This window comes from Streptomyces sp. GQ60, from assembly GCF_059758875.1.
Genome location: NZ_JCAXEG010000002.1, coordinates 398,729 through 622,612 on the forward strand (window position 1 = coordinate 398,729; position 223,884 = coordinate 622,612).

Consider the following 223,884-nt stretch of genomic DNA (forward strand, 5'->3'; position numbering starts at 1 on the left):
CGGCCGCCGCGTACTGGAACTGCTGCGCCCGTTCGACCTGCGGGTGCTCGTGCACGATCCGTACGCCGATCCGGCCGAGCTCGCCTCGCTCGGCGCCGAGGCCGTCGCCCTGGACGAACTGCTCTCCCGCAGCGACGTGGTGAGCCTGCACGCCCCCGAGCTGCCGCAGACCCGCCGGCTGCTGGACGCGTCCCGGCTGGCCCTGATGCCGGACGGAGCCACCCTCGTGAACACCGCGCGCGGGTCGCTCGTCGACACAGCGGCGCTGACCGGGGAGCTGGTCTCGGGGCGGCTGCACGCCGTGCTCGACCACACCGAGCCGGAGGTGCTTCCCACCGGCTCCCCGCTGTACGACCTGCCCAACGTGCTGCTCACCCCGCACGTGGCCGGCTCCCTGGGCGGGGAGCTGGACCGGCTGGCGGGGTCCGCCGTCGAGGAACTGGAGCGCTACGCCCGGGGGTTCGGCTTCCGCCACGCCGTCGACCCGTCCCGGCTCGGCTACTCGGCCTGACGGCCGGCCGCGCGGACCAGCCCCTCCAGGTACGCCCGGCCCGGCCCGAGCCGCTCCGGGAGTTCGCCGGCGCCGGGATACCAGCGCTTCTCGTACTCCCAGCAGAGCCAGCCGCGCGGCGGCGCGAGGGCCACCGCGTCGGCGAGCGGCAGCGCTCCTCCGCCGAGAGCGAGCGGGGTCAACTCGTGCGCGGACGCCACGTCCTTGACCTGTACGTAGCCCAGGTGCCCGGCGAGGGCCCGGCTGGACTCCGCCGGCGACTCGCCCGCGAGCCAGGTGTGCAGTACGTCCCACAGCGCGCCCGCGCCCGGGTGCGCGACCCGGTCGAGCACCCGGGCCGTGGCGGCCGCGGTGCGGTGCGAGTCGTGGGTCTCCAGCAGGATCCGCACCCCGTGCCGCTCGGCGAAGGACGCGGCGGCCCGGAGCCTGCGGACCGCGTGGGCGTCGGCGTCGGCCGGCGGCAGGTCGCCGCCGCCGGGAAAGACCCGTACGTAGGGGGCTTCGAGGTCGGAGGCGAGCCGGACCAGGGCCTGGATCCCGGCGAGGACGGGCTCGTCGGGGCCGGGCACGGCCACCCGGGCGTAGCCGGCGACGCCGAGGACGGCGACGCCCGCGGAGGTCAGGGTGCGCAGGCCGGTCGCGCGGTCGCCGGCCGGGCTGTCGGGATGCAGGGGCTCCTCGGGGTGGGCCCGCAGTTCGAGGGCGTCGTAGCCGTGCTCGGCGGCGAGGGCCGCGCTGCGCTCCAGCGGGGTGCCGGGCAGCCCCAGGGTGGAGAAGGCGTACCTCACGGACGGCCGCCTTCGACGGCGGTAGGCGGGGGCGCGGCGACGGTCGGGGGCGCGGTGGAGAGCGGCGGCGCGGTGGAGGGCGGCGGCGCGGTGGAGGCGCGCACCATCAGCTCGGCCGGCAGCGTGGTGATACCGCCGGGGGGCAGCGCTTTGCGGCCCGTGACGAACTGGGCCGCGAGGACCCCCGCTTCGCGCAGCGGGACCCGGACCGTGGTGAGGGCGGGGGCGGTGTCGACGCAGACGGGCAGGTCGTCGAAGCCGGCGACGGAGACGTCCTCGGGTATCCGCAGGCCGGCCTCGCGCAGGGCCGCGGCGACCCCGGTGGCGACGGTGTCGTTGGCGGCGGCCACCGCGGTGAAGGGCACTCCGCGGCGGAGCAGTTCACGGGTGGCGTCGTATCCGGCGGAACGCTCGAACCCCGCGTGCACGGTGAGGCCGGCGCAGTGCGCGGGCAGTGCGGGGTCGTGGTCGCGCAGGGCGTCCTGGTGTCCGGCGAGGCGCTCGCGGGTGGTGCTCAGTCCGGGCGGGCCCGCCACGTAGGCGATGTGCCGGTGGCCGAGCGTCAGCAGGTGCTCGGTGAGCCGGAAGGCGCCGCCGCGGTCGTCGAACATGACGGTGGCGACGGGGAGTCCGGCGGGCATGGGCAGCGGGGGCCGCCCGCACAGCACCACCGGGGCGCCGGTGGCCGCGATGCGGGCGAGGCGGGCGGCGAGCGCCCGGGTGTGCTCCGGCTCCTCCACGGCTCCGCCGGTGAGGACGACCCCGCCGGCCCGCTGGCCCTCCAGGAGGGCGAGGTAGTCGAGCTCGGCGGCCGGGGCACCCTCGGTGTTGCAGACGACGGCGAGCCTGCGCGCGCCGCCCTGTCCGCCGGGGCCCAGGGCGCTCTGCAGGGACCCGGCGAGGATCCCGAAGAAGCTGTCCGCGACATCGTGGACGAGGACGCCGACCAGGTCCGAGGTCGCGGCGGCGAGGGCCCGCGCGGGGCCGTTGGCGATGTAGCCGAGGTCCTCGACCGCCCGCTCCACCCGGGTCCTGGTGGCGCCGGCCACCGGGTACCCGCCGTTCAGTACGCGCGAGACCGTGGCGGGCGATACGCCCGCCTGCGCCGCCACTTCGGCGAGTGTGACCGCCATCATCCCCTCCTTCCGATCCGTCCCGGGTCATCGTCTCATCCGGTGGGTGGATCTCCATAGCCACCGGCGAAGAAAGCGCTTTCCATCACTCGAAAGAGTCTTGCCCCCCGACACTGCCCGGGCCTAGCCTGATCGGAGGGAAAGCGCTTTCTATGCGGTTTCTCGGCAACTCCGCACAAGGAACACCGCGACAAGACGAAGGAGGGGACACCGTGCAGCGCAGGACGATCAAGATCGCCATGAACGGCGTCACCGGGCGAATGGGATATCGCCAGCACCTGGTCCGCTCCCTGCTCGCACTGCGCGAGCAGGGCGGCCTCGACCTCGGTGACGGGACCGTACTGTGGCCCGAGCCGGTGCTGGTCGGGCGCCGCGAGGAGGCCCTCCGGGCCATCGCGGAGCGGCACGGCCTGGAGCACGTGAGCACGGACCTGACGGCGGTGCTGGCCGACCCCGAGGTCGAGATCTACTTCGACGCCCAGGTCACCAGCGCCCGCGAGGCGGCCGTGCGGCAGGCCGTGGCGGCCGGCAAGCACGTGTACTGCGAGAAGCCCACCGCCCTCACCTTCGAGTCCTCGCTCGAGATCGCGCGCCTGGCCGACGCGGCCGGCGTCAAGCACGGGGTGGTGCAGGACAAGCTGTTCCTGCCGGGCCTGCTCAAGCTCAAGCGGCTCATCGACGGCGGCTTCTTCGGCGAGATCCTGTCCGTCCGCGGGGAGTTCGGATACTGGGTCTTCGAAGGCGACTGGCAGTCCGCGCAGCGCCCTTCGTGGAACTACCGCTCCCAGGACGGCGGCGGCATCGTCGCCGACATGTTCCCGCACTGGGAGTACCTGCTGCACGAACTGTTCGGCCGGGTCCGCACGGTGCAGGCACTGACGCGCACCCACATAGGCCGCCGCTGGGACGAGGACGGCAAGCCGTACGAGGCCACCGCGGACGACGCGGCGTACGGGATCTTCGAGCTGGAGGGGGGCGCCGTCGCGCAGATCAACTCCTCCTGGGCGGTCCGGGTCAACCGGGACGAGCTCGTGGAGTTCCAGGTGGACGGCACGCACGGCTCGGCGGTCGCCGGGCTGCGCGGCTGCCGGATCCAGCACCGCGCGACGACTCCGAAGCCGGTGTGGAATCCCGACCTGCCCCTGACCGAGACGTTCCGCGACCAGTGGCAGGAAGTCCCCGACAACACCCCCGCGGACAACGGCTTCAAGGCCCAGTGGGAGCTGTTCCTGCGCCACGTCGTCCGGGACGAGCCCTGGCAGTGGGACCTGCTGGCCGGGGCCCGCGGGGTGCAGCTCGCCGACCTCGGGCTGCGTTCCTCGGCGGAGGGCCGGCGGCTCGTGGTCCCGGAGGTGGCGCTGTGAGCATCCGGCTCCCCTCGGCGGACGGCGGGCTGCGCCTCCACGCGCCGGTCACCGCTCCGCTGGCGCCCCTCACCTGCGGCCCGGCCGGCAGCCGCACCTTCTACTCGGCCGCGCACGTGGTCGCCGACCCCCTCTCGGCCTCGGCCGAATCCGGCCCGTTGATCGACTGGGAGGGCACGCTGGCCTTCCGGCGCACCCTGTGGGCGCAGGGCCTCGGGGTCGCCGAGGCCATGGACACGGCGCAGCGCGGGATGGGCCTCGACTGGCCGGCCGCGGCGGAGCTGATCCGCCGTTCGACCGCCGAAGCCCGGTCGGTGGGCGGCCGCATCGTCTGCGGCGCGGGCACCGACCAGCTCACCCCCGACACCACGCACTCCCTCGCCGCGGTCACCGCGGCGTACGAGGAGCAGTTGGCGCACGTCGAGGAGTGCGGGGCGACCGCCGTGCTGATGGCCTCGCGGGCCCTGGCCGCGGCGGCGAGCGGACCTGAGGACTATCTGGAGGTGTACGGCCGGCTGCTGGGGCAGAGCTCCCGGCCGGTGGTCCTGCACTGGCTGGGGCCGATGTTCGACCCGGCACTGGAGGGGTACTGGGGGTCCGCGGACCTGGACGAGGCCACGGACGCCTTCCTGAAGATCATCTCGGAGCATCCGGAGAAGGTCGACGGCATCAAGGTCTCGCTGCTCGACGCGGGGCGCGAGGTGGACATCCGGCGGCGGCTGCCGACGGGCGTGCGCTGCTACACGGGCGACGACTACCACTATCCGGAACTGATCGCCGGGGACGGCGAGCTGGCCAGCGACGCCCTGCTGGGGATCTTCGACCCGATCGCCCCGATCGCGGCACGGGCGGCGCTCGCCCTCGACCGGGACGATACGGCCGGGTTCCGGGAGCTGCTGGATCCGACGGTGGCGCTGTCCCGGCACCTGTTCGCTCCGCCCACCCGCTACTACAAGACGGGCGTCGTCCTCTTGGCCTGGCTCGCGGGACACCAGGAGCACTTCGCGATGGTGGGCGGACTGCACTCGGCCCGCTCGCTCCCCCATCTGGCCACCGCCTACGAACTGGCCGACAATCTCGGCCTGTTCCCGGACCCCGAGCTCGCCGAGGCCCGGATGCGCCAGCTCCTCGCACTGCACGGGGTGGCATCGTGAGCCCGGCGACGGCGCCGGCGCCGGCCCGGTTCAGCCTCAACCAGGAGACGATCCGCCAGTGGTCCCTCCCCGAGCTGGTGGCCGGGTGCACCGGCGCCGGGGTCGGCGCGGTCGGGCTGTGGCGCGATCCCGTACAGCGGTTCGGAGTGCGGGAGGCCGCGAAGCTGGTCGCCGATGCCGGGCTCCGGGTCAGCTCGCTGTGCCGGGGCGGCTTCTTCACCGCCGCCGATCCGCTGGGGCGCGCTGCCGCCCTCGAGGACAATCGCCGCGCCGTGGAGGAAGCCGCCGAGCTGGGCGCCGACGCCCTGGTCCTGGTCTCGGGCGGCCTGCCGGACGGGGACCGGGACCTGACGGGAGCCCGGCGGCGGATCGTCGACATCCTGGGCGACCTGGTCCCGTACGCCGCCGGGCACGGGGTGCGCCTGGGGATCGAGCCGCTGCACCCGATGTACGCGGCGGACCGCTGCGTGGTCTCCACGCTCGGTCAGGCCCTGGACATCGCCGAGGAGTTCCCGGCCTCGCGGGTGGGGGTGGTCGTCGACTCCTACCACCTGTGGTGGGACGAGCGCCTGCCTTCCGAGGTGCGCCGGGCCGGAGAGGCCGGGCGGATCGTGTCCGTCCAGGTCGCCGACTGGGTGACGCCGCTCCCCGAGGGCGTGCTGCTGGGGCGCGGACAGCTCGGCGACGGCTCGATCGACCTGCGGGCCTTCCGGGAGCTGACCGACTCCGCCGGGTACCTGGGGCCGGTCGAGGTGGAGATCTTCCATCCCGGGCTGTGGGCCCGCGACGGCGAAGAGGTGCTGCGGGAGGTGATCGACCGCTACCGCGAGCACGTCGCATGAGGTGGAGGGGGTGCGCGTGAAGGGGGGCGTGTGAGGGGGCATGGGCCGAGATCCACGGGGGCCGCAGCGTTTCGGGCGAATCAGCGTTTCAGTCAAAGGAGACTGTGATGACAGATGTATGGAGCCGCCGTGCCTTCCTCACGGCGGTCGGCGGCGGCGTGGTGCTGCTCGGTACCCAAGCCTTCCCGGCGACCGCCGGGACGGTCACCTCGGTGCACGCCGCCATGCGGGCGGTCTGGCAGGGCCTCGTCCTGGGGTCCGTGCCCTCCCCCACCGCGGAGCCCTTCCGCGCCCGGCTGACCGCGCTGGGCGCGCAGGCGGGCCAGTGGCGCGCCTCGATGGCCCCGGCGACCGGTTCGCTCTGGCCCGACCAGGTCTTCACCACCAACCCCGACGGGATGGCGCAGAGCTACTACCGGTTGCGGAGCATGGCGGAGGCCTACGTCAGACCGGGGACGGGGGTCACCGGCGACGCCGCGCTGCGCACCGCCGTGCTGACCGGGCTGGACCACCTCCACACCCAGGTCTACAACGCCGGCCAGGCGCGGTACGGGAACTGGTGGTGCTGGCAGATCGGCGCGCCCCAGGCGCTGCTCGACACCATCGTCCTGATGTACGGCCACCTCTCGGCGGCCCAACTCGCCGGCTACTGCGCCGCCGTGGACCACTTCGTACCGGATGCGTCCGTCGGCCCGTACACCGGTACCAGCACCGGAGCGAACCGGGTGGACCTGTGCCGGGTGCTCGCGCTGCGCGGAGTGGTCGGCGGCGACGACGCGAAGATCGCCCTGGCCCGGGACGCGCTCACGCCGGTGTTCCCGTACGTCACCTCCGGCGACGGGCTCTACCGGGACGGCTCCTTCATCCAGCACACCTACGTCGCGTACACCGGCTCGTACGGCTCGGTCATGCTCGGCGGACTGGGCCTGCTGTTCGGCCTGTTGAAGGGAACGGCGTGGGAGGTCACCGCCCCGGGCGCACAGATCGTCTTCGACGCGGTGGAGCACGCCTGGGCGCCGTTCCTCTACAACGGACTGATGATGGACGCCGTATCGGGGCGGGCTCCCAGCCGGGGGGTCCAGGTCTCCGATCCCCTTCAGGCTCAGCTGGACGACCACACCCGCGGGCACTCCGTCCTCGCCGCGATCCTGCTGCTCGCCGAGGGCGCGAGCACCGCCGAGCGGACGCGCTGGCGCGGCCTGGTGAAGGGCTGGGCGGCGCGGGACTATTACAGCCCGCCGCTGGCTGACGCCACCCAGAGCCTGTCGGCCCTGGCCCGCCTCTCCGAGGTCGCGGCGGACGCCACCGTCACGGCCGCGCCGGAGCCGGTGGCGCACCGGCTGTTCCCCTCGATGGACCGGGCCTCGCACCGCGGACCGGCGTGGGCGGCCTCCCTGTCCATGGCCTCGAAGCGGATCACGCACTACGAGACGGGAAACGGCGAGAACCTGCGCGGCTGGCACACGGGCAGCGGCATGCTGTGCTGGTGGGGCTCCACCTACGGGAACGGCCAGTACTCGGACGCGTTCTGGCCCACGGTCAATCCGTACCGGCTGCCCGGGACCACCGCCTCCCGCAAGGTGCTGGCCGACGGAGCCGGGGGCGACTGGGGCGCCTCCCGTCCGGACGCCACCTGGGTCGGCGGCACGACCGACGGGGAGTTCGCCTCGGTGGGCCAGCACCTGAAGGGACCGGGCAGCACCCTCACGGCCCGCAAGTCCTGGTTCTTCCTCGACGACACGGTGGTCTGCCTGGGCGCCGGGATCAGCTCCACCGACGGCGCGGCGGTCGACACGGTCATCGACAACCGGAACCTGGGCGCGACCGGCGCCCACGCCCTCACCGTCGGCGGCACGGTCCAGCCGGCCACGCTGGGCTGGACCGCCTCCTTCCCCGGGCCCGGGTGGGCGCACCTGGCGGGCTTCGGCGGGTACGTGATGTCGGGTTCGGGCACCTTCCGGGCGCTGCGGGAGGCACGCACCGGCCGCTGGAGCGACATCAACCGGGGCTCGTCCACCACGGCCCTGACCCGGCGCTATCTGACCCTCTGGTACGACCACGGGACGAACCCGGCCGCGGGCAGCTACGTCCACCAGCTGATGCCGGGCGCCTCGGCCGCCCAGACGTCGGCGCGGTCCGCCGCCACCGGATGGCTCACCGTGCTCGCCAACAACCCGACCGCCCAGGGGGTGGCGGTGGGCTCGCTCGGCTTCACCGGGGTGAACTTCTGGCAGCCCGCGACGATCGGCACCCTGCAGGCGAGTGCGCCGTGTTCGGTCACGGTGCGGGAGCTCGGCGACGGCACGGCCGTGGTCTGCGTCTCGGACCCGGCCCGCACCCTGTCGGGACTGACCCTCGTGTGGAACCGGCCCGTCACCCAGGTGCTGTCCCGGCCGGCGAGCCTGGTCTCGGTGGGCACCGGGAGCACCCTCCAGCTCGGCTTCGGCAGCCTCACGGCCCTGGAGGGCGCGAGTCAGGTGGTGAAGGTCAGGCTGGGCTGATCTCCGGGCACGCTGTGGGGTGATATAAGCGCAGCCCACAGCGTGACATAGCGTGCCCTGTATGGATCAGGAGCACATATCCGGGGACGGCGAAGGCGCGGACAGGCGGCGGTTCCTCGCCCTGGCGACGGGGGCCGCGGCCACCGCCGCCGGGCTGGGCGCCGTGGCCGGCTGCGCGAACGGGGACGGCGCAAGGGCGGACGGGGCGGGGCCCGGCGAGAGCCCGGCGCCCTCCGGTCCCCCGGCGAAGGAGGAGGGGCCCCGCGGCTTCGACGTCCAGGCCGAGAACGCCCGCCCGGGGAACGCCGACTGGCAGGTCTCCAAGGCCGGCCCGGCCCGCGCCATCGAGGGCTTCGCCGACCGGGTCAGCGTGCTGCCCGGCGAGTCCTTCGGCCTGCACGTCTCCACCACCGCGCCCCGCTTCACCGTCTCCGCCTACCGCATGGGCTGGTACGGCGGCGCCCGGGCCCGCCTCGTCTGGCGCTCCGAGGCCCTGCCCGGGGTGCGCCAGCCCGACCACACGGTGGACCCCGTGACCCGTACGGTCCGCACCCGGTGGGCCCGTAGCGCCACCGTCGAGACCAAGGACTGGCCCGAGGGCTGCTACCTGCTGCGCCTGGACGCGCAGGGCGGCGAGGGCCAGCGGTTCGCCCCCGTCACCGTGCGCTCCGCCGCCACGGCCGGACGTACCGTCGTGGTCAACGCGGTGGCGACCTGGCAGGCGTACAACCGCTGGGGCGGCTACGGCAGCTACGACGGGCCCAGCGGCGGATACGCCTCGCGCTCGCTCGCCGTGACCTTCGACCGGCCCTACCAGTACGACGACGGCGCGGGCCTCTTCCTCGTGTACGAGGCTCCGCTGCTCGCGCTCGCCGAACGGCTCGGCATCCCCCTGGCGTACACGACCACCACCGACGTGGCCCGGGAGAAGCGGCTGCTGGACGGCGCCTCGGCGGTCCTCTCCCTCGGGCACGACGAGTACTGGTCGCCCGAGCAGCGTGCGCACGTCACGGCGGCCCGGGACGCGGGCACCAACATCGCGATCCTGGGCGCGAACTGCTGCTACCGCCGGATCCGGCTGGAAGCCTCCGAGCTCGGACCGGACCGTACGGTGGTCTGCTACAAGTCCTCCTACGAGCAGGACCCCGGCTTCAAGCGCGGCCACCCCGCCACCGTCGACTTCCGTTCCCCACCGGCCGCCGACCCGGAGAGCACGCTGCTCGGCGTGATCTACGACGGATACCCGGTGGACGCCCCGTACGTGGTGACGAATCCGGGCCACTGGCTCTTCGAGGGCACCGGCGCGCAGGCGGGCGACAGCTTCCCCCACCTGGTCGGCGTGGAGTACGACAAGGTCAGCACCGGTTTCACGACTCCGCGCCCGATCGAGATCCTGGCCCACTCCCCGGTGGTCTGCGAGGGCCGCCCCAGCCACCAGGACACGGCGTACTACACGACGCCGGGCGGCGCCGCCGTCTTCGCGACGGGGACGATGCGCTGGGTGGAGGCCCTCGACGCGGAGGGCGACGGCCGCAGCGGAGCCAATCACGGCCTGGACGCGCGCTCGGGCGCCCTGACCAGCCGGGTGACGGAGAACCTGCTGCGCGCCTTCGCGGCGGGCCCGGCGGGACGGACGCATCCGGCGCAGGACAACGTGAAAGCGGTGTACGGGGGTTAGCCCACCCCATCACCCTGGACTCCACCCGAAAGGGGTGTTTATGATCATGTGACGGCATCGCGTGTCGGTCACCGGCCGGGTGAGGCATGGAGGTGCCGTGACGTGCCTTTCGGAGGCATCCACACATGACGGTTCAGCTCAACCACACGATCATCCACTCCCGTGACCACCGGGAGTCGGCCGAGTTCCTGGCGTACTTCCTCGGCCTGGAGGTCGGAGCCCCCTGGGGCCCCTTCATCCCGGTCGAGACCGCCAACGGCGTCACCCTGGACTTCGCGACCGTCCCCGCCGAGTCCATCACGGCCCAGCACTACGCGTTCCTCGTCTCCGAGGCGGAGTTCGACGAGGCCTTCGAGAAGATCAAGCGGGCGAAGATCACCTACTTCGCCGACCCGCACGGGCAGCGCCCCGGCGAGATCAACCACAACGACGGCGGCCGCGGCGTGTACTTCCAGGACCCCTCGGGCCACGGCATGGAACTGATCACGGTCCCGTACGGCGGCTTCAAGGAGTAGGACCGGCCCGGCAGCGGAGGGCTCGCGCGCCCCCGCTGCCGGATCCCGTGCACGGCGCGGTGCGTTCACTCGAGCATGCGCCGCATGACCCACACCGGCAGCGCCGGGTTCCGGGCCGCCGCCCGCGCCGTCTCCTCGTCCGCGAGCAGCCCGACCAGTGCGGGCACCGGCAGCCTCGGATGCTCCGCGGCTTCCCGGCGGACCGACGGGGCCGGGTCTCCGAGCAGCCGCAGCGCCGACTCCCCGGACAGCCGGGGGTCGGTCGCCGCCCGGGCCCGGACCTCCTCGTCCTCGTCCCGGCTGAAGCGTTCCACCAGCTCCGCCGTGGAGTCCGGGTCGTCCAGCGCGAGCTGCCGCAGCCGCCGGTTGGGGTCCTCGGCGTAGCGCAGCAGGTTCCGGCCGGGGAAGTTCGGGTGGCCGTAGGGGCGGTTCGGTGTGGAGAAGCTCCCGGTCCACCAGTTCCAGACCTCCAGCAGCATCTCCGCCGGGGCGTCGTCGCACCGCTCCGCGAGGAACAGCCGTACGGTCCGGTCCTCGTCGCGGGCCAGCCGCTCCACGACATCGGCCGGCAGCCGCCGGGCCGTCGCCACACTGCCGCGCAGCACGGGGTGCACGGAGCCGGCGAGTCGCCGCATCGCCTCGGGATCACCGTGCAGGGCCATCACCCACGGAGCGGGGTGGCGCATGCCGTCCAGTTCCAGGCCCGGCAGGAAGCCTGCCCGCTGCTCCTCCGTCAGCTCGGGCCGCAGCGATACGGCGAGGCGCACGCTGTGCTCCGGGTCGGCGGCGAGTGCGGCCACCTGGCCGGGCTCCAGGTACGGGTTCTGCGCGAGGCAGCAGCGCCACATGGTGTCGGTGTCCGCACGGAGGCGGAGCACCAGTTCCGGTGCCAGCCGCCGGGTCTCCACCAGGTCGAACGTCTTCCTCACCCTGTCGAAGAGCTCGCACGTGACCGGGACCTCCTCGTGCCGGGCCAGCGCGACCGCCGTCCGCACCACCTCGGCGGGGTCCTCGGCCAGGCGGGCCCGGGTCCCCTCGTCGAAGCCCGCCCAGGCCGCCACGGCCGCCGCCGCGCGCACGGTGGCCGCCGGATCGCGGGCCAGGGCCGTGAGCAGCCGCTCCGGCACGCCGGGCAGGCTCGCGGCGTCCGCCCGGGCCTCCTCGGAGCGGGCCGCGGCCAGCGCTTCGTACACGTCCTCCGTCAGCACGCCCCCGGCTGCGAGCGCCAGGGACGCCAGCTGGTAGCGGCGCCGGTCGTCCGGCTCTTCCCGCACGAGCCGGGACCACTGTTCGGTGGTGAGCGTGACGCAGGTCCGGGTGCCGGTCCTGAGGAACCGCAACGTGACGCCCCGGTGCTCGGCCAGGCTGCCGCGCACTGCCCGGTCCGGGTGCGCGATCGCCGCCTCCACGACCGCTTGCGGCAGGTCCGCCCGGTACAGCAGCTGGTCGCTGATGCCGAGCATCGCCACCAGGATCTCGTCGGGCGCGGCCCGGTTCATGCTCAGGCCCTCCAGTCTGTCCTGGCGCAGCCGCCGGCCCACCGCCTCCCCGAACTCCAGCCCGTCCCAGTCCGCCGTCGCGTCAGTGCCCCGTTCGCTCCCCATCCTCCGGAAGGTAGACGATGTTGACCGCGCCCGTCGTCGGGTGGGTGGCGACGCGGGTGCGGACCCCGTAGACCTCGGCCAGCAGGGGCTCCGTCAGCACCTCCGCCGGGGTGCCCGAGGCGGCCACGCGGCCGCCCGCCAGGACGTACAGGCGGTCGCAGTACATCGCCGCCAGGTTGAGGTCGTGCAGGACCAGCAGGGCGGTGGCCGGCAGGGCGCGGACCAGGCCGAGGATCTCCAGTTGGTAGCGGATGTCCAGGTGGTTGGTCGGTTCGTCCAGGGCGAGCAGGCCTGGGTCCTGGACGAGGGCGCGGGCCACCAGGGCGCGCTGGCGCTCGCCGCCCGAGAGCCCGTCGAAGCGGCGGCCCACGAAGGCGGCCGCGCCGACGGTGTCCAGGGCGCGCGCGACCCGGCGTGCGTCGTCCGGTCCGTCCTGCTCCCAGAACCGTTTGTGCGGGCTGCGCCCCATGGCCACCACCTCGCGCACGGTCAGCCCGAAGGTGCCGGCCGCGTCCTGGGGCACCACCGCCACCCGCCGGGCGCGGTCCTTGACGCCCAGCGAGGCCGCGTCCACGCCGTCCAGCAGGACCCGCCCGCCGGTCGGGCGCAGGGCGCCGTAGACGCAGCGCAGCAGTGTCGTCTTGCCGCTGCCGTTGGGGCCGACGACTCCGACCGTCTCGCCGGGGCGGGCGGTGAGGTCGATCCCGTGCAGCAGCGGCTGCCCGTCGATCTCGTAACGCACGGCCTCGACGGCGAGTTCCGCGGCCCCCAACCCAGACGTCGACTCTGCCGTCGGCCCAGACATCGGCCCTGCCGCCGGCGCCGCCGGCCGTCCCGCCGTCATCCCACGACCCCTTCGGTACGGGTGGACCTGCGCAGCATCCACAGGAAGAACGGCCCGCCGACGAGCGCCGTGACCACGCCGACCGGGATCTCCTCCGGCGCGGCGGCGGTACGGGCGATCAGATCGGCCAGGGTCAGGAACACCGCCCCGCCCAGTGCGGCCACGGGCAGCAGCGCCCGGTGCCCGGCGCCGACGACCATCCGGGCGGCGTGCGGCACCATCAGCCCCACGAAGCCGATCGCCCCGCTGTAGGCCACCAGGACTCCGATGACGAGCGAGGTGAGGACGAACACGGCGGCCCGGAACCGGCCCGTGTCCAGGCCGAGCGTCTGGGCGCCCTCCTCCCCCGCGAGCAGCAGGTCGAGCGGCCGTGCCAGGGCGACGAGCAGCCCGGTACCCAGGATCAGGGCACCGGCGGGCAGGGCCAGTTCGCCCCAGCGTGCCCCGCCGAGCCCGCCGAGGGTCCAGAACAGGACGCTGCGGATCTGGTCCGGGTGGGCGGCCAGCACCAGGATCAGGCTGGTCAGGGCGGACAGCACGTACTGGACGGCGACTCCGGCCAGGATCAGCCGGCCGGTGGTCATGGCGCCGCCGCGCCGGGCCATCGCGTAGACGGCGACGAGAGCGCCCATCGACCCGGCGAACGCCGCGAGGGGCACGGCGGCGGCGCCCGCGAAGCCGAGGATTCCGGCGCCGAAGACGATCACCAGCACGGCCCCGGCCGAGGCCCCGGAGGAGGCTCCGAGCAGGAAGGGGTCGGCGAGCGGATTGCGCACGAGGGCCTGCAGCACGGTTCCCGCGACGGCGAGTCCCGCGCCGACGACGGCCCCGAGCAGGACGCGCGGCATCCGGACGTCCCACACGATCGCCCCGAAGGCGCCTGCTCCCCCACCGGGTCCCGGTCCGCCGAGCACGATGTCGAGCACCTGGCCCGGAGGGATCCGTACCGGCCCCAGGGCCAGCCCCGCCAGGGCCGACGCGGCCAGCGCGGCGGCGAGCAGGGCCAGTACGACCGGTGTGCGGGTGAACGCGCGGGCGGCCCGGAGCCTCACGGGGCGTCGGGGTGGAGCTGGCCGCCCAGCGATTCGACGGCGTCGGCGACGCGTACGCCGAGCACGGCGGAGGACAGCGGCAGCACGACGAACCGCTGGTTCTTGACGGCGGGGACCTGCGCCAGCGCGGGGTCGTTGAGCAGGCGCTGCTTCTTGGCTTCGACGGTGGTGCCGCCGTAGTCGTAGATGAGGACGACCTCGGGCTTGCGCTCGATGACCTTCTCCCAGGACACGTCGCCGAAGGTGTCGTCGAGGTCGGCGAACACGTTCGTCCCGCCCGCCAGCGAGACGATCTCGTTGCCGATGCCGTTGCCGCCCGAGGTGAAGGCGGAGGCCTCGCCGGAGTCGTAGACGAAGACGGCGGGCTTGCCCCTGTCCTTCACGCGCGCGCTGACGGCGTCGATGCGGCGCTGTTCGCCGGCGAGGAGCCGTTCGGCGCGTTCGGGCACGCCGAAGGTCCGTGCGACCTCGGTGATCTCGGTCCTGAGCTGGTCGAGGCCGACCTTGCCCTCGGTGCAGTACTCCACGCTGAGCCGGGAGTTGATGCCGGACTTCGCGAGCTCCTCCCGGTCACGGCCCTGCGCCTTGTCGAAGGCGCTGGAGTAACCGCCGTACACGAAGTCGGGGTTGGCGCCGAGGAGGATCTCCTTGGCGGGGTACTCCTTCGCCAGCACCTTGATCTTGTCGTACGCGGGCCGGTAGGCGGGCAGTACGGCGTCGTCGAGGTAGGCCGTGCCGACCGTCTCGCCCTCCAGCCCGAGGGCCAGGAGGATCTCGGTGGCGTGCTGGTTCATCGCGACCGCACGCTGCGGCGGTGCCTGATAGGTGCTGGTGACACCGCAGTTGGTGAGCGTGTACGGGAAGCCGGGCGCGACGCCCGCCGCCGCCTTCGCGTCCTGCGGTCCGGGTGATCCCCCGCACGCGGCCAGCGGTATCAGGAGGGGGACGGGCAGGAGCGCGCGCAGCAGCGCACGGGGGTACGACGACATGGTGAAGCCTCTCCGGGGGATCCGCGTCCCCTGGTCGAACCGAAAGAGGCGGTGCGTCAGTGTCTGACTCCCGGGTCCCCGCGCGGGCGCGGGGGTGTTCCGGTCACAGTGGCGGGACCGCACCGGATTCGCACCGGTTTCCTGTCCTGCACCGCCTGGATAACCCGGCCCAGTGTGCCAGAAGGCCGGCGTCAGCGTTGCGGGCGCACCGCGTCGGCCGCCGGAGCCGTCCGCGCAGGGCGGGAGGCGAGGGCCCGCAGCGCCTCGGCGGAGGGCGATCCCGGCTCGGCGGTGTAGAGGTAGAGGGCCTGGTCGGGGTCGTCCGGAAAGGTCAGGGACTCGTACTCCAGGGCCAGTTCGCCGACGACGGGGTGCCGGAAGCGCTTGGTGCCGTGCGTGTGCTCGAGCACGTCGTGTCCGGCCCACCACCGCCGGAAGTCCGCGTCGTGCGAGGCCAGTTCATCGACGAGGGGACGCAGCCCGGGATCGTACGGGTGCCGGCCGGCGTAGAACCGCAGCGCGGCGACCGCTCCGCGCGCGGCGCTCTCCCAGTCGGCGAAGAGCTCGCGGGCGGCGGGGTCGAGGAAGAGGAACCGGGCCAGGTTCCGGCGGAGTTCGTCCTGTGTGCCCAACGCCACTGTGCCCGATTCCGCGGTGCCCGATTCCGTGGTGCCCGATTCCGTGGTGCCCGGCTCCACCGGGTCCGACTCCGCCGCGCCGAAGTCGGCGTAGAGGGCCTCAGCGAGCCGGTTCGCGGCCAGGACGTCGAGCCGACGCCCCATGATCATCGCCGGGGTGCCGTCGTCCAGGGCGTCCAGGGCGTCCAGCACCCGGTACAGGCCCGCCCGGACCCGCTGCGGGCCGGTGGTTTCGGCGGGGCCGGGGCCGCGAGCCGCCGCACCGGCGGCGGGCCCGGGCCCGGGGGCTCGCTGCGGCCGGGCCAGGTCGAAGAGGTGGGACCGCTCGGTGGCGTCGAGCCGCAGCGCACGGGCCACGGCGTCGAGGACCTCGGCGGATGCGTGCAGGGTGCGGCCCTGCTCCAGCCGCGTGTAGTAGTCCACGCTGACCCCGGCGAGCTGGGCGACCTCCTCGCGCCGCAACCCGGGCACGCGCCGCCTCCCCGGGTGGGCGGCGGCACCCACCTGCTCGGGACCGATACGGGCCCGTCGGGAGCGCAGGAAGTCCCGCAGATCGGACTGGGGCTCGCGCCCGGCGGTGGCGGTCATTCCCCCAGGCTAAGCGGTTCCCCCCGGTTCCTCCGGCACCTCCGGGCCGGGCAGGGCTGTGCCGAACGAACGACGCAGGAACGCACTGCGACGGCGGCCGGCGGAAGACGGGCCGTGGGGTCATGGCGCGATGATGTCCACACGTCGGACCGTCCTTCCATGGATCAAGGCATATCCGAACCCAACGCGTCTCCTTCGGACTTGAAGGTACGGAACCCACGGCGGTGGTAGTCGGGCAGTGCGTTCGCGTTGTCGGCCGACGATGTGTGCAGCCATACCCGGCGCACGCCCGGCACCAGTTTCCAGCCCTGCCGGATCGCGAGGGTCAGCGCATGGCCGCCGAGCCCCTTCCCGGTGAACTCCGGCAAGAGCCCGAAGGTCCTGATGTCGACGTCGGCGCCCGGGTGAAGGTCGTAACAGACCATGCCGGCGGGCTCGTCCGCCAAGGTCAGCAGCCAGCACGTCCGGTCCGGACTCTCGGCGAACCACGAGTGCCACTCCTCCGGGCTGCGGCGGGCGCTGCGCCACTGGTAAGGCGCCCCGATCCGGGCCATCAGCTCGGGAACCAGCGACAGGTCCCTGCCAAGGGCGACGAGCGCCAGGCCCGGGGCCGGAACACCGGGAACGAGCTGACTGGGGTCGGTCATCTCGACGTACGTCACGATCTTCGTCACCCGGGAAAGGCTACGTCCGACCGGCCCACGCTGCCTCGGAGTCAAGAAAAGGCCGACTACCTCGCCGCTGGTGCTCCGAATCATCGTGGCGGAGCCTGACGAGAGCACCTGTCCACGCTCGGGTAACCATGATCGAACATGAGAGAAGCCCCCTGACCGCGATCGGTCAAGGGGCTCAAACAGGCTTTCACCTGCTACTTGCTCTTGCAGGGGTGGCAGGGCTCGAACCTACGACAACCGGTTTTGGAGACCGGTGCTCTACCAACTGAGCTACACCCCTTCGGTGAGACCAACCATGTCACGACGCACGCCGAAGATCCACTGAATACAGGGGTCAACCGCGGGGAATTTCGTCCCGGGTCCGCGCGCCGACGGACCCGAGCCAGGCGATGAGCGGGCCGGCTTCGCTGGTCAGGGCCATGTCGAGCGGGGTCAGCCCGCCGTGGCCGATCCAGTTGATGTCCGCCCCTTGAGACAACAAGTATCGGGCTGTGGACAGTTGACCCCCGTGACACGCCGCCCAGAAGGCGCTGGTGACCTCCGCTGGACCCGCCCCCGCGGCGACGGACTCCTCGACCGCGGCGAGCAGGCCGAGGGTGGCGGCGTCCTGGAGGGTGGGGCGGGCTCCGAGTTCGAGGAGCCTGCGGGCCGCCCTCCACTGCCCGAAACCGCTCGCGTCGGCCAGTGGGCCACCGCCTCCGAGCACCGAACCCGGGGCCTCGATATCGGCCCCCGCCTCGACCAGGGCGTCGATCGCGGTGACGTCGTCGTTGCTCGCGGCCCAGTGCAGCGGGGTTTCCCGGTGCGAGCCGACGAAGCGGGCCCCCGGATCGGCTCCGGCGGCGACGAGGGTACGGATCACCTCCGCGGTCCGCGGGTAGTGCCCGGGCCAGTCCACGGCGACGTGCAGCAGGCTCCGCTCGCCCGCCGCCTCGCCCCGCTTCACGATCCGGCCCGCCGCCAGCCGGGGGTGCGCGTCCAGCAGCCGCCGGAGTCCGGCCAGGTCGCCGCCCCGGATCGCGGCCGTGACGGCTACGGCGAGCGGGTCGTCCGATGCGAGAGAGAGCATGCGGCCCAGGCTACGAGGCCCCGCCCTCCTGGGCGCGGACGGGCTGGTCTCCGTACAACTGCGCCCGGAGAGCACCGGGACGGCCGTGTATGAGGACTCCCCGGCCGCCGTCACCCATCTGCTCGCCGCCACGGCGGCCTCGCCGACGACGTCGGCCAGGCCAGGCCAGGCCAGGCCAGTGGAGCCTGCCCCGACCCGTGCGGACCGGACCCACCAGGCACGCCGGGCACGGCCGACGCCCTCCCGTCCGCACCGACTTGCCCCACCCCCTTGACCCACTGTGGTCCAGACCAATAGTTTCCGCATGCACAGCGCACGCGCCCCGGCACCACTCACCGCATCCGCAAAGGAAGCCCATGCGCCGCAGCATGCTCGGCAGGCTGGCCGTCGCCGCCTGCTCCCTCTCCCTGCTGACCGCCTTCGCCCCCGCCCACGACGACGCCCGCCAGGCCGGCTCCGGGCACGGCCGCTCGTACAAGAAGGTCGGCTACTTCACCCAATGGGGCGTCTACGGACGGGACTTCCAGGTCCAGGACCTGGAGAAGAACGGCAGCGCGAGCAAGCTCACACACATCAACTACGCCTTCGGCAACATCAGCGCGGACGGCAAGTGCTTCACCGGCAACATTCCCGGTGAGGCCGACGCCTGGGCCGACTACGTCCGCCCGCTGGACGCCGAGAACTCCGTGGACGGCGTCGCCGACGACTGGGTGCAGCCGCTCGCCGGCAACTTCAACCAGCTGCGCGAGCTGAAGGCCAAGCACCCGGACCTCAAGGTCCTGATCTCCCTCGGCGGTTGGAGCTGGTCCACGCACTTCTCGGACGCCGCGCTCACCCCGGCCTCCCGCAAGGCCCTCGTGTCCTCCTGCATCGACCTGTACATCAAGGGCAACCTCCCGCAGGACGGCAGCCGCGGCGGCGCGGGTTCGGCCGCCGGGCTCTTCGACGGGATCGACCTCGACTGGGAGTGGCCGGGCTCGTCGGGCGACACCGACACCACCTACCGCCCCGAGGACAAGAAGAACTTCACCGCCCTGGTGGGCGAGTTCCGCACCCAGCTCGACGACTACGCCCGCAGCCAGAAGCGGAAGGCGAAGTACGAGCTGTCCGCCTTCGTCCCGACCGCCCCCGCCAAGATCGACGCGGGCTTCGACGTCCGCCGGATCATGCGCGACCTCGACTTCGTGACCCTCCAGGGATACGACTTCCACGTCTCCGGCGAGGCGACCACCGCCCAGCAGTCCGCGCTGTACGCGAGGAACGACTTCAGCGTCGACGGCACCGTGGACGCCTGGGAGCGGCGCGGCGCGCCCGCGCACAAGCTCGTGATGGGCATGCCGTTCTACGGGCAGGGCTGGACCGGCGTCAGCGGCGGCGGGGACGGCATGGGGCAGCCCGCGACGGGCCCGGCGCCCGCCGCCTGGGCAAACGGGTACGCGGACTACAAGGAGCTCAAGCAGCTCGCGGCGTCCGGTACTTACAAGCTCCACCGGGACCGGCGCAACGGCAGCGCCTGGCTCTTCGACGGCAACACCCTGTGGACGTACGACGACCCGCAGGTGCTGCGCACCAAGACCCGGTACATCCGCGAAGAAGGCCTCGGCGGCGCGATGTTCTGGTCACTGGACGCGGACACCGCCGACGGTGAGCTGATGACCGCGGTCGACGAGGGTCTGCGCGGCCGCTGACGGCCCCGCCCCTGAACAGCGCCGCCGGGCCGCGGAGAACGACCCGTCCCGGCGGCGCCCCAACCCCAACCCCAACCCCAACCCCTTACGCTCCCCCGCATGAAGACGAAAACGGTACGGGTGGCCAACGCTCTCGCCTCGCGCTGGGCCGGGCACGCGGCGGCGGACGGCACGGGCACGGTGTTCACAGCGGCCGGAGTCTGGCCGCTGTTGGCCCTCCTCGCGGACGGAGCCGACGGCCCCGCCCGCACCGAGCTGGAACAAGCCCTCGGCATACCCGCCGACACGGCGGCCGAAGCCGCCCGGGAACTGCTGACCGCCCTGGACGGCGTACGGGGCCTGCGCTCCGCCACCGGCGTCTGGGCGCGGCGGGACGTCCCACTGGAAGAGGCGTGGTCGGCCCGGCTCCCGGACGGGACCCGGACCGCCCTCACCGGAGACGAGGACACCGACCGCAAGGCGCTGGACGCATGGGCCGCCGAGCGGACCGGCGGGCTCATCGGGGCGATGCCGGTCGAGGTCGGACCGCACGTCGACCTGGTCCTCGCCTCCGCGCTCGCGCTCCACCTGACCTGGGAGAAACCCTTCTCCGAGCGGCGGGTGCGGCCGCCGCACGGCCCGTGGACCGGGCGTTCCCTGCGCGGGCTGACCGCCGTCCACGCCTTCCCCGAGCGGGTCCGGGTGGCCCGGGGGCCGTCCGGCCCGGTCACCCTGCTCCGCGTACCGGGTGCGCCCGGCGCCCGCGGCGCGGACGTGCACCTGCTGCTCGGAGAGCCCGGGGCCGCTCCGGGGGACGTACTGACGACCGGGATCGCCGAGGTCACCGGCGCGCTGGCCTCCTCGACCGCGGGGGAGCTCGCCGACGGTCCCGCGGGACCCGGACTGTCGCTCCACACCGTGGATTCGACCACCCCCGAACCCGTGGTCCGGATCACCACGGTGGCCTTCGACCTCCGCGCCGAGCACGATCTGCTGAGGCACTCCGGGCTGTTCGGGCTCACGTCCGCGGCCTCCCGACCCGGCCACTTCCCCGGCATCTCCGCCGTCCCGCTCGCCGTCACCTCGGCCCGCCAGTCGGCCGTGGCCCGCTTCCACGCGGAGGGCTTCGAGGCCGCGGCGGTCACCGCCGTCGGCATGTACCGCGGGGCCGCGGGGGTCCGGTCGTACCGCGTCCGGCGCGCCGACTTCGAGGTGGACCGGCCCTTCGGCTTCCTCGCCGTCGACCGGGAGTCCGGACTCGTGCTGTTCGCGGGCTGGGTCACCGACCCCGCTACCCTCACCTGATGACTTCCGACAAGATCACCGCGGCCGACTCCGGCACCTGGCTCCTCGGCGACCTCCCCGTCCGCCGCATGGGCTTCGGCGCGATGCGGCTCACGCACCTCGCCGACGGCTCCCCCAGCGACCGGGACCGGGTGACCGGGGTGCTGAGGCGGGCGGTCGAGCTGGGGGTCAACCACATCGACACGGCCGCCTTCTACTTCTCCGCGACCCGCTCGGCCAACGAGCTCATCAACCGGGCCCTCGCCCCCTACGCCGACGAGCTGGTCATCACCACCAAGGTCGGGCCGGGCCGCGACGCCGCCGGCGAGTGGTGGTGGGCCACGCCCGGGCAACTGCGCGGGCAGGTAGAGGAGAACCTGCGCCAGCTGGGCCGCGACCACCTGGACGTGGTCAACCTGCGCGTCAAGCGCCAGGCGGAGACCGGTTCGATCGCCGAGCACTTCGGGGCCCTCGCCGAGCTGCGCACGGCCGGGCTGATCCGCCATCTCGGCGTGTCCAACGCACGGCCCGACCACCTCGCCGAGGCGCGGGCCATCGCCCCCGTGGTCTGCGTGCAGAACGCGTACGGGATCGGTTCGCCGGCCGAGGAGCACGCCTTCCTCGACGCGTGCGGCGAGCAGGGCATCGCCTTCGTCCCCTTCTTCGCCCTCGCGGGAGCGGGCAAGGAGGCCGGTGGGGTCACCGAGGAAGGCCCGGCGGTACGCGAACTCGCGCGGGCCCACGGGGTGTCCCCGGCCCAGCTCCGCCTGGCGTGGACCCTGAGCCGGGGCGCCCACGTGCTGGCCATCCCGGGCACCGGGAACCCGGAGCACCTGGCGGAGAACGTCGCCTCCGGAGCACTGCGGCTGTCGGCGTCGGAGACCGCCCTGCTCGCGGCCGCGTAGCCGCGCCGGGCGCCCTCTACCAGTCGTGCACCGAACCGTTGCTGTCCACAGTGCTCATGTCGTCGCCCGTCCCGTGCCGAGGGGGTGGTCGCGGTGGGCGGCCGCCAGGGCGGCCGTTTCGGTGAAGTCGGGGATGCGCCCGGTGCCGCCGCGGCCGGATACGGAGAGGGAGGCGGCGGCCGTCGCGTACGCGACGGCGGCCGCGAGGCTGTCGCCGAGCGCGAGTCGGGCGGTGGCGGTGCCGGTGAAGCAGTCCCCGGCACCGGTCGCGTCGACCGGGTCGGGATTGACCGGGACGGGGAGGTACGCCGCCCCCGTACCGTCGTCCAGCACCAACCGGTCGGCGCCCGCGGTGACCGCGACGGTACGGGCGCCCAGGGCCCGGTAGCGGACGGCGGCCTCGGCCGGGTCGTCGGTGCCGACCAGGGCCAGCGCGTCGGCGGGGCAGGAGGTCTTCAGCAGGCCGGTCAGCGGGGCGATGCGGGCCAGCAGCGTGCGTGCCTCGGCCCGACTGGTGAGCCGGGGGCGGAAGTTGGGGTCGTAGGAGAGATGCCCGCCGGCTCCGTGCACGGTCTGGGCGGCGAGGAGTACGGCTTCACGGCTGCTCGGCGACAGGGCGCCGGCGATGCCGCTGGTGATGAGGGCCTTGGCGCTCGTCAGCAACTCCCGCCAGGACCCGACGTGTTCCACCGAGAGGGTGGAGCCGGCGCTGCCGGTGCGCCAGTAGACGAACTCCCGTTCGCCCTCGGTGTCGGCGCAGAGCAGGTAGGCGCCGTTCGGGCGCGGGGAGCGGCGCACGTGGGAGACGTCCACGCCGAGTTCGGCGGCGCGGGCCAGCAGCGGGACGCTCAGCTCGTCCTCCCCGACGACGGCGAGGAGGGCGGTTCGGGCTCCGGCGGCGACGGCGGCGGCCGCGGCGTTGAGGGCGTCCCCGGAGAAGGAGACGCGGGCACGGGTGCCGTCGGCGGCGTCCCGCAGGGCGGTCTCGGCATGGATCTCGACGAGCACCTCGCCGAGGACGAGGACGTCGTACCCCTGCGGCCCGGCCGTGCTCCCCGTCGCGCTGCCGGACCGGACCGCGCTCCCCGTCACGCTCCCGGACCCGGTCACGGCCGGCGCTCCGTGCCCGCGCAGCCGCCGCAGCAGGGCTGGGCGAGGTCGGCGAAGACGGCGGCCAGCTCGCCCGGGTCGGCGGGCAGGCCGCCGCCTATGCCGACGGCTGCGGCCCCGGCGGCGAGCCAGTCGCGGACCTCGCCCGGTGCGATCCCGCCGGTCGGGATGATCAGGGCGTCGGGGAGGACGGCCTTGAGGGAGCGGATGAAGGCGGTCCCGCCCACGTGGGCGGGGAACACCTTCGCCGCGCCGCCGGACCGGACCGCGGCGGCGATCTCACCGGGGGTGAAGCCGCCTTCGATGAAGACTGCCCCGCGCTCCCGGGCGACCTCGCGGACCTCCGGAGCCGGGTACGGGGAGATGAGGAAGGCCGCGCCCGCGTCGAGTGCGGTCCGCGCGGCCCCGGCGGTGGTGACGGTGCCGACCCCGATGAGGGCGGGCCGCCCCTGCGCGTCGGCGAGCGGCACGGTACGGGCCACCGCCTCGGCCCAGCCGGGAGTGGAGGTGGTGAGTTCCACGGCGCGGCAGCCGGCTGCGAGGAGGGCGGTGGTGTGGCGGACGGCCTCGTCCGCGCAGGTGTTCCGCAGGACCGGCAGCAGTCGCTGCGCGGTGATGGCCGCATACGGGTGACAGGACAAAGGACTTACCTCCATTTGTTCCACGTAATGGAACTTGATATCGTGTAACGGAACTTATGATGCAGACCATACCCATCGATGGAGATCCCTTGTCCACGGACGAAAGGCCCGGGAACGCAGGGGCCGAAAGCACCGCGCGCGGCGGACGCACCTCCGCCGCGGGTACGGCCCTGGAGAAGTCGATGCGGATCCTGGAGGCCGTGGCCGCGCCCGGCGGCCCGCACCGGCTCACCGATGTCATGGCGGCGGCCGCCGTGCCGAAGTCGAGCACCTTCCGCATCCTCGCCTCGCTGATCGAGCAGGGCTTCGTACGCTCCGAGGGTGAGAGCCGCTACGGCGTCGGCCCCCGGCTGCGCGGGCTGTCCGCCCTGGTCAGCGGCGGGGAGCCGGTCAGCATCGAGCAGATCCTGCGGGAGCTGCAGGAGGCCACCGGACAGACGGTCCACCTCGCCCTGCACAGCGGGGAGACCATCACCTACATCCGGAAGCTGGAGAGCGATCAGCCCTTCCGGACCGCCTCGCGGGTCGGCATGCGGATGCCGCTGCACACGACCGCGATCGGCAAGGGCATCCTGGCCGCACTGCCCGCGGCCGAGGTCCGCGAGCTGGTCGCCTCGGCCGGCCTGCCGCGCCGCACGCCGCACACGCTCACGACGCCGCGGGCCCTGGAGGCGGAGCTGGAGGCGGTGCGGGCGCGGGGGTTCGCCCTGGACGACGAGGAGAACGAGGCGACCATCCGCTGCATCGGCGCCGCGATCCTCGACGCCCGGGGCCGCCCGATCGGCGGCGTCAGCGTCACCACCGTCACCTTCCTGGTCTCCCGCACCGAGATCGAGGCCTACGCGCCCGCCCTGCTTTCGGCCACCCGCGCGCTGGCCCCGCTGCTGTAGGCCCCCGCGCGGAGCCCCCGGATCGCGCTCCGGTCATTCGGGGCCGGCGGCGCCCTGTGCGGGGTCGGGCCGGTCGGCGGCCGGGGTTCGGCCCGCGGACCGGGTCAGCAGTTCCCGGGCCGTCCGCAGGTGCCGGTGGCCCGGTTCGAGGACGGACGCGGCCCGGGCCAGGGGGTCGGTCAGCACTGCGGCCGCCTCGGGGGCCCGGTCCTGGGCGAGCAGGGCCCGGGCCCATTCCAGGCGGGAGTAGAACACGTGCGGGTGGTCCCCGCCGAGCACCCGGGTCCGGTCCGCGGTGAGTTCCGCCCAGGCCTCGGCCGCTTCGGCCGCGCGCCCGGCGCGGGCCGCCAGCGCGGCCAGGCTTCCCCGGATGGCGAGCGTGTGCGGATCGTCGGGCCCGATCCCCTCGGCGGCTTCGGCTTCGGCCAGTAGCAGGCCCAATTCCCGTTCGGTAGCGGCGGGTTCGCCCGGCCGGAACCAGATCAGGCTGCGCCGGGTCGCGAGTACCTGCGGATGGCCGGCGCCGTGGATGCGCAGGCGGTCGGCCAGCAGCTCCTCCAACTGGCGGGCCGCCGCGCGGGGATCACCGCCTTCCCCGGTGAAGTAGGCCAGTTGATGGCGGGCCGCGAGGGTGTCCGGATGCTCGGGCCCCAGCACGTCCGCGACGTCCGCGAGCAGCTCCGCGAACCGGTCCGCAGCGGCCAGGGGGTGGCCCGACTCCCCTACGAAGAAAGCCAGTTGATGTCGCACCGCCAGGGTGTCGGGGTGTCGGGGCCCGAGCCGGCCGGCGCGCCTGCGGGCGATCCCGGCGAGATCGGCGGCGGCCCGGCGCGGCTTCCCGGAGTCCCCGGTGGCGATGGCCAGCGGCAGTTCGGCGCCGGGGATCCCGCCGCGCGAGGCGAGGCCGAGGGCTTCGACGGCCCGTGCGAGACGGCCGTCCTGGTGGGCGACGAGCCCCATGTCGTAGGCGTCGGCGGGCTCCACCAGGGGCAGTAGTCCGCGCCACAGGTGGTCGGGGACGGGACCGCTGCCCGGCGTGTTCAACAGGTAGTCGAACGCGGTGAATCCGGCCCCGAAGTTTCCGATGAGCAGCCCGCTCGTGGCGTAGGCGGCGGTGCAGGCCCAGTCCATCGCCTCCGCGAAGGGCTCGGGCTGGAGGTCCCCGCCGCCCCGGGCCGCCAGGTACGGGGCGTGCAGCTCGCGCAGCCAGGCGCGGCTCACCGGGCGGCGCAGTCCGGCCCGGCGGCAGTCCACCGCCGCCGCGACCACGGCGGCGCCGCGCGGATTGGCGCCCGGGGCCCAGGCGTTCTCCCAGGCCGCCAGGAGTTCGGGGCCGGCCGCCAGCACCTCGGCGACCCCGAACCGTTCGCCCGCGCGCAGCGCGGCCCCGATGCGCGGATCGCCCTGGTGGGCGGCGGCCCGGCCGCGCTCCGCACAGGACCAGTGCCGGGGCAGCCTGATGACGGCCGCCTGGTGGAGCAGGTCGCGCTGGGCCCGCCAGGCGTCCCGGTCGGAGCCGGTGAGCCGGCTCTCCTCGCGGGCGTCGTAGCGCCGGTACTCCTGGACCCGCATCGTCGCGATGACCACCGCCGTTCGCAGGGAGGTCAGTTGAGTGGCACTGAGGCCGCCGTCGCCGAGGTGGTCCTCGAGGTCGTCGAGCCAGAGCACGGCGCGGCGCCGCCGCCGCCCGGCGATCCGTACCGCTTCGGGCAGTGCGGCGCGGGAGAGCGGGCGGACGAAGGCGTGCCGGGGGAAGCGGGTGCGGGCCACCTCGTAGGCGAGCCGGGTCTTGCCCGCCGTGGACTCCCCCACCACGAGGACGAAACGGGTCCGTTCCAGGGCGGCGCGGAGCGCCGGTTCGGCGTCGCGGCGGATGTACGCCGGCGGGGCCGCGGGGGCCTCGGCCGGGTGGGCTCCGGCCAGCTCGGGGCGGTCCACCTGGCGCAGCAGCGGGATCCGGCCCGCCGCCGTGCGCAGCAGCTCCCCGTCGGCGCCGGGGCCGGCGCCCTGACCGGAAGGCCGCATCCGCTCGGCGGCGAGCCCGGACAGCGTGGTGACGGCCGCGCCGATCCCGGCGGCCCAGGGCCCCGAGGTCCACACCGCCGCCAACGCCACCGCACCCGCTCCGAGCCCTACCGAACCGAGGTATCCGGCCCAGCCCCGAGCCCGGCCGGATCCCCTCACGAGCAACGCCGACATGCCGCCCCCAACACGTCCCGTGGGAGCCCCATTGTCACCCCGGACCGGGCCGGGGGAACCCCAACGGCGCTATGTGGAGGGGATGTTCGTCAGTACGTCACGAATACGCGGCGGGCGGGCCCGTCGACCCGGACCCGGCCCCCGACGGGGATCACGAGCTGCGGGTCGGTGTGCCCGAGGTCCACGTCGAAGACGGCCATGGTGTCGGGCGCGTACTCGCCGAGGGCCCGCAGGACCACCTCGCGCTGCTCGCGGCGGTAGCGCTCCCGCTCCTCGGCGTCGAAGCGCTTCTCGAAGGACCAGCTCTTCGCCCGGCCCATCAGGAGGGCGGGGAACTGCCGCAGGAGTCCGCGCTCCCCCATGTTGCGCAGGATCCAGTAGACGTCCTGGGCGCGCGGCATGTCCTCCGAGGTCTCCAGGAAGAGCACCCCGCCCGCGTACTCCTCGGCGGGCCGCACGGCGCGGTCGGCCATCAGCAGCCAGGAGATGATCTCCAGGTTGCCGCCCCAGCTGTTGCCCTCGACCACCCGGTCGGCGTTGTGCCAGGTCCAGCCCTTGGCCGCCTCCAGTTCCGGTTCGGCGTCGAAGGTGCCGGGGTCGTCCCAGGAACCGTTGACGTCCCCGCTGGCTGCGGCGGCGGTCAGCTCGTACTCGCCCGAGGTGAACAGCGCCGCCCGCAGGGACTCGGCCGTCAGCGGGTGCAGGGCGCCGGGCCGTCCGAGCTCGACCATCACCGAGCTCCCGTGATAGCCGACCAGCCCCAGGTTCCTCAGGTGCAGGAGCAGGTTGGTGTTGTCGCTGTAGCCGAAGAACGGCTTGGGGTGGGCGCGCAGGAGCTCGGCGTCGAGGTGCGGGAGCAGCGTGATCTGGTCGTCGCCGCCGATGCTCGCGATGACGGCCTTGATCTCGGGGTCGGCGAAGGCGGCGTGCAGGTCGGCGGCCCGTTCCTGCGGCGTCGAGCCCATCTTCCGGGTGGTCGGGTACTCGACGGGTTCCAGCCCGAACTCCTCCCGGAGCCGGCGCAGGCCCAGCTCGTAGGGGACCGGGAAGAGCTCGGGCAGGCCGGCCGAAGGGGAGAGCACCGCGACGCGGTCTCCGGGGCGGGGCTTGGCGGGGTAGCGAGGATCCGTCATCCGATGATCCTAGGAGCCGGCCCGGCGGCAGTCGAAGCGGTTTCCCGGGCCGTTCACTGCCGATCACACAGCACCGAACCTTCCTCAACCTTCCCTATCAAGACTCATTTGCCGTTCTTAAGGTAAGATCCGGAATTATGAGTGACGAAGGACGCGAGCTGTACTCGGTCGGCGAGGTCGCCGAGCTGCTCGGGCTGCACGTCCGCACCGTCCGGAACTATGTGCGCGAGGGCCGGCTGAAAGCCGTCAGGATCGGCAAGCAGTACCGGATCAGCCGGGCCGACTTCGAGGCTCTGACCAGCGGGCCCGCCCCGGCCGGCGAGGATCCGTCCGCCCTCGGGGAGGCTCCACGGCGGCACCTGGAGGTGTCGAGCATCGTGCAGATCGACGCGATCGGCCCCGACGCGGCGAACCGGCTCGCGAACCTCGTCACGGCGAGTGCGCAGTCCCCGGGGGCCTCCGCGGCCCCCCTGCGCGTCCAGACGGTCTACGACAAGGAGCGGGCCCGCATGAAGATCGTGGTCCTCGGCGACGCCGCCACCACCGCCGATCTGCTGCACCTGGTCGACGGGGTGCTCGGCCCGGGCAACGGCATGGGGAACGAGCGGGACCACGACGCGGGGACGGTGCACCGTGGCTGACCTCCTCGTGGAACACCACGGCGTGCCGGTCCTGGTCTGCGCCGCCGACGGCCCGCCCGTCGCCACCGGGCAGGACGCGCTCGACCAGCTGATCGGCGGCGCCTTCTACCGGACCGACATCGTCGCCGTCCCGGTGGAGCGGCTGGACGCCGGCTTCTTCGACCTGCGCAGCGGGCTGGCCGGGGCGATCATGCAGAAGTTCGTGAACTACCGGGTCCGCCTGGTGGTCGTGGGCGACCTCTCGCACCACCTGGGGGCGAGTTCCGCCCTGCGCGACCTCGTACGGGAGTCGAACGAGGGGCGCCACATCTGGTTCCTGCCCGATCTCGACGCCCTGACCGCCCGCCTCGCGCCGGCCGGGGAAACGGGGCCGGGCGCTCCGGATTCCGCATCTCCGGAACCGTTCGGCGGATAAGCGTTATCGGAGTCCCCCTCGACGGTCTCCCAGGTATTGGGCATCATCGAGCGCCGGTACGGACAGGGACTTTTCTATGAGCACTCAGCACACGGCAGCGCTGGTCGCCGCGGCTCGCGCGGGCGATCCCCGCGCACAGGACGACCTGGTCAGCGCCTATCTGCCGCTGGTCTACAACATCGTCGGGCGGGCCCTGAACGGGTCGGTCGACGTGGACGACGTGGTCCAGGACACGATGCTGCGCGCACTCGACGGGCTGGGCGGCCTGCGCGACGACCACAGCTTCCGGTCCTGGCTGGTCGCGATCGCCATGAACCGGGTGCGCGCCCACTGGCAGGCCCGCCGCAGCGCACCCGGCGAAAGCGGCCTGGAAGCCGCCTGGGAGCTCGCCGACCCGGGCGCCGACTTCGTGGACCTGACCGTCACCCGGCTCCAGCTGGAGGGCCAGCGGCGCGAGACGGCCCGTGCCACGCGCTGGCTGGAGCCCGACGACCGGGCGCTGCTCTCCCTGTGGTGGCTGGAGTGCGCGGGGGAGCTGACGCGCACGGAGATGGCGCAGGCCCTGGAGCTGTCCCCGCAGCACACTGCGGTACGGGTACAGCGGATGAAGGCGCAGCTGGAGGCGGCCCGGGTGGTGGAGCGGGCGCTGGGAGCCCAGCCGCCCTGCGAGGACCTGCGGACGGTGGCGGCGAGCTGGGACGGCCTGCCCTCGGCGCTGTGGCGCAAGCGAATAGCCCGGCACGCCCGCGCGTGCCTGCGGTGCGCCGGGCTGTGGAACGGCCTGGTCCCGGCCGAAGGACTGCTGGCAGGGCTGGCGCTGCTGCCGGTCTCGGCGGCGCTGCTCGCGGGCGTACGGGCGGCCACGGAGTCCGGCTTCGCCTCCGCGGGCCTGGCCGCCGGCGCTTCGGCGTACGGCTCGGGCGGGTCTACCACCCCGGGCACCGGGCCCGCCGTCGGCGGCGGCAGTGGCCTCGAAGCGCAGGTCGCCCCGGCGGGCGGCCCCGGGGACGGGCGTGCCTCGCTGCGCAAGCAGCGGCGCGTTCGCGGCCGGCGCCGGATGATCGGTGGCGCCGTGCTCGCCGCCTGTGTCGTGGGAGGGGGGCTGACCTACCTCGGCACCCGGCCCGGCACCGCCTCCCCCGAGGCGCCCCCGGCCGCGCTCGTGGCGCCGGGATCGGGGACCGCGCTGCCCCCGGAGCCGGCCTCCCCGACGCCGGGTCCCTCGGTGTCCGCCTCGCCGGGCGCTTCGCCGAGCCCCGCTCCGAGCCCGACCGCGACCGCGGGTCCGACCCCCACGCCCACCCCGAAGCCGAGCCCGAAGTCCACCCCGCCGAAGAGCCCGGCTCCCGCCCCGCCGGGCGGCGGCACCGCCTCCCAGGTGGTGGCCCTGGTCAACTCCGAGCGCGCCGCGGCCGGCTGCGGGCCGCTCAAGGAGGACGCGCAGCTCCGTACGGCCGCCCAGGGGCACTCCGACGACATGGCGCGGCGGGACTTCTTCTCGCACACCAACCCGGACGGCGCGGACCCGGGCAAGCGGACCACGGCCGCCGGGTACCGCTGGTCCACCTACGGCGAGAACATCGCGAAGGGACAGCGGACCGCGGCCCAGGTCATGGATTCCTGGATGAAGAGCCAGGGGCACCGCGAGAACATCCTCAACTGCTCCTTCAAGGACATCGGCGTGGGCCTCCACCAGGGCGACGGCGGCCCGTGGTGGACGCAGAACTTCGGCGCCCGGATGTAGGGCCGCGTCCCGTCGCTTCGATCTCCCCGCAATGATTCAAAATGGGGGCAAGATAGGAGCTGGAAGCAAACCGGCAGATCACGGTGGAGGTGGGGCGCATCAGCAGGCAGAAACTCCGTCCGCACCAGCGCGAGGCCGTCGACGCCGCCGTGCGGGCGCTGGAACTGCCCGCCGGGCGCAGGGTCCCACGGACCGGGCTGCGTACGCAGGTGATCATGGCAACGGGCTCCGGCAAGTCGCTGGTCGCCGTGCACACGGCCGAGGAGCTGCGGGCCGGCCGGGTCCTGGTGCTGGTGCCCTCCCTGGACCTCCTCGTACAGACGGCGGCCGCGTGGCGCGAGGGCGGCCGGACCGGCCGCGCGTTCGCCGTGTGCTCGCTGCGCGGCGAGGACGCGGGGGTGCCCACGACCACCGACCCGGCCGAACTGGCCGACTGGGCGGGCCCGCCCGTCGACCGGGTCACGGTGTACGCCACGTACGCCTCGCTCGGGCTCGGCACCCTCGAACGCGCGCACCGCGAGGGGCTGCCCGGCTGGGACCTGATCGTGGTCGACGAGGCGCACCGGACGTCGGGGCGGATCGGCAAACCCTGGGCGGTGGTGCACGACAACCTCCGGATCCCCTCGGTCCGCCGGCTGTACATGACGGCCACGCCCCGGGTCTGGCAGAACGGCGAGGATCCGGCGCCCGCCGAGGGCTCCGGCCGGCCGGAGGGGGTGCGCGGCCGGGGCGACCTGGTGGCCTCCATGGAGGACGATCCGGACGGACCGTTCGGCGCGCGCTGCTACACCCTCACCCTCTCGGAGGCCGTCGACCGGGGCATCTGCGCGCCCTACCGGGTGGTCTGCGTGGACGTCAGCGATCCGGAGTTCCAGGCGGCCGTGCTGCTCGGGCCGGACGGACGCTCCGACTCCGTGCGCGGCGTGCGGCTCGCGGCGCTCCAGGCGGCGCTGGTGACGGCTGCCGTGAAGCAGGGGTTCCGGCGCACCCTCGTCTTCCACCATCTGACCAAGGAGGCCGAGGCCTTCGCGGCCGGGCTGCCGGCGGTGGCCGCCCGGATGCGCGCCACGAGCTGGGCCCCCCGGCCGGTGTACCCCCGTACCGTCTGGGCGGACTGGCTGTGCGGTCAGCACACGGCGGCGCACCGGCGGCGGGTGCTGAGCGCCTTCGCGGACGACCGGGTCGCGGACAAGGCCTTCCTGGGCAGCGTCCGGGTGCTGGGCGAGGGCGTGGACACCAAGGAGTGCGACTCGGTCTTCTGGGCCGACGTACGGGGGTCCATGCCCGACCTGGTCCAGGCCGTCGGCCGGGCGCTGCGCATCCGGCCCGGGGAGGGCAAGGTCGCCTCCCTCGTGGTGCCGGTGCTGCTGGGGCCCGGCGAGTCCCCCGAGACGATGCTGACCTCACGGGCGTACGGGGACCTCGCGCGGCTGCTGGAGGCGCTACGGGCCCACGACACCCGGCTCGTCGAGTCCCTGGCGCAGCCCCAGGCCCCGAGCAGGCGCGGGGCGGGGACCGCGGGCGGCACGGAGCCCGTGGGCGGCTCCGGTCCGCGCCGCGGCGCGGCGTCCCTGCTGAGCTTCTCCACGCCCCGCGACCCGGCTCTGCTGGCGGCCTTCATCCGGCTGCGCGTCCTGCACCCGGAAGCCGAGCACTGGCGGCGCGGGGTGGAGGCGGCCCGGATCTACGCCGGGGCGGCCGGGGACCTCAAGGTGCCGTTCGCGTTCAAGGTGCCCGGGAGCGGCGGCGGCGCGGCAGCGGCGGCGCCCGTCGGAGCCGCCGGGGCGGGCGCGGCCGGCGCGGAGGGGCAGGCCGCCGAGGCGAGCTGGCCGCCGGGGCTGGCCCGGTTCCCGCTCGGCCAGTGGATCGCGGATGCCCGGCGCACGCACCGCCGCGGCGCGCTCGGCCGCGAGCGGGTGGCCCAGCTCGACGAACTGGGCATGGTGTGGAGCCACTTCGACGTGGCCTTCGAGGAAGGACTCGCGGCGGCGACCGGCTGGGCCGCCGAACACGGGCACCTGCTGCCGCCCGTGGACGCCACCTGGCGCGGGGCCCCGGTCGGGGTCTGGGTCAAGAACCAGCGGGCGGCGGCCCGCCGGCAGGGCCCCGGAGCCCTGTCCGAGGAGCGCCGGGAGGCCCTGGATGCCATCGACGCGTCCTGGTGCCCTTCCTGGGAGATCTCCTGGCAGCGGGCCTTCCACCTGACCCGGGTCCACCTGGACGCGGGCGGGCGGCTGCCGACGGGCCCCGGGGAGGCCGTGGTCCAGGGCGAGGACCTCGGCGTGTGGCTGCGCGGGCAGCGCGCGTCCTGGGAACGGCTGGCCTGGGCCCAGCGCTGGCTGCTGGAGCACGCCCTCGGGGTGACACCGCCCGACGAGGCGGACCGGCCGAAGCCCCGGGTCGCCCACGCGGACGCCTGGGCCGCGCACCTGGCGGCTGCCCGGCGGTTCCACGAGCGCGAGCGGCACCTGCGCGTGCCCCGCACGCACGTGGAGCGGGTCGGCGACCGGGACCTGCGCCTCGGCTCCTGGATCGCCAACCAGCGCTCCCGCGCCGCGTCCCTCACCCCGGAGCGGACGGCCGCGCTGACGGAGCTGGGGATGCGCTGGTCGGCGTCCTGAGCACCTCGCCCTCCAGCCCGGGCGGATCCGTCCCGGGCGGGTCCGTCCCGCGCGGGTCCCCGGGCGCCCGCCAAAGGGGGCCCGGACGCCGGATCAGTGGTGGAAGCCGGACCGGGGCGGGGCCGCGGGCACGGCCTGCGGGTGCGCGACGAGGTGTTCCACGGCGAGGCGCAGGTCGGAGACGAGCAGCGCGATCTGGTCCCGGGTCACCCCGTGCCGGATCAGGACCCGTTGGATGACCGTGTCGTCGCGCTCGGCGGGCAGCGGGTACGAGGGCACCTGCCAGCCGCGCATCCGGAGCCGGTCGGAGAGGTCGTAGAGGGTGAAGCCGGCGCCCTCCGGGTCGGTGAGCCGGTAGGAGACGGCGGGCAGCGCGCCCTGGCCGTCGTAGAGGAGGGTGAAGGGGCCGATGGTCTCGATCTCGCGGGCCAGGTACTGGGCGGTGTCCGCGCAGGCCTGCTGGACCCGGCGGTAGCCGCCCCGGCCCAGGCGCAGGAACAGGTAGTACTGCGCGATGATCTCGCCGCCCGGCCGGGAGAAGTTGAGGGCGAAGGTGGGCATGTCCCCGCCGAGGTAGTCCACGGAGAAGACGAGGTCGGCCGGGAGCAGATCGGCGGTGCGCCAGACGATCCAGCCGACGCCCAGCGGGGCGAGGCCGTACTTGTGCCCGGAGGTGTTGACGGAGGCCACGCGCGGCAGCCGGAAGTCCCAGACCACGTCGGGGTGGAGGAAGGGGGCCACGAAGCCGCCGCTGGCGGCGTCCACGTGGATCGGCACGTCCCAGCCGTGCTCGGCCTGGATCCGGTCGAGTTCGGCGGCGATCTCGGCGACGGGCTCGTAGACGCAGGTGTAGGTGACGCCGAGGATGGCGACGACGCCGATGGTGTTCTCGTCGACGTGGGCGGCGAGCTGCTCGGGGAGCAGGCCGGTGGCTCCGGGCTCCAGGGGGACCTGGCGGAGCTCTACGTCGAAGTACCGGGCGAACTTCTCCCAGCAGACCTGGACCGGGCCGCACACCAGGTTCGGCCTGTCGGTGGGCAGGCCGGCGGCGCGGCGGCGCTCGCGCCAGCGCCACTTGAGGGCGAGGCCGCCCAGCATGGCGGCCTCGCTGGACCCGGTGGTGGAGCAGCCGGTGCCGGTGGTGCCGGCCGGGGCGTTCCACAGATCGGCCAGGATGTTGACGCAGCGCGCCTCGATCTCGGCCGTCTGCGGGTACTCGTCCTTGTCGATCATGTTCTTGTCGAGGCACTCGTTCATCAGCCGGTGGACCCCGTCGTCCGACCAGGTGGTGCAAAAGGTGGCCAGGTTCTGGGCGGCGTTGCCGTCGAGGAGCAGCTCGTTGTGGAGGAGCTGGTAGACCACCTCGGAGGGCGAGTGGTCTTCGGGCATCCGGTACTTGGGGAGGATCTCGCCGCTGAGGGCGGACGCGAACACGTCCGTGTCGGCGTCGCGGGCACGCAGGTCCTTCGTCTCGTGGAGAGCCATAGCGGGACTATAACGGGATATAACCTGACAGATCATCCTGAAGTCGCCTTCAGGACGCTTCAGGGACGGCCCAGCCGGGCCAGGCTCGGGCCGGCCATCGCGCGGACATCGCATCGGCGCACGGGGATGCACTCAACGCCGGACCGGGTCCCCGGGGGGCGGTTCCGGCTGCTGCTTCCGGCCGACTCCGTGATGTGATCCCTTCCATACCCACCCCGTACGGCCGCAGGATTTCCCGTCAGTTAAGCTTTTTCGCATAGGTCTTCCCGTCCGGGCCGCTGGAGCCAGTCCGGACGGGAAGATCATCCAACTAGTTCGACCGGCAACTTATCCGCGCATGTCCGGATAGCGGCCCTCGGTTCTCCGCGCCCTGATACCTCTTCGGGCCATGAACAAGATCACCCGCCGACAGGCCTTAGGCGCCACTGCCGGCGCACTCACCGCACTCGGCCTCGCCGGCGCCACCGCGCACGCGGCCGCCACCGGATCCCGTTCCGCCGCACCCGCCACCCCCGCGGGCACCATCGACGAGGTCTACCAGGGCCGCCGCATACGGATAGTCCCCGCCTCGGGCGGCGACGACCACGGCGGCGGCCACCACGGCGGCCACCAGTCCCCCGGCACGCCGACCGTCCTCATAGACGGCCGCGAACTGCACGTGATGCGGAACGCCGACGGGAGCTGGATCAGCGTGGTCAACCACTACGAGACCTTCTCCGGCCCGCTCCCGCTCGCCCGAGCCGCCGTGCGCGAGCTCCAGGGTGCCTCCCTCGTCCCGATGGGCGGCATGCGATGACCGTCCGCAAGAACCAGGCCTCGCTCACCCCCGAGGAGAAGCGGGCGTTCGTCGCGGCGCTCCTCGAACTGAAGCGCACGGGCCGTTACGACCGCTTCGTCACCACGCACAACGGCTTCATCATGAGCGACACCGACTCCGGTGACCGGGTCGGCCACCGCTCCCCCTCCTTCCTGCCCTGGCACCGCCGGTTTCTGCTGGAGTTCGAGGCGGCGCTGCAGGCGGTGGATCCTGCGGTGGCACTGCCGTACTGGGACTGGACGGCCGACCGGACCGCCCGCTCCTCGCTCTGGGCCGCCGACTTCCTCGGCGGCACCGGACGGGCCCGGGACGGTCAGGTGCTCGACGGGCCGTTCGCCTACGCGGCGGGGAAGTGGGAGGTAGCCGTCCGGGTGGACGGGCGCTCCTACCTGCGGCGCGCGCTCGGCAACGGCGTGGCCCAACTACCCACCAGGGCCGAGGTGGACTCCGTCCTCGCGATGCCGGTGTACGACGCGGCGCCCTGGAACAGCTCCTCCGGCGGATTCCGCAACCATCTGGAGGGCTGGCGCGGGGCCAACCTGCACAACCGGGTGCACGTGTGGGTGGGCGGCCAGATGGCCACCGGGGTCTCCCCCAACGACCCGGTGTTCTGGATGCACCACGCCTTCATCGACAAGCTGTGGGCCGACTGGCAGGCGCTGCACCCGCAGTCGGCGTACCAGCCCGCCGCCGGCACCCCGAACGTCGTGGACCTGAACGACACCATGCGGCCGTGGAACGACGTGACCCCGGCCGACATGCTGGACCACCGGGCGTTCTACACCTTCGACACCGAGCCGGTGCCGGCCCCGGCCGGGGCAGCCGCCAGCCAGCGGTAGTGCAGTTCGGGGCGGCCGACCTGGCCGTACCGGGGGGTGCGGTCCGCGCGGCCGGTGTCCACCAGGTGCTCCAGGTACCGGCGGGCGGTGATCCGGGAGATCCCGGCCGCCTCGGCCGTCCCGCCCGCGGTCAGACCCTCGGGGGCCGCCCGCAGCAGCGCGGCGACCCGTTCCAGGGTCGGCCCGCCGATCCCCTTGGGGAGTTCGGCCGGGCGGGGTGAGCGCAGGGCCGCCATGGCCCGGTCCACGTCGTCCTGGCCGACCGCCTCGCCCGCCGCCGTGTCGCGGAACTCCGCGTAGCGCAGGAGCCGTTCGCGCAGGGTGGGGAAGGCGAAGGGCTTCAGTACGTACTGCACCACCCCGAGCGAGACGCTCTCGCGGACGACCCCCAGGTCCCGCGCCGAGGTCACCACGATCACGTCGGCGGGGTGGCCCGCGGCCCGCAGGCCGCGGGCGAAGCGCAGCCCGTGGCCGTCGGGCAGGGTCAGGTCGAGCAGCAGCAGGTCGATCCGGGTCCGTTCCAGGACGCGGGTGGCCTCGGCGAGCGAGTGGACCGCCGCGACGGCGGTGAAGCCGGGCACCCGCCCGACATACAGTGCGTGCGCGTCGGCGGCCACCGGGTCGTCCTCGACGACGAGGACCCGCACCTCGGGCGTGCTCATGCGTCCACCTCCCTGCGCGCCGGCAGGCGTACGGTGAACCGCGCGCCACCGTCCGGCAGTTGGTCCGCGTCCGCGCTGCCGCCGTGCCGGTGCGCCACCTGCCGCACCAGTGCGAGGCCCAGCCCCCGCCCCTCACCCTTGCCCGACCAGCCGCGCCGGAACACGTCCGCGCCCTCGGGAAGTCCGGGGCCGTTGTCGGCGACGCTGAGCAGCAGGCCCTGCCCGTGGGGGCCGGCCGGGCCGTCGGGACGGACGGTGACGGAGATCCGGCCGCCGGGTACGCCGGTGAGGGCGTCGACGGCGTTGTCGACGAGGTTCCCGAGGACGGTGACGAGGTCCCGGGCGGGCGGGCCGCCGGGCCCGGCGCCGATGGCTTCGCTGTCCGGGGTGACGACCAGCTCGACCCCCCGTTCGTGGGCCTGCGCGGCCTTGCCGAGCAGCAGGGCGACGAGCACGGGCTCGCCGACGGCGGCGATCACCTCGTCGGTCAGGGCCTGGGCGAGCGAGAGTTCGGCCGTGGCGAAGTCCACCGCTTCCCGGCTGCGGCCGAGTTCGATGAGGGAGACCACCGTGTGCAGCCGGTTGGCCGCCTCGTGCGCCTGTGCGCGCAGCGCCCGGGTGAATCCGCGCTCCTGGTCCAGCTCACCGGTCAGCGAGAGCAGTTCGGTGTGGTCGCGCAGGGTGACGACGGTGCCCCGGCGGCCGCCGCCGGCGACGGGCGCGCTGTTGAGCACGAGCACCCGGTCCGCGGTCAGGTGGACCTCGTCCACCCGGGGCTGGTCGGAGAGCAGTGCCCCGGTGAGCGGGGCGGGCAGCCCGAGGTCGGCGACCGCGGTCCCCTTGATCTTCTCGCGCAGGCCGAGGAGTTCGCGGCCCGCGTCGTTGACGAGGGTGATCCGGCGCCGGCCGTCGAGCATGAGCAGGCCTTCGCGGACCCCGTGCAGGGCCGCCTGGTGGTAGTCGTACATCCGGCTCAGCTCGGCCGCGTTCATCCCGTGGGTGTGGCGGCGCAGCCGCGCGTTGATGACGTAGGTGCCCGCCCCGCCGAGGGCGAGGGCCCCGCCGGCCACCCAGGCGACGGCGGAGAGCCGCTCGGCGAGGCGGGCGCTGACCGCGCGGACGGTGATGCCGGCGGAGACCATGCCGATGACCCGGCCGTCGCCGCCGGTGATCGGGGTGACCACCCGGATGGAGGGGCCGAGGGTGCCGGTGTAGGTCTCGCTGAAGGTCTCGCCGCGCAGTGCGGGGGCGGTGTTGCCGAGGAAGGGTTCGCCGATGCGCATCGGGTCGGGGTGGGTCCAGCGCCGTCCGTCCGGAGCCATGATCGTCACGAAGTCCACGCCCGCCTCGACGCGGACCCGCTCCGCGTAGGGCTGCAGGGCCGCGGCGGGCCCCCCGGCCCCGCCCCCGGTTTCCCGTAGGGCCTCCTGCGCCGCGTCCCGCACCGACGGGGAGGCGGCGACCGCGCGGGCCACCGCCCCGGTCTGGCGCCGGGCGGCCTCCTCCGCCTGGTCGCGGGCGGCCGCGTACGCGAAGACGGCGCAACCGGCGACGACCACGGCGACCAGCACCACCTGCATGGCGAAGAGCTGACCTGCGAGGCTGCGCGGCGGCCGGGGGAAGCGGAACATGGCGATCAGTCTGCACCGGGGTGTGAACTCTATGAACGCAAGGGTGACCGGTGTCACAGCGGCGGGCCATGGTCTCTCCGGACGCCTTCGCCATCGGGGAGGCGAGGGCACTACCGGGAGGCATCGTGGCCGCCAGGCGCGACAAAACGCATTATCTGTACATCGCGGTGATCGGCGCGGTGCTGCTCGGCATCACCGTCGGGTTCGCCGCACCCGGCGTGGCCGTGGAGCTCAAACCGCTGGGCACCGGCTTCGTCAACCTCATCAAGATGATGATCTCGCCGGTCATCTTCTGCACGATCGTGCTGGGCATCGGCTCGGTGCGCAAGGCCGCCAAGGTCGGCGCGGTGGGCGGGCTGGCACTCGGCTACTTCATGGTGATGTCCACGGTGGCGCTGGCCATCGGGCTACTGGTCGGCAACCTGCTGGAGCCGGGCAGCGGGCTGCACCTGACGGAGGCGACCCGGCACGCGGGCGAGGCGCAGGCGAAGGCGGGCGGCGCGGAGACGACGCCCGAGTTCCTGCTGGGGATCATCCCGACCACGCTGGTGTCGGCCTTCACCGGGGGCGAGGTGCTGCAGACGCTATTGGTGGCGCTGCTGTGCGGGTTCGCGCTCCAGGCCATGGGCGCGGCGGGCGAGCCGGTGCTGCGCGGGATCGGGCACGTGCAGAAGCTGGTGTTCCGGGTCCTCGCGATGATCATGTGGGCGGCGCCGGTGGGCGCGTTCGGCGCGATCGCGGCGGTGGTCGGGGCGACCGGACTGGACGCGCTGAAGTCCCTCGCGGTCATCATGATCGGCTTCTACACCACCTGCCTGCTCTTCGTCTTCGTGGTCCTCGGCACGCTGCTGAGACTGTGCACGGGGATCAGCGTCTTCGCCCTGCTGCGCTACCTGGGCCGCGAGTTCCTGCTGATCCTGTCCACCTCCTCCTCCGAGTCGGCGCTGCCCCGGCTGATCGCCAAGATGGAGCACGTGGGCGTCTCCCGGCCGGTGGTCGGCATCACGGTCCCGACGGGGTACTCCTTCAACCTGGACGGGACCGCGATCTATCTGACGATGGCCTCGCTCTTCGTCGCGGAGGCGATGGGCCAGCCCCTCGCGCTGGGCGAGCAGATCTCCCTGCTGCTGTTCATGATCGTGGCCTCGAAGGGCGCGGCCGGGGTCACGGGCGCGGGTCTGGCCACCCTCGCCGGAGGACTCCAGTCGCACCGGCCCGAACTCGTCGACGGCGTCGGCCTGATCGTGGGCATCGACCGGTTCATGAGCGAGGCGAGGGCTCTGACGAACTTCGCGGGGAACGCGATCGCGACCGTGCTGATCGGCACCTGGACGAAGGAGTTCGACCGGGCCCGGGCCACCGAAGTCCTCGCGGGACGGCTGCCGTTCGACGAGAGCACGCTCACCGACGACGGGCACGAGCAGGCCCCCGCCGTACCCGCCCAGCCGGGCGCCATCAAGGACGGCGTACCCGTCTGACGGGAACGCCCTCGCGGACCGGCCGGGCAGGGCTCGCCCCCACGGTGCCCAGCCCGGCTGGTCCCGACACCTCGTGCGGGAGTCGATTTTCAGCCAAGATCGGATGAACCGTCTAGCTGTAAAAGGTACTTCCATACCGGGGCACGCTTCTGACATCTTGCGTCCACCACTTGTTTCGTACGGACCGGTAGGTGCCACCCGCACCGCAGGACCGTCTTCGGAGGACGCATTGATACCCCACATATCCAGCCGACCTCGACGCACCCTCGTACTGGCGGCCGCCCTGGGCGCCGCCCTGGCCTTCGGGACACCGGCCGCGCTCGCCGGCACGGCGCCCGTCTCGCCGGCCGGCATCCCCGGCACCTCCGCCCCCGCCAAGGCCCAGGCCCAGGCGCCGACTTCCCAGAGTGCGACCTGGGCTGCCGGCACCCGCGCCTACGTGGTGATCACCGCCGCCGGTGACAGCACCGCGGTCCGTTCCGCCGTCACGGCGAACGGCGGCACGGTCTTCTCGTACTACGACCAGATCGGCGTGATCGTCGCCCACTCGACCTCCTCGACCTTCGCCGCCACCATGCGCGGGGTCACCGGGGTCCAGAAGGTCGGCGCGACGCGCACCTCGGACGTACCGGCCGACGCCTACAACCCGGCTCTGCCCGCCAACCCGTCCCAGTCGACGACGCCCACGGGCGAGCCCGTACGCGCCGACATGAGCCAGATCAAGGCCGACCAGGCCTGGGCCGTGAGCACCGGCTCGGCCTCCGTCAAGGTCGGCATCCTGGACACCGGCGTGGACGACCAGCACCAGGACCTGGCACCGAACTTCAACGCCGCCGACTCCGCCTCCTGCGCCTACGGCAAGCCGGACACCCGGGTCGGCGCCTGGCGCGACGTGGGCACCCACGGCACGCACGTCGCCGGCTCCGTCGCCGCCGCCAAGAACGGCAAGGGCGTCGTCGGCGTGGCCCCGGGCGTGAAGATCTCCTCGGTCCGCGTGGCCGAGCCGGGCACCTCGCTGTTCTTCGCCGAGAACACCATCTGCGCCTTCGTGTGGTCCGGCGACCACGGGTTCAAGGTCACGAACAACAGCTATTACACGGACCCGTGGCAGTTCAACTGCCCGGACAACATCGACCAGGCCGCGATCATCGAGGGCGTCAAGCGCGCCCAGGAGTACGCGGAGAGCAAGGGCTCGCTCCAGGTCGCCGCGGCGGGCAACGAGAACTACGACCTCGCCAACAAGACCACGGACTCGGCGAGCCCCAACGACTCGACGCCGACCACCCGGACCATCACCAACGCCTGCCTCGACATCCCGACCGAGCTTCCGGGCGTGGTCACGGTCGCGGCCAACGGCACCGGTGTCACCAAGGCCTCGTTCTCCAACTTCGGCCAGGGCGTCATCGACGTGGCGGCGCCGGGCAGCAACGTCTACTCCACCGTGCCGGGCGGCTCGTACAGCTCCATGAGCGGTACGTCGATGGCATCCCCGCACGTCGCGGGCGTCGCGGCGCTCATCGCCAGCGCCAACCCGACCTTCACCCCGGCGCAGATCCGCGCCGCGCTGGCCACCCAGGCCAACGACGTCGCCTGCCCGTCGGACACCCGCTGCAAGGGGACCACGGCCAACAACGGGTTCTTCGGCGAGGGCCAGGTCGACGCGCTGAAGGCGGTCGGCGGCTCGACCCCGCCGCCCACCGGCAAGTACTTCGAGAACCTCACCGATGTCGTGATCAACGACAACGCGACCGTGAACAGCGCCATCACCGTCAGCGGGGTGACCGGCAACGCGCCGACCACCCTCAAGGTGGGCGTGGACATCAAGCACACCTACATCGGTGACCTCAAGGTCGACCTCGTCGCTCCGGACGGTTCGGTCTACGTCCTGAGCAACCGGACCGGCGGCAGCGCGGACAACATCGTCCAGACCTTCACCGTCAACGCCTCCACCGAGGTGGCCAACGGTGTCTGGACCCTGCGCGTGAACGACAACGCCAACCAGGACACCGGTAGGATCGACGCCTGGAACCTGACCTTCTGATCCTCGGCCCTCCGGCCTTCTGATCAGTGGCGCCACCGGGGCCATCGGGGAGCGGTACGACCGCTCCCCGATGGCCCCTTCCCGTTGCCCTGCCCGTTGTCGCTATCGCTACCGGGTCCGCAGTACGCAGTCCCCGCACAGCCCGCCGCCCGGCACCTTGTAGTACAGGCAACAGCTGCGGCGCACGAAGGCCACCCCGAGGCCGGGTTCGTGGACGAAGGTGCCGGTGCCGCCGAGCGGACCGCCGTCGGCCAGCAGCCCGGCGGCGAGCGAGGCCGCCGCTTCCCCCGGCACCCGGTCCGTGAGCACCCGCACGGCACCGGCCAGCCCGGAGGCGGCGTTGCCGCGCAGCACCTGCGGCGAGACGCCGAACCGCTCGCGCAGCGCGGTGTCGAGCACCGCGAGGTTGCCGAGCACGGTGTCCGCGAGGGCCCGCGCCGGGGATTCCCCGGGCCGGCCTGCGGGGAGTCCGGCGGGCTCGGGCAGCCACAGCTCCAGCGAGCCCGCGCCGGGCAGCCGCCACCACAGGCGGCCGGGTCCGAGGTCCGGAACCCGCCCGGAGAGCACGGCGCAGCCGAGCCCGAGCGACCAGAGCCTCGAGGCGATCCCGAACTGCGCGGTCGAAGCCGCCACCCGCCCGGGCCCGCTCCCGATCCGCCGGCCGACCTCCGCCACGTAGGCCCCGAGCTGCTCCCCGTACAGCGCCTCCAGCGGCCGGAAGCCCGGCCCGGGCGGCTCCTTCCCGTACGCCACGGTGAAGAAGGGGCCGACGGAGCCCAACTGCTTCAGCACGCCGTCCACGTCAGGCTCCGTAACCGTCATCGGGGCGGACGCGGCCCGGATCCGGGCAGTCGTGGCCGCGCAGGTACCCGAGGCGGCCGGTGGCCGCGAAGCCGGTCAGTTCCGTCACGAAGTCCATGCCCGGATGATCTCAGGTACGCGGAATCCCCCGGCCTGCGGGACCGGCTTCGCTTCCTCCGCGACAAGCCCCTCCGCGAGGTTCCGGCGGAAGGCTTTGCCGTCCTCCGTTTCCGGCGGAGAGGAGGTGCCCGGGCGAGCCGGGCACCTCCTCTCGGCCCGGGTGGCGCAACCGCATCTCCGTGGCCGTCCGACCGCCCATGGATCACACCACCGACGACCGCCTGTTCGACGCCCGGACGGTCGAGCAGAACGCCCGGATCGTCGAGGAAGTCCGCGCTCGGCGTATCGCCCGGCAGCACCGGTCTTTACCCGTATCCCCGCAGGTCAGGGGTGATCGCGCGGTAACCGGCCGTGGTCGGTGCCGCCGTCCGGGGGGACCTCGTCGACTGGCAACGCGGATGTCCGTGGATCAGGATTGCGGGGGCTCCGCCACGGGGACCCAAGTCCTCGAAAAAGAGTGTCGCGCCATTGCCAATTTGGGGGTTCATGAAAGGACTCCAAGGGGCTACATTGAGCCACTCGCGTTCACCTGACAGCCCGTTGCCTTTCACTCGTGTTTTGCACGGGGGGCGACGTCAGGGACGCAGACTGTGCAACCACCCCACCGCCTAGAAGGACCGAAGGCTCCGTGCCCGTACCCGTACTCCTCGCCGGCCGCTCCGTGCGGCTTGAGCCCCTCGCCCCCCACCACACCGAGGCCTTGGCCATGGCCGGGGCCGAGGATCGTACGACTTACGCCTTCACTCCCGTACCCCACGGGTTGCAGGCGTCACACGAGTACATCGACCGTGCCCTCGCCGATCAGGCGGCGGGTCGATCGCTCCCGTTCGCGGTGGTCAGAGCCGCCGACGGTCGGGTGGTCGGTTCGACCCGGTTCCTGGAACTCGACTACTGGCAGGGGCCCCTGGTGTGGCCCGCCGTGCCGGGGGTCCCGTTCGGCGACCCCGCGACGGCGATCCCCGATGCCGCCGAGATCGGCAATACCTGGCTGTCCCCGGCGGCCCAGGGCACCGGCATCAACACCGAGGCGAAGCTGCTCATGCTCCGCCATGCCTTCGAGACCTGGGGGGTCCGCCGGATCTCGCTGCGCGCCGACGCCCGCAACGGTCGCTCGCGCGCCGCGATGGAACGCCTCGGGTTCACCAGCGAGGGGGTCCGCCGGGCCCATTCGAGGGGCCTGGACGGCGCCGTGCGCAGTACGGCCTTCTACTCGGTCCTCGACGAGGAATGGCCCACCGTGCGGTCGGTCATCGAGCTGCGGCTGTCGGCCGCGGCGCAGCGCAAGCGGCGCCGCAAGACGCTCATCCCGGCGTAACGGTCCTTCTCCGAAGCCGCACGTCCGGCCCTCGCCCCCGCCTCCCGGCCTCCCCGGTGTCAGCCGAGGAAGGCGGGGGCGAGGGCCGAGGTCATCAGCCGGGCCGGGGCACCGCCGCCGTCGGCGGGCAGGGAGTACAGGTCGGCGCCGAAGTCCCCGGGCAGCGAGTAGACGACGGTCCCGTCGTCGGTCCACACCACCTGGTCGTCGACGCTGCGCTCCTCGGCGAGCGGGGTCTCGGCCATCGTGGCGAGGTCCAGGGCGTACAGCCGCCACGGCGCGTCCGCGGACCTGCCCGGCACCCGCTTCTTGAACACCAGCCGGGTCCCGTCGGGTGACAGGGACGGGCATTCCAGGTTCTCGCGCAGCGTGGTCACCGTGCGCGCCGCGAGGTCGCCGCGGACCAGGTGGGTCTGGCCGCCGGTGGAGAGCGTCGCGTAGAAGGTCCGCTCGTCGGCGGCGAAGGTGACCCCCCAGAAGTTGACGTCCGCGTTGCGGTACGCCCTGCCGTCCTTGTGGATGGCGAAGTCCTCCAGCGAGGCGTCGTACGTCCCGCTGCGCAGGTCCAGCAAGGAGGTCCGGGTGGAGAAGTTCGTACCGGCGTACGAATCCCCGCCCACGAAGACCGTCCAGGCGACCAGGTGGCCGCCGGGCGAGACCCGGGCCCGGGTCGGGACGCCGGCCAGCGGGCGGGCGGCGACCTCCTTCAGCCGGGCGTCGAGGACCACCGCCTTGTAGCCGTCCTGCACCCCGCCCTTGTCGGCCTGGAGGCACACCCCGGTGCCGGCCGCCGCGTGGAAGCGCAGGCAACTGACCCCGGAGGCGGTGCGCGGACCTCCGGGCGCGCCGGCCGCCGCGGTGGCGAGCTCGTCGCGGTGCGGCCCCCAGGCCATGTTCCGGAACACGATCCGCCGGCCGCCGTCACCCGCGAGGGAGACTTCACCGGCGGTGATCGGCGGCCCGCCGGCCTGGGCCCGGTTCTTCTCCTCGGCCCGCGAGGAGGCCCGTACGACGGCGAGCGCGCCGACGGCCGCGAGCAGGACCACGACGGAGACGAGGATCAGGATCCGGCGCTGGAGGGGCATGCCTAACACGGAAGGTACCTCCGGGCAGGGGGCTGGGGCCGCGCGGAGGTACCGTACCGACCGGCATCCGCGGAGGCCAGGGATAGTCGGCGCGCAGTTCCGAACTCCGCCGGCCCTTTTCGCGCCGGGCAACGTGCTCCTCTTCGGAACCCCAAGAGACGTAAAAGTCGGGAACCCGTGGGCACGTACGCTCATCTTTCGATCGAAAGCAGTCCCACCCCGCCCCACGGGGCAGCACCAGCCGGAGAGCAACCGCACATGTCGCACTCGCCCGACGGACAGCAGTCCGTACATCCGTTTCCGCCGTCCCCCCGGGAGCCGCGCCGGCCGTCCCGGGTCCGGCGGTGGGTGATCGCGGGTGCCTCCGTCCTCGCGCTCACGGCCGCCGCCTCCCTCGTGATGAGCCACTACGAGATACCGCCCTTCACCGACAAGGGCGACTCCGTCTCCTTCGGTCAGCCGCCGGCCGCCGCCGGGGGCGACACCGGTGGGGCGTCGGCCGCCACGCCGCGGCCGAACTCGAAGATGTCGATGCCCACCGGCCCGGCGGCCGACTTCAAGAACTCGATGACCCTGCCGGACGGCACGCACGTGGCCGTCACCACGCTCAACGGCAAGAAGTCCGGGTTCAAGGGCAAGGTCTGGGTGTGGGCGCCCAAGGAGTACGACGACCCGAAGTTCGCCAAGAGCGGCTTCCCGGTCATGATCGCGCTGCCCGGCGGCGCGGGCTACCCGAACAACTACTGGATGGGCACCGACCTGGGCCTCCAGACCAGCATCGGCAAGTGGTACGCCGAGGGGAAGAGCAAGCCCTTCATCCTGGCCATGCCGGTGCTGAACCCGGGCCCGGACGACAAGGGCATCTACTGGGACGGCTCCGACATCCCCGGCCAGCCCAAGATGGGCACCTGGCTGACCGACGACGTCCCGGACCTGATGCGGGAGAACTTCCGCACGGTCAAGTCCCGTGACGGCTGGGCCTACATGGGCTCCTCCACCGGCGGCTTCGCCAGCCTGAAGGCCGTGCTGAAGCACCCGGAGAAGTTCAAGGCCGCGATCTGCTCCGGCCCCGACATCGTCCCCGACTCCTCCCTGTGGAAGGGCTACGACAAGGAGAAGGCGGAGAACAACCCCGAGCTGCTCGCCAAGGCGCTGATCGACAAGAAGGGCAGCCCGGACGTCTACCTCGCCTTCCAGGTCGGCACCGACGAGAGCAACAAGAACACCCTGCCGAACGTGCAGAAGTTCATCGCCGATTACGGCAAGGGGCCGATCCACACCGACCTGAAGATCATCCAGGGCGGCCGGCACAACGCGAAGACCTACGTGCCCAACATGGGCGAGGGCCCGATCCAGTTCATCAGCAAGGTCATGGAAGGACCCGTGGAGTAGTCGCCGCGCCGACCCGCACCGACTCCTCGCCCACCGGCTCCTCGCGCCCCGGCTCCGAGTACCCCGGCCCGCCGAACACCTTCGGCGGGCCGTCGCCGTCCCAGGGCGCCCAGCCCGGGTCCCCGTCGACGGCGAAGCGCACCCAGGCCGCGTGCATCTCCCCGGCCAGCTCCCGCGGGGCGTCCGGCCCGGCCAGCCAGGACGCCTCGGGTACGTCCAGGGTGTCGAAGACGAAGCCCAGTTCCAGGGCGTGGCAGGACCCGAGGCCCGCGACCCCGGACGGCCACGCGAACTCGTACACGAAGCTCGGCGCGCTCCGACCGGCCGCGCCCGCCAGCACGCGCAGCGGATCGCGCAGCAGCCGGTCGGTGAGCAGGTGGCCCAGGAGGTCGGCCGGTCCCGCGCCGGGCCGCTCGGCGCGCAGCGCCCGTACGGCCGCCCGGTCCTTGCCCGAGCGGATCCGGCCGAGGACCACGGACAGCGGACCCAGCCGGTCCAGCAGCCGCAACGCGCCGGTCGGGGCCAGCCAGAGCCGGTACTCCTCGGCGGTCCAGCCCAGCAGCAGCGGTACGTCGCCCCGCGCGGCCGCCGCTTCGAGCGGATCGAGCGGCAGCGTCTCCGGGTCGGCGACCAGGCCGAAGGCGGGGCCGCCGAGCAGCGGCGAGGAGCGGCGCAGTACGGCCGCCTGGGCGGCGAGGAGATCCGGCAGGGCGGTCCCGGCGAAGGCTTCGGCGGTCGCGGGCACCTTCAGCAGCGCGGCCATCCGCCGGACCATGGCGCGCACCCGGTCCCTCGGCAGCGCCTCGGGGGCGCCGCTCTGCAGGACGGCCTGCCGGAAGAGGCCCTCGGCCGGGGGTGCGGCGAGCAGCGCGCCGATGCTGATGGCTCCGGCGGACTCTCCGAAGACGGTGACCCGGGCGGGATCGCCGCCGAAGGCCGCGATGTTGTCCCGCACCCAGGCCAGGGCGGCGATCTGGTCGAGCAGCCCGCGGTTGGCGGGGGCGTCGGGGAAGAGGCCGTAACCGAGGACGCCCAGACGGTAGTTGACGGAGACGAGCACCACGCCGTCGCGGGCGAAGGCGGAGCCCTCGTAGACGGGCACGGCCGAGGAGCCTCGGGTGAGGGCGCCGCCGTGGATCCACACCATGACCGGCAGCCGGGCCGGGGGCGCCGGGTCCGGGGTCCACACGTTGAGGTTGAGGCAGTCGTCCCCGGGGACGTCGGGGTCCGGCAGCAGCGCGGCGAACGCCTCGGGGTACGGCACCTTGGGCGCGGTGGGGCCGTACGCACCCGCGTCGCGTACGCCGTCCCAGGCCTCGGGGGGCTCGGGCGCGGCGAACCGGCGGGCTCCGACGGGCGGGGCGGCGTAGGGGATGCCCCGGAAGCCGGCGATGCCGCCCGGCCCGGTCCTGCCCTCGACCTCGCCGTAGGCGGTCGTGACCCGGGGACGGGGGCGGGGGCGGGCCCGGTCGGGGGTCTCGCTCGCCGCTGCGGCCATCATGGTCCTCCTGGGGTCGGGGCGCCTGAAGTCGGGGCTCCTGAGGTCGGGGCTCCTGAGGTCGGGGCGCCTGGATCTCCTGATCCTTCAGCGCCGCCCACAGCGCCGGTCGCACGGTCGCACAGGCATGCGCGGGGTGACAAGGCGTGACCCCGCCGGGGGCGCGCCGGGTTGGGCGGGGCATGCGATCCCTGTCTCTCCCCCACACCATTCGGAGCCTCGTCCGGGCCGGATCGGTCCCCGTCCTGCTGCTCGCGGCGACGGCCACGGCCGCTGCCGGAGCGGCGGCCGGCGGCGTCGCGCACGCGGCCGACGGCCCGACCACCGCCCTCGGAACCCCGCCGGCCGTCGGGCCCGCCTTCCAGTACCTCGGCACGGACGACCGGCCGCACGGCATCGACTCCCCCAAGGGCTGCGTGGCCGCCCTGGGCGGCGGCGGTCGGGCGGTGACCAACAAGACCCGGAGCTCGGTGGCCCTGTACCGGGAGCCCGGCTGCGTGGGCACCCCGGTGGAGGTGCTGGCGCCGGGCACGGTCATGCCTGTGCGCCCGTACTTCTCCTCCGCCCGCTTCGGGACCACCCGGTAGTTCGCACACACAGTTCGAAATCGGCAGGGGGTCCGAGATCACCGGCGGCTCAGCGACCGTGACCCTTGGGCGCTCTCCGCGTTGTATGCCATGTCAAACGCCGCAGCTTCTGTTTCTTGCGGCACCCCCATTCCTCTCTAGGAGATCTTGATGTCGCGTATCGCGAAGGCATTCGTCATCACCGCTGCCGCCGGTAGCGCCCTGGCCGCCGGTGCGGGTCTGGCTGCTGCCGATGCCGGAGCGCACGGTGCGGCGGTCGGCTCCCCCGGTGTCCTGTCGGGCAACCTGCTCCAGGTTCCGGTGCACGTCCCGGTCAACGTCTGCGGCAACACCGTCAACGTGATCGCCCTGCTGAACCCGGCGTTCGGCAACACCTGCGTCAACGCCTCGGGCGGCGGCGGCCACCACACCGAGGGCAACTACGGCGGCTGAATCGCCTGGTGACCAGAGGGGCCCCCGCCGGACGGCGGGGGCCCTTCCTCGTTCCGGCAGCAGCCGTTCCTCGCGCCGACTGCCGCGAGTCGCGGCCGGGACTCACTCGTAGCGGTAGAGCCCCTGGTGGCCGAGCATCTCGCGCGGAGTGACGTCCCACGGCGGCATCGGCTCGTCGAGGGCGATCACCCGGCCGCGCTGGAGGTCGCCGAGTGCGAGCGGGGCGGCGGGCAGGTAGCCGGAGGCCGGGTGCCGCCGCTGCCAGCGGTCCCAGAGCAGGTCCACGAATGCGTGGTGCAGCCAGAAGGCCGGGTCGTTGGGGGCCGTGCCGCCGGTCATGTGGCCGCCGATCCACTGGTGCACCTTGTTGTGGTTGCGCCACTTCTCGCTCTTCGGGGCGGCCCAGCCCTCCAGTTTGTTGCGGAAGCCGCCGCGTCCGGCCGTCGAGTCCCAGGGCGAGCTGTCGTACAGCGGGTCGTCGAGGGCCCACTGGAGTTCGGCCTTCGTCGGCAGGCTGATCGGGTTCGCCGGCCGGCCCAGGTTGCGGGTGAGGAAGCGGGCCTCCGTGATGCCGACCGTGATCGTCCAGTTGCCCTTCCCGTAGGCGAACGGGCCGGTCATCACCTGGCGGTCGCTCTCGCGGCCGGTCCCGCCGAGGAAGTCCTCCGCCCACAGGGAGGAGGCCGGGCTGTTGTCGGTGGTCCAGTCCCAGTACGGAATGGTGACGCCGGCGTCGACGGCCTGGAGCAGGCGTTCGAATTCCAGCAGGTAGCGCCGGTGCCAGGGGAAGAAGGACGGTGACATGTGCCCGACGCGCAGTTTGCGGTCGCGGTCGGGGACGAAGTACTTGTCGTGGGTGCGGACGAGCGCGTCGTAGGTGCCGTTGCGCTTGAGTTCGATCACGGCCGCGGTGAAGCGCTTCTTCTGCGCGCTGGTCAGGTTCTTCTGGTTCTGCCGGGTGTACACGCCCTGCTACTCCTGTCCCCCGTGGTGCGCTGCGGCGAACGCCAGCTGGGTGGTGCCCAATTCGTCGACGGCCGCGCGGGCGAGCTCCAGCGGGGTCGCGTAGGACTGGAAGTGGTTGATCCCGCTGAGGTACGTGCCGTCGGAACGGCGCATGACGTGCAGGGCACGGCCGTCGATGCGGACGCTGGTACCCGCCGGGTCGACGGCGATGTGCCGGCCGCGGTACGTCTCCTCGCCCGCCGGGGTCAGCGGTGCCGGCGTGAGGGTCTGCCGGGGACGGCGGGCCCGCAGTACGGGGGCCAGCGCCGCGGCCGTGCCCGCGCACACGGCCGCGGTGAAGGCCGTACGCAGGACCGCTCGGCGGGTGAGTGGTGCGGCGGGTGCTGCGTACATACGGTCTCCCTCGCTCGGTGGCCGGTGGCTACGGGTCTAACGCGGCGCGGCGGGCGAGGTCACCGGAGAGCCCTCTACTGCTCGGTGTGTTTGTAGTAGAGGGTGGTCGCCACCAGGCGGCCGGCCGGGTCGGTGGCGTAGTCGGGGATGGATCCGGCCTCGGTCCAGCCGGCGGCGCGGTACACCCGCTCGGCCGGGCTGCCGCTCTCGGTGTCCAGGAACAGCAGCACCACCCCGGCGCGGGCCGCGGCGGCCTCGGCCTCGGCGAGCAGCGCGCGGCCGGTGCCGCGGCCGCGGACCTCGGGGTGGACCATCAGCTTGCGGACCTCGGCGCGGTGGCGGCCGTTTGCCTTCGTCTCGCGGCTCCAGCTGATGGTGCCGTCGATCCGTCCGTCCGGCCCCCGGGACGCCCACAGCGCGAGGGAGCCCTCCTCGACGGCGGGGAGCAGGGAGTCCCACCAGGCGGCGGCCGCCCCGTGGTCGAGGTCGGCGAGGAAGCCGATGGAGGAGCCGCCGCGCACGACGGCGAGGAGCAGCGCGGCGAGCTCGTCGCGGTGGGCGGTCAGGGCGGCGGCGTCGATCCGCGTGGGCGAGGCGTTCATCCGCCGAGGATAGGGATCAGCCGGCGGCGCGCTGGAGGCGGGGCAGGTGCAGATCGCGGAAGATCGCGGTCATGCGCAGGGCGAAGACCAGGGAGGCGGACACCGCGGTGTTGGCGGTGTCCGGGACCCCGGCCCAGTGCAGGCCGAGGTAGGAGAGGGCTCCGGCGAGCGCGGCCGTGGCGTACACCTCTTCGCGCAGGAGCAGCGGCGGAAACTCCCCGCAGAGCACGTCGCGGACGACCTCGCCGGTGACGCCCGTCAGGACGGCCAGGATGAGCACGGCGACGGGGGTGACGTGCGCGTCGATGGCGGCGCGGGCGCCGATCACGGTGACGACGGCGAGGCCGACGGCGTCGACGATCACGAGCGCGCGGTGCGGGAGGTCGCGGCGGCGCAGGTAGAGCATGGTGGCGACGGCGACGGACCCGATGAGGACGAGCAGCAGCCAGTCGTGCGTCCAGTAGAGCGGGTGCCGGCCGAGGATGAGGTCGCGCAGGGTCCCGCCGGAGATGCTGGCGGCGAAGGCGAGGACGAGTCCGCCGAAGGGGTCCATGTTGGCCCGGTGCGCGGCGAGGACGCCGGAGGCGGCGAAGGCGGCGATGCCGAGGAGGTAGAGGGCGTGCAGCACGGCGCCTCCTTCGAGGACGGGCGGCGCGGGACGGGGAAGGACGTGGGGGGCCCGGCCGGGAGTGGTACGAGGGGACCCGTAGAGGTTGCCGGATCCGCCCGGGCGTCCGCATCGGCCGTTCGGCCAGGACGGCGGCGCCGCCGCAACCCCGGCCGCACCCCTCCCGCGCCGCACCCGCGAGCCCGTGCGTCAGGCGCCGTCCGCGAGCCGGTCGCGCTGGATCCGGTGGGCGAGGGTGCGGCGCACGGAGGCCGGGGCGTCCGCGGTGGCCCCCGAGGGGACGTCGAGGCCTCGGCTGATCGCGTCGTACGCCTCCCGGTAGCCGGCGGGCAGCTCTTCCCGGTGCAGCCTCAGGTCCTCCTCGACGAGGCGTCGCAGCTCGTCCACGTCCCGGGGCGTGAAGCGCTTCTTCCCCCGGGCGACGGCATCCACGTGGCGGGCGCACCGCGCGGTGTCCGGGTACGCCTCGGCGATCTCCTCGGCCAGGCCCCACAGGCGGCCTTCGAGCCAGGGCGCGTCGCCCTGGTCGAGGGAGAGTCCGATCGGCGGGGGCGGGTCCTCCGCCTTGTACTTCGCCACCTGCTTCGACACGGCGGGCTGGCTCATGGCGGTGAGCTGGGCGATCTTGTCCTGGGTCCAGCCGAGGCCCGCGAACACCTTGATCATCTCGGTGCGCAGCTTGCGCATTTCCTCGCCCGCGCGGATGACCTCGTTCATCTCCGCGAGCATCCGTCCGGCCTGCTCCTCCGTCAGCGACTCGGGGATCGCGCGCGCACCCTCTTCACCTGTCATAGCTCGGTTATACACCGGAACCGCGCTCCGGCGACAGGTTTTCATAACCGGGTTGTACAACCTGGTTATAGATGGCAGGCTTCCGCCATGCCCACCTTCTGCGCACCCGATGGGACCCGACTCGCCTACCGCACGATCGGAGACGGCGACCCGGTCCTCTGCATCCCCGGCGGCCCCGCGGACTCCCAGTACCTCGGCGACCTCGGCGGCCTGTCCCGGCACCGCCGGCTGATCCTCCTCGACCTGCGCGGCACCGGCCGGTCCGCGGTTCCCGAAGACACCGGCACCTACCGCTGCGACCGGCTCGTCGACGACGTGGAGGCGCTGCGCGAACACCTGGGGCTCGCCCGGACGGACCTGCTCGGCCACTCCGCCGGGGCGAACATCGCCATGGGGTACGCGGCCCGGTACCCCGGCGCCCTCGGCAGGCTCGCCCTGATCGGCCCCAGCACCCGGGCCGTCGGCATCGAGGTCAACGCCGCCGATCGGCTCGAACTCGCACGGCTCCGCGAGGACGAGCCGTGGTTCCCGGCGGCGTTCGCCGCCCTGGAGGCCGTGTCCGCGGGCACGGGCAGCGACTGGGACGCCCTCGCCCCCTTCTTCTGCGGCCGGTGGGACACCGCGGCACGGGAGCACCACGCCGCCGGCCTGCCGCTCAACCGGGAGGCCGTCGCCCACTTCGGCGCCGAAGGCGCCTTCACCCCGCAGGCCACCCGGGCGGCGCTCGCCTCCTTGGCGGCACCCGTCCTCCTGCTCACCGGGGAGTTCGACCTGAACAGTCCCCCTCGCTCGGCGGCCGAGCTCGCGGGACTGTTCCCCGACGCCACGGTCTCGGTGCAGCCGGGAGCGGGCCACTACCCCTGGGTCGACGATGCCGGGCGGTTCGCGGCAGCCGTCGCGGAGTTCCTGGGGTGATGACCCGCCCGCTCCCTTACGGCGCCGGGAGTTCCGCGAAGTCCGCCACCAGGCCGCGGTGGTGGCCCGCCGTGCCCAGGGCCAGGGAATCCGCCTTCGCCCGCTTGAGGTAGAGGTGCGCGGGGTGTTCCCAAGTCATGCCGATGCCCCCGTGGAGCTGTACGCACTCCTCGGCGGCCCGGACCGCCACGCCCGAGCAGTAGGCCTGGGCCACCGCCACCGTGAGCGGCGCGTCGGCGGCGCCGGTCGCGAGGGCGTCGGCCGCGGCGCGGGCCGCCGCGCGGGCGGAGGCCACGTCGAGCCAGAGCCGGGCGAGGCGGTGCTTGAGTGCCTGGAAGGAGCCGAGGGGCCGGTTGAACTGGTGGCGGGTGCGCAGGTACGCCACCGTCTCCGTCAGGCACCACTCGGCGGTCCCGAGCTGTTCCGAGGCGAGCAGCCCGGCCCCCGAGAGCAGTGCTCCGGCGATGGCCGCGCGGGCGGTGGCCGGGTCGGCAAGCCGGGTTCCGGGGGCGCCGTCGAGGGTGACGGTGGCCAGGGGGCGGGTCAGGTCCAGCGCCACGAGCGGGGTCCGCGAGACCCCCGCCGCGCCGGCCGGGACGGCGTACAGCCCGGTGTCGGCGAGGACGAGCAGTACGTCGGCGCAGACCGCGTCCGCGACCGATGTCACGCTTCCGCTCAGCGAGCCCGCGCCGGAGTCCCGGACCGGCGCCGGCAGGGGTGCGCCCGGAGCCAGGGTCAGGGGCAGGGCGGGCACGCAGATGCGGCGGCCCGCCGCGAGTTCCCGTAGGAGCTCGGCGGACTCCGCGCTCTCACAGCCGAGCAGGATCTCCGTCGAAAGGACCGCGCTCGTGAGGTACGGGACCGGCGCCGCGGCCCGGCCGAGCTCCTCCAGGACCACGGCCGCCTCCCGGTGCCCGGCTCCCTGCCCGCCCAGCTTCTCCGGTACGAGGAGCCCCGCCGTGCCGATGTCGGCGGCGAGCACCCCCCACAGTCCGGGGTCGTGGGGCCGGCCGCCCTCGATCCGGCCGAGGACGGCCGCGGGGTCGCAGCGGGCGGTCAGCAAGGACCGTACGGCCGTGCGGAGTTCCTCCTCCGTCTCGGAGTAGAGCAGGTCCAGGGGGGCTGCGGCAGGAGAGCTCATCGGGCCAGGTCCTTCCACGCGAGGTCCTTGTCGTCGCGCGGCTCGGCGGGCAGGCCGAGGACGCGTTCGGCGACGATGTTGAGGAGGATTTCGCTGGTGCCGCCCTCGATGCTGTTGCCCTTGGCGCGGAGGTAGCGGTAGCCGGCGTCGCGGCCGGTGAAGTCGACGATCTCGGGGCGGCGCAGGGTCCAGTCCTCGTACAACAGGCCTTCCTCGCCGAGGAGTTCCACCTCCAGTCCGCTGATCTCCTGGTTGAGGCGGGCGAAGGTCAGCTTCATGCCCGAGCCCTCGGGCCCGGGCTGGCCCTGGGCGAGCTGCTGGCGCAGCCGCTCCCCGGTCAGGCGGGCGACCTCGGCCTCGACCCACAGCTCCAGCAGCCGGCCGTGCAGATCGTGCGTCCGCAGTTCCGGCCGCTCGCGCCAGGCGGCGGCGACCGGGGCGATCATTCCGCCTTCACGCGGGGTCCGCATGCCGCCGATGGAGACGCGTTCGTTCATCAGGGTGGTGCGGGCCACCGCCCAGCCCTGGCCCACCTCGCCGAGGCGGTGGGCGTCGGGGATCCGGACTCCGCTGAGGAAGACCTCGTTGAACTCGGCCTCGCCGGTGATCTGGCGCAGCGGACGCACCTCGACGCCCGGGGCGGTCATGTCGCACAGGAAGTAGGTGATGCCCTGGTGCTTGGGCAGCGCGGGGTCGGTGCGGGCGATCAGGATGGCCCAGCGGGCGGTGTGGGCGCTGGAGGTCCATACCTTCTGGCCGTCCACCACCCAGTCTCCGCCGTCGTCGCCCACGCGTACCGCACGGGTGCCGAGGGCGGCCAGGTCGGAGCCCGCTCCGGGCTCGCTGAAGAGCTGGCACCACACTTCCTCGCCGGTCCACAGCGGGCGCAGGAAGCGCCGCTTCTGCTCCTCGGTGCCGTACGCGAGGATCGTGGGCGCGGCCATACCGAGGCCGATGCCGATCCGGCGCGGGTCGTTGTCGGGAGCTCCGGCCGCCGCCAGTTCGGCGTCCACGACGGCCTGCAGGGAGCGCGGCGCGCCGAGTCCGCCGAGGCCCTCGGGGTAGTGCACCCAGGCCAGTCCGGCGTCGAAACGAGCCCGCAGGAAGGCTCCGTGGTCGGTGGTGGCGGGCGGGTGTGCGGCGAGCAGTTCCCGTACGCGGGCGAGCAGTTGGTCGGCGGTGACCGCGACGGCCGTCATCGGGCGCCCCCTGCGGGCGAGCCTGGCAGCGTGGCGTCCAGGGCCGGTACGACGACCAGCCGGCCGGTGGTGGTCCCGTCGGCGAGGCGCTGCACGGCGTCCGCCGCTCCGGCGAGCGGCACCCTTTCGCTGACCAGCGGTTTGATGGACCCGTCGGCGGCGAGCCGCGTCAGTTCGGCGTGGCAGGCGGCGATCGCGGCCGGGTCCTTGGCGGCGTACAGGCCCCAGTGGAGGCCGAGGACGGCGTAGTTCTTCACGAGCGCGTGGTTCAGCGCGGGCGTCGGAATGGTGCCGCTCGCGAAGCCGACCACGATGATCCGGCCCTCGAAGGCCACACACTTGGCCGAGGCGGTGTAGGCCTCGCCGCCGACCGGGTCGTAGACCACGTCGGCCCCGCGCCCGCCGGTGAACTCCTTGACGCGGGCCACCACATCCTCGCTGGTCCGGTCGATGACGAGATCGCAGCCGAGCTCTTCGGCGGCGCGCATCTTGGCCTTGCCGCCGACGACCCCGATGACGGTGGCTCCGGCGGCCTTGCCGAGCTGGACGGCGGCGCTGCCGACGCCGCCCGCGGCGGCGTGCACGAGGAGGGTCTCGCCGGCCTGGAGCCGGGCCCGGCGGTGCAGGCCGAACCATCCCGTCTGGTAGCCGATGTGCAGGGCCGCCGCCTCGGCGTCGTCGAGGGTGTCCGGGGCGGGGAGCAGGGCGCGCGCGGGGGCGGTCACGTACTCGGCGAAACCGCCGTGCGGCAGGCTCGGGTTGGCGATGACGCGGCGTCCGTCGTCGGTCTCGCCGCAGATCTCGACGCCGGGGGTGAAGGGGAGCGGCGGGCGGATCTGGTACTGGCCGCGCACGAGCAGCGCGTCGGGGAAGTTGACGTTGGCGGCGAGCACCTTGAGCCTCACCTCGCCCTCGCCGGGAACCGGTTCGGGAACCTCTTCGAGGCGCATGGCCTCGCGGGGTTCGCCGGGGGTGTGTACTCGCCATGCCTGCATCCGGGGCCTCCAGCCGCCGACGGGAACCACGCCTCGCGGGCATACTAAGCGGTCGCTTGCACTGCTGTGAACCGGTGGGACCGTATGGAAACGCGGCGGGCGTCCGGCGGGTGCCCGGCAGAGATCCGCCGGGATCCGCCGGGATCCGCCGAGGGGATCCGGATCCTCCGCAACCACTCCCGTAAATCCGGTCACTTCCCTCACGCTTTCAGGCAGCATGTGGCGTGCACGTGTCATGACTTAACGGGGAACAGCACAAGTCCAGGGGGAACCGCCACATGAGAAGAAGCATGTCCGCGACCGCTGCCGCCGTCGTCCTGGCGGGTCTGGTCACGGCGACCGGCCCGGCCGTGGCCGCCGAGGCGACGTGCACGCCGAAGATACAGGTATTGGGACATCTCGCGCCCGACACCTACGTCCTGGACGGCGCTCCGACGCAGGGGGTCCTGGACCTCGGCGCGGGCAATCTCTCCGTCGGCGTCTCCGGCGACAAGCCGGTGTACTGGACCGGCACCAGGCTCCACCGGGTTCCGCTGGGCGACGACACCCGCACGGGCGAGGTGATCGCCGTCAACCGGAGCGGTCTGATGCTGGGCCGGGTGACCGGCGAGAGCGGCTACCTCTTCACCTACCGGGCCGGCGACGCGGCGGTCACCCCGCTGCCGGGGAGCGGCCGGCCGGACATCGAGGCCGATATCAACGACGCCGGATACGTCGTCTCCACCACCGCACAGGGGATCGGTACCGTCTGGAAGGACGGCCTGAAGGTGCGGGAGCTCCCGCTGCCCGCCGACAGCGGCCCCGGCACGCGCGTCAGGATGGTCACCGCCGTCAACACCGCGGGCGACGTCCTGGGCCTGGCGGAGCAGGACTACGAAGTGCCGGAGACGGGCCAGCACATGTGGTGGAACTATCCGCTGATCTGGCCCGCGGACGCCTCGCCGGCCCGGGCCCTGGCGCCGAGCGGCGGCGGCGGGTTCAACGACAGCTACGTGCAGGACATGGACGAGAGCGGCCGGGTCGTCGGCTACGACTGGCTCGGCCCGTGGCACGAGTACAAGCCGTTCGTCTGGACCCCGCCGCACACCGGCCCCGCCTCCTCCCCCGGGGTGCTGAACACACACCCCTACGGCACCCTCGAGGCGATCAGCCCGACGACCGGCGTGAGCGTCGGCACGGCCAAGTTCCACCCGGAATCACAGACCCTGCCCGACCAGGCGCAGCTGTGGCCCGGCTCCGGTCCGGTCCTCGCGCTCCCGAGGCTGTCCGCGAACGGCGCCAGCACGGCGGAGGCGGTCTCCGACCGCGACCGGGTCGGCGGATCGGCCGTGAACGCGAACGGCAAGCTCAGGCCGGTCATCTGGACCTGCGCGAGCAGGCAGGCGTACCTGCCCCAACCGTAGGACTCGGCCGGCGGCCCGCGCAGGCCTGTGCTCCGGCCATGGTGATCTGAGCGTCCGCACGCTATCGATGGCGGCATGAAGAACGCTCCGCGCGGTCTGCCCGCGCCCCCGCCGCTCGGTTCCGCCGCCCTGCCGCCCGGCACGTTCACCGGCCGGGCGGTGCTCGTGACCGGCGGCGGGACCGGGCTGGGCAAGGCCATCGCCACCGAATTCGCGCGGCTCGGCGCGGACCTGGTGATCGCCGGCCGCCGGATCGAGCAGTTGCAGTCGGCTCAGGAAGAGCTGGCGGCCGTCCCCGGAGCGGGCCGGGTCACGGCCGCCGTCTGCGACATCCGTGACCCCGAGCGGGTCGCCGAGGTCTTCGACGCGGCCGCGGCCGCCTTCGGCGGGGTCCCCGACGTGCTCGTCAACAACGCGGCCGCCAACTTCCCGTGCCCGGCCGAGGACTTGTCCCCCAACGCCTGGCGGGCGGTGGTCGACATCACCCTGACCGGCACCTGGTTCGTGACCCGGGAGTTCGGCCGCCGCCACCTCGCCGCGGGCAGCGCCGCGTCCATCGTGAACATCGGCGCCTCGTACGCCTGGACCGGCGGGCCGGGCTACGCCCACAGCGCCGCCGCCAAAGCGGGCGTGAAGAACCTCGTCGAGACCCTCGCCGTCGAGTGGGGCCCGTACGGCATCCAGATCAACGGCCTGGTCCCCGGGTTGTTCCCGCACGCGGACATGACCGAGGACATCCGGGGCGGCCTGGAGCGGGCCGCCGCGGAGGACAAGGACACCAGGCAGCCCGCCCTGCGGGTCGGCGCACCGCGCGAACTGGGCTGGGCCGCCACCTTCCTGGCCTCGCCCTACGCCCGCTTCATCACCGGCCACACCCTGGTGGTGGACGGGGCCAACTGGCAGCGGCGCTCGCTCGTCAATCCCGAAGTGGTGCCGGTGCGCGACCAGTTGGGCCGGGGTCCGTTCACTCCGTGAAACGTCCGCGGAGCGCGGCCGGCCCGCCGCCGCACCGAGCCATCGGTGGCAGGACATGCCTTTACGGCGTGTCCTGCCACAGTGCGATCGTGTGGCACATTGGCCTCCTCTACCCCTGGAGGTGTTGCGGTGAGCACGGCGAGTACGGGCCGGCCGTCGTTGACGGAGCGGCGCAGGGAGACCACGCGGTACGAGATCGCGGAGGCCGCGGCCGCGCTGTTCTCGGAGCGGGGGTACGAGACCACCACGGTCGACGACATCGCGCGGGCGGCCGGCATTTCGCTGCGCACCTTCTACCGGTACTGCCCGGCCAAGGAGGACGCGCTGACCCCGGTCCTCACCGCCGGAGTCGCCACCCTGGTCGAGGAGCTCGCCCTGCGCCCCGCGGCGGAGCCCCTCACCGAGGCGGTACAGGCCGCCTTCACCACCGCGACGGCGGGCGCGCGCTACGAGGAGCCGGGGCAGACGGTCCGCCTCATCCAGGTGATGAGCCGCGTCCCGGAGATCCGGCTGCGCTGGCTGGCGGCCGCCCGCGCGATGCAGGACCGCCTCGTCCCGGTCCTCGCCGCCCGCACGGGCCGCCCGGAAGCCGCCCTGGAGACCCGCCTCTTGGCGGCCGTACTCATCGACGCGGTCACCGTCGCCCTCGAACACTGGGCCGCCGAAGACGGCCGCGACCCGCTCCCGGCGGTCTCGGCCCGCGCCCTCGCCCTGCTGCGGCTGGAGGAGTAGCCGGGCCCGGTGTCCGGTGTCCCGTGTCCGGTGTCCGGTGGAGGGGGAGAGTGCCGGTTGTCAGTGGTCCCGGGCACCATGGACCGCATGTCCCACGCTGATCTGACCCTTGACCGGTGGCGCTCGTTCGACCTGCCGGACGTCCGCCGGTTCGCCCGGGAAGCCGCCGCCCTGGCGGACGCCCGAACGGTTCTGATCGATGCCGTCGAGCACCTCGGTCGCCCGCTGCACCGCGTGCTCGTCGAGCGGGACGGGCGGGAGTTCGCCCTGATACCCGGGGGAACGGTCCGCCTCGGGTTCGACCTGGACGCCTGGGAGCCGACCCCGGAGCAGACCGCCGACTTCGAGCGGAGTCTGGCCGAGCGGTACGGATACGGTCCCGATCTCAGGTCGCACCTCGCCGCGTCGCTGAGCCCGCCCCGCACCGTCACCCTGCCGACGGTGTTCATGGCCGTGCGGAACGAGCCGCTCACCGAGCCCCCCGCCGACATGCCCGGCGTGCTCGCGGGGCTCGGGCTGCGGATGCCCGGAGCCGACGAGTGGGAGCACGCCTGCGGGGCCGGGGCGCGCACCCTCTTCCGGTGGGGCGACACCTGCCCGATCGGCGAGCCGTCCCACGGCAGCGGCGGGGGCGGGCCGCGGTGCGAGCCCAATGCCTTCGGGCTGCGCATCGCCTACGACTCCTACGCCGCCGAGATCGGCGGCGACCCGGGCGCGGTGCACGGCGGGGACGGCGGCGAGTCCGCGTGCGGTGGGTACGGGGACCTATGGGCCTGGCTGACGCTGGCCACGGCGAACCGCAACCCCGCGATGGCCGAGTTCACGTACGGCCCCGAGGGCGCGGACGCCTGGGAGGCGTTCTCCGTCCGGCCCGTGCTCAGCCTCCGGTGAAGCGCGGTGGGCGGCGCTGCGCCTTGGCGGTGTAGCCCTCGCGGGAGTCCTCCGAGGTGAGGGTGAGGGCCGCTGTCATCGCCACCCGGTCCAGGGCCGCGGGCAGGGCGGCGTCCGCGTAGGAGTCGATCGCGCGCTTGATGCCCTGGACGGCGAGCGGGGCGTTGGACGCGATCTCCGCCGCGAGGGCGCGGGCGGCCGGCTCCAACTCATCGAGCGGGAGCACCTGTTGGACGAGGTTGAGGCGCTCCGCCGTCCGGGCGTCGATGCGGCGGCCGGTCAGGGCCAGGAACTTCGCCCAGCCGGCGCCCGCCTCGCGGGCGATCCGCAGGTCACCGCCGGCGTCCACCGCGACGCCCAACTGGGCTTCGGGCAGGGCGAACACGGCGTCCTCCGCCGCCACCCGGATGTCCGCCATCAGGGCCAGTTCGAATCCGAAGCCCAGGCAGTAGCCCTGCACCGCGGCCACGACCGGCTGCGGCAGCCGGGCCAGGACCGCGAAGCGTTCGTGGACCCAGCGGATGCCCTCGTAGTAGTTGCGGTTGCGCTCGGCCGCCGAGACGCCCGTGATCGCGCCGCCCGGGGCCGTCACGTCGATGCCCGCGCAGAACGCCCGGCCCTCGGCCCGCAGCAGGACCACCCGTACGGCGGGGTCGAAGCGGATCCGGTCCGCCAGCAGGCCGAGCTGGCGCGTGGACTCCCAGCTCCAGCCGTTGAGCTTCTCCGGCCGGCAGAGGGTGAGTTCCGCGATCCCGTCCTTGACGTCCAGACGGATCCGTTCCTCACCCTCCGCGATCTCCGTGCTGATGGTGTCGATCACGCGGACACCCTAAGTGGCCGCGCTCAGCGCGGGAAGACCTCGAACGGCACGGCCGGACGGCCTCCGAACCGGGCCGCCGACTGCTGCGCGTAGCCCGTCAGGAAGCCACGGACGTACGTCTCCGGGTCCTCGTCCGTCAGCGCCGCGATGTACGCCTTGTGTTCCATCAGGGACTTCACCGAACGCTCCATCCCGGGACCGGCGTCGGCCGCGTGCGTGGGCGTCGTGGTGCCGGACACCGCCACCCAGCGCACCCCGTTCCACGGCTCCAGGCCCTGTTCCGCGAGGAGTTCGGGGAAGATCCAGCGGTTGCCCGCGTCGCCCGCCGCGTCCAGGGTGGCCCGGCCGACCGCCTTGTGGTCGGGGGTGTTCCAAAACCCGCCGCCCTCGGCGCCGCCCCACGTGTCGCGGTGGTTCATCGTGATCACCAGCTCGGGGCGGTGGCGCCGGATGGCGGCCGCGATGTCCCGGCGCAGGTACAGTCCGTACTCCAGGACCCCGTCGCGGTGGTCGAGGAACTCCACCGTGGGCACCCCCACGACGGCCGCGCTCGCGCGCTGCTCCGCCTCGCGCAGGGGGGCGCACGCCGCAGGGTCGATCGTGTCGATGCCGGCTTCGCCGCGCGTGGCGAGCAGGTAGACGACCTCGCGGCCGCCGTCCGTCCAGTCCGCGATGGCCGCCGCGCAGCCGTACTCCAGGTCGTCCGGGTGCGCCACGACGGCCAGCGCACGCTGCCAGTCGGTCGGCATGGGCTCCAACGGGGCGCCCCCGTGCAGTTGTTCGTTCATGAGTCGCACAATAGGCGAATGGACACACAGGGGCAGGTGGTGGCCCTGCTCGACGCCACCGGGTCGTTCTTCGAACCCGCGGTCACGGCGTTCCCGGGGGCGGGCGCCACCGCCTGGGAACAGGCCGCGCTGCTGGATCCGGACGCGGCCGGGCCCGACGGATCCTGGCGGCTGGACTTCCGGTGCTTCGCCGTGTCCCGGCCGGGCGGCCGCTGGGTGCTGATCGACGCGGGGGTCGGACCGGCACGGGGCCCGGCGGCCGACTGGGCCCCGGTCCCGGGCCGGCTGCCCGCCGCGCTGGGGGAGGCCGGGATCGCCCCGGCCGATGTGGAGGCGGTGGTCCTGACCCACCTGCACGAGGACCACACCGGCTGGACCCAGGGCGAGGCCGGCCTGCCGTTCTTCCCCCGTGCGCGGTACCTCGTACAGAGCGCGGAAGTGGCGGCCCTGGACCGGGCGGATCCCGTGTGGGACTGGACGGTGGCACCGCTGCGGGCCACCGGACAGCTCCACGAGGTGACCGGAGAGCACCGGCTCGCTCCGGGCATCACCCTCCTGCCCACACCCGGGCACACGCCCGGCCACCAGTCGGTGCTGGTGGAAGGGAGGGCCGGGCGCGGCGGCGGGGGCCGGGACGTGCTGGTGACCGGTGACGTACTGGTCCACGCGGTGCAGTTGGCCGATCCGGCGGTCCCGTACTCCCACGAACGCGACCGGGCCGCCGCCCGCGCCTCGCGGGAGGAGCTCCTGTCGCTGGCGGTCCGCCGCCGCGCCCTGCTGGCCACCGCCCACCTGACCCGGCCCTTCGTGGAGCCGCCCGGACCGGGTCTCCGAGCACCCGGGACACCTGCCCGCGGCCGAGGTGCGACCGCTCGGGAGGCGCCCTAGCATGAAAGACGGCCTTCCGAAGGAGGAAGCCATGGTCCCGCTGTCGGACAGGCACACCGTGCGTGGCGCGAAGCGGCGGCTCGTCCGGTTCGCGCGGCTCGTGCCCGCGGCCGTACTGGCCTGCGGTGCCGTGCTGCTGACGAACGGCTCGCCGCCCGCGGCGGCCCGGGTCCACGTCCCCGCGGAGGTCACGGCCGCGGTGGTGACGGCCCTTGTGACGCAGGCCGATGACGAGCGGCTCGCACTCGACACCCTCGACGAGGTGGTGCGGGGCGACTTCGCCGCCGTCTCGGCCCGCTTCGACGAGACGCTCCGCCACCAAGCGACTCCCGAGGCGCTCGCGCAGTCCTGGAAGGACTACCAGGAGCAGTTCGGGCCCTACCGGTCGCACGGGGACCCCGAGCAGGTCACGTCCGTCCACGGGTCCGTGGTGAACGTGCCTCTGCGCATGGAGAAGGAGCCCGGAGAATTCCGCGTCACCTTCAACGACGGCGGACACCTCATCGGCCTGTACTTCCTCCGCCCGGGCATCCCGGTCCCGTAACTCCCCCGCGATTCGGGGAACTCAGGCCTCGTCGCGCACGAGCGCCAGCAGCCGGTCCAGGACGCGCGGACCGCCGGCGCGGACCCCGTCGTGCTCGAACTCGTCCGTGACCCAGGTCTTCAGGCCGCGGATCGCCCGGGCGGTGGCCAGGGAGTGCGCGGTGTCCACGTACATGTCGTCGTGGTAGACGGCCGCGGCCACCGGCACCTCGTTGACCGCGAGCCGCGCCGGGTCGTACAGCGGGGTCCAGCCGGTGCGGGCCAGCAGCAGCTCGGCGGTCTCGCGCAGCGGGGCCAGCGCCGGGTCGCAGTCGAAGTGCCAGGGGTGGATGGTCTCGCCGGTGAAGTACAGCGGCTCCGTGCCCGCGAGGGTCTTCGCGGCGTCGAACCGCGGGTGGCCGGAGCGGACCCCTTCGGCGGCCCAGCCGATGGGGGCGCCCGGGTCCTGGGCGTAGATGGCCTCGTGGATCAGGGCGTAGAGGGGGTGCCCGGCGAAGGAGAGCTGGGCGTGCACCGCCTCCAGGAAGGCGTCGGAGAGGGCGGGCCCGTCCGGCGTGGGGACGAAGGCGTCCTCCAGCAGGTAGTGCAACTGGTGGCTGCCGTCGGAGACGCCGAGGAGCAGACCGAGGGACTGGAAGGCCTCGGCCGTCAGCAGGTATCCGCCGGGGAGTTCGGCCGGGCGCTCGACGAGGTGGGCGGCGATGCGGCGGGCGCGCTCCACGTCCATGGGGTATCGGGCGTAGTGCGCCCGGTTCTTGCGCTCGACTCGGGGGTACGCGGCTTCGTACACCTCGGCGGCGGTGGCGTCGAGGGAGGGCAGCCCGCCGGTGATGAGGGCGGCGCTCAGCCCCTCGGGGGCGGCGCCCAGGTAGTGGGTGACGCAGAAGCCGCCGAAGCTCTGGCCCAGGACCGTCCAGGGCGCGCCGCCGGTGAGGAGCGGGCGGATGGTCTCGGCGTCGCGCACGATGGAGTCGGCGCGGAAGTGGGCGAGGTACTCGGCCTGCTCCGCGGGACCGCCGCGCAGCGGCAGGGTCTGCCGGTTGACCGGGGTGGAGCGGCCGGTGCCGCGCTGGTCGAGCAGCAGCACCCGGAACTCGGTGAGGGCCCGCTCCAGCCAGGCCTGCCGGCCGACGAACCGGCGGGCTCCGAAGCCGGGTCCGCCCTCCAGGTAGAGCAGCCAGGGCAGGGACTCCGGGTCCTTGCCGGTGGCGACCAGTTCGCGTGCGTACAGGCCGATCCGCTCGCCGTCGGGGCGGGCGTGGTCGAGCGGGACGGTGAAGTGGTGGTCGGTGAGGACGACACCGGGCTGGCGGTAGCTGCCGGCGGCTGCGCTCTCGGGGGGCACGGGGTTCACGGGGGTCACGGGAGGTCCCAGGGGTCGGCGCGGTGCGGTGGTGTACGCGGCAGCCGTCCCGGGGCCGGTGGGTGAGGGCGAACCGGGGCGGCGGGCCCGGCCGAGCTTACGCGAGGCCCCCGGGAGCAGTGCCGAAAGGTGCGGTCCCGTACTTCGGCGGGCCCCTCGGGGTCACTGTCGGTCGCGTCACCGGGTCGGGCGCCACCAGTAGCGCCCGACGATCAGCTCCTCCAGCGCGCGGAGCCTGTCCGCGGCCATGCGCGCATGGACGCCGGGGTGTTCCAGCGCGACGCGGAGGTCGGATGCCAGGTGGGTCGCCTCGCGCACCTCGCAGCCCGCACGGAGGGATTCCGGAGAGGTCGCCGTCGCACGGGCGATGACGTCGAGAACGGTCTCCGTGTGCGGGCCGCTGAACCGGGCCAGGAAGAACCAGTCGTCGACCGGATCTCCGTAGCGGGCCCATTCGAAATCCAGCAGGGCCGTCACGTTCCGACCGCGCGCGAGCCAGTTGTCCCAGTGGCAGTCCGCGTGGACCGGGACGACGGCACGTGCGTGCAGGGGCGCCCGCTCCGCGATCGCCCTCAGGCCGTCGAGCAGGTGGGGAGGCACGGTTCCCTGCCGGTCGAGGTCCGCGAGGGTCTCGATCTCGGCGAAGAGCGCGGCCCGTCCGGCGAACCCGCCGTGGTCGAGGGACTCTCTCAGCGTCCGGTCGGCGCGGCCCGCGGGCACCCAGCCGTGCAGTCGGCCGAGCCGCTCGACCGCCTCCTCCGCCAACGCGCGCGCGGTCCCGTCGTCCACCCCCGGCATGCCCGTGCCGGGGGCCTCCCCCGGCACGCGGGCGTAGCAGGCATAGCGGACGTCGCGCGTCTCCAGCCGGTGGAGCCCGCTGCCGAGCAGGGGTGCCGTGAGGCCGGCGGGCAGATGGGGTGCGAGCGCGATCTCCCGGTTCAGCCGGCCGTGGGCGCCGGCATCGATGATCTTCACCACCACGTCCGAGCCGACGTAGACGTGGTGGGAGCCGCTCTCCACGGTGGCCATGGGGCCGGGATCGCGCCCCAAGGCCGCCGCGGCGATCGCGTGAGCGGCATCGTGCGCTCGCCCCGGTGGGTCGCCTGCGGTCGCCGGCGCGTTGTTCAGAACTCGACCACCGATCGGAGTACCTCGCCGCGTTCCATCCGCTCGAAGGCCGCTTCCACGCCGTCCAGGGCCATGCGCTCGGAGACGAACGCGTCGAGGTCCAGCCGGCCTTGCAGGTAGAGGTCGATGAGCAGCGGGAAGTCCCGCTCGGGCAGGCAGTCCCCGTACCAGGAGGACTTCAGGGCGCCGCCGCGTCCGAAGACGTCCAGCAGCGGGAGTTCGAGCCGCATGTCCGGCGTCGGGACGCCGACCAGCACCACGGTGCCGGCCAGGTCGCGGGCGTAGAACGCCTGCTTGTACGTCTCGGGGCGGCCGACGGCCTCGATGACCACGTCCGCGCCGTTCCCGCCGGTCAGTGCCTGGATGGCCTTGACCACGTCCTCGGCGGCGCCGTTGACGGTGTGCGTGGCGCCGAGTCCGCGCGCCCACTCCAGCTTCCGGTCGTCCAGGTCCACGGCGATGATGCGGGAGGCTCCGGCCAGCCTGGCCCCGGCGATGGCGGCGTTGCCCACTCCCCCGCAGCCGATGACGGCGACGGAGTCGCCGCGCCCCACGTTGCCGGTGTTCAGGGCGGCGCCCAGGCCGGCCATCACCCCGCAGCCGAGCAGCCCGGCGGCGGCCGGAGAGGCGGCCGGGTCCACCTTGGTGCACTGCCCGGCGGCGACCAGTGTCTTCTCGGCGAAGGCCCCGATGCCGAGGGCCGGGGAGAGCGGGGTGCCGTCCTCCAGGGTCATGGGCTGGGTGGCGTTGTGCGTGGCGAAGCAGTACCAGGGGCGGCCTCGCTTACAGGCACGGCAATTCCCGCACACCGCGCGCCAGTTGAGGACGACGAAGTCGCCGGGCGCGACGGAGGTGACGTCCGGGCCGACCGACTCTACGACCCCGGCGGCCTCATGGCCGAGCAGGAAGGGGAACTCGTCGTTGATGCCGCCCTCCCGGTAGTGCAGGTCGGTGTGGCAGACCCCGCAGGCCTGGACCCGTACGAGCGCCTCGCCGGGGCCCGGGTCGGGCACGAGGATCGTCGTGGTCTCCACCGGTGCGCCCTTGCTCCGGGCGATGACCCCTCGTACGCGATGCGTCACGTGCTACCCCGATCTCGATCACTGTCTCTTCGACTGCACCGGAGGTCCCTCGAGGGTTCCGCCGGTCCGTCCCGCCAACGTACACGCGCTGTCCCGCGTGCGGGAGTTGCCCCGCGCCCCGGCACGGTGGGCACCGCGGGCGCGCCGCCCGCGTGGTGGCCGGAAAGGACGCCCGAGCCCCTCCCGGTCCGACCTGCCCCCCTGACCGCAGGTCCGGGGCTGGGCGGTGCGGCTGGGCGGTGCGAGCGGTGCGGCTGGGGTGGTGGGCGTTGAAGCGGAGCCGGAACCGCACCTGCCCGGTCAGCCCGCGAACGGCGGCAGCGCCGCCCGCAGGGCCTCCGTGAAGGCGGCCACGGCGGGGTGGGCGGCGGCGCCGCTGCGGAAGGCCACGTTGGTGCGGCGCTCCATGGCGAGGCGGGTGAGCACGACGGCCGGATCCACGTGTCCGGTGATGCCGAGCTGCGGCACCACGGCCACCCCCTGGCCGGCCGCGGCCAGGGCGAGCACGGTGGCGAACTCGTCCACCTGGTGCCGGATCCTCGGCACGAACCCGGCGTCCTCGCAGGCCCGCACCGTCATGGCGTGACAGAGCGTGCCGGGCGTGGCGGTGATCCAGGGCGCCTCGGCGTGCGCACGGAGCAACGCCCGCCGGCCGACCGCGGGTGCCCGCTCCGTCGGCGCCCCGTCCGTGGGCGTTCGCTCCGTCGGCGCCCCGTCCGTGGGCGTTCGCTCCGTCGGCGCCCAATCCGCCGGAGTCGCCAGGTACATCGCCTCGCTGTAGAGCGGTTCCGTGGCGAGCCCCGGCTCCTCTGGGGCGGGAACGAAGTCGTACGCGTGGATCAGGGCCACGTCCAGGTCCCCGGCACGCAGCGCGTGCGCGACCGCCGCCGGATCGGTTTCGGACACCATCGGCTCCAGTCCCGGGTGCCGGCGGGCCAGCGCGGCCAGGGCCGCCGGGACGATGGCCCGGGTCGCCGTGGGGAAGGAGCCGATCCGCACCACTCCGGCCAGTCCGCCGCGGGCCTCCGCGAGCTCGGCGTCGGCCCGCTCCAGCAGCTCCAGCACCGCGTCGGCGTGCCGGACCAGGTTCTGGCCCGCAGGTGTGAGCCGGACCCGGCGCCCGGTGCGCTCCAGGAGGGGCAGACCGGCCTCGCGTTCGAGGATCGAGAGCTGCTGGGACACCGCCGAAGGGCTGAAGGAGAGCGCCTCGGCCACCGCGGCGATGGTCCCCCGGCGGGCGAGTTCGCGCAGCAGGCGCAGGCGTCGTACATCGAGCATCGGATCAGCTTACGGTTCGGATCGGAAAGGCGAACTGGATTCGATGCTCGGGGCACGCCAGGCTCGACCCATGACCCAGATGCCGAGCACGCCCACGCCGCCCCCCACCGCACCCGGCCCGTACGCCCCGCACGGGATCCACGTACCGCTGGTCACCCCCTTCACCCCCGCCGGCGAGGTCGCCGCCGAAGCCCTGGAGGCACTCGCCCACGAGGTGCTCGACGCGGGAGCCACCGGGATCGTGGCGCTCGGCACCACCGGCGAGCCGGCCGCCCTCGACGAGGCGGAGCGGGACCTCGTCACCGACGTCTGCGCCCGGGTCTGCCGGGAGCACGGGGCCGCGCTGACCGTGGGCGCCGGGGCGAGCGGCACCCGGGCCGCCGAGGATTCCCTCGGGCGCCTCGCGCGGTGGCCCGAGGCGCGGGCCGCGCTGGTGACCGTGCCCGCGTTCGTACGGCCCTCCGCGGCCGGGGTGCTGGCGCACTTCGAGCGGCTGGCGCGGGTGAGCCCCGTACCGCTGATCGTCTATCACGTTCCGTACCGGACCGGACAGTCGCTGGACGCGGCCCTGTTGCGGGAGATCGGGGCGCTGCCGGGGGTCGTAGCAGTGAAGTACGCGGTCGGCGCGCTCGACGGGGAGGCGGTGGCCCTGCTCGGTGATCTACCGGACGGCTTCGCGGTGTTGGCGGGTGACGACACCTTCCTCTCGCCCCTGCTCGCGCTCGGCGCGGCGGGCGGGGTCCTCGCCTCGGCCCACCTCGCGACGGCACGGTTCGCAGAGCTCGCGGCCGCCTGGCGGGCGGGCGACGCGGACCGGGCGCGCACCCTGGGCCATGCGCTGGCCCGGCTCTCCGCAACCCTCTTCACCGAGCCCAACCCGGCAGTGATCAAGGGGGTGTTGTACGCGCAGGGCCGCATCCCGACGCCCGACGTGCGCCTCCCCCTGCTCCCGGCGAGCACGGAGTCGGTCGCGGCCGCACTGCGGGAACCGGCGCTGCGGCTTTAGAGGTCGCGCCTCAGGGGTCGCGCCGCGAGGCGCGGGGATCACCGATCGGGCTGCGCGGGAACCCGGAGAGTGCTCCCGCACATCTACCGTGTGGGACACGAGGAAGGGATGGGCCGTGCACAGCTCCGAAGCGGGTACCGACGGCAGAGGGCGGCCCGGCAGTGGCTGGTGGGCGCCGGGGCTGGCGAATCTCCTGATCGGCGTGGTCGCGATCGTTCCGGGCCTGTGCCTCCGATGGCTCGTGGTGGAGTACCCGCTGGTGGACTGCGGCGGCGGCACCGGCTGTGACAAGGAGGCCTCCGAAACCGCGGCCGTCCTGACGTTCGGCGCCGTGCTCAGCGGCCTGCTCGTCCTGGGACTGGTGCTGGTGGTGGACGTCCTCACGCCGCGCCAAGAGGGGCTGCCGCTTCGCCGATGGCTCGGCATGGCCGTCCTGATCCCGGCCCCCTTCGCCGTCAGCCGGGCTCTGGGCTGGATCTAGGCCGTCTCTTTCGGAGAGGGGTCGATTGACCCGGGATGGGCGATTCGCCGCCAAAGAGCGGGTCGCCCGAATCGGCCCCGGCGACGGGCGACTTGCCCGTATTGAGCCGACGCCCGCCGCCCCGTGATGTGAGTCACGCCGACGGCCTCAACATCATTTCCCCGCGAGGGGGGATTCCCTTTTCCCGGTTGGATATTCGCGAATTCCCCGGCCTCTTCTCAAGGTCATCCACCGGGCCGAATGCGGGAAGTTGATCTCCCGGTCGAATTCACGTCTTGTTCCGGCCCGCCGGACTCGCTTACGGTCGCCTCGTTCCCGGTGGTCAGCTGCCGAATCCGGCCGCCGCCAGGGCTCTTCCGTACCCCCACGTGAGGAATTCCGCCATGCCCGCACAGGGAAAGCACCGCCGGCCGAAGCAGCACAACGCACTCACCCGCAAGCTGGCCCTCGCCGGCACCGGCGGCGCGGCGCTGGCCCTCCCGCTGATCAGCGCGACCACGGCCGGGGCGGCCGAGGTGACCGCCGCCCCCGCGACGTACTCCGTGGTCAGCGGAGACACCCTGAGCAAGATCGCGGCCGAGCACTCCATCGGCGGCGGCTGGCAGAAGCTCTACGAGGCCAACAAGGGCATCGTCGGCGCGGACCCCTCGACCATCCGCCCCGGCCTGAAGCTGAAGCTCACCACGGCCGCCGCCCCCGCCGCGGCCAAGGCCGCCAAGGCCGCCACCGGCTACGCGAACAACCTCGACGGCTGGATCCGGGAGTCCCTCGACGTCCTGGCCCAGCACGGAATTCCCGGAAGCTACGAAGGAATTCACCGCAACATCATGCGCGAATCCTCGGGGAATCCGATGGCCATCAACAACTGGGACTCCAACGCGGCGGCCGGCATCCCCTCCAAGGGACTCCTCCAGGTCATCGACCCGACCTTCAAGGCCTATCACGTACCCGGCACCTCGCTGGACTCCTACGACCCGGTCGCCAACATCACGGCCGCCTGCAATTACGCGGCGGCCCGCTACGGTTCGATCGACAACGTCAACGGCCCCTACTGATCGAACGTGCGGTAGGCCGGCCCCAACTCGCCCACGTCCACCGAGGTGTGCACGACGGGACCGGCCCCGTTCGCCCCGGTGGACAGGCGCTCGTGCAGCGGGTCGAGCAGACCTCGCCCCACTCGGCTTCGACCGGCCCTCTCCGGCGGCGCCGTCACTCCAGCCCGTACCGCCGCGCCGACTCCTCCTCCTGCGCCAGCCGGTGCAGGGCCTTCAGAACCGGCTGGAAGAGGACGGCCGCGGCCACCACCATCTCCACCTGCTCCGCCTCGGACGGGTACGCCTCCATGAAGTCCAGGTCGCGCACGGCCGCCTGGAACATCAGCTCGGCGTACGGAGCCATCAGTTCGGCGCCCCACGGATAGCCGAGCCGGGTGAGGGTGGACACGGCCAGCACGAGCGAGCGGTGGACCGGGGAGAGCTCCCCCACCTCCCGGGCCGTCGACCAGCCCAGCATCTCCAGCAGCCGGTCCACCTCGTGCCGCGCGGTCGCCACCGCCGGATCCTCGTCGTCCGCCTCCGGCCCCTGCGGCAGCGCCCAGAGCGCCGCGCCCATCCGGATCGTCCGGCCCAGGGACTCGTCGTCCACGTGCGCGAGCACTTCCCGGACCTTGGCCACCGGAATCCCGCCGACCTGGATCAGCGCCCGGATCAGCCGCAGTCGCCGCAGGTGCTCCTCGTCGTAGTCGGCGGTCGTCGCGCTGACCCGCCGCCCCGGCGCCAACAGACCTTCGCGCAGGTAGTACTTGATGGTTGCCGTGGAGACGCCACTGCGCGCGCTCAACTCCGCCAGCCGCATCCCGTGGACCTTTCTTTGGAGAGCACAGCTATCCAATTGTGCACGGACAGCACCGTCGGACGGTGCCCCGCTCAGCTCGGGCCCTGAGCGAGCGGGTCAGGCGGCGGTACGCGGCCTGCGCGCCCTGGCGCGCACCAGGGTGCGCAGCGGAGCCGTGAAGCCGTAGCCGACGTCCTTGCGCAGGGCCCCGACACCGGCCCGTTCCACCGCAGTGAGCTGGTGCCGCATGAGCTCCGTCATCGTCACGGCGACCGCCCGCAGTCCCGGTTCGGTGAGGTCGAGGATGCCGTCCGTGGCGGCGAGCGCGGTACGGGCCCGCCCGCACTCGGCGGCCAGCAACTCCCGTACGGCCGCGGTGTCGCGGGCCTGTTCGAGGTCGGCCCGGGTCACGGAGTGCTCGGCGAGGCGGGCGCGCGGGATGCAGAGACGGCCGGCCGCGAGGTCCCCGGCGAGATCGGCGAGAAAGTCGACCCGCTGGGCGGCGTCCACGAACCGCCGCCATCCCGCGGCCTGTTCGGCGTCGGGCCCGCCCTGGTACTGCAGGCCGGTGAAGGCCAGCACGCCGGGCCAGGCATAGGCGTCGAGGTAGGACTGGAAGTCCTCCTCGGCGGCGAACCCGTCGAAGACGGCCTCCTCGGCGGCCGCGCCGTCGAGGAAGCGGAACACCCAATCGGCGGGCAGGCCACGGGAGTCGACGGCGTGGGCGTAGGCGCGCAGCAGCGGGTCGGAGCTCTCACCCGTCTCCAGGGCCCGGCGCACGTCGGTGGCCAGTTCCTCGAGCCCGGCGGCCCGCTGGTCGGCGGAGCCGGTCTCGGCGACGTCGTCGACCCGGTTCATGAAGGCGAGCCCGGCCGCCAGCCAGGGCACGAGCGGGGGCGCGGCCAGCAGCCGCAGGGCGAGGTAGGGGGCGGGTTCCCGGCGCAGGACCCGGCGGGCCGCATAGGTGTAGTCGGCCCGGAGCCGGGGGCCGGAGACCCCGGCGGAGGTGAGCGTGCTGCGCCAGCTGGGCATGGTGGTCGTTCTCCGCTTCTCCGGCCGTCAGTCAGTTCCGGTAGACCTTCTTGATCTTAAAGTCGGTGCCGGCGAGGACGTAGCCGCCCTGTCCGTACGCGTCGCTCAGGTAGGGGCGGATCGCGGGGGCCTTCATCCAGGGCGAGACGTTGAGGTAGCGGGAGCTGGGGTTGTCGACGCCGAGCTCCTTCGTCGACGCGGCCAGGAGGGCGGGCAGGGCGTCCCAGTCGAGCGCCGCCATGTCCATGAGCGGTTCGTCGGGCTTCACGGTGCCGGACGGTCCGGTGCGTTTGGCGACGCCGCCGCGGTACTGCCAGGAGTCGACGGTCTTGGCTCCGGGCGCGGTGGGGATGCCGGCGAGCACGTACTCGTCGTAGACCTTCATGTCGACGAACGTGGTGGTGCCCGTCTGCTGCTTGAGCGCCTCGACGGCGGTACGGATGTTGGCCGGGTCGATGAGGCTTCCCTTGGGCGGGGCGACCGGCTTCGGCGTGCTCGCCTGCGGAGTCGGGGTGGGGTTCGGGGTCAGGGCCACGGCGGTGCCCGGGGCCGGGGACGCCGGTCCGGAAGCGGACGGGGTGCCCGAGGCCTTCGGGTCGCCGCTCTTGCCCTTGGCGCCTCCGGCGTTCCCGTCGGGCAGCCAGTTGACGATGCCGACGACCCCGGCGGCCAGGACCACCGCGAGGATTCCGGCGAGCAGGGCCGGCCGGCGGCGCGGGCGCGGGGCGGGCGGCGGGGGGAAGGCCACGGGGGCGGTGGACGCGTACGGGTTGCCCGCGCCCGGAACGAACGGCGGCGGCGGGGCGTACGTCGCCGGCGCCGGTACGGGGCCCGAGGAGGGACCGGCGGCCGGCGTCGCCGGCCCGAAGCTGCCGAGGGCGACCGGCGGTACCCCTGGGGCCGCGCCGCCGAGAGCACTGCTCGCACCGCGGAGCAGCGCTTCCAGTTCCTCGGCGTCGGGCCGCGCGGCCAGGTCCCGTACCAGCAGCCGTTCCAGTACGGGTCCCAGCGGGCCGGAGCGCACCGGCGCGGGGATCGGTTCGTCGAGCACCGCGACCACGGTGGCCAGGCTGGTGGCCCGGCGCAGCGGGTGCACCCCTTCGGCGGCCACGTAGAGCAGCATCCCGAGCGACCACAGGTCGGAGGCGGCCAGTCCCTCCGCGCCGCGCGCCCGCTCGGGGGCTATGTATTCCGGCGACCCGATCAGCGCACCGGTCGAGGTCAGCGCGGTCGCGCCGTGCAGGGCGGCGATCCCGAAGTCGGTGAGCACGGCGGAGCCGTTGGGCCTCAGGAGCACGTTGGCCGGTTTCACGTCACGGTGCAGCACCCCCTCCGCGTGCGCGGCCCGCAGCGCGGACAGCAGGTCGAGCCCCAGGCGCAGCACGTCCGCCACCGGCATCGGGCCGCCCTCCAGCCGGTCGGCCAGGGAGCCGCCCCTGACCAGCTCCATCACGATCCACGGATGGCCGTCGGAACCGGGCTCGGGCTCCACGATGTGGTGGATGGTGACCACGTTCGGGTGAGTGAGCCGGGCGAGGGCCCGGGCCTCGCGGACGGCCCGCTCGCGCAGTTGGACGACGAGCCCGGGCTGCGCGGCGGCGGTGGCCGGGTCCGGCGGCCGCACCTCCTTGAGCGCGACCTCCCGGTCCAGCGCGATGTCGCGGGCCCGCCACACCGTCCCCATCCCGCCGCTGCCCAGGGGCCGCGCCAGTTCGAAGCGCCCGTCGATCAACCGTCTGCCGGCCTCACTGCTGTCCATGGCCGGTCATCGTAAGCGGCGCCACCGACGCCGGTGCACCCGGACCGGGACGTGGACAGCGCGGGCGGTGCGCGGCGCGGGCGGTGCGCCTGCGGTACGACGCCGAGGGGCCGAGGCGCTCCGCAGTGAGGCCTAGGCCGGTCAGTTGCGGGAGTTGCCGAAGAGGAGGCGGTAGGCGACGAGGAGGACCAGGGAGCCGGCGATGGCGGAGCCCCAGGTCGCGAGGTCGAAGAAGTCGTTCTGGATCGACCGGTCCAGGAACTTCGCCGAGAGCCAGCCGCCGGTGAAGGCGCCGGCGATGCCGATGAGGGTGGTGCCGATCAGGCCGCCCGGGTCACGGCCGGGCAGCAGGACCTTGGCTATGGCGCCCGCGAGCAGTCCAAGGATGATCCAGCCGATGATGCCCATGCCCGTTCACTCCGCTTCGGTGTGCGCGTCGTCGCGCGCGGTGGTTCGTTGGTGTCTCGGGTACGGAGACGCGCGGACGGGCGGAACGGTTCTCAGCCGCGGCGCCGGGCCACCGGGGCGGGCCTGACGGCGGCCACGGCCACCGCGCCCAGCACCACCGTGCCCACCGCCAGGAATCCGCCGTGCGAGCGCCAGGAGAGGACCGACAGCTTCGACTGGACGGAGCCCAGCGAGCCCGCGCTCAGCACCGACGCCACCGAGCCGGCCGACAGGGCCGAGCCGATCGAGGCGGCCGACAGCACGCTGCCCACCGAGCCGACGGAGAGGATCGAGCCCACGGAACCGATGGACAGGATCGAGCCCACCGAACCGATCGACAGGATCGAGCTCTTGGAACGGAGCGAGAGGAACGAGCGGAGCGAAAGGAACGAGTACTCGTCGGCAGCCATGCGGGTCATGCTGCCACACCTGCCATGGGCTTGGCCTGCGAGGGAACGGCCGCGGTCTGCTTCGGCGTTCGGGTGAGCAGCAGCACGCCCCGGGCCGCCGCGAGCGCTCCCGCCGCGGCGAGCAGGACACCGAACGCTCCGCCGTGGATGCGTTCGCCGAGCAGGATCATGCCGATCGCGGCCGCGGCCAGCGGGTTGGTCAGGTTGACCACCGCGAGCGGGGCTCCGAGACCGCCCCGGTAGGCCTGCTGCGACAGGAGCATCCCGCCGACCGCGAAGACCACCACGAGCAGCGCCACCGAGACGACCCGGACGCTGAGCAGGGACCCGCCCCGGCCGCCCGCCACGGCTACGGTCTGGGTCAGCGCGGAGGCCGCCGCGGAGGCCAGCCCCGACGCCGTCGCGTGGCGCAGCCCCGAGCGGGTGTCGCTCCGCGCGGTCAGCAGCATGATCACCGCGGCCGTGGCTCCGGAGACGGCGAGCGCTTCGGCCAGGGTCAGGCTCTCGTCGGGGGACGGGCCGGAGGCGGGCACCAGGAGCAGGCCGAGCCCGACGACGGTGGCCAGGGTGCCGCGCCACTCGCTGGCCACGACCCGCCGCCCGGCGCCGCGCGCGCCCAGCGGTACGGCGGCGACGAGGGTGAGCGCACCGAGCGGCTGGACCAGGGTGAGCGGCCCGTACCGCAGGGCGGCGGCGTGCAGGAGCGCGGCGGCGGCGTTCAGGCCCGCCGACCACCACCAGGCGCCGTTGCCGAGCAGCGCCGCGGTGCTGCGGGCGACCCCGCGGCGGGCGAGGCGTTCCTGGGCGACGGCGGCGGCCGCGTAGGTGACGGCCGCGGCGAGGCAGAGCAGGACGGCGAGGAGCGTGGCGTTCACCGGACCGCTCCTACGGGCTCCACCGGCACCGGCTCCACGGCCCTCACGTCACCCGCACCCGCCGGTACCGGCGTCGGCACCCGGGCCGGGGCCGAGCGCCCGCCGGGCACGCTCCGCCGGGCGACGAGCGAGCGGCCGACCGGGCGCGGGACCAGCAGCAGGGCGGCCCCGAGGAGCAGCGTGGCGACGATGGCGTCGAGCCAGTAGTGGTTGGCCGTGCCGACGACGACGAGCAGGGTCACCAGCGGGTGCAGCAGCCACAGGGCGCGCCACCGCGAGGAGGTCGCGGCGATCATGCCGAGGGCCAGCATCAGCGCCCAGCCGAAGTGCAGCGAGGGCATCGCGGCGAACTGGTTGGCCATGGTGTCGGCGGCGGGCGCGGCCCCGTAGACGGTCGGGCCGTAGACCTGGCCGGTGTCGATCAGGTGGGCCGCGCCCAGCATCCGCGGGGGTGCGAGGGGGAAGGCCAGGTGGAGGACGAGGGCCGCGCCGGTCAGGACGGCCAGGACCCGGCGGGTCCAGAGGTAGTGCGCGGGGCGGCGGAGGTAGAGCCAGACGAGGAAGAGCACGGTGGCGGGGAAGTGCACGGCCGCGTAGTAGGTGTTCGCCGTGTGCACGAGGGCGTCGCTGTGCAGGAGCAGGCGCTGGACCAGGCCTTCGCCGGGCAGGTGCAGGGTGCGCTCGGCGTCCCAGACCCGGGTGGCGTTGCGGAAGGCCTCGTCCGTGCGGCCGGTGGCGAGCGTGCGGCCGCACTTGTAGACGGCGAAGAGGCCCACGACGAGCAGGAGCTCGCGCATGAGGCGGCGGCGGGCGCCCGGCCCCGCGCCGGCCCCGTCACCTGTGGTGTGGGAGGTCATCCCCCGGTCTCGCTTCCTGTACACGGCTCACAATCGACACACCAGTGTATCGATACATTCTCGTATCGATACGACTGTGTACCGATACGCTCGCGTTCCCGTAGACTTTCACTAGAGGCCGCTGCGCCGCGACCGAAAATTTCGCCGCATCGGACTCCGAACAGGTAGCAAGTGGCACGCAGCATCGAGGAGAGCCGCCCCATGACGTCGCCGACGCCGGAAGCCGCCCCGGCCCCCGCGCGCCGCTCCAAGATCACCCCGGAGCGGGAGCAGCAGCTCTACCACGCCGTCCTGGAGCAGTTGCGCGAAGACGGCTACGAGGCGCTGACCATGGAGAAGATCGCCGCCCGTGCCACCTGCGGAAAGTCCACGCTCTACCGGCAGTGGAAGACCAAACCGCAGCTCGTCGCCGCCGCGCTGCGCGCGGACCGGCGCGGGACCCTCGCCGCGGTGGACACCGGAACCCTGGCGGGCGACCTGCGCGAGGCGGCCCGGATCGCCGCCTGCACCTCGGGGCGCGACACCCGGCTGATGCAGGCCCTCGGGCACGCGGTGCTGAGCGACGAGGAGCTGAAGGCGGCCCTGCGCGAGGCTCTGGTGGAGCCGGAGCTGACGGCGTTCGGCTCGATCGTGGCGCGGGCCGTGGCGCGGGGCGAGCTCGCCCCCGGGCACCCGGCCGTGGAGTTCCTGCCGGCGCAGCTGATGGGGGTGCTGCGCATCCGTCCCGTACTGGAGGGGCGCTACGCCGACGCCGAGTACCTCGTACGGTTCGTCGACACCTGCCTGCTGCCGGCGCTGGGCACGGACCCGCCCGAGGCGGACCGGGCCCCGCTGGACCGGGCCCCGCTGGACCAGACCCCCTGAACCAGCGGGCCGCCGTCCCCGATGACCGGGCGGCGGCCCGCTCGCGCTGCCTCGTGGGGACGGCGGCAGCGCGGCCCCCGGACCGGACGGCGGGCACTCCCTCGCGGAGTGGCCGCCGACCGGTCCGTACGGCGAGCGTCCGGACCGCCCAGCCTCCCGCTCAGCTCCGGACCGCCCAGCCTCCCGCTCAGCTCCGGGCCGCGCCCATCGCCCGGGCGAACTCCTCCGGGTCGACGTCGAAGCCCCGTACGGTCGGGTCCATCGTCCAGACCCCCGCGGCGTCCCGGGTGAACTCGGCGATCGTGACCGCGCCGGCCGCGCCGAAGCCCGTGAGGTCGTCCACGGCGAGATCGGTGTAGCCCTCCCGGATGCGCAGTCCCGTTCCCGCCACGTCCGCGAAGGTGAGTGCCGGGCCGCCGGCCGGCCGCTGGATCACCACTCCCACCACGACCCGGGTCAACTCTGCCGCGATCCGGTTCAGTTCGAGGGTCATCACCTCGTCGAAGCCCAGCCCCTGCCCGGTCCTGCTGTCCCGGTTCAGCGTGATCGTGCCGTCGGGTGCGCGGCTGCCGAAGTGCACCAGGTGGACGGGCTCCCCGTACGGGTCCGCGGCCGCGTAGACCGCGGCGAGCAGGTCGAGGTCGTGTACGGGCGCTCCCGCCGGGCTGGGATCCCACCGAAGCGCGATCTCCACCTTGGCCAGGCCCTTGCGTACTCCGCTCACCGAACTCCCCCTCCGACCACCGTGCGTTGCCCTCCCATGCTGTCACGGCTGCCGCCCCGGGGCTCGAACGACCATACGTTCCCGGCCAGTCCGGTGTACGGGGCGGCGCGCGCGGAGCCGGCTACCAGGCGCCGTCCTGTACCGGCTTGCCCGGCCGGGGCCCGTTCCCCAGGGGTGCGATCTGGCCGGGGGCGGGTTCCGTCCACGGAGCCTGGTCGGCGCCGAGCCATTCGCCCACCGGCTGCACCTGGCCGAGGGCGTCGGAGTGGGCGAGGTCGGCGGCCTGCTCGTCGTAGTAGTCGAACCACGGGAGCCCCGCCTTCGTGTAGGCGGCCCGGTCCACCGGCGAGGGCGGAGGCTCCTCCCCGGTGATCCGGCGCCACGCGGGCGGCGTCACCAGGTGGACGAAGACCCGCGCCGCCGGCTCGGCCGCCCAGTCCTTCGCCTTGCGGTCGTCGCGGCACACCTCCTGGCGCATGGAGCCGCCGACGCCGAGGCCCATCGCGGGCGCCGCCTGCGGGGCCGGCCCGCCGCCCGAACGCCGCAGCGGGCCCCCCGCCGCGGCCGGGGCCGCAGGCGCTCCGGGAGGGCCGCCCACGGGCCCGCCCGGCGCCGGGGCCGCCATCGGAGCCGGCATCGCCATCGGCATGCCCGGGGGCATCGCCGGGGCCGCTCCGTAGCCGCCGCCCCCGACGGCGCCCGGGGCCAGGGTCCCGTACGGAACGCCGCCGCGCCGGCCGGGACCGGCCGCCGTGCGCGCCCGCTCCTCCTCCCGCCACCGCTCCAGGGCCTTGGCGCCGAGCGGGAAGGCCTGGAGCTGCACGCCGCCCGCGGTCTCCTCCCCGGTGACCTGGCCCTCCACGGTGGCGCCGAGCCCCAGCGGGACGGCGACGAACTGGCGGACGGTGCCCGTGCCCGAGTTGATCCCGTCCAGCCACGGCTGACGCGGCAGCACGAGGTAGTTCTGCGGCCGGCGCCCGAGCACGCCCGTCCACCGTTCGCCGGAGACGGCGCACACCTTGCCGACCCCCACCTGGAGCGCGGTGGGCTCCCGGGTCCCGCCGAAACTGAGCCACATCGCCTCGCGCAGGTACACCGGGAGCATCACCCCGCCCTTGGCGAGCCACTCCGCCGGAACCGTGTCCGGATAGTCCTCCACTCGCCGCAGCGGGAACTCTCCCAGCCCCGGGGGCAGATTGTGCGTACCGGTCTCGGGCAGCCGCAGCGTCCGCATGAACCGCACCTGCGCCCCCTCTCCCAGCAGCAGCGCGTTCCCCTCGACCCGTACCCCGCCCTTTGCCACCCGACCGGCTCCTCTCCCGTTCAAAGCCGGATCCGCCGCAGGATCTGCCGCCATTCCGGATCGTGACCCTCAAGATTTGCTCAGATGTCGTGACACTGTGCCCGACGAGTTCCTAGCTTCCTCATATACGCGTCGACCAGCCTCCGCGGTTCCCCGCGCCCCGGCCCGGTCCCGGTGCGCTCCGCGCGGAGCGGCGCGCCCGCGACCCGCGTATCCGCGTACCCCAGGAAAGAGTGCAGCATGAAGGTTCCCAAGGCCGGCGCCATCGCCGCAGTGATCGGTCTCTCCCTGACCGCATCGGCGTGTGGCGGTGACGACGACCAGAAGACCTTCTCCGTCGGCATCAAGTTCGACCAGCCGGGCGTCGGCATGCGGGAGCCCGACGGCACCTTCACCGGTTTCGACGTGGACGTGGCGACGTACATCGCGAAGGAGCTCGGCTACCCGAAGGACCGGATCGCCTTCAAGCAGGTCCTCAGCAACGACCGCGAGCTCCTCATCGAGTTCAACGAGGTCGAGATCGTCGCGGCCAGCTACTCGATCAACGACAAGCGCAAGCTGAAGGTCGACTTCGCCGGGCCGTACTTCCTCGCGCACCAGGATCTGATGGTCCGCGCCGACGACCCCACCATCACCAGGGCCGAGGACCTCAACAGCACCACCAAGAGACTGTGCTCGGTGACCGGCTCGACCTCGGCGGAGAACGTCAGGAAGAACCTGGCCCCCAAGGCGAGCCTCCTGGAGCTCGGCGGCTACTCCGAATGCGTCGTGGCCCTCAGGGACGGCCTGGTCGATGCCATGACCACGGACAACTCCATCCTGGCCGGTTACACCGCCCGCAAGGGCAACGAGGGCAAGTTCCGGCTGATCGGGCTGAGCCTGAGCAGCGAGAACTACGGCATCGGCATGAAGAAGGGCAACACCGAGCTCCAGGTCAAGGTCAACAACGCCCTCCGCAAGATGGTCGAGGACGGCACCTGGGAAGCGGCCGTGAAGAAGAACTTCGGCCCGGACTACAAGTACGAGGCGGCGCCCGCCATCACAACGGGCAGCTGACGACGGTCGAGGCGGTGGCCGGGTCCGACCAGTCGGCGTCGAAGCGGGCGTTGACCACGTAGAGGCGGCCGCCGTACACCGCGGCCGTCGTCGGCTCGTCGAAGCGCGGGTCGGTGATGCGCTTGACGAAGCGGGCCCGGCGGCCGTCCCCGCTCAGGGTGAACACGTCCACGGCATAGGCCCAGTTGCGCACCACGTACAGCGTCCGTCCGTGCAGGACGAGCCCGTCGCCGTTGCGCACGGAACCGCCGTCGAGCACGGTCCGGGTGGCGGCGCCGGTGCGCGGGTCCACGCGGAACAGCGCCTCGGCGCTGCCGTGCACCACGAGCAGCGCCCGACCGTCGGGGGTCCGCTCGATCCCGTTGGCACCCCAGTACGCGCCCCCGGGCGGAACCGGGTCCCACTCGCCGCCGAGCCGCAGGGCGCGGGGGGCCGCGCCGGGGGCGGTGAGGTCCCGGCCGACGGGCAGGAAGTACAGGACGTCCGCGAAGGAGTCGGTGAACCACGCGCCGCCGCAGCCGACGACGGCGTCGTTGACGAAGGCCGTGCCGGTCGCGGCCTGGTGGGTGGCCAGAACCCGACCGTCCCCGGCGTCGACCACCCGGATCTGCCCGCTGGCGCCGCCGGCGACCAGCAGCCGGCCGTACGGGTCGAGCTTGAGGCCCACCGACATCGGGCCCTCGCCCCGGGTGATGATCCGCCCGGCTCCGGTGGCGAGGTCGAACCGGTAGACCGAGCCGTCGAGCAGCGAGCCCGTATAGGCCGTGCCGTGCGCGGAGACGGCGATCCCCTCGGGCTGGAAGCCCGCCGGGACCGCCATCGTGTCGGGCCGCGGCGGCCGGGCCGCCTGCTGCGCCCCGGCTTCCCGCGCCTGTGCGAGCGGCGCCCCCGCCCCGACGAGCGCGGCGCCTCCCAGCGCCGCGGCCGCACCGATGAACCCGCGTCGTCCAAAGCTTCCCGTCATGACTGACCCTCTCAACTGCCGTACGCAACAGGTGGGTTGACTCGCACACCCCACCACATCGATTGCTTCCCGGCAGTCCCCGGCGAGGTTCTTTCACAAGGGGACGGCGAAGCTCACTCTCCGGAAACCGGGGCCTTGCCGCGCAGGACGGTCAGGAACTCCCTCATCCAGGCCGAGTGGTCGGGCCACGCGCGGGCCGACACCAGCGTGCCGTCGACCACGGCCTCGGAGTCCTCGAACACGGCGCCGGCCGCCTTCATGTCCAGCTCCAGCGCCGGATAGGCCGTGACCCGCCGACCGTCGAGCGCACCGGCCGCGGCGGAGATCAGGGGGCCGTGACAGATCTGCGCGATCGGCTTGTCGGAACCGGCGAAGGCCGCCAGGATCCGCCGGACCTCGGGGTCGTTGCGCAGGTACTCCGGAGCCCGTCCACCGGGTACGACCAGCGCCGCGTACTCCCCGGGGTCGACGTCGGCGAAGGCGATGTCGGCGGGCCAGGTGTAGCCGGGCTTCTCGGTGTAGGTGTCGAAGCCGTCCTCGAAGTCGTGCACGACGAACCGCAGCTTCTTCACCGCCGGCGCGGCGATGTGCACCTCGTACCCCTCCTCGATCAGGCGCTGGTAGGGGTAGAGGACTTCCAGCGACTCCGCCGCGTCGCCGGTCACGATGAGGATCTTCGGTGCCATGGGCTGCTCCTGGGAGGGCTGTTCACGGTGTGGCCTCCGCCACCGTGCCCGCGCCGCCCGATCCTGCATAGGGATTCTTGCGCCAATCACCCGCACGGGACACCGCGGCCACCACGCGGCGCACCACGCGACGCGCGTAGAAAATCCTGCCTCCGGACACGTGCTTTTTACCTGTAGGGCACATGACAATGTGAACCTCGCATCTGCCACCTGATGCCCCGCCAATTCCCCGGGCGGGAGCGGTGCGTATGGAGAGGTACCCCCCACGTGATGAGAATCTCGCGCCTTACTCCCTGGGCAGCCGGCCTCGCGGCCGCGTCCCTCATACTGCTCCCGGCCTCCGCCTCGGCGGGCCAGCAGAACGAGGCCGCCCCCACGGCGGCTTCGGCCTCCGTCGCCGTCGACACCTACTACGCCACCGCCGAGGGCAAGACCGGCGCCGCGCTCAAGACGGCGCTGCACAACATCATCAAGACCCAGTCCAGGGTGACCTACGACGGCGTGTGGAACGCCCTGAAGGTCACCGATCAGGACCCCGCGAACTCGAACAACGTCATCCTGGTCTACTCGGGCCGCTCGCAGTCGAAGTCCACCAACGGCGGCGACCCCAACGACTGGAACCGCGAGCACGTCTGGGCCAAGAGCCACGGCGACTTCGGCACCGCCACCGGCCCCGGGACCGACCTGCACCACCTCAGGCCCGAGGACGTGACCGTCAACAGCACCCGCGGGAACAAGGACTTCGACATGGGCGGCGGCCCGGTCTCCGAGGCCCCCGGCAGTCTGACCGACTCCGACTCCTTCGAGCCGCGGAACGCGGTCAAGGGTGATGTCGCGCGCATGCTGCTCTACATGGCCGTGCGGTACGAGGGCGGCGACGGCTTCGCCGACCTGGAGATGAACGACCGGGTCAACAACGGCAGCGCCCCCTCCCACGGCCGGATCAGCGTGCTGAAGCAGTGGAACCTGCAGGACCCGCCGGACGCGTTCGAGCAGCGCCGCAACCAGGTCATATACGACACCTACCAGCACAACCGGAACCCGTTCATCGACCACCCGGAGTGGGTCAACTCCATCTGGTAGGCGCCCGCCAGGGCCCTGCGGCGCCCTACTGTTCGCCGAGGGCCATCCACTTCTCCGGGGTCGCGAGCGGCTCGAAGCCGACCTTGGCGTAGACCTCGTGCGCGTCCGCCGTCGCCAGCAGGATCCTCCGCAGCCCGTACGGGGCGAGGTGGTCCCGTACCGCTCCCGCCAGGGCGGTGCCGAGCCCCTTGCCCCGCACGCCCCGGTCCACGTACACGTCGCAGAGCCAGGCGAAGGTGGACCGGTCGGTGACGATGCGCGCGTAGGCCACCTGGAGGCCGGACACCGCGTCGTAGACGCCGTAGTTGAGTGATCCCTCGATGGCCGCGTCCTGCTTCTCCCGGCTCCGTCCGAGGGCCCAGTAGGCGTCCCCGGACAGCCACCGGTGGATCAGCTCCCGGTCGAGGCGGTCGGGAGCGGTGGAAATCTCGTAGCCCTCCGGCGAGGGCAGCGTGCTGTCGTCCATGCCCGCATCCAAGCAAAGCGGGCCGGACGCGGCCAGCGGGTTTCGGACGGCCGGGCTCCGGCGGGCGGCGCTACAGCCGGTCGGCCAGGGACTTGAAGGCCGGCCAGTCCAGGGCCGGGGTGCGGGAGTCCCAGACCTTCTGGGAGAGGGCGGCGAGGGGCAGCCGGATGCCCGCCGCGACCTGGGCCTGGGTCTGGGCCCCGGCCAGGTCGCACCAGACGGCGAGGCGCGCGCCCAGGATCTGCCCGGCGTACCGCGCGGGCACGGCCGCGGTGCCGCGCAGCACGAGCGGGGTCCACTGCTGGTAGATGCGCCGGCCGTCGGGGTACGTGAACTGGTTCGGCTCCCCCAGCACGTAGTAGAGGTACTCGTCGTTGAGGTTGACGACCTTGCGGCCCTCGCGCAGGTACTCCAGCGGCGGCCGGGCGCCGTTCTCCTTGCCCGTCCAGTACTCGACCTGGATGTCCCGGGCGGGCTGGGCTATCCCGCCGGTGAAGAAGCCGTCGTTCCAGGCCGCCGGCGCCCGGTCCGCCGAACGGACCACGTCCGCCCGGTCGTTCAGCCAGCCCGTCGCCAGGTCCTGGACGCGGGCGGTGGGCCCGTACCGCTTGCGGGCGGCGGCCGTGAGCTGCGGGAAGGAAGTCTGCGGATCGCGGTAGACCAGTGCCTGGTACTCGTCGGCTCCCAGGTTCCAGAGGGAGCCGGGGAACAACGGCAGGTACTCCCGCAGGAGTTCGTCCACGAGCTTCGCCGCGGCCGGGTTCGCGATGTCGACCGCCCCCTTGACCACCCGGCCCTGCACGTCGCGCAGTTGCAGTCCGGGGTAGGCGCGCAGGACCGCTCCGAGGTGGCCCGGCGAGTCGATCTCGGGGACGACCGCTATGTGCAGCCGGGCGGCGAGCGCGGTGATCCCGCGCACCTGCGCCTTGGTGAGGTGGGGGGTGGAGACGATCTCGGGGTGGGTGTCGGACTCGATCCGGAAGGCCTGGTCGTCGGAGAAGTGCAGGCCGAGCTGGTTCAGCTTCAGATCGGCCATCTCGCGCAGCCGGTCCTCGATCCAGTCCGGGGTGAAGTGCTTGCGCGCGATGTCGAGGTTGAGCCCGCGCTGGGGTTTGGCCGGGGCGTCGCGCACGGTGCCCTCCGGGGCCGAACGGCCGCCGCTCACCTCCTGTTTGAGGGTGCGGGTGCCGTAGAACACCCCGGCCTGGTCGGGTCCGGTGATGCGGACCTGCCCGTCGCGCACGGTGAGGGTGTACGACTCGGGTGCGCCGGAGCCCTTCGGCCCGAGCGCGAGTTCCACGTCGCCCTTGCGCGGGGCGTCCGATTCGGCGAAGCCGATCCGCAGTTCCCCGGCCAGCATCCTGCCCTCGTCCGCCAGGGCCGCGCTGTCGGCCGGCGGTACGACGACCCGCGCCTCGGGGGCGGGCCGCCAGCCGGGGCCGCGGGCCGGCACGTGTTCCCGTACGGCCGGGATGGTGCGCGGGGCGGTGGACAGCGGAAAAGTGGGCGTCGGCGAGGGCGCAGGGGCTTGCGGGGTGGCGGTGGCGACGGCGGGGGGCGGGGTGGCGGCCGGGGTCGTCGCGCTCGGCGGGGTGGGCGCCGCGGCCGGGACCCGGGCGTCCCCCGGGCCGGACGTGCCGGAGGCGCAGCCGGGGACGGCGACAAGGGTGACCAGCGCGGCGACGGTCGCCGTCGCGATGACGTGGCTCCGCCGGTACTGCTTCGTCTGCGGCATCATGCACCTTTCCCCGTACCAACGTGGCACGGGGGACGGCGGTGCGCGACCCGGGCTGATGATCAGGCGAGCGTGCCGAGCGCGGACTCGGCGAACCCGTGGTCCTGGGCCGGGGCTCCGCCGCCGACGCCGATGGCTCCGACGAGCCGGCCGTCGCGGTGGACCGGCAGCCCGCCCGCGATGAACAGCAGCGGCCGGTCCAGGGCGGTGGGCAGGGTGTGGAACGGGCCGCCGGGCTGGACGGCGTCGACGAGATCGGCGGTCGGGGCGTCCAGCTGCAGCGCCGTGAAGGCCTTGCGGGTACTGGTCTCGCCCGAGATCAGGACGGCCCGGTCGTCGCGCCGGAAGGCGAGCGGGTGGCCGCCCGCGTCGAGCACGGTGACGCTGACGGGGACCCCGGCCGCTTCGGCGGCCGCCGTGGCGGCGGCGACGAGCGCCTCGGCGTCCGCGGTGGTCAGGAGGGCGACGACGGTGCGGGGGGAGGCGGGGGTGTACGCGGGCGTGGACATGCGGGTCTCCTGTGGTGTGGGGGATGCGGGGCTGCGGTACGGGGGCGGGTGGATCAGCGGTGGGCCGGGACGGCCGCCGCTGCCGCTGCCGCTGCCGGGGTAACGGACGCGACGACCCGGCCACCGCCTTCGCCGCTCGCGCGGGTCCCCGTACGCCGTTCCAGCGCGCCGGAGACCACGGCGAGGGCCAGCGCGGAGGCGGCCAGCGCCGCGCCGACCCAGTTCGGGGCGGTCCAGCCGAGTCCGGCGGCGATGACGAGTCCGCCGAGCCAGGCGGCGAGGGCGTTGCCGAGGTTGAAGGCGCCGATGTTGACGGCGGAGGCCAGGGTGGGGGCGCCGGCGGCCTGGTCGAGGACGCGCTTCTGCAGCGGCGGCACGGTGGCGAAGCCGAGGGCCCCGATGAGGAAGAGGGTGACGGCTGCGCCGGTACGGGTGTGGGCGGTGAGGGTGAAGGCGGCCAGGACCACGGCGAGCGCACCCAGGGAGGTGTACAGCATCGGCATCAGCGCGCGGTCGGCGAAGCGGCCGCCGACGAGGTTGCCCGCGACCATGCCGAGGCCGAGGAGGACGAGCAGCCAGGTGACGGAGGTGTCTGCGAAACCGGCGACGTTGGTCATCATCGGGGTGATGTAGGTGATGGCGGCGAAGACCCCGCCGAAGCCGAGCACGGTCATCCCCATCGCCAGGAGCACCTGGACGTTGCGGAAGGCGGCCAGCTCGTGGCGGATCCGTACGCCCTCGGGTCGGGGCAGGTCGGGGACGAGCCGCGCGATGCCGAGCAGGCCGAGGAGGCCGAGGGAGGCGACGATCAGGAAGGTGACCCGCCAGCCGAGGTGCTGGCCGACGAGGGTGCCGAGCGGGACGCCGACGACATTGGCCACGGTGAGGCCGGTGAACATCATGGCGATGGCTCCGGCCTTCTTCTCGGGGGCGACGAGCTCGGCCGCGACGACCGCGCCGATGCCGAAGAAGGCGCCGTGGGCGAGGGAGGCCACGACCCGTCCGGCGAGCATGACGCCGAAGGCGGGGGCCAGCGCGGAGACCACGTTGCCCACGATGAACAGGCCCATGAGCAGCATCAGCATGCGCTTGCGCGGGATGCGGGTGCCGAGGACGGTCATCAGCGGGGCGCCGAGCACCACGCCGAGGGCGTAGCCGGTGACCAGGAAGCCCGCGGTGGGGATCGAGACGCCGTACGTACCGGCGACCTCGGGAAGCAGGCCCATGATCACGAATTCGGTGGTGCCGATCCCGAAGGCGCCGATGGCGAGTGCGAGGAGCGCGAGAGGCATGAGGGGTGCCCTTCAGGGGAGGGAGGGTGCGTGTACTGCGCGGCCGGTGCCCGCGGGGTCCGGGCCGACCGGCCCCCGACGGGGCGGGGTATTGACCACGGCGGGTTGCCTGCGTCCACATTAATTGCAGACGCGGGATATTTGCAAGCGCGGGCAATTGCAGACGTGCCCTATCCTGGAGTCACACGCCCCTGAGGAGGAAGCCATGACGGCCACGGACAGCGCACTCACCGCCCTCTCCCAGGGCTGGTCCGCCCTCTCCCTCCTGCACGGCCGGATCGAGACGCACATCGAGCGCGCTCTCCAGGCGGGACACGAACTGAGCGTGCGCGAGTACTCCCTGCTCGACGTGCTCAGCCGCCAGCACAGCGGCGCCGGCGGCCACCTGCGCATGCACCAGGTCGCGGACTCGGTCGTGCTCAGCCAGAGCGCGACGACGCGCCTGGTCAGCCGGCTGGAGGACCGCGGGCTACTGAACCGCTACCTGTGCGACACCGACCGCCGGGGCATCTACACCGACGTCAGCCCGGCCGGCCTGGCGCTCCTGGCCGAGGCCCGCCCCACCAGCGACACCGCGCTGCGCGAGGCGCTGGACGAAGCGGCGCTCGATCCGGAACTCGCCCCGCTGGTGGCCGCGGTGAAGAACACACCGGCGGGGAACCGGGGAAACCGGGTCGTCTAGGGCGTTTCCCTCGGATCACCCCGCTGACCAGATGAAGATGGCGGCGAGGTAGACGGGTGGCGGTCTAGTCGTAGCGAGTGGCCGGCCCGCGCCATTGCCTGAGCTTTTGTTGACGCACCGCTCGACGGTGTTCCGCTGTTTTGTAGGCCTCGCGGTCGAAGGCCGGCGGCCTGCCGACACGACTGCCGAGGCGTTTGCGGTTGGCCGCCCGGTCGGCGGGCTGCGGGATCACTGCCCGGATCCCGCGCCCCACGCAGATGGGAACGGATCGCGCGGGACGAGTACGCCTTGTGGTCCAGGACCACGTCCGGTCTCGCTCTCGGTCTGCCGACGACCGACCGCGGAACCCGTAAGCGGGCGATGACCAGCGGGAACGCGGGTGGGTCACCGGCTTGGCCAGGTGTGATGTCGAAGGCAAGGGGCCGGCAGCGGTTGTCGGCAGCCAGGTGGATCTTCGTGGTCAGTCCGCCGCGGGACCGTCCGAGGCCATGGTCGACGGGCTCGCCTTCCGTGCCCCGCACGGACGATGGTCGAGTCGACCGCGTGAGCCCAGAGTCGAGATCGCCTTCGGCATCGGCCCGGGCGAACAGGGCGGTGAAGACCTTCTCGGCCTCGCCGCAGTCCTGACCTGCTACAAGCGGCTCGCGAAACCCGCCACGCGAGGCATCCTCCAAGCCTTGATTGGTGCGGCCGACCGGGCGGCCTGCTCGATCTTCGCGCGGTGGGCCGCACGGGCATCCTCGTCGATCTGCTGCTCGTGTTCGGCGCGCAGCCCGGTCCGGCCGTCGAGGCCCTCGCGCAGGATGTCGGCGTGCCCGGCATGCCGGACGGTCTCGCTGAGGACATGGGTCATGACGGCGAACAGGTTCGTGTTGGTGGAAGGCTCCGGCCACCACGGCACGTGGCCGGGAGCGTCGAGGGGAAGCTCGTTGATCGTAGCGTCCGAGTGTTCCCACGTGCGCCGGTAGAACCCGATGATCTGATCGCGCGTCTCGTCCTCGGCCGCCCACTGATCGCTGCCGTCGGAGTCCTGCCACCGGCACAGCGGTTCCGGGGAAGGGCGGTCGAAGACCTCGCCGAAGTACCTGGCCTCGACGTTGGCCACGTGTTTGACCAGGCCGAGGAGGTTCGTCCCGGTCGCTGTCAGAGGTCGGCGGGCGTCGTACTCGGACAAGCCGTCGAGTTTCCAGAGCAGCGCCTTGCGGTCCCGCCGCAGTCTCCCGTGCAGGTTGTCTTTCGCGAACTCATCGATCATGCGGCACGAGCCTGCCATGGGCTGCTCGTAGTCTCAAGCAGCCCAAGTGCTGGGCCCGGTCCGAGAGGTCAAACCGGGGCCCGTACGGCCTGGGGTCAGGAGACCTTCGGGCGCCCGGCCGCATTGGGCCGCCAGACGTCGAGGTCCAAGGCCACCGTGAGGAACTCACCCTCCACACGAACAACGAGGTCGGGAGCTTCCACCCCTGCGGCGAACTCTTCGGTGCGGACCTCGTCGAGCAGGAAGACGAAGTGTTCGATCACCACGGGTTCCTCCCTGACGTTGCCGTCCGGATCCACCTCGCTGTGAGCGCGGTCCGCCCCCAGGCACAGCATCGTCATGAACGTCTTGAGATGATCCGCCCCGAGGAGGGCATCGGCCTCGTGGACGACCATGACGATCCCAACCCCGCCCGTGAGGGCAACGTAGAGGTCGTCGAGGCGGTCGACCAGGGCATCCCAGTTCCAGCCGAAATAGCCGGGGACTCCGACCGCGCGGGCAAAGGCATGACACGTCCCCGCCCCATCCGTCAGATCGCGAGCATGCAGCTCGTACACCCGGCCACCCGCAGCACGCAGAGCCGCCGTCTGCTCTTTGAATTCAACCGCCTCGCGAGGCCCGAGGATGACCCACGGCGTCTCCGGCTTGGTCACATCGAAGGAGGACACTCTGTCCCTTCTTGATGAATTCGCCGAAAAATGAGCCTTGCAACCTGCCAGCGGTGTCCGCCTGTTCGGAGTCGAGGGCTGTACGCCGAGCTCGTTAGGGGAAGCTTCAGGAGTACCCAAAGCCTCGACAGCCACCTCGAACGGCACTCGCATTGGGCGGGGATCAACATGCGGAGGACTACTTGTCGCGCATGGCCTCGATCTCGGCGGCAAGCGCGGCCACGTCGCGGGCCTGCGCGTAGAACTTGATCGCGTACTCGTCGCTGATCGCCGGAAGAACCTCGGTCAGAGCCCTAGACCCGCTGGGCCAGTACCTGGCCCGGCCAGGTGCCGGAGCGGAACGGGTCGGTGCGGGTGAAGCCGTTGCGCTCGTAGTACGCGACCAGTTCGCCCGTGCCGCCCGCCCAGCAGTCGACCCGCAGCAGCTCCACGCCGGCCCGCCTGGTTTCCTCCACGGCCCGTCGCAGCAGCGCGGAACCGATGCCCAGGCCGGCGTACCGCCGGTCGGAGACCAGCAGGCGGACGTACCGCTCGGGTTCCCCGGCCGGCGCGATCATCGGCACCTTCGGGCTGGGGCCGGAGTCCAGCACCAGGGCTCCGACGGGAATCCCGTCCAACTCCGCGACGTACGGGTCGTTCTCGGTCGTGTACCGCTGGACCCGCTCCACTCCCCCGGGAATGCGCGAGTACGGGGTTGTCCCCCACTGCTCGGTGTTCCCGCGGGCGTTCATCCAGGCCACCGCGGAGTCGAGCATGTCCAGAACGGCCGGTACGTCCGCCGGGCCGCCCGGCCGGATCCGTATGCCGTGTGTGGTGTCGTTCATGGGACGAGCCTAGGCCGTGCCGAGGTGGGGCCCGTGGCGCTCAGCGCGCGGTACTCCGTGGGCGTCAGACCGTACGCCTCGCGGAACGCCCGGCTGAAGGCCACCGGTCCGCTGAATCCCCAGCGGGCGGCGATGGACTGCACCCGGTGGGAGGCGAGTTCGGGCCGGCCCGGGTCGGTGCGGCACTTTTCGAGGCGGCGGCGCCGTATCCGGGCCCGGACGCTCTCCCCCTGCCGCCGGAAGAGCTGGTGGAGGCCGCGCACCGAGATGTTGTGGCGGGCCGCGATGGCGGGCGGGGTCAGCTCGGGGTCGCCGAGGTGGTGCTCGATGAAGGCGTTGACCCGCCGCAGGAGGACCTCCGCGCGGGCCTCGGAGGGGATCCGGTCCTCGGCGTCCAGGTGCTGGGCCAGGCAGGCCGTGGCGAGGTCGACGGCGACCGCACCGAGCCGGGCGGATCTCCGCCCGGCGCAGGGTGGGGGTCGCCCGCGCACCACGCCCCCGCCCGCCCCCGTCAGCGGTGGCTGGGCGAAGCCGTGGGCGGCGGGGCCGAGGTCGACGGCCGCGATACGGCCGACGACGAGACCGACGGGACCGACGAGGCGGAGGGTGCGGCACTCGGCCGTGCCGCGCCCGTAGCGGTCTCCCGCGCCCGCGACGGGCTCACGGTGGGCACGTGCGAGGTCGAGGGCGCGGCCGAAGGCGTGATCGGCGACGGGGAAGCGGAGGGGGACGGACCGGACGGCACCGGCCCCGGAACCGGCCCGGTCGGCGCGGGCGACGGCGGCGCGGCCGGCGGCACCGGTACCGGGCCCGGGCGGACCGGGGCGTCCGGAGCCAGTACGGCGTACCCGACCACCACTGCGGCCGCGGCCGCCAGCCCCGCCAGAGGCAGCGTGAACCCGCGCGGCCAGGCCCACGGCAGTCGCCGTACCCCCGGCCCCGGCGGCTGCGCCGGGCGCAGTTCGCGCACGGTGATGCCGGCCGCGCGGGCGTCCAGGGCCTGCCGCAGCCGGTATTCGACCGGCCGCCCGGCCGGAGCCCCGGAGCGATCGGGGGCCGCGGACGGTCCGGACGGCCGGGACTTCCCGGACGGCCCGAACAGCCCGGACGGCCCGGGCCGCTCCCGGCCCGGGTCCGCGGGCGGCTCCTGTCCACGCGTCATATCCGACCCTCCAGAATCCGTTCCAGCGCGTCCAGCCCGCGGCTCGCGTTCGACTTGACCGCCCCCCGGCTGATCCCCAGCGTCTCGGCTATCTCCGCCTCGCTGAGGTCGGCCCAGTAGCGCAGCACCAGGACCTGCCGCCGCCTCGGCGTCAGCCGCCCCAGCGCGGCGAGGACCTCGCGGTGTGCCTCGCCTAGGACCACGGAGGCCTCGGCGGAGGGTACGTCGGCGGGTGCCTGCGGGGTCCAGGCGCGGGCGGTCCGGCGGCGGCGCAGCACGGAGCGGGCCGTGTTCACGACGGCGGTGCGCAGGTAGCCCAGCGCGTTGTCCACCTCCGTGATCCGCTCGCCGTGGCGGCGGTACAGCGCCGTGAAGGCGTCCTGCACCACGTCCTCGGCGCTGCCGAGGTCGTCCACCAGCAGCACCGCCAGCCGGACCATCGGCAGCCGGTGCGCGTGGTAGAGCTCGGTCACGGTGGGCCCCTGGCCGCCCCCTTCGGAGGGGTGGCCGTACGGGTACCCGTGCCCGTACGGCTCCGACGGCGCGGGCGGGGCCTGCGCGGCGGAGCGCTCACGGCGCAGCAGGAACGACCACAAGCCCCGCCGCGGCCGGTCGAAGCCGGACGCGGCGGGGCCCACGGAGGGTGCGAGGTGGAGCACGGGGGTCCTCAGCCGTTGGCGCGGCGCCGCACGGTGTACAGGGTCGCGGCCCCGGCGGTGATCAGCACGGCGGCCCCGGCGCCGAGTGCGGCGTTGGTGGCGGAGGAGCCAGTATGCGCGAGTTCGGGCGCGGTGGGCGAGGCGGGGGCGGCGCTCGGGGCCGCGCTCGGGACGGCGGTCGGCGTCCCGCCCGGGGCGGCGGTCGGAGACACGCTCGGGGCGGCGCTCGGGCTCGCGCTGGGGGCCGCGCTCGGCTTCGTGCCCGGGGGCAGGCTCACCGAGGGCGCGGGGGCGGAGGGGGCCACGCTCGGCGTCGCGGTCGTCGCCGGTGCGGGCGCCACGGCGGTCGGCGAGGCGGACGGCGCCCCTGGTGCGGCGGAGGCCGGCCCGGCGAGCGCGACGGCCACCCCGGCGGCTGCTACGGCGAGGCCTGCCGCCCTGCGGACGGACAGCGGGGCGCGCTTCAGGTTCTTCACGGTGGTTCTCCACGGTCGGCTGCGGGGCGCGGGATCACGCCCTTCACTCCCGCACGACGCGCGAGTGCCCCGGAGGTTGCCGCCGTTCCCGGAAAACTTTTCGCGGCCCCGGCCGCCGCCCGCTCAGGCCCGGCTCGGCCCCCGCCGGCCCCGGCCCTCCCGCAGCCGCCGCAGGGCCGTGCCGATGACGGCCACCCCCTCCTCGATCTCCCCCACCGAACCCGCCGCGTAGCCGAGCACCAGGCCCGCGGGTCCCGGGGCCATCCGGTGCCAGGACAGCGGGTGGGCCTTGACCCCGAGGTCCAGGGCCGCGGCGGCGAGCTCCGTGTCGTCGAAGCCCCCGGCGCGCTGCGCTCCGTCGAAGGTGACCATCAGGTGCAGCCCGGCCGCCGCCCCGTGCACCCGCGCGCCGGGCAGTTCGGCGGCGATCGCGCGGAGCATCGCGTCCCGGCGGGCCCGGTGGCGCCGGCGTACGAAGCGCAGGTGGCGCTCCAGCTCCCCGGAGGCCATCAGCCGGGCCAGCACCAGCTGGGCGAGGACCGGATTGCCGAGGTCGGCGTAGCCCTTGGCCTCGATCACGGCCTCCAGCCGGCGCGGCGGGACCAGCAGCCAGCCCAGTCGCAGCGCGGGGGCGAGGAGCTTGGAGACGCTTCCGGTGTAGCAGACGGCCTCCGGGAGCATGGCCCGCAGCGCGGGGACGGGCGCCCGGTCGTAGCGGTGCTCGGCGTCGTAGTCGTCCTCGATGACGACTCCCCCGGCCGCCGCCCAGCCGAGGAGTTCGCGGCGCCGTTCTCCGTCGAGGACGACCCCGGTCGGGAACTGGTGCGCCGGTGTCAGCACCACCGCCTGGGCCGGTCCGGCCGCCAGGGCGGCGGTGTCGATGCCGCTCCCGTCCACCGGTACGGGCAGGATCTCCATGCCCCCGTGGTGCAGTTGCCGGCGCGCCCCGAGCGAGCCGGGGTCCTCCACCGCCACGCGCCGCACGCCCTCCGCACGCAGCACCTGGGCCAGCAGTCCCAGCGCCTGGGCCACGCCCGCCACCACGACCACCTCGTCGGGGGTGGCACGGATCCCGCGGTTCAGGGCGAGCCAGCCGACGATCGCCTCGCGCAGCGCGAGGGTGCCCTGCGGGTTCCCGTAGCCGAAGTCGGCGGGGGTGAGTTCGGCCAGGACCCGGCGCTCCGCCTGGAGCCAGGCCGTACGCGGGAACGCGGTCAGATCGGGTGCCCCGGGCGAGAGGTCGATCCGGCACGGGGCGGCGCGCAGTGCGTCGACGGGGCCGCCCCGGGGTCCCGGGGTGAACGGGCCGGCCGGATCCGGGGCTCCGGACCGGGCGGGCCGGGACGGGGGCGGCCGCTCGGTCACCGGCGCGGCCAGCACGACCGTCCCGGCCCGGCCGCGGCCGGACACCTGGCCGGTCTCCGCCAGCCGCTGGTAGGCCTCGGTGACCAGCCCCCGGGAGACCCGGAGTTCGGCGGCGAGGACACGGCTGGCCGGGAGCCGGCTGCCGACGGCGAGCGTGCCGTCGGCGATGGCGGCACGCAGCCGGTCGGCGAGCCAGTCGGTACGGCCGCCGACCGGGGCCCGGCCGATGTCGAGCTGGAGGAAGTCCGACCCCGCGGTTCCGGGGGCCGCGGTTTCGGAAGCCGCTGCGTTGGTCTCCACGGCTTCGGAGGCCGCTGCGTCGGGGGCCACGGGTTCGGACCCCTGGATGGCGCTCTCTTTGGACCTGTCCACGGGTCCATTGTGGCCCCAGGCTCGACGGTATGAGCACCCCACCCCCTTCACCCCGGCCGTTGCGCGACCTCGCCCCCGGCATCATCGGCATGGCCCTCGTCGGCAGCAGCGTCACCGTCTCCCACTCCCTCGTGGACTCCCCGCTCTTCGGCGTGCAGGCCGTCCGCTACACGGCTGCCGCGCTGCTCCTGTTCGGCCTGGCCCGCCTGGCGCAGGTGCCGATCCGGGCCCCGCGCGGCCGGGAGTGGCTGTGGCTGGGCGGGGTCGCAGCGACCGGGCTGGTGCTGTTCAACGTGGCCGTCGTACGGGGCGTCGCGCACGCGGAGCCGGCCGTCATCGCCGTCGCCGTCGCCTGCGCACCGATCCTGCTCGGGGTGATCGGGCCCCTGCTGGAGGGCCGCAGGCCGAGCCCGCGGGTGCTGCTCGCCGCGCTGGTGGTCGTCGCCGGGGCGGTCCTGGTGGAGGGAACGGGCCGCACGGACGCGGCCGGGGTCGGCTGGGCCGCGCTCGCGCTGGGCTGCGAGGCCGCCTTCACGCTGCTCGCGGTGCCGGTGCTGCGGCGCCACGGCCCGTGGGGGGTCTCGCTGCACGCGGTGTGGCTGGGCGCGGTGATGCTGGCGGTGCTCACGGTCTGCGCCGAGGGGCCTTCGGCGCTCGTGTCGGTGACCCCTCGCCAGTGGGCGGCCGTCGGATACCTCGCCGTCCTGGTGACGGCTGTGGCCTTCCTCCTCTGGTACCGCACGGTGGCCGCGGTGGGCGCCGGCCGGGCCGGACTGCTCGCCGGGGTGGCGCCACTCGCGGCTGCGGGCGCGGGAGCCGTCACCGGCGGCGGGGTGCCGGGGCCGGCGGTGTGGCTGGGCCTGGCCGTGGTGGTCGCCGGGCTGGCGGCCGGACTCCGGCCGGAGCGGGCCCCGGGCGGGCCGGCGGGCGCACTGCCCGCTTCGGTCACGCCGGTCACGCCGGTCACGCCGCCTGCACCGGTCGCACCGGTCGGGCGAAAGTCTCGTAACGCCCGGGAGTCCGCGGCCCCCTGAGCGCTCGCCCTGAACACTCCCCCCGAGCACTCCCCTTGAGCACGTCCCGCCTTGTGGATCACAATCCGCAGATGGCCACGCCTCCGTACAGCAGCTGGATGCGGTACTTCTCGCCGACCGCCAACCACCGCCGGCTCGGCCTGGTGTGCCTCGGTGTCGGGGTGCAGGAGGGCGTGCTGCCGGTGGTCGGCCCGCGCGCGCTCGACCATCACGTCGCGGTGGTGGTCTGCGCCGGCCGGGGCTGGTTCAGCCACGGCGGGCGGGCCCCGCAGCCGGTGACGGCCCCGGCGCTGCTGTGGCTCGTGCCCGGGGTGGAGCACCACTACGGCCCCGATCCGCAGACCGGCTGGGAGGAGTGCTTCGTGGATTTCGCCGGCCACAGCGTGGCGGCGTACACCGACCTCGGATACGTCACCCCCGACCGCCCGCTGGTACCCCTCAGCGGCACGGCCGGGGTGCGGCACGTGGTCGACGGGATCGTACGGGCGGCCCGGCTCGGCGGCCCGCTGCTGGAGGTGGAGGCCGCCGCGGCCGTGCACGGGCTGCTCGTCGCGCTGCGCTACGCCCGGGCCGGGGTGTCGCGGCACGGGGACACCGTGATGGACACCCTGGCCCGGGACGCGCTGCTGCCGATATCGGTGGCCGAGCACGCCGCCCGGCTCGGGATGACCCTCCCCGAACTGCGCGGGGCCGTGCGCGGCAGTACCGGGGAGGGGGTCAAGGAGTACCTCCTCGGCATCCGCCTGAGCCGGGCGAAGGAACTGCTGGCCCGGACCGACCTGCCGGTCGCCGGGGTCGCCCGGCGGGTCGGTTACGAGGATGCCGCCTACTTCAGCAGGCTGTTCAGCCGCCGGGTGGGCGTGGCACCCGTCCGGTTCCGCCGCCAGCAGTCGGTGCAGCAGCAGTCGGTGCAGCAGCAGTCGCCGCGGCGGCTCCCGGACCCGTCACCGCCGGGACCCGTCACGGCAGGTAGCCGATGTTGAGTTCCGCGACCGCCGTCCACGGATTGCCCGAAACCTCCCTCGTGGCCTTGAGCTTGACGTAGCGAGCCGTCCGCGCCGTGAAGGCGACGTCCTGCTGGGCGGTGGTGTTCGCGAAGGTCCCGGAGGCGGCCGGCGTCCCCCAGGTGACCCCGTCCGTGGACGTGAGGACCTGGTAGTCGGCGATGCGCCCGTTGTTCTGGGTCTGCCGGGGCAGGTAGTGCAGGGTGGAGACGTTGTACGAGGCGCCGAGGTCGAGGGTGATCTCGTGCGGCATCGGCGCGGTGGCCTGGTACCACTGGGTGTGCCAGATGGTGGCACCGTCCCCGTCGAGCACGTTGGCCGCGGCGCCGTTCTCGCCCGCGGTCTCCTGGCTGTCGACGGCCTTGACGCTCATCTGCGTCTGCGGGACGAGGAGTTCTCCGCCGCTCCCGGCGCCCAGGTCGTCGACGGCGAGGTCGTCGAGGATGAAGTCGGCCTCGTTGTGGGAGCCTTCGCCGGTCACCTTCCGTACGCCGATCCAGGCGTCGGTCCCCGCGGTGAAGGTCTTCGTGAAGGTGGTGGCCGTACGGGCCTGGTTCAGCGCGGTGGCCGTCTCGGTGCTCCCGGAGCCGGTGATGAACTGGTAGTCGCCGCTGAAACCGTTCTCGTAGCTGAAGGTGACCTTGTACGAGCGGCCGGGGGTCAGCCGCAGGGTCTGCGGGAGGGTGCGGTAGACCAAGCCCTGCCGCTCCTCGTGCGATTTCAGCGAGTTCTGCCCGTTGATCACGTCGTCGACCAGTTTCCCGCTCCAACCGGCCTGGGTGTACGGGGCGTTGCGCTGGGCGATGTGGGTGCGCGGGTCGGTGGCCGAGCCGCCGGCGCCTCCGAAGGCGAAGGGGCCCCAGCCCGCGTCGACGTTCTCGAAGTCCTCGGTGAACCAGTGGCCGTTCAGCGGGGTGCGGGCGGAGCGGACCACCCGTACGTCGTCCAGGTAGACGGTGCCGGTGCCGGAGGCCGCCGCCAGCTTGAGGGTGGCCGTGGACTGGCCGGACGGCACGTCGAAGAGCACCTTCATGCGCTGCATCTTGGTGCCGTTCTTCTCGCTGCCGCCGAGGTTGTTGGTCAGCGTCGAGGAGTCCGCGTAGACGGAGGCGGCCGTGCCACCGGCCGGGGTCACGCTGAGGGTGGTGGCCCGGCCCGCCGGGGTCGAGACCCAGACGGAGGCGGCGTAGGTGCCGGGGGTGAGGCCGGTGAGCTGCTGGGAGACGGCGGGCGCGGTGCTCGCTGCCATCGTGAGCTCGTTCTGCCCCTGGGCGTTGCGGGTGACGGCGGCGCCGGCGCCGGTGACGGTCCAGGCGTTCAGGTTGCCGGAGAAGAAGGAGGGGTCCTTGACGGGGGCGCCCTCGCCCCACTTCGGGTCGGCCTGGGCGGGGGCCGCGCCGTTGGTGACGACGTAGGCGGTCCTGGCGGCGGCGTTGATGGCGACCTGCCCGCCGCTGACGGCCAGGTCGCCGACCAACTGGCGTCCGGTGTCGGTCAGTTTGTACAGCATGGGCGAGGACCAGCCGGCCGGCAGGGCCCAGGTGGTGGATGCGGCCTTGTCGTTCCAGTGGTAGAGCTTGCCGTCGCGCGGGAGCAGGTAGGCGGATCCGTCGAGGACGGTCCGGCCGGCCGTGGTGACCTTGCGGGTGTTCCCGGAGGTGGTGACGGTGGTGCCGTTGGCGAGGGTGACCGTGTTGGCGGTCCACTTCACGATCGGGGATTCCTGGAGGTACTTGGTCGGCAGGTTGGTCGCGAACGTGGTGGTGAGGAAGGAGGTGAAGTCCCGCTTGCCCTGCCAGCCCTCGTAGGCGGTGATCTCCGCGCCGCCGAGCAGCGGGTTGGCGGCGATCCAGTCGTCCTTGGTGTGGTTGGCGATGAAGCGGGCGATGTTCGAGTTGATGCCCTTGAGGTCGGTGCCGCCGTAGTTGACGTCGGTGGCCCAGTGGTGCCAGAGGGACTGTCCGGTCAGGGAGGCGGGGAACTCGGTGGCGAGCTGGTAGCCCAGACCGCCGATCTCGCGTTCGAGCTTGCGCGAGAGGTAGCCGTCGCCGTACCAGACGTCCACGTAGAGGAAGTCCAGGCCGGGGGCGGCCGCCTTGAGGTCCTGGAGCCGCTTGAGGCGCCCGCCGGACTGGCCGTCCTTCCGGGTGTCCACGTAGTACGACTGGTCGAGCCAGTCCCAGCCGAGGCCGCCGGTCTGGTGCGCCGGGTCGAAGGTGGCCGAGACCGGGTACTCCTCGGTGGCGTTGATGTGGACGCCGAAGTCGGCGTTGTAGGTGTGGCCGACGGTGGTGAGGGTGTTCAGGTCGGTGGCGCCGCCCAGCTTGGAGCCGATGTTCTTGTAGTCCATGTGTGCCGAGTCGTGGCCCTCGGAGGCGTACCCCTTGAGCAGGACGAACTGGCCGAGTCCGTCGGTGGCGAGGTTGACCCGCTTGGTCTCGTCGAGGGTCTCGGCGAAGGGGTGGGTGGCCGCGGAGGCGAAGTTGAAGGGGATGCGCTGCACGACCCGGTCGGCGGTCTGCTGCCAGCCGGTGGGCGCGGTCCAGATGTCGCGGTAGGCGACCGCCGCGTCCTGCCAGTCCACGGTGGCGTCGGCATTGCGGTCGGCCGTGATCGCCACGCGGACGTAGGGCAGCGGCTCGGTGTCGGTGTCGGCGGCGCCCGAGGCCCGGTAGAGCCAGGACCCGCTCCACAGGCCGGCCCGGCGGTAGGCGCCCTTGTCGGTGACCTGCTTGCTGATCCGGCCGTTCTCGTTGGCGGTGCCGCCCGAGGGGGCGTCGTAGTACGAGTTGGAGTCGATGGCCGCGGCCAGCTTGCCGGTGTTGACCAGGCCGTACATCACGGTCGTGGCGGAGGCGTCGACCGGGGTGCTCGCGGTGACCGGGGTGAAGGTGTCCCCGGTGCCGGTGGTGGCGGTGTGCATCTTCGCGGTGGAGAGCGCGGCACCCTCCTGGCTGCTGCGGACGCTGACGAGGTTGTGGTGGGGGATCGCGAAGCTGCGGACGCGCAGGGCGGCCGTGTCCTCGATCGCGGTGACTTTGAACTCCACCACCGAACCGGACACCGAGAGCCGGGACCTGATGGTCACTCCGGAGAAGGCCATCGCGTAGTCCACCCCGGAGGTCGAGGGGGTCGCGGTGACGGCGGGGGTGTAGGTGGTTCCGTTGACGACGATCGTGCCGATGGTGTCCTCGTTGCCGTTCAGCACGTCCCCGGTGGCGGTCCGGGTGTAGCTGATGACGCGGGGGAAGGCGCTGTCCACGCTGACGGACAGCTCGGGCGAGGCGATCGTCACGGGGGTGGCCGCCACGGCGGGGGCGACGGGCACGGCCACGACCAAGGTGGCCACGAGACCGGCGACCGCGGCTGCGGCCGGCCAGAGGGGGGTTCGCATCGGACCTCCGGGAGTCGGCGCTTCCTGGGCGGGAGACCGCACACCGTGGAGGCCGGCGGTCCGCTCACTGACCTGACAGCCTGCGGACCGGGGCCCGGCAGGCCCATGGACAAAGCCGCACCCCGTCCTGGACTTATGTGACGTGTGGGTCGGGTGGGCGCACGCGTCGCGACCGCGCCCGGCACGTTCCGAAGGACGCGCCGGGGCCGGCCCGCGCCCTACACCCGCTCGACCCCCTCGGCGCCCTCGACCGCTCGGCGCCCCTCGACCGCTTCGGCCCCCTCGACCCCTCGGGAAGTCGGATACGAGGCCCCGGGCTCGCCGCGCCGGATCCACAGCAGGGCGCCCGCCAGGAGCATCGCGCCCCCCAGCAGCCAGGGCAGCGGTCCCCGCGGCAGCACGCCGATGACCAGGCCGGTGAGCCCCCCGGTCAGTTGCAGGGCGAGGGACTGGACCGACAGCGCCGTGGCCCGTCCCGCGCTCGACACCCGGCGGTGCAGGAGGTCGTTCTGGCTCGGCCCCGCGGCGCCGAGGCCGAGGTACACCAGGCCGTAGCCGAGGACCGCGAGCGCCAGGGCGAACGGGCCCTCGGCCACCGCGGTGGCGCCGAGCAGGAGCAGTCCGCTCGCGCCCGTGCCCAGCCCCGCCAGGACCGCGTGCTCGCCGCTGCCCGCGAGCCGGGCGGTCAGGGGTGCGAGGTGGCTGCCGAGCCCGGAGCAGAGGAAGCCGGCGCAGGCGAGGACGGCGAAGAGCATCGCGCCCGACTCGGGCGCCCCGGTGAACGACGCGGCGCGCCCCGGTGTCAGCAGTTCGAGCGCGGCGAGCGCGCCGCCCGCGGCGGCCGCGCTCAGCAGCACCCGGCGGATCAACGGGTCGCGGCCGCCCAGCCGTACGCCCTCGGCGATGGTGGCCGGGATGCCGTGGAGCACGGAGCGCAGGGTGCTCGGCGGCCGGGGCGGCTCGGGGAGCGCGGTGAGGACGTACAGCACGAAGGCCGACACCACCACCGCGCCCAGCAGCGGTGGCGTGGAGAGCGGGAGCACCAGTCCGGAGGTCGCCCGGCTCAGCTCGTCGGCGACGCCGACGCCCTGGGCGAGCAGCCAGGGGAGCGCGCCCCCGAGCAGGGTGCCCGCCGCGAGCGCGGCGGATGTCGCGGAGCCGCCGCGGGCCAGTCCGGTGCGCAGTTCCGCGTCGGGGCCGGAGTGGGCCTGGACCGTGTCGACGTACCAGGCCTCGGCGGGCCCGCTGGACAGCGCGCGCCCCGCTCCCATGAGGGCCATCCCGAGGGCGAGGACCCAGGGTGCCGTGCCCAGGCCCTGGAGGACGAAGGCCGTCAGGTTCAGCAGGCCGGCCGCGGCCAGCACGGCGCGGCGGCCGAGCACGTCGGAGAGTCCGCCGGTGGGCAGTTCCAGTGCGGCGGCGGTGACGGAGTGGGCGACGAAGAACGCGGCGACGGCGGCCAGGGACATGCCGCGCTCGGTGAAGAGCAGGATCAGCGGGCTGACGGCCAGGCCCACGGGGAACCAGTAGAGGACGCAGGCGCTCACGTAGCGGCGTCGCGCGGTGCGCGGGTCCAGGGGCCCGGTCACCGCGCGGCCCCGGCGGCCGTCCCGGCCTCGATTATGCGTTTGAATTCTGTGTGGATCACTACGGGAGGCTAGAGCTTCCTCCCGGTGATCGCCAAGAGTGCTCGTGGGGACCTTCCCCGCGGGCCCGGCCCGACCCGGCAGGCCCCTAGGTGCTTGCCGGGACCAGGATGACCGCCGTCCCGTAAGCGCACACCTCGGTGCCGACGTCGGCCGCGTCGGTCACGTCGAAGCGCATCATCAGGACGGCGTTCGCACCGCGCGCCTTCGCCTGTTCGATGAGGCGTTCCATGGCCTGATTGCGGGTCTCCACCAGGGTCTTGGTCAGGCCCTTCAGCTCGCCGCCGATCATCGATTTCAGGCCCGCGCCGATCTGGCTGCCCAGATGGCGGGAGCGCACGGTGAGGCCGAAGACCTCCCCGATGACCTGCTCGACCCGGTAGCCGGGGACGTCGTTCGTCGTCACCACCATGACACCGGTCTGCTGCGCGCCGGGGCCGCCGCCGTAATCCTCGATACCCATGGCATCCACTCTGGCGGCGCAGCGCGGTACCCGCATCCGGAGGAAGGAGCCGTGGCTTCGGAGCACCCGGGTCGCACCCCCGGGCGAACCCGCATATTGGGCATATCGGGCGAAGTCACGGTGCGTCAGCGGGATCTCCGGGCCCTCCGTCGCCATAGTCGTCCCTGGCAACCGCCTGGTTGCCACCCCGTGCCGCGTTCGCGGCCGGGCGGACGTCTTCTCGGAGGAGCCGGCTCATGCTGAAGCCCACCAGGACCATCCTCGCCCTCACCGCCGGAAGCCTGGTGCTCGGCCTGGTCGGGGCGGGCACCGCCGTCGCGGTCGACCACTCGGCGGCGCCCCTCGGCCCGGTCCTGACGGCCCCCCTCGACGAGGACGACGAGGACGGTGGCTGGGACGACGACTACGACAGCGCGCGCGGCGTCGTCATCTCGCGAGGCCCGCTGGCCGTCCGCAGCAAGCCCACCACCCACTCCCACAAGGTGGGCCGGGTGCACCCGCACGAGAAGCTCGCCATCGAGTGCAAGACGCGCGGCGAGCGGGTCGGCGGGAACAACATCTGGTACCTCCTCGAGGCGCGGGACGAGGAGGACTCGATGGATGAGGACCGCACGGGTGCGATGACCCCGAAGTCCGCGAAGGCCGCCAAGGACCGGGGCGGCCGCTGGGTCTCGGCCCGCTACGTCAAGAACCTCGGCAAGGTCCGGTACTGCCGCTCCTAGGAACCGCAGCGCGGTGAGGTGCACCTCACCGCGGTGCACCTCACCGCACGCGGCTCAGGGCCGCATCTCCGGGCGTACGGTTCGCGGGCCCACGCACCGCGCACCGTACGCCCGTACCCGATTCCGGAGTTCCCGGTCCGCCGTGACCACGACGCACCCGCCGCGCTCCGCGCAGGCGGCCGCGAGCTCCACGATCCGGTCGTCGCCGCTGCCCGGCGCCTCGTCCACCCGGACGCCCGGCACCGATGCGACGCCCCGGGCCGCGCCTTCCACGACGAGGACGATCTCCTCGCCCTCCCCGCGCAGCGCCAGCCGGTCGCGCAGCCGCTCGGCGGCGCCCCGCCGGTCCCGCCACCAGCCGTCCGGCACGGACCCGACGACGTTGGCACCGTCCACGATCAGTACGTTCGGCTCGTCCACCTTCCCAGTATGACGAACCGGCCCGCAGTCGCCGTGCTGGAAGTCGCCGTCCTAGAAGTCCCCGTAGTTGACCTGCCAGGTGGCCAGGCCCATCCGGCGCCAGATGGCCACCACGCGGTCGCGGTCGTCCAGGGAGACCCGGACCGCGTACCGGTCGCGCACGTGGGCGTTGAACAGCTCCGCCTTCACGATGTCGTCGCGGCGGTTGTCTCCCGCCGCCCGCATCCACAGCTCGTCGTACGGGACTTCGTGCTCCCGCAGCCAGGCCTCGGTCGGCTCCCGGTGGTCCTCCCCGCGCCCGGACAGCAGCACGATGGTGTCGCCGTCGGCCCGTCGGAAGGAGTCCAGCGCGTCGCGCACCGGCGTGTTCAGCGTGTCCAGGCCGCAGCGCGAGAAGTCGTACGGATTGCGGTCCCCGGTCATCGCGAGCGTGCCGTCGATGTCGCACATCACCGCCGTGGGCAGCGCCGGGTCGGGGACGTACGGGGACACGTCCGGCTGGTCGTTGAGCCAGTCCGAAGTGAGCCGCCAGCCGCCCTTCTTGGCCTTCGCGTGCTTGTCCGCGAGTATCCGGATGATCTCCTCGCCGACCTGGCGCTCGCGGGCGGCGTCGCGCCGCAGGCACTCCTCCACGGGCACGCCGGTGTAGTCGTGCACGACGAAGGTGGCCCGTCCGGCTACGGCCGCCTTGAGCCGCTTGGGGATGTACGAGGTCAGGTGGGTGTTGTCGACGACCACGTCGAAACCGCCCTCGACGGCCGCGCTGACGGCCGCGTCCTGGATGTCCAGCACGGTCTGCTCGTGCTTGTACGAGCGCCCGCGCTCCGGGTCCGGCACGTCGAGCATGGCCCGCAGGTCGTCGAGGTTGACGCGGCGCATCCGACCGCCGGACTCCGCCTGGAGGGCGCGCGCGGCGGTGGTCTTCCCGGAGGCCGGCAGACCCGTCATGACGTGGACCACCGGAAGCGCGGGGGGCGCGGCAGGCGCGACCGGGGACGCGGGGGTCTCGGTTTCGGGTGCTTCGGACACGGGCTCAGTTCTCCTCGTCGTTCGTGAAGGGGTCGGACGTCTCGGGCCGCACCTGCCGCCAGGTGACGAGCTCGGTCGTCCTGCCGTCGAGGCGCTGGAACAGCGCGCCGCGGATCCCGCCGTCGCGGATCCCCTTGGCGGCGCGCGCGAACGCGCCGCGGTCGGCGGCCAGGTGGGCCAGCGAGGCGTACGCCTCGTCGATGGCGCGCTCGCGGAGCGCGGCCTCGGCCTCGAGGCGTTCGATCACCGAGCGCACCCAGTGGTCGAACTCGTCGGGCACCTGCTCAAGCAGTGCGTCGAGCGGCTTGCCGCCCGAGGCCTCGATGTCGGCGACGGTGCAGTTCAGGCCCTGGGCGAGCTGCTTGAGGGGCAGGCCGGCGAACCGCTGGATGCCGTGCCCGCGCCAGATGTCCCGCTCGGTCACACCGGTGAGCACCTTGTGGAGGCGTACGTACTCGGCGATCTTGGCCTTGGCCCGGACGCCCGAGGCGAAGCGCAGGACGAAGCCCTCCGCGTCGGTGCCGGTCGCGGCGGCCCCGCCCGGCAGCGTGCTGGACCCGGTCAGCGCGAGCAGCTCGCCCAGCGGCATGGCGGGCCACACGGTGACCACGGAGCCGATGCCCTCCCAGTGCGCGGCGGCCTCGGCGAGCGGCACCTCGGTGCCGTCCGTTCCGTACGCGGCGAGCAGGACCAGGTCGCGGCGGTCCCCGTAGTCCACGACGATGCGGTTCTGCGGGTACAGGATCTCCGCGAGGTAGGTGGTGCCGGGGACCAGCCCGGAGGTGTCCCGTCCGTCGAGGCGGCGCTGCGCCCAGACGGCCTGGGCACTGGTGAAGGAACCCCTGGACGCGGCCCGCCACTTCCCGGCGTAGTGGAAGAGGACCCCGAGGCTGCCGTCGACCTTGTCGTACACCTCGAACGGCTCGTCCGGCAGGGCCGGAGCGTACGGCCGGCCCGACGCGTGCTCGCCGACGTTGAAGAACTTGGGCAGCGGCAGCGCGACGACCGCGCCGGTGACGTCGTCGGCGACGAGTCCGCGGCAGCGCGTGGTGACCTGGTTCCAGACCTGCTCGTACTGGGCGGTCCGGGTGTAGGTGTAGAGGGACAGCGGCAGCTCGGGGTGGGCCTTGCGGGCCACGTATCCGGCGTCGATGGCCTCGGTCAGCGCCTGCGCGGGCATCAGGTCGTGCAGAGTCAGGCGGTCCTGGCTCATGGGGGTCCTCCCGGTTCGAGATGCCTCATTCTCGGGGGAGGAGGGCCCCGGCCGAAACCCAATATCCGCGCGTTACCGCAGGTCCGCCGACCCGTGCGGGTCCTGTCCGCCCACCCGGTTGATGTCTCGGGGGCGCAGGATCCGCTGGGTGGCCGCGTCGCCGGGCCCGGCCGCGGCGACGGCGATCATGGCGCGGCCCAGGGCCCCGGTGGTGGTCACGAGATGCGGTGCGAAGCGCCGCAGGACCGGGAAGAGCGGTGCGGCGACGGCGTACCCGGCGCGGTAGAGCGGGGTCTTGGACGCGATGCCGCGGTCCGGCTGCACGATCCCCGGCCGGAACATGTACGCCTCGAAGGGCAGCTTCAGCAGGTCGTTCTCGGTCTTCCCCTTGACCCGGGCCCACATGGAGCGGCCGCTCTCGGTGCTGTCGGTGCCCTCGCCGGATACGTAGGCGAAGGTCAGCTGCGGGTTGGCGGCGGCGAGGGCACGGGCGGCGGCGAGCGTCAGACCGTAGGTGATCCGCCGGTACTCCTCCTCCTTCATGCGGAAGGAGGAGATGCCGAGGCAGAAGAAGCACGCGTCGTACGAGGCCAGGTCCAGGCCGGGCTCCGACAGGTCGGTCGGATCCGCCCGGACGAGCTCGCGCAGCTTGGGGTGGCTGACGGCGAGGGGGGTGCGGCCGATGGCGAGGACGCTTTCGACGGACTCGTCGCGCAGGCACTCGCGCAGCACGCCCCGGCCGATCATGCCGGTCGCGCCGAAGAGGATGACGTTCACGGGGCCACCCTAGGGCCTGTCGTCACACTCCCGTCGTCGCCCGAAGGGCGCCGCTCAATGGGAGACGCACAGCTCGTTGCCCTCGGGGTCGGCGAGGGTGGTCCAGGTGGAGGGGCCCTGGCTGCCTTCGTGCAGGTACTCCGCCCCCTTGGCGAGGAGCCGGTCGACCAGGGCCCGCGGGTCGTCCTCGCCGGTGCGGACGTCGAGGTGGACGCGGTTCTTGACGGTCTTGGGCTCCTCGATGAACTGGAAGAGGATGCGGGGGGCCCGTTCGAGGCCCTCGGGGTGGCGGATCCCCTGGCCCGCCTTCCAGACGAGGACGCCCCGGTGCGTGGTGGTGTCCTCCTCGGTCGCCCGCCCGGCGGCGATCATTTCGCGGATGAAGTCCTCGTCGCTCGCCTCGACTTCCCATCCGAGGGCCTCGGCCCACCAGTCGGCGAGGGCATGCGGTGTGGCGGAGTCCACGGTGATCTGAAACGTGTAGGCCATGCGGCGACCCTATCCGTGGGGCTCCCCGGATCCGTGGCAAGAAGCGCCGGTCGGGTCGCGGTTCGAGCGGGAACTTCCGCGCCGGTGGCCCCGGTTCGAAGGCCGCCCGCCGGGACCATCCGCGGGTCGTTCCTCCGCGCGTGCGCCCGTCATCGCTAGCATGTCCGAGGGCGAAGCCCCCTTCCGTTCCACCTCGCTTCCCGGGAGCGCGCGCCCCTCCGCTTCCGCCCGTCGCGGACCGGCCCGCGCGATGATCCAGAGGTACCCCATGGCCTCCACCCCGTCCCGGCGGCGCGGGATCCTGCGCCCGCTGGCCGCGCGGCTGTTCCCGCCGGACGCGGCGGGAGCGGAGTCTCCCCACGGGGTGCTGCCGCCGCTGCTGATCGTCCTCACCTTCGTCAGCGGCGTGGTCGACGCGGTGAGCTACCTGGGTCTCGGCCACGTCTTCGTGGCCAATATGACGGGCAACGTGGTCTTCCTCGGCTTCGCGATCGCCGGGGACCGCTCCCTGTCCGCCCCGGACTCCCTGCTGGCCGTAGGTGCCTTCCTAGCCGGGGCGGCGGCAGCCGGCCGGCTGCGGCGGACCACCGAGGCGGCCCGGATGTTCGCGCCGCTGGTGGCGGTGCAGACCGCCCTGGTGGGCGGGGCGCTCACCCTGACCGCGCTCGGCGCCGGGCCGCCCGGGGTCATCACGCTGCTCGCGCTCGGCATGGGTCTGCAGAACGCCGTCGTCCACCGGCTCGCCGTCCCCGACCTGACCACCACCGTCGTCACCAGGGCCCTGACCGGGCTGGCGGCCGATCCCTGGGGGCCGGGGCCGCTGCGCCGCCTCGTGACGGTCGCGGCCCTGCTGCTCGGAGCCCTCACCGGCGGTCTGCTGACGTTGCGTCATGGGGCGTTGTGGGCACTGGCCTTGGCGGTTTGCCTGCTGGCCTGCGTAGCCCTCTCCCCGCGATGGGACGGCGCCGGACGGCGGCCGTAGGGTCAGGCCGCCCCAGGGCAAGCGTCGGCCGGCGCGTACGTCGGGACCGGCGAGCGGGGTGCGCGGCGCGCATTCGCAGCCACCCTCCAGGCTTTACGCCCTTCCCGGCCGTGCGCAGGGGGCGATTTTGCTGGGCGATGGACAGGCGGCGACACGTGGCCGTCTATGCGCAGACGTCGACACGGAGGACGCCGCGACGGAGACGTCGATGTCGAGGCGTCTCCGTAAGCGCCTTTTCGGTGGCAGCACTTCGGCTCCGGACATTCGGCGGTGCCGTTTCCACGATGGCGTTCCGACGCGCGGTGTTCCCATCCCCCACCCCTCTCCCCCGCCCCTCTCCCCCGCAATCCGCCCCGGCGGGGCACTGCCGGGAATCCGGGGGTCTCCGCTCACTTTCGCAGCCGGGGCCCGCGGTCCGCGAGGAGGGCGACGAAGGTCAGTACCCATGCCCCGACCGCCACCCAGAGCAGCACCGTGCCGAGGGGCCGCAGCCACTCCACCCCGGTCGGGGCGGCCGCCGCGAGGCAGGCGGTCGCCGTCATGCCGAGCGGGAAGACGCTCGACCAGCGCCGGATGTCGTAGCGGGGCCGCGGCCGGACCGCTTCGGCGGCGAGGAGCACGGCGTACCAGGCCAAGGAGAGGCCGAGGGCCGCCAGGGTGGCGGTACGCAGCCCCGCGTGCGCCCATCCCGTCCACAGCGGTGACGCCGTGAGCCCCGAGCCGGCGAGGGCGGTGATGGAGAGCGCCCCGCCGGCCACCCAGTGGTCGCCCGCACCCGAGACGACCTGGCGGAAGTCGAAGCGTACGAGGGACTCCGCGTAGAGCAGCAGTCCCAGGCAGAACGCGGCCAGCGCGGCACGGCCGAGCCAGTCGCGGCCGGTGGCGGCGGCCAGGGTGCCCGCCAGGACGGCGAGCCCCTGGGTGGCCACGCAGACGAGGAACGCGGCACCGGGCATCCGGTAGCCCCAGTGCCTCAGTACGGCGACCAGCAGCCCCGGCCAGAGCGCGGCGGCCAGCACCAGCAGCCCGAGGGCCACGGGCTGCCATCCGAGGAGGGAGAGCCGGGTGCCGAGCACGGCCGTGGCGGCCACGGCGGTGAGGGCCGCCGGGGTGTCGGCCTCGGCGTGGAACCGCCGACGGTCACCCAGGAGCCGGGCGGTGAAGTCGGCGGCGAGGACGAGCCACAGTGCGGCGGAGACGACCAGTGCGGCGATCGACAGCGCGTCCCGGCCGATCAGGTGCAGTCCGGCCGAGATGATCCCGGCCGCCATGACGGCGGCGCCGGCGGCCGGCGACAGCTCGGCCCACCATCGGGCACCCGCAATGACTCGCACCCCACCAAGGGACACCACCGCACCGGGTCCGGACGCGTCGGCGCGCCATCGCGGCGGCGGCGATGACCCTTCCGGGCGCGCCGAACGGTCTCGCCCGCACCATCCGACATTCGATGTTCCGCTTCAACTTCCGTTCACGGGAATGGGAACGGAGCCCGCACGCCACGTTCCTCCCGCCCAGCCGGGCATCTTCCTCCGCGCCACCCTCGCCGCCGGCCGGCAGTTCGCCCTCTACGGACTCCTCGGCGCGGTCGTCGGCACCGCCACCGCCGACGCGTTCGGCAACGACCGCGAGATCGTCTCGGCCGGACTGCGCGGCTTCAACGGCACCCTCGTCTCGCTCGGCAGCATCACCGTGGTGGTCGTCACCTCGGCGCCGGCGACGATCCTCGGCACCTGGAACATCCCCCCGTTCACCGCGCCGTTCTGCATGGCGCCCCGTGGTGCTGACCAACTGCCTCACCGGGCAGGGCCTGGAGGACGTGGCCACCTTCATCGAGTCCTTCCGCCGGGTGCCGGCGTGAACGTCGCCGCGGACCCGCCCCGCACCCCGCCCCGCGCCCTCCTGCCGCCCGCACGCCTGGAGGCAGCGCACTACGAACCGCCGCGCGTCCCCCTGGAGGTCCTGCGGCACTCCTCGGTGCCCGACACCCTCGGTGTCGGGCGGCCCGGCAAGGTCGGCCTGCTGGAGCTGGGCTTCGAGCGGGTCGGCGGGCGCACGGAGCTGGTGCGGCACTACCAGAAGACCCCGCTCCAGATCATGCGGCCGCTCTACGCCGCCCTGCAGACCTTCCTGACCGTCGGCCCGGACGCGTACGTCGAGTACCTGCCGGACCCGGTCATCCCCTACGTCGACTCCCGCTTCTACCAGCGCACGGTGATCACCGCCGACCCCACGGCCACCGTGCTGGCGAGCGAGACCGTCCTGGCCGGCCGGCTCGCGCACGGAGAGCGCAACGCCTACCGGGTCTTCGCCTCCGACTTCGAACTACGTCGGCCGGGGAGTGAGTTGGTGGCCCTGGACACCGTTCGACTGGAACCGGGCGGGGCCGAGGGGGTCGGCGGCCACCGCGTGGCCGGCTGCTCCGTCGACGGACCCGCCGTGCTGGCAGGCCGGTCCGTGATGGCCTGCTTCTTCGCCGTCAGCCCCGCTCGCCCCCGCCCGCGAGCTCGCCGACCTGCTGCACGCGACCCTGGCCGGCCGCGGACTCCCGTACGGGGTCAGCGTGCTGCCGCAGGACTGCGGGGCCTGGGTGCGGGTGCTCGGCGAGCACACCGAGGCCGTGACCCGGGCGCTCGGGGCCGCCTGGGACGCGGTGCGGCGCAGGCTGATCGGCGTACCCGCCCCGGACCTGCGCAAGTCCTGAACTCGCCGAACTCGCCTCACCCGTCGGGATGGACCCGTGTGATCCCACCGTCCCCCGGCGGCGGAGCCGGCTCGTGTCCCGCTCCGCCGGCGGAGGGTGGCGCGGGCCGCGCCCGTACCGGGACGCCGAGGGCCGGAGTGCGGCCGACCGGGGGCCGCGCGGTGCCCCGGACGGCCGGCCCGGCCGGGTGCACACCCGTCGGGACCCGGCGTACGTGTGGTCAGCCGGTGAAGCCGAGGCCGCCCAGCGCCTTCTCGATGCGCGCGCGGTGCTGCTCCTCCCAGGCGTCCAGGGACTCCCCGGCCTCCTTGGCCAGCTTGTCCCGGGCGGCGCTCAGGATCTCCTCGCGCCGGGCGGCCGGGGTGACCACGATGCCCTCTTCGTCGGCTACCACGATGTCTCCGGGACACACCGTCACGCCGCCGACCCGGACCGGGCCGCCGAGCGAGCCGAGCTTCTTCTTGCCTCCCGGGATGGGGATGACTCCGCGGGCGAAGACGGGAAAGCCCGCTTCGCGCACCTCCGCGAGGTCGCGCAGCAGCCCGTCGAGCACGAACGCGGCGATGCCCCGGCGCTGGGCGACGGCGCACACGTTGCCGCCGGCGAGCGCGTAGTCCAGATCGCCCGATTCCACGACGATGACCGAGCCGGGCTCGGCGCGGTAGATGGCCGCGTGCAGCATCAGGTTGTCCCCTGGCTCGCACCGCACCGTGTACGCGGGTCCCGCGACGCGCGGCGCGTCCCACAGCGGGCGGATACCGATGTCCATGACCTGCTCGCGGCCCAGGAAGTCGGCGAGGGTGGTGGGCGGGACGCCCTTGAAGCCGTATGGCATGTCGGTCCTTTTCTCGCTGCCGGTTCTCCCGGCCCCGCCGGGCACCGAGATCGTAGGGCACGGATCACGGCGCGTTCTCCGCGGCGCAGCGGCCGCCCTCCGAACCGGTGCCGCGCCGCCTCCGCTCCGCCCCGGCCCGGCCCGGCCGGCATCCGCCGCTCCGCCGCTACCGTGTGGCCATGGAGACCTACACCGCCCCACGCGTGAAGTCCGCCGGCGTCCACACCGGCCGGGCCTGAGGCCCCGCCCGTGGACGCGCCCCCGCACGGAGCCTGGCTGCGCACCGGCATCAGCCGCGACGGCGGCCCGCTCCGGGAGACCGAGCACGTCGTGTGGCTCCAGACCGGCACCCTCTACGCGGACAGCCGCGGGTTCGCCGGAACCACCTCGTACGACGGCGCGCTGATCACCTTCCACCACGACGTCGGCGCCCCCGGCCACGACGTCGGAGTCCTGCGCCCGGACGGCGGCGGCCTGATCGAAACGGGCAGCAACCCCGACGGCAGCACCTTCCTGGAGGTCTGGTCCCCGCTGCCGCACGCCGAGGGTCCCGCGGGCTGCTGGATCGCCGCGGGCACCCAGACCGTGCGCGTGGGTGCCCACGTGGTGCACGTCGACGCCTCCGGACACGGCTCGCACCACGTCCTCCTGCCCACCGGCGGCGTCCCGCCGGCGGCTCAGCCGGGCTGACCCGCTCCGGTGTCCGCGGCGCCGGCCGTACGGGCCTGGCCGCGGCCGAGCAGTTCGGCGAGGCCGCGCCGGGTGGCGGCCATGACCACGCGGTCCTGCGGCCGCAGGACGTAGCCGGGGCGCAGGTCCCAGACCAGGGCGGGGCGCCTGGCCGTGTCGTAGCCCGGCTCCGTGATGAGCCCGGGGCGGCGGTTCTCCGGGGCGGCGGTGTCCAGGGCGACGACCCGCCAGGCGCCGGGCCGGAAGGATTCCGCGATGGTGCGGCCCTCCAGCTGGGGATGGCCCGCGACCTCCAGCACGGCGAACACCAGCACCCGGCGCTCCACCGGGATCGCGCCGAGCACCTGGCGGCCCATCATCGCCCCGGCGAAGGCGGGTGCGGCCAGATGGGAGACGCTGCGGCTCCGGGTGAGGGCTTCCGGGTGGGCCTCGCGCAGGGTGCGGTAGACGGCGGTGGCGAACTCGTTGTCGTACAGCCGCATCACCACCCGTACGTCGGGCTTCACCGAGCGGGCGTAGAGCGCTGCCTCCAGATTGGTGGTGTCCGAGCTGGTCACCGCGAGCAGGGCGTGGGCACGGTGGATCCGGGCGGCCTCCAGGACCCCTTCGTCGGTGACGTCGCCGACCACGACGGGCACGTGCAGGCGGCGCGCGAGGGCGATCCCGCGGGCCCGGGGGTCGGACTCCACGCACACCACGGGGATCCCCAGTTCCCGCAGCCGTGCGAGGACCCTGGCGCCGACCTTGCCGAGGCCGAGCAGCACGACGTGGCCGGACAGGCCGCGCGGCGGCCTGCGCAGGGCGGTGGCGGTGCGGAAGGCGCCCAGTGCTTCGAGCGCCGCCGCGACCAGGACGGGCAGCAGGAGCAGCCCGACGAACCCGGCCAGGATCTGCAGCAGCTACCGCTCGGGCGGCTGGTCGAGGGTGGGGTCGTTGAGCGCGAAGACGTCGAGCAGCGTCAGGTAGGTGGCGTGCAGCGGGGTGTCCCCCGTGACCAGGGAGGAGGCCACGGCCAGGGCGGCGACGGCGGCCGTGATGCCGGCCAGCGTCCAGCGGAGCCTGCGGGAGAACAGCGAACCCACCGGCAGGGAGACCTGGTTCAGCCGGCGCCCCTCCGGCGCGGCCGTGGCGTGGGAGACCGCTTCCAGCGCGACGATCCCCCGGCCGGTCGCGGCCGCCACGGACCGGGCGTCCGGGAGCAGTTGCGGGCCGCGGTCCCCGCCGAGCTCCGATCCGTCGGCGCCGGCCGGGTCCACGGCGGTGGCGGAGAGCAGGGCCAGGGTGCACAGGCCCGGGTCGGCCACCTCGCCGGGGCCGGGAGGCGTACGTTCCACCGCGCGCAGGAGCAGACCGTCGGCCTGGATCACCTTGCTGGTCCCGGCGACGGCGGAGGCGGCGAGCGCGGGGGCGGCCGTATCGGCGTCGGAGAGCACGGTCGTGGCGGAGTCGAGTCCCCGCCGGTCGATCCCGGGCTCCGCGACGAGCGCCGCCTGGTCGAGCAACTCCTCCAGGTGCTGGCCGAGTTTGCGGTTGTAGAGGCGGATGACGAGCCGCAGCCTGGGGTTGAGCCGCCGGGCCATCAGGGCGGCCCGTACGTTCGTCTCGTCGTCCTCGTAGACGAGCGCCAGCGCTGCCGCGCCGGCCACCCCGGCGGCCGACAGTGCTTCCTCGTCGGGGGCGGTAGCCTCCAGCACCCGCAGTTCCGGTACGAGCACCTCCGTCGCGGCGGCCCGGTCCCCGGCGGCCGTGCGGTTCCGCGCGGCCGGGAACCGTCCGAGCAGGGCCCGCCCGGCCCCGGCCCGGGTCCGGGGCAGGGCCTGTCCGGGCCCCGCCCCGGGCCGTACCTCGCGGCCGGCGGGGACGACCAGCGTCACCCGCTCCTCGTACACCTCGCGGAGTTCCGCGGCCAGGCGGTGGGCGAGCCCGTCGTCCCCGCAGACGACCATCAGGTCGGCGGAGTCGGGCTGTTGAGGACGCGCGGAGGGAGGGGACACCGCCCCAGCATGCCGTGTCCGCCGGTCCGGTCCGGCAGCGGCCGCGCCGTGAGGGCGGCGCGGACCTGCGCCCCCGTCACCAGGAGGACTTGGTCACTCCCGGCAGGAAGCCTGCGTGCGCCTGTTCCCGCATCCGCACCCGGGACAGCCCGAACTTCCGCAGGTGCCCGCGCGGGCGCCCGTCCACGGCGTCCCGGTTGCGCACCCTGGTGGCGCTGGCGTCGCGCGGCTGTCGCAGCAACTCCCCGAGCGCGGCGGCCCTTTCGGTCTCGGTCGAGGAGGGCCTGCGCAGTATCTCCTTCAACTCGGCGCGCCGCGGGGCGTACCGGGCGACGAGTTCCTTGCGCCTCTCGTTCTTGGCGATCTTCCCTCGCTTGGCCATCAGACCTTGACCCCCCGGGCGCGGATCCGGGCCACGGCCGCCTCGACGCCGATCACGTCGATCGTCTTGATCGCCTTGGCGCTGAGGGTCAGGCGGACGTGGCGCCCCTCGCTCGCCAGCCAGTAGCGCTTGTGCTGGATGTTCGGGTCGAAGCGGCGCGAGGTGCGGCGGTGCGAGTGGGAGATGCTGTTGCCGAAGCCGGGTTCGGCTCCGGTCAGCTGGCAGTGGGCGGACATGGCGTGGCCTGCCTCTCGCGACGGCCACGGGCCGCCGTATTGGAAATGGAAACCATTCCCATATAGTAGCCACACGGCACGCCGCGGTGTCACGAGGGGGTGCCCGCGCCTCAGTGGATGACGCTGAAGCTGCGCCAGGGCAGGGCCGCGGGGGCGGTGACGTTCGAGAGGGTCGTGCCCACGTAGGTGCCGTCGACCCGGTCGATCTTGCGGCAGTCTTCCGTCCGGTACAGGACGACGTCCACGAGGGTGTTGTTCTCCACGTGGGTCGCCCCCTTCGGTAGGGCGATCTTCTGGCAGCCCTTGACCGAGGTGTTGATGTAGCTCACCTCGAGCGGCGAGTCGTGGCCGCGGAATTCGAGCATCCCGACGGTGCTCCGGCCCAGGCCCGAGCAGGCGGTGGCCGTCAGCAGCAGCGCTGCCGTTCCCGCGATGATGCCGATACGCCTGCTGTGGGACATGGCGCGGTCCTCGTCTGTGCGGTGATGGCGGTCCTACGCACAGACTGCCCCGGCACGGCGCGGGCGGCTTCCGGTGCTCCGCCGTCCGGGTGAATCCGCCCCGCGGCGACCCACCGGGGGCCGCGGAGCCCACGGACTCCGCCAGGGGTTCCGGACCGGCCGCCGCTCACGACGGCCGGCCCGGACGCCGGGATCAGACGAGGTCGAACCGGTCCAGGTTCATCACCTTGTCCCAGGCGGCGACGAAGTCCTTGACGAACTTCTCCTTCGCGTCGTCGCTCGCGTAGACCTCCGCGAGCGCGCGCAGCTCGGAGTTCGAGCCGAAGACCAGGTCGACGCGGCTGCCGGTCCACTTGACCTTGCCCGTGGCGTCGTCGCGGGCCTCGAAGGTGTTCGCGTCCTCGGAGGTCGGCTTCCAGGTCGTCCCCAGGTCGAGCAGGTTGACGAAGAAGTCGTTGGTGAGGGAGCCGGGGGTGTGGGTGAGGACCCCGAGCGGCGACTGCTGGTGGTTCGCCCCGAGCACCCGCAGGCCGCCCACGAGGACGGTCGTCTCGGGGGCGCTGAGGTTCAGCAGGTTCGCCTTGTCGAGCAGCAGGTACTCGGCGGGGAGGCGGTTGCCCTTGCCGAGGTAGTTGCGGAATCCGTCGGCGGCCGGCTCCAGCGCGGCGAACGACTCCACGTCGGTCTGCTCCTGCGAGGCGTCCACGCGTCCGGGCGTGAACGGCACCCGGATCTCGACACCGCCGTCCTTGGCGGCCTGCTCGACGCCCGCGCCGCCCGCGAGGACGATCAGGTCGGCCAGCGAGATCTGCTTGCCGCCGCTCTGGGCGGCGTTGAAGGACTCCCGGATCCCCTCCAGCGTGCGCAGTACGCCTCCCAGCTCGTCGGGGTTGTTCACCTCCCACCCGCTCTGCGGCTGGAGGCGGATGCGCGCACCGTTGGCGCCGCCGCGCTTGTCGCTGCCCCGGAAGGACGAGGCCGCGGCCCAGGCGGTGGAAACCAGCTGGGACACCGACAGGTCCGAGGCGAGGACCTCGGCCTTGAGGGCGGCCACGTCCGCGTCGTCGACGAGCGGGTGGGTCAGCGCGGGGAGCGGGTCCTGCCACAGCAGGGTCTCGGACGGGACCTCGGGGCCGAGGTAGCGGACGACCGGGCCCATGTCGCGGTGGGTCAGCTTGTACCAGGCACGGGCGAAGGCGTCCGCGAACTCGGCCGGGTTCTCGTGGAAGCGCCGCGAGATCTGCTCGTAGGCCGGGTCGATGCGCAGCGACAGGTCCGTCGTGAGCATCGTCGGGGCGTGGCTCTTCGACGGGTCGTGCGCGTCGGGTACGGTGCCGGCCCCGGCGCCGGCCTTCGGCCGCCACTGGTGGGCGCCGGCGGGGCTCTTGAACAGCTCCCACTCGTAGCCGAAGAGGATGTCGAAGAAGGTGTTGTCCCAGGCGGTCGGGGTGTTCGTCCAGATCCCCTCCAGACCGCTGGTGATGGCATCGCCGCCCTTGCCGGTACCGAAGGAGTTGGCCCAGCCCAGGCCCTGCGCCTCGATCGGGGCGGCCTCGGGGTCGTCGCCGACGCTCTCCGCCGGGCCCGCGCCGTGGGTCTTGCCGAAGGTGTGGCCGCCCGCGATCAGGGCGACGGTCTCCTCGTCGTTCATCGCCATCCGCCGGAACGTCTCGCGGATGTCGCGCGCCGCGGCGATCGGGTCCGGGGTGCCGTTCGGGCCCTCCGGGTTGACGTAGATGAGGCCCATCTGGACGGCGCCGAGAGGGTTCTCCAGCTCGCGGTCGCCGGTGTAGCGCTCGTCGTCGAGCCAGGTGGTCTCGGGACCCCAGTAGACGTCCTCGTCCGGCTCCCAGACGTCGGCCCGTCCGCCGCCGAAGCCGAAGGTCTCGAAGCCCATCGACTCCAGGGCGACGTTGCCCGCCAGGATCATGAGGTCGGCCCACGAGAGGCTCTGGCCGTACTTCTTCTTGACCGGCCACAGCAGGCGGCGGGCCTTGTCCAGGTTGCCGTTGTCCGGCCAGCTGTTGAGGGGGGCGAAGCGCTGCTGTCCGGCGCCGGCGCCGCCGCGGCCGTCGCTGATCCGGTAGGTGCCGGCGCTGTGCCAGGCCATGCGGACCATGAACGGGCCGTAGTGGCCGAAGTCGGCGGGCCACCAGTCCTGCGAGGTGGTCAGCACCTCCGCGATGTCCCGCTTGACCGCCGGCAGGTCGAGCGTGTTGAACGCCGCGGCGTAGTCGAACTCCTCGCCGAGCGGGTTGGCCACGGCGGGGTTCTTGGCAAGGATCTTCAAGTTCAGGCGGTCCGGCCACCACTGGCGGTTTCCGCCGCCCTGGGTCGGGTGCGGGGCGCGGTCGTGCGCGACCGGGCAGCCACCGCCGCCCTCGGCCTTCGCGTCCGTGACGATTGCATCGTGGTTCTCAGACATGGGAATCCTTCCGGACCGGACCAGGCGGTCACGGTGATCAGGAACTGCATGTGATGGAACATTTCGGGGCACGGGACCTGGCAGCGGGCCACGGTTTCACGGTCGTCCTGGCTCCGGGGCGGTCACCGCCGCGGACGGTCTACGTCCGGTCTCGCGCTGCTCCGGACCGTTCCTGTCCCTTGGCTATCAACGCGACCGATCCTACGATGGACGCAATCCAAGTCAAGAACCACACCAAGTCCACACCACATCCTGTCTGATCCCGGACGTCCGCGGGTAGATTCCGGGTACCCCGCCGAACCAGCCCCGCCGAACCAGCCCCGCCGAACCGGAAAATGGTGAGCCGATATGAGTGACCTGCTGGAGCGGCTGCGCGAGCGCGGTTGGCGGATGACCTCCCAGCGGCGCGTGGTCGCCGAGGTGCTCGACGGTGATCACGTACACCTCACGGCCGACGAGGTGCACGCCCGCGCGGCGGAGCGGTTGCCCGAGATCTCCCGGGCCACCGTCTACAACGCCCTGGGCGAACTGGTGTCCCTCGGCGAGGTCATGGAGGTCACCACCGACGGCCGGGCCAAACGGTACGACCCCAACGCGCACCGCCCGCACCAGCACCTCGTGTGCTCCGGCTGCGGCCTGATCCGCGACGTCCACCCCACCGGCGACCCGCTGGCCGGCCTCCCGGCGGGGGACCGCTTCGGATTCACGGTGTCCGGGGTCGAGGTCACCTACCGGGGGCTCTGCGCCACCTGCGCCTGAGGCCCGCCGGCCCGCCGCACGGAGTGGACGTACGGGCCGGCATGAACGCGCCCGTACGCCCACCTCGCGCATGGTGTGCGAGGTGGGCGTAAACCTGAGCGGAGTCGAACGAGCCGGACGTCAGCCGAGCCGGACGTCGGAGTCGGCCTGGGCGACCTTGAACAGCGCCCGGGCGATCACCGCGGCGTCCGCGTCGGTGAGGTGCACGGAGAAGTGCTTCTGGATGCTGCGCATGTAGACCGGGGCCGTCTCCCGATGGGCCTCGACCCCCTGGGGGGTGATGACCGCCCAGGACACCCGTTTGTCATGGGGGTCCGGCAGCTTGTCCACGAGGCCGGCGCGCACCATCTCGTCGATCAGGCGGCTGACCCGGGTGCGGCTGAGGACCACCCGGTTGGCCACCTCCTGCATGCGCAGCCCGTGCTCTCCGGCCGCCTTGAGTTCGAGCAGTACGTCGTACCACGTCAGGGGGATCCGGCCGTCGCGCTGCACGTCGTTCTCGATGGCGCGCACCGCGGTGTTGTGCGCGAGCAGCACCGCCCGCCACGCCTCAAGTCGATCATCCTGTCCCGTCACACCGTGATCCTACTCCCATTGCGTGCGCCCGCACACACTTGTTAAGGTGCGTGCGTACGCACTTATTTGTCCTTGATTTTCGGAGGCTGGCTCCATGGCGGTTCAGAACCTCACCCGCGACGAGGTCAAGCAGAAGCTCGACCGTGGCAACACGGCGGTCGTCGAAGCCCTGCCGGAGCAGTACTACAAGGAGGCGCACCTGCCGGGGGCGCTGCTCCTCCCCCTCGACGACGTCGACGCGCTGGCCCCCGGCCTGCTGCCCGACAAGGACGCCGAGGTGATCGTCTACTGCACCGGCACGACCTGCTCCAACTCGGGGATCGCGGCCGAACGGCTCGCGGAACTCGGCTACTCGAAGGTCTACACGTACAAGGACGGCAAGGAGGACTGGATCGGGGGCGGCCTCCCGACCGAGTCCGGCGTCTGAGCGCCGGCGAGCGGCCCGAGGACAGCAAGGTCTCTCGCTGGAGATCGGGGCGGTCAGGGAGGGCTGACGCCACGCCCCGACCTGCCGGTCCCGGTACGGCACCCGCCGTACCGGGACCACCCCTGCGCCGGGACCATCCTGCCCGCGGCGGGTACCTACCCGGCGACCACCCTGCCCGCGCTCGAAGCGGTGCACGCGGCCAAGTCCCAGTCCCTGCACGCCGGTGAGCGGCTCGACCGCGCGCTGCGCCGCGCCTTCTGGGCGGAGGGCCGCTGCATCTCGATGCGCCACGTGATCCTGGACGTGGCCGGGCAGGGGTTCCCCGTGATCGACCGGGACCGTCCGGGGGTGCACGACGAACTCCTCGCGCACGCCGCCCTGTTGCTGCCCTGAGCGCCGCCCCGTGCAGCCGGGCCCCCCCGGGGGCGGGCCGGCACGGTCGTCAGATCCGGTCGGCCGCGATCAGCACGTACTGGAAGGAGCCGTCCTTGTAGGACTCGATGAACGCCTCCTCGATGCCGGTGACCAGCGAGGACGTGGCCCGCAGCTCCCAGTAGGGCAGGGTCGCGGGAGTCAGGTCGATGACGGCCTGCGGCACGAGGCGGTTGTCGGCCATGGCGCGCAGGTACTCACGGCGGGAGTGGATGTTGCACTCGAAGTGCGCGTTGATCTGCGAGACCCACTTCGAGGGCTGGCCGTACCGCGGGTTCCAGCAGCCGGTGATGGTCACGTACCGGCCACCCACCCGCAGGACGCGGGAGTGCTCGGCGAAGAGGTCGTCCAGGTCGACGTACATGCTCGACTCGTTGTTCCACGAGGCCGCGGCCTGCCCGGTCTCGAAGGGCGTGCCGAGCATGTTGCAGACGCGGGCCCGGACGTGGTCGCCGATGCCCAGCTCGCGGGCGCGCTGGTTGGCGAAGTCGGCCTGCTTCGCGGACAGGGTGACGCCCTCGACGTTGCATCCGAAGCGCTGGTGGGCCATGACCATCGAACCGCCGCGGCCGCAGCCGGCGTCCACGAGCGTGTCCTCGCGGCCGATGGGGCCGAGGTGGTCCAGGAGGAGTTCGGCCTGCGCCGACTCCAGCCGGTGGAGCTCGGCGACCAGCTTCTTCTCGTACGCGCCGTCGCCGGTGTCGCCCAGGGCGGCGTGGTCGACGTCCCCGATGCCGTAGTGGTGGTGGTAGAGGCCGTCCACGTCGCCGAGGCGCAGGTTCACGGGCCTGGCCTCGTTGTTCCAGTAACGGGCGATGTCTCCCTGGTAGGGGGTCGCGGGGCCGGGGATGATCACGGAGGCCGGGGTGGCGCCGTTGGAGCTGGTGGTCAGATCAATGCTGGTCACGAATGAGGTCCGTCCTTACCAGAAGTCGGGCAGGCTGTATCGGTAGGTGTTGCTCTGGTGCCAGTAGTGGTTGCCGTCAACCCAGACGGCGACTCCCCGCAGGAAGCGCAGCACGCTCGGGACCGGACAGGCGGCGGCCAGGGCGGCGGCCTCAGATTCGAAGGCGTGCATGAGGTCGTTGTGGACCTCGACCGCCTTCAGATAGCCCTCCTTGTCGGAGGTCCCCTCCCGGTCCGCGATCACCACGGGGAGGTTCATGTGCCGCCCGGGGGCAGCGAGTTCCTTGGTGTAGGAGTACAGGTCGTTGACGATGGTGGTCGCGTTGCCGGCGAGTGCGATGACCCGCTGCATGGGCGCCTGGGCGTGCAGATCGGCCGGGAGTTCGTACCCGCCGACGGTGTCGGTGATGGTGGGGCAGGGGCGGAAGTTGTTGAACTGCCGCATGGCCAGGTACTCCCACACCTCGGGGACGTACTCCGTCTGGCTCCAGGCCGCCTCGGCGAGGTACCCCAGGTGCAGCCGGGCCATGTCGTGCCGGTAGCGGTCCGCCTGCGAGGGACTGGCCTGCGCGAGGAAGTACTCCATGGCGGAGCTGTAGGCGCGCCGGGGCGCGTCCGACTGGAGCGACCGCGCCCACTGGGGCTCGTACTCCTTCGTCGTGTGGAGGGGGTCGATGGCGGTGTGCGCCAGCAGGAGGCGTCCGCCGAGGCCGATGGGCGAGCCGCCGTGGTCCTCGCAGTAGCAGTCGTCCACCGCGTTCTCGGCGACCATCAGCCGGGTGGCGACCATCAGGTGCTCGACGGTGGGGGCGTCCGGGTGGCAGGCCACCATGTAGCGCCCGACCTGGAAGCCGTCGAACTGCTTCTCCCAGTCTTCGGGGAACAGGTCGACCTCGTCCACCGCCCAGGCCTTGATCCGCCGGCTGACCTCCTCCACCCGCACCGGGTCCGGCTCCGGCACGGGGTGGTGGTAGAGGCCCGGGATCGGGCTTCCGGCCGCCGGTGCCCCGGGCTCCGGAGCCGCCGGGGGTGCGGAGGGCTCCTCCCGGCGGGCCGGGTGCAGGCCCGCCGTGCCCAGGCCGCTGGGTCCGCCCAGGAGCCGCTGCAGGGCGGCGCTCGGGGCGGGTGGGGTGGATGCGGCGGGTGGGGCGGCTGGTGGCGACGGGAGGGACAGGCCGGGCCCTGCGGGCAGGCCCGGCAGTACGGGCAGGCCGCCGGAAGCGTGGGCCTGGGCGCTGCCGAGGACGTGGGCCCCGAACTGGGCCGCGGCGCCGGGCAGGCTCGACTGCAGAGGGGAAGGCCCGGGCTCGGGCATCCGTGACTCCTTGGTGAGGTGGGTGGTCTGTCCGGGATCCCGGGCGCGCCCGTCCGGCCCGGGAGGGTCCGGGCCGTGGGACGGGTCCGCCGGCCTGCTAGTCGGTCCGGCGGGCGATCTGCACGTTCTCCAGGACGCCGAGCGCGTCGGGCACCAGGATGGCGGCGGAGTAGTAGGTGGTGACCAGGTAGGAGATGATCGACTTCTCGTCGATGCCCATGAAGCGGACCGACAGGCCCGGCTCGTACTCCTCGGGCAGGCCGGTCTGGCGCAGCCCGATGACGCCCTGGTTGTCCTCGCCGGTGCGCATGGCGAGGATCGAGCTGGTGTTCTCCTTGGTGATGGGGATCTTGTTGCAGGGCAGGATCGGAACCCCGCGCCAGGCCGGGACCTGCTGGCCGCCCACGTCCACGTGGTCCGGGTAGAGCCCGCGCGCGTTCATCTCGCGGCCGATCGCCGCGATCGTGCGGGGGTGGGCGAGGAACAGCTTGGTGCCCCGGCGGCGGCAGAGGAGCTCGTCCATGTCGTCCGGGGTGGGCGGCCCGGAGTGGGTCTGGATCCGCTGCTTGAAGGCGGCGTTGTGGAGCAGGCCGAACTCCCGGTTGTTCACCAGTTCGTGTTCCTGGCGCTCGCGCAACGCCTCGATGGTGAGGCGCAGTTGCTCCTCGGTCTGGTTCATCGGCCCGTTGTAGAGGTCGGCGACCCTCGTGTGGATCCGCAGGACGGTCTGGGCGATGGAGAGTTCGTACTCGCGCGGCTTCGATTCGTAGTCGACGAAGGTGCCGGGCAGTTCGGCCTCGCCGATGTGGCCGGCCGACATCGCGATCTCGGCCTCGCCGTGCTTGTTCTGCCGCTGCAGGGGCAGCGAGCTGAAACGATCGATGTGCTCCTGGAGGTGCGGCGCGCCGGCCAGGATGCCGGCGAAGTCGGCGCGGGAGAGCGTGAGCAGGGTGCCGGGGGTCTCGGCGGTGGCGGTGTAGTCCCAGCGGGCGTCGGAGTCCAGCAGGGCGTTCTCGCCGAACCGGTCGCCGTCGGCGAGCACCGCGACGGAGATCTCGTCGCCGTACTTGCCCGCGGAGGTCTGGCTGATGCGGCCGTGGGCGATCAAGTGGATCTGCTCGGCGGGAGCACCCCGCTCGACCAGCACCTCACCGGCACGGAAGTCGCGCTGGACGCAGCGGCCGGCGATCGCCGCCAGCACCTCCTCGTCGTCGAAGCCGCGCAGCAGGGCCAGCTCGCCGAGTTCGCGCGGGATCACCTGGACGCGGGCACCGTCCTGGACGAACTCGATGCTCCCGTCGCCGACGGTGTAGCTCAGCCGGCGGTTCACCCGGTAGGCGCCGCCCTTGGTCTCCACCCAGGGGAGCATCCTCAGCAGCCAGCGGGAGGTGATCTCCTGCATCTGCGGGGCCGACTTGGTCGTGGTGGCAAGGTTGCGGGCGGCCGACGTGCCCAGGCTGGACTGCTTGGGCGGATCCAGCTGTGCTTCCGGGCTGGTGTCAACAGTCATCGGTCGAGCTCTCCTTCATCAGCGGGGAAAGGAAGGCGAACGTCTGGGCGTCCGTCCAGATCCCGGGGAACCGTAACGGCGCAGATCCCCGCCCCACCGTGAAAAAACGTTGCCGTTGCTTCGTTCCGGTGATCCTGTCCCGCCCGGGGTTTGTTTCGCGGACCGGCGACATTCAGCCGGGTCCTCACGACTGTCCCGCCGGGCCGGTCGCAGCCGAAAGCCGGGCAGTGTGGCACAAACGGTCCGGGCTGTCACGTCACGTGATCCCGGGGCGTGCCCCCGGGGTCGGCGGGATGGCGCAATGAGTCCAACGGACAGGGCGGACCCGCCGCCCCGCACCCCAGAACAAGGAGGACAGCCATGGCTGCCCTGATCCCCCTGCGCAAGTCGCTCCTCATCGCCGTCTCCGCCGTCGCCGCGCTCCTCGGCGCCGGATCGGCCCACGCCGCGTCGGGCTCCGCCCACCTGGCCAACGACCCCTCCGGAGCGAAGGTGCAACGCAGCAGTCCGGTGAAGAGCGCGCTCGGTGGCCAGGACACTTCCACCGCGTATTACTACTACTACGTACAGGGACGCTAGCCCGTGCTGTCGACCCGCGTGCCGCCCGGCCCCCCGGGGGCCGGGCGGCACGGCAACAGGCGTGCGTTCGAGCGTGACCGCCTCGGCTTCCTCCTCGACCAGCAGCAGTACGGAGACCTCGTCCGCGTCGACGACGACCTGTACCTCGTGAACTCACCCGCCCTCGCCGAGCAGGTGCTCAAGCACACCAACACCACGTACACCATCGCGCGCGACCTGCTGGGCGAGGCGACCGACGGAGGCCGCGCCTCCGAAGACCTGGCCCTGTGGATGCGGGCCCGCGCCCTGGCGGGCCGTGGCCTGAACCGGACCGGTACGCGGGCCGCCGGCGACAGCCTCGCCGCCACCGTCACCCGTCATGCGGACAGCTGGGGCGCACGCGGCAGGATCGAGGCGATCCCCGCCCTGGAAGACCTCACCGCCCACCTCATCGCGGAATTCTGCCTCGGCCCCGAGACGGGAGCGGTCCCCGACCTCCTGGCCCGCCTGCAGGACGCGCTGCTGCCTCCCGCCCTGCCCCTGCCCGCCCGCTGGCACGCACCGCGCCGACACCGGCTCCGCCGCGCCTCCCGCGAGCTCGCCGAGGAGGTCTCCGCCCTGATGCGCCGGCGGCGCGACACGCGGCGGGACGACTCCCCGCCCGCGGTCGCGGACCTGCTCGACACCGCCTGCGAGGAGGGCGCACTCACCCGCGAGGGCGCGACCAGCGTGATCGTCGCCAACCTGTTCGCCGCCCACGAGACCACCGCGGCCGCGCTCGCCTGGCTGCTGCTCCTCCTCGACCGGCACCCGCACCTCCGTCGGCGGGTACGGGACGAGGCCGACCGGGAACTCGCGGGCCGGCCCCCCACCGCGGCCGACGTGCCCCGGCTGCCCGTCGCCGGGGCCGTCGTGAAGGAGACCCTCCGGCTCTATCCCCCGCTCTGGCTCGTCCAGCGGACCGTGGAAGAGCCCACCGAACTCGCCGGCTACCCGCTCCGCCGCGGCCAGCGGGTGGGCATCAGCCCCTTCGTCCTCCACCGCGACCCGCACCACTACGACCGGCCCGCCACGTTCGACCCGGACCGCTGGATCGAGCGCCCCGCCACTCCCCTGCCGAAGTACGCGTTCATGCCCTTCGGGGGCGGGCCGCGCAACTGCCTCGGCACGCACTTCGCCACCACGGCCATGACCATCGCCGCCGCGGTCCTCACCCGCGACCACCGGATCACCCAGTCCCCCGGCACCACGACGGCCTTCGACACCCGCACGATCCTCCAGCCGCGCGGCCTCACCCTCGACGTCGCCGGCCTTCCCCGAATCGGCACGCATGTGCTTGACCGATCAATCTTCGGCACGTAACTTCGAGCGCACCAACTCGAGAGCCACTGGAAGGAGGCGAAGCCGGATGTCGACCATCTCCGTACCGCTTCGCCTCGCACACCAGACCGCCTGGGCTCCGGGTCGGGTAGCACACGGCTGCTGAATAGCCCCTTTCCCGGCGTGCCCGATCGCGGCCCCGGAGATTTTCCACCACTCTGTCATCACTTGCGGCGCCTCCTCGCGTGCCGATTCGCCGCGCTCCGGGTTGTCGAGCCGCGGCCACTGAACGAGAAAGCTCCTGCCATGGCAACTAGGACAGTCCGATCGACCGCGCCCCGGAACGGGGACGTGCCGTGGTAGCGGCGCGGATCACGGTCAACGGGAAAGAAGCACCTATCTCTCCGGCCGCAACCCACACCACGGTGCTGGACTTCTTGCGCGACCGCGGCCTCACCGGCACCAAGGAGGGCTGCGCCGAGGGGGAATGCGGCGCCTGTTCGGTGCTCGTGGCCCGGCCCGGGGTGAACAAGCCCACCGACTGGGTGGCGGTCAACGCCTGCCTGGTTCCGGTCGCGGCGCTCGACGGCCAGGAAGTGGTCACCTCCGAAGGCCTCGCCACCGTCGACGCGTCCGGCGCACCCACCGCACTGCACCCCGTGCAGGAGGAGATGGCCGTCCGCGGCGGATCCCAATGCGGTTACTGCACACCGGGGTTCATCTGCAGCATGGCCTCCGAGTACTACCGGCCCGACCGCTGCGCACACGCCGACCCTGCCGCGGACCCTGCCGAAGGAGCCGACTCCGAGCACGGTCCGAACGGTTTCGATCTGCACGCGCTGAGCGGAAACCTCTGCCGCTGCACCGGCTACCGCCCGATCCGCGATGCCGCGTTCGCCGTCGGGTCGCCCACCGAGGACGACGTCCTGGCGCAGCGCCGTGAGCAGTCCCCGCCCGAGGCGGCCGCCACCGAATACACCCAGGACGACGGCGTGTTCCTGCGGCCCGGAACCCTCGCGGAAGCGGTGCGGCTGCTGCGCGAGCGGCCCGAGGCGGTCGTGGTCGCCGGCAGCACCGACTGGGGCGTGGAGGTGAACATCCGTTCCCGCCGGGCCGATTGCGTGGTCGCGGTCGACAGGCTGCCCGAACTGCGGGAGCTGCGCGTCGAGTCCGGTCACATCGAGATCGGGGCGGCTCAGACGCTCACGGAGATCGAACGCCGCCTCGACGGCAGCGTCCCGCTCCTGGCGGAGCTGTTCCCGCAGTTCGCGTCCCGGCTCATCCGCAACAGTGCGACCCTCGGCGGCAACCTGGGTACCGGCTCGCCCATCGGTGACAGCCCGCCGGTGCTGCTCGCGCTGGAGGCCTCGCTGCTGCTGGCCGGCGCGGACGGTGAGCGCGAGGTCCCGCTGGCCGACTACTTCAGCGGCTACCGGCAGAGCGTGCGCCGCCCCGGCGAGCTGATCCGCGCGGTGCGCGTCCCGCTGCCGCTGGCGCCCGTCACGGCCTTCCACAAGATCGCCAAGCGGCGCTTCGACGACATCTCCAGCGTGGCGGTCGCCTTCGCCCTCGACATCGAGGACGGGATCGTCCGCAAGGCGCGCATCGGTCTGGGCGGCGTGGCCGCCACCCCGGTCCGCGCGCTCGCCACCGAGGCGGCCCTGGAAGGCAACGCCTGGACGGCACAGACCGTCGAGGCCGCGGCCCGGATCCTGCGGTCCGAGGGCACCCCGCTGGACGATCACCGCGCCAGCGCCCTCTACCGCTCCGCGATGCTCGGCCAGAGCCTGCTCAAGCTGTACGCGCAAACCACCGAGGCGGTGTCGTCATGAGCCAGTTGTCCCAGCGTCCCGAAAAGCCCGTCGTCGGGGTTTCGATGCCGCACGAGAGTGCCAACCTGCACGTCACCGGTGCGGCGCTCTACACCGACGACCTGGTCCACCGCACCAAGGACGTCCTGCACGCCTACCCGGTCCAGGTCATGAAGGCCCACGGCAGGATCACGGCGCTGCGCACCGAGCCGGCGCTCGCCGTGCCGGGTGTGGTCCGCGTACTGACCGGGGCCGACGTGCCCGGCGTCAACGACGCCGGGATGAAGCACGACGAGCCGCTCTTCCCCGACGCGGTCATGTTCCACGGCCACGCGGTCGCCTGGGTCCTGGGCGAGAGCGTGGAGGCGGCCCGGCTCGGTGCGGCGGCCGTCGAGGTGGAACTGGACGAGGCACCCTCCGTGATCTCCCTGCGGGAGGCGATCGAGACCGAGAGCTTCCACGGTGCCCGTCCCCTGATGGTGACCGGTGACGTGGACGCCGGCTTCGACGATTCCGCGCACGTGTTCACCGGCGAGTTCCAGTTCTCCGACCAGGAGCACTTCTACCTCGAAACGCACGCGGCGCTCGCTCTCCTCGACGAGAACGGGCAGATGTTCGTCCAGAGCAGCACCCAGCACCCCTCCGAGACCCAGGAGATCGTCGCCCACGTACTCGGCCTGCACAGCCACGAGGTGACCGTGCAGTGCCTGCGGATGGGTGGCGGCTTCGGCGGCAAGGAGATGCAGCCGCACGGGTTCGCGGCCGTCGCCGCGCTCGGCGCCAAGCTCACCGGCCGGCCGGTCCGGGTACGGCTCAACCGGACCCAGGACCTGACCATGTCCGGCAAGCGCCACGGATTCCACGCCACGTGGAAGATCGGCTTCGACACCGAGGGCCGCATCCAGGCCCTGGACGCCACCTTGACCGCCGACGGCGGCTGGAGCCTGGACCTGTCCGAGCCCGTGGTGGCCCGCGCCCTGTGCCACATCGACAACACCTACTGGATCCCCAACGCCCGCATCGCCGGCCGCATCGCCAGGACCAACAAGGTCTCCAACACCGCCTTCCGCGGTTTCGGCGGACCCCAGGGCATGCTGGTGATCGAGGACATCATGGGCCGGTGCGCGCCGCTGCTCGGCCTGGATCCGATGGAGCTGCGCGAGCGCAACTTCTACCGGCAGGGCCAGTCGACGCCGTACGGGCAGCCCGTCCCGCACCCCGAGCGGATCTCCGTCATCTGGCAGCAGGTCAAGGACGACGCCTCCCTGGCCGGGCGCAAGCGCGAGATCGCGGCCTTCAACGCCGCGCACCCGAACACCAAGCGGGCGCTCGCGATGACCGGGATCAAGTTCGGCATCTCCTTCAACCTCACCGCCTTCAACCAGGCCGGCGCGCTGGTGCTCGTCTACAAGGACGGCTCCGTCCTGATCAACCACGGCGGCACCGAGATGGGGCAGGGCCTGCACACCAAGATGCTGCAGGTGGCCGCGACCACGCTCGGCATCCCGCTGCACAAGGTGCGGCTGGCCCCCACGCGCACGGACAAGGTGCCCAACACCTCCGCCACCGCCGCCAGTGCGGGGGCGGACCTCAACGGCGCGGCGGTGAAGAACGCCTGCGAGCAGATCCGCGAGCGGCTGCTCCAGGTGGCCGGCACGCAGCTCGGTACGAACGCCTCGGACGTGCGCATCGTCGAGGGCGTCGCGCGCGCCCTCGGCAACGACAGGGAACTGGCCTGGGACGACCTGGTGCGCACCGCGTACTTCCAGCGGGTCCAGCTCTCGGCGGCCGGTTTCTACCGGACCGAGGGCCTGCACTGGGACGCGAAGGCGTTCCACGGCTCGCCGTTCAAGTACTTCTCCTACGGCGCCGCGGCGACCGAGGTGGAAGTGGACGGCTTCACCGGCGCGTACCGGATCCGGCGGGTGGACATCGTCCACGATGTCGGCGACAGCCTCTCCCCGATGATCGACATCGGTCAGGTCGAGGGCGGGTTCGTCCAGGGCGCGGGCTGGCTGACGCTGGAGGACATGCGCTGGGACTCCGGCGACGGCCCGAACCGCGGCCGCCTGCTGACCCAGGCCGCGAGCACCTACAAGCTGCCGAGCTTCTCGGAGATGCCCGAAGAGTTCAACGTCAGGCTGCTGGAGAACGCCACCGAGGAGGGCGCGGTCTACGGTTCCAAGGCGGTGGGTGAGCCCCCGCTGATGCTGGCCTTCTCCGTACGGGAGGCCTTGCGGCAGGCGGCCGCCGCGTTCGGGCCCGCCGGGATCAGCGTGGAGCTGGCCTCGCCGGCCACGCCCGAGGCGGTGTACTGGGCGGTCGAGTCGGCCCGCCGGGGCGGTGCGCTCGGCGACGGGCGAGCGCCGGACGCCAGCGGGATCCCCGCCGACGCAAGCGCTTTGAGCAATGTCTGACATGAGCTGGGTCGCCGCGGTCGCGCGGTTGCGGGCACGCCGGGAACCCGGCGTGCTCGTGACCGTCGCGGCCGTGCGCGGCCACGCGCCCCGGCGGGCCGGTGCCAAGCTCGTCGTGGGGCGGACCGGGACCTGGGGTTCGATCGGCGGCGGCAACATCGAGGCGGTCGCCATCGACCGGGCGCGCGAACTGAGCGGCGCGGCCGATCCGGAGCCGGAGCTGACGGAGTTCGCCCTGAACGACAAGGTCACCAGCCGGCACGGCGTGCAGTGCTGCGGCGGAGCCGTCACCGTGCTGCTCGAACCGCTGCCGGTGGTCCAGGCGGTGGCCGTCTTCGGCGTCGGGCACGTCGGACTGGAACTGGCGCGCATCCTGGCCCGCCAGGACCTCGACCTGCACCTCGTCGACAGCCGCCCCGACATGCTCACCGGAGAACGGCTCGGCGTGCTCTCGGACGCGGTGGCGCAGGTCCACGTGCACCACACCCCGCTGCTTCCGGAGACGGTGCTCGGGGAGCTGCCGCCCGGCACCCACGTCCTGATCATGACGCACGATCACGCCGAGGACGCCGCGCTGTGCGACGCCGCCCTGCGCACCACCGGTCTCGGCTCGATCGGCCTGATCGGCTCGTCCGCGAAGTGGGCTCGGTTCCGGCAGCGCCTGGCCACGGAGGGCGGTCACGACGCCGGCACCATCGACCGGATCACGACCCCGATCGGAATGACCGAGATCACGGGGAAGGAGCCCGCCACGATCGCGGTGAGCGTCGCGGCCGACCTGCTCCGCACCTTCGAGCGGGACCGCCAGTGGGCGGTCCCGGTCCCGAACGCCCTTGCCGAGGTGGCGTACCCCACGGCCGCCGGCAGCGCGTGAGTCCCCGCGGATCCACGCGCCCCCGGCGGCCGCTCCGGCGGTCTCGCCCGCTCAGCTCGCGGTGATCCGCGCGGGGCGCCTGATCAGGTAGCCGCCCGCGGCCAGGACGAGCACCGCCATGCACGCGATGAACACCAGTCCCGCACCCTCCAGCCCGAGGGGGCCTTCCAGGACTCCCACCCCGATCACGGGCAGCGAGATGCCCGTGTACGCCACCAGGAACAGGGTGGAGATCACGGCTGCCCGCTGGTCCGGGGGAGACGCCCCGGCCACCGCGGACAGTGCCCCGCGGAAGGCCAGCCCCTGCCCGAGTCCGCTGACCAGGGCGCTCAGCACCACCAGCGGCAGCAGGTCCCACCACAGCGCGCCCGCGAGCAGCGCCAGCCCGGCGAGGAGCACGGCGCACCCCAGCGGCAGCGAGCGTTCGACCCCGACCCGGCCGACCGCCAGCTGCCCGGCGGTCGAGGCGAAGAAGGCCAGCGCGACCACCAGCCCGCTCGCGGCGCGGTTGTGCACGTCCAGGGACTGGGCGAGGAACGCCGGGCTGACGGAGGTGAACACCCCGAACAGGGCGAACCCCACGAACGCGGCGATCGCGGCCGGCGCGAACACCGCCCGCACCTGCGGGGGCAGCGCGGGCCGTTGTGGTCGTACGGTGTTCAGCGGCCGCCGGTCGCGTACCGTCTCCGGCAGCCGCAGCAGGACGACGGCCGCGCCCGCCACGAGCGCGAGGTGCACCGCGAACGGCAGGTACAGCGGCCAGGAGGCGTACTGCGAGAGGACTCCGGCGAGCAGCGGACCGCAGCCCAGTCCGCCCATGTTGGCGGCCGTCGCCACGAACGTGGCCCGCGAGGCGCCGCCGGGCGGTGCCAGCTCCATCACGTACGCCGTGGCGGCCCCGGTGAACAGGCCGGCGGACAGACCCGACAGCAGCCGTCCCGCGTACAGCCAGGGCATCGCGTCGGCGCACAGGAAGCAGACGGCGCTCACGGCGGCGAACGCCAGCCCCGCCAGCAGCACCGGCCGCCGGCCCACGGCGTCGGAGGCATTGCCGGCCAGCAGCAGTACGCCGATGACCCCGAAGGCGTACACGGCGTACACCACGGTCACCATCAGGGCGGAGAAGCCGAACTTCTCCTGGTAGAGCCCGTAGAGGGGGGTCGGCAGCGTGGTACCTGCCATGCACACCGCGAACACCGCCCCGCTCAGCAGGCACGGGCGCCACCCTTGTCGATCAAGGTCCATGCGGCCGACCGTAACCTGGGAGCCCCGCGTTCGCGTCAGTACACCAACGTGTACGTCACGTCTTTGGGGACCGGGTCCGGTGCGGTGTCGGTGTAGAGGAGCCGGATCATGGTGAACCGCCGGAGATCGGGGTGCTCGGGCCAGGCCTGCGGGTTGCTCAGGGTCACGGTGACCGGGTAGGCGTGGAAGCGGCCGGCCGCACAGTACGGGCGGCAGTCGTTGACCATGTCGGTACCGGTGGCCGTGGCGCGGTCCGGCCCCCAGGTCTGCCATCGGAGACCGACGAGCCGGTTGTTCCCGTCGCCGCAGGCCAGGAGGTACTCCGCGGGCCGCATCTGGGCCTGCGAGAAGCAGTCGACGACCACGACCGGGTCCCCGGGGACCGGTGTCCGGGCCGGGGACGCGGCGCCGGTGTGCGCGGAGGCCGGCAGCACGGTGTGCGCGGAGGCCGGCAGCACGGTGACGGCCATCGCCGCCACGGCGCACAGCAGGGTCGCGGTCCGCATCCGGCGACGGGATGCGCGTGTGGGACGGCCACCTGCGGAAACGTTCACGGAAGACCTTCCTCGCCACTCTGCGCGCCGCCGGCACCACCGGGGTACTCCCAGCTTCCCCCACCGGGGTGAAGCCCGCACCCGCGGGAGCCCCGCGGGTGCGGGCGCCGGGTCACTTGCGCAGCAGGGCGCAGACGAAGTCCTCCTGGACCTCCCGGACCTGTGCGAGCAGGTCCGGGTTGATGGTCAGGGACGTCTGCGTGGTGATCGAGAAGGTCAGCGAGCGCCGGCCGTCCGCCGTGGCCGCCACGAGCTGCGTGTAGCCGGCCGTGTTGCCGGTGTGGCCGTACACCGTTCCGCAGCGCGTGGTGTAGCGGAAGATCGCCAGGCCCGCCTCGGTGCGGCCGGGGCCGGGGGGCTGGGACAGGGCGCCGGGGATGAACGTGAACTGCTGGCGCCGGGTGCGCTCCGAGACGAGGGTGCCGCCCGCATAGCCGCGGATGAAGGCGGTCAGGTCCTTCGGCGTGGAGACGATGCCTCCGGACGCCCAGGCCCCCGAGGCGCCCACGGCCTCGCTGACGTCGATGGGCCCTTCCTCCGGATCGATCTGGTAGCCGTGGAGGTAGGGCTCGGGCAGCCGGTATCCCTGGGGCAGGCTCGTGGCCTGCATGCCCAGCGGCTCGTAGACGAGCTCGCGCAACAGCTCCTCGTACCGGCGTCCGGTGGCGGCCTCGGCCATGAGGGCGACGGCGATGTTGTCGGAGTTGGAGTACGCGTAGCGGCTGCCCGGCTGGAAGGCGAGGTCCTGGTCCGCGACGAACTCCAGCAGGCGGCGGGAGTCGAAGCGGTGGCGGGGGTCCTCGGAGACGATGTCGATGAACCCCTGCGAGGAGGAGTAGTCCGGCAACCCGCTGGAGTGATGGAGCAGCTGGCGGAGCGTCACCTGATGCCAGGCGGCCGGCTGCCCGGGCAGCACCTCACCGATCGTGTCGTCGAGGTGCAGCCGGCCGCGGTCGACGAGCCCGAGGGCCACCGCTCCGCTGAAGGCCTTGGCGACGCTGGCGATCCGCATGTGGTCCGTGGCCCGCGGCGGCCGGCCGCTCTCCACGTCGGCCACGCCCGCCCGGTAGACCTCTGTACGGTCCCCGTCGCGCAGGACGGCGATGACCCCGGGGGGTCCGTCGGGCCGTTCCACCAGCTCGCGCAGCTCCTGGTGGAGGGCGGCCCCGGCGGGCGGATTGCGGTCCGCTCCGGCCTGTGCGGGCTGCACGGAGACGGCGAGCAGGGCGCTGCACACAGCGGTGGCGGCCGCCAGGCGCAGCGAAGGGCGGAGCCGGCCGGAGTGGCCGTGCGGGCGTCGGGACACGGAGGTACCTCCCGGGGAAGACGGACGCGGGGGCCCACGATGGCAGGGGCCGTAGCGTCACCGGCGGCGACACGGCCGCACACCGGCGGGCCGTGGCCCGTCCGGCCCTGCGCGGCCGGTACCTTCGACACCGGGCGCCGCGGCCTACCAGACGGGGATGGGCGCGGGCGCCGCCGTGCCGAGGTCCGGTGCGTCGCGGAGTTCGACGGTGGTCCCGGGCCGGTGGAGTTCGAGGATGACCAGCGTGTTCTCGCCCGCGCGCCACAGGGGACCCGGTGCGTACAGCGTCTTCTGCGGGCCGCGCTCCCAGAACCTGCCCAGGGCGAAGCCGTTCAGCCAGACCATGCCCTTGGTCCAGCCGGGGAGGGCGATGAACGCGTCGGCGGCGGAGTCCAGTTCGACGGTGACCCGGTGGAAGGACGGGCCGTCCGGGAGCGCGCCGTGGCCGAAGCCGAGTCCGGACAGGTCGTCGAGGGGCAGCGGCCTGATCTCCCAGCCGAACTGGTACTGGTTGTCCAGCCTGACTCCGTCGCGGATGCCCTTGCGATCGGCCAGCAGGGGTCCGTAGTTGATCCGCCCCTGGTTCTCCACCAGGATGTCGAGCTCCGCACCGCCGTCGGGCACGGAGACGGTCAGGGCCGCGAGCGGCTCGTCCCGCTCCAGGAGCCCGATCTCCCGTCCGTCCAGGAAGACTTGGGCCCGGTCGGCCAGCCCGTCGATGCGCAGCGCCGCCTCGGGCAGGGGTCCCCGTAGGCGGGTCCGGTAGTGGATCAGGCCCAGGCACTGGCCCGCTTCCTCCATGGTCAGCGGTTCGACGTGGTGCACGGGCTTGGAGAGGGCGTCCAGGGAGTCGGCCAGCGAGACGCGTCCGTCCACGGGGAGCAGCCGGGGAACCACGCGCGGGGGCAGAGCGGGAGGTTCGTGGGTGACGGGGCCGGTGTGACGTCCGATGACCTCGCGGAAGAGGTGGAACTTGCGGGTGAGTTCGCCGGCCTCGCCGACGGGGGCGTCGTAGTCGTAGCTGGTCACGTCGGGCTGGTAGGTGGTGCCGTCGTGGTTGGCGCCGTTCCACCAGCCGAAGTTGGTGCCGCCGTGTCCCATGTAGATGTTCACCGAGGCGCCCGCGGCGAGCAGGCTGTCCAGGGTGGCGGCGGCGTCCTCCGCGTCGCGCGTGTGGTGCGGCTCCCCCCAGTGGTCGAACCAGCCGTGCCAGTACTCCACGCACACCAGCGGCCCTTCCGGCTGGTACGTGCGCAGGGTCGCGAGCGAGCTCTCGGGGCGCGAGCCGAAGGTCCCGGTGGTCAGGACGCCGGGGATGCGCCCGCCGAGCTGGAACCCGTGGTCGGCCCCGTCGGTGGTGAAGAGCAGGCAGTCGATGCCCCGTCGGACCAGGCCGTCGCGGAGGTGTTCCAGATAGCCGGTGTCGTTGCCGAAGCTGCCGTACTCGTTCTCGACGCCCACGGCCACCACCGGCCCGCCCCGGCTGCCGAGCAGGGGGGCCAGTACGGGGGCCAGGGTGTCGAACCACGCGTCGACCGCGGCCAGGTACGCGGGGTCGCGGCGGCGGATCCGGATGGTGCGGTCGGCCAGCAGCCATCCGGGCAGTCCGCCGAAGTCCCATTCGGCGCAGATGTACGGTCCCGGCCGGACGATGACGTCCAGGCCCAGGTCGCCGGCGGTCCGGATGAAGGCCGCCACGTCGTTCGGCCCGTCGAAGGTGAAGGCGCCGGGCCTGGGCTCGTGGACGTTCCAGGCCACGTAGGTCTCGACGGTGTTCACGCCCATCGCGCGCAGGCGCAGCAGGCGGTCGGCCCAGAGGCCGGGGTGCACCCGGAAGTAGTGGATGGCCGCGGAGACCATCCGGTGCGGGCGGCCGTTCCGCAGGAAGCCGGTCTCGTCCGTGGTCAGCGTCGTGAGCGGCGTCGCGGCCGGCGTCGTGAGCGGCTGCGGGATCGGCTGCGGGATCGGCTGCGGGATCGGCGGGTGGGACGGCTTCATGTGCGCGCTCTCTTTCGGTGACGTCCGGTGGTGCTCGACTCGTCGGCCGACAGGGTTCCGGCGGAAGGAGAACCCCGCATAGAAAGCGCTTTCTACGGGCCGCGGATCACGCTAGGCTGAAGCGGCCCGAGGGGTCAAGGGAGATCGCATGCGGGAGAGGGTCGACGAGCGGCACAAGAGGGCACTGCGGCTCGTGCGGGAGCACGGGAGCGTGCGGGTCTCCGACCTCGCCACCCAGCTCGGAATCTCCGTGGAAACCGCGAGACGGGACGTCGCGGCGCTCTCCGACGCGGGGCTCGTACGGAGACTGCACGGCTCGGCCCTGTGGCCGACGGCACGACTCAGCCCCCGAGAGGCGCGCCTGGCGGGCGAGGCGCCCCCGGTCGCACCCCGCGGTCTCGTGCTCGGGATGCTGGTTCCCGCGGTCGGCTACTTCTACCCGTCGGTCATCCGCGGCGCCCGGGACGCCGCGGCCGACGTCGGCGCCCGGCTGCTCGTCGCGACCGCCGAGTACGACAGGGACCAGGACCGGGTGCGGATCGACGCGCTCATCGAGGCGGGCGCCACCGGGCTTCTCCTCACCCCCAGTTGGGGCGTGGCCGGCCCGGCCCCCGACGACCTCCAGGAGCTCGCGGACCTGCCGGTCCCCGCCGTGCTCGTGGAGCGGCACGTGCCGGCGGGCTCCCCCGGAGCGGAGATCGACCGGGTCAGCTCGGCCCATGCGGACGGCGCCGCCGCCGGCGTCCGCCATCTGGCGGCCCTCGGCCATCGCCGCGTGGCCCTGCTGGCCCGCGCCACGCACACCTCGCCCGCCCTGCGGCAGGGGTACCGCGCGGCGGTGGGCTCCCTCGGCCTGCCCGAGGACGACCTCTCCCCCGCCGGAGGGCTGGAGCCGGGCGAGATCGAGCACGTCGAGCGGCGCCTCGACCGGCTGCTCGACCTCGCCTCCGCGGGCGAGGTGCGCGCCGCGCTCGTCCACCCTGACTCCGACGCGATCAACCTGCTCCGGCGGCTGGCGGCGCGGGGTCTGCGCGTACCGGAGGACTTCGCCGTCGTCTGCTACGACGACGAGTTGGCCACGCTGGCGGACGTGCCCCTGACCTCGGTCGGACCCGTCAAGGGCGCGGTCGGCGCGGCCGCACTGAAGCTGCTGCTGCGCCGGATGGAAAACCCCGGGGCGGAGAGTTCGCACGTCGCACTGCTGCCGCGGCTGAAGGTACGGGAGTCGTGCGGCGGCGGCGGCCTCATCGACAGCCGGCCCCCGGGCCGGGCCGGCTGACCCGAACGGCGCCCCGCTGACCGCTTCTTGACCGAACGAGAGCGGAGCATTGACTTCCGGTCATCGGAATCGAAGTCTGGCCAACCAGCGAGACCAACCGCCGCACCGGAATCCTCCGCACCGGATTCCGCCGCACCAGATGGGTTCCTCCATGACTTCTTCCGCCTGGCCCCGTCGTACCTTCCTGCACGCAGCGGGGGGCGGCGCACTCTCCCTGGGGCTCACGGGATGGACGTCCCTCCCGGCCGCGGCGGCCGAAACGGCCACGGCCGCCGCGGAGTTCACCGGACTGCGCGCGAAATGGCGGGACCTGATCCTGGGCACCGGATTCAGTCCGACGGCCGAACCCTTCAGGACACTGCTCGCCAACCTCGGCACGACGGCCCGCGGCTACCTCTCCACGATGACCCCCGCCGCCGGCTCCCTGTGGCCCGGGGTGATCTGGACCGACCCGGATCCGGACCTCGACGCGGAGTCGTACTCCTTCTCGGCCCGCGTGAACGACAGCTACACCAGGCTGAACGTCATGGCCCAGGCCTTCTGCCAGCCCGGGACCGGGCTCACGGGCGACACCGCCCTGCTCGAAGCGATCATCACCGGCCTCGAACACGTCCATGACGAGGTGTACAACCCGGCCACCGTCCCGTACGGCAACTGGTGGAACTGGCAGATCGGCTGCCCGCAGGCCCTCATGGACACCTGCGTGCTGATCCACGAGCACCTGACGGAGGACCAGAAGGCCCGGTTCTGCACGGCCGTGGACCGCTTCCTGCCCGATTCGGCCGTGGCCGCGTACACCGGAACCAGCACCGGCGCGAACCGGGTCGACCTGTGCCGCGGCATCATCCTGCGCGGGGTCGTCGGCGAGGACCCCGACAAGATCGCCCTGGCCGCCCGGGCCCTGACGCCCGTCTTCCCGTACGTCACCACCGGCGACGGCTTCTACGCCGACGGCTCCTTCATCCAGCACACCTCCGTCCCGTACATGGGCGGCTACGGCTCGGTGCTGCACGACGGCGTGGGCCGGATCCTCGCGCTGCTGCGCGGATCCACCTGGCAACTGAACGATCCCCACACCCAGCTCTTCCTCGACACCGTGAAAACGGCCGTCGCACCGTTCATCTACAACGGCGTGATGATGGACAACGTCTCCTCCCGGGGCATCAGCCGTCAAGGCGGCAACGACCACCTGCGCGCCCACGGCCTCCTCGCCACCCTCGTCCTCCTCGGCCAGGGCGCCTCCCCGGAGGAGAACGCACGGTGGCGCGCCATGGTCAAGGGGTGGCTCCGGCGCGACTACTACTACCCCGCCCTCAAGAACCCCGGGCTGAGCCTGGTCCGCGGCTCCTTGCTGCAGGGCCTGCAGGACGACACCTCGGTCGCGCCGGCTCCCGAGCCCGTCGGGCACCGGCTGTTCCACAACATGGACCGGGTCACCCACCGGCGCCGTGGCTGGGCGGCCTCGGTCAGCATGGCGTCGAAGCGCGTCGCGCACTACGAGTTCGGCAACGGCGAGCACGCCCGCGGCTATCACACGGGCGCCGGCTGGCTGTCCTGGTGGGGCAGCGACTTCGGCCTGGAGCAGTACTCCGACGCGTACTGGCCGACCGTCGACCCGTACCGGCTCCCCGGCATCACGGCCTCCCGCAAGCCCCTCGACGACGGGCAGGGCGGCAACTGGGGCGCCCCCCGTCCGGACGCGGCCTGGGTCGGCGGCACCACCGACGGCGAATTCGGCGCCACGGGCCAGCACCTCAAGGGTCTGGCCAGCACGATGAGCGCCAAGAAGTCCTGGTTCTGGCTGGACGACTCCATCGTCTGCCTCGGCGCCGGCATCGGCTCCACCGACGGGTTCCCCGTCGAGACCACCATCGACAACCGCCACCTCGGAACCACCGGCGCCCCGGCCCTGACCGTCGACGGCGGGCAGCAGCCGGCCGCGCAGGGCTGGACGGCCGCCTTCGAGAACGCCGCGTGGGCCCACATCGAGGGCCAGGCCGGCTACGTCTTCCCCGCCGGGGCCAGGGTCGGCGCCGTACGCGAGGAACGCACCGGCGCCTGGAAGGACATCAACACCGGCGGGTCCGCCGACCCGGTCACCCGCCGCTACCTGACCCTGTTCACCGACCACGGCACCGATCCCACGGACGCCGAGTACGCCTACGTCCTGCTGCCGGGCGCCAGTGCCCGGACCACCGAGCAGCGCTCCCATGACCGGGGCTGGCTGAAGATCCTCGCCAACACCGCCGACCAGCAGGGCATTCGCGTCGCCAAGCTCGGCTTCACGGCCGTCAACTTCTGGGCACCGGGAACCGTTGACGGGATCACCGCGAACGCCCCCGCCTCCGTCCTGATCCGGCAGAACCGCAACGGAACCGCGACCGTCGTGGTCTCGGACCCCGCGCGGCAGGCGACCTCGCTGGAGGTCCGGTGGAACCACCGCGTCGCCACGATCCTCTCCAAGCCGTCCACCGTCACCGGCGCCACCACCGGCGACGCGCTGACCCTCGCGTTCGGCGACCTCACGGCCCGGGCCGGAGCGCCGCAGAGCGTCACGGTCCGACTCGGCTGAACCCCGGGGCGGCGCGGCCCGCTGGTGGCGGCGGGCCCCGCCGCCACCCCGGGAGTTGACAACGTTGCCAACCCGCCCGCAGGCCCCCACACACACCCACTCACCCAGTCCCTCGCTCCCACTCCCCCAGGAGGGCTTCATGCAACGAAGCAACGTCCGACTCCTCGCCCCCACCGCCCTGGCCGCCGCGCTCACCTTCGCGACGACGTCGCCCGCCCAGGCGGCGGCCGAGTGGGACGGCGACGCGGACAACGGAGGGACCGCCGTCTTCGCCACGGTCATGTGCGACGACCCCTCGTACGTCTACCAGCCCGACTGGAACGACGGCCGCGGCAGGATCTTCGCGTTCACCAAAGCGGTGGGCTCGGAACGCTGCGAGGGACTGGGCATCGCCGGCCGGACCCTCACGGACGGCAGAACGTACTGGTTCGGCTGGGAGTCGATGACCAAGACGGGGGACGCGCAGACGGTCTTCCAGTGGAAGTCGTGGGGCACGGACGCGGAGCAGGACCAGAACTACCCCGTGCTGATGAAGGTGGAGGACGGCCGGCTGAAGATCTGGTACGTCGCCCCGGGCGAGGAATGGATCGCCGCGGGAAGCGCCCCCTGGACTCCGGGCGCCTGGAACAAGATCGAGCTGGGCATCGACGCCCGTTCGTCCAGCAGCGGTTCCTTCGCCCTCTACGTCAACGGCCAACTGGTGGCCGACCGGCACGACGTACGCACCTGGGACCTCAAGGGCAACGTGCCGCGCTGGGGGACGTACGGCTCGACCATCACCGGCGTCGAGTCGGTCAACTGGGTCGACGGACTGAAGATGGGCACCACGCGCGACGACGTCGACTAACCCGTCGTCGTGCCGTTGACGGCCCGCGAGGCGGACGTGCGCTCGACGCGGTCGCGGACGGGCCGTCCAACATGGGTATGGGCCGTCGGCTGGTCATCGCCGAGGCCACGCTCACGACCCGCCTGCCACGGGTCTTCGCCGAGCCGGACGTCAGCGACCGGACCCACGCGGTGGCCGTGGCCCTGGAGCGTGGACTTCTGGTCCGCCGCTGACGTCCTCGCGCCGGGCGCGACGGCCCTCCGTCAGCCCCGCAGCGGACCCTCGCAGGTGTAGGGCGAAGTGCCGGCGCTTCCGGCGATCGCGGCCGGGCCGAACCAGCAGTTCATGTCCTGGAAATTGGTGCCGCTGCCGAGGGCGCGCTCGATCAGCCGGCTGTCGGCGGCAGCGGACATGTCCTTGAAGACCAGGTCCGGATTGGTCGCGCCGCTCAGCGTGGCCGTCAACTGGCCCGTGCACACGAACCGCCGGTTGGTGCCTGCGGCGCCCGTGTCCGCGCACTGCGGCGTGGTCCCGCTCGACGCCGTGAACGCCGACTGCACCTGGGCCGCGGTGTCGTGGGTGAGGGTCGCGGTGGGCTGGAACGCCGTGTTCGGCACGTACAGGTCGCCGACCTTGGCGATCTGCTCGTCGAGGAAGGCGTCGTACCCGCTCTGGACGGCCGCGTCGGCGCCGAGGCGGTTCCGCCAGGCGTCGAATCCGGTGACGTCATTGGACCGCAGGAACCGGTACATGGCCTGGAGTTCGGAGGGCTTGTCCCGCCACAGGTACTCATAGAAGGTGCCGGCGTAGTCGTAGAACCGGAAGCCGTCCCCAGCGTAGGTCGCGTGCAGGAGTTGGTCCACGGTCATCCGCGGGCCGCCGGCCGCCGTGTCGTCGATGACCCCCTGGACCAGGGACTTGCGCACCGCGATCCCGTCGTCGCGGGTGGCGCCGTCGAAGAACTCCGCGGTCCCCTCGTCCATCGCCGTGGTCCGGTCGCCGCTGTACCAGGCTCCGGAACCGAAGGTTCCCGGGACGGCGAAGCGGCCGTTGAGGTAGTGGGCGTACTCGTGCCGGAACAGCTCCTCCAGGGTCAGGGAGGAGTCCTGGGGAACGCGCCGCTGGTACGTGTAGAAGGTCGCCGTGGACTCGATGTACATGCCGCCGTTGTCGGTGGTCAGACCGGTGAGCACCGGCTGGTACGCGACGTAGTCGGCGCGCGAGGCGTAGAGCACGATGGTGAGGGTGCTGTTGGTGTCGCCCGCGAGCGGCTGATCGGTGCCGAGTACGCGGTGGTACTGCGCCTTGACCTGCTTGCTCGCGTAGTAGAGCTGGTCGACCGTGGCCCGGTCGAGCGCGGTGCGGACCTTCATCGCGCCCTTGTCGTAGGTGTACGTGTACGGGAAGAGCCGGGCCTCCAGCTCCGCCTTGCACTTCGGCGAATGGCAGGCGCCCCCGCCCGCGGCCTGGGTGGCCTTCGCGGCGGTGGCGGCCCGCTCCACGCGGTCGTGCTTGTCACGGCCGGACTTGGCCGGCGCGGGTCCCGCCTTCGCCGCGGCAGCGGGTGCGGATCCCTCGGCTGCCGGCACGGCGGCGGCCTGGGCGGTGGGGAGCGCGGACAGTGCGAGCGTCGCGGCTATCGCGGCGGTGAGCAGGGACGTACGCACGGATCTCGGAGCGCGCAACGGGGTCTCCTGACGGGTCGACAGGGGTGGATAGGGCAGTGACGCGTAACATAGCAATGTGAAATTGCACTGAGAACCCCTCAGGCACCATCGGCTTTTCTCGGCCACGCGCGCACCGGGGACAGGCCGCACCGGATGACCCGCGGACGCAGTCTTGTGCGCGGCGGCGCGCCTCCACATACTTCACTGGCAGCGCCTGTCAGGGACACGCCAACCCCTGAATGCGCCTCACAGGGCCCCCACCCCATGGGCCCCGACGCTCCGAGGAGGAGATCAGTGAGGATCACGCGCACCAGTTCCCCCACCCGCACCGCACGGCGGGCCGCCTTCACCGCCGTGGCCACCGGCCTGCTGACGGCCGCCGCCCTCACCCTGCCCACCGCCCAGGCGGCGACCCCCCAGTCCTTCGGTGCGACACAACTGGCCAAGGTCGACCAGGCCGTCCTGAGCGCCGATGTCGGCGGCACCGCATGGTACGTGGACCAGGCGGACGGCCGGGTCGTCGTGACGGCCGACAGCACCGTGTCCGCCGCCGGCCTCGCGAAGATCAGAAAGGCGGCGGGGGCCGACGCGGGGGCGCTGCGGATCGAGCGCACCCCCGGGAAGTTCACGCGTCTCCTGGGTCCGGGCGATGCCATCTACGGCGGCGGCTACCGCTGTTCGGCGGCGTTCAACGTCGTCAGTGGCAGCACGTACTCCTTCCTGACCGCCGGCCACTGCGGCAACGTGGTCAAGACCTGGTACACCAGCTCCGCCCAGAGCACGCTGATCGGACCCACCGTCGGGTCCAGCTTCCCGGGCAACGACTACGCGCTGGTCCGCTACGACAACGCCTCGCTCAGCCACCCCGGCGGCTTCACCGCCGCCAACGCCTACGTGGGCGAACCGGTCAAGCGGAGCGGCTCCACCACCGGCACGAGGAGCGGAACGGTCACCGCCCTGAACGCCACCGTCCACTACAGCGGCGGCGGCACGGTGCGCGGCATGATCCAGACCAACGTGTGTGCGGAGCCGGGCGACTCGGGCGGCGCACTGTACGACGGCACGAAGGCACTCGGCATCACGTCCGGCGGCAGCGGAAACTGCTCGGTCGGCGGCACGACGTTCTACCAGCCGGTGCCCGAGGCCCTCGCCAAGTACCGGGTGTCCCTCCTCTGAGACCAGCCCGCACCGGTCCGACAGGTCGATCAGAACCCCGGCTCCCTCCCGCAGCGATCCGAAGCGGAGAGCGGAACCCGGAAGGCGCCCGCCCCGGACTCACCCCCCGGGGCGGGCGCCCCTGGTTGAGCGGTGGCCGGCAAGCCACTTGAATGCCGTCGTGACCACGAAACCTCTGGGCAGCCCACGGACCATCGCCGGACGGGCGTCGCTCGCCGAGGTCATGGGTCGGCTACGGCACCGCAGACCGGTCTTCCACTCCGAGGCCGACCTCCAGCACGGTTTCGCGCGGGTCCTGTGGGAGCTGGCGCCGGAGGTGGAGTCCAGGCTCGAGGTCCCGCTGCGGCGATCGGAGAGGACCGAGCACCTGGACCTGCTCTGCATCGGTCCGAAGGCGCGCACCTGCGTCGAGTTCAAGTACTTCACCCGCCGCTGGAAGGGCGTGGCCGGTGTCCCGGCCGAGGCCTACGACCTGAAGGCGCACGCGGCCACGGACCTCGCCCGCCTCCACTTCGTCCGGGACATAGCCCGACTGGAGCGCTTCTGCCGGGAGACCGAGCAGAACGGTCTCGCCCTCATGCTGACCAATGACCCGGCTCTGTGGACACCGCCGGCTCCCGGCCACCGGCCCACGCGTGATCACGAGTTCAGGATCCATGCGGGGGGCGAGCTCGCCGGAACCCGGCTTTGGGCGAACGGCACGTTCCCGAAGAACACGTGCACGCTGGACGGAACTTATCGGCCGGCCTGGGAGCCGTACTCCGAACAAGGCGGGGCGGGCGGCGAGTTCCGCTATCTGGCCGTGTTCGTCGAGCCGTCGGCCGACGGAGCCGCGTCCGGTCGGGCACCGCTTCTCTGCGCCGGTCGAGGCGGGTCGCGCTCGGCGGCGTCGGTCGTGTCAGTCGTGTCGGGCGAGCTTGACCGCGGAGGCGAGCAGGATCACGGCCAGCAGGGGGACGAGGACGAGGTCCGGAAACACTCCCAGCAGTAGTCCGCCCAGCACCGCGCCGGTCATCGAGCCCGCTGCCATGACCGCGGTGAAGCGGATGTTGGCGCCGAGGACGGCGAAGCTGCCGTCACGGCTGTAGCGGGCGAAGGCGACGAGCATGGTCGGCAGGGAGACCAGCAGGGAGAGGCTTCCGGCGGTCTTGACGTCCTCGCCGAACAGCAACACGATCGTCGGGATCAGCAGTTCGCCGCCGGCTACGCCCATGATCGCGGCGACCACCCCGATGCCGAACCCGGCCGCGACCCCTGCGGGGATCCGGGCCCAGACCGGCAGCGCGAGCGTGTCGAGGGTGGTGGTGTGGGTGAGGACCAGGGCGGCGGCCATGACGACCATCAGCGCGGCCAGCACCTTGTAGAGGGTGGCCGAACGCATGCGGACCGCCCAGCCGGCCCCGGCCCAGGCGCCCAGGAGGCTGCCGGCCAGCAGATTGGCCGCGACGGGCCAGCGTGCCGCGACGTCGGCGGCCGGCACCACCGCGAGCCGGGCGGGCAACGCGACCAGGACCACGACCAGGCTCAACGCCTTGTTCAGGATGACGGCCGAAAGGGCGGCGAACCCGAACAGTCCGATCAGCAGGGGCAGGCGGAACTCCGCGCCGCCCAGGCCGATCATCCCGCCCAGCACTCCGATCGCGGCTCCCGCGCCGAAGACGACGGGCGCGGAGTGCGCGGGACGGAGCGAGGTGAGGTTCTGGTCGGTGGCCATGGACGGCATCCTCGCTGGTGGCGCCCCCTCCCTGCCATGGCAAGGAGGCACCGGGTGTCCGCTCGGGGTTCGTCCGGATATCCGACATCATCGGGGGCCGGCTCGCCGGGTCCTTCATCTCGCTGCCGCCACCACCCGTACCGGATGGCGTAACGCCTCTGGCCCTCCTTCCCGACATCGACCAGCATGAGCAGCGGGACCGGCGGACGAAATGGGCACGCATGCGCGCCACTGAGGGCAACCAGGACTATCCCTTCGCTGTCACGAACACGGCCGCGGCGCTGCTGGACGGGGCCGGGACGATCGTCGCCTGGACACCGGCCGCCGAAGCCCTCCTGGAGCGCCGGTCCGCCGACGTGTGCGGCCGGCCGGCACGGGAGCTGCTGGCGGACGCGGGCAGCTGGGAGGCGGTTCTGGCCCAGGGCGCGCGGGGAACACGGGAGGGGTGGGAAGGCCGGGCCACGGTGCGGCACGGCTCGGGGCGCGAGCTGGAGGTCGGCTTCCGTGTCATCCCGCTCAACGACGGCGTGCCGGGGACCCCGGCCCGCTGCCTCGTGCTCGGCTCCCCCCTGGAGCTGGTCGCCCGGTGGCGGCAGGACCACGCCTTCACGCACGAACTGTTCCTGCAGGGCCGGGTGGGCCTGGCCGTCTTCGATGCGGACCTGAGCCTGCTTCGGACGAACACGCACCTGCTGCCGTACACCGGCGTGCCCGTCGACCTGAACGGCCGGCGCCTCGCGGATTTCCTTCGGGCCGAGGACGCGCGGGTCATCGACGACCGGCTGCGGGAGGTCCTGCACAGCGGGAACCCCCTGATCGGCTTCAACACGACCGCGCGCACCCTGGACGACCCGAGGGGCGGCCGGGTCATGACCATCCAGGCGTTCCGGCTGCAGGAACCCGACGGACATCCGATGGGTGTGGCGGCGGTGTTCACCGACGTCACCGACCACGAGCGGGCGCGTGGGCGCCTGGACCTGCTCTACCGCGCGACCGGCGCGCTGGGCGGTTCGCTGTCCGTCCTGCGCACCGTCGAGGACCTGGTCGAAATCCTGGCGCCCGCGTTCGGCGATGCTGCCGCGGTGGATCTCGCGGAGACCATTCTGACCGGCGGTGAGCCGGCCGCCGCCGGCGGGCGTCCCACGGCGCCCCTGATCCGGATGGCCGTCGCCGGAGCGGAAGCGGACGTGCTGCGGACGGGTACGGCCCACTTCACCGCTCCTCTCGCCGCGGCCGGGACCGACCCGGGCGGTAGCGACCCGGGCGGTAGCGACCCGGCCGTGACCGACCCGGCCGCGTCCGCGGCACGGGAGTGCCGGGGAGAGCTGGTCACCGGCCTCGGAACCCGGCCCTCTGGGCCCGGGAGCGACCCTGTCCCGGAGTGGGCGGCCGCCGTCCCCGGGGCGCATTCGGCGATGACGGCGCCGCTGTGCGCACGGGGCGTCGGGTTCGGAAGGATCACGCTCTGGCGCACCGGGGACACTCGCCCGCTGGACGAGGACGACCTGGCGCTCCTGGAGGAGATCGCCGCCCGTGCGGCCGTCGCCGTGGAGAACGCGCGGCGGTACACCAAGGAACGCCGCATCGCCGTGGGCCTGCAGCGCAGCCTTCTGCCGCCGGCCACCTCCGAGACGCCCGCACTGGAAGCCGCCGGCCTCTACCTGCCCGCCGACGCGGACAGCGGAGTGGGCGGCGACTGGTTCGACGTCATCCCCCTGTCGTCCGCCCGGGTCGCCCTGGTGGTCGGGGACGTCGCCGGTCACGGGCTGCACGCCACGGCCATGATGGGACGTCTGCGCAGCGCCGTGCGCGCGATGGCGGACCTGGAACTGGAACCCGAGGAACTGCTGGCGCACGTCGACGACATGGTCCTGCAGGTGGCCGCCGAGGCGGAGAGCGACGACTCGGATGACGGCGACGCGGGCACGCCGCTGCGCAGCGGGCCGGCTGGTGCCACCTGCCTGTACGCCGTCTACGACCCGGTGACCCGAAGGTGCGTCATGGCGAGCGCCGGACACCCGCCTCCGGCCGTGGTCGACCCGGACGGAACCGTGGAGTACGTCGAGCTGAGCCCGGGCCCGCCCCTGGGGGTCGGGGGCTGGCCCTTCGAGCCGGTCGAACGCGATCTGCCGCCGGGGAGCGTCCTCGCCCTGTACACCGACGGCCTGATCGAACGCGGAGTGGGGGACATCGACCAGGGGATGCGCGACCTGGCGGACCGCCTGCTGCGCGCGGACGTACTCGGCCGGCCGCTGCGGCAGGCCCGGCACGACATCGTGGAGGGGTTGCCGCCGGGCCGGCTGAGGGACGACGTCACCCTCCTGCTGGCCCGTACCCGGGTGGTGGACGAGGGCGCCATCGCGACATGGCTGCTCGACGCCGACCCGGCGGTCGTCGGCGACGCGCGCCATCTCGTCCTGGACCAGCTGACCGCCTGGGACCTCGACGAGCTCGCCTTCAGCACGGAGCTCATCGTCAGCGAGCTGGTCACCAACTCCATTCGGCACGCCGGCGGCCCGGTCCGGCTCCGGCTGATCCGGGCGGACGCCCTGACGTGCGAGGTGTCGGACTCCAGCAACACGCAGCCGAGGATGCGGCGTGCGAGGAGCCACGAGGAAGGCGGTCGCGGGCTGTACATCGTCGCGCAGCTCTCGCACCGCTGGGGCAGCCGCTACACCGCGGGAGGCAAGACCGTCTGGTCCGAACAGGCCCTGCCCCCCGTGTGAACACGAGCCGTGCACTCGTAGAAGGTGCCCGGCGTCGGGGCGGTGGCCGCGGGCCAGGGGTGAGGAGGGGCACCGCCGGTGACGCCCCGGACGGCAGCCGCCGTTGCTGGAGGGCCGTACCGGATCCGTCCGCACGGACGACGGGCGTCTGGACGTCCGCCGCGCGCGTGGCGTGCGAAGTACAGCTCGGCACCACGGACACGCCGGCGGGCTACGGCCTGGCGGTGTCCCTCACCGTCAGCCTGCCCGGCCGGCGGGCGGCGGACCTCCAGCCGTTGCTGCACCGGGCGGACGCGGTCTGCCCCTACGCGCAGGCAGTACGCGGCAACGTACCGCTGACGCTCCTCGCCCTGGACGACCCCGCCTCCGCCGACGGGGCTTGAGCTGCCGGTACGGTGACGGCATGAGCGGATCCCGGCGCCTCGTGCGCACCTGGGAGGTCTTCCCCGGCTCGGGCTACTCGACCGCGTGGGTCGACCTCGCCCAGGGCGCCTTGACCGCGCGCGGGCGCTCCGTCGGCCTGGACCCCGAGCCGTACTGGCTGGCGTACACGCTCGAAACCTCCGACGGCTACGTGACCTCGCGCCTCCACGTGACCGTCGAGACGGCGGCGTCGATCCGTGAGCTGGACCTGCGGGCCGACCGCGGACGCTGGACCGCTGACGGCGCGTACCGCCCCGATCTCGACGGCGCGCTCGACTGCGACCTGGGCCTCTGCCCGCTGACCAACACCATGCCCGTGCTCCGCCACGGCCTGCACCGGCGGCCCGGAACCGGACCGCACCACTTCCTCATGGCCTGGGTCTCCGTCCCGGACCTCGCCGTCGGCGCGAACCGGCAGACCTACACGCCTCTCGCGCGCGCCGGAGACGGCGCGCTCGTCCGCTACGAGTCCGGCGGCTTCCGCGCGGACGTCGGCTTCGACGACGACGGTCTGGTCCTGGACTACCCGTCCCTGGCGGCCCCGTTCACAGCATGACGTGCTTGACCTGGGTGTAGTCCAGGAGGCTCGACGATCACGATCTGGCGGGGCGATCGCGCCGGCCCCCGGGATCGCCCCGTCTTCCCCGAGATCGCGCCGGCGTTCAACCCCGGGGCCTCCCCGGCGCTCTGACGGCGCGGCGGCCCGGGGCGGGCCTTCACCGGGCTCGGTAGGCCCGCGGCCATCCCGTACGCCGCCGCGAGGCGCGCGGCCCGCGCCCGGACGGCAGGGGTGCGGCCAGGCCGAAGACCACGGTGATCCGGGCTCCGCCGCGGGGGCCGCGGGCGATGCGCACCGAGCCGCCGGTGACGGACCCGGCCCTGCGGGCGATGTCGAGGCCGAGCCCCGAGGAGCCCGTGCTGCTTCCGCGGGAGAGGGCCTGGTCCGGTTCGGGGATGCCCGGACCGGCGTCCTCCACGACCAGTTCCACGGCCTGGGCGGTACGGGCGACGCGCACGGCGAACGGGGTACCGGGCGGGGTGTGCCGGAACACGTTGCCGATGAGCGCGTCCACCACGGCGGCGACGTCGTCCTCGGAAAGGCCGACCGCCGCGGGCTCCTGGGTGAGGTCGAGGGAGCAGGGGCGGTCCTGCTGCTCCGCCAGGACCGCCCAGAAGGCGGTCCGGCGGCGTACGACGTCGGCGGCCTCGCAGCGGGGTCCGGCCGGTCCCGGACGCGTGGCGTGGTGCGCCGTGCCCGCTTCCGGGCCGCGCATGCCCTGCCCCATCGGGCCCACGGCGAGCGGGGTGCGGGCCGCGGTGATGATGGCCCGGAGTTCCGCTTCCAGTGCGCACACGGCGGCCTCGACCCTGGCCGACTCCGGTGAGCCGGCCATGCGTTCCGTAGCCAGGTGCAGGGCCGTCAGCGGGGTGCGCAGCCGGTGGGACAGGTCCGCGACCAGTTCGCGCTCGACGGCGAGCAGTTCGGTCATCCGGTGGGCCATGGTGTTGAAGGCGATGCCCGCCTCGCGCAGCTCCCTCGGCCCCATGGGGTCCACGCGGGCGTCCAGATTGCCCTGGCCCAGGGCCTGGGAGGCGTGGGCGAGCTTCTTGGAGGATCTGACGACCTTCGCGCCGAGGCGGTCCGCGACCAGTACGGAACCGCCGACCAGCCCGACGGCGAGGAGGAGCATGACCGTCCAGGAGGCCGTGACCCCGCGGGTCAGCTCCTGTTGGGGGACGAAGTTCTCGATGACGGCGACCTGGTCGCCGGGCAGGACCACCGGCTGCAGGCAGATCCAGCCGCCGGGAACCCCCTCGGATATGGACTCGCGTCCCTGCTGGGCCCGTTCGAGCAGCGCCTTGGGGGCTCGGGACGCGCCGAGGGCGGGGGCGTCCGGCAGGTGGACGACCAGGTACTCGGACGCGTCCAGACTGGCGGCGGATTCCCGCAGGGCGGACGGATCGGTGGTCAGCGTCAGTACGGGGGCCAGGGCGGCGGCCCGCTGCTCGGCGGCGGTGACGCTCTGCTCCTTGACGAGCGACATCACCAGGGCGGCGAGCGGTATGAGGAAGGAGAGGGCGACCATGGACGTGACGGCGAGCGCCACGCCGGCCAGGGAGCGTCTCACCGCGGTGCCACCAGCTTGATGCCGACGCCGCGGACGGTCAGCAGGTAGCGCGGCGCCGCCGCGCGTTCGCCGAGCTTGCGGCGCAGCGACGACAGGTGCACGTCGACGGTCTGGTCGTCCACGTACGGCTCGCGCCAGACCTCGGTCAGCAGCAGCCGCTTGGAGACGACCTGGCCGGTGTGGTGGGCGAGGAAGGCCAGGAGGTCGAACTCGCGGCGGGTGAGCCGGAGTTCGCGGCCGGCCAGGTACGCGGTGCGCGCCCCTGGGTCCACCGCCAGCTCGCCGACGGTGGTGGGGCGCAGCGGTTCGGCCGCCGCCGGCCCCGCACCCCGGACGCCGTGCGCGGCATGGGCGGGCGGCAGGTGGCTGGTGCGCCGCAGGACGGCGGAGAGGCGCGCGACGAGCTGGCCCCCGGAGAAGGGTTTGACCAGGTAGTCGTCGGCGCCCGCGTTGAGGAGCCGGATGATCTCCGCTTCGTCGTCTCGGGCGGTGGCCACCAGCACGGGAACGGAGGATATGCCCCGGATCATGCGCAGGGCGTCTCCTCCGTCCAGATCGGGCAACCCGAGGTCGAGGACCACCGCGTCGACGGGCGACTGGGTGACCTCGCGCAAGGCGCCGAACCCGTCGGCGGCGCTGCGTACGGCATAGCCGTGCTCCACCAGGACTTCGATCAGTGACTGGCGGATGCTGGGGTCGTCTTCGACGACCAGGACGCTCGGCATGGGCACACCTTAGGTGAACGCTCGTTCCTACCGGTCGCCGAAGGCCGGGCCCTCGTCGGTGACGCGCAGGTGGAGGGGCCGGTCGGAGACCGGGATGGTGCAGCCCTCCTCCGAGCTGCAGCTCGCGTACCCGAGCAGTACGGTCGCGTCCCCGTTGCCGTCCAGGCGGACGGGCAGTGTGGTGGTGACGGGTCCGTCCGGGTAGACGGGGACCGGGGCGTCGACGCCGGGCACGCTGATCGTCCGTACGTCCGCCGCGGCCGTCAGCTTCCCGTCCGCCCGCAGGACGCCGGCGACGTCCATCGAGGTCGGCCGGCCCACGCCCTCGATCCCGTCGGCCGGCAGCTCGGTGCTGTACAGGTGGAACCCCTTCTGCTCGGGGGTGAAGACCGCGGTCAGGGTGGCCCTCGGCGGATGCCAGTCCGACACCGAGAGCGTGACGGTGACCCCGTTCTCGGTGAAGCTCGTCATGGGCGCGGAGGCGGCCCCGGCGGGCTGCTCGCCGCATGCAGTGAGCGCGGCCAGGGAGAGCAGGGCGGCCGCGAGGCGGACGGCGCGGGAGGGGTGCGCGTACGGGGAGACGTTCATCGGCCGTGCTTTCGTCAGGGTGAGGGAGGGAGGCAGGGGCCGTGGCCGGCCCTGTTGCGCGCGTACGAAGGACTGCGCCGACGAGCGGTCCCGGTCGTCTCACGGCGCCCACTGGCGGAGGAAGGAGTTGATGCCGTCCGGGGTCAGGGCGGGATTGCCGGTGACGTGGGTGTCCGTGCGCACCGTGCCGGACGGGGAGACGACGACCAGGACGGGCATCTTGTACGTGCCGCCCGAGGGGCTGTACGTGCGCAGGAGCGCGGAGTTGGCGGAGCTGTCGCCGCCGATGTCCACCTTGACCAGGTGGTACGAGGCTCCGAGGATCGAGGCCGTCTGCGGCTGGGCGAACACCTTGTCGGCCGCCTTGCAGTTGCCGCACCAGTTGGCACCGAAGTCGAGCAGCACCATCCGCCCATCGGCCTTGGCCGCGCGCAGCGCCGCGTCGATCAGCTTCTTCGCGTCGGCCGAACCGTCGTAGCCGGGGCCGGGTATGCGGGCCGCCGGGGCGGGCGTCGCGGAGGTGCGGGACGGCTTGGGGGCGGGCTTGGCCGACTGGGCGCGCGAGGGGGCCGGCTGGGCACCGGCCGGCGCGGACGCCGACGCCGAAGGCGTGGCGGACGCGGTCGGGGACGCATCGGCGGACGCCGTCGCGGACACCGACTCCGTCCCGGCGGGGAGGGTTTGCGAGGGCTGTCCGGCCGTGGCCGGCGCGGCGGCGCCGGTGGACTGGGCGGACGGACCGCACGCCGCGGTCAGCCCGACGGCGACCACGGCCGCGGCCACCAGGGGCAGCCGCACGCTCAGCGTGGCGGCGGAGCGAAGGCGCGGCGTGCGACGGGCGGCACGGACGGTTCGGAGCATGCGAGAAGTCATGGCGAAGACACCCCAGGGCACGGTTCGGAATACGGGAAGGGCGAAGCGCCTTCCGGATCGGTGAAGCCGAGGGCGCGACGGCCCGACGGGTCGCCGAGGCGGTCGTGCCCGGGCACCGGAGGCCGCTCGGCTGACGCGAGCATAGGACCGCCGTGGGCCGCTGGAACCGGGTGGGCGCGATCTTGAGGTTCCCCTAAGGAACAGCTCACCTTCCGCTTCACCGGAGCTCGGACGACGAGTTCGCACAAGGGGGGTGAAAACCGGAAAACGGATCAGTCGGTCAGAGGGACGTCTCGCGCACGCTGGCCCTCGCCGACGGAGTGACCGTAGCCGTGACGACCGAGCGGTGGTCCGCGCTGGTGAACGTGACGATCAGGGTGTCGTCCGCGGTCTGCGACGTACCGGCCTTGTAGCCGCGGCCCGGTACCGCGGAGATCAGGCACACGCCGCGGCTGCCGTAGCGCACGGTGACCTTGCCGCCCTCCGAGGGGACGGTGTAGAGGCCCGGCCCGCCCCCGCCGCAGTCGACGGGCGGTTTGGATGCCGTCGTGCGGGGCGTTCCCGTCGGGGCCTTCACGGGGGCGGGCGTCGAAGCCGGGGGTGACGGCCGCCCGGTCACGGAGGGCGAAGCGTCGGGGGTGGCGCTCGGGGACTGAGGGGCCGGCGACTGGCCCTGCGCCGCCTGCCAGGCGGGCGGCGTCTCGATGACCACGGGGGCGGACCGCGCGACCGGAGGCGTATGCCTGGTCGAACCGACCACGAACTGGACCGTGGCGAGCACGGCGGTCACGCTGGCGGCCGTGCACGACAGCCATATGATCAGGTAGCGCGGAATTCGGGGCACGGCCCCATAGTGGCCGACCCGCCGGGCCGCCCGTCACCGCCTCCCCCGTACGACCCGGCCGCGCCGAGAAGGCCCCGCACGGCCCCGGATCGGGCCGGGAACGGCCCCGGATCGGGCCGGGATCGGGCCGGGATCGGGCCGGGAACGGGCCGGGAACGCCGACGTCCTCCTGACCCGCGTGCGGGCCGGAGGACGTGCGCCGGACCCCGGGGGAGCGGGGCAGGTCGGATTTCCTACCTCGGTGTTCCGAAGTTCTGCGTCCACCAGGGGCCGCCGTCGCCCTTGTGGAAGCCTATGCCGATCTCCCGGAAGTCGCAGTTGAGGATGTTGGCCTTGTGGCCGGGGCTGTTCATCCACGCGTTCATGACCGCGACGGCGTCCGCCTGGCCGCGGGCTATGTTCTCGCCCAGGCGGGACCAGCCGTATCCGGCGGCTTCCACGCGGGTGGTCATGGTGGACCCGTCGGGTCCGGTGTGGGACATGACGCCGCTGCGGGCCATGGTGTCGCTGTACGCCCGTGCCGCGGCGCTCAGCTTGGCGTTGGAGGTCAGCGCACCGCACCCGGCCGCGGCCCGCTCCTTGTTGACCAGGGAGAGGACCGCGGACTCCGTGGCGGAAGCACCGGAGGAGCCGGCCCCGCCGGAGGAGCCGCCCGAACCACCCGAACCCGAACCACCCGACCCACCCGAACCGCCGCCGGTCGTCGCGGCGGGCGTACGGGCGGGCTTGGGCTTGGCGGGCGGGGTCGACGCCGCGGGGGCCGGGCGGCTTTCCGCCGCCGACGTCGTGGGGGCGGCGGATCCGGTGGCCCCGGCGGCGGGCGTCGCGGACGGCATCGCGCCCGTCGCGGACGCCGCGTCCGCGGAGAGCGTGGGGGCCGCGGGAGCGGGAGTTGCCGTCGCCCCGTCACTGCGTGAGCCCGCCGCCCCGGACTTCTGCACGCTCGCACGTGCGCCCTCGTCGGAGTCGGCCACCGCGACGCCGACCGCCACCACCGCGGCCGTCGCGGTGAGGGACAGCACGATGCGGGTACGCACCGTCTTCTTCCGTCGCGCCTCGACTCGGGTCGGCGTTCCGGGGGTTCGGCTGCGGCTCATGCCTGTGGCACCTCTCGGCGAAAAAGGGAGGACGGGTCCCCGAGCGTAGGCTGACGACCAGCGAGAACGGTGTCCCGGAGGCGTTCTTCAAGGTCCCTTAAGGAAGCCCGCAGACTCTGCACAGGAACGACGGCGGACCTCGACCGTCCGGGCGGGCGGATGCCGCGCGGCCGGTCCGGGGTGGCCGAGATGCATATATCGCACAGGGCGGTTGCACCGCTACCTTCCGTCATACGCACGGCGCGGTGATCACTGCCCGGACCCGTCCCGCGACCGGCGGACCGGGGCCACCTCGTCCTCATCGCAGATCTGGCGTCGCAGCCGCCGCGCAATCCCCACCCGACTCCAGTGAGGGCACAGCGCGACCGACGAAGCTGCCGACGAAGGGGAACCATGCCATGACGTCCGGACCCGGATTGTCAGGGACCGTGAGGGCCTACCGGGAAAGCCTCGGTTTCATGCCCGCCGGCCCCTGGCGCCGAGCCTCTCTGTGGCTGCTCGACCAGCCGGAGTACGCAGCGCGGTGGCGCCGGCTCATCGGGCTGGAGGAGCTGGTGCGCAGGACCGACGTGCTCCTCGCCGGCCTGCCGCTCCGTCCCGACGAGGTCGACGTCCTCGTCGGCCACAGCACGCTGATGAACGTCCATCAGCTCTACGAGGTCGTGTCCGGCAACCTCGCCATCGGCCTGGGAGAACCTTCCGCCGGACACGACGCCGGGAGCGACCTGCTGCGCAGGTTCAATCCGGCCGCGGTGACCTGCCTGCGCACGATGGACCCCCTGCCGGCCAGGAAGGCCCTGCCCGACTGGCAGACCGCCGCGGGCCGGATCTCGGCCCCCGTCCACAGCAACAACGAGGCCGAGCACCGGTCCTTGGCCGAGGCCTACCTGAAGGCCCACCCCGAAGAGGACGCCCGCGCACTGGAGTTCTCCATCGCGCCCAGCCTGCTGGCGAACATCGAGTCCGGGATCGCCCTGGCCGACGCGGTACGCGACCTGGCCACCCGGGAGGTGTTCATCACCGGTCTCACCGGGCGCTACGACGCGGTCCAGCGGCTGGTCACGGACCGGCCGGCAGCTCTGCCCGACCTGATCGCCACGGGCACGGACAGCATCATGGTCATCTCGACCCTCGCGTACTACACCGGCTTGATCAACGAAGTCGTCCGCCCCCTCCCCCGTTACGCCCGAACTCTGCGGGACGGCAGCCTGGAACGGTTCTTCACCGCCGCGGCGCTGCTCGTACGACTCGTCGACGACGTCGGAACCCGGCTGCTGGAACAGGACGGGCACGATCGCCGGCTGCTGATCGCCCGGCTGCGCGCCCGCGCCGGCAGGGAGCCGGACCTCACCCTGTCCGGCGTGCTGTGGAAGGCGCAGGCAGAGGAGGGAGTTCTGCTGCGGCTGAGGAAGGACGTCCGGTTCGGTGAGTTCAACATCTGCCTGGACGGCATCCGCGGCCTGCCCGCCGCACCGGCCCTGGCCCTCTTCGAAGCCCGGCTGGACCATGTGACGACGCTGTACCGGCGCACGCTCACCTCACTGGCCAAACGCGCCGACGAACTGGAGCGGCGTACGGGCAGTCCGCTGGCCGGAGCTCCGGCGCTCCGCTTCGTCGCGTTCCACCAAGAGCTCTCCCGCAAGGCGTTCGAGGCCCAGACGGGCGACTAGCCCCGTTCCAGGTCTTCGACCCGGCGTTCCCCACCATCGGGCTTCCCTAACTCGGTCAGCGCGGGGACGCGGACGGCAGCCCGGTCCGCGACCACCGGCTACCGCGCTGTGCCGCCGGCCCGGAGACCGCCATGGCTCAGGGGAACCCTTTAGGGCGCCGCCTAGAGCGAAAGTTCGAGTACACCAGCCGTCTCATTCCACGGCGCGGTGCATGGTCTCTCGCCGAGTATGGGTCCTGTCATGACGGCCTGCTCGTTCCTGTTCCCCTCGCGTCTTCTTCTTCCCTTCGCTTCGGCGTCCGCAAGAGGAGTGACGCGGGCTGGACTGTGCGCCGCGGCCCTGCCTGGAGCCGGAAGGCCGGGCTCGCTCAGCACCGACCTGAGCGCCATGACCGTCGCCCGGGCGGCCACCTGCTGGTGGTTCGCTCATCTCAGGGGCGCTCCTGAGTCTGCGTCGGCCTCTTCCCGCAACGGCCCGTGGGGCGTGCCCTACCTCGCCCTGACTCTCGCCGTCGGCTGGGCACTGCGCGCCGCCGACACCGCCTGCGCGCGGCTGGTGAGCGCGGTGCGGGAGAAGCTGGGCTCCTTGGCCGTACGCCTGCGCGCTCCGTTCGTCCCCCGGATCACCCCGAGAGACGTGCAGGATCCACGGCCGATCGTAGATCCGCGAAGCAGCCCGAGGGGCGCATCCCCTCCCGAAGTCCTCCTGGCCGACGAGGTGGTGCGCCGGGGGCCGCCCCGGCGTCCTCTCCCGTGGCTGCCGACGCTTCGGCAGTCGTGAGGCCACAGGCGACCACGCATCGCTCCCCCGCTTCACCAACGAGCAGGGTCTGCCGAGCGGAAACCCTCCCGGCTCGCTGACGACGACGCCGGGGCCGTGCCCGTGCCCCCGTCGTCCTCGGCCTGGCCGGTACCCGCTGCGCGTGGAGAGGCAGACCGGTCGTAGCCCCGTGAGTAGTCCGAGCAGCAGGAGCCGACATGACCACCCGACGCATCGACGTGATTCACCCCGCCGACATGAGCCCCACAGACGTGGAACGGTGGGGCGAGCTGCGGGCCAGGACGGCGCCCGTGGCCAATCCCTTCATGAGCCCGGAGTTCTGCCAGGCGATCGGCCGTGTCCGGCCGGGTGCGAGGGTCGCGGTCGTACGCCAGGACGGCGAGCCCGCCGGCTTCTTCCCCTTCGAGCGCGCACGGTGGGGCCGCGGCCGCGCGATCGGCCTGGGCGTCTCCGACTGCCAAGGCGCCGTCCTCCACCCCGACCTGCACGTGGATCCGCACGAGCTGCTGCGCGCCAGTTCCCTGACCGTCTGGGAGTTCAACCACCTCGAAAGCGGCCAGGACCTGTTCCTCCCCTTCGCCACCGGGCGGTTCGCCTCGCCCGTCATCGACCTCACCAGCGGCTACGTCCACTACGAGAACCTGCTCCGCACGCGCTCCCGCACGTTCCTCAAATCGACGCGGGCACAGGACCGCCGCCTGGCACGGCAGGTCGGACCGCTGAAGTTCGTGTTCGACGAACGAGACCCGGCGGCCTTGCGGACGCTGATGGCATGGAAATCCGCCCAGTACCGCCGAACAGGCCGACGCGACCGGTTCGCCCAGGACTGGATCAGCAACCTGGTGCGCGACCTCGCCGACACCACCACGCCCGCCTGCTCGGGCCTGCTATCGGTGCTCTACGCAGGTGACAGGCCCGTCGCCGCACACTTCGGAATGCGCTCGCGCACCGTCCTGTCGTGCTGGTTCCCCGCTTACGACCGGAACCTCGCCACGTTCTCCCCCGGCCTCGTTCTCCATCTCCGCATGATCGAGGCCGCCGCTGCCGCCGGCATCGAGATGCTCGACCTCGGCAGGGGTGACGCCGCCTACAAGGACTCCCTCAAGACACGAGAGCTCATGGTGCACGAAGGCGCCCTCCTACGGCCCAGGCCCGGTGCGGCTCTCCACTGGCTCAGTCGCGAACCGTCACGTGCCGTCCGCCGCTTCGTGAGGGAGCGTCCCCGGCTCAAGGCCGCAGCCGTACACACCCTGGAGAGGCTCGGCGAGATCCGTGACCGCCGCCCCTGAAATCCCGTACGAACGGAACGGAGCCGCCCTGCCCGCCACCTGTGCTCCACCATCTGCGGGCATTCGCCCGCCGGATCCGAGTCATAGCGAACCGCGATGACACGGAGGGTGGGCAAGGCGGGCCGCCGCAACGCATAGTCGAGGCATCTTCGCCTCGGGTCGTCGGCGCATCGCCGTACCAGGGCGCTCCCCCATCCCGCTCTTCCCGCTCTGGAGCCCCGCCATGTCCGCAGCCGCCACCCGGTCCCCGCACCAACGAACCGCGGGGCGACTCCCGGTAGTCCTGTTGATGGCCGGCAGTTGCCTGCCCGTCCTCGGAGCGGTCCTCCTCGCGCCGGTTCTGCCCCGCATGCGGGACCACTTCGAGGGTGTGCCCGGTAGTGGTGCCCTGATCCCCCTCGTCCTCACGGTCCCAGCCCTGTCGATCGCCTTGCTCGCACCCTTCGCAGGGGTCCTCCTCGACAGGCTCGGCCGGAAGCGTCTTCTGGTCGTCGCCACGGTCGACGGCTTGCCCCTGCTGGTCGCCTGAGCGGTGCTGAACTGCGTCGGCACGGGTCTGCTGTTGCCGGCGTTGGTGACCCGGGGCATGTCCAGCCTCGGATTCTCGGACCGTGGACGCGGCATGGGGTTGTGGACTGCGGCGTTCTTCCTCGGCGAATTCCTCTGCCCGTTGGTCCTTCTCGGGGGCGAAAGAGCCGCGGGAAACCTGGCGATGGCAGTGGCTCTCCTCGCTCTGCTGACCGCCCTCGTCTCGGTGGCCCTCGCGACACCGACGCGCCGGCGGCCCGTGACCGCGGGCGTGCTCACCGCCCAGGAGCAGGGGCAGGACGTCGGTGGCGCCGCGTGCCGCCATTCGCTCACATCACCTCGTACGGCCACGCCAACCATTCTGCTCCAACGGCCTGTTGCCCCTTCGACCCTTCCGCACGGAGAACTGCCACGAACAGACGAACCTTTCTCACCTCCGCCATCGCAACCGCCCTCGCCGTCGGCATGGCTCCCGCAGTCGCCGGCCCTGCGACCGCCGCGACCGACCCCGCCGCATTCGCTCGGGCAGACGCCCTCCTCGCCCGGATGACGGCCGCCGAGAAGGAGGCACGGATCCGCTGCGACTTCGCCGCCGTGAGCCGTCTCGGGGTGCCCGACCTGTCCATGGTCGATGCGTCCGCGGGCCTGCGGGGCGAGCAAGGGGTTACCGCCTTTCCGGTACCCCTCGCGCAAGCGGCGGCCTTCGACGAGAACCTGGCACACCGCATCGGCGTCGCGCTCGGGACCGAAGGACGCGCCAAGGGCTACAACAACCTCCTCGGTCCGACCGCCGACCTCGTCCGAACGTGGCACTTCGGACGCCAGGCCGAGAGTTTGGGTGAGGACCCGCTCCTCGCAGGGCGGCTCGGAGCAGCTCTCACCACCGCCATCCAGAGCCGCCACGTCACCGCGACGGTCAAGCACTTCGCCGGCTACACGCAGGAAGTGGACCGCTTCTTCGCCAATTGTCCGGTCTCCGACCGGGCCCTCCACGAGGTGTACCAGGCGCCGTTCCGCGATGTCATCAGCGCCACTCCGACCACGTCGGTGATGATGTCCTACCCGAAGGTCAACGGCACTTTCGCGACCCAGAGCCCGGCCCTGTTCGACGACGTCAAGGTCCGTCTGGGCCTTCAGGGGTACACCGTCCCCGACTTCTGGGCCGGTGACGATCAGGTCGCGGCCGCCAGAGCGGGCATGGACCTCGCGGGCCTGGGCGGTGCGGGCGTCAAACTGGCACCCGGTGCGCTCATCAACGGCGCCGTTCCGCTCTCCCGCCTGAACGATGCGGCCCGCCGGATCCTCGTCACCATGTTCGCGAACGGCCTGGTCGACAACCCGCTGCCCGCCCCGGCCCAGGACGTGAGCACGCAGGCGCGGCCGCCCTTCCCCTTTCGCCCTCCCTTCGGTCGCTGGCCGTCATAGGCCCGGCCGGCTCCGATGCCTTCACGGGCGTCGCCGGTTCCAGCTACGTGGACCCCGGTACCTGGACCACGCCGTTGGACGCCATCCGTTCCCGGGCGGGCGCTGGTGTCAGGGCCACTCACACCCAGGGGTCGACGGGCGATGTCCCCTTGGCCGTCGTCCCCACCAGCGTGCTGCGTGCCGACGACGGGGCCCCGGGCCTCAGCGCGCGCGATTACGCGCGTGCCGACCCGACGGGCACTCCCGTGGCCACCCGCACGGACACCGGCGTCGACTTCGCCGCCGCCCCGGTGGACGCGCTGCCCGGAGTCTGGTCCGCGAGCTGGTCGGGCACCCTCGCTCCGACTCACACCGGATTGCACCGCTTCTCGCTCCTGCCCACCGGCACGGCCACGCTGAAGATCGACGGTGTCACGGTGGTCACGGGCTCCCGAGGCACTCGGCGCTTCTTCCTCGGACCCTACGACTACCCCCTCCAGGGAACGATCGACCTGACCGCCGGCCGAGCGGTGTCCGTGGAGCTCGTGTACAGCACTGCCACGGCCGACCCCGGCACGTGCGGCCTCACTCTCGGCTGGCAGCCGGCCTCCGCCATTCCGGCAGCCGTCCAGGCCGCGCGCGCCGCCGACGCCGCCGTCGTCTTCGCCAACCGGGTGGCCGGTGAGGCCATGGATCATGGTCGGCTGGACCTGCCCGGAGACCAGATCCAGCTCATTGCCGCCGTGGCAGCAGCCAATCCCCGCACCATCGTGGTCCTCAACACCGACGGCCCGGTCGCGATGCCGTGGCTGGACCAGGTCGAGTCCGTCGTGCAGGCGTGGTACGGCGGGCGCGGCATGGGAACGGCACTGGCCGCAGTCCTCTTCGGCGACAGTGATCCCTCCGGACGCCTTCCCGTGACCTTCCCGGCCGGCGCCGCCCAGGGACCAGGGGCAACCCCGGCTACCTACCCGGGTCAGAACGCGACCGTCTCCTACGACGAGGGGACCGCCGTCGGGTACCGCTACTACGACGCCAGGGGGCAGCAGCCCCTCTTCCCCTTCGGCCACGGCCTGTCCTACACGACGTTCGCCCACGGCTCCCTCGAGGCCGCCTTCGACCCGGCCAGGAGAAGCGTGACCTTCGCGGTGACCGTCACGAACACCGGAAGCCGGCACGGCACCGAGGTCGTGCATATCTACGCCACCTTGCCCAGCGCCGCCTCGGCCGAACCGCGTCGCTTGGTCGCCTTCGGCAAGGTGTCCCTGGATCGGGGTGCCGCTCGGCGCCTCGTCTTCACCATCGCACCCGAAGACCTGATGGTGTGGAACTCGGGCAACTGGACGCTCGTTCCCGGGCTCTACACCTTCGCCGCGGCGCGGGCGTCCCGTGACGTCACCGGGCGCAGCGCACCCTCACCATCGGCTGACCTCCCTCCGGTTCCGTATCACCGTGAGGGCAGAGAGGAGCGGCGCACCACCAGTTCCGGCTGCAGCACGATGTGCCGGTGCTCATGTGCGGCGCCGGCTTCGCCCGTCTCTTCGAGGAGCATCTCGGCCGCCATCGTGCCCATCGTGACGGCCGGCTGCCGCACGGACGTCAGCGGGACCGCGGCCGCCGCGGCGAATTCGATGTCGTCGTAGCCGACGATGGCCACGTCGTCGGGGACCCGCACGTTGGCGGCGTACATGGTCTGGAGGAAACCGAGGGCCAGCAGGTCGTTGGCGCAGAAGACCGCAGTCGGCCGGTCGGACAGGCCCAGGAAGCGGGAACCCGCGTCCCGGCCCGCGGCCACGTCGAGGCTTTCGGCCGGCAGCTCGAACAGCGCCGACCGTGCCAGGCCGGCTTCGGCCAGCGCGTTCCACGCCCCGGTGCGCCGGTCCCTCACCTGGCTGAGGTGCTCGGGGCCGGCCACATAGCCGATGGAACGGTGCCCGGCATCGATGAGGTGGCGCACGGCCAGGCTCCCGCCGACCACGTCGTCGACCGAGACCGAACACTGGTCGGCGCCCTCGGCGACCCGGTCGACGAGGATGAAGGCGATGCCGTGCCGCCGGAACGCCTCGAGGTTGCGGCCACTGGCATCGGCGGGCGTGACGAGCACGCCCCGCACCCGCTGCTCCGCGAAGAGCGCGAGGTATTCGGCCTCCTCGGCGGGGCTCTGCCCGCTGTTGCACACCATGACGCCCAGTCCCGCCCGGCGCGCGGTCCGTTCGGCACCCTTCGCGATGTCGACGAAGAAGGGGTTGGCCATGTCGAGGACGAGCAGACCCAGGATGCGGCTGTGGCCGGCGCGCAGCTGGCGTGCGGACTCGCTGCGTACGTAGCCGAGCCGGTCGATGGCGGACTGCACCCGGAGCCTGGTGGTTTCGGAGACCGAATCGGGGCGGTTGATCACGTTCGAGACGGTTCCCACGGACACCCCGGCAGCACGGGCGACGTCCTTGATCCCCACCGATGGGGCCATGGGCCCAGACCTCCAGGCAGTACGGGCTGACAACGGACGTCCAGATTACTGGATGAATCGTTTTAACCCCACCAGTCCCCTCACTCACAGCCAGGCTGCCGCGGTGCGGGATGGGCAGCCCTTGACAGCCCCCCGGCCAAGCTCTTAGTTTCCGAGCAAGGAATTGAATCGTTTCATCCTCATGCCGCAGGAGCGCCCAGTGACCGACCCCGCCGCCGTGAAGGCCGCCCTGAAGACCCAGGCCATCGAGACGCCGTCGTGGGCGTACGGCAATTCCGGCACCCGCTTCAAGGTCTTCCCCCAGCCCGGCGTGCCCCGCACTCCGCAGGAGAAGCTCGACGACGCCGCCACGGTCCACGAGCTGACCGGAGCCGCGCCGCGCGTCGCCCTGCACATCCCCTGGGACCGGGTGGACGACTACGGGGCTCTCGCCGCGCACGCGGCCCGGCGCGGACTGCGTCTGGGCGCGATCAACGCGAACGTCTTCCAGGACGACGACTACAGGCTGGGCAGCGTCTGCCACCCCGATCCGAAGGTCCGGAACAAGGCCGTCGGCCACCTCCTGGAGTGCGTGGACATCATGGATGCCACCGGGTCCAGGGACTTGAAGCTCTGGTTCGCGGACGGCACCAACTACCCCGGCCAGGACGACATCCGCGCCCGCCAGGACCGTCTGGCCGAGGCCCTCGCCACGGTCTACGGGCGCCTGGGCGAGAACCAGCGGATGCTCCTGGAGTACAAGTTCTTCGAGCCCGCCTTCTACGCCACGGACGTACCGGACTGGGGCACCGCGTACGCGCACTGCCTCAAGCTGGGCGAGCGGGCACAGGTCGTCGTGGACACCGGGCACCACGCGCCGGGCACCAACATCGAGTTCATCGTCGCGACGCTGCTGCGCGAAGGGAAGCTCGGCGCGTTCGACTTCAACTCGCGCTTCTACGCCGACGACGACCTGATGGTGGGCGCCGCGGACCCCTTCCAGCTCTTCCGGATCATGTACGAGGTGATCCGCGGCGGCGGCTTCACGCCGGACGTGGCGTTCATGCTCGACCAGTGCCACAACATCGAGGCGAAGATCCCCGCGATCATCCGCTCGGTGATGAACGTCCAGGAGGCGACCGCGAAGGCCCTCCTCGTCGACCGGGACGCGCTGGCCGCGGCCCAGCGCTCCGGCGACGTCCTGGCCGCGAACGCGGTCCTCATGGACGCCTACAACACCGATGTGCGGCCCCTGCTCGCCGAGGTCCGGGAAGAGCTGGGCCTGGACGCCGACCCGGTCGCCGCGTACCACCGCTCCGGCTGGGCGCAGAAGACGGCCGCCGAGCGGGTCGGCGGCGCGCAGGCGGGCTGGGGCGCGTGAGCCCCGCCTCCCGTACGCCCACCCCACCCCCGTCACGGACCTGAGGACAGGTAGCCATATGACACTGCACCCCGAAGCCGCCTCCCTGCTGCAGCGCTCCCACCAGCTCGGCGCGGACGCGCGCAACACCAACTACGCGGGCGGCAACACCTCCGCGAAGGGCACCGCCACCGACCCCGTCACCGGCGGCGACGTCGAGCTGATGTGGGTCAAGGGCTCCGGGGGCGACCTCGGCACCCTCACGGAGGACGGGCTCGCCGTCCTGCGACTCGACCGGCTGCGCGCCCTCGTGGACGTCTATCCCGGCGTGGAGCGCGAGGACGAGATGGTGGCCGCCTTCGACTACTGCCTGCACGGCAAGGGCGGGGCCGCGCCTTCCATCGACACGGCCATGCACGGGCTGGTGGACGCCGCGCACGTCGACCACCTCCACCCGGACTCGGGCATCGCACTGGCCTGCGCGGCGGACGGTGAGAAGCTGACCGCCGAGTGCTTCGGGGACACGGTGGTGTGGGTCCCCTGGCGGCGGCCCGGATTCCAGCTCGGCCTGGACATCGCCGCCGTCAAGGAGGCGAACCCGCAGGCCATCGGCTGTGTTCTCGGAGGCCACGGCGTATCCGCCTGGGGCGACTCCAGCGAAGAGTGCCGGCGCAACTCGCTGCGCATCATCCGTACCGCCGAGCAGTTCCTCGCCGAGCGTGGCAGGCCGGAGCCCTTCGGCCCCGTCGTCAGCGGATTCGAGCCACTGCCGGAGGAGGCACGCCGGGCCCGGGCCGCCGCCCTGGCTCCGCACATCCGGGCCATCGCCTCCCAGGACCGGGCGCAGCTCGGGCACTTCGACGACGGTGACGCGGTACTCGACTTCGTCTCCCGTGCCGAGCACCCGAGGCTGTCCGCGCTCGGCACTTCCTGCCCCGACCACTTCCTGCGCACCAAGGTGCGGCCCCTGGTCCTCGACCTGCCGCCCACCGCGCCCCTCGACGCGACCGTCGCCCGCCTGAGGGAGTTGCACCTCGCCTACCGCGAGGAATACACCGCCTACTACCGGCGCCACGCGACCCCCGACTCCCCCTCCCTGCGCGGTGCGGATCCCGCGATCGTGCTGGTGCCCGGCGTCGGCATGTTCTCGTTCGGCAAGGACAAGCAGACCGCTCGGGTGGCGGGCGAGTTCTACGTCAACGCGATCAACGTGATGCGCGGCGCGGAGGCCGTGTCCAGCTACCTGCCGATCGACGAGGCCGAGAAGTTCCGCATCGAGTACTGGGGGCTGGAGGAGGCCAAGCTGAGGCGGATGCCGGCGCCCAAGCCGCTGGCCACGCGTATCGCGCTGGTCACGGGTGCGGGCAGCGGCATCGGCCGGGCGATCGCCCACCGGCTGGCGGCGGAGGGGGCGTGCGTGGTGGTCGCCGATCTCAACGAGGACAACGCCGCCGCGGTTGCCGAGGAGCTCGGCGGCCCCGACAGGGCCGTGGCGGTCCGCGTCGACGTCACCTCGGAGGAGCAGATCACCGGCGCGTTCCAGCAGGCCCTGCTGGCCTTCGGCGGCATCGACCTCGTCGTCAACAACGCGGGCATCTCCATCTCCAAGCCGCTCCTGGAGACCACCGCCGAGGACTGGGACCTGCAGCACGACATCATGGCCCGCGGCTCCTTCCTGGTCTCCCGCGAGGCCGCGCGAATCATGCGGGACCAGGGCCTGGGCGGCGACATCGTCTACATCGCGTCCAAGAACGCCGTCTTCGCAGGCCCGAACAACATCGCCTACTCCGCCACCAAGGCCGACCAGGCCCACCAGGTCCGCCTGCTCGCCGCCGAGCTCGGAGAACACGGCATCCGTGTGAACGGGGTCAACCCCGACGGCGTCGTGCGGGGCTCGGGGATCTTCGCCGGCGGCTGGGGTGCCCAGCGTGCCGCCACGTACGGCATCGAGGAGGAGAAGCTCGGCGAGTTCTACGCCCAGCGCACCCTCCTCAAGCGCGAGGTCCTGCCCGAGCACGTCGCGAACGCGGTGCTCGTGCTCACCAGCGGCGACCTCAGCCACACCACCGGCCTGCACATCCCCGTCGACGCCGGCGTCGCCGCCGCGTTCCTGCGATGAGCACGGAGCCGCAGCCGTTCGCCGCGGTCGACCTCGGCGCGTCCAGCGGACGCGTCATGGTCGGCCGCGTCGGCCCCGGCACCCTGGAACTGACCGAGGCCCATCGCTTCCCCAACCGGCCGGTGCGCGCCGGTGCCACGCTGTACTGGGACATCCTCGGGCTGTACGCGGGCGTCCTCGACGGACTGCGCGCGGCCGGAGCCACCACCGGCGGACGCCTCGCCTCGGTCGGGATCGACAGCTGGGCCGTGGACTACGGACTGCTCGACGACGACGGCGCCCTGCTCGGCAATCCCGTGCACTACCGGGACGCCCGCACCGACGGAGTGCCCGAGAAGGTGTGGTCGACGGCGTCGGCCGAGCGGCTGTACGCGCAGACGGGCATTCAGTACGCGCCCTTCAACACGCTGTACCAGCTGACGGCCGCCCGGAGCACTGCGCAGTGGGCCGCCGCTCGGCGGCTCCTGCTGATCCCGGACCTGTTCTCGTACTGGCTGACGGGCCAGGAGGGGACCGAGCTCACCAATGCGTCCACCACCCAGTTGCTCGACCCGCGCACAGGGAGCTGGTCGTACGCCGTCGCCGATGCCACGGGCATCGATCTCGGCCTGTTCCCGCCCCTGCGGCGTCCGGGAGACCCCGCGGGCCTCCTGCTGCCCGAGATCCTCGACACCACGGGGGTGACCGGTCCGGTACCGGTCACCACGGTCGCTTCGCACGACACCGCGTCGGCCGTCGTCGCCGTCCCCGCCACGGGCGCCGGGCGCTTCGCGTACATCTGCACCGGCACCTGGTCGTTGGTCGGTTTGGAGCTCGACTCGCCCGTCCTGACCGAAGCGAGCCGCCGTGCGAACTTCACCAACGAACTGGGGATCGACGGGACCGTGCGCTACCTGCGCAACGTCATGGGCCTGTGGCTCCTGCAGGAGTGCGTGCGGGAATGGGAGGGCACCGGGCTCGTTCCGCTGCTGAGGGCCGCCGCGGAGGTTCCGGGCCTCGTGTCCGTGGTGGACGCCGCCGACCCCGCCTTCCTTGCCCCCGGCCGGATGCCGCAGCGCATTGCCGAGGCGTGCCGAAGGTCGGGTCAGCCGGTGCCGCGCACACCGGCCGAGACGACCCGGTGCATCCTCGACTCCCTGGCGCTCGCCCACCGTGCGGCCGTGCGGGACGCACAGCGCCTCGCCGACCGGGAGGTCGACGTCATCCACATCGTGGGTGGAGGAGCACGCAACGCCCTGCTGTGCCAGTTGACGGCTGACGCGTGCGGGTTGCCCGTGGTCGCCGGTCCGGCGGAGGCGGCAGCCCTCGGGAACGTGCTCGTACAGGCACGTGCCCGGGGACTCGTCGGCGATCGCGCTGCCATGCGGGAGCTGTTGGCGCGTTCCCAGCCCCTGACGCGCTACGAACCGACCGGGGGCCGGGCTGCCTGGGCAGCCGCCGCCGAGCGGATCACCCCTCCATGACCGCGGCGGGTGGGCGCGTGGAAGCGTCCCCCCGCGCCCACGTCCCCCCGCGCCCACCCGCGGTCCGACAGTCGCTACGAAGGAGCACCATGCGCGTCGCCCTGTTCCTGACGTGTCTGAACGACACGTTGTACCCCGACACCGGCAAGGCGGTGGTGAAGCTCCTGACCCGGCTGGGCGTCGACGTCGACTTCCCCATGGCCCAGACCTGTTGCGGGCAGGCGCACTACAACACCGGCTACCGGTACGAGGCCGAGCCACTCGCCCTGCACTTCGCCCGCGTGTTCACCGGCTACGACGCGATCGTCACACCGTCCGGGTCGTGCGCGGCGATGGTGCGCGAGTTGTACCCGCGCATGGGAGAACGGGCGCGGGCCGAGGGTCGCGGCGGGACCCTGTCCGCCACCCTGGCCCCGGTGGTCCCCGTGACGTACGAGCTGACGGAGTTCCTCGTGGACGTGCTGGGGGTGACGGACGTCGGCGCGCACTATCCGCACACCGTCACCTACCACCCGACCTGCCACGGGCTGCGCAGCCTCGGCCTGGGAGAGCGTCCGTACCAGTTGCTGCGGGCCGTCAACGGCCTCGAGCTGGTCGAGCTGCCGGGAGCGGACGAGTGCTGCGGCTTCGGCGGCACCTTCGCCGTGAAGAACGCCGACGTCTCGGCCGCGATGGGTGCCGACAAGATCCGCAACGCCGGGTCGACGGGCGCGGAGGCGCTCTGTGCGGCGGACAACTCGTGTCTGATGCACCTCGGCGGGACCATGTCCCGGCTGAAGGTGGACATGCGGCCGGTCCACATCGCGGAGATCCTCGCGAGCACGGAAGGGAGGTCCGCGCTGTGAGCGGAACCTTCATGGGAATGCCGGCGTTCCCGACAGCGGCCCGTGCGGCCGTGGGGGACGAGCGGCTGCGTGCCAACCTCCGGCACGCCACCCACACCATCCGGGGTAAACGGGCCCGCGCCGTCGGCGAACTGGAGGACTGGGCTGCGCTGCGGGAGGCGGGCAAGCAGATCAAGGACCACACGCTCCGTCACCTCGACCGCTACCTGGTCTAGTTGGAGGAAGCCGTTACGGCCGCCGGCGGCATCGTTCACTGGGCCTGCGACGCCGCCGAGGCCAACCGGATCGTCGCGGACCTGGTGAAGGCCACCGGCGAGATTGAGGTCGTGAAGGTCAAGTCGATGGCCACCCAGGAGATCGGCCTCAACGAGGCCTTGTGGGCCGAGGGCATCCGGGCCTACGAGACCGACCTCGCCGAGCTCATCGTCCAGCTCGCCGACGACCGGCCCTCTCACATCCTCGTCCCCGCCATCCACCGCAACCGCGGCGAGATCCGCGACATCTTCCTCGACACGATGGGGAAATGGGGCCGTCCGGCACCGGACGGTCTTACCGACGAGCCGGCCGAGCTCGCGGAGGCGGCCCGACTGCACCTGCGGGAGAAGTTCCTGCGCGCGAAGGTCGCGATCTCGGGGGCGAACTTCATGGTCGCCGAGTCGGGCACCCTCGTCGTCGTCGAGTCGGAGGGCAACGGCCGCATGTGCCTGACGCTGCCCGAGACCCTCATCTCCGTCGTGGGCGTCGAGAAGGTCGTGCCGACCTGGCGGGACCTGGAGGTCTTCCTCCAGACCCTGCCCCGCTCCTCGACCGCCGAGCGCATGAACCCGTACACGAGCACGTGGACCGGCACGGTCGACGGCGACGGGCCGACCACCTTCCACCTCGTCCTCCTCGACAACGGCCGCACCGACACCCTCGCCGACGAGGTCGGCCGCCAGGCCCTGCGGTGCATCCGCTGCTCCGCCTGCCTCAACGTCTGCCCGGTGTACGAGCGCGCCGGCGGCCACGCCTACGGCTCCGTCTACCCGGGCCCGATCGGCGCCATCCTCAGCCCCCAACTGCGCGGCACCGCCTCCGAGATCGATGCCTCGCTGCCCTACGCCTCCACCCTGTGCGGCGCCTGCTACGACGTGTGCCCGGTCGCCATCGACATCCCCGAGGTCCTGGTCCACCTGCGGGAGCGCGTCGCACAGGGGGGCCCGACGGTCACCCGCGGCGAGAAGGTCGTCCTCAGGCCCGCCCGGGGACACGCGGCGGAGCGGGCGGCGATGCGCGCGGCCCGCTGGGTGCTGGGCAGCCCGGGCGTCCTGCGCACCGGTCAGCGGTTCGCCGCCCGCACCCGCCGCCTCCACCCCCGCACGCTCCCGGGCCCGGGACGTGCCTGGTCGGCGAGCCTGGATCTTCCCGAGGTGCCCGCGGAACCCTTCCGCGACTGGTGGCAGCGTACGAACGGTGGACGGGGAGAGGACCAGTGAGCAGGAGAGAAATCGTTCTCGGCCGCATCCGGCGGGCGCTTGCCGACGTGCCCGCCGGCGAGGACGAGTACGCGGATGCGGTCGCCCGCGACTATCTGCGCGAACACGGGACGCGCACCCGGGAGGAGACCGCCGCGCTCCTCGCCGACAACCTCACCGAACACCGGGCCGTGGTGCACCGCACGGATGCCCGGGGCCTGCCGGTCCTGCTCGCCCGGTTGCTCGCCGACCGCGGTGCGACGAGCGTCCTCGTTCCACCGGGACTGCCGGCGGACTGGCTCCGGGCGAGCGGGGCCACCCGCGTCCGTGACCGGGCTGCGAGCAGCGCCTACGAACTGGAGAAGGTCGACAGCGTCGTCACCGGATGCGCCGTAGCCGTCGCGGAGACCGGCACCCTGGTCCTGGACGGCTCCCCCGACCAGGGGCGCCGTCGCATCACGCTGATGCCCGACCATCACATCTGCGTCGTCCGCGTCCCGGACCAGGTCGTCTCCTCCCTCCCCCAGGCCCTCGAACGGCTCGATCCGGCCCGGCCCCTCACCTGGATCTCGGGTCCGTCCGCGACCAGCGACATCGAGCTGGACCGGGTCGAGGGGGTGCACGGTCCCCGCGCACGTCGTAGAAGCGGTAGCCGACCGCGATTCCCTCGGCATGGGAGACGGAGCCGCCGGTACCGGGGTAGGAGGCGGGCGCGGTGCCCGGCCCCTGCGAGGCGGTCGCGGGGAAGGTGACGGGCAGCCGGCCGGCGGGGTCCGCGTCGCCGAAGAGGATCCGGGCCAGTGCCGTGCCCATGCCCTGGCCGCCGTACCAGGTGTGCAGGACAGCCTCTACGTCGTCGAGCCAGGGCATGGCCACGGGGCCGTCGGTGTTGAGGACCACGATGGTGCGCGGGTTCACCGCGGCGACGGCGCTGATCAGCTGGTTCTGGTCACCGGGCAGGTCGAGCTGGTGGTGGTCCATGTCCTCGCCGGCGATCCGGTTCACGACCACCACGGCCGCGTCGGCGGCGCGCGCGGTCTCCACGGCGGCCGGGATGAGGGAGTCGGGCTGCCAGCCGAGGGTCAGGCCGCAGGTGCGGGAGTCCGCGGTGGCGTTGGTGTACTCCAGTTCCACGGTGACCGGGTGGCCCGCGGTCAGTTCGATGGCGCCCTGGAGGGGGTAGTCGTAGGTGCCGAGGAAGAAGCGGCGGCAGTGTCGGGTGCCCGAGACGACGGTGACGCCGTCGATCGTCAGCTTCGCGGTCCCGGCGGGGAGCAGCGAGAAGCGGTGCAGGCCGTCGGCGGCGGGCATCAGCGTGCCGGTCCAGGTCGCGGACCAGATCTCGGGAAGGCCCTCGTCCGGTGTGACGGCGAAGTCGACCGTCGCGTCGGTCCTTCTCAGCACGGGGGTGCCGGAGGCGTCGGGACCGGCGTAGTAGGTGCCGTCCAGTCCGGCGGCGCCGTCGGCGGTGCGCAGGGAACTCTGCGGGACGACGGCGAGCGGAACGTCTCCGAGGGTGCCCTGGGACGGCGTGACGAGAACGTCCCGACCGGCGCGGGCGCGGATGGCCCGGAGGGGTGTGGTCCAGGCGCCGGGGTCGACGTAGGTGGACCCGCTGACGCCGGTGAAGGCATCGGTGTCGGCTGCGCCGATGACGGCGAGGGAGGTCAGGGCGGTCGGCAGCGGCAGGGCCCCGTGGCGGTTGGTCAGCAGAACGGTGCCCGAGACCGCGGCCTCGACGGCGAGCGCTCGGTGTGGTGCGGTGCTGACGTCGGCGGCCGGTTCCGGCAGCGGGTGGTCGAAGAGTCCGGTGGCGAACAGGGTGAGGAGGATCCGGCGCGCGGCGTCGTCGAGCCGGGGTGCGGGCACCGAGCCGTCCGTCAGGCCGCCGGCGGGGATCTTCACTCCGACCGGTCCGAGGCCCCCGAGGTCCGTGCCCGCCCGGACCGCCGCGATCTGGTCGTCACCGGCCCAGAAGTCGGGCACGGTGTAACCGCGCAGCCCGATGCCGTCCTTGAGGTCCGAGAGCAGTGCGGGGCTCTGTGTCGCGAAGGTGCCGTTGACCTTCGGGTAGGCGAGCATGACCGATGTGTACGGGACCGCCGCCACGACGTGGCGGAACGGAGCCTGGTAGATCTCGTACAGGGCCCGCTCGGGGACGCGGGCGTCGGTGGTGAGCCGTCCGGCCTCTTGCGTGTAGGCGGCGAAGTGCTTGACGGTCGCGGTCACGTGGCGGCTCTGCATTCCGGCCGTGAGGGCCGCTCCCAGACGCCCCGCGAGCAGCAGGTCTTCTCCGAGGGTCTCGGCCTGGCGCCCGCCGAGCTCCATCATCGGCCCGTACGACGATGTGACCCTCCCGGCCTGGGCCGAGAAGCCCGACTGGGAGCTGGAACTGGCGGCGGTCATCGGTCGTCCTGCCTACCGGGTCTCCGCGGAGGAGGCGATGGAATGCGTCGCCGGCTACACGATCGCCAACGACCTGACCGACCGGGCGACCGTGTTCCGCCGGGACATGCCGCCGATCGGCACCGACTGGCTGCGCAGCAAGAACGCGCCGGGCTTCACCCCTCTCGGGCCCTGGATCGTGCCCGCCGAGTCGATCGCGGACCCCGATGACCTGCGTCTGACGCTGAAGCTCAACGGCGACACCATGCAGGACGAGTCCACGAGGGACATGATCTTCAGCGTGGCCCGTGTGGTCTCCTACGTCTCACAGACCGCCCGCCTCCTTCCCGGCGACCTGGTTCTCACCGGCTCCCCGGCGGGCAACGGCATGCACTGGGGCCGGCTGCTGCGCGATGGCGACGTCATGGACAGCGCCATCACGGGCCTCGGCGCACAGCGCACCCGCTGTATCGCGGAGGCGTGATGAGCCTGGACCGCCGCGACCCCGAAGGTTCGATCGCCCGCACCGCCACGGCATGCTCCAACTGGGGCCGCTGGGGCGAGGACGACGTACTCGGCACGCTGAACTTCCTCGACGAGGCCAAGCGCCGTCAGGGCGCCGCGCTCGTCCGGCGCGGTGTGAGCTTCTCCCTCTCCCAGCGCTTCGACATCAACGGCCCGCAGAAGGGCTGGCGTCGGCGCACCAATCCGGTGCACACCATGCTGGACACCGGCACGGACGCGGTCCTCGGCAACCAGGGCCTCCCGCACGGCATCGGCGGCGCCGACGACGTGATCGCCATGCCGCTGCAGTGCTCGACCCAGTGGGACGGCCTCGGCCACATCTTCGACCACGGCAAGGCGTGGAACGGACGTCCGGCGGAGAAGGTCGTCACTTCCGAGGGCGATCTGGTCACCGGTATCGAGCACATGGCCCACCAGATCGCCGGGCGAGGCGTGCTGCTGGACGTGGGCCGCGCCGTCGGCCAGGACGGCGAGCTGCCCGACGGGTTCGCGATCACCGCGGACCACCTGACGGCCACCGCGGAAGCCCAGGGCACGGCCGTGGGGCGCGGGGACCTGGTTCTGGTGCGCACCGGGCAGCTCGCCCGGGTACGCCGCGACGGCTGGGGCGAGTACGCGGGCGGCCCGGCGCCCGGCCTGTCCTTCACCAGTGCCGGCTGGCTCCACGGAAGCGAGATCGCCGCGATCGCCACGGACACGTGGGGCTTCGAGGTGCGCCCCAACGAGTTCGAGCACGCCTTCCAGCCCCTGCACCAGGTGGCCATCCCGCACATCGGTCTGCTGATCGGCGAGATGTGGGACCTCGATTCCCTGGCCGAGGACTGCGCGGCCGACGGCGTGTACGAGTTCTGGCTCACCGCCGCCCCCTTGCCCATCACCGGCGCGGTCGGGTCCCCGATCAACCCGATAGCCGTCAAGTAACCAGAGGAACAAGGGAGTTCCCATGACCGCAACCCGCACGGTCCTCGTCGTCGGCGGCGGCGCGGCCGGCAACGCCGTGACGATCCTGCTGCGCCGTGCCGGCTTCTCGGTGGACCTGGTCGAGGCCAAGGACGACTGGAACGCCACCGCCGGATCCGGCCTCACCCTCCAGGGCAACGCCCTGCGCGTCCTGCGCGAACTGGGTCTCTGGGACCGGGTGAGGACGTCCGGCTTCGGCTTCGGATCCGTCGGCATCACCACGCCCGACGGAACCGTCCTGCACGTCCACCGTGATCTGCGCACGGGGGGCGACGATCTGCCCGCCACGCTCGGCATGCAGCGGCCCGAGCTCCAGCAGACCCTGATCGATGCCGTCCGCGCGAGCGGAGCCCGGGTCCGCCTGGGCACCCGCGCCGAGATCCTCGACCAGGACGCGGAGGGCGTCTCCGTCCGCTTCACCGACGGCACGGAGGGGCGCTACGACCTGGTGATCGCGGCCGACGGACTCGGTTCGGCCACCCGCGCCGCGATCGGCATCACCGCCAAGCCCGAGCCCACCGGCATGGCCATCTGGCGCGTGGCCGCACCCCGCCCCGCCGACGTGACCCGCACCGATCTCGCCTACGGCGGACCGGCGTACATCTCCGGCTACTGCCCCACCGGCGACACGACCCTGTACGCGTACGTCGTCGAGGCGAATCGGGACCGGGCATCGATTCCGACGGAGTCCTACGCGGACGAGATGCGTCGGCTGGCCTCCGCCTACGGCGGCTTCTGGCCGCAGATCGCCGAGAGCATCACGGACCCCGGACAAGTCAACTACACCTGGTTCGACCAGATGCTGGTCGACGGCTCGTGGCACCGCGGCCGGGTCGTCCTCATCGGCGACGCCGCCCACTGCTGCCCGCCCACCCTGGCGCAGGGTGCCGCGCTGTCCCTCGAGGACGCGTCGGTGCTCGCGGAGATGCTGGCCGGCGCCGACGACTGGGACGACGCCCTGCTCCGGGCGTTCTACGAGCGGCGGATCGCCCGCGTCCGCCCCGTCGTGGAGGCGTCCGTACAGATCGGGCAGTGGCAGCTCGACGGGGTCCGCGACGCGGACGTACCCGGCCTGATGGGCCGCACCATGACGATGCTGCGGGAGCTGCCGTGAGCCGCGTGCCCAGGCCGGAGCCGCTGACCGCGCCCACGGTCGACGTGCACGCCCATGTGCTGCTGCCGGAGGTCGAAGCCCTCGTGGACGGCCTGCCGGGACTGACGGAGGCAAGGGCCCTCGATGCCCGCCGCAACGGCGCCGCGGCGCTCGCGGTCAGCGGGCCCATGGTCCGTGATCGCATCCCCCGGCTCACCGACCCCGCCGTACGCCTCGCCGCCATGGACGCGCAGGGCGTGGACGTACAACTGGTCAGTCCGTCCCCCTCCCACTACCACTACTGGGCGGACGAGGACACGGCCGAGAAGGTGTGCCGGCTCGCCAACGAGGCGACCGCCACCCACTGTTCGGCCGCACCCGACCGGCTGCGCGGACTCGGACTCGTCCCCCTCCAGCACCCGGAACAGGCGGCGCCGGCCCTTGATCACGCCTTGGAGCGCGGGCTGGCCGGGGTGGAGATCTCCAGCCACGCACCGGGCCGCGACCTGTCCGACCCGGCGTACGAGCCCTTCTGGGCACGGGCCGCGGAGACGGGCGCGATCGTCTTCCTGCATCCCTTCGGCTGCACGCTCGACGAGCGCCTGGACCGGTGGTACCTGTCCAACACCGTCGGCCAGCCCACCGAGAACGCCGTCGCGCTCTCCCACCTCATCTTCTCCGGCGTACTGGACCGCCACCCCGGCCTGAAGCTGATCGCCGCCCACGGCGGCGGCTACCTGCCCACCCACATCGGACGCTCCGACCACGCTTGGTCGGCCCGCTCCGACGCGAACTCGGGCTGCCTGCGGCCGCCCGGCAGCTACCTCAAGCGCCTCTACTTCGACTCGTTGGTCCACGACCCCGACGTCCTACGGGAGTTGGTCCGGGTCGTCGGGTCCGATCGGGTCCTGCTCGGATCCGACTTCCCCTTCGACATGGGCACCGAGGACCCGGTCGCCGCCCTCAGGGCCGCGCGCCTGTCCGAGCCCGATTTCGACGCCGTCCGCGGCGGCAACGCGACCACCCTGCTGAACCTCGCCCTCGTCTGAGGAGGTACCCACCATGAGCGCACGTCTGCTCACCCACCTGCGGCACGTCGACCTGGCCGTGCCGGACTACGACAAGCAGCTCGACTTCTACGCCGGCGTCTGGGGCCTGACGAAGGTCGCCGAGGACTCCGGCATCTCCTTCCTGGCCGCCGAGGGCTCTCCGGAGCAGTACGTGGTGCGGCTGCGCAAGGCGGAGGAGAAGCGGCTCGACCTCGTCTCCTACGGCGCCGCCAGCCCCGCCGACGTGGACACCCTGGCCGAGCAGCTCCTGGCCGGCGGCGTCCAGCTGATCTCGCGGCCCGGGACCGTGGAGACGCCCGGCGGCGGCTACGGCTTCCGCTTCTTCGACGTCGACGGGCGCGCGATCGAGGTCTCCGCGGATGTCGAGGTGCGGCAGCACCGCAAGATCGAGGAGAAGGAGGCCATCCCGGTCAAGCTCTCCCACGTCGTCCTGAACTCCCCCGACCTCGCTCGCACCCGCGCGTGATACGAGCGCCACCTCGGCTTCCTTCTCTCCGACAGCCTCAGCTCGCCCACATGGGCGAGGTCATGCACTTCATGCGGATCAGCAATCAGCACCATTCCATGGCGCTGGCCAAGGGCCCGCACACCTCCCTGCACCACATTTCCTTCGAGATGCGCGGCATCGACGAGTACATGCGCGGCACCGGCCGTGTGATCAGGGCGGGCTTCCGCAAGATCTGGGGCCCGGGACGCCACATGGCCGGCGACAACACCTTCACGTACTTCCTGGACCCGCACGGCAACACCGTCGAGTACACGACGGAGTTGGAGCTGCTCGACGAGGACAGCTGGCATCCGCACGTCTACGACTTCTCCGATCCGGACGTCACCGACCAGTGGGGCACCGCCAACGCCATGAACGAGATCGTCGCCAAGGAATCGTTCAACGACCCCGACCGCGGTGTCTTCGTCGCCCCGCCGGTCTGATCCACCCACCCGACTCCGGGGACGCGGCGGCCCTGTCACCTGCCCTGACACACAGTTCCGCGTCCCCGGACCCCACCCCACGGCCGAACCCTTCCCGGGCCCCACCGTCGGCCCGACCACTCCTACCGGGAGCAGCACATGCGCTTCGCCTCCTACGAACACCACCATCACCGGCACGTCGGCGTCGTGGAAGCGGACGGCACGCTCTTCCCCCTGCCCGGCGTCTCCTCACTCACCGCGCTGCTGGAACAGACCGGTGGTCTCCCCGGGCTCCTCGACGCAGGCGCGGCCGCACGCGACGTACCGCCCGGCCCGCACGTCTCCCGGGTGCGGCTGCTGCCTCCGGTGCAGCCCACGGCCGTACGGGACTTCGTCACCTTCGAGGAGCACGTCGAGGGGGTTCGGCGTTCCGTGGAGGGGAGGGCCGGCGTGCCCGAGCAGTGGTACGCCGCACCGACCTTCTACTTCACCAACCCGCACGCGATCCACGGTCCGCTCGACGGGATACCGGTGCCGCCCGGCGCGGCCGTGCTCGACTTCGAACTCGAGGTGGCCGCCGTCATCGGCCGTGAGGGCCGCGACCTCACCCCGGCGCAGGCCCGCGACCACATCGTCGGCTACACCGTCTTCAACGACTGGTCCGCCCGCGACCTCCAGTCCGCCGAGATGAAGGTCGGCCTCGGCCCCTGCAAGGGCAAGGACACCGCCATCACCCTGGGCCCCTACCTGGTCACCGCCGACGAGCTGGAGCGGCACCGGGACACCGAGGGCTTCCTGCGCCTGGCGCTGAGAGCCGAGATCAACGGTGCGACCGTCGGTGAGGACCTGCTGTCCAACATGAGCTGGACCTTCGAGGAGATGACCGCCTACGCCTCGCGCGGGACGGTCGTGCGCCCCGGCGACGTCCTCGGCTCGGGCACCTGCGGCAACGGCGGCTGCCTCGCCGAACTCTGGGGGCTGCGAGGCGAGCAGACCCCGCCGCCACTGGTGCCCGGCGACACCGTCACCCTCACGGTCGAAGGCATCGGTTCGCTCACCAACACCATCGTTCCCGGGACCGAGCCCGTACCCCTGCCCGCGGGCCGCCGACGCGATCGGGAGCGGCCGTGAGCACCCCGGCACCCCAGAGGCTGCGGGGCAAGGTCGTGGTGGTGACGGGCGCCGCTCGCGGCCAAGGCGCGGCAGAGGCGGAAGCACTCACACGGGAGGGCGCCCACGTCATCGCCACCGACGTGCAATCCGGAAGCGGTTGCCGACACCTGGACGACAGCAGCGAGGAGGACTGGGCGGGCCTCGCCGCCGAACGGCGCCGGACGTACGGCCAGGTGCACGGCCTGGTCAACAACGCCGGCATCACCTGGCGCGCCCGCCTCGGTGAGTTACGCGCCGAGGACACGGCCCGCGTCCATGCGGTCAACGTCACCGGCCCGCTCCTCGGCATCCAACACAAACCGAGATGACCGCATCCGCGGCCCCGGCCTTCCGCGAGGCCACCCTGCGCGAAACGCCGTTGGGACGCACCGGCACCGTCGGTGAGGTGGCACCCCTGGTCGTCTTCCTGCTGTCCGACGACTCGTCGTTCATCAGCGGCGCCGAGATCCCGGTCGACGGCGGTCTCACCGCTCACGGTGGCGTCAAGTCCGTCTCGGACGCCCTGCGCCCGTAGCCGACCCGATGCACGAGGACGCCCTCGAAACCCAGCACCTGATCGCCGAGCAGGAGACACGGCACCCGCCCCGCACGGCGCCTGGTCCTGTGTCCGACGTCCGGCGTCCGGCGTCCGGCGTCCGGCGTCCGGCGTCCGGCTTCCGGGTCCTGCTCGGTGTCACCCCAGGAAAGGAGCACACACCGTGGACAAAGTCATGGGCAGCGCCGCCGAGGCGGTGGCCGACATCCAGCCCGGCGCCTCATTGGCCGTGGGCGGATTCGGTCTCAGTGGTGTACCCGAGGTCCTGATCCGCGCCCTTCTCGACCAGGGCGCGGACCGCCTGCGGGTCGTCTCCAACAACTGCGGGGTCGACGGACGCGGGCTCGGATTCCTGCTGTCGGTCGGACGCATCGCGCGCGTCACCGGCTCCTACGTCGGCGAGAACAAGGAATTCGCCCGGCAGTACCTCGCCGGTGAGCTGGAAGTGGAACTCGTCCCGCAGGGAACGCTCGCCGAACGCCTGCGCGCCGGCGGCGCCGGCATCCCCGCCTTCTACACCCCGGCCGGCGTGGGCACCCAGGTCGCCTCCGGCGGACTGCCCTGGCGCTACGCTCCCGACGGCTCGGTCACCGTAGCGTCACCTGCCAAGGAGACCCGGGAGTTCGCCGGGCGCCGCCACGTGCTCGAGCACGGCATCACCACCGACTACGCCCTCGTACGGGCCTGGCGCGGGGACCGGCACGGAATCCTCGCCTTCCGTAGATCCGCGGCGAACTTCAACCCTCTTGCCGCCATGGCCGGCCGCGTCACGATCGCGGAGGTCGAAGAACTCGTCGAAACGGGAGATATGCGTCCCGACGAGGTGCACCTGCCCGGCATCTACGTCCGCAGGGTCGTGGAGCTCACCCCGTCGCAGGCGGCGGACAAGGCGATCGAGAAGAGGACGGTGCGTCCCTGATGTCCTGGACCCGCAGCCACATGGCCGCCCGGGCCGCCGCCGAACTCGCCGACGGCTCCTACGTCAACCTCGGCATCGGCCTGCCCACCCTCATCCCCGGCCTGCTCCCGCCCGGCGTCCACGTGGTCCTCCACTCCGAGAACGGCATCCTCGGCACGGGCCCCTACCCCGCTGCGGACGAGGTCGACCCCGACCTGATCAACGCCGGAAAGGAGACCGTCACCGTGCTGCCCGGCGCCTCGTTCTTCGACTCCGCCCTGTCCTTCGGCATGATCCGCGGCGGCCACATCGACACGGCGGTCCTGGGCGCGATGCAGGTGTCTCAGTACGGCGACCTCGCGAACTGGATGATTCCCGGCAAGATGGTCAAGGGCATGGGGGGCGCCATGGACCTCGTTCACGGAGCGGGCCGCGTCATCGTCCTCATGGAGCACACCGCCAAGGACGGCAGCCCCAAGATCGTCGAAGACTGCTCCCTCCCCCTCACCGGCGAGCGGTGCGTTCACCGCATCATCACCGACCTCGGCGTCCTCGACGTCACCGAGCACGGCTTGGCCCTCGTGGAGACAGCTCCGGGCGTCACCGTCGCCGACCTCACCGCCCGGACCGACGCGCCGGTCCGCACGGACGCTTGGTGTACGACCTGTCCGGCGTGACAGCTTCCGCCCCTTCCCCCCCTTTCCCCTGGCGTTCCATCCCAGCGCCCCGACCCCCAAGGAGGCTTCATGTCCGCACTCCGCATTCCCTTCCGCATTCCCCTCCACGTCGCCGTCGTCGGCGGCGGCATCGGCGGACTGGCCGCCGCGGCTGGCGACCGCCCGCGCCGGCCATCACGTCACGGTGCTCGAACGATCCGTCCGCTTCGGCGAGATCGGCGCCGGCTTGCAGCTCGCGCCCAACGCGTCCGCCGCACTGGAACAGCTGGGAGTCCTCCCGGCCGTCCGGCGCAACGCCGTCGCCCCGCCGCGACTGGTGATGATGGATGCTCTGACCGGTGACGAGGTGACCTCCCTCGACCTGCGCAGCGCGGCGTACACCGAACGCTTCACGCACCCGTACGTCGTCACCCACCGCACCGACCTGCACTCCGCTCTCCTGGATGCCTGCCGGGACCACCCCGCCATCACGCTCCGCACCGGCCACACCGTCACCCGTGCCGAGCAGGACGGCACCGGGGTACACCTGCACTTCGCCGACACCACGGCGCGGCTCACCGCCGACGCGGTCGTGGCCGCCGACGGCTTGCATTCGCGCCTGCGCCAGGCCCTGGTCGGCGACGGCGAACCCGTCTGCTCGCGCTACGTGGCCTACCGCGGGGCCCTGCCCGTCGACAGCATGACGGGCAGGATGTCGCAACACGCCGCGTCGGAAGCGGTGATGGTCTGGGCGGGGCCCCGGATGCACCTGGTGCAGTACCCCGTCCGGCGTGGCGAGCTGTACAACCAGGTCGCCGTGTTCGAGAGCGACCACTACACACCGGACTCGGATGCCTGGGGCACCGAAGCCGAGCTCGAAGAACGCTTCGCCGGAGCCTGCCGAGGAGTGCGCGACGCACTGCCGCTGGTGGCACGCGAGCGACGCTGGCCCCTGTACGACCGTCTGCCCATCGACAACTGGGTGCACGGCCGCATCGTGCTGCTCGGTGACGCCGCCCACCCCATGCTCCAGTACCTGGCCCAAGGTGCCTGCCAGGCACTCGAGGATGCCGTTGCCCTCGGGCAAGCGCTCGGCCGGTTCACCGACCCGGCCGACGCGTTCGCCGCGTACGCCGGGGAGCGCCGTCCACGGGCGGCGCTCATCCAGACGAACGCCAGGCGCTTCGGCGAGCTCTGCCACCTGGAGGGAAGGGGAGCCACCCTCCGCAACGTCCACTTGTCGTCCCGTTCGTCCGAGGAATTCGACGACATGTCCTGGGTGTGGACGCCGGCCCCCGCCCCCGCCCCCACCCCGTGACCCGCCACCACAGGAGGACACCGTGAACGACGAACTCGCCTACCAGGCCCTGCAGGGGGCGGGGGCCGCACCGCTGTGGCGCTTCTACGGCAACCTGTTCCCCGCCGAGCCGAAGAGCCGCGCCGTTCCCTACCGTTGGAGCTGGCGGGAACTGCGGCCCCACCTGCTGCACTTCTCCCGGACCCTCTCCCTGGAAGAGGCCGAACGGCGCGTGCTCATGCTCGTCAACCCCGGCACGAGCGATCCCCCGGCCACCGTCAACACCCTCTATGCAGGACTGCAGATCATCCTGCCCGGAGAGACCGCCCAGGCGCACCGCCACACGTCCAACGCGTTCCGCTTCATCCTGGAGGGCAGCGGCGCGTGGACCACGGTCAACGGCGAGCGCGTCTTCATGTCCCCGGGTGACCTGCTGCTCACCCCCGGCTGGCACTGGCACGACCACACCCATGAGGGCGACGCGCCGATGATCTGGCTCGACGCCCTCGACTACCCGCTCGTCAACGCGCTGGAAGCGGGCTTCTACGAGAAGTACCCCCAGCGGCTCCAGCCCGTCACCCGGCCCGACGACGCGGGCAGCAGGCAGTTCCTGCACGGCCGGCTGACCCCCGCCTGGATCACCCCCGACGGACCCCACTCCCCCGTCACCCGCTACCCCTGGACAGAGACCCGACGGGCCCTGGACGCCGTCGCCGACACCGCCGAGGGAAGCGATGTCGACGGCATCGTCCTCGAGTACACCAATCCGTGGACCGGCGGTCCGGTCATGCCGACCATCGGCTGCCGGGTCCAGCGGCTGCGCCCGGGCTTCCGGGGCGCCGGGCGCCGGCACACCGCCTCCACCATCTTCAGCGTCGTACGCGGTGAAGGCGTCACGATCGTGGACGGACGGCGGCTGGAGTGGACCGAGAACGACACCTTCGCCGTTCCCGGTTGGACGTCCTACCGGCACCTCAACAGCTCGTCCTCGAACGAAGCCGTGCTGTTCTCCTACAGCGACGAGCCCGTCATGCGCTCCCTGGGTCTCTATCGCGCGGAAGACGCCGACCCCGGCGCCTGATCCGCACATCCGACACTTCAGCAAGGAGGCCATGGTGCGCCTGGCCCTGTTCAACAAAGGACGTATCGGACTCCTCGACGGGGACGACATCGTCGATGTGACCGAACTGCTCGCCGGCCGCGGAACCTTCGGCGCGGCCGGAGCACTCCACCACCACATCGAGACCGCCGACCGTCACGGCCCGATGGCCCTGGACCTCAGCGGCCGTACGCGGGTCCCGCTCGCCGAGGCCGCGCTGGAAGCCCCGCTACCTCGACCTGGAAAGATCGTCGGCGCACCGGTCAACTACCTCGACCACAAGGCCGAGATGGAGTACCCCACGTCGATAGCCGACCTCGGAGTCTTCTTGAAGGCCAACTCGTCGGTGATCGGACCGGGCCAGGACATCCTCCTGCCCTACTCCGACAAGCGCACGGACCAGGAAGGCGAACTCGGCGTCGTCATGGGCCGCACCGCCTCACACGTCAGCCCCGACGACGCCCTGGATCACGTCTGCGGCTACACGTGCCTGCTGGACATCACCGTCCGCTCGGGCGAGGACCGCTCCACCCGCAAGTCATTCGACACGTTCACTCCCATCGGCCCCTGGATCGTGACCGCGGACGAGATCCCGGACCCGGACTCCCTCGACCTCCGCTGCGACGTGGGCGGCGCCACCCGACAGCGAACCAACACGGCCCACCTGATCTACGGCATCCGCGACCTGATCGCCTACACCTCCTCCGTCATGACCCTTCACCCCGGCGACGTGATCGCCACGGGCACCCCTGCCGGAGTCGGACCGCTGAGTCACGGCGACCGCGTGGTCGTGGAGATCGAGCGGGTCGGCCGCCTGGAGGTGGGCGTCGACGGTTCCCGTGCCGCTCCGTACGAGGAACGCCCCGGACGCAGGGAGCACTGACCGTACGGGCACAGGAGGTGGTGCCGACGCGGCGCTCACGGACTCCACCGCAGCCCGGAGTCCCCGGGCCGGCACCACTTGCTATGCGATCGAGTATGTATGTTGACATAGGTATCTGGTCATACTTATATTGCCTGTATGGCCACCCCCAGCGCGTCCGAACAGGAGATCCGGCAGATCGCGTCAGCGATGTCGGCCGCCCTGCCCGCGCTGCACCGGGCACTCGACCGGCGCCTTGCCCAGGACTTTCCGCACCCCAAGCCGCCCGAGAGCCAGCTGGCGCTCCTGCGGCTCGTCGGCGAGCGTGACGGTGTCACGGTGCGCGAGGCCGCCGACGTCCTGCTGATGAAGCCGAACAACGTGAGCGCCCTCGTCACGCAGCTGGCCGGCCAAGGACAGCTGGAGCGCAGGCAGGACCCCGCGGACAAGCGGGTCGCGCATCTGCACCTGACGGCCCAGGCTCGGCAGCGGCTCGACGAGGTCGGGAGCCTCCTGGACGGGTACCTCGTCGAGGCGCTGCACACCCTCACCGACGGGGACCTCGACGCCATCGGGTCCGCTCTCGGGGCGCTCCGAGGTTTGGCGCGGCACATTCACCCCGCCGCCCACTGACGGCGCTCGCGTACCCGCGTCCCGTCGACCTCCATCTGTACGAGGAAGCAAGGCACCTCCATGCCCTCCACCGCCGTGGACAGCTCCCCCCTGCCCGCACGCACCCGGTCCGCCGCTCCGGTGGGCCGCCGCGCCAAACCCTGGCTGACACTCGTCGCCGTAGCCTTCGGACTGTTCATGGTCGGTCTGGACGGCTCCGTCGTCGCGATCGCCAATCCCGAGATCGGCCGGGACCTGAACGCGTCCACCGCCGACCTGCAATGGGTCACCAACTCCTATCTGCTGGCTCTGGCCGCCGCGCTGATCCTCGGCGGGAAGCTCGGCGACCGCTTCGGCCGGCGCACCTTCTACCTGGTCGGAGTCGCCGGTTTCACCCTCGCGTCGGTCGCCATCGGCCTGGCCGGGTCGATCGAGGGCGTCATCGCCTTCCGCGCCGTACAGGGCTTCTTCGGCGCGCTGCTGATGCCCAACACGCTCGGACTACTGCGTGCCGTGTTCCCGCCGAAGAAGTTCGGTATGGCCGTGGGCATCTGGGCGATGGTGTCGTCGGTGTCCACCGCGCTCGGCCCCATCGTCGGCGGTCTGCTCGTCGAACACGTCAACTGGGAATCCGTCTTCTACATCAACGCTCCGATCGGCGCCGTCGCGCTCGTCTTCAGCGCACTCGTGCTGCCGCAGAGCAAGAACACCTCCGGCGACCAGCGCTTCGACGTCCCCGGCGTGATCCTGCTCGCGCTCGGACTGCTCGTCGTCGTGTTCGGCGTCGTCAAGGGCGAGACGTGGGGCTGGAGTTCCGGCTCGACGCTGGCCGCGCTCGCCGCAGGCCTCGCCATCCTCCTGGTGTTCGGCTGGTACGAAACGCGCGTGAAGCACCCGCTGCTGCCCATGCGGCTGTTCCGCAGCCGCGCGCTGACCATCGGCACGATCATCACGGCGATCAACTTCTTCGTCCTGCTCGGCGTGATCTTCTTCGTGATGCTGTACCTCCAGAACGTACGCGGCTTCACCCCCGTCGAAGCGGGCGTGCGCACCCTGCCCCTGAGCCTGGCATTCGTGGTCGCCTCACCTCTGGGCGCGAAGCTCACGGAGAAGTTCGGCGCCGGACTGTCCATGCCGCTCGGCATGGTGCTGCAGGGTGGCGCCGCCTTCGGGGTACTCGCATGGGGCGTGAATTCGCCGTACGCCGCGATGTGGCCGCCGTTCATCGCCCTCGGCCTCGGCGTGGGCATGGTGATGGCGGCCTCCTCCGACGCCATCGTGGGCAACTCCCCGGTCGAGGACGCCGGTGTCGCGGGTGGTCTCCAGGCCACCGCCCTTCAGGTCGGCGGCGCGTTGGGAACCTCCGTACTCGTGTCCCTCATCAGCAGCCGGGTCAACTCGACCCTGACCGGCGAACTCACCTCCGCCGGGGTGCCGGCGCCCATGGCCGAGGGCTTGCACGAGGCGAAGGACGCGGTGGCCATGGGCATTGCACCCGTCTCCGGTGACATGCCCGCGCAGCTGAAGGCCGCGGTGATCGAGGGCAGCGGCCAGGCATTCGTCAACGGAGTGCACACCGCCGCGCTCGTCACCGGCGCCCTGTGCGCCATCGGCGCCGTCCTCGCCGCAGCGGGCGTACGGCGCAACCCGCAGAACGCCCGTCACTAACGGCGCGACGGGGCCCGACGGCCCGGTTGGGATCGCGAGTCCGCGGAAACGCCGACCCGCGCCCGGCCGGGCCGATCCCATGCACCCACCGACGGGCCGGCACCGCGTGCTGCGCTCGCTCGGCCTTGCGCGAGCTCGGGCCCACTGTCTCCCCCGGGGGGGGCGGCCACGCCCCACCTACCGGCCTCGGTCGTCCGGACATGGCCGACAAGGAGACGTCAAGGGGATGTTTACGGCGCTGACGTCTGCTGGGTCGCAGACCGGTATCGAGCGTGCCTCGTACGCGACCACAAGGGGGACTTGTGCTCCGGATCCATTTCACGGGTGCCGATCTCGGACGCCTCAGGCTGGCAGCCCAGCCCGACGTCATGTGGGAGACGGCGCTGAGCCTTCACCAACTAGCGGACCCCGACCCCTTCTTCGCGCCCTGGAACCGTGTCGCCCGCAAGACCCTCGCCCAGGCGAACATGGGCCGGGCCGCCCACCTCCTGACGGCACTCGTCCCGATCAGCTCCTACTTCCCCGACTTCCTGACGCCCTCCGGGCACATCACCTCCCTCGAAGAGGGGATCGACGGCGTGCTCTCCACCGGCAGGAACCGCCTGTGGGTCGAGATCGCCAGGCTCGCGGACTCCCGCCCACACCCGTCGCCCGAGTTCGGCGACATCGCCGCCGGACGCCCCCACGCCCTGCGCCATCTCGGCGCCGCCCTGCTCCGCTACCACTCCCTCGCCCTGGCCCCGTACGCCCCCGCCGGGGCGGCGCTGGCGCAGCGCCACGCGACCCGGTACGCACGGATGATCACCGAACAGGGGGGCGAAGCCCTGCTGGGCGGCCTCGGGCCGCAGCTGCGCTGGCGGCCCCCGGTCCTGGAAGTGGACTATCCGGTGTCGAAGAACCTCGAACTGGGCGGCCGCGGCCTGCTTCTCGTTCCGAGTTTCTTCTGCCACAACCATCCGATCGCCCTCGCCGACCCCGGACTGCCCCCGACCCTGGTCTTCCCCGTCGCACGCGGCCCGCTGTGGATCCCACAGCCGCAACCGTGTGCCGCAGGGGCCACCCAGGCGCTTGGCCTCGACGAGCTGATCGGGCCGACCCGCGCCGCCGCACTGCGCCTCCTCGACACCCCACACAGCACCACGGAACTCGCGGGGCGCCTGTGCACCTCCGCCTCCACGGCCAGCCGCCACACCACCGCGCTGCGCCGGGCCGGCCTGGTGGTCACCGAGCGGACGGGGGCCTCGGTCACCCACACGCGAACGGCCCTGGGAACCGGGCTGGTGCACGGCACCTGACCCCGAGGGGTGCAGGCTTCGCGGTGCGGCACCTTTGCGCTGTCACGCAAAGGGTTCGTTCCCCTCCTCCCGCTCCGTAGCGTCGTCGCAGGACATCACCGGAACTGGAAAGGAACCAGAACCCGATGAAAACGATCTCACTTGCTTCCGTACGCAAGAGTGCGGCGGCGGTCGGCCTGACCGCGCTGGTGGCGGTCACGCCCCTGCTCGCCGCGACCGAAGCCCAGGCGCTGGGCAACAACCGCACCGTCTCGCGCAGCTGCGGCGACAACTACGTGGGCAGCGGCTTCAACGGAAGCCAGAACTGGGCGCAGACCAAGAAGGTGTCGGGCAGCTGCGCCGGCCGGCTGAGCGCGGCGCTCATCAGGAGCGACGGCTACTGGACCACCCGCGTGTACGGCTCCAGCACCTCCGCGTACGCGAGCTACAACTCCAGCTACCAGGGCCGCAACGGTCTGCACTGGGGCTGCGACAACTGCAACGTCACCTACTCCTGACCCATGCGTAGGGCGACGACGCTCGTCGTCGCGGTGATCCTGGCCACCGTCTCGGGCTGCGCACAGGCCGGTCCGGACGGCGGCCGGGAGAGCTCCGACGACATTCCGCTTCCGGGGCAGCAGTGGGCGTTGGGCGACGGGAAGGTCACCGCGGCCGAATACCGTACGGCGATGGACAGGTTCGTCTCCTGCGTCAGGGGCGCCGGCTACCCGGTCACCGACCCCGTCCGCAGTCCTGCCGACAACCTCACGCTGATCTACACGGTCACCCCCAGCGGTGACCCGGACACCTACAACAACGCGGTCCAGAGCTGCAACCTCTCCCACCTGTCGCTCGTCGAACCAACGTTCGTCGAAGCGCAGCCGCAGGTCATGGACGAGCCGCTGCGTACGGCGGTCGGGGACTGCCTGCAACGACAGGGCGCCGAGCTGACGACCGGGGAACGGAACCTCGCGGACTTCGCCCGCTCGGCCAAGGACGAGACCCGGGTGGTCGACTGCGTCACGGGACAGTGGGCGCGGGTCTACCCACGACTGCCGGCGGAAGTGCCACTCCGCTTCTGACCGCCGTTCCCCCCGGCCGCCGGCGACCGGGCCGCGTACGGCTGGTTCGGCCCCCGACGGCGGCTTTCGAACTCTCCGCCTACCCGAGTCCACCGAGACGGAGGGCATTCCTCATCTCGCTGAGCTTCGCGGCCGTCGCCGGGGTCCACTCCTTCGCCTGCTCACCGAGACGGAGGGCGTTCTCGATCTCGCCGAGCTTCGCGGAGGACAGAACGCCCGCCCGCTCGATCAGGTCGTCCCGGGACACGGTGGTCAGCCACGTGCAAGGGGTAAAGCCCGGACGCGGCAACGCGTACCGCAGCACGCCTTCAAAGGGCAGTCCTTCCACGGCGCCTACTGCCACTTCGACGCCCAGACCGGTGATGTCGACACCCGCCCGAGCGACAACCTGCATCACCCGGATCCCGGACGCGTCGTCTCCCGACAGCAGCACGACCGGCCGCCGCTCGTCGAACTCCACCCACCAGACTTCGCCACGTTGCACATGTCCTCCTGACACAGGACGGCGGGCGGACGCCGCGCGACCCCGACGCGCTGTGGAGACGGGGAGACGGGTGCGGCCACCCGTTGATCACCGGTGTGTGAAGACAAACGATCACGCGGTGGCCGCAGGTCACAGCGTAGACCCCGCCCGCTGGCAGGAGGCGTTCGAAGGCCTGATGAGCCGAATAGCGGGACGGTTCACCCGGATCGAACCCCGATTCCGAGTCCGGAAGTTGGCGCTCGAACTGCTGTCGGACCTGCCGCCCAAGAACTCCTGGACCTTCGCCGAATGGGCCGGGGAAAGGACCCCGGACGGCATGCAGCACCTGCTCGGCAGCGTCGCTACGGACTTCGAGCGGTGTCAGCGGTACGGCGACCCGATCGACTTGCCGGCGCAGTTCGTCCATCTGTCCGGCCCTGTTTCACTCGTCCCACCGCGAGGCTCCGACCGAGTCCGCATCGAGGCGCCCCCGAGCCCCGCAACTCGGCCTGCTGCATGGCGCCCGAGCCAAACCTGCCTCACGGTCACGAGAAAGGGTCCTGCCGATGTACGTGACGGGGGTGGGGGGAGGCCTGGGCTGGGTAGTGACCTGCGACGGTCGGCCCAAGTCGGGTGCGGCCTGCTGAGGAGGATTCCGTGCGCGTTGCCCTTGCACACAACCTGCGGCGCGGCGACGAGCTGAGCCAGCGCGGCTTCACCTCGCGAGGGGAGGTGGAGGAGCTGCTGGCGAGTATGCGGGACCTGGGCCACGAACCGGTCGCCGTGGAGGTCAGCGGAACGCTGGATGTCACGGTCGCCCGGTTACGCGCGGCTCGCCCGGACCTGGTGTTCAACCTCGCCGAAGGATGGAGCGGGCCATGGCGGCAGTCCTTCTACCCTGCCCTGTACCACCAGTTGGGGCTTGCCCACACCGGCTCGGGGCCGCAGGCTCTCGCACTGGCTCTGGACAAGCACCTCACCAAGCTAGTGCTGCGGGCCCACGGGCTTCCCACCCCCGGCTGGGTCTTCGTCAAGGACGGAGCGCAGGTGCCGCCGCTGGACCATCTGCGGTTTCCGGTCATAGTGAAGCCCAACTTCGAGTCCTGTTCCAAGGGCATCGGACCGCTGTCGCTGGCTGCCACACCCGATGAGGCGCGCACCCGTGCCCAGGGGATTCTCGCGGAGTTTCCGGACGGAGTGCTGGTGGAGGAGTACGTGCCGGGACGCGATCTCACCGTGCCCTATTTCACGGCGGCGGGCGGAGCCCTGGCCGTGGCCGAGACCACGATGCCGGACACCGCAGCGTACGGCGGGCTGTTCGACTACGTTCTCAAGCAGGATCCGTCGCGGTGGAGTCATCTGAAGGTCCCGGCCTCCATCTCCGGCTCGTTGGCCGCTCAGGCCCGTACGCTCACGCACACAGCCGTACAGGCCCTGGGGCTGCACGATTTCGCGCGAGCTGACTTCCGCCTCGCACCGGACGGCGCCTTGTACCTGTTGGAGGTCAACGGACTTCCCGGGCTTCCCGCGGGCGGAGCATCTCATCAGGCGGCGGTCCTGGCCGGCCTCGCCCCGGACACCGGACTGGCCGACACGGTGATTTCAGCCGCCGTCAATCGCTTCGGGCTGTCGGCCACTGCATCCGTAGACGCCAAAACGGGGCGGTGAGGATCTGGACGCCGCAGCAGCATCGAGGTGGCGGGCAGACTCCTCGACCAGGCGCTCGCCGACATCCAACACGTCATGAGCGTCAACCACTTCGGAACGGTCAACGTGGCACGCGTCCATGGCGGCGATCATCGCCTTCAGCGAGGTCCTCGCCGCCGAAACCCGCGGTACCGGCGTCCGCGTTGTCTGCGTGTGTCCCGCCGTGGTGGAAACACCCATGGTCGAGCGCATGCGCAGGAACCGGCCCGACATGGTCGGCAACGCCCGGGGCATCCATCCCAGCGCCGTCCTGGACGACCTCGAACACGCCCTCGCCAAGGGACTCCTCTATGCCTTCCCCGGCCGCGGCGCCACCACCTTGTGGCGAGCCCGCCGCCACGCGCCCCGCCACCGCGGACGGCAACGGGCCCCGCCGGCCGCGCCGGCCCGCTGCGACGACCTCTCCGGCCTGCCGTCCGCATGGATCGGCGTCGGCACCAACGACCTGTTCCATGATGAGGACGTCACCTACGCCCGGCGACTGCAGCAGGCCGGCGTCGCCTGCACCCTTCACCTAGTGCCCGGCGCCACTCCATCGAAGCGAAAGCCGCCGTCTCCGAAGCCTTCCTCCAGGCCCAAACCACGGCACTGGACGAAGCACTCAACGGCGGCTGAACGGACGCACGCATCGGCGGGCGCCTAGCCCGCATAGGTCTCGAACTCGGCGACCTTCGGGGTGCCGGTCGAGCCGGTGATCTCAAAGGTGACCTTGCTCAGCGAGGTCCGCGGGAAGGTGATGACGCCCACGCCGGTGCCGGAGGTCAGGACCGCGCCGGTGTCGGCGTTGAGGACCCGCCAGGAGCCGATGGTGCCGGTGGAGCCGACCGCCTCCCGGATGTTGATCGCGGACACGGAGACGGCGGAGCCCCACTTGATCGAGATCGAGCCGGTCGAGCCGGTCGGCGACCAGTAGGTGTTCATGGCACCGTCGCGGACGTTGCCGTAGCTCGTCCCGTCGGTCTTGCTGGAGCCGTCGGAGCCGGCGCCGATGCTGAGGTTGGTTCCGGTGGGCGGCTGGGTGGCCGTCGCGGTCGGTGTCGGCGTGGGGGTGGTCGGCGTGGGGGTGGTCGGGGTCGGCGTGGGGGTGGTCGGGGTCGGGGCCGGTGTCGGGGTCTGCGGCGTGCAGGAGCCGTCCGAGACCTTCAGGCCCTTGCCGGCGCCCGCCGTCTGGCTCACGACGGCCGGCACGCAGGAGGCGGCGTCGAGGGTGTACGCATAGGGGATGCCGACGGTGGTGTTGGACTGCACGTCCGGTCCTGCCGGCTTGTACTCCGTGCCCGGGCTCGACCAGGCCACGTTGTCGAAGATGTTGCCGCTCGTCTGCCAGTAGCCGGCCGCGGAGGTGTAGAAGGTGCCCAGGACGTCCTTGGAGTCCTTGAAGTAGTTGTTGTCCACCTTGGCCCGGGCACCGGCACGGGAGTTGATGCCGGACTCGTTGAGGCCGGCATAGTGGTTGTTGTACATGTGAGCGATGCCGCCGCGGAGCAGGGGCGCGCGGGAGTCGATGTTCTCGTACAGGTTGTGGTGGTAGGTGATGAAGCCGTTGGAGAGCTCGGTCTCGCTTGACCCGACCAGGCCGCCACGGCCGGAGTTGCGCAGGATGCTGTAGGACAGGGTCACGTACTGGGTGTTGTCCTTCATGTCGAAGAGGCCGTCGTAGCCCTCCGACTCCCCGCCCGACGCCTCCAGCGTGACGTGGTCGACCCATACGTTGCGGACGTCGGCCTCCATGCCGATGGCGTCGCCGCCGTTGGATGTGGGCGAGCCGGACTTCTTGACGTTCCGGACGGTCACGTTCTGGACGATGATGTTGCTGGCCTCGCGGATGTGGATGCCGAGCTGGTCGAAGACGGCTCCGCTGCCGACGCCGACGATGGTGACGTTGCTGATCTGCTTGAGCTCGATCACGCCGTCGGCGGTGTTGCAGCTGCTGCCCGACACCTTCGCGGTGTTGGCGTGGTTGATGGTTCCCTCGACCTCGATGGTGAGCGGCGTGCTGCTGCTCGCGCGGGCGCACAGCGCCGCGTGGATCGCGGTCCCGGTGGTGGCCCGCACCGTCTGCCCGCCGGCGCCGCCAGTGGTCCCGCCGTTCTGGCTCGCGTAGCCGGTGGCGCTCCCGGTCGCCGCCGAGGCCTCGGGCATCGCCACCACCACACCGGCCACGGCCGCGAGGGCCAGTGTGGCTAGCCCGGCGGAAAGCCGCACTGCGACTGGTCGTTTCATTCTCGTCTCCCGGAATCGTCGAATAGCGAGTGCTGAACGTGTCGCACCACGCAGATAGAAAGTGATAGAAAGCGCTTTCTATCGCGCCGACGATAGGGGTCGCACGTACGACTGGCAAGGCTCGTGACGACGAACGACCAGCACCCCGGGGTGAGTTGATCGCCCGCGGCACCGGGCCGTTCCTGGGTAGAGGCCCCGTCCCGGGCGGGTGAGGAAGCCATGGCGGGTGATGCCTGCGGGTGACGTTCGAGGGGTGCCAGGAAGAGGAGTTGTCGCATACAGCTACGTCGCTGCGCGCCGCAGGAGGGACCCGGTCGGCCGTGTGGCACCCGAGCAGGGCGTTCACCCGCTGGATCCGAGTCAGAGCAAGCGACGATGACACGGATGGGCAGGCGGGCCACCGCAACGCGTGTCTCGGAGCAGCTCTCAAAGCCGCCATCCAGAGCCGCCACTTCACCGCGACGGTCCAGCACTTCGCCGGCTACACGCAGGAAGTGGACCGCTTCTTCGCCAACTGTCCGGTCTCCGACCGAGCCCTCCACGAGGTGTACCAGGCGCCGTTCCGCCATCCGATCCAATGCCAGATCATCGGCGTCGTTTCCTGTCGGGTGCTAGGCCGTCTCTTTCGGATCTTGCCTGGCCCGCGCCGCCCGGCACCGCACCTCGCCGCACTGCCGGGGCTCCCGAGTACGTCCAGTACGCGGGAGCTTGTAGGGGAAGCTCCGGAGCTGGAATCGGAGCGCCGCCGTAACCCGTCACTCGCCACCGAGACGACTGGATGGAAAAGGAGTTGGCCGCCGACATGTGGGTCCTCCCGGGTGAGCGCGCGGCGCGCTCCAGGTCCCGCTCGGACTGGAGCGTCAGCTCCAGGTCGCCGGTTCCGTGGTGGCCGAGCCCCATCGCGCACCTCCGAGATGCACCACTGCCGATCCGGCACCAGACCCTCGGCCGACTGGCCGGCGCGCTGTCCACCGACGTCGTCCTCCCCTGCCGGCGGCCGCTTCGGACCGCCCCGTCAGCGAAGCCGGACGCCACCGGCTCACAGCCTCGGCGTCCGCACTGGCGACGCCCGAGCGAGGCGGGCCCGCGGCCCGCGGACGGCAAAGCCGTACGCACAGTCGGTGCGAACGCACCGCGAGACAGCGCTGCGAATGCCTGGTAGTCGGTGGGAATTTGGCCGGTGAGACGAGGCGGACCTGCCGACGGATCTCAGGCGCAGGACGATATTCGGCACTCCACGGATACGTCAAAGCCACAGGTGCGATCGTTTCTGCGCCTACGGCTCGCAGTGAGGCACACGTCGGTGCGCCCACGCGCCGGTCGGCAACCAGCCAGAAGAGGCCTGCTTACGCCCCTCCGCCGATACCGGCACCGGGCTATGCTGCGAACAGAACGTCCCCCGTTCCAGACCCTGACGGCGCGTTGTCTGCCAGATCTACGTGTCGCGGCCCGGACTCACGATCCGCCGGCCCGGCGCATCCGAGGGCGTGGCCCGTCCCCATCCTGGAACGCAGGCTGCCGGACCGGCCTTGCCCGCCGCGCGCACATCCGCACCGGGATAACCGGAGGAGCCGGGGAGTCCGGCGACGACCGGTGTTGCCCGGCTGGTCCCGAACCGAGGCACTTCATCATGCGTGTCCCCGATCCGATCGCCCACAGGTACGCCGAGAACGGCCGGGTGCTGATCGCTCCGGCCGGTGAACTCGACGTCTCCACCGTCCACTCGCTGCGCGCGGCACTGGCGCGATGCCTGCATGACGACGTCCGCACCATCGACATCGACCTGTCCGCCGTCACCTTCTGCGACTGCAGTGGCCTGGGCGTCCTCCTCTCCGCGTGGTGGCGCATCACGGCGGCCGGAGGAACCCTGAGGCTGCACCACCCGCCGCCCGTACTGATTCGGATCATCGACATCACCCGTTCCGGCTTCTTGCTCGGCGACCCTCCCGCTCCCGCCCTCCCCGTGGCCCTGGGGAGTGTGCTGTGACGGACACGTCGCCGCTGAGGCGTTCTCAAAGGGGCCGCCGCGGGGTTCCGTACGGTCCTGACGACATGGCCGCGATCCGTCTGCGGCGGCTGAACCGATGGCAGGCCGAGGGACTGAGAGAGGACGTGGCGGACCTGTACGCGGAGTCCCCCCACCCGTTGGCGGGTACGGCCCACAAAAACCGCGAAGCCTTCCTGCACCGCCTCACGGGCGATGTCCGGCGGCCCGGATTCGCCATGCTGGTCGCGGAGCGGGCCACGTTGCTCGGATGCGTCTTCGGCTTCCCTCTGCGACGCGACGGCTCCTGGTGGAGGGGATTCCTCGGACCCTTTCCCCGGGACATCCAACAACTCACGGCCTCCGGCCACGTCTTCGCCGTCACCGACGTCGTGGTCGCCCCGTACGGACAGGCCCTCATCCTCGGCCGGCGGCTGCAGGCGCGGCTGCTGGACGACCATCGTGCGTCGCTCGGCGCCACCCTGGTGCCCGAGTCCGATGTCAGGAGCCTGGCGGCCTTCCGGTCCTGGGGGTGGCGCGAGGTCGGCGAGGTCCACAGGCCGCCCGGCACAGCGTTGCACCGGGCGCTGGTGCTGCCCCTCGGGAGGGCGCCGCGAACGTCCGGCCAGGGGCTCCCCGCCGGCACCCGGCGGCCGGAGCTGTGACGGGTGGACGGACGGCCAGGATCCGGGTACTCGTGGCCGAGCAGGCTGCCCGGCGCGGCGAACGGATCGCGGTGATGGACGTGTGCACGGCTGCAGTGGCCGCGCTTCCGATCGACGGGGCAGGAGTGTCGGCCATGTCCAAGGCTTCGGCCGGCCATCCCCTGTGCGCCACAGACCTGGTGAGCGAGCGGATCGAAGAGCTCCAGATCACGCTGGGCGAGGGCCCCGGTATGGATGCCTTCGCCCTTGCGTCGGCTGTCCTGGCTCCTGATCTGCGGGCCGACGGAGAGCAGCGCCGATGGCCCCTGTTCGCCTTGGAAGCCGCCGCCGCCGGTGCGGTGGCGGTGTTCGCGTTCCCCTTGCGGATCGGTGCGATCAGTCCCGGAGTGCTGGACCTCTACTCCGGTGTTCCGGTCGAGCTGGACGCCGGCGAACTCGCCGATGCCATGGTGTTCGCCGACACCGCCACGCTCGTACTCCTCGGTGCCCGGATCGACCGGGACGGCGGGCCGCTCGAAGACCTCGGCGGCTACCGGGCCGAGATCGACCAGGCCACCGGCATGCTCACCGTCCAACTCGGCGTGGGCATCGAGGAGGCGTTCGTCCGCCTGCGCGCCCACGCCTATGCCCAGGGGCGGCGGCTCGCCGAGGTGGCCGCCGACGTCGTGGCCCGCCGGCTGAGGTTCACGCCGGATGCGGACGAGGATCGGAGCGCCCCCGACGATGCTTGACAACAGAAGGTGTACACGATGAATGAACAGCTCCTCGCCAAGGCTTTCGTGGAACTTGCGGACAATTTGGTCGCCGACTTCGACCTGATCGACTTCCTCCGCATGCTGACCGACAGATGTGTCGGCATGCTCGATGTGAACGCGGCCGGCGTACTCCTCGCGGACCGCAATGGCGAACTCCGCGTGATGGCCGCCTCCGACGAGCAAGTCCGCCTGCTCGAACTGTTCCAGCTCCAGAACGACGAAGGCCCGTGCCTGGAGTGCTTCCACACCGGCGTACCCGTCACCATCCCCGACCTGAGCACGGAAGCCGCCCGCTGGCCGCGCTTCACCGCGCAAGCCCGCCACAGCGGGTACTCGGCGGTCCAGGCCCTGCCGATGCGTCTGCGGGACGAGGTCGTGGGAGCGCTGAATCTGTTCCGCGCCCTCCCGGGCCCTTTCGATCCGGCCGCCACTCCCATCGCCCAGGCCCTGGCCGACGTCGCCACCATCAGCCTCCTGCAACAGCGCTCCTCCCGGGAGAGCACGGTGCTCAACGAGCAGTTGCAGACGGCGTTGAACAGCCGCGTGCTGATCGAGCAGGCCAAGGGCAAGCTCGCCGAACGTCAGGGCATCGGCATGGAGGAGGCCTTCAGCGCGCTGCGCGGCTACGCCCGCGCGCACAACCGGCGTCTGTCCGACCTGGCCGCCGCCTTCGTCGACGGCAGCGAACCTCTCGCCGGCCTGGTCACCTGACCGTCAGTGCGGTTCTTCGCGGTCGCGGTCGCGGCGGTTCTCACGGCTCTGGCGGCCCCGGTGCTGTCGGGCATAGCGGCGGTCCCAGCGGTGCTGCTGGTCGCGGTGGTCCCGGTAGTCGCCGTAGTCGTCATAGGCGTGGTGGTCGTCGTAGCCCCGGTGGTCGCCCTGACGTCCCGAGCCACCCCGCCGTCCGCGGTGCACGAGTGCGAAGAGCAGTACGGCGGCAGCCACCCACAGCAGGTGGCCGGAGGAGCCGAAGAGGAGCAGGGCCACCAGGAGCACGAGAAGCAGTACGGACACGAGCGGTCCCTTCCAGAGCGGAACAGATCATCGCTGCCGGGGACCAGGGCTTCATCCAGCAGCGTAGTGCCCCGAGGCGCCTGGCGACAGTCGTCGGGCCCATTGACAGGCGACACCGCCCGGCGTTGACTGACGCAGACGGTGTTGGGCCGTACCACCCGGGAAAGCTCCGGAGCCAGGCCTTTGCCTTCCACCTTCCGCTTCGCCCGGACCCCGCGGAACGCAGGTACCACCCCCTGTGACCGCTGTGCAGGTCCCGGCCATGCCCCCCGGATTCTCCTCCCCCTGCCGGCACCAACGCGCCATCGACCGAGGAGAGCCGACGGGTATGCAGCAGAACGACTTACGAGCCCGGAACAGCGGGGTGCCTCCGTGTCCAGTTCCGTGATCATCATCGCGGCCCTGGGCGCCGCGGCCCTGGCCGCCGCGACGGCCGTCCTCCTGGCCACGCTCGGCCACCACCGGATCGGGCGCAGCCTGAGACGGCGCTTCGGCCCCGAGTACGAACGCCTCGTGACCCGCCACCAAGGGGACACCAAGGCCGCGGACCGAGAACTCGGCGAACGCCTGAAGCAGCACGGCTCCGTCAGGGAACGGCCGCTCTCATCGGCTGCCCGGGAGCAGTACGCGGCCCAATGGGCCGGGATCCAGAAGCGGTTCGTCGACTCCCCACAGGAGGCGGTCACCGAGGCCGACGCACTGCTGGCGCGGCTGACGTCGGACCGGGGCTTTCCGGTCGACGGGCCGTTCGAAGAGCGGCTCGCCGCGCTCTCCGTCCACCACGCGCAGCACGTCGACGGCTATCGCGGCCTCCACGGAGCGGCCGGCGGCCGTGGCAGCACGGAGCAGAACCGCACCGCCATGACCGGGGCGGGGGAGCTCTTCGACGCGCTGGTCGCACAGCGTCCGGCCGACTCGGGCCGGCACCGTCCGCAGCGTCACCAGGCCGGGGGAAGTGGCACGCGATGACGTACGACCAGGAACGCGCACAGCAACTCCCGCCCCGTAGCCCGCTCCCCGGGCGGCACGATCCGCGCGGGGGCCCGACTCCCGGCCGGCTGGCCCCCGATGGGCCGTCCGAGGCCCGCGCGGACATCCCGGTCCCCGTGTCGCTGCTCGCGCAGAGCGACCGGGACCGGCTGACCCTGCGCCTCCAGCACGCCCTCGGCACCTTCGTCCGGAGCCCGCGCGAAGCGGTCGACGAAGCCGACACCGCCTTGGCCGACGCCATCACCCGCGTGACGGCCGCGCTCGTGGAGCGTCGGCGCGTCATCGGCTCCGCCCACCGCAACCTCGGATCCGAAGCCGAGACGGAAGACCTGCGGCTCGCCCTGCGCCAGTACCGGGAGATCACCTTGCGCCTGCTGCGCATGTGAGCGTCCCCGCTCCGACCGGCCCCTGACAGCCGGCGGGAACGGCCCGTCCTCCCCGACGGGCCGCCCCCGCCGGCCTTTCGTCGTCACCGCACGAATGAAGCGTGCGGTCCCGGACTCACCGCCCAGCGTGCAGCGGCCTGCCGGTTCCCGAGCTGAGTGGTCATCATCCTCGCGCCAGGACAGGCCCCTCATGATGCCGAGCCGCTGCTGGATACGTGCGACGCGGCAGGGAGCACAACGGGTGCCCGCATGGGGCGCATCGAGGCCGCACCGGATCGCGTACGACGGCGACGGGAGGACGGCCGCACTCGTGACAAGGCGGGCTCCGGCAGGCGTCGGTGTCGCGTTCGTCGGCATCCCTGGCCAAGGCCGTTTCGCTTCATCCGTGGGAGATCGTCGTCCTTGGCCGCGTGTGGACCGCGGACCGTACGAAGCGGGCCGCGGTGAATCCGGTCAGGGCCGTGGCCGCTGCCAGTCCGATGCCGGTCGCGTTGAGCGGTTCGGTCTCCAGGATCGACCGGAGTGCGGGGAGGTAGAGCGCTGCTGCTGCGAGGAGTGCGGAGGCGAGGACTGCGACGGGGAGGAAGAGGTTCTCCCTGGTCAGCAGTCGGGCTCGCAGGCCCAGGACCACTCCGAGCTGGGCGGCGAGCAGGGCGAGGAAGAGCACGCTCTGCCAGGGCAGGTTCCAGGCGCGGGCGAGGAGAGCTGCTGCAAGACAAGAGGCGGTGACCACGGTGGCGAGGAGGAGCAGCCGCTGCCAGGCGCCGGCGCCGAGGATGTGCTGTCCGGTCGGACGAGGAGGTCTGTTCATGGCGCCTGGTGCGGCGGGTTCGGCTCCCATGGCGACACCGGTGAGGCCGTGGGTGAGGAGGTTGATCCAGAGGATCTGTCCGGCCCGCAGGGGCAGGGGAAGGCCGATGAGGGGGCCGGCGAGCATGACGAGGATCTCGGCCGTTCCGCCGGCCAGGCCGTACACGAGGAAGCGCCGGATGTTGTCGTAGACGCGGCGTCCCTCCTCGACCGCCGCGACGACCGTCGACAGTTCGTCGTCGGTGAGCACGAGGTCGGCGGCCTGGCGCGCGACCTCCGTGCCGCGCGCGCCCATCGCGACGCCGATGTCGGCCTGGCGCAGGGCGGGTCCGTCGTTCACGCCGTCGCCGGTCATCGCGGTGACGGCGCCGTGGGAACGCCAGGCTTCTACGATGTCCAGCTTCTGCTGCGGAGTCGTGCGGGCGAACACCCTGACGGCGGTGAGGTCCACGACCTTGCCGGAGGCGAGGTCCGCGCCTGTGACCACATCCTCGCGCGAGCTACCAGCAGCGAGCAGCCCGACCTGGGTTGCCACGGCGCGCGCGGTGGCGGGGTGGTCGCCGGTGATGAGGACGGGGGTGATGCCCGCGGCCCGGCAGGCGGCGATCGTGGCCGCGGCCTCCGTCTTGGGCGGGTCGCTGATGGCGACCAGGCCGAGCAGGTGGAGGCCGGACTCGGCGTCGGCAGGGGGGTTCGGGAGGTTGTTGCGCGTACCGGAGGCGATGGCGAGGACGCGGAAGCCCCGGGCGGCGAGCAGCGCGGCCTGTTGTTCCGCTGTCTGGAGCAGGTCCGCATGGTCGGCGAGGACGGCGGGGTCGAGGATCGCTTCGGGCGCACCCTTCAAGCACACGAGCACCCGGTCCTCGGGCGTGGTGTGCAGGGTGGTCATGCGTTTGCGCAGGCTGTCGAAAGGGGCTTCGTCGGCACGCGGGTGGCTTTCGTGGAGGGTGACCTGATCGGCACAGCCCGCTTTGGCCGCAGCCGTCAGGAGGGCCGCCTCGGTGGGATCACCCATTGCGGTCCAGCGGTCATCGGGCGGGGCGGGTCCCGTCGGTGGCCGGATCGAGGCGTCGTTGCAGAGCGCCGCCGCGGTCAGCAGTTCGCGTAGAGGATCCAGTTCCGCCGGCGTCGGGGCTCGGCCGGCGATCAGGACGTCGCCTTCCGGCTCGTAGCCGACGCCGGAGAGGTCGGCCGTGGCATGGGGCATCCAGACGTGCTGGACCACCATGCGGCCTTCGGTGAGGGTGCCGGTCTTGTCCGTTGCGAGGACCGATACGGAGCCGAGCGTCTCCACGGCGGGAAGGCGGCGTACGAGCGCGTGCCGGGTGGCCATGCGGCGGGCGCCTAGGGCGAGGGCGAGGGTGACGACTGCGGGCAGGGATTCCGGTACCGCGGCGACCGCGAGGCTGATGGCGGTCACTGCCATGATCCCGACGGGCATCCCCCGCAGGAGGCCGAGAGCGAAGACGACCAGGCAGAGTCCGAGGGTGGCGGCGGCCAGGATCCGTCCGAGGGAGGCGAGGCGGTGTTGCAGCGGGGTCGGCTCCCGTCCGCCGTCGAGGAGGGCGGCGATACGGCCGAGTGCGCTGGCCGCGCCGGTCGCCGCCACGGTGGCCACGCCCCTCCCCCGTACGACGACGGTTCCGGCGCTCAAGGTCGTACCCGGATCCTTGTCCACCGCGACGGACTCGCCGGTGAGCATGGACTCGTCGACGAGGAGAGCCGATGCCTCGGTGAGATCGGCGTCGGCGGCGACGATGTCACCTTCGCCGAGGAGGAGCACGTCACCGGGTACGACGTCGGTGGCGGGGACTTCGCGTGGCGTCCCCTCCCTCAGTACGCGTGCTCCCGGGGCTGACATGGCCGAGAGGGCGGCCACCGCGTTGTCGGCGCGGATCTCCTGAGTCACGCCGACGGTGGTGTTGAAGAGGATCACCAGGCCGATGACGACGGAGTCGGCGTGGTCGCCGATGGCGATCGTGAGCAGGACCGCCCCGATCAGGACCATGACCAGGGGGTCTCGGAGCTGTGCCAGGACCCGCGCGTACAGGGGTGTCGGTGACTGGGCGGCGATTTCGTTGCGGCCGTGTTCGACGAGGCGCCGCGCGGCTTCCCGTTCGGTGAGTCCGCTGGGCTTTCGTGGGGCGGCGGGTGCCTGGTGAGCCGTGGGCGCGGACATCAGGTCCCTTGCGCGACGGGGACCGTGATGACCGGGCAGTGTGCCCGGTGCAGCAGTCCGTGGACGACGGAGCCGAGCCGCATGCCGGTGTAGCCCCCGTTTCCACGGCGGCCCAGGACCAGGGCCAGGGCGTGTTCGGCCGCCTTCGCCAGCTCCTCGACCGGGTGGCCTGCGAGTACTTCGTGGGTGAGCGCAACGTCCGGATACTTCTCCGACCAGCCGGCGGCCGTCTCGGACACCATGCGCCGCTGTGACTGCAGACCGACGTTCTTGTCCTGGAACGAGAGCAAGGGCTGGTGCCACACCGAGATCGCCCGCAGGGCGCATCCGCGTACGCTCGCTTCCTCGAAGGCCACGGCCAGCGCCGCCTTCGACGACTCGCTGCCGTCGACCGCAGCGACCATGTACGGCGACTGTTGACTGACATGCTCCGCGTCACCGACGACCACGACCGGGCAGCGCGCCTGCGCGACAACGGGCACCACCAGGGAACCGGCGCTGAGGAACTCCTCGGTGCGGCTGAGGTGTCGCGAGCCGAGCACCACCATGGGGGCCTTCAGGGAAAGCCGGCCGAGAACGGGCGCCGGAAACCCGTCGAGCAGGTGGGTGGACAGTTCGAGATCCGGGCGACGCGAGCGCGTCCACGCGGCAGCTGCTTCGAGGGTTTGCGATCCGGACCGCCGCAAGTCGACGCGGTGCGTGATCCCGTCGACGTGCTGGGTGTCGTGTTGCGGTGGCACCACCAGTGCGAGAACCAGTCCCAGCGACCGGCGGTGCGCCTCGTCGGCGGCCCAGGCCAGCGCCATGTGCCAGTCCCTGACCGGGTCGACTCCGACGACGATCTCACGGCCTGTCATGTTCTCCATCACGACTCGCTCCCCTGATCGTTGCCGTGCCGCGGTATGAGCAGCACGGGACACCGCGCGTGGTGCAGGAGGCTGTGGGTCACGTGCCCCAGCGTGCGGCCGATGTAGCCCGGCGAGCGCCTCCCGCCGACGACCAGCAGATCCGCGTCCTGCGAGGCCTCGGCCAGCACACCGGCCACCGAGAGGTTCTTCTCCAGGTCGGCGTGCACGGTCAGATCCGGGAACTCCTCGCGGATCAGGCCGGCCATGACCGTCAAACGCTGTGCGTGCCGACCGTTGATCTCCTCGACGTCGTCGAGCATGCTCACGACGTTGCCTACGGACTCCAGCAGGTTCCATACGTGCAGCAGCCGCAGCGACGCCTTGCGCAGCCCGGCTTCGCGCGCGGCGTACCGGACGCTGTCGAGGTCGTGTTGGTCGCGGACGCCGGCCAGCACGCTGCCCGTCTCGACCCGCGGGTCCGTACCCCGCACCACGGCGAGGGGGGTGGCGGCACTCGCGGCGGCCTTGAGCCCGACGGAGCCGAGCATCAGCGAGGCGAACCCTCCGAGACCGCGGTTGCCGACGACGACAGTGCCGTGAACACCGGCGGCCCTGTGGAGGCTGGGTACGGGTGCGCTACGACTGAACTCCGTGGTGACGTGCAGATCGGGATGGAGATCCGCTACGGCCGCGGCGGTGTCATCGAGTAGCTCGCGGCCCGCTGCGCGGACCCGTTCGATGGTTTCCACCGATGCGTAGACGGCTCTGCTGTCCGTGTCGGCGGCGTGGACGATGTGCAGGGTCGCCCCGCGTCGTGCGGCTTCTGCCGCGGCCCACAGGGCTGCCCCGCGGGCGGGATCCGACCCGTCGACGCCGACGATGACCGTCCCGAGTTCCGGACCGGCAGTGATGCCTTCCATGGATTCTCCTGATCGAGGGCCGTCGTGCTTCGCCGCTCACGCTGGCATCGGGGACGCCCGGTCGGCGAGGGCCATAGAGGCCAGGACAAGGGCCGACTGGTCCCTCCCCGCTTCCGGTACCCGCATGAGCCTCCGCGGACGGACCCGGTCGGCCCTCGTACAGGACCGTTCGGCCCTCGATGCGGATGCCGGCCGGGCGGATGGTGGCTGGTGCGGGTGATGCACACCAGCCCACTGCGCCCCTGCATGACGACGTACAGGAGGTTCCGCTCGTGAAGCACACCCAGGTCGGCGAGGTGATGACGACAGAGGTCGTCTCGGTGGATCGATCGACGACGTTCCGGGAGATCGCCAAGCTCCTCGCCGCCTACGACATCACCGGACTGCCCGTCGTGGATGAGGACGACCGAGTGATCGGCGTCGTTTCCGAGAGCGATCTGCTCGCCCGCAAGGCCCTGACGGCCGCGGACATCATGTCGGCTCCCGCTGTCACGGTCCGCGCGCAGGAAAGCGTCTCGGAGGCCGGACAGCTCATGACGCGACGGGGTATGGATCGCCTTCCGGTCACCGACGAGGGAGGACGCCTCATCGGCATCGTCACCCGGCGGGACCTCCTGCGCGTCTTCCTGCGCCCCGATGCCGAGATACGGCGGCACGTGGGCGAGGACGTGCTGTCCGACAGCATCGGGGCTCCCACCGGGGCGGTGGAGGTTCACGTCCTGGATGGTGTCGTCACCCTCGCGGGCCGGCTGGAACGGCAGAGCCAGATCCCCCTCGCCCTGCGACTCACCGCACGACTGGACGGCGTCGTCGCCGTGGTGGACGAGCTCACCGCCCGCATGGACGACTCCCGTCTGATCCCGCCGGAGCGCGGAGCGCACCCCATCACCTGGTGACAGCGAGGCGACGCTCCGGCAGCGGAGGGCGGCGGTGCCGGGGTGCCCCGGCTGCGGATGCCCTTCGGCCCCCTCGGGCCGTCCGTCCACGGGGGGGATCGCCGCGGAGGCGGCGGATCTAGTCCACGGGAAGCCGGAACCAATGCTCGCCTCCGCCCGCCACCACGGCGGCCCGTTCGCCGGGCAGCATGAGGGCCAGGGGACCTTGGCGGGAATCCGGCACGGTGATGCCGAACCTGCCGGGGAGCAGCCGGACTCGGACACCGCGGTGTCCCCGGTGGCAGAGCGTGAAGGAGACGGGCTCCAACTCCCGTAGGGGGACGGGATCGACGTACAGGCCTTCGGGGCCGGTCTCCAGCCCCGTGACACCGCGCTCCGCGAGGTCGAGGGTGCCGGCCATGGCGCCCAGGTGAATCCCCTCGCCGGTGGTGCCGCCCTGGATGTCCGTGACGTCGCCGAGGAGTGCCTCCTCGCAGTACTTCCAGGCGTCCGGGTCCTTCTGCCGGGCCAGCACCCAGCCGTGGACGAGGCTGCTGAGCGTCGATCCGTGGCTGGTGCGCGGCAGGTAGTACGCGGCGGTCGCCCGCCACACCGCGTCGTCGAGCCGATAGCCGAGCCGGGCGAAGAGGCCGTACAGCTCGGCGGGCCGGAAGAGGTAGCCGAGCATGATCACGTCGGCCTGTTTCGACGCCTGGTAGCGGTTTACCGTGTCTCCCTCGGCTTCCAGGATCCGGTCGAGCCGGCGTACGTCGCCGTACCGGGCACGGTAGGCCGCCCAGTCCAGTTCGGCCAGGTCTCCGTATCCCTCGAACTGGCTGATGACACCCTGGTGGAACGGGACGTACAGGCGGCGGGACACCTCCTCCCAGTGTTCCAGGGCGCCACGGTCCAGGGCGAGCCGCTCGGTCAGCTCCGTCCGGCGCGCTGGGGGCAGCTCGTGGAGCAGTTCGAGTGCCTGTTGGATCACCCAGGCCGCCATCACGTTGGTGTAGGCGTTGTCGTCGATTCCGGCTTCCGCGGCCCCCGGATAGGCGTCGTGGTACTCGTCCGGGCCCAGCACACCGCGGATGCGGTACCGCCTTCGCTCTGCGTCGTAGACGGCGGCGCCGGCCCAGAAGCAGGCGATCTCCAACAGGAGTTCAGCGCCGGGGCCGTGCAGGAAGCCGGTGTCCCCGGTGGCCCGCCCGTACCGGCAGACGTTCAGGGCTATCGCGGAGCCGACATGGCGCTGCAGGTGCGAGTGGTCGGGCAGCCAGCGGCCCGAACGGGGGTTGAGGTGCAGGGCCTGGCTCTCCTCCTGCCCCGAACTTCCGCTCTGCCAGGGGAACATCGCACCGCTCTGCCCGGCTTGCCGGGCAGCGTTGCGGGCGGCCGGCAGCCGTCGGTGGCGGTACATGAGCAGGGCCCGCGCCACTTCGGGGAAGTGCAGCGTGATGTAGGGCAGGACGAAGAGTTCGTCCCAGAAGACGTGGCCCCGGTAAGCCTCCCCGTGCAGTCCCCTCGCGGGAACGCCCACGTCCAGATCGGCGGTGTGCGGGGAGAGCGTCTGCAGCACGTGGAACACATGGAGGCGCAGGATTCGGCCCGTCTCCCCCGCCACGCTCAATTCGCCTTGCTCCCAGAGCCGTTCCCAGGCCGACTGCTGTGTCGTCAGCAGATCCGGGAATCCGGTTGCTCGCGAGGCGTGTTCGATCGCGCGCGGCAAGAGCTCGCCGGCCGGCCTGTCGAAGGAGGTGTACAGGGCTGCGGTCTTCACCACCGTGGCGGATCGCCTGGGAGCCATGGGCAGTCTGAACGTCTGTACCGTCCCGGCTGCCGTGCTGCTCGTCATGGAGGGTGCGCGAGGTCGGGTGACCGTCCTTACGGCAAGGCCGATTTCGACGCGGGAGGAGGTGGTGCGGCAAGTGATCCATGCCACGCCGTGCGGTGCGAAGCCCGTACGGTGATCCGTGAGGTGATGGGCTTCGAGCCCGCTGTAGCGTTCCACTCCCGCGTTGGCCACGTCTGCGTCGAGCCGTGATTCCACTTCGACCAGGCCGCTCCAGCCGTACGCGCGGAGGGTGGTCCGCTGGGCCGCGAGGTAAGGATCCCCCATGTGCACGATGCGGACGTGGGTGACGCCGAGGCGGCGGCCGTGGCCATCCTGGAAGAGCATGTGCCGTGTGAGCGTCCCCTGGCGCAGGTCGAGCACCACCTTGTAGTGGAGCAGGCCGGGGTCGTCGGGAGTCAGCCAGTCGCCGGGGAGTCCGTCGTCGGCGATGCAGCGGTACCGCAGCGCCGTCCAGTTGGGCAGGTTGACCATGTCCTCGTTGTCGACCTGCTGTCCGGCCACCTGCGAGGTGAGCCGGTTGGAGCAGCCGGCGGCGTAGGTGGCGGGATAGTGCACGGGGCCCGCCGGGGTCTCGGGGGCCGCGCCGCGCGTGGCGAACCTTCCGTTGCCCAGCGTGCACAGCGCTTCGACGAGTCGCTCCGTCTTGGGATCGTAGTGGTCGTACTCCCAGGCCCACGAAGCGGTCACGGTCCTGCCCCGCAGACGAGGTCGGCGACCGTGAGGAGTTGAGCGGCGACCAGGTCCGCCCCGCGTTCCCGTAGTGCCCCCGCGGTGGCGGGGCTCGTCGCCCGGTCGAGGCCGATGACGAGGCCGAAATGGCCTCGCCGGCCTGCTGCGACACCCGCGAGGGCGTCTTCCACCACCGCGCAGCGGGCGGGGTCCACTCCGAGCCGTACGGCCGCTTCGAGGAACAGAGCGGGGTCCGGCTTGCCCGCGAGTCCCAGTTCGGCAGCGTCCGTGCCGTCCACCACCGTGTCGAAGTAGCCCAGGAGGGAGGCTGCTCCGAGAAGCGGCCGGGCATGCCGGGAGGCCGATACGGCCGCGCAGTACACGCCGTGCGCCCGCAGCCGAGCGAGCGCCGGAGCGACGTCGGTGAAGGCCTCAACGGCCCCGGACTCGAGCGTGCGCACGAACGCCGCCTCCTTGCGCGCGGCGACCGCCCAGACCGTGTCGTCGCCCGGTGCACTGCCGGGACTGCCGGTCGGCAGGTCGATGCCACGGGAGTTCAGGAAGGAGTTCGCCCCGTCCAGCCGGGGCTTCCCGTCGACCCACTGGCGGTACTCACGGTCCGCGTCGAAGGGCGGCTGCCTCCCGTTCCCGGACAGGGCCCAGGCGTCCAGACAGCTGTCGAAGGCGGTCTTCCAGGCCTCGGCGTGCAGCCGGGCCGAGTCGAGGAGTACCCCGTCGGTGTCGAACACGACGGCATCCGGGGCGCTCACCCGGATCCCACACGGCGGCCGCTGATCCGGGTAGGAGTGATGGACATCCAGTGCGTGCGGGGTCCGCCGGCCCAGGGCAGCGAGCGGGCGACCGAGAACAGGTGGCTGACCCGCGCCCCGTCCGTGACACCGGACACCTCGCCGACGGCCATGACGCTCCAGCCCTCTCGCATCGTGTCGTCGATGTGGTCCACCTCGAAGGCGACCTCGGTCCCGGCTGCCTCGGCGAGCCGCGAATCGGCTGCGGTGCGGAACGCGATCTCGTCGCCTACGACGACATAGTTGACGGGAAAGACGGCAAGTCCTTCCATGCCGGAGAACCCGACCCGGCCGATGCCGTGGGTGGAGAGCAGTCGGAGGCACTCGGCCCGGCTCAGCTCCCTCGACTCGGAATCCCGCATCGCGGTCCCCATGCCGGGGGGACTTTCGGTCGTTCTCCCGGTCAGCTCGGCAACGGTGGTCCCCAGCCCGTCCGCGAGACCGACGAGCATGCCCATGCTGGGCGCCGCCGCCCGCTCCTCCACGTAGGCGATGTACGACGCGGCGGCCCCGCAGCGCTCCCCGAGCTCTTCGCGCGTGAGTCCCAGCTCTTCGCGGCGGGCGGTCACGCGCCGCCCGAGGTCGCCGCGGGCAGCCGGAACCTTGACCGGAGACGCATCTGCTGCGGTCTCTCCCATGATCGTCACACCCCTTGCGGTTCGTAGCCGGTACAGAAGCTTGGCGACGCACCGGCCGCCAACCTCAGGCTGTACCCACTACCGGTGCACGGACAGGGGCCGGATGGTCCCCTACCGGGGCCTGTCGGGCCCGTGCGACCTCTCCTCGGAGGGTGTGACGGTGGAGGCCGGTTTCCCCTGCCGGTGGAACGCGGTCGTGCCCACGCCCGGGGAAGCCGTCTTGGTCGCTGACCGGCCGTTCAAACCCTGATCGGGGCCATCGTGCGCGCTGCCGCCCCCCTCACGGTGCAAGAGGCCCGCTACCGCTGTCCGCTTCGGGAACCAGTCGGTGGTGAAGCTCCGTGGTCATCGCGTGGATGGCACGGGTCAGTTCCGTATTGGTCTTGAGTTCCAGCTCCTGCTCGAAGAAATCGTGGTCGGCCTTCGCCTGCTGGAACGCTGCCTGCCGGTTCTGGCCGATCATCACGAACGTCGACAGGAAGATCGCCTCCAGGGACACGACGAGCGTCAGCATCGGCCATGGATCGGCCTCTACGAACAACATCCAGACGGCGAAGCCGATCGCGTGGAGATAGACGAACGGCATGGAGCCGGCGAACTTCGTGACCGCGTCAGCGACGTGCAACTGGGCATCAGCGGCCCGGCTCGTGCGGTGTGCGACGACAACCGGATGGTGCCGCGCCTCGGCCTCGCCCTCGGTTCACCCCCCGCCCCCGGCGCAGAAGGGGCCGACCGGCCCCATGTGGGGGCCGCCCCTGCCCTTCCCGCCTCCGGCCCCGTGGGAGCACGGTTCAAGCATCGGCTCAACCCGCGCATGCCCCGGCCTGCGGTTCGAAGGAGCGCTCATGACGGCCACGTACCGAATCGCGGAGCTGGACGCACACTGGCGTGCCGCGAACTATCTGGCCATCGGCCAGATCTACCTCATGGACAACCCGCTGCTCACGGAACCACTGCGGCCCGAGCACATCAAGCCGCGGCTGCTCGGCCACTGGGGCACCGCCCCCGGCCTGAACCTCGTCCACACCCACCTGAACCGGGTGATCAAGGAGCGTTCGCTGGAGGCCCTGTGCGTCTGGGGACCCGGCCACGGCGGGGCGGCCGTCCTCGCCAACTCCTGGCTGGAGGGCACGTACACCGAGACCTACCCGGACATCGGCCGGGACGCGGACGGGATGCGCAAGCTGTTCCGCCAGTTCTCCTTCCCCGGCGGAGTGCCGAGCCACGTGGCGCCGGAAACGCCGGGCTCCATCCACGAGGGCGGCGAGCTCGGCTATTCACTGGCCCACGCGTACGGGTCCGCCTTCGATCATCCCGGCCTGCTGGTGGCCTGCGTCATCGGCGACGGCGAGGCGGAGACGGGGCCACTGGCCGCGTCCTGGCACTCGAACAAGTTCCTCGATCCGGTCCACGACGGCGCCGTCCTGCCGATCCTGCACCTCAACGGATACAAGATCGCCAATCCGACGGTGCTGTCACGGATCCCCGAGGCGGAGCTCGACGCGCTACTGCGCGGTTACGGGCACGAGCCCCTCTACGTGTCCGGCAGTGACCCCGCCCTCGTCCACCCGGCCATGGCCGGAGCCATGGACCAAGCACTCGACCGCATCCACGCCATCCAACGGGAAGCGCGGGCCGCAGGCACGGATCCGGGCGCTGCGCGTGCGCCCTGGCCGATGATCGTCCTACGGACGCCCAAGGGCTGGACGGGTCCCGCGACCGTCGACGGGCAACCCGTAGAGGGCACCTGGCGTGCGCACCAAGTACCCCTGGCCGGGGTCCGCGAGAACCCCGAGCACCTGAGGCAGCTGGAGACCTGGATGCGCTCCTACCGGCCGCAGGACCTCTTCGACGCCGACGGCCGCCCGACGGCTCGGGTCCTGGCCTGTGTCCCGGAGGGTGAGCGCCGCCTGGGCGCGAGCCCGTACGCCAACGGCGGCCGGCTGCTGCGCTCACTTCCCCTGCCCGCACTGGACGCGTGGGCCGTGCCCGTGGAGAAGCCGGGAAGCACCCTGCACGAGCCGACCCGCGTCCTTGGCCGCTACCTCGCGCAGGTCATGAGGGACACGGCGGGACGGCGGGACTTCCGGGTCGTCGGGCCGGACGAGACGGCGAGCAACCACCTCGACGACCTGTACGACGTGACGGGCAAGGCCTGGCAGGGCATGACGGAGCCCACGGACCGGAACCTGTCCCGCGACGGCCGGGTCATGGAGATCCTTTCCGAGCACGTGTGCCAGGGCTGGCTGGAGGGGTACCTCCTCACCGGCCGCCACGGACTGTTCTCCACCTACGAGGCCTTCGCCCACATCGTCGACTCCATGGTCGGCCAGCACATCAAGTGGTTGAAGAGCGCCCGCGAGCTGGGCTGGCGAGCGCCCATCGCTTCCCTCAACTACCTGCTCACCTCGCACGTCTGGCGGCAGGACAGCAACGGCTTCTCCCACCAGGACCCCGGCTTCGTCGACCACGTCCTCAACAAGAGCCCCGAGGTCGTACGGGTCTACCTGCCGCCGGATGCCAACACCCTCCTCGCGGTGGCCGATCACGCGCTGCGCAGCAGCGACCAGGTCAACGTGATCGTCGCGGGCAAACAGCCCTGCTTCGACTGGCTGCCCATCGGAGAGGCCCGCGCGCACGTGGCTCGCGGCGCCGGAGTCTGGGAGTGGGCGGGGACCGACCACGGCTCCCGCGAGCCGGACGTCGTGCTCGGCTGCGCCGGCGACGTACCCACCATGGAGGTCCTGGCCGCCGCGGCCCTGCTCCGCGAGCACCTGCCCTCGCTGGCCGTCCGGGTCGTCAACGTCGTCGACATCGCCCGGCTGATGCCCCACGAGGAACACCCGCACGGCATGACCGACACCGAGTACAACACCCTCTTCACCACCGACAGGCCGGTGGTATTCGCCTACCACGGCTATCCGTGGCTGATCCACCGCCTCGCCTACCGCCGGACCGGCCATCCGAACCTGCACGTGCGCGGCTACAAGGAGTCCGGCACGACCACCACCCCCTTCGACATGGTCGTGCGCAACGACCTCGACCGGTACCGGCTCGTCATGGACGTCATCGACCGCGTCCCCGGCCTCGCCGGCCGCGCGGCGGCCCTGCGCCAGAGCATGTGCGACCAGCGGATCCGCCACCACGACTGGATCCGCGCCCACGGAACCGACCTGCCGGAGGTCGCCGACTGGTCCTGGCCCTACTGATCGTCCACCCGGGGCGGTACGGGTGGGCCGCCCGGGTCGGAGAGGGTACCGAACGGCCCTTCCCGGGCCGGCCGCCAACGACGGAGGGTGGAGGCGGACCGAACGGAGAACCGCCATGAGCACCTCTTCCCCCCACCGGCTCACCTCCTCCCCCATCCGCTTCGACCACGCCTTCTCCCCAGAGCACCGCGACAGCCTGCTGGCCCTGGCCCACGAGGCAGACTTCCCCGCCGGCGCACGCGTGTTCAACCAGGGCGGGCACGCCGGCCGGTTCTGGGTGGTCCGGTCGGGCAACGTCGGCATGGACGTGCACGTACCCGGCAGGCAGGCCGCGGTGGTCGAGACGGCCGGTCCCGGCGAGCTCGTCGGCTGGTCCTGGCTGTTCCCTCCCTACACCTGGCACTTCGGCGCCGAGGCCATGACGCCGGTGCGCACCGACGAGTTCGACGCCGCCGCCGTGCGTGAGCTGATGGACTCCGACCCCGCACTCACCTCCGCAATGTGGCAATGGGTGGGGCAGGTGCTCGCCCACCGGCTCGTCTCCGCCCGGGTCCGGCTCCTCGACCTGTACGCGCCCCACGGCAGCGGAAGCCGCATCTGAGACAATCGTTCCCAGACGTATCCGACCCGAGGGTGTGGCGTGGATGTCCGATGCACCAGCTGCCGCCCCGGCGCCCATCCGGGTGTTCCTCCTCGACGACCACGAGATCCTCCGGCGCGGACTGCACGACCTGCTGGACTCCGAGCCCGACATCCAGGTGGTGGGCGAGGCGGCAACGGCTGCCCAGGCCCTGGCCCGGGGGCCCGCCCTGCGGCCCGACGTAGCCGTACTCGACGTACGGCTACCGGACAGCGACGGCATCACCGTCTGCCGCGAGCTGCGCTCGCGCATGCCGGACCTCGCCTGTCTCATGCTGACGTCCTTCGATGACGAGGACGCCCTGCTCGACGCCATCATGGCGGGCGCGGCCGGGTACGTACTGAAGCAGATCAAAGGCTCCGACCTGGTCGCCGCCATCAGGACCGTGGCGACGGGCCAGTCGATGCTCGACCCCGCGACCACCGCGCGCCTGATGAGCTCCCTCCGGAACCCGACAGCCGGGAAGCCGCCCCGGGACAAGCGGCTGACGGTGCTCTCCGAGCGCGAGCGCGCCGTACTGGAGCTCATCGGCGAGGGCCTCACCAACCGTCAGATCGGCAAACGGCTCTTCCTGTCCGAGAAGACGGTCAAGAACCACATCTCACGGCTGCTTGCCAAGCTCGGGGTCGAACGCCGCGTGCAGGCAGCTGTGATCGCCGCCGAGGTCCGCGAGCACGACGAAACCGGCCGGTAGGGCGCGAAATCACAAGGTAGGTCCGATCGGGATCCGCCAGTCCAGACGGGTTCCGCCACCATCCGGGCGCGGCGAGACGGACAGCCCTCCCCCTCGGGCCTCGGCGCGCTCCGCGAGGTTGCGCAGGCCGCTTCGCCGGCCACCCTCCGCGACACCCACACCGTCGTCACTCACCGTCACGGCCAGCACGCCGTCCGCCAGGACGATAGTGACCTCTGCCCGCTCCGCTCCAGCGTGGCGGGCCACGTTGGTCAGGGCCTCTCCGAGCACGGCTACCACGTCGTCGGCGACCGGCACCGGCACATTGGTGTCGATCAGTCCTTCCATGCGCAGGGCGGGCGTGAACCCGAGCGGAGCCGCCGCCTCACTCACGGCGCGCACCGCGCGGACCCGGAGTCTCGGGGTGCTGCCCGCCGCCTCGTGATCACGGAGTCCGAAGATGGTCGTACGGATGATCTTGATCGTCTCGTCCAGGTCGTCGATCGACCGGCTCAGCCGCTCGGAGGCCTCCGGATGCTCCACGAAGCGCTGGGCGCTCTGCAGGGTCATCCCGGTCGCGAAGAGCCGCTGGATCGCCAGGTCATGCAGATCCCGGGCGATCCGGTCGCGGTCCGCCAGCAGGCTCACCTGCTCACTGTCCCGGCGTCGGTCGGCCAGCTCCAGCGCGAGGGCTGCCTGCCCCGCGAAGCCCGGCAGGGGCGCGACCTCGGCCGCGGCGAACGCCGGCCGCCCTGCACGTCGTACCAGCATCAGCACTCCCCGAAGCTTCACCCTCGTGCCCACCGTGACGGCGACGGCCGGCCCGAAGCCCGTCCACGTATCCGGCTGCGCCTCGGCCCGGGCGTCGGTGGCCACATCGGCCAAGGTGACCAGTCCGTCCCGGGCCAGGACGACGGCGGCCAGGATGCCCTCGCTGCCCGGCAGCACGATCCCGCGGTGCGCTTCGGCACCCTCGCCCAGGGCCAGCGAGCCGCGCAGCTCGCCACTGGGCCCCACCTGGTAGAAAACGCACATGTCGGCCGAGATGATGTCCCGGGCCCGCTCCAGCATGCCCTCCAGCACCTCGATCTCGGAGGAGCCGGACAGCAGCGCGCTCGTGAAGTCTGAGCTGGCCGCCAGCCAGCGCTCCCGGAGCCGGACCTCCTCGTACAGGCGGGCGTTGTCCACGGCGACGCCGGCTGCAACCGCGAGGGTGGACAAGACCCCCTCGTCCTCCGCGTCGAAGCCCTTCCCGCCCCGCTTCTGCGTCAGGTAGAGATTGCCGAACACCTCGTCCCGGACCCGGATCGGTACGCCGAGGAAGGAGCGCATCGGCGGGTGGTGCTCCGGAAAGCCGGCAGAGGCCCCGTGCTCCGAGAGATCTCCCAGGCGCAGGGGCCGCGGGTGCCTGATCAGCTCGCCCAGCAGCCCGTGTCCGGTGGGCAGGGCCCCGATCCGCGCCCGGAGCTGGTCGCTGACGCCCACCGGGAGGAACTCGGCGAGCTTCTCGTCGTCCCCCACCACGCCCAGCGCGCCGTATTCCGCGTCCACGAGGACCACTGCGGCCTCCACGATGCCGCGCAGCACTTGGGCCAGGTCCAGCTCCTGCCCCAGCGACATGACCGCCTCCAGCAGGCCCGTCAGCCGGTCACGGGTATCCCGCGCGTCGGTGATCTGTGCCTGGAGCGCGTCCAGCCTCGGCTGCGGAATCCGGCTCGCCGACGCATCTCGATCGTCCCCGGCCATGGACACCTCCGGCGGCGTCGAAGGGCTCCGCGTACCCGCCCGGCCTCCAGCCTAGTCCTTCACCCGCCGGCCGGTCATGATCGGAGCCACGGGCGAGGGGGCACGGCGGGGCCTGACCGTAGCGAATCCGGTCAGGCTGAGAACCAGGACACGACGCCCGTCCACCCGCCGGGGGCAGTCGGCCCACGCCCACGACCAGGGCCGAGAACCGAGGCCGACCATACGGGCATGTCCGGACGTCTCGCAGAGCACCAATGCCGGGTGGCCATCGCGCAGGACGATCGCCAATTCCGTCTCAGGTGACGCCCACGCGCACAGACCGCGGCCTCTCCACCGCGATGTCCCGCCCTTCCGCGATGTCCGTCATGACGCGTCACTCCCCCGCTCCTCATCGTGCCGCGGAATGAGCTCCACGGGGCAGTGCGAGTGGTGCAGGAGACTGTGCGTCGTACGTCCCAGGGTGGGCCCGAAGTACCCGGGTGATCGCCGCCCTCCCATGACGAGCAGGTCCGCATGGCGGGATGCCTCGACCAGTACGGAAGCCACCGACACGCCCTTTTCGGCATCGGCGTTCACCGGCAACGCCGGGAACTCGTCGCGTACGCGGTCGACGACGGACTTCAGACCGCGAGCATGGCGGCCGGCGAACTCGTTGACGTCGTCGAGCATGGTGACGACGGTTCCGGCGTACTGGAGTACGTTCCACACGGTCAGCAGGCGCAGCGTTGCTTTGCGCAGCTCTGCTTCGCGAGCCGCACGTCGCGCGCATTCGAGGTCGTGCTCGTCCCGAACCGCGGCCAACACCACGCCGCTCTCGGCAAGGTCCTCGCCGCCGCGCACCACAATGACGGGAGTCGTAGCGCCTGCCGCGACCCTCAGACCGACCGACCCCAGCATCAGCGACTCGAATCCGCCCAGCCCGCGGTGACCTACCACCGTCGTGCCGTACTTCGCCCCCACCCGGTGCAGACCGGAGACGGGGTCCCGGCGGCTGTACTCCGTAGTGACGTGAAGCGTCGGGAACCGCTCCGAGACCGCAGCGGCCGTGACCTCCAGCAGGTCACGGCCCTCCACGTGGACGCGTTCGATGATCTGAGCCGACAGGTAGAAGATCCCGTCGGCGGTGTCGGCCGCGTGGAAGACGTGAAGGGTGCTGTTGCGTCGAGATGCCTCGGCGGCAGCCCAGAATGCCGCTGTCAGCGCGGTGCTCGATCCGTCGACACCGACGACGACCGAGCCGAGGTCCGGACGGTGCTGGGTGGAGCCTTCCATGGCTTCCTCCTCTGTCGAACAGCGTCGGGGTGCTTTCACAGTGCCACCCGGACCAGCGGGAGGAGTGGGCCGCAGGGGTCAAGCGAGGGACCTAAGGTCCCTTGCCCACCCCACCGCGCGCCACCGTCTTCGGCGGCACGCACCCGAGGACCGGTCAGTCCCCGTACAGGCCCGTTCGGCCCTCGCCGAACGGACGGACGCGGCGGATGGTGGCTAGTGAGGGCACCCCGCAAGATGCGCTCGCTGGCCGAAGCCGACAGGAGGGCCACAGATGAAGCACGCCAAGGTCGGCTTCCTGATGACCGACGAGGTCGTCTCGGTCCTCGGAAGGACTCCATCCGCGGATGTCGCCGCACTGCTCGTCGAACACGAGATCAGCGGCGTTCCGGTCCTGGACTCGGACGAGCGCGTCGTCGGTGTCATTTCGCGGACCGATCTCCTGGTCCAAGACCACCTCACCGCTCAAGACGTGATGACCGCGCCGGCCGTCACGATCCACGCGGAGCAGACCGTCACCGAGGCCGCCCGCCTCATCACCCGACGCGGGGTGACGCGGCTGCCGGTCGTCGACGAGGAGGACCGTCTGGTCGGCATCGTGACGCGACGGGACCTGCTGCGCGTGTTCCTGCGCCCCGACCACGAGATCCGCCGATTGCTCGTCGAGGAGGTGCTGGCGGACACGATGGGTATCGGTGCCGATGCCGTGAGCGTGGGTGTCGTGGACGGGGTCGTCACCTTGGACGGCCGACTGCCCAGGAGCAGCCAGATTCCCGTCGCGCTCCGGCTCGCGGGACAGTTGGACGGTGTGGTCTCGGTCATCGACCAGCTCACGGCCCACTCCAATGACACCCGCACCCGCACCGCTCCGCTCCGCCGGACCGCAACACCGAAGACGTTCCCCGGTGACGCGGGATGTGGACCGTTCGGCCCCTGCCCGCCCCACCCGCACCGCGCGAGCATGGAGACGAGGCAGGCTCCCCGTCCCCGGTCGCACCAGTACGGAGCCCTGCAGACGGACCCGGGTCTTCCCCCCTTGCTCCGCCACCGCACTTCGTGAGGAGCATCTTCATGGAAGTCCTGATCTTCGCGCTGATCGCCATGGCCGTGGTTGCCCTGATAGGGCTGTCCATGGCCCTGAAGATAGTCAAGCAGTACGAGCAGGGCGTGCTGTTCCGGTTCGGCCGGCTCATCGGAACGCGAGAGCCGGGCCTGCGGGTCATCGTGCCATTCGCGGACGTCCTGCACCGGGTGTCCTTGCGGATCGTCACCATGCCCATCCAATCCCAGGGCATCATCACCCGGGACAACGTCAGCGTCGACGTCTCCGCGGTCGCCTACTTCCGCGTCGTCGACGCCGTGAAGTCGGTCATCGCGATCGAGAACGTGGGCGCCGCCATCAACCAGATCGCCCAGACCACCCTGCGCAAGGTCGTCGGCCAGCACACCCTCGACGAGACGCTTTCGGAGACCGACCGCATCAACCTGGGCATCCGCGAGATCCTCGATGTCACCACCGCCGAATGGGGAGTCGAAGTCACCCTCGTCGAACTGAAGGACATCCAGCTGCCCGACAGCATGAAGCGCGCGATGGCCCGCCAGGCCGAGGCCGAACGGGAGAAGAGGGCCAAGATCATCAACGCCGAGGGCGAATCGATGGCCGCCGCCGCACTCGGCGACGCCTCCGACACCATGATGGCCCACCCCCTCGCCCTGCAACTGCGCAACCTGCAGAGCCTCGTGGAGATCGGCGTCGACAAGAACACCACCGTGGTCTTCCCCGCACCGCTCATGAGCACCATCGGCGAACTCGGCGCCTTCCTCGCCCGCGAGAGCGCGGCGGCGACGCTCCAGACACCGCGGCCGACGGAGATCAACACGCCCCTCCCCAGCCCGTCCCCGCCTAACGGAGCGCGAGCGATCAAGACCGTCTGACCGAAAGTCGGCGCCGCCGTGGGGAGGTCGTTCTCCGCACGGCGGCGCCGTCTGCTGTGGGGCGCATTCAGCGGGTCGCGGCGAGTTCGGCGGCGATCCGACGGGCCCAGGCGCGGAGCCGCTCGGGATCGCGGAAGTCCCCGGCCCGGCCCTGGCGCACCAGGATCCGTGCGAGCAGGCCGGGGGTCGTGTCCGTGATGTTGCCCCGCGATGCCGGCGCTCGCGCCGCGCTTGCTGCCGTAGGCGACCAGTACCCGCTGTGCGCTCACTGTGCGCTCATGGGCCTGGCCGTCACGTCTTCTGGACGCGCGACGGGTTCGACACGGCCAGGTCGTCGTGGCGCGGACCGCCCAGCACGACCTTCAGCGCACCCGTCTCACCGGCACGGGAGAAGACCTCGTACGCCTCTTCCATCTGTCCCAGCGCGAAACGATGGGTGATCAGCGACGAGGTCGGCAGCCGGCCGGCCGCCAGCATGCGCAGCAGCATCGGCGTGGAGCAGGTGTCCACTAGGCCGGTGGTGATGGTGACGTCCTTGATCCACAGGTCTTCGAGGTGCAGGGTCGCCGGCTTGCCGTGGACGCCGATGTTCGCGACCCGGCCGCCGGGGCGGACCATGCGGGTGCACATCTCGAAGGTCTCGGGCACGCCGACGGCCTCCATGACGACGTCCGCGCCGAGACCGTCGGTCAGGTCGCCCACGAGCATTTCCGGTTCCTCGGCGGCGTTCACGACCGCGTCCGCCCCCAGTTCGCGCGCCGCCGCCAGCCGGGACGGCGCGAGATCGACGGCGATGACGCGGGCCGGCGAGTACAGCCGGGCCGTAGCGATGGCCGCGAGTCCTACGGGTCCGGCGCCGACGACGACGACGGTGTCCCCGGGCCGCACGTTGCCGTTCAGCACTCCCACCTCGTAGGCGGTGGGGAAGATGTCCGCCAGCAGGACGGCATCGTCGCTGTCGACCGTGCTCGGCAGCGGGTGCACGGAAAGGTCGGCGAACGGCACCCGGACGTATTCGGCCTGGGTTCCGTCAATGGTGTGGCCGAGTACCCAGCCACCGCCCCCACGGCACTGCCCGTAGCGGCTCTCACGGCAGAACCGGCACCGGCCGCACGAGGAGATGCAGGAGACCAGGACCCGGTCGCCGGGCCGCACCGAGCGGACGTCACCGCCGGTCTCCACCACCGTTCCCACGGCCTCGTGCCCGAGCATCCGGCCGGGCACCACTTCCGGCAGGTCACCCTTGACGATGTGCAGATCCGTACCGCAGATGGTCACGGCATCGACGCGCACGATCACGTCGGCCGGATCCTTGAGGGCGGGATCCGGCACCTCCTGCCACGCGGTGCGTCCCGGTCCCTGGAAAACGAGTGCCTTCATGACGCCGCCTCTCCATGTCTCCCGTGCTCCGGCAAGGTCACCTCAGGCTGTCCCCGCCGCCCGGTTTCCGGACAGGGCCGGACGGTCCCGCACCGGGGCCCGACAGGCCCGTCCGGGCCGTGCCATGAACGTGTGATGGTGGATGGCGGGGTCCCTGCACCCGGGGACGGCCGCCGATCTCCGGGACACCCCGGGGGAATCCTTCGCCTTCTCATTTGAGGACCCGCGCCATGAACTCCCGTCCGCATCTCGTCCGCGACGTGATGACGAGAACCGTCGTCAGCGTCACGCCCCTCGCCGAGTTCAAGGAGATCGTCGCCGTCATGAAGCAGTGGCAAGTGACGGCAGTGCCAGTCATCGAAGGCGCGGGCGAGGGCGAGCGCGCGAGCAGGGTCATCGGTGTGGTCTCGGAAGCCGATCTGCTTCCGAAGGAGGAGTTCCGCGACCGCGACCCCGGTCTCATCGAGCAGATGCGGCGGCTGGGTGACACGCTGAAGGCCGGATCGACCTTGGCCAAGGACCTGATGACGACCCCCGCCGTCACCGTTCGGCCCGACACCACCCTGGCCCAGGCGGCACGGCTGATGGCGGAGCGGCACATCAGACGACTGCTGGTCGTCGACCCGGCCGGCACCCTCCAGGGCATCGTCAGCCGCGCCGATCTGCTCAAGGTGTTCCTGCGCCCGGACAGTGAACTCGCGGACGACATACGGCGCGAGGTGGTCCGCCGACTGTTCCCGCTCGCACAGCACAGGGTGCGGGTCGATGTCCGCCACGGTGTGGTCACCCTCTCCGGCGGGATCCTCGACGCATCACTCATTCCGGTGGCAGCACGTCTCGCACGCGCTGTGGAAGGCGTGGTCGACGTCAACTGCGCCCTGACCACATCAGCCGCGCGGACGGCCGGAGCGTAGACCCTCTGCCTCATCGGAAACACCTGGTCAGAAACCCTTTCGATCTCCGCACCGGAGTAGGATGGAGGTACCGGGAGTACTTCGCGCATCGGATGCAGCTCAGGTGTCATTTCCGGCGATCAATACGCCGGGCCGTCGAACTGCGGGCAGCCCGGGGACAGGTCTCCACCATGACCGTCATCCTGGAACGAGCCACACCCCCCGCGTCACCCACTGCCGTGCCTCCTCGTCCCGCCCGCCTCGTACTGACGCCGAAGACCGCCCTCGCCGGGCAGCTGGACGGTGCCTGGTGGCCCCGCTCCCGTGACCTCGCAGCCGAACTCCCGGTCCTCGTCGCCGCCTTGGCCGAGCCCTGCGGACGCATCACCCGCGTCACCGTGAACCCCACCCGCTGGCCCGTCGTCCCACACAAGGTCTCCGTGGCCGACCACGCTGTGCACGTAGGCTGGTTCACCGAACAGGACCCCGACAAGCTGATCCTGCTCTCCTACACCGTCGGCCGCTGGGACCTCCTCGTCATCCCGCCCCAGACCCAACCCGCCGCCGCGGCCCGCCTGATGGCCGCCGCCGCCGTCCCCGGCAGCGTCCTGACCGCCCGCGCATTGATCGCCGCCGAGGCCGCCATCGGCCGAAACCCCGACCTCCGGAACCGGGAAGACGCCTGGGAGAGCGAAGGCGGGGCGCGCGCATCCGACATCGGCTCCCTCGCCAGGCTGCCGGTCGGACCGCTGTCCGCCGGCGCTTGGTGGTGAACCCCGTCCGCAGGATGTCGCCGTAGCGGCAGTAGGATCGCTGCGCCTCCCTCAGGCTGGCGCAGCGGGAACGTCAGCGTTCCGCTCAGGTCCTCCCCGGTACCGGAGGTTCTCAGGACTAGCCTTCGCATCATGCTGAGCATTGCCGACACCCGGACCGGCCGGTTGGTGGAGATTCCTTCCGGACACCGCCACCTGCTGCGCATCTGTGTCCACCTGCCGGCCATCGGCCCCCGGGGCGGCGCGATCGACCTGCGGACGCCCCTGGTCGGTGACGTGTTGGCACGTACGGCGGAGCTGCGTGGTCTGCAGGCCCTCACGGTCCTCATCACACCGGACCTGCCGCATGAGCAAGGCCAGGCCCTCAACCACTCCATGGCCGCTCTCGGCATCCACCCGCCCGCCACCGTCGGTGGACACCAGCTGTCCGAGACACTGTGCGCCGCCGCCGACGTGCACCTTCTCGCGTACGGCGCTGCCGCTCAGGACGGGGTCGGCGGGGTCCGGGTCGACGTGGGCCGAGTCAGCCCGGCACCCCCGGGCGGGGAGATCCCGGACGGTGCCCCTCTCCTCGCCTCGGGTCCGCTGGACGAGTTCGCCCCGGCGGGTACCGATCCGCTGGCTGTGAGGATGCTGTTGCTCGGGCACGCCCACCGCGCGCCGGTCACGGTCACGGGCGCAGGGCTCGCGGAGGCACGGCGGACGCTGCGGCGCTGGCGGCAGCAGGTGGCCTACTGGGCGCAGGAGCCCTCCAGGCCGATCCCCGCCGACGTGCTGCGACAGGCACAGGTCGCGCTGGCTGACAATCTCGGCGTCCCTGTCGTTCTGGAAATGCTGCGCAGTGTGGCCGGGCGCGCCGATGTGCCGGCCGGTGCCAAATTCGAGACGTTCGTCTTTCTGGACCGGATCCTCGGGCTGGACCTCGCGCGGGAGGTGGGGCACCAGCACCCGGCGACGCCATGACGCCAGGCAACTCCCCGGCGCCTGGTCGTCCTGCGGCATGCCAAGTCTGCCTGGCCGCTGCCGGACGACCACGAACGGCCGTTCGCCCCGCGCGGCTGCCGCGACTCCCCGGCCGTCGGCCTCTGGCGGCGCGCGGCCGCAGGGCGTGGGCACCGGGCTGCCGGTCGTTGGCGTCGCCACCACACTGACCGACCAGCTGAGGTGTCGGCGGGCAGGACGAAGGTGACCTCCGTGCGATTCTTGCGCAGCGTGCGCTCCCGCATGGTGCGGGCTCCTGACAGCAGGTGGGGGTGAGGATCGTGTCCGTTCTCGGAGCTGAAGGGATGCCCCGCCTTCCGACGCCGCCACATCGAGGGACCGGCCTCACCCGTGTGCCTCGCTTCGTCGTCGACATGATGCAGACCGTCACGCTGCGTGTCAGCGTGATCGAGAGGAATCCTTCCCCCCACATCAAGAGGAGTCGCCGTCATGGGCCGTACGCAGGACAACCATCAGGAGCCGGGCAAGGGACGCGAGGCGCAGGAGCACCGTCGCCCCGGAGACCCTGCTCAGCCCCAGCCGGGCAAGCCGTCCCGTGAGCAGAGCCAGAAGCCGGGCGAGGGCGAGGCTTCACGTGGTCGCGAGGACGATCTGCTGCGCGAAGAGGACCTGCACGACGAGACCTTCTGACCAGAGCACTACTCGTCCCATTACGCAGAGCCCGGCCGGTCCACAGTCACCCCGGCCGGGCTCTGGCACGTCGCGCCGATGCCGAACTTGAGGCCCGCAGCTGCACCAGCCGTCGACTCCACGCCAGGACTGCGCTGTCCGGGAAGCCTTCCGCGGAGGGGATCTACCCAGAAGGCAGGGACCTTGCCTCATTCCGCGAGATCGAAGGTGCCTCGACGTCAAGATCAGAAGACTGCCGCCGAGATCGCGCCGACTCCCGCCCGACCCTCTGAATCGAAACGATGTGGGCCGCCACGCAGAGCCCGACCTGGCCTGGACCCCAAGATCGGGGACCACCTCGACCTGCCGCTCGCCGGCCTCCTCTACAGACCGACGGCCCACTGCGGCCCTGGAAGAGGCTCACCTTCAGCAGTCCGTGGCAGCCGGCGGGCCCACGACCAAGCCCCTCCACGTGATCACCCTCGACGGAGAGAGCCGCTCCGCACGACACTTCCGAATATCTAACTACCCGTCAGCAGAGTCAGCAAAGGGTCAGCATTGTTCGATCGAACCTGACCGCACCCTGACTCGCACGAGACTCGACTTCAAGATCAAGAGGCCTTTCCGGAGTCGGCGTCGGCTCTGAAGAAGCCTCTAGAAGCGGAACGAACTGGCAGCCTCCGCGTCCGGCCGCCTTGGACGGCATGTACGCAGTTCAGCGCACTCTTCCCCTAGGCTTCAACCGAGTTGGGGGGAGTTCGGGGGCAGGAATCGGAGCGCCATCGTAGCCCTTGACCTCGCCGTAGCGGGTGCCCTTCATCCAGTCCTCGCGGAAGCCCGCGATATCCTCTTGGGACCGTCCGATCCAGTTCCAGAACATCACGATCTCCTCCTCGAACGGCTCGCCGCCCAGCAGCATCAGGCCGGCGTCCGAGACCGCGCGGAGGGGGAGGTCCCGGCGGCCGCAGCCGAGGTAGAGCATCGCGCCCGGGAGGAGCGGTACGCCGTCGACGTGGGCTTCGCCCGACATGGACAGGACCGCGTACTCGAAGTCCGAGTCGAGCGGGAGCCGGGTCTCCGTGCCCGCCGCCAGGGCCAGGTCCGCGCCGACGATCGGGCTGTACGCGGTCCCGGGCGAGGTCGCCGAGTCCAGGGTGCCCAGGATGACCGTCGCCGTCAGGCCCGGGGCGCTGACCTGCGGGAGGTCGGCGTGGTGCTGGAAGT

General features: G+C 72.3%; 200 protein-coding genes, 1 tRNA gene, 13 pseudogenes and 1 riboswitch (2 of these 215 only partly in view). Of the genes and pseudogenes, 110 read left to right on the forward strand and 104 right to left on the reverse strand.

Features of this window, described 5'->3' with window-relative positions:
- Positions 1 to 511, forward strand: partial view of a hydroxyacid dehydrogenase gene (locus tag AC6CKD_RS06800; RefSeq protein WP_498326280.1) — the 3' portion only. It extends 482 nt beyond the left edge of the window; 511 of the gene's 993 nt are visible here — the last part of the coding sequence; its start codon lies off the left edge, out of view; its stop codon occupies positions 509 to 511.
- Here the strand turns inward: AC6CKD_RS06800 and AC6CKD_RS06805 are convergent.
- A complete protein-coding gene (locus AC6CKD_RS06805; protein WP_498325836.1) occupies positions 499 to 1,299 on the reverse strand; it encodes a sugar phosphate isomerase/epimerase family protein in 801 nt (266 codons plus the stop codon). The two genes, AC6CKD_RS06800 and AC6CKD_RS06805, sit on opposite strands and share 13 nt — an antisense overlap.
- Positions 1,296 to 2,432, reverse strand: a complete 1,137-nt coding sequence (locus AC6CKD_RS06810) for a LacI family DNA-binding transcriptional regulator (protein WP_498326281.1) — start codon at positions 2,430 to 2,432, stop codon at positions 1,296 to 1,298. The genes AC6CKD_RS06805 and AC6CKD_RS06810 overlap by 4 nt, the downstream gene beginning before the upstream one ends.
- A 239-nt stretch (positions 2,433 to 2,671) precedes the next feature.
- Between AC6CKD_RS06810 and AC6CKD_RS06815 the strand changes: the two genes are divergently transcribed.
- The 6 genes from AC6CKD_RS06815 (at position 2,672) to AC6CKD_RS06840 (ending at position 10,486) form a co-directional block, all read left to right on the forward strand.
- Positions 2,672 to 3,796: a Gfo/Idh/MocA family protein gene (locus AC6CKD_RS06815; protein WP_498326283.1), complete on the forward strand. Its 1,125-nt coding sequence runs from the start codon at positions 2,672 to 2,674 to the stop codon at positions 3,794 to 3,796.
- The gene (locus AC6CKD_RS06820) at positions 3,793 to 4,950 is read left to right on the forward strand and encodes a dihydrodipicolinate synthase family protein (protein WP_498325837.1); all 1,158 of its coding nucleotides are present in this window, start codon (positions 3,793 to 3,795) and stop codon (positions 4,948 to 4,950) included. The genes AC6CKD_RS06815 and AC6CKD_RS06820 overlap by 4 nt, the downstream gene beginning before the upstream one ends.
- A complete protein-coding gene (locus AC6CKD_RS06825) occupies positions 4,947 to 5,792 on the forward strand; it encodes a sugar phosphate isomerase/epimerase family protein (protein WP_498325838.1) in 846 nt (281 codons plus the stop codon). The genes AC6CKD_RS06820 and AC6CKD_RS06825 overlap by 4 nt, the downstream gene beginning before the upstream one ends.
- 107 nt (positions 5,793 to 5,899) lie before the next feature.
- Complete coding sequence (locus tag AC6CKD_RS06830; RefSeq protein WP_498325839.1) at positions 5,900 to 8,293, forward strand: polysaccharide lyase 8 family protein; 2,394 nt, start codon at positions 5,900 to 5,902, stop codon at positions 8,291 to 8,293.
- Positions 8,294 to 8,354: 61 nt separating this feature from the next.
- On the forward strand, positions 8,355 to 9,971 hold the full coding sequence (locus AC6CKD_RS06835; protein ID WP_498325840.1) for a N,N-dimethylformamidase beta subunit family domain-containing protein: 1,617 nt from the start codon (positions 8,355 to 8,357) through the stop codon (positions 9,969 to 9,971).
- 125 nt (positions 9,972 to 10,096) lie between these two features.
- On the forward strand, positions 10,097 to 10,486 hold the full coding sequence (locus AC6CKD_RS06840) for a VOC family protein (RefSeq protein ID WP_498325841.1): 390 nt from the start codon (positions 10,097 to 10,099) through the stop codon (positions 10,484 to 10,486).
- Positions 10,487 to 10,551: 65 nt separating this feature from the next.
- Here AC6CKD_RS06840 and AC6CKD_RS06845 read toward each other — a convergent pair whose 3' ends face one another.
- The 8 genes from AC6CKD_RS06845 to AC6CKD_RS06880 form a co-directional block, all read right to left on the reverse strand.
- Positions 10,552 to 12,090: a PE-PGRS family protein gene (locus AC6CKD_RS06845; protein WP_498325842.1), complete on the reverse strand. Its 1,539-nt coding sequence runs from the start codon at positions 12,088 to 12,090 to the stop codon at positions 10,552 to 10,554.
- On the reverse strand, positions 12,068 to 12,895 hold the full coding sequence (locus AC6CKD_RS06850) for an ABC transporter ATP-binding protein (protein ID WP_498325843.1): 828 nt from the start codon (positions 12,893 to 12,895) through the stop codon (positions 12,068 to 12,070). The genes AC6CKD_RS06845 and AC6CKD_RS06850 overlap by 23 nt, the downstream gene beginning before the upstream one ends.
- A gap of 35 nt (positions 12,896 to 12,930) precedes the next feature.
- Positions 12,931 to 13,986, reverse strand: a complete 1,056-nt coding sequence (locus AC6CKD_RS06855) for a FecCD family ABC transporter permease (protein ID WP_498325844.1) — start codon at positions 13,984 to 13,986, stop codon at positions 12,931 to 12,933.
- Entirely contained in the window at positions 13,983 to 14,975 is a 993-nt protein-coding gene (locus AC6CKD_RS06860; RefSeq protein ID WP_498325845.1) for an ABC transporter substrate-binding protein, read from the reverse strand. The genes AC6CKD_RS06855 and AC6CKD_RS06860 overlap by 4 nt, the downstream gene beginning before the upstream one ends.
- Before the next feature lie 57 nt (positions 14,976 to 15,032).
- A riboswitch (cobalamin riboswitch) is annotated at positions 15,033 to 15,119 on the reverse strand.
- 47 nt (positions 15,120 to 15,166) lie between these two features.
- The gene (locus AC6CKD_RS06865; protein WP_498325847.1) at positions 15,167 to 16,201 is read right to left on the reverse strand and encodes a helix-turn-helix domain-containing protein; all 1,035 of its coding nucleotides are present in this window, start codon (positions 16,199 to 16,201) and stop codon (positions 15,167 to 15,169) included.
- 164 nt (positions 16,202 to 16,365) lie between these two features.
- Entirely contained in the window at positions 16,366 to 16,875 is a 510-nt protein-coding gene (locus tag AC6CKD_RS06870) for a GNAT family N-acetyltransferase (RefSeq protein WP_498325848.1), read from the reverse strand.
- 207 nt (positions 16,876 to 17,082) lie between these two features.
- A tRNA-Trp gene (locus AC6CKD_RS06875) sits at positions 17,083 to 17,155 on the reverse strand.
- Positions 17,156 to 17,209: 54 nt separating this feature from the next.
- Entirely contained in the window at positions 17,210 to 17,944 is a 735-nt protein-coding gene (locus AC6CKD_RS06880; protein WP_498325849.1) for an ankyrin repeat domain-containing protein, read from the reverse strand.
- A 356-nt stretch (positions 17,945 to 18,300) separates the two neighbouring features.
- Between AC6CKD_RS06880 and AC6CKD_RS06885 the strand changes: the two genes are divergently transcribed.
- From AC6CKD_RS06885 to AC6CKD_RS06895, 3 genes are all read left to right on the forward strand, one after another.
- Entirely contained in the window at positions 18,301 to 19,632 is a 1,332-nt protein-coding gene (locus AC6CKD_RS06885; protein ID WP_498325850.1) for a glycoside hydrolase family 18 protein, read from the forward strand.
- Positions 19,633 to 19,731: 99 nt separating this feature from the next.
- Positions 19,732 to 20,916 carry a serpin family protein gene (locus AC6CKD_RS06890; protein ID WP_498325851.1) on the forward strand — a complete coding sequence of 395 codons (1,185 nt, stop codon included), beginning with the start codon at positions 19,732 to 19,734 and terminating at the stop codon, positions 20,914 to 20,916.
- Positions 20,916 to 21,800, forward strand: coding sequence for an aldo/keto reductase (locus AC6CKD_RS06895; protein ID WP_498325853.1), 885 nt, complete (start codon positions 20,916 to 20,918; stop codon positions 21,798 to 21,800). The genes AC6CKD_RS06890 and AC6CKD_RS06895 overlap by 1 nt, the downstream gene beginning before the upstream one ends.
- A 54-nt stretch (positions 21,801 to 21,854) precedes the next feature.
- Here the strand turns inward: AC6CKD_RS06895 and AC6CKD_RS06900 are convergent, their stop codons facing one another.
- Positions 21,855 to 22,910, reverse strand: coding sequence for a PfkB family carbohydrate kinase (locus tag AC6CKD_RS06900; protein WP_498325854.1), 1,056 nt, complete (start codon positions 22,908 to 22,910; stop codon positions 21,855 to 21,857).
- The gene (locus AC6CKD_RS06905; RefSeq protein WP_498325855.1) at positions 22,907 to 23,551 is read right to left on the reverse strand and encodes a bifunctional 4-hydroxy-2-oxoglutarate aldolase/2-dehydro-3-deoxy-phosphogluconate aldolase; all 645 of its coding nucleotides are present in this window, start codon (positions 23,549 to 23,551) and stop codon (positions 22,907 to 22,909) included. Before AC6CKD_RS06905 ends, AC6CKD_RS06900 begins: the two co-directional genes overlap by 4 nt.
- 89 nt (positions 23,552 to 23,640) lie before the next feature.
- Here AC6CKD_RS06905 and AC6CKD_RS06910 point away from each other — a divergent pair, with 89 nt between their 5' ends.
- Positions 23,641 to 24,441: an IclR family transcriptional regulator gene (locus tag AC6CKD_RS06910; protein ID WP_498325856.1), complete on the forward strand. Its 801-nt coding sequence runs from the start codon at positions 23,641 to 23,643 to the stop codon at positions 24,439 to 24,441.
- A 33-nt stretch (positions 24,442 to 24,474) separates the two neighbouring features.
- Here the strand turns inward: AC6CKD_RS06910 and AC6CKD_RS06915 are convergent, their stop codons facing one another.
- Both AC6CKD_RS06915 and AC6CKD_RS06920 read right to left on the reverse strand, forming a co-directional pair.
- The gene (locus AC6CKD_RS06915) at positions 24,475 to 26,556 is read right to left on the reverse strand and encodes a tetratricopeptide repeat protein (RefSeq protein ID WP_498325857.1); all 2,082 of its coding nucleotides are present in this window, start codon (positions 26,554 to 26,556) and stop codon (positions 24,475 to 24,477) included.
- Positions 26,557 to 26,729: 173 nt separating this feature from the next.
- Positions 26,730 to 27,773: a S66 family peptidase gene (locus tag AC6CKD_RS06920; protein WP_498325859.1), complete on the reverse strand. Its 1,044-nt coding sequence runs from the start codon at positions 27,771 to 27,773 to the stop codon at positions 26,730 to 26,732.
- Positions 27,774 to 27,910: 137 nt separating this feature from the next.
- On the opposite strand from AC6CKD_RS06920, the gene AC6CKD_RS06925 reads away from it, so the two are divergent.
- The 4 genes from AC6CKD_RS06925 (at position 27,911) to AC6CKD_RS06940 (ending at position 33,194) form a co-directional block, all read left to right on the forward strand.
- Positions 27,911 to 28,414, forward strand: coding sequence for a helix-turn-helix domain-containing protein (locus AC6CKD_RS06925; protein WP_498325860.1), 504 nt, complete (start codon positions 27,911 to 27,913; stop codon positions 28,412 to 28,414).
- Complete coding sequence (locus AC6CKD_RS06930) at positions 28,407 to 28,829, forward strand: DUF4180 domain-containing protein (protein WP_498325861.1); 423 nt, start codon at positions 28,407 to 28,409, stop codon at positions 28,827 to 28,829. Before AC6CKD_RS06925 ends, AC6CKD_RS06930 begins: the two co-directional genes overlap by 8 nt.
- A 76-nt stretch (positions 28,830 to 28,905) precedes the next feature.
- Complete coding sequence (locus AC6CKD_RS06935; protein ID WP_498325862.1) at positions 28,906 to 30,573, forward strand: sigma-70 family RNA polymerase sigma factor; 1,668 nt, start codon at positions 28,906 to 28,908, stop codon at positions 30,571 to 30,573.
- An 89-nt stretch (positions 30,574 to 30,662) separates the two neighbouring features.
- A complete protein-coding gene (locus AC6CKD_RS06940; RefSeq protein WP_498325863.1) occupies positions 30,663 to 33,194 on the forward strand; it encodes a helicase associated domain-containing protein in 2,532 nt (843 codons plus the stop codon).
- Positions 33,195 to 33,287: 93 nt separating this feature from the next.
- On the opposite strand, the gene gad is transcribed toward AC6CKD_RS06940, so the two are convergent.
- Positions 33,288 to 34,679: a glutamate decarboxylase gene (gene gad, locus AC6CKD_RS06945; RefSeq protein WP_498325864.1), complete on the reverse strand. Its 1,392-nt coding sequence runs from the start codon at positions 34,677 to 34,679 to the stop codon at positions 33,288 to 33,290.
- A gap of 388 nt (positions 34,680 to 35,067) precedes the next feature.
- Between gad and melC1 the strand changes: the two genes are divergently transcribed.
- Positions 35,068 to 35,475, forward strand: a complete 408-nt coding sequence (melC1, locus tag AC6CKD_RS06950) for an apotyrosinase chaperone MelC1 (protein WP_498325865.1) — start codon at positions 35,068 to 35,070, stop codon at positions 35,473 to 35,475.
- Complete coding sequence (gene melC2, locus AC6CKD_RS06955) at positions 35,472 to 36,335, forward strand: tyrosinase MelC2 (RefSeq protein WP_498325866.1); 864 nt, start codon at positions 35,472 to 35,474, stop codon at positions 36,333 to 36,335. Before melC1 ends, melC2 begins: the two co-directional genes overlap by 4 nt.
- Here the strand turns inward: melC2 and AC6CKD_RS06960 are convergent.
- Together AC6CKD_RS06960 and AC6CKD_RS06965 are read right to left on the reverse strand one after the other, a co-directional pair.
- Positions 36,275 to 36,997 carry a response regulator gene (locus AC6CKD_RS06960; protein ID WP_478685623.1) on the reverse strand — a complete coding sequence of 241 codons (723 nt, stop codon included), beginning with the start codon at positions 36,995 to 36,997 and terminating at the stop codon, positions 36,275 to 36,277. The genes melC2 and AC6CKD_RS06960 overlap by 61 nt on opposite strands.
- The gene (locus AC6CKD_RS06965; RefSeq protein ID WP_498325867.1) at positions 36,994 to 38,628 is read right to left on the reverse strand and encodes a sensor histidine kinase; all 1,635 of its coding nucleotides are present in this window, start codon (positions 38,626 to 38,628) and stop codon (positions 36,994 to 36,996) included. The genes AC6CKD_RS06960 and AC6CKD_RS06965 overlap by 4 nt, the downstream gene beginning before the upstream one ends.
- 68 nt (positions 38,629 to 38,696) lie before the next feature.
- Here AC6CKD_RS06965 and AC6CKD_RS06970 point away from each other — a divergent pair, with 68 nt between their 5' ends.
- On the forward strand, positions 38,697 to 40,106 hold the full coding sequence (locus tag AC6CKD_RS06970) for a cation:dicarboxylate symporter family transporter (protein WP_498326285.1): 1,410 nt from the start codon (positions 38,697 to 38,699) through the stop codon (positions 40,104 to 40,106).
- A 229-nt stretch (positions 40,107 to 40,335) separates the two neighbouring features.
- Positions 40,336 to 42,147, forward strand: a complete 1,812-nt coding sequence (locus tag AC6CKD_RS06975; protein WP_498325868.1) for a S8 family peptidase — start codon at positions 40,336 to 40,338, stop codon at positions 42,145 to 42,147.
- A 108-nt stretch (positions 42,148 to 42,255) separates the two neighbouring features.
- On the opposite strand, the gene AC6CKD_RS06980 is transcribed toward AC6CKD_RS06975, so the two are convergent.
- Complete coding sequence (locus tag AC6CKD_RS06980) at positions 42,256 to 42,948, reverse strand: (2Fe-2S)-binding protein (protein WP_498325869.1); 693 nt, start codon at positions 42,946 to 42,948, stop codon at positions 42,256 to 42,258.
- A 748-nt stretch (positions 42,949 to 43,696) separates the two neighbouring features.
- Here AC6CKD_RS06980 and AC6CKD_RS06985 point away from each other — a divergent pair.
- Positions 43,697 to 44,383, forward strand: a complete 687-nt coding sequence (locus AC6CKD_RS06985) for a GNAT family N-acetyltransferase (RefSeq protein WP_498325870.1) — start codon at positions 43,697 to 43,699, stop codon at positions 44,381 to 44,383.
- Positions 44,384 to 44,442: 59 nt separating this feature from the next.
- On the opposite strand, the gene AC6CKD_RS06990 is transcribed toward AC6CKD_RS06985, so the two are convergent.
- Positions 44,443 to 45,468 carry a TolB family protein gene (locus tag AC6CKD_RS06990; RefSeq protein ID WP_498325871.1) on the reverse strand — a complete coding sequence of 342 codons (1,026 nt, stop codon included), beginning with the start codon at positions 45,466 to 45,468 and terminating at the stop codon, positions 44,443 to 44,445.
- A 348-nt stretch (positions 45,469 to 45,816) separates the two neighbouring features.
- Between AC6CKD_RS06990 and AC6CKD_RS06995 the strand changes: the two genes are divergently transcribed.
- Positions 45,817 to 46,860 carry an alpha/beta hydrolase gene (locus AC6CKD_RS06995; RefSeq protein WP_498325872.1) on the forward strand — a complete coding sequence of 348 codons (1,044 nt, stop codon included), beginning with the start codon at positions 45,817 to 45,819 and terminating at the stop codon, positions 46,858 to 46,860.
- Here the strand turns inward: AC6CKD_RS06995 and AC6CKD_RS07000 are convergent.
- Positions 46,838 to 48,358, reverse strand: coding sequence for a carboxylesterase/lipase family protein (locus AC6CKD_RS07000; RefSeq protein ID WP_498326286.1), 1,521 nt, complete (start codon positions 48,356 to 48,358; stop codon positions 46,838 to 46,840). The genes AC6CKD_RS06995 and AC6CKD_RS07000 overlap by 23 nt on opposite strands.
- Before the next feature lie 182 nt (positions 48,359 to 48,540).
- On the opposite strand from AC6CKD_RS07000, the gene AC6CKD_RS07005 reads away from it, so the two are divergent.
- On the forward strand, positions 48,541 to 48,945 hold the full coding sequence (locus AC6CKD_RS07005) for a hypothetical protein (protein WP_498325873.1): 405 nt from the start codon (positions 48,541 to 48,543) through the stop codon (positions 48,943 to 48,945).
- A gap of 150 nt (positions 48,946 to 49,095) precedes the next feature.
- Positions 49,096 to 49,377, forward strand: coding sequence for a chaplin (locus AC6CKD_RS07010; RefSeq protein WP_498325875.1), 282 nt, complete (start codon positions 49,096 to 49,098; stop codon positions 49,375 to 49,377).
- A gap of 102 nt (positions 49,378 to 49,479) precedes the next feature.
- On the opposite strand, the gene AC6CKD_RS07015 is transcribed toward AC6CKD_RS07010, so the two are convergent.
- From AC6CKD_RS07015 to AC6CKD_RS07035, 5 genes are all read right to left on the reverse strand, one after another.
- Positions 49,480 to 50,343: a tyrosinase family protein gene (locus AC6CKD_RS07015; protein ID WP_498325876.1), complete on the reverse strand. Its 864-nt coding sequence runs from the start codon at positions 50,341 to 50,343 to the stop codon at positions 49,480 to 49,482.
- Positions 50,344 to 50,349: 6 nt separating this feature from the next.
- Positions 50,350 to 50,736 (reverse strand): tyrosinase family oxidase copper chaperone, encoded by a 387-nt coding sequence (locus AC6CKD_RS07020; RefSeq protein WP_498325878.1) that lies wholly within the window; start codon positions 50,734 to 50,736, stop codon positions 50,350 to 50,352.
- 74 nt (positions 50,737 to 50,810) lie between these two features.
- On the reverse strand, positions 50,811 to 51,338 hold the full coding sequence (locus AC6CKD_RS07025; RefSeq protein WP_498325879.1) for a GNAT family N-acetyltransferase: 528 nt from the start codon (positions 51,336 to 51,338) through the stop codon (positions 50,811 to 50,813).
- A 16-nt stretch (positions 51,339 to 51,354) separates the two neighbouring features.
- The gene (locus AC6CKD_RS07030; RefSeq protein WP_498325880.1) at positions 51,355 to 51,966 is read right to left on the reverse strand and encodes a trimeric intracellular cation channel family protein; all 612 of its coding nucleotides are present in this window, start codon (positions 51,964 to 51,966) and stop codon (positions 51,355 to 51,357) included.
- A 189-nt stretch (positions 51,967 to 52,155) separates the two neighbouring features.
- Positions 52,156 to 52,758 carry a sigma-70 family RNA polymerase sigma factor gene (locus tag AC6CKD_RS07035; RefSeq protein WP_498325881.1) on the reverse strand — a complete coding sequence of 201 codons (603 nt, stop codon included), beginning with the start codon at positions 52,756 to 52,758 and terminating at the stop codon, positions 52,156 to 52,158.
- Between the two features lie 87 nt (positions 52,759 to 52,845).
- Between AC6CKD_RS07035 and AC6CKD_RS07040 the strand changes: the two genes are divergently transcribed.
- Entirely contained in the window at positions 52,846 to 53,673 is an 828-nt protein-coding gene (locus AC6CKD_RS07040) for an alpha/beta fold hydrolase (protein WP_498325883.1), read from the forward strand.
- A 16-nt stretch (positions 53,674 to 53,689) separates the two neighbouring features.
- Here AC6CKD_RS07040 and AC6CKD_RS07045 read toward each other — a convergent pair whose 3' ends face one another.
- Genes AC6CKD_RS07045 through AC6CKD_RS07055 form a run of 3 tightly spaced genes read right to left on the reverse strand, consistent with a single transcriptional unit; the run spans position 53,690 to position 57,008 of the window.
- Complete coding sequence (locus AC6CKD_RS07045) at positions 53,690 to 54,814, reverse strand: acyl-CoA dehydrogenase family protein (protein WP_498325884.1); 1,125 nt, start codon at positions 54,812 to 54,814, stop codon at positions 53,690 to 53,692.
- Entirely contained in the window at positions 54,811 to 56,013 is a 1,203-nt protein-coding gene (locus AC6CKD_RS07050) for an acyl-CoA dehydrogenase family protein (protein WP_498325885.1), read from the reverse strand. Before AC6CKD_RS07050 ends, AC6CKD_RS07045 begins: the two co-directional genes overlap by 4 nt.
- A complete protein-coding gene (locus AC6CKD_RS07055; protein ID WP_498325886.1) occupies positions 56,010 to 57,008 on the reverse strand; it encodes an NADPH:quinone oxidoreductase family protein in 999 nt (332 codons plus the stop codon). The genes AC6CKD_RS07050 and AC6CKD_RS07055 overlap by 4 nt, the downstream gene beginning before the upstream one ends.
- A gap of 290 nt (positions 57,009 to 57,298) precedes the next feature.
- Here AC6CKD_RS07055 and AC6CKD_RS07060 point away from each other — a divergent pair, with 290 nt between their 5' ends.
- The 4 genes from AC6CKD_RS07060 (at position 57,299) to AC6CKD_RS07075 (ending at position 61,009) form a co-directional block, all read left to right on the forward strand.
- On the forward strand, positions 57,299 to 58,411 hold the full coding sequence (locus AC6CKD_RS07060) for a hypothetical protein (RefSeq protein WP_498325887.1): 1,113 nt from the start codon (positions 57,299 to 57,301) through the stop codon (positions 58,409 to 58,411).
- Between the two features lie 75 nt (positions 58,412 to 58,486).
- Positions 58,487 to 59,386 (forward strand): SDR family oxidoreductase, encoded by a 900-nt coding sequence (locus AC6CKD_RS07065; RefSeq protein WP_498325888.1) that lies wholly within the window; start codon positions 58,487 to 58,489, stop codon positions 59,384 to 59,386.
- Positions 59,387 to 59,515: 129 nt separating this feature from the next.
- A complete protein-coding gene (locus tag AC6CKD_RS07070; RefSeq protein WP_498325889.1) occupies positions 59,516 to 60,118 on the forward strand; it encodes a TetR/AcrR family transcriptional regulator in 603 nt (200 codons plus the stop codon).
- Positions 60,119 to 60,205: 87 nt separating this feature from the next.
- Entirely contained in the window at positions 60,206 to 61,009 is an 804-nt protein-coding gene (locus AC6CKD_RS07075) for a hypothetical protein (protein WP_498325890.1), read from the forward strand.
- Here AC6CKD_RS07075 and AC6CKD_RS07080 read toward each other — a convergent pair.
- Both AC6CKD_RS07080 and AC6CKD_RS07085 read right to left on the reverse strand, forming a co-directional pair.
- A complete protein-coding gene (locus tag AC6CKD_RS07080; RefSeq protein WP_498325891.1) occupies positions 60,996 to 61,829 on the reverse strand; it encodes an enoyl-CoA hydratase/isomerase family protein in 834 nt (277 codons plus the stop codon). The two genes, AC6CKD_RS07075 and AC6CKD_RS07080, sit on opposite strands and share 14 nt — an antisense overlap.
- 23 nt (positions 61,830 to 61,852) lie before the next feature.
- Positions 61,853 to 62,617, reverse strand: a complete 765-nt coding sequence (locus tag AC6CKD_RS07085; RefSeq protein WP_498325892.1) for a PIG-L deacetylase family protein — start codon at positions 62,615 to 62,617, stop codon at positions 61,853 to 61,855.
- An 18-nt stretch (positions 62,618 to 62,635) separates the two neighbouring features.
- Between AC6CKD_RS07085 and AC6CKD_RS07090 the strand changes: the two genes are divergently transcribed.
- Both AC6CKD_RS07090 and AC6CKD_RS07095 read left to right on the forward strand, forming a co-directional pair.
- Positions 62,636 to 63,505 carry an MBL fold metallo-hydrolase gene (locus AC6CKD_RS07090; RefSeq protein WP_498325893.1) on the forward strand — a complete coding sequence of 290 codons (870 nt, stop codon included), beginning with the start codon at positions 62,636 to 62,638 and terminating at the stop codon, positions 63,503 to 63,505.
- A 1-nt stretch (position 63,506) separates the two neighbouring features.
- On the forward strand, positions 63,507 to 64,049 hold the full coding sequence (locus AC6CKD_RS07095) for a DUF3887 domain-containing protein (RefSeq protein ID WP_498325894.1): 543 nt from the start codon (positions 63,507 to 63,509) through the stop codon (positions 64,047 to 64,049).
- Between the two features lie 21 nt (positions 64,050 to 64,070).
- Here AC6CKD_RS07095 and AC6CKD_RS07100 read toward each other — a convergent pair whose 3' ends face one another.
- From AC6CKD_RS07100 to AC6CKD_RS07115, 4 genes are all read right to left on the reverse strand, one after another.
- A complete protein-coding gene (locus AC6CKD_RS07100; protein WP_498325896.1) occupies positions 64,071 to 65,402 on the reverse strand; it encodes an alpha/beta fold hydrolase in 1,332 nt (443 codons plus the stop codon).
- A 186-nt stretch (positions 65,403 to 65,588) separates the two neighbouring features.
- The gene (locus AC6CKD_RS07105) at positions 65,589 to 66,440 is read right to left on the reverse strand and encodes a phosphotransferase family protein (RefSeq protein ID WP_498325897.1); all 852 of its coding nucleotides are present in this window, start codon (positions 66,438 to 66,440) and stop codon (positions 65,589 to 65,591) included.
- Between the two features lie 95 nt (positions 66,441 to 66,535).
- Positions 66,536 to 67,621 (reverse strand): S-(hydroxymethyl)mycothiol dehydrogenase, encoded by a 1,086-nt coding sequence (locus AC6CKD_RS07110; protein ID WP_498325898.1) that lies wholly within the window; start codon positions 67,619 to 67,621, stop codon positions 66,536 to 66,538.
- 300 nt (positions 67,622 to 67,921) lie between these two features.
- Complete coding sequence (locus tag AC6CKD_RS07115) at positions 67,922 to 68,899, reverse strand: LysR family transcriptional regulator (protein ID WP_498325899.1); 978 nt, start codon at positions 68,897 to 68,899, stop codon at positions 67,922 to 67,924.
- Positions 68,900 to 68,978: 79 nt separating this feature from the next.
- Between AC6CKD_RS07115 and AC6CKD_RS07120 the strand changes: the two genes are divergently transcribed.
- The 3 genes from AC6CKD_RS07120 (at position 68,979) to AC6CKD_RS07130 (ending at position 71,441) form a co-directional block, all read left to right on the forward strand.
- Positions 68,979 to 69,905, forward strand: coding sequence for a dihydrodipicolinate synthase family protein (locus AC6CKD_RS07120; protein WP_498326288.1), 927 nt, complete (start codon positions 68,979 to 68,981; stop codon positions 69,903 to 69,905).
- A 115-nt stretch (positions 69,906 to 70,020) separates the two neighbouring features.
- Positions 70,021 to 70,386 carry a hypothetical protein gene (locus tag AC6CKD_RS07125; RefSeq protein WP_498325900.1) on the forward strand — a complete coding sequence of 122 codons (366 nt, stop codon included), beginning with the start codon at positions 70,021 to 70,023 and terminating at the stop codon, positions 70,384 to 70,386.
- A 383-nt stretch (positions 70,387 to 70,769) separates the two neighbouring features.
- The gene (locus tag AC6CKD_RS07130; protein WP_478689331.1) at positions 70,770 to 71,441 is read left to right on the forward strand and encodes a transglycosylase SLT domain-containing protein; all 672 of its coding nucleotides are present in this window, start codon (positions 70,770 to 70,772) and stop codon (positions 71,439 to 71,441) included.
- A gap of 154 nt (positions 71,442 to 71,595) precedes the next feature.
- On the opposite strand, the gene AC6CKD_RS07135 is transcribed toward AC6CKD_RS07130, so the two are convergent.
- The 7 genes from AC6CKD_RS07135 to AC6CKD_RS07165 form a co-directional block, all read right to left on the reverse strand.
- Positions 71,596 to 72,240: a MerR family transcriptional regulator gene (locus AC6CKD_RS07135; RefSeq protein ID WP_498325901.1), complete on the reverse strand. Its 645-nt coding sequence runs from the start codon at positions 72,238 to 72,240 to the stop codon at positions 71,596 to 71,598.
- Positions 72,241 to 72,336: 96 nt separating this feature from the next.
- Positions 72,337 to 73,251, reverse strand: a complete 915-nt coding sequence (locus AC6CKD_RS07140) for a squalene/phytoene synthase family protein (protein ID WP_498325902.1) — start codon at positions 73,249 to 73,251, stop codon at positions 72,337 to 72,339.
- A gap of 31 nt (positions 73,252 to 73,282) precedes the next feature.
- Positions 73,283 to 75,010, reverse strand: coding sequence for a serine/threonine-protein kinase (locus AC6CKD_RS07145; RefSeq protein WP_498325903.1), 1,728 nt, complete (start codon positions 75,008 to 75,010; stop codon positions 73,283 to 73,285).
- Between the two features lie 141 nt (positions 75,011 to 75,151).
- Entirely contained in the window at positions 75,152 to 75,418 is a 267-nt protein-coding gene (locus AC6CKD_RS07150) for a GlsB/YeaQ/YmgE family stress response membrane protein (protein ID WP_498325905.1), read from the reverse strand.
- A gap of 92 nt (positions 75,419 to 75,510) precedes the next feature.
- On the reverse strand, positions 75,511 to 75,876 hold the full coding sequence (locus tag AC6CKD_RS07155; protein ID WP_498325906.1) for a hypothetical protein: 366 nt from the start codon (positions 75,874 to 75,876) through the stop codon (positions 75,511 to 75,513).
- Positions 75,873 to 76,742 carry a DMT family transporter gene (locus AC6CKD_RS07160; RefSeq protein WP_498325907.1) on the reverse strand — a complete coding sequence of 290 codons (870 nt, stop codon included), beginning with the start codon at positions 76,740 to 76,742 and terminating at the stop codon, positions 75,873 to 75,875. Before AC6CKD_RS07160 ends, AC6CKD_RS07155 begins: the two co-directional genes overlap by 4 nt.
- Entirely contained in the window at positions 76,739 to 77,599 is an 861-nt protein-coding gene (locus AC6CKD_RS07165; protein WP_498325908.1) for a phosphatase PAP2 family protein, read from the reverse strand. Before AC6CKD_RS07165 ends, AC6CKD_RS07160 begins: the two co-directional genes overlap by 4 nt.
- A gap of 201 nt (positions 77,600 to 77,800) precedes the next feature.
- On the opposite strand from AC6CKD_RS07165, the gene AC6CKD_RS07170 reads away from it, so the two are divergent.
- Positions 77,801 to 78,463 carry a TetR/AcrR family transcriptional regulator gene (locus tag AC6CKD_RS07170; RefSeq protein WP_498325909.1) on the forward strand — a complete coding sequence of 221 codons (663 nt, stop codon included), beginning with the start codon at positions 77,801 to 77,803 and terminating at the stop codon, positions 78,461 to 78,463.
- 187 nt (positions 78,464 to 78,650) lie between these two features.
- Here the strand turns inward: AC6CKD_RS07170 and AC6CKD_RS07175 are convergent, their stop codons facing one another.
- Entirely contained in the window at positions 78,651 to 79,187 is a 537-nt protein-coding gene (locus tag AC6CKD_RS07175) for a TerD family protein (RefSeq protein ID WP_498325910.1), read from the reverse strand.
- Between the two features lie 121 nt (positions 79,188 to 79,308).
- Positions 79,309 to 80,490, reverse strand: coding sequence for a hypothetical protein (locus AC6CKD_RS07180; RefSeq protein ID WP_498325911.1), 1,182 nt, complete (start codon positions 80,488 to 80,490; stop codon positions 79,309 to 79,311).
- Positions 80,491 to 80,730: 240 nt separating this feature from the next.
- Between AC6CKD_RS07180 and AC6CKD_RS07185 the strand changes: the two genes are divergently transcribed.
- Positions 80,731 to 81,546: a glutamate ABC transporter substrate-binding protein gene (locus AC6CKD_RS07185; protein ID WP_498325913.1), complete on the forward strand. Its 816-nt coding sequence runs from the start codon at positions 80,731 to 80,733 to the stop codon at positions 81,544 to 81,546.
- Here AC6CKD_RS07185 and AC6CKD_RS07190 read toward each other — a convergent pair.
- Both AC6CKD_RS07190 and AC6CKD_RS07195 read right to left on the reverse strand, forming a co-directional pair.
- Positions 81,530 to 82,510, reverse strand: a complete 981-nt coding sequence (locus AC6CKD_RS07190; RefSeq protein ID WP_498325914.1) for an SMP-30/gluconolactonase/LRE family protein — start codon at positions 82,508 to 82,510, stop codon at positions 81,530 to 81,532. The two genes, AC6CKD_RS07185 and AC6CKD_RS07190, sit on opposite strands and share 17 nt — an antisense overlap.
- Positions 82,511 to 82,623: 113 nt before the next feature.
- On the reverse strand, positions 82,624 to 83,196 hold the full coding sequence (locus AC6CKD_RS07195; RefSeq protein ID WP_498325915.1) for a DJ-1/PfpI family protein: 573 nt from the start codon (positions 83,194 to 83,196) through the stop codon (positions 82,624 to 82,626).
- Positions 83,197 to 83,466: 270 nt separating this feature from the next.
- Between AC6CKD_RS07195 and AC6CKD_RS07200 the strand changes: the two genes are divergently transcribed.
- Positions 83,467 to 84,279, forward strand: coding sequence for an endonuclease I family protein (locus AC6CKD_RS07200; protein WP_498325916.1), 813 nt, complete (start codon positions 83,467 to 83,469; stop codon positions 84,277 to 84,279).
- Positions 84,280 to 84,304: 25 nt separating this feature from the next.
- Here AC6CKD_RS07200 and AC6CKD_RS07205 read toward each other — a convergent pair whose 3' ends face one another.
- The 4 genes from AC6CKD_RS07205 to AC6CKD_RS07220 all read right to left on the reverse strand — a co-directional run bounded on the left by AC6CKD_RS07205 (position 84,305) and on the right by AC6CKD_RS07220 (position 88,281).
- Positions 84,305 to 84,745 carry a GNAT family N-acetyltransferase gene (locus AC6CKD_RS07205; protein WP_498325917.1) on the reverse strand — a complete coding sequence of 147 codons (441 nt, stop codon included), beginning with the start codon at positions 84,743 to 84,745 and terminating at the stop codon, positions 84,305 to 84,307.
- 70 nt (positions 84,746 to 84,815) lie between these two features.
- On the reverse strand, positions 84,816 to 86,483 hold the full coding sequence (locus AC6CKD_RS07210) for a beta-N-acetylhexosaminidase (protein ID WP_498325918.1): 1,668 nt from the start codon (positions 86,481 to 86,483) through the stop codon (positions 84,816 to 84,818).
- Positions 86,484 to 86,542: 59 nt separating this feature from the next.
- Complete coding sequence (locus tag AC6CKD_RS07215) at positions 86,543 to 86,989, reverse strand: GlcG/HbpS family heme-binding protein (protein ID WP_498325919.1); 447 nt, start codon at positions 86,987 to 86,989, stop codon at positions 86,543 to 86,545.
- Between the two features lie 53 nt (positions 86,990 to 87,042).
- Positions 87,043 to 88,281, reverse strand: a complete 1,239-nt coding sequence (locus AC6CKD_RS07220) for an MFS transporter (protein WP_498325920.1) — start codon at positions 88,279 to 88,281, stop codon at positions 87,043 to 87,045.
- A 205-nt stretch (positions 88,282 to 88,486) separates the two neighbouring features.
- Between AC6CKD_RS07220 and AC6CKD_RS07225 the strand changes: the two genes are divergently transcribed.
- Positions 88,487 to 88,963 (forward strand): MarR family winged helix-turn-helix transcriptional regulator, encoded by a 477-nt coding sequence (locus AC6CKD_RS07225; RefSeq protein WP_498325922.1) that lies wholly within the window; start codon positions 88,487 to 88,489, stop codon positions 88,961 to 88,963.
- 67 nt (positions 88,964 to 89,030) lie between these two features.
- Here AC6CKD_RS07225 and AC6CKD_RS07230 read toward each other — a convergent pair.
- The 8 genes and pseudogenes from AC6CKD_RS07230 to pdxR form a co-directional block, all read right to left on the reverse strand.
- A pseudogene (locus tag AC6CKD_RS07230) lies at positions 89,031 to 89,448 on the reverse strand (transposase); the annotation flags it as partial.
- Between the two features lie 146 nt (positions 89,449 to 89,594).
- On the reverse strand, positions 89,595 to 90,218 hold the full coding sequence (locus AC6CKD_RS07235; protein WP_498325923.1) for a DinB family protein: 624 nt from the start codon (positions 90,216 to 90,218) through the stop codon (positions 89,595 to 89,597).
- A 95-nt stretch (positions 90,219 to 90,313) separates the two neighbouring features.
- Positions 90,314 to 90,886, reverse strand: a complete 573-nt coding sequence (locus AC6CKD_RS07240) for a barstar family protein (protein ID WP_498325924.1) — start codon at positions 90,884 to 90,886, stop codon at positions 90,314 to 90,316.
- 293 nt (positions 90,887 to 91,179) lie between these two features.
- Positions 91,180 to 91,710 carry a GNAT family N-acetyltransferase gene (locus tag AC6CKD_RS07245; protein WP_498325925.1) on the reverse strand — a complete coding sequence of 177 codons (531 nt, stop codon included), beginning with the start codon at positions 91,708 to 91,710 and terminating at the stop codon, positions 91,180 to 91,182.
- A complete protein-coding gene (locus AC6CKD_RS07250; RefSeq protein ID WP_498325926.1) occupies positions 91,707 to 92,627 on the reverse strand; it encodes a helix-turn-helix domain-containing protein in 921 nt (306 codons plus the stop codon). Before AC6CKD_RS07250 ends, AC6CKD_RS07245 begins: the two co-directional genes overlap by 4 nt.
- Before the next feature lie 241 nt (positions 92,628 to 92,868).
- On the reverse strand, positions 92,869 to 93,531 hold the full coding sequence (locus AC6CKD_RS07255; RefSeq protein WP_498325927.1) for a SigE family RNA polymerase sigma factor: 663 nt from the start codon (positions 93,529 to 93,531) through the stop codon (positions 92,869 to 92,871).
- Positions 93,532 to 93,539: 8 nt separating this feature from the next.
- Positions 93,540 to 94,007, reverse strand: a complete 468-nt coding sequence (locus AC6CKD_RS07260; RefSeq protein WP_498325928.1) for an LPXTG cell wall anchor domain-containing protein — start codon at positions 94,005 to 94,007, stop codon at positions 93,540 to 93,542.
- Between the two features lie 123 nt (positions 94,008 to 94,130).
- Complete coding sequence (gene pdxR / locus AC6CKD_RS07265; protein ID WP_498326290.1) at positions 94,131 to 95,672, reverse strand: MocR-like pyridoxine biosynthesis transcription factor PdxR; 1,542 nt, start codon at positions 95,670 to 95,672, stop codon at positions 94,131 to 94,133.
- 101 nt (positions 95,673 to 95,773) lie between these two features.
- On the opposite strand from pdxR, the gene AC6CKD_RS07270 reads away from it, so the two are divergent.
- Both AC6CKD_RS07270 and AC6CKD_RS07275 read left to right on the forward strand, forming a co-directional pair.
- Positions 95,774 to 96,778 carry a DMT family transporter gene (locus AC6CKD_RS07270; RefSeq protein WP_498325930.1) on the forward strand — a complete coding sequence of 335 codons (1,005 nt, stop codon included), beginning with the start codon at positions 95,774 to 95,776 and terminating at the stop codon, positions 96,776 to 96,778.
- Between the two features lie 71 nt (positions 96,779 to 96,849).
- Positions 96,850 to 97,761, forward strand: a complete 912-nt coding sequence (locus AC6CKD_RS07275) for a helix-turn-helix domain-containing protein (RefSeq protein ID WP_498325931.1) — start codon at positions 96,850 to 96,852, stop codon at positions 97,759 to 97,761.
- On the opposite strand, the gene AC6CKD_RS07280 is transcribed toward AC6CKD_RS07275, so the two are convergent.
- From AC6CKD_RS07280 to AC6CKD_RS07290, 3 genes are all read right to left on the reverse strand, one after another.
- Positions 97,739 to 101,176: an endo-alpha-N-acetylgalactosaminidase family protein gene (locus AC6CKD_RS07280; RefSeq protein WP_498325932.1), complete on the reverse strand. Its 3,438-nt coding sequence runs from the start codon at positions 101,174 to 101,176 to the stop codon at positions 97,739 to 97,741. The genes AC6CKD_RS07275 and AC6CKD_RS07280 overlap by 23 nt on opposite strands.
- A 218-nt stretch (positions 101,177 to 101,394) precedes the next feature.
- A complete protein-coding gene (locus tag AC6CKD_RS07285) occupies positions 101,395 to 102,765 on the reverse strand; it encodes an MFS transporter (RefSeq protein ID WP_498325933.1) in 1,371 nt (456 codons plus the stop codon).
- Positions 102,766 to 102,910: 145 nt separating this feature from the next.
- Positions 102,911 to 103,285, reverse strand: coding sequence for a YbjQ family protein (locus AC6CKD_RS07290; RefSeq protein WP_243332358.1), 375 nt, complete (start codon positions 103,283 to 103,285; stop codon positions 102,911 to 102,913).
- Positions 103,286 to 103,521: 236 nt separating this feature from the next.
- On the opposite strand from AC6CKD_RS07290, the gene AC6CKD_RS07295 reads away from it, so the two are divergent.
- Positions 103,522 to 104,007, forward strand: coding sequence for a hypothetical protein (locus AC6CKD_RS07295; protein ID WP_498325934.1), 486 nt, complete (start codon positions 103,522 to 103,524; stop codon positions 104,005 to 104,007).
- 54 nt (positions 104,008 to 104,061) lie between these two features.
- Here AC6CKD_RS07295 and AC6CKD_RS07300 read toward each other — a convergent pair whose 3' ends face one another.
- The 5 genes from AC6CKD_RS07300 to AC6CKD_RS07320 all read right to left on the reverse strand — a co-directional run bounded on the left by AC6CKD_RS07300 (position 104,062) and on the right by AC6CKD_RS07320 (position 107,935).
- Positions 104,062 to 104,427, reverse strand: coding sequence for an NYN domain-containing protein (locus AC6CKD_RS07300; RefSeq protein ID WP_498325936.1), 366 nt, complete (start codon positions 104,425 to 104,427; stop codon positions 104,062 to 104,064).
- 51 nt (positions 104,428 to 104,478) lie between these two features.
- Positions 104,479 to 105,456, reverse strand: coding sequence for a phosphatase domain-containing protein (locus AC6CKD_RS07305; RefSeq protein ID WP_498325937.1), 978 nt, complete (start codon positions 105,454 to 105,456; stop codon positions 104,479 to 104,481).
- A 4-nt stretch (positions 105,457 to 105,460) separates the two neighbouring features.
- Positions 105,461 to 106,669 carry an RNA ligase gene (locus tag AC6CKD_RS07310; protein ID WP_498325938.1) on the reverse strand — a complete coding sequence of 403 codons (1,209 nt, stop codon included), beginning with the start codon at positions 106,667 to 106,669 and terminating at the stop codon, positions 105,461 to 105,463.
- Between the two features lie 72 nt (positions 106,670 to 106,741).
- The gene (locus tag AC6CKD_RS07315) at positions 106,742 to 107,446 is read right to left on the reverse strand and encodes a Rossmann-fold NAD(P)-binding domain-containing protein (protein ID WP_498325940.1); all 705 of its coding nucleotides are present in this window, start codon (positions 107,444 to 107,446) and stop codon (positions 106,742 to 106,744) included.
- A gap of 54 nt (positions 107,447 to 107,500) precedes the next feature.
- Positions 107,501 to 107,935, reverse strand: a complete 435-nt coding sequence (locus AC6CKD_RS07320) for a VOC family protein (protein ID WP_498325941.1) — start codon at positions 107,933 to 107,935, stop codon at positions 107,501 to 107,503.
- Between the two features lie 268 nt (positions 107,936 to 108,203).
- On the opposite strand from AC6CKD_RS07320, the gene AC6CKD_RS07325 reads away from it, so the two are divergent.
- Positions 108,204 to 108,917: a YoaK family protein gene (locus AC6CKD_RS07325; RefSeq protein ID WP_498325942.1), complete on the forward strand. Its 714-nt coding sequence runs from the start codon at positions 108,204 to 108,206 to the stop codon at positions 108,915 to 108,917.
- A 389-nt stretch (positions 108,918 to 109,306) separates the two neighbouring features.
- Here the strand turns inward: AC6CKD_RS07325 and AC6CKD_RS07330 are convergent, their stop codons facing one another.
- The gene (locus AC6CKD_RS07330) at positions 109,307 to 110,251 is read right to left on the reverse strand and encodes a tellurite resistance/C4-dicarboxylate transporter family protein (RefSeq protein WP_498325943.1); all 945 of its coding nucleotides are present in this window, start codon (positions 110,249 to 110,251) and stop codon (positions 109,307 to 109,309) included.
- A gap of 142 nt (positions 110,252 to 110,393) precedes the next feature.
- On the opposite strand from AC6CKD_RS07330, the pseudogene AC6CKD_RS07335 reads away from it, so the two are divergent.
- Positions 110,394 to 111,353, forward strand: a pseudogene (locus AC6CKD_RS07335) (urease accessory protein UreD); the annotation flags it as partial.
- A 91-nt stretch (positions 111,354 to 111,444) separates the two neighbouring features.
- On the forward strand, positions 111,445 to 111,618 hold the full coding sequence (locus AC6CKD_RS07340; protein WP_498326292.1) for an urease accessory protein UreD: 174 nt from the start codon (positions 111,445 to 111,447) through the stop codon (positions 111,616 to 111,618).
- A gap of 220 nt (positions 111,619 to 111,838) precedes the next feature.
- Here the strand turns inward: AC6CKD_RS07340 and AC6CKD_RS07345 are convergent, their stop codons facing one another.
- Positions 111,839 to 112,453, reverse strand: coding sequence for an RraA family protein (locus AC6CKD_RS07345; RefSeq protein ID WP_498325945.1), 615 nt, complete (start codon positions 112,451 to 112,453; stop codon positions 111,839 to 111,841).
- A 249-nt stretch (positions 112,454 to 112,702) separates the two neighbouring features.
- Between AC6CKD_RS07345 and AC6CKD_RS07350 the strand changes: the two genes are divergently transcribed.
- A complete protein-coding gene (locus AC6CKD_RS07350) occupies positions 112,703 to 113,143 on the forward strand; it encodes a hypothetical protein (RefSeq protein ID WP_498325946.1) in 441 nt (146 codons plus the stop codon).
- On the opposite strand, the pseudogene AC6CKD_RS07355 reads toward AC6CKD_RS07350, so the two are convergent.
- The 5 genes and pseudogenes from AC6CKD_RS07355 to katG all read right to left on the reverse strand — a co-directional run bounded on the left by AC6CKD_RS07355 (position 113,131) and on the right by katG (position 118,641).
- A pseudogene (locus AC6CKD_RS07355) lies at positions 113,131 to 115,089 on the reverse strand (potassium channel family protein). The gene AC6CKD_RS07350 and the pseudogene AC6CKD_RS07355 sit on opposite strands and share 13 nt — an antisense overlap.
- A gap of 124 nt (positions 115,090 to 115,213) precedes the next feature.
- Positions 115,214 to 115,519, reverse strand: a complete 306-nt coding sequence (gene rpsN / locus AC6CKD_RS07360) for a 30S ribosomal protein S14 (RefSeq protein WP_498325947.1) — start codon at positions 115,517 to 115,519, stop codon at positions 115,214 to 115,216.
- Positions 115,519 to 115,755, reverse strand: a complete 237-nt coding sequence (gene rpmB / locus AC6CKD_RS07365) for a 50S ribosomal protein L28 (protein WP_498325949.1) — start codon at positions 115,753 to 115,755, stop codon at positions 115,519 to 115,521. Before rpmB ends, rpsN begins: the two co-directional genes overlap by 1 nt.
- 110 nt (positions 115,756 to 115,865) lie before the next feature.
- Positions 115,866 to 116,216, reverse strand: a complete 351-nt coding sequence (locus tag AC6CKD_RS07370) for a hypothetical protein (protein WP_498325950.1) — start codon at positions 116,214 to 116,216, stop codon at positions 115,866 to 115,868.
- Between the two features lie 193 nt (positions 116,217 to 116,409).
- Entirely contained in the window at positions 116,410 to 118,641 is a 2,232-nt protein-coding gene (katG, locus tag AC6CKD_RS07375) for a catalase/peroxidase HPI (protein WP_498325951.1), read from the reverse strand.
- 348 nt (positions 118,642 to 118,989) lie between these two features.
- Here katG and AC6CKD_RS07380 point away from each other — a divergent pair, with 348 nt between their 5' ends.
- Positions 118,990 to 119,400, forward strand: coding sequence for a Fur family transcriptional regulator (locus AC6CKD_RS07380; RefSeq protein WP_498325952.1), 411 nt, complete (start codon positions 118,990 to 118,992; stop codon positions 119,398 to 119,400).
- Between the two features lie 120 nt (positions 119,401 to 119,520).
- Here the strand turns inward: AC6CKD_RS07380 and AC6CKD_RS07385 are convergent, their stop codons facing one another.
- Positions 119,521 to 119,976, reverse strand: a complete 456-nt coding sequence (locus tag AC6CKD_RS07385; protein WP_498325953.1) for a MarR family winged helix-turn-helix transcriptional regulator — start codon at positions 119,974 to 119,976, stop codon at positions 119,521 to 119,523.
- A 94-nt stretch (positions 119,977 to 120,070) separates the two neighbouring features.
- Here AC6CKD_RS07385 and AC6CKD_RS07390 point away from each other — a divergent pair, with 94 nt between their 5' ends.
- Positions 120,071 to 120,403: a rhodanese-like domain-containing protein gene (locus AC6CKD_RS07390; RefSeq protein ID WP_498325955.1), complete on the forward strand. Its 333-nt coding sequence runs from the start codon at positions 120,071 to 120,073 to the stop codon at positions 120,401 to 120,403.
- A gap of 189 nt (positions 120,404 to 120,592) precedes the next feature.
- Entirely contained in the window at positions 120,593 to 120,796 is a 204-nt protein-coding gene (locus AC6CKD_RS07395) for a hypothetical protein (RefSeq protein WP_498325956.1), read from the forward strand.
- A 49-nt stretch (positions 120,797 to 120,845) separates the two neighbouring features.
- Here the strand turns inward: AC6CKD_RS07395 and AC6CKD_RS07400 are convergent, their stop codons facing one another.
- From AC6CKD_RS07400 to AC6CKD_RS07410, 3 genes are all read right to left on the reverse strand, one after another.
- Positions 120,846 to 121,742, reverse strand: coding sequence for a geranyl diphosphate 2-C-methyltransferase (locus AC6CKD_RS07400; protein ID WP_498325957.1), 897 nt, complete (start codon positions 121,740 to 121,742; stop codon positions 120,846 to 120,848).
- Between the two features lie 15 nt (positions 121,743 to 121,757).
- Positions 121,758 to 123,056 (reverse strand): family 2 encapsulin nanocompartment cargo protein terpene cyclase, encoded by a 1,299-nt coding sequence (locus AC6CKD_RS07405; RefSeq protein WP_498325958.1) that lies wholly within the window; start codon positions 123,054 to 123,056, stop codon positions 121,758 to 121,760.
- A 97-nt stretch (positions 123,057 to 123,153) separates the two neighbouring features.
- Positions 123,154 to 124,566 carry a family 2B encapsulin nanocompartment shell protein gene (locus AC6CKD_RS07410; protein WP_498325959.1) on the reverse strand — a complete coding sequence of 471 codons (1,413 nt, stop codon included), beginning with the start codon at positions 124,564 to 124,566 and terminating at the stop codon, positions 123,154 to 123,156.
- 360 nt (positions 124,567 to 124,926) lie between these two features.
- Here AC6CKD_RS07410 and AC6CKD_RS07415 point away from each other — a divergent pair, with 360 nt between their 5' ends.
- From AC6CKD_RS07415 to xdhC, 5 genes are all read left to right on the forward strand, one after another.
- Complete coding sequence (locus AC6CKD_RS07415; protein ID WP_498325960.1) at positions 124,927 to 125,145, forward strand: hypothetical protein; 219 nt, start codon at positions 124,927 to 124,929, stop codon at positions 125,143 to 125,145.
- A 3-nt stretch (positions 125,146 to 125,148) separates the two neighbouring features.
- Positions 125,149 to 126,486: a cytochrome P450 gene (locus AC6CKD_RS07420; protein WP_498325961.1), complete on the forward strand. Its 1,338-nt coding sequence runs from the start codon at positions 125,149 to 125,151 to the stop codon at positions 126,484 to 126,486.
- Between the two features lie 314 nt (positions 126,487 to 126,800).
- Positions 126,801 to 128,276: a xanthine dehydrogenase small subunit gene (locus AC6CKD_RS07425; protein ID WP_498325962.1), complete on the forward strand. Its 1,476-nt coding sequence runs from the start codon at positions 126,801 to 126,803 to the stop codon at positions 128,274 to 128,276.
- The gene (gene xdhB, locus AC6CKD_RS07430) at positions 128,273 to 130,672 is read left to right on the forward strand and encodes a xanthine dehydrogenase molybdopterin binding subunit (RefSeq protein ID WP_498325963.1); all 2,400 of its coding nucleotides are present in this window, start codon (positions 128,273 to 128,275) and stop codon (positions 130,670 to 130,672) included. Before AC6CKD_RS07425 ends, xdhB begins: the two co-directional genes overlap by 4 nt.
- A 1-nt stretch (position 130,673) precedes the next feature.
- Complete coding sequence (gene xdhC, locus AC6CKD_RS07435) at positions 130,674 to 131,546, forward strand: xanthine dehydrogenase accessory protein XdhC (RefSeq protein ID WP_498325964.1); 873 nt, start codon at positions 130,674 to 130,676, stop codon at positions 131,544 to 131,546.
- A gap of 51 nt (positions 131,547 to 131,597) precedes the next feature.
- Here the strand turns inward: xdhC and AC6CKD_RS07440 are convergent, their stop codons facing one another.
- From AC6CKD_RS07440 to AC6CKD_RS07455, 4 genes are all read right to left on the reverse strand, one after another.
- Positions 131,598 to 132,791, reverse strand: coding sequence for an MFS transporter (locus AC6CKD_RS07440; RefSeq protein WP_498325965.1), 1,194 nt, complete (start codon positions 132,789 to 132,791; stop codon positions 131,598 to 131,600).
- A 35-nt stretch (positions 132,792 to 132,826) separates the two neighbouring features.
- Positions 132,827 to 133,297 carry a hypothetical protein gene (locus tag AC6CKD_RS07445; RefSeq protein WP_498325966.1) on the reverse strand — a complete coding sequence of 157 codons (471 nt, stop codon included), beginning with the start codon at positions 133,295 to 133,297 and terminating at the stop codon, positions 132,827 to 132,829.
- Between the two features lie 160 nt (positions 133,298 to 133,457).
- Positions 133,458 to 134,651: a serine hydrolase domain-containing protein gene (locus AC6CKD_RS07450; protein ID WP_498325968.1), complete on the reverse strand. Its 1,194-nt coding sequence runs from the start codon at positions 134,649 to 134,651 to the stop codon at positions 133,458 to 133,460.
- A 144-nt stretch (positions 134,652 to 134,795) separates the two neighbouring features.
- Positions 134,796 to 136,649, reverse strand: coding sequence for a glycoside hydrolase family 35 protein (locus AC6CKD_RS07455; protein ID WP_498325969.1), 1,854 nt, complete (start codon positions 136,647 to 136,649; stop codon positions 134,796 to 134,798).
- Between the two features lie 148 nt (positions 136,650 to 136,797).
- Between AC6CKD_RS07455 and AC6CKD_RS07460 the strand changes: the two genes are divergently transcribed.
- The 4 genes from AC6CKD_RS07460 to AC6CKD_RS07475 all read left to right on the forward strand — a co-directional run bounded on the left by AC6CKD_RS07460 (position 136,798) and on the right by AC6CKD_RS07475 (position 141,559).
- Positions 136,798 to 137,928 carry a LacI family DNA-binding transcriptional regulator gene (locus AC6CKD_RS07460; RefSeq protein ID WP_498325970.1) on the forward strand — a complete coding sequence of 377 codons (1,131 nt, stop codon included), beginning with the start codon at positions 136,798 to 136,800 and terminating at the stop codon, positions 137,926 to 137,928.
- Positions 137,929 to 138,079: 151 nt separating this feature from the next.
- Positions 138,080 to 140,500 (forward strand): polysaccharide lyase 8 family protein, encoded by a 2,421-nt coding sequence (locus tag AC6CKD_RS07465; RefSeq protein WP_498325971.1) that lies wholly within the window; start codon positions 138,080 to 138,082, stop codon positions 140,498 to 140,500.
- 139 nt (positions 140,501 to 140,639) lie between these two features.
- Complete coding sequence (locus AC6CKD_RS07470; RefSeq protein WP_498325972.1) at positions 140,640 to 141,347, forward strand: heparin lyase I family protein; 708 nt, start codon at positions 140,640 to 140,642, stop codon at positions 141,345 to 141,347.
- Between the two features lie 71 nt (positions 141,348 to 141,418).
- On the forward strand, positions 141,419 to 141,559 hold the full coding sequence (locus AC6CKD_RS07475) for a hypothetical protein (protein ID WP_498325973.1): 141 nt from the start codon (positions 141,419 to 141,421) through the stop codon (positions 141,557 to 141,559).
- A gap of 30 nt (positions 141,560 to 141,589) precedes the next feature.
- On the opposite strand, the pseudogene AC6CKD_RS07480 reads toward AC6CKD_RS07475, so the two are convergent.
- A pseudogene (locus tag AC6CKD_RS07480) lies at positions 141,590 to 142,759 on the reverse strand (collagenase); the annotation flags it as partial.
- Between the two features lie 528 nt (positions 142,760 to 143,287).
- On the opposite strand from AC6CKD_RS07480, the gene AC6CKD_RS07485 reads away from it, so the two are divergent.
- Positions 143,288 to 144,169 (forward strand): S1 family peptidase, encoded by an 882-nt coding sequence (locus tag AC6CKD_RS07485; protein WP_498325974.1) that lies wholly within the window; start codon positions 143,288 to 143,290, stop codon positions 144,167 to 144,169.
- Between the two features lie 160 nt (positions 144,170 to 144,329).
- Positions 144,330 to 145,160, forward strand: coding sequence for a hypothetical protein (locus tag AC6CKD_RS07490; protein ID WP_498325975.1), 831 nt, complete (start codon positions 144,330 to 144,332; stop codon positions 145,158 to 145,160).
- Here AC6CKD_RS07490 and AC6CKD_RS07495 read toward each other — a convergent pair.
- Positions 145,068 to 145,883, reverse strand: a complete 816-nt coding sequence (locus AC6CKD_RS07495) for a sulfite exporter TauE/SafE family protein (protein WP_498325976.1) — start codon at positions 145,881 to 145,883, stop codon at positions 145,068 to 145,070. The two genes, AC6CKD_RS07490 and AC6CKD_RS07495, sit on opposite strands and share 93 nt — an antisense overlap.
- Before the next feature lie 221 nt (positions 145,884 to 146,104).
- Here AC6CKD_RS07495 and AC6CKD_RS07500 point away from each other — a divergent pair, with 221 nt between their 5' ends.
- The 3 genes from AC6CKD_RS07500 to AC6CKD_RS07510 all read left to right on the forward strand — a co-directional run bounded on the left by AC6CKD_RS07500 (position 146,105) and on the right by AC6CKD_RS07510 (position 149,588).
- A complete protein-coding gene (locus tag AC6CKD_RS07500) occupies positions 146,105 to 148,609 on the forward strand; it encodes an ATP-binding SpoIIE family protein phosphatase (RefSeq protein ID WP_498325977.1) in 2,505 nt (834 codons plus the stop codon).
- 167 nt (positions 148,610 to 148,776) lie between these two features.
- The gene (locus tag AC6CKD_RS07505) at positions 148,777 to 148,992 is read left to right on the forward strand and encodes an OsmC family protein (protein ID WP_498325978.1); all 216 of its coding nucleotides are present in this window, start codon (positions 148,777 to 148,779) and stop codon (positions 148,990 to 148,992) included.
- A gap of 20 nt (positions 148,993 to 149,012) precedes the next feature.
- Positions 149,013 to 149,588 (forward strand): putative glycolipid-binding domain-containing protein, encoded by a 576-nt coding sequence (locus AC6CKD_RS07510; RefSeq protein WP_498325980.1) that lies wholly within the window; start codon positions 149,013 to 149,015, stop codon positions 149,586 to 149,588.
- A 160-nt stretch (positions 149,589 to 149,748) separates the two neighbouring features.
- Here AC6CKD_RS07510 and AC6CKD_RS07515 read toward each other — a convergent pair whose 3' ends face one another.
- The 6 genes from AC6CKD_RS07515 to AC6CKD_RS07540 form a co-directional block, all read right to left on the reverse strand.
- Positions 149,749 to 151,161 carry a HAMP domain-containing sensor histidine kinase gene (locus AC6CKD_RS07515; protein WP_498325981.1) on the reverse strand — a complete coding sequence of 471 codons (1,413 nt, stop codon included), beginning with the start codon at positions 151,159 to 151,161 and terminating at the stop codon, positions 149,749 to 149,751.
- Positions 151,158 to 151,886, reverse strand: coding sequence for a response regulator transcription factor (locus AC6CKD_RS07520; RefSeq protein ID WP_498325982.1), 729 nt, complete (start codon positions 151,884 to 151,886; stop codon positions 151,158 to 151,160). The genes AC6CKD_RS07515 and AC6CKD_RS07520 overlap by 4 nt, the downstream gene beginning before the upstream one ends.
- Before the next feature lie 27 nt (positions 151,887 to 151,913).
- Complete coding sequence (locus AC6CKD_RS07525) at positions 151,914 to 152,474, reverse strand: hypothetical protein (RefSeq protein ID WP_498325983.1); 561 nt, start codon at positions 152,472 to 152,474, stop codon at positions 151,914 to 151,916.
- A 99-nt stretch (positions 152,475 to 152,573) separates the two neighbouring features.
- The gene (locus AC6CKD_RS07530; protein WP_498325984.1) at positions 152,574 to 153,335 is read right to left on the reverse strand and encodes a thioredoxin family protein; all 762 of its coding nucleotides are present in this window, start codon (positions 153,333 to 153,335) and stop codon (positions 152,574 to 152,576) included.
- Between the two features lie 292 nt (positions 153,336 to 153,627).
- Entirely contained in the window at positions 153,628 to 154,191 is a 564-nt protein-coding gene (locus tag AC6CKD_RS07535) for a hypothetical protein (RefSeq protein ID WP_498325986.1), read from the reverse strand.
- A 233-nt stretch (positions 154,192 to 154,424) separates the two neighbouring features.
- Positions 154,425 to 155,288 carry a CAP domain-containing protein gene (locus AC6CKD_RS07540; RefSeq protein WP_498325987.1) on the reverse strand — a complete coding sequence of 288 codons (864 nt, stop codon included), beginning with the start codon at positions 155,286 to 155,288 and terminating at the stop codon, positions 154,425 to 154,427.
- Positions 155,289 to 155,746: 458 nt separating this feature from the next.
- Here AC6CKD_RS07540 and AC6CKD_RS07545 point away from each other — a divergent pair, with 458 nt between their 5' ends.
- The 5 genes and pseudogenes from AC6CKD_RS07545 to AC6CKD_RS07565 form a co-directional block, all read left to right on the forward strand.
- Positions 155,747 to 156,958, forward strand: a complete 1,212-nt coding sequence (locus AC6CKD_RS07545; protein ID WP_498325989.1) for a hypothetical protein — start codon at positions 155,747 to 155,749, stop codon at positions 156,956 to 156,958.
- A gap of 977 nt (positions 156,959 to 157,935) precedes the next feature.
- Entirely contained in the window at positions 157,936 to 159,027 is a 1,092-nt protein-coding gene (locus AC6CKD_RS07550) for a GNAT family N-acetyltransferase (RefSeq protein ID WP_498325991.1), read from the forward strand.
- Between the two features lie 289 nt (positions 159,028 to 159,316).
- Positions 159,317 to 159,556: an MFS transporter gene (locus AC6CKD_RS07555; protein ID WP_498325993.1), complete on the forward strand. Its 240-nt coding sequence runs from the start codon at positions 159,317 to 159,319 to the stop codon at positions 159,554 to 159,556.
- Positions 159,557 to 160,020: 464 nt separating this feature from the next.
- Positions 160,021 to 160,980 carry a glycoside hydrolase family 3 protein gene (locus tag AC6CKD_RS07560; RefSeq protein ID WP_498325994.1) on the forward strand — a complete coding sequence of 320 codons (960 nt, stop codon included), beginning with the start codon at positions 160,021 to 160,023 and terminating at the stop codon, positions 160,978 to 160,980.
- Positions 160,977 to 162,281, forward strand: a pseudogene (locus AC6CKD_RS07565) (glycoside hydrolase family 3 C-terminal domain-containing protein); the annotation flags it as partial. The gene AC6CKD_RS07560 and the pseudogene AC6CKD_RS07565, both read left to right, overlap by 4 nt.
- 125 nt (positions 162,282 to 162,406) lie before the next feature.
- Here AC6CKD_RS07565 and AC6CKD_RS07570 read toward each other — a convergent pair.
- Positions 162,407 to 163,426 carry a LacI family DNA-binding transcriptional regulator gene (locus AC6CKD_RS07570; RefSeq protein ID WP_498325996.1) on the reverse strand — a complete coding sequence of 340 codons (1,020 nt, stop codon included), beginning with the start codon at positions 163,424 to 163,426 and terminating at the stop codon, positions 162,407 to 162,409.
- Positions 163,427 to 163,625: 199 nt separating this feature from the next.
- Between AC6CKD_RS07570 and rhaI the strand changes: the two genes are divergently transcribed.
- The 6 genes and pseudogenes from rhaI (at position 163,626) to AC6CKD_RS07600 (ending at position 171,398) form a co-directional block, all read left to right on the forward strand.
- Entirely contained in the window at positions 163,626 to 164,786 is a 1,161-nt protein-coding gene (rhaI, locus tag AC6CKD_RS07575; protein ID WP_498325998.1) for an L-rhamnose isomerase, read from the forward strand.
- A gap of 58 nt (positions 164,787 to 164,844) precedes the next feature.
- On the forward strand, positions 164,845 to 166,884 hold the full coding sequence (locus tag AC6CKD_RS07580) for a bifunctional aldolase/short-chain dehydrogenase (protein ID WP_498325999.1): 2,040 nt from the start codon (positions 164,845 to 164,847) through the stop codon (positions 166,882 to 166,884).
- Positions 166,881 to 168,347 carry a rhamnulokinase gene (locus tag AC6CKD_RS07585; protein ID WP_498326000.1) on the forward strand — a complete coding sequence of 489 codons (1,467 nt, stop codon included), beginning with the start codon at positions 166,881 to 166,883 and terminating at the stop codon, positions 168,345 to 168,347. The genes AC6CKD_RS07580 and AC6CKD_RS07585 overlap by 4 nt, the downstream gene beginning before the upstream one ends.
- A gap of 89 nt (positions 168,348 to 168,436) precedes the next feature.
- On the forward strand, positions 168,437 to 169,192 hold the full coding sequence (locus tag AC6CKD_RS07590; RefSeq protein WP_498326001.1) for a (Fe-S)-binding protein: 756 nt from the start codon (positions 168,437 to 168,439) through the stop codon (positions 169,190 to 169,192).
- Positions 169,189 to 170,667, forward strand: a pseudogene (locus AC6CKD_RS07595) (lactate utilization protein B). The gene AC6CKD_RS07590 and the pseudogene AC6CKD_RS07595 overlap by 4 nt, the downstream one beginning before the upstream one ends.
- Positions 170,664 to 171,398, forward strand: a complete 735-nt coding sequence (locus tag AC6CKD_RS07600) for a LutC/YkgG family protein (protein ID WP_498326002.1) — start codon at positions 170,664 to 170,666, stop codon at positions 171,396 to 171,398. The pseudogene AC6CKD_RS07595 and the gene AC6CKD_RS07600 overlap by 4 nt, the downstream one beginning before the upstream one ends.
- Here the strand turns inward: AC6CKD_RS07600 and AC6CKD_RS07605 are convergent.
- Positions 171,307 to 173,052 (reverse strand): annotated as a pseudogene (locus AC6CKD_RS07605) (glycoside hydrolase family 3 C-terminal domain-containing protein); the annotation flags it as partial. The gene AC6CKD_RS07600 and the pseudogene AC6CKD_RS07605 overlap by 92 nt on opposite strands.
- Between AC6CKD_RS07605 and AC6CKD_RS07610 the strand changes: the two are divergent.
- The 17 genes and pseudogenes from AC6CKD_RS07610 to AC6CKD_RS07690 all read left to right on the forward strand — a co-directional run.
- Positions 172,964 to 173,515 (forward strand): annotated as a pseudogene (locus AC6CKD_RS07610) (fumarylacetoacetate hydrolase family protein); the annotation flags it as partial. The pseudogenes AC6CKD_RS07605 and AC6CKD_RS07610 overlap by 89 nt on opposite strands.
- Positions 173,515 to 174,477, forward strand: coding sequence for a cyclase family protein (locus tag AC6CKD_RS07615; RefSeq protein ID WP_498326003.1), 963 nt, complete (start codon positions 173,515 to 173,517; stop codon positions 174,475 to 174,477). The pseudogene AC6CKD_RS07610 and the gene AC6CKD_RS07615, both read left to right, overlap by 1 nt.
- Positions 174,478 to 174,499: 22 nt before the next feature.
- Positions 174,500 to 175,630 (forward strand): FAD-dependent oxidoreductase, encoded by a 1,131-nt coding sequence (locus AC6CKD_RS07620; protein ID WP_498326004.1) that lies wholly within the window; start codon positions 174,500 to 174,502, stop codon positions 175,628 to 175,630.
- Between the two features lie 23 nt (positions 175,631 to 175,653).
- Positions 175,654 to 176,658, forward strand: coding sequence for an amidohydrolase family protein (locus AC6CKD_RS07625; RefSeq protein ID WP_498326293.1), 1,005 nt, complete (start codon positions 175,654 to 175,656; stop codon positions 176,656 to 176,658).
- A gap of 13 nt (positions 176,659 to 176,671) precedes the next feature.
- Positions 176,672 to 177,609, forward strand: a pseudogene (locus AC6CKD_RS07630) (VOC family protein).
- A 138-nt stretch (positions 177,610 to 177,747) separates the two neighbouring features.
- A complete protein-coding gene (locus AC6CKD_RS07635; protein ID WP_498326005.1) occupies positions 177,748 to 178,719 on the forward strand; it encodes a fumarylacetoacetate hydrolase family protein in 972 nt (323 codons plus the stop codon).
- Positions 178,716 to 179,275: pseudogene (locus AC6CKD_RS07640) on the forward strand (SDR family NAD(P)-dependent oxidoreductase). The gene AC6CKD_RS07635 and the pseudogene AC6CKD_RS07640 overlap by 4 nt, the downstream one beginning before the upstream one ends.
- A 184-nt stretch (positions 179,276 to 179,459) precedes the next feature.
- Entirely contained in the window at positions 179,460 to 180,215 is a 756-nt protein-coding gene (locus tag AC6CKD_RS07645) for a CoA transferase subunit A (protein ID WP_498326006.1), read from the forward strand.
- Entirely contained in the window at positions 180,215 to 180,871 is a 657-nt protein-coding gene (locus AC6CKD_RS07650; RefSeq protein WP_498326007.1) for a 3-oxoacid CoA-transferase subunit B, read from the forward strand. Before AC6CKD_RS07645 ends, AC6CKD_RS07650 begins: the two co-directional genes overlap by 1 nt.
- Positions 180,872 to 181,055: 184 nt before the next feature.
- Positions 181,056 to 182,168, forward strand: a complete 1,113-nt coding sequence (locus AC6CKD_RS07655; protein WP_498326008.1) for an FAD-dependent monooxygenase — start codon at positions 181,056 to 181,058, stop codon at positions 182,166 to 182,168.
- A gap of 22 nt (positions 182,169 to 182,190) precedes the next feature.
- The gene (locus tag AC6CKD_RS07660; RefSeq protein WP_498326009.1) at positions 182,191 to 183,228 is read left to right on the forward strand and encodes a cupin domain-containing protein; all 1,038 of its coding nucleotides are present in this window, start codon (positions 182,191 to 182,193) and stop codon (positions 183,226 to 183,228) included.
- Between the two features lie 31 nt (positions 183,229 to 183,259).
- Positions 183,260 to 184,129, forward strand: a complete 870-nt coding sequence (locus AC6CKD_RS07665; RefSeq protein WP_498326010.1) for a fumarylacetoacetate hydrolase family protein — start codon at positions 183,260 to 183,262, stop codon at positions 184,127 to 184,129.
- 138 nt (positions 184,130 to 184,267) lie between these two features.
- The gene (locus AC6CKD_RS07670; RefSeq protein ID WP_498326011.1) at positions 184,268 to 184,741 is read left to right on the forward strand and encodes a MarR family winged helix-turn-helix transcriptional regulator; all 474 of its coding nucleotides are present in this window, start codon (positions 184,268 to 184,270) and stop codon (positions 184,739 to 184,741) included.
- A 60-nt stretch (positions 184,742 to 184,801) separates the two neighbouring features.
- A complete protein-coding gene (locus tag AC6CKD_RS07675; RefSeq protein WP_498326012.1) occupies positions 184,802 to 186,388 on the forward strand; it encodes an MFS transporter in 1,587 nt (528 codons plus the stop codon).
- A gap of 302 nt (positions 186,389 to 186,690) precedes the next feature.
- On the forward strand, positions 186,691 to 187,683 hold the full coding sequence (locus tag AC6CKD_RS07680) for an ArsR/SmtB family transcription factor (RefSeq protein ID WP_498326013.1): 993 nt from the start codon (positions 186,691 to 186,693) through the stop codon (positions 187,681 to 187,683).
- A 125-nt stretch (positions 187,684 to 187,808) separates the two neighbouring features.
- Complete coding sequence (locus AC6CKD_RS07685) at positions 187,809 to 188,180, forward strand: hypothetical protein (RefSeq protein WP_498326014.1); 372 nt, start codon at positions 187,809 to 187,811, stop codon at positions 188,178 to 188,180.
- 3 nt (positions 188,181 to 188,183) lie between these two features.
- Positions 188,184 to 188,744: a hypothetical protein gene (locus AC6CKD_RS07690; protein WP_498326015.1), complete on the forward strand. Its 561-nt coding sequence runs from the start codon at positions 188,184 to 188,186 to the stop codon at positions 188,742 to 188,744.
- 79 nt (positions 188,745 to 188,823) lie between these two features.
- On the opposite strand, the gene AC6CKD_RS07695 is transcribed toward AC6CKD_RS07690, so the two are convergent.
- Complete coding sequence (locus AC6CKD_RS07695; protein WP_498326017.1) at positions 188,824 to 189,228, reverse strand: type II toxin-antitoxin system PemK/MazF family toxin; 405 nt, start codon at positions 189,226 to 189,228, stop codon at positions 188,824 to 188,826.
- Between the two features lie 175 nt (positions 189,229 to 189,403).
- Between AC6CKD_RS07695 and AC6CKD_RS07700 the strand changes: the two are divergent.
- The 4 genes and pseudogenes from AC6CKD_RS07700 to AC6CKD_RS07715 form a co-directional block, all read left to right on the forward strand.
- Positions 189,404 to 189,583 (forward strand): annotated as a pseudogene (locus AC6CKD_RS07700) (IS701 family transposase); the annotation flags it as partial.
- 281 nt (positions 189,584 to 189,864) lie between these two features.
- Positions 189,865 to 190,875, forward strand: coding sequence for a D-alanine--D-alanine ligase family protein (locus AC6CKD_RS07705; RefSeq protein WP_498326018.1), 1,011 nt, complete (start codon positions 189,865 to 189,867; stop codon positions 190,873 to 190,875).
- A 112-nt stretch (positions 190,876 to 190,987) separates the two neighbouring features.
- A pseudogene (locus AC6CKD_RS07710) lies at positions 190,988 to 191,104 on the forward strand (SDR family NAD(P)-dependent oxidoreductase); the annotation flags it as partial.
- A gap of 21 nt (positions 191,105 to 191,125) precedes the next feature.
- Positions 191,126 to 191,557: an alpha/beta hydrolase fold domain-containing protein gene (locus tag AC6CKD_RS07715; RefSeq protein WP_498326294.1), complete on the forward strand. Its 432-nt coding sequence runs from the start codon at positions 191,126 to 191,128 to the stop codon at positions 191,555 to 191,557.
- Here AC6CKD_RS07715 and AC6CKD_RS07720 read toward each other — a convergent pair.
- Entirely contained in the window at positions 191,554 to 193,137 is a 1,584-nt protein-coding gene (locus AC6CKD_RS07720) for a pectate lyase family protein (RefSeq protein WP_498326019.1), read from the reverse strand. The genes AC6CKD_RS07715 and AC6CKD_RS07720 overlap by 4 nt on opposite strands.
- Before the next feature lie 1,630 nt (positions 193,138 to 194,767).
- On the opposite strand from AC6CKD_RS07720, the gene AC6CKD_RS07725 reads away from it, so the two are divergent.
- The 4 genes from AC6CKD_RS07725 (at position 194,768) to AC6CKD_RS07740 (ending at position 197,252) form a co-directional block, all read left to right on the forward strand.
- On the forward strand, positions 194,768 to 195,124 hold the full coding sequence (locus AC6CKD_RS07725; protein WP_498326021.1) for an STAS domain-containing protein: 357 nt from the start codon (positions 194,768 to 194,770) through the stop codon (positions 195,122 to 195,124).
- A 65-nt stretch (positions 195,125 to 195,189) separates the two neighbouring features.
- Entirely contained in the window at positions 195,190 to 195,786 is a 597-nt protein-coding gene (locus AC6CKD_RS07730; RefSeq protein WP_498326022.1) for a hypothetical protein, read from the forward strand.
- Positions 195,787 to 195,920: 134 nt separating this feature from the next.
- Complete coding sequence (locus AC6CKD_RS07735; protein WP_498326024.1) at positions 195,921 to 196,517, forward strand: ANTAR domain-containing protein; 597 nt, start codon at positions 195,921 to 195,923, stop codon at positions 196,515 to 196,517.
- 18 nt (positions 196,518 to 196,535) lie between these two features.
- The gene (locus AC6CKD_RS07740) at positions 196,536 to 197,252 is read left to right on the forward strand and encodes a GAF and ANTAR domain-containing protein (RefSeq protein ID WP_498326025.1); all 717 of its coding nucleotides are present in this window, start codon (positions 196,536 to 196,538) and stop codon (positions 197,250 to 197,252) included.
- A 3-nt stretch (positions 197,253 to 197,255) separates the two neighbouring features.
- On the opposite strand, the gene AC6CKD_RS07745 is transcribed toward AC6CKD_RS07740, so the two are convergent.
- On the reverse strand, positions 197,256 to 197,555 hold the full coding sequence (locus AC6CKD_RS07745) for a hypothetical protein (RefSeq protein ID WP_498326026.1): 300 nt from the start codon (positions 197,553 to 197,555) through the stop codon (positions 197,256 to 197,258).
- Between the two features lie 372 nt (positions 197,556 to 197,927).
- Here AC6CKD_RS07745 and AC6CKD_RS07750 point away from each other — a divergent pair, with 372 nt between their 5' ends.
- Positions 197,928 to 198,524, forward strand: coding sequence for a hypothetical protein (locus tag AC6CKD_RS07750; RefSeq protein ID WP_498326027.1), 597 nt, complete (start codon positions 197,928 to 197,930; stop codon positions 198,522 to 198,524).
- Positions 198,521 to 198,931: a hypothetical protein gene (locus AC6CKD_RS07755; protein WP_498326028.1), complete on the forward strand. Its 411-nt coding sequence runs from the start codon at positions 198,521 to 198,523 to the stop codon at positions 198,929 to 198,931. The genes AC6CKD_RS07750 and AC6CKD_RS07755 overlap by 4 nt, the downstream gene beginning before the upstream one ends.
- A gap of 379 nt (positions 198,932 to 199,310) precedes the next feature.
- On the opposite strand, the gene AC6CKD_RS07760 is transcribed toward AC6CKD_RS07755, so the two are convergent.
- Genes AC6CKD_RS07760 through AC6CKD_RS07770 form a run of 3 tightly spaced genes read right to left on the reverse strand, consistent with a single transcriptional unit; the run spans position 199,311 to position 203,688 of the window.
- Positions 199,311 to 201,920, reverse strand: a complete 2,610-nt coding sequence (locus tag AC6CKD_RS07760) for a cation-translocating P-type ATPase (protein ID WP_498326030.1) — start codon at positions 201,918 to 201,920, stop codon at positions 199,311 to 199,313.
- A complete protein-coding gene (locus AC6CKD_RS07765; protein ID WP_498326031.1) occupies positions 201,920 to 202,786 on the reverse strand; it encodes a universal stress protein in 867 nt (288 codons plus the stop codon). Before AC6CKD_RS07765 ends, AC6CKD_RS07760 begins: the two co-directional genes overlap by 1 nt.
- Entirely contained in the window at positions 202,786 to 203,688 is a 903-nt protein-coding gene (locus AC6CKD_RS07770; RefSeq protein WP_498326033.1) for a universal stress protein, read from the reverse strand. Before AC6CKD_RS07770 ends, AC6CKD_RS07765 begins: the two co-directional genes overlap by 1 nt.
- A 272-nt stretch (positions 203,689 to 203,960) precedes the next feature.
- Between AC6CKD_RS07770 and AC6CKD_RS07775 the strand changes: the two genes are divergently transcribed.
- Complete coding sequence (locus AC6CKD_RS07775) at positions 203,961 to 204,584, forward strand: CBS domain-containing protein (RefSeq protein WP_498326035.1); 624 nt, start codon at positions 203,961 to 203,963, stop codon at positions 204,582 to 204,584.
- A 118-nt stretch (positions 204,585 to 204,702) separates the two neighbouring features.
- Here AC6CKD_RS07775 and AC6CKD_RS07780 read toward each other — a convergent pair whose 3' ends face one another.
- From AC6CKD_RS07780 to AC6CKD_RS07795, 4 genes are all read right to left on the reverse strand, one after another.
- Positions 204,703 to 207,102, reverse strand: coding sequence for a glycoside hydrolase family 65 protein (locus AC6CKD_RS07780; RefSeq protein ID WP_498326036.1), 2,400 nt, complete (start codon positions 207,100 to 207,102; stop codon positions 204,703 to 204,705).
- On the reverse strand, positions 207,099 to 207,854 hold the full coding sequence (locus AC6CKD_RS07785; protein ID WP_498326037.1) for an HAD family hydrolase: 756 nt from the start codon (positions 207,852 to 207,854) through the stop codon (positions 207,099 to 207,101). Before AC6CKD_RS07785 ends, AC6CKD_RS07780 begins: the two co-directional genes overlap by 4 nt.
- Entirely contained in the window at positions 207,851 to 208,531 is a 681-nt protein-coding gene (locus tag AC6CKD_RS07790; RefSeq protein WP_498326038.1) for a helix-turn-helix domain-containing protein, read from the reverse strand. The genes AC6CKD_RS07785 and AC6CKD_RS07790 overlap by 4 nt, the downstream gene beginning before the upstream one ends.
- A 280-nt stretch (positions 208,532 to 208,811) precedes the next feature.
- Positions 208,812 to 209,156, reverse strand: coding sequence for a DUF1003 domain-containing protein (locus tag AC6CKD_RS07795; RefSeq protein WP_498326039.1), 345 nt, complete (start codon positions 209,154 to 209,156; stop codon positions 208,812 to 208,814).
- Between the two features lie 220 nt (positions 209,157 to 209,376).
- Here AC6CKD_RS07795 and AC6CKD_RS07800 point away from each other — a divergent pair, with 220 nt between their 5' ends.
- The 3 genes from AC6CKD_RS07800 (at position 209,377) to AC6CKD_RS07810 (ending at position 213,074) form a co-directional block, all read left to right on the forward strand.
- Positions 209,377 to 211,740: a phosphoketolase family protein gene (locus AC6CKD_RS07800; RefSeq protein ID WP_498326040.1), complete on the forward strand. Its 2,364-nt coding sequence runs from the start codon at positions 209,377 to 209,379 to the stop codon at positions 211,738 to 211,740.
- 115 nt (positions 211,741 to 211,855) lie between these two features.
- Positions 211,856 to 212,341, forward strand: coding sequence for a Crp/Fnr family transcriptional regulator (locus AC6CKD_RS07805; RefSeq protein ID WP_498326041.1), 486 nt, complete (start codon positions 211,856 to 211,858; stop codon positions 212,339 to 212,341).
- 43 nt (positions 212,342 to 212,384) lie between these two features.
- Positions 212,385 to 213,074, forward strand: a complete 690-nt coding sequence (locus tag AC6CKD_RS07810) for a response regulator (protein ID WP_498326042.1) — start codon at positions 212,385 to 212,387, stop codon at positions 213,072 to 213,074.
- Between the two features lie 9 nt (positions 213,075 to 213,083).
- On the opposite strand, the gene AC6CKD_RS07815 is transcribed toward AC6CKD_RS07810, so the two are convergent.
- Both AC6CKD_RS07815 and AC6CKD_RS07820 read right to left on the reverse strand, forming a co-directional pair.
- A complete protein-coding gene (locus AC6CKD_RS07815) occupies positions 213,084 to 214,799 on the reverse strand; it encodes a sensor histidine kinase (protein WP_498326043.1) in 1,716 nt (571 codons plus the stop codon).
- 363 nt (positions 214,800 to 215,162) lie between these two features.
- On the reverse strand, positions 215,163 to 216,071 hold the full coding sequence (locus AC6CKD_RS07820) for a universal stress protein (protein WP_498326044.1): 909 nt from the start codon (positions 216,069 to 216,071) through the stop codon (positions 215,163 to 215,165).
- A 271-nt stretch (positions 216,072 to 216,342) separates the two neighbouring features.
- Between AC6CKD_RS07820 and AC6CKD_RS07825 the strand changes: the two genes are divergently transcribed.
- Together AC6CKD_RS07825 and AC6CKD_RS07830 are read left to right on the forward strand one after the other, a co-directional pair.
- Positions 216,343 to 217,128 carry a CBS domain-containing protein gene (locus tag AC6CKD_RS07825; protein WP_498326045.1) on the forward strand — a complete coding sequence of 262 codons (786 nt, stop codon included), beginning with the start codon at positions 216,343 to 216,345 and terminating at the stop codon, positions 217,126 to 217,128.
- A gap of 11 nt (positions 217,129 to 217,139) precedes the next feature.
- Complete coding sequence (locus tag AC6CKD_RS07830; protein WP_498326046.1) at positions 217,140 to 218,003, forward strand: slipin family protein; 864 nt, start codon at positions 217,140 to 217,142, stop codon at positions 218,001 to 218,003.
- Positions 218,004 to 218,294: 291 nt separating this feature from the next.
- On the opposite strand, the gene AC6CKD_RS07835 is transcribed toward AC6CKD_RS07830, so the two are convergent.
- Complete coding sequence (locus AC6CKD_RS07835; RefSeq protein ID WP_498326047.1) at positions 218,295 to 219,383, reverse strand: zinc-dependent alcohol dehydrogenase family protein; 1,089 nt, start codon at positions 219,381 to 219,383, stop codon at positions 218,295 to 218,297.
- Between the two features lie 230 nt (positions 219,384 to 219,613).
- Between AC6CKD_RS07835 and AC6CKD_RS07840 the strand changes: the two genes are divergently transcribed.
- The 5 genes and pseudogenes from AC6CKD_RS07840 to AC6CKD_RS07860 all read left to right on the forward strand — a co-directional run bounded on the left by AC6CKD_RS07840 (position 219,614) and on the right by AC6CKD_RS07860 (position 222,681).
- The gene (locus tag AC6CKD_RS07840) at positions 219,614 to 220,297 is read left to right on the forward strand and encodes a CBS domain-containing protein (protein ID WP_498326049.1); all 684 of its coding nucleotides are present in this window, start codon (positions 219,614 to 219,616) and stop codon (positions 220,295 to 220,297) included.
- A 170-nt stretch (positions 220,298 to 220,467) separates the two neighbouring features.
- Complete coding sequence (locus AC6CKD_RS07845; protein WP_498326051.1) at positions 220,468 to 221,049, forward strand: DUF5994 family protein; 582 nt, start codon at positions 220,468 to 220,470, stop codon at positions 221,047 to 221,049.
- A gap of 132 nt (positions 221,050 to 221,181) precedes the next feature.
- Positions 221,182 to 222,012 (forward strand): hypothetical protein, encoded by an 831-nt coding sequence (locus AC6CKD_RS07850; RefSeq protein WP_498326053.1) that lies wholly within the window; start codon positions 221,182 to 221,184, stop codon positions 222,010 to 222,012.
- 21 nt (positions 222,013 to 222,033) lie between these two features.
- Positions 222,034 to 222,132 (forward strand): annotated as a pseudogene (locus AC6CKD_RS07855) (histidine phosphatase family protein); the annotation flags it as partial.
- A gap of 348 nt (positions 222,133 to 222,480) precedes the next feature.
- Entirely contained in the window at positions 222,481 to 222,681 is a 201-nt protein-coding gene (locus tag AC6CKD_RS07860) for a hypothetical protein (RefSeq protein WP_498326054.1), read from the forward strand.
- Between the two features lie 694 nt (positions 222,682 to 223,375).
- On the opposite strand, the gene AC6CKD_RS07865 is transcribed toward AC6CKD_RS07860, so the two are convergent.
- Positions 223,376 to 223,884: the 3' portion of a pirin family protein gene (locus AC6CKD_RS07865; protein ID WP_498326056.1), read on the reverse strand. 457 nt of this gene lie beyond the right edge of the window; the window shows 509 of its 966 coding nt (coding positions 458-966); the start codon falls outside the window, past its right edge; the stop codon is at positions 223,376 to 223,378.

What these genes read in the sequence shown, in the direction of transcription:
- AC6CKD_RS07065 (WP_498325888.1), top strand. Translation starts at nt 58,487, where the DNA reads ATGAAGAACGCTCCGCGCGGTCTGCCCGCGCCCCCGCCGCTCGGTTCC.
- AC6CKD_RS07755 (WP_498326028.1), top strand. Translation starts at nt 198,521, where the DNA reads ATGACGTACGACCAGGAACGCGCACAGCAACTCCCGCCCCGTAGCCCG.
- melC2 (WP_498325866.1), top strand. Translation starts at nt 35,472, where the DNA reads ATGACCGTCCGCAAGAACCAGGCCTCGCTCACCCCCGAGGAGAAGCGG.
- gad (WP_498325864.1), bottom strand. Translation starts at nt 34,679, where the DNA reads ATGGCTCTCCACGAGACGAAGGACCTGCGTGCCCGCGACGCCGACACG.
- AC6CKD_RS07295 (WP_498325934.1), top strand. Translation starts at nt 103,522, where the DNA reads ATGCTGAAGCCCACCAGGACCATCCTCGCCCTCACCGCCGGAAGCCTG.
- AC6CKD_RS07095 (WP_498325894.1), top strand. Translation starts at nt 63,507, where the DNA reads ATGAAAGACGGCCTTCCGAAGGAGGAAGCCATGGTCCCGCTGTCGGAC.
- AC6CKD_RS07525 (WP_498325983.1), bottom strand. Translation starts at nt 152,474, where the DNA reads ATGAACGTCTCCCCGTACGCGCACCCCTCCCGCGCCGTCCGCCTCGCG.
- AC6CKD_RS07685 (WP_498326014.1), top strand. Translation starts at nt 187,809, where the DNA reads ATGAAAACGATCTCACTTGCTTCCGTACGCAAGAGTGCGGCGGCGGTC.
- AC6CKD_RS06920 (WP_498325859.1), bottom strand. Translation starts at nt 27,773, where the DNA reads ATGACGGATCCTCGCTACCCCGCCAAGCCCCGCCCCGGAGACCGCGTC.
- AC6CKD_RS07050 (WP_498325885.1), bottom strand. Translation starts at nt 56,013, where the DNA reads ATGACGGCCGTCGCGGTCACCGCCGACCAACTGCTCGCCCGCGTACGG.
- rpmB (WP_498325949.1), bottom strand. Translation starts at nt 115,755, where the DNA reads ATGTCCGCCCACTGCCAGCTGACCGGAGCCGAACCCGGCTTCGGCAAC.
- AC6CKD_RS06935 (WP_498325862.1), top strand. Translation starts at nt 28,906, where the DNA reads ATGAGCACTCAGCACACGGCAGCGCTGGTCGCCGCGGCTCGCGCGGGC.
- AC6CKD_RS07590 (WP_498326001.1), top strand. Translation starts at nt 168,437, where the DNA reads ATGCGCGTCGCCCTGTTCCTGACGTGTCTGAACGACACGTTGTACCCC.
- AC6CKD_RS07280 (WP_498325932.1), bottom strand. Translation starts at nt 101,176, where the DNA reads ATGCGAACCCCCCTCTGGCCGGCCGCAGCCGCGGTCGCCGGTCTCGTG.
- AC6CKD_RS06860 (WP_498325845.1), bottom strand. Translation starts at nt 14,975, where the DNA reads ATGTCGTCGTACCCCCGTGCGCTGCTGCGCGCGCTCCTGCCCGTCCCC.
- AC6CKD_RS07010 (WP_498325875.1), top strand. Translation starts at nt 49,096, where the DNA reads ATGTCGCGTATCGCGAAGGCATTCGTCATCACCGCTGCCGCCGGTAGC.
- AC6CKD_RS07005 (WP_498325873.1), top strand. Translation starts at nt 48,541, where the DNA reads ATGCGATCCCTGTCTCTCCCCCACACCATTCGGAGCCTCGTCCGGGCC.
- AC6CKD_RS07185 (WP_498325913.1), top strand. Translation starts at nt 80,731, where the DNA reads ATGAAGGTTCCCAAGGCCGGCGCCATCGCCGCAGTGATCGGTCTCTCC.
- AC6CKD_RS07310 (WP_498325938.1), bottom strand. Translation starts at nt 106,669, where the DNA reads ATGAGCCAGGACCGCCTGACTCTGCACGACCTGATGCCCGCGCAGGCG.
- AC6CKD_RS07825 (WP_498326045.1), top strand. Translation starts at nt 216,343, where the DNA reads ATGAAGCACGCCAAGGTCGGCTTCCTGATGACCGACGAGGTCGTCTCG.
- AC6CKD_RS06965 (WP_498325867.1), bottom strand. Translation starts at nt 38,628, where the DNA reads ATGTTCCGCTTCCCCCGGCCGCCGCGCAGCCTCGCAGGTCAGCTCTTC.
- AC6CKD_RS06845 (WP_498325842.1), bottom strand. Translation starts at nt 12,090, where the DNA reads ATGGGGAGCGAACGGGGCACTGACGCGACGGCGGACTGGGACGGGCTG.
- AC6CKD_RS07035 (WP_498325881.1), bottom strand. Translation starts at nt 52,758, where the DNA reads ATGACAGGTGAAGAGGGTGCGCGCGCGATCCCCGAGTCGCTGACGGAG.
- AC6CKD_RS07740 (WP_498326025.1), top strand. Translation starts at nt 196,536, where the DNA reads ATGAATGAACAGCTCCTCGCCAAGGCTTTCGTGGAACTTGCGGACAAT.
- AC6CKD_RS07195 (WP_498325915.1), bottom strand. Translation starts at nt 83,196, where the DNA reads ATGGCACCGAAGATCCTCATCGTGACCGGCGACGCGGCGGAGTCGCTG.
- AC6CKD_RS07220 (WP_498325920.1), bottom strand. Translation starts at nt 88,281, where the DNA reads ATGCCTCTCGCGCTCCTCGCACTCGCCATCGGCGCCTTCGGGATCGGC.
- AC6CKD_RS07370 (WP_498325950.1), bottom strand. Translation starts at nt 116,216, where the DNA reads ATGTCCCACAGCAGGCGTATCGGCATCATCGCGGGAACGGCAGCGCTG.
- AC6CKD_RS07720 (WP_498326019.1), bottom strand. Translation starts at nt 193,137, where the DNA reads ATGAAACGACCAGTCGCAGTGCGGCTTTCCGCCGGGCTAGCCACACTG.
- AC6CKD_RS07415 (WP_498325960.1), top strand. Translation starts at nt 124,927, where the DNA reads ATGGCTGCCCTGATCCCCCTGCGCAAGTCGCTCCTCATCGCCGTCTCC.
- katG (WP_498325951.1), bottom strand. Translation starts at nt 118,641, where the DNA reads ATGTCTGAGAACCACGATGCAATCGTCACGGACGCGAAGGCCGAGGGC.
- AC6CKD_RS07245 (WP_498325925.1), bottom strand. Translation starts at nt 91,710, where the DNA reads ATGAACGACACCACACACGGCATACGGATCCGGCCGGGCGGCCCGGCG.
- AC6CKD_RS07055 (WP_498325886.1), bottom strand. Translation starts at nt 57,008, where the DNA reads ATGCAGGCATGGCGAGTACACACCCCCGGCGAACCCCGCGAGGCCATG.
- AC6CKD_RS06880 (WP_498325849.1), bottom strand. Translation starts at nt 17,944, where the DNA reads ATGCTCTCTCTCGCATCGGACGACCCGCTCGCCGTAGCCGTCACGGCC.
- AC6CKD_RS06850 (WP_498325843.1), bottom strand. Translation starts at nt 12,895, where the DNA reads ATGTCTGGGCCGACGGCAGAGTCGACGTCTGGGTTGGGGGCCGCGGAA.
- AC6CKD_RS07650 (WP_498326007.1), top strand. Translation starts at nt 180,215, where the DNA reads ATGTCCTGGACCCGCAGCCACATGGCCGCCCGGGCCGCCGCCGAACTC.
- AC6CKD_RS07715 (WP_498326294.1), top strand. Translation starts at nt 191,126, where the DNA reads ATGGTCGGCAACGCCCGGGGCATCCATCCCAGCGCCGTCCTGGACGAC.
- AC6CKD_RS07325 (WP_498325942.1), top strand. Translation starts at nt 108,204, where the DNA reads ATGGCCTCCACCCCGTCCCGGCGGCGCGGGATCCTGCGCCCGCTGGCC.
- AC6CKD_RS07200 (WP_498325916.1), top strand. Translation starts at nt 83,467, where the DNA reads ATGAGAATCTCGCGCCTTACTCCCTGGGCAGCCGGCCTCGCGGCCGCG.
- AC6CKD_RS07840 (WP_498326049.1), top strand. Translation starts at nt 219,614, where the DNA reads ATGAACTCCCGTCCGCATCTCGTCCGCGACGTGATGACGAGAACCGTC.
- AC6CKD_RS07060 (WP_498325887.1), top strand. Translation starts at nt 57,299, where the DNA reads ATGTCCGCGACCGCTGCCGCCGTCGTCCTGGCGGGTCTGGTCACGGCG.
- AC6CKD_RS07615 (WP_498326003.1), top strand. Translation starts at nt 173,515, where the DNA reads ATGAGCCTGGACCGCCGCGACCCCGAAGGTTCGATCGCCCGCACCGCC.
- AC6CKD_RS07760 (WP_498326030.1), bottom strand. Translation starts at nt 201,920, where the DNA reads ATGTCCGCGCCCACGGCTCACCAGGCACCCGCCGCCCCACGAAAGCCC.
- AC6CKD_RS06815 (WP_498326283.1), top strand. Translation starts at nt 2,672, where the DNA reads ATGAACGGCGTCACCGGGCGAATGGGATATCGCCAGCACCTGGTCCGC.
- AC6CKD_RS06835 (WP_498325840.1), top strand. Translation starts at nt 8,355, where the DNA reads ATGGATCAGGAGCACATATCCGGGGACGGCGAAGGCGCGGACAGGCGG.
- AC6CKD_RS07225 (WP_498325922.1), top strand. Translation starts at nt 88,487, where the DNA reads ATGACGGCCACGGACAGCGCACTCACCGCCCTCTCCCAGGGCTGGTCC.
- AC6CKD_RS07845 (WP_498326051.1), top strand. Translation starts at nt 220,468, where the DNA reads ATGACCGTCATCCTGGAACGAGCCACACCCCCCGCGTCACCCACTGCC.
- AC6CKD_RS07570 (WP_498325996.1), bottom strand. Translation starts at nt 163,426, where the DNA reads ATGGCCCCATCGGTGGGGATCAAGGACGTCGCCCGTGCTGCCGGGGTG.
- AC6CKD_RS07210 (WP_498325918.1), bottom strand. Translation starts at nt 86,483, where the DNA reads ATGATGCCGCAGACGAAGCAGTACCGGCGGAGCCACGTCATCGCGACG.
- AC6CKD_RS07500 (WP_498325977.1), top strand. Translation starts at nt 146,105, where the DNA reads ATGCGCGCCACTGAGGGCAACCAGGACTATCCCTTCGCTGTCACGAAC.
- AC6CKD_RS07165 (WP_498325908.1), bottom strand. Translation starts at nt 77,599, where the DNA reads ATGACCTCCCACACCACAGGTGACGGGGCCGGCGCGGGGCCGGGCGCC.
- AC6CKD_RS07145 (WP_498325903.1), bottom strand. Translation starts at nt 75,010, where the DNA reads ATGGACAGCAGTGAGGCCGGCAGACGGTTGATCGACGGGCGCTTCGAA.
- AC6CKD_RS07445 (WP_498325966.1), bottom strand. Translation starts at nt 133,297, where the DNA reads ATGCGGACCGCGACCCTGCTGTGCGCCGTGGCGGCGATGGCCGTCACC.
- AC6CKD_RS06895 (WP_498325853.1), top strand. Translation starts at nt 20,916, where the DNA reads ATGACTTCCGACAAGATCACCGCGGCCGACTCCGGCACCTGGCTCCTC.
- AC6CKD_RS07270 (WP_498325930.1), top strand. Translation starts at nt 95,774, where the DNA reads ATGAGCACCCCACCCCCTTCACCCCGGCCGTTGCGCGACCTCGCCCCC.
- AC6CKD_RS06810 (WP_498326281.1), bottom strand. Translation starts at nt 2,432, where the DNA reads ATGGCGGTCACACTCGCCGAAGTGGCGGCGCAGGCGGGCGTATCGCCC.
- AC6CKD_RS07440 (WP_498325965.1), bottom strand. Translation starts at nt 132,791, where the DNA reads ATGGACCTTGATCGACAAGGGTGGCGCCCGTGCCTGCTGAGCGGGGCG.
- AC6CKD_RS07725 (WP_498326021.1), top strand. Translation starts at nt 194,768, where the DNA reads ATGCGTGTCCCCGATCCGATCGCCCACAGGTACGCCGAGAACGGCCGG.
- AC6CKD_RS07105 (WP_498325897.1), bottom strand. Translation starts at nt 66,440, where the DNA reads ATGGCCACCGTGGAGAGCGGCTCCCACCACGTCTACGTCGGCTCGGAC.
- AC6CKD_RS07130 (WP_478689331.1), top strand. Translation starts at nt 70,770, where the DNA reads ATGCCCGCACAGGGAAAGCACCGCCGGCCGAAGCAGCACAACGCACTC.
- AC6CKD_RS07120 (WP_498326288.1), top strand. Translation starts at nt 68,979, where the DNA reads ATGCCGAGCACGCCCACGCCGCCCCCCACCGCACCCGGCCCGTACGCC.
- AC6CKD_RS07040 (WP_498325883.1), top strand. Translation starts at nt 52,846, where the DNA reads ATGCCCACCTTCTGCGCACCCGATGGGACCCGACTCGCCTACCGCACG.
- AC6CKD_RS07820 (WP_498326044.1), bottom strand. Translation starts at nt 216,071, where the DNA reads ATGGAAGGCTCCACCCAGCACCGTCCGGACCTCGGCTCGGTCGTCGTC.
- AC6CKD_RS07405 (WP_498325958.1), bottom strand. Translation starts at nt 123,056, where the DNA reads ATGCCCGAGCCCGGGCCTTCCCCTCTGCAGTCGAGCCTGCCCGGCGCC.
- AC6CKD_RS07690 (WP_498326015.1), top strand. Translation starts at nt 188,184, where the DNA reads ATGCGTAGGGCGACGACGCTCGTCGTCGCGGTGATCCTGGCCACCGTC.
- AC6CKD_RS07190 (WP_498325914.1), bottom strand. Translation starts at nt 82,510, where the DNA reads ATGACGGGAAGCTTTGGACGACGCGGGTTCATCGGTGCGGCCGCGGCG.
- AC6CKD_RS07520 (WP_498325982.1), bottom strand. Translation starts at nt 151,886, where the DNA reads ATGCCGAGCGTCCTGGTCGTCGAAGACGACCCCAGCATCCGCCAGTCA.
- AC6CKD_RS07090 (WP_498325893.1), top strand. Translation starts at nt 62,636, where the DNA reads ATGGACACACAGGGGCAGGTGGTGGCCCTGCTCGACGCCACCGGGTCG.
- AC6CKD_RS07275 (WP_498325931.1), top strand. Translation starts at nt 96,850, where the DNA reads ATGGCCACGCCTCCGTACAGCAGCTGGATGCGGTACTTCTCGCCGACC.
- AC6CKD_RS06890 (WP_498325851.1), top strand. Translation starts at nt 19,732, where the DNA reads ATGAAGACGAAAACGGTACGGGTGGCCAACGCTCTCGCCTCGCGCTGG.
- AC6CKD_RS07020 (WP_498325878.1), bottom strand. Translation starts at nt 50,736, where the DNA reads ATGTACGCAGCACCCGCCGCACCACTCACCCGCCGAGCGGTCCTGCGT.
- AC6CKD_RS06925 (WP_498325860.1), top strand. Translation starts at nt 27,911, where the DNA reads ATGAGTGACGAAGGACGCGAGCTGTACTCGGTCGGCGAGGTCGCCGAG.
- AC6CKD_RS07510 (WP_498325980.1), top strand. Translation starts at nt 149,013, where the DNA reads ATGAGCGGATCCCGGCGCCTCGTGCGCACCTGGGAGGTCTTCCCCGGC.
- AC6CKD_RS07815 (WP_498326043.1), bottom strand. Translation starts at nt 214,799, where the DNA reads ATGGCCGGGGACGATCGAGATGCGTCGGCGAGCCGGATTCCGCAGCCG.
- AC6CKD_RS07835 (WP_498326047.1), bottom strand. Translation starts at nt 219,383, where the DNA reads ATGAAGGCACTCGTTTTCCAGGGACCGGGACGCACCGCGTGGCAGGAG.
- AC6CKD_RS07135 (WP_498325901.1), bottom strand. Translation starts at nt 72,240, where the DNA reads ATGCGGCTGGCGGAGTTGAGCGCGCGCAGTGGCGTCTCCACGGCAACC.
- AC6CKD_RS07530 (WP_498325984.1), bottom strand. Translation starts at nt 153,335, where the DNA reads ATGCTCCGAACCGTCCGTGCCGCCCGTCGCACGCCGCGCCTTCGCTCC.
- AC6CKD_RS06840 (WP_498325841.1), top strand. Translation starts at nt 10,097, where the DNA reads ATGACGGTTCAGCTCAACCACACGATCATCCACTCCCGTGACCACCGG.
- AC6CKD_RS07410 (WP_498325959.1), bottom strand. Translation starts at nt 124,566, where the DNA reads ATGACTGTTGACACCAGCCCGGAAGCACAGCTGGATCCGCCCAAGCAG.
- AC6CKD_RS06885 (WP_498325850.1), top strand. Translation starts at nt 18,301, where the DNA reads ATGCGCCGCAGCATGCTCGGCAGGCTGGCCGTCGCCGCCTGCTCCCTC.
- AC6CKD_RS06960 (WP_478685623.1), bottom strand. Translation starts at nt 36,997, where the DNA reads ATGAGCACGCCCGAGGTGCGGGTCCTCGTCGTCGAGGACGACCCGGTG.
- AC6CKD_RS07000 (WP_498326286.1), bottom strand. Translation starts at nt 48,358, where the DNA reads ATGGCCGCAGCGGCGAGCGAGACCCCCGACCGGGCCCGCCCCCGCCCC.
- AC6CKD_RS07585 (WP_498326000.1), top strand. Translation starts at nt 166,881, where the DNA reads ATGAGCACGGAGCCGCAGCCGTTCGCCGCGGTCGACCTCGGCGCGTCC.
- AC6CKD_RS07205 (WP_498325917.1), bottom strand. Translation starts at nt 84,745, where the DNA reads ATGGACGACAGCACGCTGCCCTCGCCGGAGGGCTACGAGATTTCCACC.
- AC6CKD_RS07770 (WP_498326033.1), bottom strand. Translation starts at nt 203,688, where the DNA reads ATGGAAGGCATCACTGCCGGTCCGGAACTCGGGACGGTCATCGTCGGC.
- AC6CKD_RS07170 (WP_498325909.1), top strand. Translation starts at nt 77,801, where the DNA reads ATGACGTCGCCGACGCCGGAAGCCGCCCCGGCCCCCGCGCGCCGCTCC.
- AC6CKD_RS07665 (WP_498326010.1), top strand. Translation starts at nt 183,260, where the DNA reads ATGGTGCGCCTGGCCCTGTTCAACAAAGGACGTATCGGACTCCTCGAC.
- AC6CKD_RS07620 (WP_498326004.1), top strand. Translation starts at nt 174,500, where the DNA reads ATGACCGCAACCCGCACGGTCCTCGTCGTCGGCGGCGGCGCGGCCGGC.
- AC6CKD_RS07550 (WP_498325991.1), top strand. Translation starts at nt 157,936, where the DNA reads ATGACCACCCGACGCATCGACGTGATTCACCCCGCCGACATGAGCCCC.
- AC6CKD_RS07765 (WP_498326031.1), bottom strand. Translation starts at nt 202,786, where the DNA reads ATGGAGAACATGACAGGCCGTGAGATCGTCGTCGGAGTCGACCCGGTC.
- AC6CKD_RS07670 (WP_498326011.1), top strand. Translation starts at nt 184,268, where the DNA reads ATGGCCACCCCCAGCGCGTCCGAACAGGAGATCCGGCAGATCGCGTCA.
- AC6CKD_RS07025 (WP_498325879.1), bottom strand. Translation starts at nt 51,338, where the DNA reads ATGAACGCCTCGCCCACGCGGATCGACGCCGCCGCCCTGACCGCCCAC.
- AC6CKD_RS07475 (WP_498325973.1), top strand. Translation starts at nt 141,419, where the DNA reads ATGGGTATGGGCCGTCGGCTGGTCATCGCCGAGGCCACGCTCACGACC.
- AC6CKD_RS07675 (WP_498326012.1), top strand. Translation starts at nt 184,802, where the DNA reads ATGCCCTCCACCGCCGTGGACAGCTCCCCCCTGCCCGCACGCACCCGG.
- AC6CKD_RS06865 (WP_498325847.1), bottom strand. Translation starts at nt 16,201, where the DNA reads ATGACCGCCACCGCCGGGCGCGAGCCCCAGTCCGATCTGCGGGACTTC.
- AC6CKD_RS07290 (WP_243332358.1), bottom strand. Translation starts at nt 103,285, where the DNA reads ATGGGTATCGAGGATTACGGCGGCGGCCCCGGCGCGCAGCAGACCGGT.
- AC6CKD_RS07540 (WP_498325987.1), bottom strand. Translation starts at nt 155,288, where the DNA reads ATGAGCCGCAGCCGAACCCCCGGAACGCCGACCCGAGTCGAGGCGCGA.
- rpsN (WP_498325947.1), bottom strand. Translation starts at nt 115,519, where the DNA reads ATGGCCAAGCGAGGGAAGATCGCCAAGAACGAGAGGCGCAAGGAACTC.
- AC6CKD_RS07115 (WP_498325899.1), bottom strand. Translation starts at nt 68,899, where the DNA reads ATGCTCGATGTACGACGCCTGCGCCTGCTGCGCGAACTCGCCCGCCGG.
- AC6CKD_RS07805 (WP_498326041.1), top strand. Translation starts at nt 211,856, where the DNA reads ATGAGCACCTCTTCCCCCCACCGGCTCACCTCCTCCCCCATCCGCTTC.
- AC6CKD_RS07215 (WP_498325919.1), bottom strand. Translation starts at nt 86,989, where the DNA reads ATGTCCACGCCCGCGTACACCCCCGCCTCCCCCCGCACCGTCGTCGCC.
- AC6CKD_RS07730 (WP_498326022.1), top strand. Translation starts at nt 195,190, where the DNA reads ATGGCCGCGATCCGTCTGCGGCGGCTGAACCGATGGCAGGCCGAGGGA.
- AC6CKD_RS07635 (WP_498326005.1), top strand. Translation starts at nt 177,748, where the DNA reads ATGCGCTTCGCCTCCTACGAACACCACCATCACCGGCACGTCGGCGTC.
- AC6CKD_RS07380 (WP_498325952.1), top strand. Translation starts at nt 118,990, where the DNA reads ATGAGTGACCTGCTGGAGCGGCTGCGCGAGCGCGGTTGGCGGATGACC.
- AC6CKD_RS07830 (WP_498326046.1), top strand. Translation starts at nt 217,140, where the DNA reads ATGGAAGTCCTGATCTTCGCGCTGATCGCCATGGCCGTGGTTGCCCTG.
- AC6CKD_RS07085 (WP_498325892.1), bottom strand. Translation starts at nt 62,617, where the DNA reads ATGAACGAACAACTGCACGGGGGCGCCCCGTTGGAGCCCATGCCGACC.
- AC6CKD_RS07150 (WP_498325905.1), bottom strand. Translation starts at nt 75,418, where the DNA reads ATGGGCATCATCGGCTGGATCATCCTTGGACTGCTCGCGGGCGCCATA.
- AC6CKD_RS07555 (WP_498325993.1), top strand. Translation starts at nt 159,317, where the DNA reads ATGGCCGGCAGTTGCCTGCCCGTCCTCGGAGCGGTCCTCCTCGCGCCG.
- AC6CKD_RS06830 (WP_498325839.1), top strand. Translation starts at nt 5,900, where the DNA reads ATGACAGATGTATGGAGCCGCCGTGCCTTCCTCACGGCGGTCGGCGGC.
- AC6CKD_RS07045 (WP_498325884.1), bottom strand. Translation starts at nt 54,814, where the DNA reads ATGAGCTCTCCTGCCGCAGCCCCCCTGGACCTGCTCTACTCCGAGACG.
- AC6CKD_RS07560 (WP_498325994.1), top strand. Translation starts at nt 160,021, where the DNA reads ATGGCTCCCGCAGTCGCCGGCCCTGCGACCGCCGCGACCGACCCCGCC.
- AC6CKD_RS07800 (WP_498326040.1), top strand. Translation starts at nt 209,377, where the DNA reads ATGACGGCCACGTACCGAATCGCGGAGCTGGACGCACACTGGCGTGCC.
- AC6CKD_RS07735 (WP_498326024.1), top strand. Translation starts at nt 195,921, where the DNA reads ATGTCCAAGGCTTCGGCCGGCCATCCCCTGTGCGCCACAGACCTGGTG.
- AC6CKD_RS07580 (WP_498325999.1), top strand. Translation starts at nt 164,845, where the DNA reads ATGACACTGCACCCCGAAGCCGCCTCCCTGCTGCAGCGCTCCCACCAG.
- AC6CKD_RS07465 (WP_498325971.1), top strand. Translation starts at nt 138,080, where the DNA reads ATGACTTCTTCCGCCTGGCCCCGTCGTACCTTCCTGCACGCAGCGGGG.
- AC6CKD_RS07345 (WP_498325945.1), bottom strand. Translation starts at nt 112,453, where the DNA reads ATGCCATACGGCTTCAAGGGCGTCCCGCCCACCACCCTCGCCGACTTC.
- AC6CKD_RS07140 (WP_498325902.1), bottom strand. Translation starts at nt 73,251, where the DNA reads ATGCCCAGCTGGCGCAGCACGCTCACCTCCGCCGGGGTCTCCGGCCCC.
- AC6CKD_RS07470 (WP_498325972.1), top strand. Translation starts at nt 140,640, where the DNA reads ATGCAACGAAGCAACGTCCGACTCCTCGCCCCCACCGCCCTGGCCGCC.
- AC6CKD_RS06990 (WP_498325871.1), bottom strand. Translation starts at nt 45,468, where the DNA reads ATGCCCCTCCAGCGCCGGATCCTGATCCTCGTCTCCGTCGTGGTCCTG.
- AC6CKD_RS06970 (WP_498326285.1), top strand. Translation starts at nt 38,697, where the DNA reads ATGGTCTCTCCGGACGCCTTCGCCATCGGGGAGGCGAGGGCACTACCG.
- melC1 (WP_498325865.1), top strand. Translation starts at nt 35,068, where the DNA reads ATGAACAAGATCACCCGCCGACAGGCCTTAGGCGCCACTGCCGGCGCA.
- AC6CKD_RS07155 (WP_498325906.1), bottom strand. Translation starts at nt 75,876, where the DNA reads ATGACCCGCATGGCTGCCGACGAGTACTCGTTCCTTTCGCTCCGCTCG.
- AC6CKD_RS07075 (WP_498325890.1), top strand. Translation starts at nt 60,206, where the DNA reads ATGTCCCACGCTGATCTGACCCTTGACCGGTGGCGCTCGTTCGACCTG.
- AC6CKD_RS07850 (WP_498326053.1), top strand. Translation starts at nt 221,182, where the DNA reads ATGCTGAGCATTGCCGACACCCGGACCGGCCGGTTGGTGGAGATTCCT.
- AC6CKD_RS07495 (WP_498325976.1), bottom strand. Translation starts at nt 145,883, where the DNA reads ATGGCCACCGACCAGAACCTCACCTCGCTCCGTCCCGCGCACTCCGCG.
- AC6CKD_RS07390 (WP_498325955.1), top strand. Translation starts at nt 120,071, where the DNA reads ATGGCGGTTCAGAACCTCACCCGCGACGAGGTCAAGCAGAAGCTCGAC.
- AC6CKD_RS07460 (WP_498325970.1), top strand. Translation starts at nt 136,798, where the DNA reads ATGCGGGAGAGGGTCGACGAGCGGCACAAGAGGGCACTGCGGCTCGTG.
- xdhB (WP_498325963.1), top strand. Translation starts at nt 128,273, where the DNA reads ATGAGCCAGTTGTCCCAGCGTCCCGAAAAGCCCGTCGTCGGGGTTTCG.
- AC6CKD_RS07235 (WP_498325923.1), bottom strand. Translation starts at nt 90,218, where the DNA reads ATGATCGATGAGTTCGCGAAAGACAACCTGCACGGGAGACTGCGGCGG.
- AC6CKD_RS07860 (WP_498326054.1), top strand. Translation starts at nt 222,481, where the DNA reads ATGGGCCGTACGCAGGACAACCATCAGGAGCCGGGCAAGGGACGCGAG.
- AC6CKD_RS07810 (WP_498326042.1), top strand. Translation starts at nt 212,385, where the DNA reads ATGTCCGATGCACCAGCTGCCGCCCCGGCGCCCATCCGGGTGTTCCTC.
- AC6CKD_RS07545 (WP_498325989.1), top strand. Translation starts at nt 155,747, where the DNA reads ATGCCCGCCGGCCCCTGGCGCCGAGCCTCTCTGTGGCTGCTCGACCAG.
- AC6CKD_RS07455 (WP_498325969.1), bottom strand. Translation starts at nt 136,649, where the DNA reads ATGAAGCCGTCCCACCCGCCGATCCCGCAGCCGATCCCGCAGCCGATC.
- xdhC (WP_498325964.1), top strand. Translation starts at nt 130,674, where the DNA reads ATGAGCTGGGTCGCCGCGGTCGCGCGGTTGCGGGCACGCCGGGAACCC.
- AC6CKD_RS07320 (WP_498325941.1), bottom strand. Translation starts at nt 107,935, where the DNA reads ATGGCCTACACGTTTCAGATCACCGTGGACTCCGCCACACCGCATGCC.
- AC6CKD_RS07790 (WP_498326038.1), bottom strand. Translation starts at nt 208,531, where the DNA reads ATGGGAGAGACCGCAGCAGATGCGTCTCCGGTCAAGGTTCCGGCTGCC.